The organism is Sagittula sp. (assembly GCF_052825245.1).
On the sequence record NZ_JBRBWD010000065.1, the window covers coordinates 1 to 225205 of the forward strand.

Genomic DNA, 225205 nt, shown 5'->3' on the forward strand with positions numbered 1-225205 from the left:
ACGTCGAACCATTTGCCCGACATGGTGACCGGCGAGCCGTGGGTGAGGTGGCCGCCATGGGCGAGGTTCAGGCCCATGATGCGGTCGCCCGGTTGCAGCAGCGCCAGGAACACCGCCTGGTTGGCCTGCGCGCCGGAATGCGGCTGCACGTTGGCAAAGCCCGCGCCGAAGAGCTGCTTGAGCCGTTCGATGGCCACGGTCTCGACCTTGTCGACGAATTCGCAGCCGCCGTAATAGCGCTTGCCCGGGTAACCTTCGGCATATTTGTTGGTGAGCACAGAGCCCTGCGCCGCCATGACATCGGCGGAGACGATGTTTTCAGAGGCGATCAGCTCGATCTGGCTCTGCTGGCGGTCGAGCTCCTCGGCCACGGCAGAGGCGATCTCGGCATCACCGATACGGGTCTTGGGAAGATGGTCGAACATGGATGCGATCCTGAGAAAAGGTCAGTGGGACTGTGCCGCGAGTTCGCGGCAGCCGGTGTCGAGCAGCGCCAGGACATGCGGTGCAAAGCTTTGCCACACATCCATGCGGAAACGGTCCTCAGCGTCGCGCCAGAGCACGACGGTCACCCCGTCGAACACCGTGCGGCGGCCCTGGCCGGGCAGGATCGTCTCGATGTCGCGCGGGCAGCCCAGAGTCAGCAGCTCGGCGGCCTGCGTGCCTTCGATCTCGAAAGTGACCTCACGGCCAGAGATGTCAACCAGGCTATGAGGATGTGCCTCGTAGATCTCGGCAAAGGCCGCCTCGATCTGGGCGGTGCGCGGCACCGGCGTGGTCAGCGTCCATTCGTCGGGGCCGAGCCGGATGATCTCCGTCCCGTCCACCGAGGCGCGCTGACCGATGGAGAGCGGCAGCGCCACCCCGAGCGCCGCCCCGAAGGGCGCCAGATCGCCACGGGCACGCAGCGACAGCCGGCCGATGGCGGGGGCCTTGCTGATCCGGGCGGCGCTGGTCTCGACCAGCGCGCCGGAGGTGAAGGAGGATACAGGTGCGTTCATGACAGGCTCCTCAGATCTTCAGACGGGCGTTTTCGGGATCGACGAAGATCGTCGAGGTGATCTTGGCGGCGATGGTGCGGTCGGGCATCGGGATATAGACGGTCTCGCCCAGTTTCTTGTGCCCGCCCTCGACCAGCGCGAGCGCGATGGGGCGCCCGGTGGTGCCGGTGTCGTAGGAGGAGGTCACATGCCCCACCATGGTCATCGGAACCGGCTGCTTGGGATCGAAGACGATCTGCGCCCCCTCTTCCAGCTTGCTGCTGTCCTCGGTCAGAAGACCGACGAGCTGCTTGCGGTCCTTGGCCTGAAGATCGGGCCGCGCAAGGCCGCGCATGCCGACGAAATCGGGCTTCTTCTTGCCCACGGCCCAGCCCATGCCGGCGTCGTAAGGCGTCACCGTGCCGTCAGTGTCCTGACCGACGATGATATAGCCCTTCTCGGCCCGCAGGACGTGCATGGTCTCGGTGCCATAGGCGGTAATGCCGTATTGCTGGCCCGCCTCCCACAGGGTTTCCCAGAGCTGGCGGCCCATGGGCGCCGGCACGTTGACCTCGAAGCCGATCTCGCCGGTAAAGCTCACCCGGAAGAGCCGCGCGGGCATGCCCGCCACGGTGCATTCCACGCAGGACATGTGCGGGAAGGTCTCTTCGGTCAGCTCCACGCCCTCGACCAGCGGCGCCAGAAGCTTGGCGGCGTTGGGGCCGTTCAGGGCGATGGTCGACCATTGTTCGGTGGTCGAGGTCAGCCAGACATTGAGATCGGGCCATTCGGTCTGGAGATAATCCTCCATCATGTTCATGACCCGTGCCGCGCCGCCGGTGGTGGTGGTGACGTGGAATTTGTCCTGACCCAGACGCCCGATCACGCCGTCGTCGCGGATATAGCCGTCATCGCCCAGCAGCAGGCCATAGCGGCAGCGGCCCACGCCCAGCTTGGTCCAGGGGTTGGTGTACATGCGGTTCATGAACTCGACCGCGTCGGGACCGACCACCTCGATCTTGCCCAGCGTGGAGGCGTCGAAGATGCCCACCGACTTGCGGGTCGCGGCGCATTCGCGCGCCACGGCGGCATCCATGTCCTCGCCCGCTTTCGGGAAGTACCACGCCCGGCGCCACTGGCTGACCGGCTCGAACACCGCGCCGTTCTCTTCGGCCCAGGGGTCGATCTGGGTCTTGCGGGTGACCTCGAAGTGATCACCCCGGTGATAGCCCGCGAAGGCCCCGAAGGAGGTCGGCGTGTAGGGCGGCCGGAAGGTGGTGAGACCCACCTGCGGCTGCTTCTTGCCAAGCGCGTCGGCGGCGATGTTCAGACCGTTGATGTTGGACATCTTGCCCTGATCAGTGGCCATGCCGTTGGTGGTGTAGCGCTTGACGTGCTCGATGGAGCGCATGCCCTCGCGCACGGCAAGGCGCAGGTCCTTGGCGGTCACGTCGTTCTGATAGTCGACAAAGGCCTTGGCCTTGCCGGGGCTGCGGTCGGTCGGCAGCTCCTTCATCGAGATGCCGGTGCCGGTGCGGTCAGCCGCCACCGAATAGGCCACCTGCGCCGGGGTCTTGCCCAGCAGTTCGGCGACTTCCCGGCCCTTCTCGGCGCCGTCTTTCAGCACCGCCTCGACGCCCCAGAGACCGCGGCTCGCGCCGGCGATCAGGCAGTCCTCGGGGGTGTCCTTCGGCAGGAAGGTGGTGCGGTCGTCATCCCAGGCGAGCGAGCCCTTGGTGTGCGAGAAGAGGTGCAGCGAGGGCGTCCAGCCGCCCGACATCAGCACCGCGTCGCAGCGGATCTCTTCGCCCGCGCCGACGCTGCCGCCACTGACCGGGTTCACCCGCAGCGAGGAAACGCGCAGGCGGCCGGAGGTGGCGGTGGCGGTGTGCGACAGCTTCACGGTGATGCCGCGGGCGCGGGCCTCCGACAGAAGCTTCTCATGCACGCCCTCGCGCAGATCCACGATAGCCTGCACCTGCGCGCCGGCATCCTGAAGATCGAAGGCCGCGAACCAGGCGGAATCGTGCGAGGTGACAATCACCGGACGCTTGCCGACCAGCACGCCATAGCGGTTCAGGAAGGTCTGCGCCGAGCCCGCCAGCATCACACCGGGGCGGTCGTTGCCGTGGAACACCAGCGGCTTTTCCAGTGCGCCCTGCGCCAGCACGACCTGTTTGGCACGCACCCGCCACATCCGCTCGCGCGGGGTGTCTTCGGGCAGCTCGGGCAGGTGATCGGTCAGCTTCTCGACCATGCCGATCATGTTCTGGTGGTAGTAGCCGATGGCGGTGGTGCGGGTCATGATCTTGACCCCCGCCGCCTTCAGAGCCTCCAGTTCGGCGGCCAGCCAGTCCCATGCGGGGCGGCCGTCGATCTGCGCCTGCGGCTCGGACAGCAGCGTGCCGCCGGCCTCGGCGTTCTCGTCCACCAGCACGACCTTGAGTCCGTCCACCGCAGCGGCGCGCGCGGCGGCGATGCCGGTGGGGCCGGCGCCGACGATCAGCACATCGCAGTGCAGGTAGCGCGAGGCGTAGTGATCCGGATCCTCTTCGGTGGGGCTCACGCCCAGACCGGCGGCGGCACGGATGAAGGGCTCATAGACCTTGTGCCAGAAGTTCTTCGGCCACATGAAGGTCTTGTAGTAGAAGCCCGCCGAGAACAGCATGTAGGCGGCATCGTTCACCGCGCCCACGTCGAACTTGAGGCTCGGGTACTTGTTCTGCGAATTGGTCTCGAGACCGTTCCAGATCTCCTGCACGGTGGCGCGGGTGTTGGGCTCGAACCGGCCCGGGCCGCGGCGGGTGCCGATCAGCGCGTTGGGCTCTTCGCTGCCGGCGGCAACGGCGCCGCGCGGACGGTGGTATTTGAACGACCGGCCCATCAGGTGCACGCCATTGGCCAGCAGCGCCGAGGCGACGGTGTCGCCCTGCGCGCCGGTGAAGCTCTTGCCGTCAAAGGTGAAGGTCACGGGGCGCGAGGTATCGACGCGGCCCCGGCCGGAAACGCGGTATTGGCTCATTTCTGGCGCTCCGTCAGGCTGGAGAGATCGGGACGCGGGGCGTCCGCCTCATAGGTGGTCAGGAACTTGTCGGACACGGTGTCGCGCACGGCGTTGAAGAAGCGCCCGCAGCCGTGGAAATGCCGCCAGCGTTCGTAATGCGGACCCTTCACATTGGTGCGGATGAACAGGAATTCTTCCCACTGTTCATCGCTCTGGCCCGAGGGCTGCTCGGGACGCACGACATGCGCCTCGCCGGCATAGGTGAACTCGGCCTCGGGCAGGGTTTCGTTGCAATAGGGGCAATGGATCAGAAGCATCTCTGGAAACCTCGTCTCAGTGGGCCACGGCCGCAGCGGCGGCTTCGTCGATGAGACGGCCGGTGCGGAAGCGTTCCATGGTGAAGGGCGAGTTGATCGGGTGCGGCTCGTCCTTGGCGATGGTCCAGGCAAAGGTATGCGCCGCGCCCGGGGTCGCCTTGAAGCCGCCGGTGCCCCAGCCGCAGTTGACATAGAGCCCCGAGACCGGGGTCTTGGAGATGATCGCCGAGCGGTCCGGGGTGACGTCCACGATGCCGCCCCACTTGCGTAGCATGCGCATGCGGTTGAAGATCGGGAACACCTCGGAGATCGCCGCCACGGTGTGCTCGATCAGCGGCAGGCCGCCGCGCTGGCTGTAGCTGGTGTACTGGTCGGTGCCCGAGCCGATCACCAGCTCGCCCTTGTCGGACTGGCTGCAATAGGCGTGCACCGCGTTCGACATCACCACGCAGGGGAAGATCGGCTTGACCGGCTCGCTCACCAGCGCCTGGAGCGGATAGCTTTCCAGCGGCAGGCGCACGCCGGCGGTGTCCATCACCACCGAGGTGTGGCCGGCGGCGGAGACCGCGACCTTCTTGGCCTTGATAAAGCCCTTGCCGGTCTCGACACCCGCGACGGAGCCGTCGGCGTTGCGGCGGATCGCCGTCACCGGGCAGTTCTGGATGATGTCGACGCCGCGCATCGCGGCCCCCCGGGCATAGCCCCAGGCCACCGCATCGTGGCGCGCAGTGCCGGCCCGCTCCTGAAGCGCGCCGCCCATCACCGGATAGCGGGCATTGGGAGAGATGTTGATCGGCGGGCAGTATTCCTTGCACTCCTCCGGCGTCAGCCAGCGGTTGTCCACACCGTTCAGGCGGTTGGCGTGGATGTGGCGCTTGAAGCTCTGCACGTCATGCACGTTATGCGCGAGCATCAGGCAGCCGCGGCGCGAATACATGACGTTGTAGTTCAGCTCCTGGCTGAGACCTTCCCACAGATCGACCGCGTGGTCGAAGAGCCGCGCGCTCTCGTCATAGAGATAGTTCGAGCGGATGATCGTGGTGTTCCGACCGGTGTTGCCGCCGCCGAGCCAGCCCTTGTCGATCACCGCGATATTGGTGATGCCGTGCTGCGTCGCCAGATAATAGGCGGCCCCCAGCCCGTGGCCGCCGGCGCCGACGATGATCACATCGTATTCGGCCTTGGGCTGGCTGTCGGGCCATTGCTCGGTCCAGTTTTTATGCCCCGAAAGGGCGTTCTTGAGAAGGTTGAAAGCGTTGAAACGCGTCATGATGGCACCCCGGGCTGGGAAGGTATTCGGAATTGCGTAGCGATCCGCGCGGCGCGATGCGTGAAGCTTTGCGACAGGTTGGGTGGAGATATGCGCCACGGCATTCCGCCACGTTTTTTCCGCAGCGCCCCGGCGCCTCACGCCGCGCCGTTCCGGCCCGGAAGATGCCGCCTGAAAGAGCGAATCGCGGCCCTGGACACAAAGCCCGAGTCGCACCCTGCCCCTGGCGCGAACCCGGTTAGGTTGAGCGCCCTCGCCGCCGGATGGGCCTGAACGGCGGCGGTTTCGTCGCGATGCTACCGCATGCCTGTCGCACCCGTTCTGCCGCGTGGTTACGCTTCCCTGAATAACCCGGTGATCGACATTTTGCCTGTCTCCGGTCCGGGTTCAGGTCAGCGCAAAAAAGCAAAAGGCGAGCGTGGGAATCGCCCGGCACTCCCGGTCACAGCCTGCCGATGCAGGCGGGAGAGCCGGCCAGCACCCCACATCCCGCTCGCTCCCGCGTCAAGACGGGACGGCGATTCCGGACCTTCACCCCGGCAGGCATTGCCAGCACAGGAGGACGACACTTGACGCAAATTTCCGACACGGACGGCTCCGAGGCCGAAACGCCGCCCGACGGGCTCATCCAGACCGACTACACCATCGGCCGAGACAATATCGAGGGCTCGGTCGGGCCGTTCGGCTTTGACGTGCACAACCCGGTCTTCGCGATCTCGGCCTTTGCCGTCGTCGCCTTCGTGATCTTTACGCTCGCGCTGCCCGCGCAGGCGGATGCGCTGTTCAGCGCGATGTTCTCGGAGGTCACCAAGGGATTCGACTGGTTCTTCATCGGCGCCGCAGACGTGTTCGTGCTGCTCTGCCTGGTGCTGGTGATCAGCCCCTATGGCAAGATCCGCCTCGGCGGGCGCGACGCCACCCCTGATTTCAGCTATGTGAGCTGGTTCTCCATGCTCTTCGCCGCCGGTATGGGCATCGGCCTGATGTTCTACGGCGTGTCCGAACCGCTGAGCCATTTCTCTTCCTCGATGGGCGGCACCGCCACCGGCGCGGACGGGCTGCGCAGCGACTGGGCGCCGCTCGGCGCGGCGGGCGGCAATGCGGACGAGGCGGTGCGCCTCGGCATGGCCGCCTCGATCTTCCACTGGGCGCTGCACCCCTGGGCGATCTACGCCATCCTGGCGCTGAGCCTCGCGCTCTTCAGCTACAACAAGGGGCTGCCGCTCACCATCCGGTCGGCCTTTTACCCGATCTTCGGCGAGCGCGTCTGGGGCTGGCCGGGCCATGTCATCGACATCCTCGCGGTCTTCGCCACGCTGTTCGGGCTGGCCACCTCGCTGGGCCTCGGCGCGGCGCAGGCGAATTCCGGGCTGCACAAACTCTTTGGCGTACCGATCAACAGCACCGCGCAGATCGTGCTGATCATCGCCATCACCGCCATTGCGCTGTTCTCGGTGATCCGCGGGCTGGAAGCCGGGGTGAAACTGCTCTCCGAGATCAACATGGGCCTGGCCTTCCTGCTGCTGGTCTTTGTGCTGCTGGCCGGGCCGAGCCTCCTGCTGCTCACCGGGATCGGCGACTATCTTCTGGCCTATCTCGAATACCTGCCGGCCCTGTCGAACCCGGTCGGGCGCGAGGACGTGAACTTCATGCAGGGCTGGACAAGCTTCTACTGGGCCTGGTGGATTTCCTGGTCGCCCTTCGTCGGCATGTTCATCGCGCGGGTCTCGCGCGGGCGCACCGTGCGCGAGTTCCTCATCAGCGTGCTGCTCATCCCGTCGCTGGTCTGCGTGATCTGGATGTCGGTCTTTGGCGGCGCGGCGATCAACCAGGTGCTGCGCGACGGCTATACCGCCGTGCAGGACTCCGAGCTGCCGCTCCAGCTCTTTGCCATGCTCGACGCGATGCCGCTGACCGCGATCACCTCTTTTGTCGGGATCGTTCTGGTGATCGTGTTCTTCGTCACCTCGTCGGATTCGGGCTCGCTGGTGATCGACACCATCACCTCGGGCGGCAAGGTCGATGCGCCGGTGCCGCAGCGGGTGTTCTGGTGCCTGTTCGAGGGCGTGGTCGCAATTGTCCTGCTGCTCTCGGCGGGCGGGCTGAAATCGCTGCAATCCATGGTGATCTCGACGGGCCTGCCCTTCACCGTGGTGCTGCTGGTGATGTGCGTCGCGATCTGGCGCGGGCTGGCAAGCGAACCGCGCTGAGTCTCGAACCATGCTGAACAACCGCCGCGGGGGCCCTGCCCTCGCGGCGGTTTGCGTTTCAGGCGAGCGCCGTATCGCGCTGCTGGCGCAGTGCCAGCGGCGTGCAGCCGAAGCGGCGGCGGAACATCCGGCTGAGATGCGAGGAATCGCAAAAGCCGCAATCCACCGCGACCTGGGCGATGGATTTCTCGCTGCTCTCCAGGAGGTGATGCGCCAGCGACAGGCGGATGCTGAGAAACGCCGCTTGCGGCGAGGTGTCGAGCGCCACGCGGAAATGCCGCTCGAGCTGGCGCTTGCTGTGCCCGATGCGCCGCGCCACCTCGGTCACCGAAAGCGGCGTGTCGATATTCTGCTGCATCAGCAAGAGCGCGCGCAGCACGATCGGGTCACGGGTCTTGAAATCCATGGTGATGCCGGGCTGCGGTTTCTCCGCCTGTAAGGCATCGTCGATGATCATGATATGCAGGCTCTTGCTGGCCTGCGCCCGGCCCACATGCTTGTCGACCAGATAGGCCGCCAGATGCGCCGAACTGGCACCGCCCGAACAGGTCAGCCGGTCGCCATCGACCACAAAGATCTGGTCGGCCACCGGGTTCAGCCCTTCGAACTGTTCGAGGAAATCGGCGTGGTGGAACCAGCTCACACAGCAGCGGTAGCCGTCGAGCAGCCCCGCCTGGTGCAGCATGAAGGCGCCGGTGCAGATGCCCACCAGCGGCACGCCCGCCTCTGCCGCCTGATGCAGGAAGCGCACATAGGCGGCGCTGAGCCCGGGCATCTCGTCCATCAGCCCGCCGACCACGACGATATAGTCGAATCGCGTCGGGTCCCCCAGCCGCTCCTTGGGCTGCACGGTGATGCCGCAGCTCGACGAGACCGCATCCATCGTGTCCGAGAGCACCGTCCAGTTACACAGGATGGGGCGCGAACGGTCGCCCTCGTCGGCGGCAAGCCTCAGAACGTCCACGAAATTCGCGAAGGCGCAGAGGGTGAATCGCTTGGCCAGGATAAAGCCCACATTCAGCCGCGCGCCCTCGGGACGCGCACGCAGGGCACGGCTCGCGGCGTTGCGGGGGGCCGGTCTTGGCAGCTCGGATCGTGTCTCCATCGGGTCGCTCCGCCGCTCAGGGGAATTTTCTGATCCGGTGTCGTAGCCATAATCCCGGGTTGACGCAATCGTCCTGTTTTTTCGAGGCGCTTCATCGCAATAGTTCCGATCACGAATCCGGGTGACTGCCTGTCTGTGAGGCATGGCAGCGCCCAATCAAGCAAAGCGGGCGCGTCCCCGCATCGAAAACGGAACGGCAGACACAGCAGATTGCACGTCGCACCCGTTCTACCGAACACAACCGGCCCGGCAGCAAAGCCCGGGCGCATCTGTCCCGGCGCGCCCGGGGCTCTGACAGAGAGGAACTGGCATGAAAGTCCTGGTGCCTGTGAAACGGGTCGTCGATTACAACGTCAAAATCCGCGTCAGCGCGGATGGCAGCGGTGTCGATCTGGCCAACGTCAAGATGTCGATGAACCCGTTCGACGAGATCGCCGTCGAGCAGGCGGTGCGCCTGAAGGAAGCCGGCACCGCCTCTGAGGTCATCGTGGTCTCCATCGGCCCCGCGCAGGCGCAAGACGTGCTGCGCACCGCGCTGGCCATGGGCGCCGACCGCGCCATCCTGATCACCACCGAAGGCACCACCGAGCCGCTCACCGTCGCAAAGCTCCTCAAGGGCGTGGTCGCCGAGGAAGAGCCGGGCCTGGTGATCCTGGGCAAGCAGGCCATCGACGACGATTGCAACCAGACCGGGCAGATGCTTTCGGCGCTGCTAGGCTGGTCGCAGGCGACCTTTGCCTCCGAGATCGCGCTGTCGGGCGATATGGCCAAGGTGACGCGCGAGGTCGACGGCGGCCTTCAGGCGATCGAAGTCACCCTGCCCGCCATCGTCACCGCCGACCTGCGCCTCAACGAGCCGCGCTATGCCTCGCTGCCGAACATCATGAAGGCAAAGAAAAAACCGCTCGACACCAAGACGCCCGAGGATTTCGGCGTCGATGTTGCGCGCCGCCTGAACGTGCTGCGCGTCGAGGAGCCCGCGGGCCGTCAGGCCGGTGTGAAGGTCGGCTCGGTTGCCGAACTGCTCGACAAGCTGAAAAACGAAGCTGGCGTCATCTGACCGGACGGGGACCAAAGACCATGGCTATTCTTCTCTTTGCAGACCACGACAACGCGGCGCTTTCCGAAGCCACCGCAAAGACCCTGACCGCCGCGACCCAGATCGGCGGCGAGGTCGATATCCTGATCGCCGGCAAGGGCGCCGCCGCCGTGGCTGATGAGGCCGCCAAGCTCACCGGCGTGCGTTCGGTGCTGCTGGCCGAGGGCGACGCGCTGGAGCAGCGTCTGGCCGAGCCCACCGCCGCGCTGATCGTGGCGCTGGCGGGCGATTACGACACCATCCTCGCGCCGGCGACCACCACCGGCAAGAACGTGCTGCCGCGCGTCGCCGCGCTGCTCGACGTGATGCAGATCTCGGAAGTGATCGAGGTGGTCTCCGCCGATACGTTCAAGCGCCCGATCTACGCCGGCAACGCCATCGAGGTGGTGCAGAGCAGCGAGGCGAAAAAGGTGCTCACCGTGCGCACCGCCGGGTTTGCTGCCGCTGCCGCCGATGCAAGCGCCCCGGTCAAGACCGTCGAGGCGGGCAGCGAGGGCGCCGAGCTGTCGCGTTTCGTGGAGAACATCCTCTCGATCAGCGACCGTCCCGAGCTGAGCTCGGCCAAGATCATCGTCTCCGGCGGGCGCGCGCTCGGCTCGGAAGAGAAGTTCCAGGCGGTGCTCAACCCCGTTGCCGACAAGCTCGGCGCCGCTGTCGGCGCGTCGCGCGCGGCGGTCGATGCGGGCTATGCGCCGAACGACTTCCAGGTCGGCCAGACCGGCAAGGTGGTGGCACCGGATCTCTATGTCGCCTGCGGCATCTCGGGCGCGATCCAGCACCTGGCGGGGATGAAGGACTCCAAGATCATCGTCGCGATCAACACCGATGAAGAGGCGCCGATCTTCCAGGTCGCCGATTACGGTCTGGTGGGCGATCTCTTCGACGTATTGCCGCAACTCGAAAGCCAGCTCTGACGCCAGCCACGGGGAAGGGAGACCGCCCATGACCGCGCATATCATCGACGGCAAGGCCTATGCCGCAGGGCTTGGCGACAAGATCGCCGAAAGCGTCGCCGCCTTCACCACCGAGACCGGGCGCGCGCCCGGCCTTGCGGTGGTGCTGGTGGGCACCGATCCGGCCAGCGAGGTCTATGTCCGCAGCAAGGGCCGCATGGCCCGCAAGCTGGGCATGGAAAGCTTCGAGCATGTGCTGCCCGAGGACACCACCCAGGCGGCGCTGCTGGCGCTGGTGGCGGAGCTCAATGCCGATGACAGCGTCGACGGCATCCTCGTGCAGCTCCCCCTGCCCCGGCATCTCGACAGCCTTGCCGTGGTCGAGGCCATCGACCCGGCCAAGGATGTGGACGGGCTGCACCCGGTCAACGCGGGCTACCTCGCCTCCGGGCTGCCGGGCCTGACCTCCTGCACGCCGCTCGGCTGCCTGATGCTGCTGCGGGATTCGCTGGGCGATCTCTCGGGGCTCGACGCCATCGTCGTGGGCCGCTCGATCCTCGTCGGCAAGCCGATGGCGCAGCTGCTGCTGGCCGAGAACTGCACGGTGACGCTGGCGCATTCGCGCACCCGCGACCTGGCGGAGAAGGTCGGCAAGGCGGATATCGTCGTGGCCGCCGTCGGCTCGGCCGAGATGATCCAGGGCGACTGGATCAAGCCGGGCGCCACGGTCATCGACGTGGGCACCAGCCGGGTGATCCGCGACGGCGAGAAACGCCTCGTCGGCGATGTCGATTTCGCCGGCGCCGCGCAAAAAGCCCGCGCCATCACGCCGGTGCCCGGCGGCGTTGGACCGATGACCATCATGAGCCTGATGCACAACACCATGCTCGCCGCCTATCGCCGCGCCGGGCTGCCCGCGCCGCAACTCTGGTAACCTTCTCCCCGCCGCGCGTGAAACGGTCGTTTTTCGCGCGGTGAATGCCGGTTGGGCCGCAGTGCCGCGCCGGTTCATACTTACTCTGCCCGCAAACCTCTCGAACAAGTGGAATCACCCATGTCTTCGTTTCCTGAACGTGCAAACGTCGTCATCGTCGGTCTCGGCGGCATCGTCGGCGCATCGGTCGCGCATCACCTGATCGAGCGCGGCTGGGACAATATCGTCGGCATCGACAAATCGGCTATCCCCACCGATATCGGCTCCACCGGCCACGCGTCGGATTTCTGCTATGTCACCGCGCATGACCAGCTGACCACCTGGACCTCGAATTACTCGGTCGATTTCTACGAAAAGCTTGGCCATTACAGCCGTATCGGCGGCATCGAAGTTGCCCGCGTCGGCGATGACGGGCGCCTGGAAGAGCTCAAGCGCCGCTGCGATTCCGGCCGCGCCTTCGGCACCCGCGTCAAGATGATCTCCGCCGCCGAGGCGAAAGAGAAATTCCCGCTGCTCGAGGAAGACCAGATCCAGGGCGCCATGTGGGATCCGGATGCCGGTCTCGTCGTGCCGCGCTCGCAGACCGTCGCGGGCAAGCTGGTGGATGCCGGCGAAAAGGCCGGCAAGCTGCGCGCCTTCGCAAACACCCCGGCGCTGGAACTGATCCAGGAGAACGGGCGCGTTGTCGGCGTGAAGACCCATCGCGGCACCATCATGGCCGATCACGTCATCGTCTGCGCCGGCCTCTGGGGCCGCCTGATCGCCGATATGGTAGGCGAAGACCTGCCCGTCATGCCTGTCGACCACCCGCTGACCTTCTTCGGACCCTATGACGAGTTCGCCGGCACCGGCCTCGAGATCGGCCGCCCACTGCTGCGCGACCAGGGCAACTCCGCCTATCTGCGCGACACCGGCGACCCCTCGACCACCGAGGGCGGTCAGATCGAATGGGGCTATTACTACGAGAACGAGCCGCGCATGGTGCATCCGCGCGACATTCTCGAAAAGGGCCAGGCACGCCTCGGGCCGTCCATGCGCGACCTCGAACTCGAAGACGTGATCGAGCCGCTCGAAAAGGCGATGGAGCTGACCCCGATCCTCGCCGAGCTGGGCTTCAACGAGAGCCACTCGTTCAACGGGTTGCTGCAAACCACCACCGATGGCGGCCCCTCCATGGGCGAAAGTCGCAAGGTGCGCGGGTTGTGGTACGCCGTTGCGATCTGGGTCAAGGACGCGCCGGGCATGGCCAAGCTGCTGGTCGACTGGATGACCGACGGGCGCACCCATATCGACCATCACGGCATCGACTATTCGCGCTTCCAGGATTACCAGCTCACCGAAGACTTCATCTGGGGCCGCTGCGAAGAGACCGCCAAGAAGATCTACAACCCGCCGGTCCACCCGCGCGAGCCCTTCGCCAACGCGCGCGGCATCCGTCGCTCGCCCTTCTACGAGCGCGAGGTCGAGCTGGGCGGCTATTTCATGGAACTCGGCGGCTGGGAGCGGGCGCATGGCTACGCGGCCAACGAGCACCTGCTGGAGAAATATGCCGATCAGGTGCCGGTGCGCGAGAACGAGTGGGACAACCGCCATTTCTGGCGCGTGTCCAACGCCGAGCAGCTTGAGATGAGCGCCGATTGCGGCATCATCAACCTGTCGCATTTCCATATGACCGACATCTCAGGCCCGGATCACGTTGCGCTGATGGAGTATCTCTGCGCCGCGAAAATCGGTGGCGACAACAATATCGGCAAGGGCATCTACACCCATATGCTCGATGACGAGGGCAATGTCCGCGCCGACTTCACCGTGTTCCGCATGGAAGACCGCTGCCGTCTGGTGAACGGCGCCGATGCCGGCCCGCGCGACCAGATGTACATGAAGCGGATGGCGCAGGACAAAGGCTTCGATGTCACCATCGTGGATGTGACCGAGGATTTCACCACCATCGGCATCTGGGGGCCAAACGCCCGCGAAAACCTGAAGAAGGTGGTCGCCGATCCGGACCTGCTGGAGAAAGAGAACTTCCCCTTCGCGGCGATCAAGACCATCGAAATCGCGGGCAAGAAAGTCTCGGCCTTCCGCATCTCCTATGTCGGCGAACAGGGCTGGGAGCTTCACATGGCCTATGAGGACGGTCTGGCCGTCTGGGATGCGCTACGCGATGCCGGCGTGATGGCGGTGGGTGTCGAGACCTACGCCAACTCGCGGCGGCTGGAGAAATCCCTGCGCCTGCAAAACGCCGACCTGCAAACGGAGTACAACCTCTACGAGGCCGATCTGGCGCGTCCGAAGGTCAAGGAAGCGGAGTTCCGGGGCAAGGAGAAGCACCTGGAATACCGTGCCCGCGAGCACCAGCCGGCGATGCTCTGCACGCTGGTGATGACCGACAACACCGACAGCAAGGGCGTTGCCCGCTACCCGGTGAACACCATGCCGGTGATGGATCCGGAGACCGGCAAGGTGCTGGTCGACGAGCTGGGCCGCCGCTCCTACACCAGCTCGCAGGCCTTCGGTCCGACGGTCGGCAAGAACATCATGCTGGCCTATCTGCCCTGGGATTACTGCCAGGTCGGGCGCACGCTGAACGTCACCTATTTCGACGAGACCTACCCGGTCGAGGTCGCCGGGGTGGGCTATGCGCCGCTCTACGACCCGGAGAACCTCAAGCCGCGCAGCTGAGGCCGGATCGGTATAGATAAACTCAAGCGACTCCGGCGGTTTTCCGCCGGAGTTTTTTGTTGTGCGGAGCGGTGGGCAGATTGCCCACCCTACGTGGTTCGTAAGATCGGGAAGGCAGTACGAGCCGCGCAAGCGCCAGCCCACGATCCGGCGCTGACGCGCCTCTCGGCGTTTGCTTGCAAACGCCTGCCTCTCACACATCGCTTTGCGATGTGTGAGAGGCACCCTGCGGGCTTGTTCCGCGCCAAGGCAATGCACAATCGTAGGGTGGGCAATCTGCCCACCGCCCCCGACGCACACACTCCCGCTAAAGCGGCGTCTCCTGTTCTGCCAGCCAGTCCGCGAAGAGCCGGGCATTGGCCGAGGCGCGGCCGTGGATGCGCAGGTAGAACGGGTGCGGCGACTCCATCGCCTCGGGCACCAGCTGCACCAGCCGCCCGCTGTCGAGATAGCCGCCCAGCAGCCCCTCCCAGCCCAGCACCGCGCCGACATGGTCCTCGGCGGCCTTCAGCGAGATCAGGTAATTGTTGAGGAAGAACCCCGGCCCCTGCGGCGCGGTCCGGCCCAGGGTCGAGAACCATTCCGGCCATTCCGTCCAGGCGTTCACCCCCGATTGCGTGTGGATCAGCGGCACGTCCAGCAGATCCGAGATATCGCGAATGCCGTAGCTTTCGGCGAACTGCTCTGTCCCCAGTGCCAGGATGCGGTCGCGGAAGAGCACCCGGGTCTCATCATCCTCCAACGCCGGATCGCCGTAGTGGATGCTCAGATCGACGCCCCGCGCCCGGCTGTAATCCTCGATCATCTGCGAAATCGCCACACCCGGATGCGCCTTCCAGAAGGCCGCGAGCCGGGGCGTCAGCCAGAGCCCGCTCATCGCCGTTGTGGCGGCGATCGACACGCCGCTGCGGTCGTGGCGGCTTCGGATGCGGGCGACGCTTTCCGAAATCCCCTCGAAGCCGCGTTGCAGCGAAACGAACAGAAGCGCCCCCGCCTCGGTCAGCTCCACCCCCCGATAATGGCGGTTGAAAAGCGGCTGGCCCAGCTCTTCCTCCAGCGCCTTGATTCGATGGCTGACCGCCGCCGGGGTCACGTTCATCTCCGCCGCCGCCATCTTGAAGCTTAAATTTCGGGCAGCGGCTTCGAAACAGGCAAGATCGCCAAGAGATGGCAAATCATAGGGTTTCGGCATCTTCGGTCGCTTTCAGGCAAGGTATGTCGCGAATGGAACAAATCGCGAGAGAGTTTAGTCAGACTAAACCCAGATGAGATTTTTGCCAATTGTCAACGAGTCTGTGGAATGTCTCTTTGCCGGAAATTCCCCCCTCTCCCGCGACAGGAGTTCCGATATGGCAAGCCAGACCGCCCCGCTCTCCGACCTGCTCGTCCAGCACCGCCCCGGCCATGCGCTCCAGCAGCCCTTCTACACCACGCCCGAAATCTTCGAGGCCGATCTCGAAACGATCTTCTACCGCGAATGGCTCTATGCCTTCCCGGCCTGCATGCTCGACAAGACCGGCGCCTATCAGCGCCTGAAGATCGGCGCTTATGACGTCATCGCCATCCGCGACGGCAAGGGCGAGATCCGCGCCTTCCACAACACCTGCCGCCACCGCGGCTCGGTGATCTGCTCGGCCTCCCAGGGCCGCGTCGCCAAGCTCACCTGCCCCTATCACCAGTGGACTTACGATCTGGACGGCAAGCTCATCTGGGCGCGCGACATGGGTGCCGATTTCGACCCGTCCCAGCACGGGCTGAAGCCGGTGCACTGCCGCACCGTCGCCGGGCTGGTCTATATCTGCCTCGCCGCAGACGCCCCCGATTTCGACGCTTTCGCCGGCACCGTCGCCCCCTATCTGGGCGTGCACGACCTGTCCAATGCCAAGGTCGCGCATCAGTCGACGATCATCGAAAAGGGCAACTGGAAACTGGTCTGGGAGAACAACCGCGAGTGCTATCACTGCGCCGGCAACCACCCCGACCTCTGCCGCACCTATCCCGAGGATCCGACGATCACCGGCGTCAGCGCCGATGGCACCTTCCCCGAAAAGGTCGAGACCCACTTCAACCGTCTTGAGGGTGCCGGTGCGCCGTCGCGCTTCCGCATGGGCGAGGACGGCCAGTTCCGCGTGGCGCGCATGCCGCTGCTCGACGGCGCCGAGAGCTATACGGTGAACGGCAAGATCGCCGTGCAGAAGCGCCTGGGCCAGGTACCCTTCCTAGACGCCGGCACGCTGCTGATGTTCCACTACCCGACCACATGGAACCACTTCCTCACCGATCACTCGATCACCTTCCGCGTGACCCCGATCGGCCCGCAGGAAACCGAGGTGCAGACCACCTGGCTGGTCAACAAGGATGCGGTCGAGGGCGTGGATTACGATCTCGAGAACCTCACCCGCGTCTGGACCCACACCAATGACGAGGACCGCCGCGTCGTCGAGGACAACCAGCAGGGCATCAACTCGCCGGTCTACGAACCCGGCCCGTACTCGACCACCCATGAGGATGGCGTCGCCCAGTTCGTGAGCTGGTATCTCGACCGCATGCGCGCCGCGCACACCCCTTCCACCCTCGCAGCGGAGTAAAGCGATATGGCCAAGACCCAGGCAACCGCCGCCGGAGCATGGACCGACGACGAGGTGCTGGAATGCGTCTCGATTCTTCCGGAATCGCCGAACGTGGTCACGGTCTGCTTTCAGGCTCCGTCGGGCCGGCCCTTCGTCTTTCAGGCCGGGCAGTTCATTACGCTTGAACTGCCCGTGCCCGGCGGGCCGCTCTACCGGACCTTCACGATCTCCTCGTCGCCGACGCGCCCGAAATCGCTGACAATCACGATGAAGGCGCAGTCGACCTCCATCGGCGTGCGCTGGATCATCGACAACCTGCGCCCGGGCATGACGCTGAAGGCGACCGGCCCCGCCGGTCGGTTCACCTCGGCGGAGTACCCGGCGCAGAAGTACCTGTTCATCTCCGCCGGCTCGGGCATCACCCCGATGATGTCGATGACGACCGAGATCTACGATCTCGGCCGCCACCGCGACGTCGTCTTCGTGAACTGCGCGCGCCGTCCGTCGGAAATCATCTTCAAGCGCCGGCTCGAACATATGGCCACGCGGGTCGAGGGGCTCGACCTGAAATGGGTCGTGCAGGAGCCGGACCCGTATTCGCCCTGGACGGGCTATCAGGGCACGTTCAACCAGCTGATGCTGGGCCTGATGGCGCCCGACTATCTGGAGCGCGAAGTGTTCTGCTGCGGCCCCGAGGGCTTCATGCAGTCGGTGCGCGAGGCGCTGGCGGGCCTTGGCTTCGACATGGATCATTACCACCAGGAGAGCTTCCACGCGCCGGGGACCCCCGGGCCGGAGCTCATCGAAGTGGAGCTGCCGGACGACGATCTGCCCGAAGACGACGTCATGGCCGAGATCGTCTTCGACATCTCGGGCGTCACGCAATCCTGCCCCGAGACAGAAACCGTGCTCGCCGTCGCGCGCAATGCCGGGATCGCGATTGCCTCCGGCTGTACCTTCGGCGTCTGCGGCACCTGCAAAACCAAGAAGCTCTCGGGCGAAGTCCACATGGTGCATAACGGCGGCATCACCGACGAAGAGATCGAAGAGGGCTATATCCTCGCCTGCTGCTCGAACCCGCGCGGCAAGGTCACGCTCGACCTCTGAGACACATGGCGCGGCGCGGTCACTCCGCGCTGCGCATCAGCACGCCGACCGCAGGCAGATCGTCTCCCGGCTCGAACCGGCCCTGTGCCTTGCGGTATTCCGCCGGCGTCACGCCGCGCTCGGCCTTCATCGTGCGCGACAGGTGCGGCCCGTCACAAAAGCCGCAGGCCAGTGCAATATTCGTGACAGAGGCATCTGTGGTGCGCAGCCGTTGCAGCGCCCGCTCCAGCCGCAGATCGAGATAGGCCTTGAGCGGCGTCTGCCGCAGATCCGCGAGAAAGCGCCGCTCCAGCGTGCGCCGCCCGACCCCCAGCTCGCGCGCCAGATCCTCCACGGTCTTCGGCACCTCCAGGTTCTGCTGCATCCGCAGCAGCGCGCGGCGCACCAGCTCGTCCTTGGCGCGGCGCGCCAGCGTCAGGCCGGGCTGGGCCTTTTCGCCGCCCATGGCATCGTCGATCATCATGATATTGAGGCTCTTGATCGCCGCCGACTGCCCCACATGCCGCTGCACGAGGAAGGCCGCGAGATGCGCCGCGCCGTGGCCGCCGGAGCAGGTCAGCCGGTCGCGGTCGACCACAAAGATCTGGTCGGAGATCGGCGTTTCGGCCTCGAACTGGTCGAGAAAATCCTGATGGTGGAACCAGCTTACGCAGCATCGGTAGCCCTTGAGCAGCCCCATGCGTTGCAGGATGAAGACGCCGGTGCAGAGCCCCACCAGCGGCACGCCCGCCTCGGCCTGACGCCGCAGAAAGCCCTGCGCGGCGCCGTTCAGCGCGGCGCTGTCGCCGATGAGCCCGCCGACCACGACGATATAGTCGTAGCGCGCCGCCTGCCGCAGCCGCGTGTCGGGCTGCACCCGCACGCCGCAGCTCGACCGCACCGCCTCCAGCGTGTCCGACAGCACCACCCATTCGCAGAGGATCGGGCGGGAATGGTCGGCCTCGTCGGCGGCCAGCCGCAGCACGTCGACGAAATTGGCAAAGGCCGAGAGCGTGAAACGGTCGGCCAGCAGGAACGCCACGCGCAGGCGCTTTGCGGGAGGAGAGGACGGGGCGGGCATGGCGGCATCCTTCAGGCGAGGTGTCGCAAATATACACGAACATCGCCGCCGGATTCCATCGCGCCGCGACCTCTGATGGCCCCGGCGCGACGGATCACGCGCCGTAGAGCAGGTTCGGCAGCCAGAGCGCGAGCTGCGGGAAGGCCACGAGAATGACCACCGCCAGTCCGAAGAGCAGGAAGAACGGCACCGAGGCGCGCGCCACCCGCCCCAGCGGCCAGTTGGTCAGCCCCTGCAACACGAAGAGGTTGATCCCAACCGGTGGCGTCAGCAGCCCGATCTCGACCATCAGCACCAGGAAGACGCCGAACCAGACCGGATCGTAGCCCGCCGCCGTCACCAGCGGCAGCGTCATCGGCAGGGTCATGACGATGATCGCCACCCCGTCCACAAAGATCCCCAGCAGCAGGTAGAACACCGCCAGCAGCATGATCAGCGCGAGCGGATCGAGGTTCATCGCGCCGATGGCCGCGCCCAGCTCCTGCGGCAGGTGCAGATAGCCCAGCGTCGTGGAGAGCAGCGAGGCAGAGATCAGGATGATGCAGACCATGGTGCTGGTCTTGACCGTGCCGAGCAGGCTGGCGCGGACCAGTTCCCAGTTCAGTTCCCCCAGCAGGATCAGCACCACGAAAGCCGCCAGAACGCCCACCGCCGCCGCCTCCGAGGGCGTGGCGATGCCGGAATAGATCGCGCCCAGCACGATCCCCATCAGCGCCACCACCGGCAGCAGATCCAGCGCGGCGCGGGCATAATCGCGGAGCGCAAAATTCTGGTGCCCGGCGGGCGCCACACCCGGACGGATCAGCGCCATCGCCATGATGAAGGCGGAATAGAGCCCCGAGACCACCAGCCCCGGAAGCACCCCCGCCGCGAACAGACGGCTGACCGAGACCTCGGCCAGAATGCCGTAGATGATCATCGCAATCGAGGGTGGCAGCAGCAGCCCGAGGCTGCCCGCGCCGGCCAGCGAGCCGACGGCAAGCCGTTCGTCATAGCCCCGCGTGACGAGTTCCTTCGAGGTGATCTTGCCCACCGTCGCGGTGGTTGCTGCCGACGAGCCGCTGACGGCGGCAAAAAGCGTGCAGCCCAGCACATTGGTGTGCAGCAGTCGTCCGGGGATGCGGTCGACAAAGGGGGCGAGCCCCTTGAACAGCCGCGCCGAGACCGTGGAGCGGAAGATGAGTTCCGCCACCCATATGAACAGCGGCACGGCGGCCAGTTCCCAGGTGGAGGCGCTGCGATAAGTGATCGAGCCGGCGATGGAAAAGACGCGGCTAAGCGGCATGCCGACGAGGAAATGCAGCCCGGCGAAGGAGACGAGCAGCAGCCCGGCAAAGATCCACACGCCGCTGCCCAGCGTCACCACCAGCATCGCGATCAGCGCCAGTCCGGCGAAAAGCGGGTCCATGAATTCCCTTTCTGCCTGTCTCTACAGGTCGTTCTGAAGCGGATCGTCATTGCCCGGCGGGACCGGCCCCGGCAGGTCGAAGATCTGGCGCAGGATCCAGGCAAAGACCTGAAGGCTGAAGATCGCGAGCCCCGCGGCACAGACCGCCTCGGGGATCCAGAGCGGGATTTCCGCAATCGAGCTGGAGGTGCGGCCACGCTCGAAACTGCGCATCGCGGTCTTGGCGATCACCCAGGAGATCTGCGAGGTCACCGCCAGCGTGGCGACGCCGCAAAGCGTCTCCAGCGCGCGGCGGGCGCGGCCCGAAAGCCGGTCGATCAGCAGCCCGACCCGCACCAGCGCGGAATGTTCGAACGCATAGCCCAGCGACAGGAAGGTGGCGCCCGCAATGGCATAGCCCACCATCTCGTCGAGCACAAAGGTCGAGCGGTCGACCATCCGCAGCCCGATTTCGAGCAGGATATGCAGCACCATACCGACCACCAGCACCGCCGCTACCACGGCGGCGGCCTGCGACAGGGCAAAGACGCCGCGCTGAAAGAGCATCGCCGGCCCGGTCCGGCCGGCGATGTCTTGGGTGTCGGAGACGCCGCTCATTCCGCGCGCATTTCCTCGAAGGCGGCGAGGATCGAGTCGGCATCGTCGCCCATCTTCTCTTTCCACTCCTCAAGCGCCGGCTGCGCGGCCTCGGTCAGCGCGGCGATATAGGCCGGGTCGACACCGGTCACGACCGTCATGCCGTGGCTTTCCATCTCGGCATAGTTCTGCGCCACGCGGTCTTCGAGCAGCCCCCAGCCAAAATCCTCGGCGGCAGCGGCGGCCTCGGTCACCCAGGCTTTCTGCTCGTCGGTGAGCGCGTCATAGACATCGCGGTTCACATGCACGAATTGCAGCGGCATCGCATAGTTCACCTCGGTGAAATGCGACTGCTGCTCCCAGAGCTGCGAGGCCGAGCCGCCATCGGCGGAGGTCAGCACCGCGTCGATGGCGCCGGTGGAGAGCTGCGGCACGGTATCGGCCCAGCTCAGCTGCACCGGCGTGGCGGCGGTGTTGCCGAAGGTGATGGTGCCGTTGGCGTCATAGGTGCGGAGTTTCACCCCGTCGAGCGCCTCCATCGAGTCGAGCGGCTTGTTGCCCCAGAGCCCGCTCGGCGGCCAGGGCGTGGCGAAGAGCAGCACCTGATTGTCGTCGGCCAGAACCGCCTCGTAATAGGGTTTGGCGATCTCGTAGAGCTGGCGCTCTTCCTCGGGGGTGGTCACCAGGAAGGGGATGGAAGAGAGGATGAACACCGGGTCGATGCCCGACCATGGCGTCGCAAAGGAAGAGGCGAGATCGAGCGCGCCGTCGCCCACCGCGTCGTACTGGTCGATGGATTTGTACCCCAGCGCCGCGCCGTGATGCGCGGTCACCACCATGTCGCCGCCGGAGACCTCTTGCAGCGCGTCGATGAAGGTGTCGGCGGATTGCGCGTGCACCGAGTTCGGCGGGTATTCGTTGGCCAGATCCCAGGTGACCGATTGCGCCCAGGCGGGCAGCGCGGCGGCGGCGAGCGCCCCGGCGAGAAGCGGTGTGGTCAGTGTCTTGAGCATATCGTGATTTCCCTGTTGCTATGGTTGTCTTTGCTGAGGGCCGGGTCGCCCCGGCCCATGCTTATCCGCGCCGCTGCGCGGGATAATTCCGGTCGAGGAATTCCGGGCTGTATTTGCCGGAAAGCGCATCCTCGGCCACCGCCTCGGGTGTGCGGTCGGCAGCGGGGCCGTAACCGCCGGAGCCCGGCGTTTCGACCACAATGGCCTGATCGCGGTTCAGCGGCACGGCGGAGGGTTTGTTGGCAAGCTTGCGGCTCTCGCCCGCGCCTTCCAGCAGGAACTGCCCGGGCCGCCCCTCGCCGCCGCCGAAGATGCCCCAGGGCGCGTTGGAAAACCGCTCGCCGGCGCCGTTGAAAGTGCAGTCGTGATCCACCGGCGCGATCACCCGGCGCAGGCCCGCGCCGCCACGATAGCGCCCTGCCCCGCCGGAATCCTCGACAAAGCCGTAGCTGACCACGCGCAGCGGATATTCGGTCTCGATGGCCTCGATGGGCAGGTTGGAGGTGTTGGTGATATGCACCTGCACCCCGTCCTTGCCGTCGCGGTCGCTGCGCCCGCCGGCGCCGCCGCCCAGCGTTTCGAGATAGAGATACGGCTTGCCGTTGCGCGGGTCGATGCCGGAAAAGACGGCGGTGGTGTTGGCGCCGTTGGCCGCGCCCACGGCAGCATCGGGCAGCGCCGGCGCCAGCGCGCCGATGATCACATCGACCAGCCGCTGCGAGGTATTGAGCCGCTGCGCCACCGGCGCGGGCGCGATGCAGTCGACGATGCTGCCCGGCTCGGTCAGCAGCTCGCAGCATTCCAGAATGCCCTCGTTATTGGCGATCTCCGGGTCGAGCAGCGTGCGCAGCGCGTAGGCCACCGCCGCCTTCGAGGCATTGCGGGTGAGGTTGATATTGCCCTTCACCTGCGGCGCCGAGCCGCGCAGATCGAACACCGCCCGGTCGCCGGTCACGGTGATTTCCAGCTTCAGCGGAATGTCCGATGTGCCCACCCCGTCATCGTCCATCACGTCCTCGAAGCGATAGGCCCCGTCGGGCAGCTCGGCGATGGCGGCGCGCATCCGGTCGTGGGTGCGGGCGAGCAGCGAGTCCCAGACCTGCTCGATGAGCTCGGCACCGTAGCGCTCGGCAATCTCGCCGACGCGGCGCAGCCCCAGACGGCAGGCGGCGATCTGGGCGAAATGGTCGCCCCGGCGCTCTTCTGGAATGCGGGCATTGAGCAGCAGCAGGTCGAGAATGTCCTGTTGCAGCTCGCCCTCGCGGAAGAGCCGCACCAGCGGGATGCGCAGCCCCTCCTGATAGATCTCGGACATGCCGCCCGCCATGGAGCCGGGCACCATACCGCCGATATCGGCGTGGTGGGCGATGTTGCAGACAAAACCCAAGAGCTGGCCGTCGACAAAGATCGGCGCGGCATAGTTGATGTCGGGCAGGTGCGTGCCCCCCGCCGCGTGCGGATCGTTGGCGACAAAGATATCGCCCTCGCGTATGTCCTCCGGCGCATAGCGCGTCAGCACCGCCTGCATCAGCCCGGTCATCGAGGCGAGGTGAATGGGCAGCGACAGGTCGGCCTGCACGATCAGCCGCCCCTTGCGGTCACAGATCGCGGTCGAGTGGTCGTGGCGTTCCTTGATATTGGTGGAATAGGCGCTTTTCATCAGCGCGATGAAGGTCTCGTCCACCACCGAGCGGAAGGCCGAGGAGACGATCTCGACGGTGATCGGATCGGGCCCGGCGTCATTCGCGGCGGCGGGGGCGGTGAGGGTGTCGTGAAGGGTCACAGGTCGGTCTCCCCGCGAGTGATGAGAATGTTGAGCGCGTCGTCGACGCGGGCGTGATCGCCGGGGAACAGCAGGAGCGTGGAGTCGAACTGGTCGATCACGGCGGGGCCTGTCAGCTCCGCCCCGGCGGCGAGTTCGGCACGATCATAGACCGGCGTGTCGAGCGCGCGCGGGCCGGTGAACCAGACCGGGCGCGTGGCCTTGGGCTGCGGCTCACGCGAGGCGGTTGCGCTTTGCGGCGGGCTGCCGATCTGCGGCCGCGCGCCCTGCGGGGTCATGCGCAGCGCCATGATCTCGACCGGATCCTCGGGATTGAAGAAACCGTAGGCCTGGGCGTGCGCCTCGAAGAAGGCCTGTTTCAGCGCATCGAGATCGGTGACGCTGTTGCCGCCCACCGGAATCTGAAGTTCGTAATTCTGGCTGGTGTAGCGCATGTCGGCGACCAGCTTCGTGCTGCGCTCCGCCTCCGGAATGGCCTCGGCCTCGAACCAGGTCTCGGCCTCTGCACGCATCTCGTCGGCCAGCCGCGACAGGATCGGCCCGGCGGCGTCATTCAAAGCGATACGCTGCGAGCGCACGAGGCTTTCCGATCGCCCGGCGACCAGCAGCCCCTCGGCGCAGAGGATGCCCGGCAGCAGCGGCACGAGGATCTGCCTGATCCCCAGCGCGCGGGCGCAAGCCTCCGCATGCAGCGGACCGGCGCCGCCAAAGGGCATCAGCGCGAAATCGCGCGGGTCGTGGCCGCGCTCGACCGAGATCGCCCGGATCGCGCGCACCATATTGGCGGCCATCACATCGAGAATGCCGCGCGCGGCGGTCTCGACCGCGACGCCCAGACGCTCGGCTACCTTGCCCACGACGCGGAACGAGGCATCGACATCGAGCGACATGTCGCCGCCCAGCAACCCGCTGGTCGAGAGCCGCCCAAGCACCACATTGGCATCGGTCACCGTGGCCTGATCGCCGCCGCGCCCGTAGCAGGCGGGGCCGGGCCGCGCGCCGGCACTGGCGGGACCGACCTTCATCAGACCGTCGCGGTCGAACCATGCGAGCGAGCCGCCCCCTGCCCCCACCGTGTTGATGTCGACCATCGGCATGCGCACCGGGAATTCCGCCACATCGCGGTCGAAGGCGAGCCCGATGGTGCGGTCGCGGATCAGCGCCACATCGGCGCTGGTGCCGCCCACGTCGAAGGTGATGACATTGCCGATGCCCGACTGCATCGCGGTATGGATCGCGCCGTTCGCCCCCGCCGCCGGGCCGGACATGGCGGTGCGGATCGGGAATTCCCGCGCGGTCTCCACCGACATCAGCCCGCCGCTCGACTGGTTCACGCCGAGGCTGGAGACGGGCGAGCGCGCCGCCACCTCACGCTCCAGCGTGCGCATGTACTCGGCGAAGGCCGGTTGCAGATAGGCATTGAGCAGCGTGGTGGAGGAGCGTTCGTATTCGCGGAATTCCGGCATCACATCCGAGGAGGCCGAGACCGCCACATCCGGCAGCGCTTCCATGATACGCGCCTTTACCGCCTGTTCATGCGACGGGTTGAGATAGGCGAAGAGGAAGGCGATGGCGACCGCCTCGACCTTTTCGGCGCGCAAATCTTCGATCACCGCATCGACGCTGTCCATGTCCAGCGGCTCGACCACGGCACCGTCGGCGCCGACGCGCTCGGTCACCTCAAACCGCAGGTGGCGCGGCGCGAGCGGCGGCGGGAAATCCGCCTTGAGGTCATACATCTTTGGGCGGATCTGACGGCCGATCTCGACCAGATCGCGGAAGTTGCGGGTGGTCACCATGGCCACCTTAGCGCCGGTGCGCTGGATCAGCGCGTTGGTCGCCACGGTGGTGCCGTGGCCGATGGCGCGCACGTCCCCGAGGTCGAACCCCGCCTTCTCCGCCAGCGCGTCGAGCCCTGCGATGATCGCCTCCGCCGGGTTGGCGGGCGTGCTCGACACCTTGTTCAGCGCGATGCGCCCGCTGGCGCTTTCGATGGCGCAGAGATCGGTGAAGGTGCCTCCGACATCCACGCCTATCGTCCAGGTTTCGGCCATGTTTGAATCCTCTTCGTATTTCATTAAAATACACCGTGTATAATAAAGATGAGTCAACAGTTTTCTTCGGACCGGATTATTTCTTGGAAATTGCGCATGCGCGGATGTATACGCGCGCTTGCAAATCATGCAGCGGAGACAGGGACATGGCGAAAAAACCGGCAGCGTCGAAACCGGCCTCCGAACGCGGGGCCGAACATGTCTACCGCATGCTGCGGCAGGCGATTCTGCGCATGGAGCTGCGGCCCGGGTCGGATCTGGACGAGCTGGAGATCTCGGCCCGTTACGAGGTGTCGCGCACGCCCGTGCGCGAGGCGCTGATCCGCCTGACCGCCGAGGGGCTGGTGCAGGCGGTGCGCGGGCGCGGCTCGCGCGTCGCGGCGATGAACCTCTTCGATCTGCGGGATTTTTTCGAGTCGCTTGACCTGCTCCAGCGGGCCCAGACCACCCTTGCCGCGCTGCGCCGGAGCGACGAGGAGTTGCGCGGGATCGAGGCGGCCGAGCGCGGTTTCGAGCAGGCGGCGGCGGGCCGCGATGTGGACGCGCTCAACGAGATGAATTTCCGCTTTCACCTGGCGATCAGCGAGGCGGCGCATTCGCGCCACCTGCACCACGGTTATGAGCGCGCGCTGATCGAGGGCATGCGCGTGGGTCATGTGAGCTTCATCGAACATGACGGCACGCAGGCGCGATTGCGGGAGCATCTCGACCGCACGATTGCCGATCACCGCGAGATGGTGGCCTTCATCCGCGATCAGGATACGGAGGGCGCCGAACGCGTCGCCGCCCGCCATGTGGAGCTGTTCCGCAACCGCATCGTGACGACGGTGCTGTCGCCGGATGCCACCCGCAAGATGCAGATCCTGAGCTGAGGCGTTTCGGGACATCCTGAACCGCAAACGCCAAAGGCGCCGGGGTCTCCCCCCGGCGCAGCAGATCACCAGACGCGGTCGAGCAGCGACAGCCAGTTCTCGCCCATCACGCGGCGGATCTTGGTCTCCGACCAGCCCACCCGTTCCATCGCCGCCGTGAGGTTCGGGAAATCGGCGATCGAGCCCAGCCCGTCGGGGAATTCCACCTCCCAGATCTCGGTGAGCTGGCGGGCATACCCCTTGTCGCGGTTGAGATATTCGAAGAATTTCGACCCGTAACCCATGGTGAAATCGGTGCCGAAGCCGACGCGCTCTTCGCCGACGAGGTTCACGATATAGTCGATGGCGGCGACGTAATCGTCCACCGTCGCACCATTGCCGGCGGCAAGGAAGGGCGGGAACATGGTCACGCCGACAAAGCCGTCCTGCTCGGCGATGAAGCGAAGCTGCTCGTCGCTCTTGTTGCGCGGATGCGCCTTGAGGCCAGCGGGCAGGCAGTGGGAATAGGCGACCGGCTTTTTCGACGCGCGGATCACGTCCTCGGAGGTCTTCGGCCCCACATGGCTGAGATCGCAGAGAATGCCGACGCGGTTCATCTCGGCCACCACCTCATGGCCGAAATCCGACAGCCCGCTATCGGTGCTCTCGTAGCAGCCCGAGCCCACGAGGTTCTGGGTGTTGTAGGTCATCTGCACGATGCCCACCCCCTGCTCCTTGAAAAGCTCGATGAATTCCAGCCGGTCCTCGAAGGCGGTGGTGTTCTGAAAGCCCAGAACGATGCCGGTCTTGCCCTCGGCCTTGGCGCGGCGGATATCCGCCACGGTCTTCGCCTTCACGATCAGGTCGGCATGCGCGCGGAACTGCGTGTTCCAGTCGCCGATGGCCGACATCGTGTCGCGGAAATTTTCCCAGACCGAGCAGGTGCAGTTGGCGGCGGTGAGCCCGCCCTGCGCCATGGCCTCGAAGACCGGGCGCCCCCAGTCCGAGATAATCAGCCCGTCAAAGACGATCAGGTCGTCATGCAGCGTGGTCATTTGGGTCTTCCTTCGTCAGAGATAGATTTCGCGCACGATGGCGTCGTGATCGCCCGCCATGGCGCGGACATCGCCGCCATCCACCACCTCGCCGTCGCGCAGGACGATGAAGCGGTCGGCGGCGCGGAAGGCGAGGTTGAGGTTCTGCTCGACCATGAGCATGGTCACCCCGTCCTCCTTCAGCGTGTCGATGATGCGGGCGATCTCTTCGCAGAATTGCGGCGAGAGGCCGCCCGAGGGCTCGTCGAGGAGCAGCAGCCGCGGCCGCGACATCAGCGCCCGGCCGATGGCCACCATCTGCTGTTCACCGCCCGAAAGCGTGCGGGTGGCCTGCTTGCGGCGCTCGGCGAGGCGCGGAAAGCGGTCATAGACCAGCCCCAGCGTCTGGCTCAGCTCCTTGCCGCCCCGGCGCATGGCGCCGAGCCGCAGATTGTCCTCGACGGTGAGGTCGGGGAAGAGATCGCGCGCCTGGCTCACCTGGGCGATGCCATGGGCAAAGATCCTGTGCGGCGGCAGGCCCGCCGTTTCGATCCCGTCGAAGAGCACCGAGCCGGAGCTCGGTTTGACAAAGCCGCAGACGGCGTTGAGCGAGGTCGATTTGCCCGACCCGTTGGCCCCCAGCAACGTCAGACATTCGCCGGGGCGCACATCGTAGGTCGCCCCGCGCAGGATCGGCTTTTTGCCATAGCCCACATGCAGGTCGCGGATTTTCAGAAGCGGTTCAGGAGTGTCCAAGGTAAGCCTCCAGCACGGCGCGGTCTTCGCGGATTTCCTCTGGCGTTCCTTCGGCGATGCGCGCGCCCGCCGCCATCACCAGGATGCGGTCGGCGGCGGCCATCACCAGTTCCACCGCGTGTTCGATGAGCAGGATGCCGACACCCTTTTCCCCCGCGAGCCGGTGGATGATCTCCATCATCTGGGCGCGGGCGACGGGCGAGAGGCCCACGGCGGGCTCGTCGAGCAGCAAAACCGGCGGGTCCGAGGCCACGGTACGGACGATCTCGACAATCCGCTGCTGGCCGCCGGAAAGATCCCCCGCCCGCGTATCGGCCATGTGATCCATCGACATGAGCTTGAGCAGCTCACGGGCGCGGTGGATGTTGCCCGCCTCGGATTTCAGCGCCTTGGAGCGGCCCAGCAGGATGTCGAGGAACGAGCCCTCGGTCTGCGCATGCAGCCCGGTCAGCACGTTTTCCAGCACCGTCAGCGCCGGGAACAGCCCGCCATTCTGGAAGGTGCGGCGCACGCCCTGCTCGGCGATCTCGTGCGGGGTAAGCGTGGTCAGCTCGCGCCCTTTCAGATGCACGCTGCCCGAGGTCGGCGTGGCATAGCCCGAGATCGCGTTGAACAGCGTGGATTTCCCCGCCCCGTTCGGCCCGATCACCGCGCGCACCGCGCCTTCCTCCAGCGTGAAGGAGACATCGTCCAGCGCGGTCAGACCGGAAAAGCGGACGCTCAGTCCCTGGACGTTCAGAAGCTCGGTCATGACTCCTCCCGGTAATAACGTTCGACGAAGATCGGCGAGAGACGGCGCAGCAGGCTGGCGAGCCCCATGGGCATGGCGACCAGCACGGCGGCGACGATCAGGCCGAAGAACAGCTCTTCCATGCCCGGAAAGGCGCGCAGATATTCCGGCAGCGCGGTCAGCAGCACGGCGCCCAGCACCGCCCCCAGAACCGAGCCGAGCCCGCCCACCAGCACCATCGCGAAGGAGGCGATGAGGTGCAGCATGCCAAAGCTTTCGGGAAAGACATGGCCCACATGCCGGGCAAAGAGCGCACCGGCGCAGCCCACCACAAAGCCCGACCAGATGAAGCTGACGAGGATCACCCGCGCCGTCGGAATCGCCAGCGACGCGGTGGCAATCTCGTTCTCGCGCACCGCCATCACGGCGCGGCCAAAGCGCGAGCGCATCAGGTTGAGCGTCGCCTTGACCAGCACCACGGTCACGCCGAGGAAGATGTAGAATTTCAGCGTGTCGTCGCTGAGCGAGATGCCGAACATCGCCTCGCGCGGCAGCGGCAGCCCGTCGGTGCCGCCGGTGAGCGGCTTGCTGTGCAGATAGGCCCACCGCATCAGCTCGCCAAAGGCCAGGGTGATGATCGCGAGGTAATAGGAACGGATGCCGCGAAGGGCTGCGGAGGAGGCCAGGAAGCCCCCCAGCGCACCAAGCGCACCCGCCAGCGGGATCGTGACGATCCAGGGCAGGCCAAGCTTGGCCGAGAGGATCGCCGAGGCATAGGCGCCGATCCCGAAAAACGCGGTATTTGCAAAGGCGAGCTGCCCGAGATTGCCGATCACCAGCGTGAAACCCAGCGTCACCAGAACCGAGATCAGCATCCCGTTCACGATGAATTGCGTATAGGCGTTGGTGGCCAGCGGCAGGAACAGAAGCAGCACGGGCACGGCCCAGAAAGCCCAAGTGCGGCGCTGACGTTGGCGGGGGGAAGGCATGGTCGTGCTCATGATCTTACACCTTCACCACGGCCTTGCGGCCAAAGAGCCCCTGCGGGCGGATGAAGAGCACCAGCACGATGACCACATAAGCGGTGATCTCGATCAGCGCGCTGTCGAGATAGGCGCCGGCATATTGCTCGGCCAGACCCAGCAGGATGCCGCCCAGCACCGCGCCGCCCAGCGAGCCGAAACCGCCCAGCGTCATCGCAGCAAAGCCCTTGATGAGAAAACTGGCGCCAAGATCGGGATGCAGCAGCGAGACCGGCGCCACGAGGATGCCGCCAAGCGCGCCGAGCGCCGCGCCGATGCCCCAGCTGAAATCGTTGAACCGCTCGACATTGAGGCCGATGAGCCGCGCCCCACGCGGGCTCTGATAGACGGCCTGCACCATCTTGCCTAGATCGGTCAGCGCCAGCAGGCCGAAGAAGAGGATGAGCAGCACCAGCACCGTGCCGATGATGAACACCGCGTCGCCGGTGATCACCAGATCGCCGATAAAAATGGGCTCCATATCGAAGACCGCCGGCATCGGCAGCACCTCGCGGCCCCAGACCATGCGCGCGATGCCGCGCAGCACATAGCCCGCCGAAATGCACATGAGCGCCAGCCCGATATGCGGCCCGCCCCTTATCGGGCGGATGAGCCCCTTGCTGAAGAGCACCCCCAGCACGAACATGGCGATCATCGCCAGCGCCGCCGCCGGGAGAAAGGCGATGCCCGCCAGCACCACCAGCACATATGAGAGGAAGGCGCCCGCCATGACGAAATCGCCATGGCCGAAATTCACCACCGTGGTCGAGCGGTAGACCACCGTGAGCGATAGCGCGATCAGGGCATAGATGGCCCCTTGGGCGAGTCCGCCCAATGTCAGCTGCATCAGCATCGGTATTGCTCCTGGAAAAGGCCGGGCACGGACACGCCGCGCCCGGCAGTCGGGGAGGTTAAGCTTAGTAGGGCTGGCCCCAGGCTTTCAGGACGGTCGGTTCGCCGTCGACAAAGCCCGCCACGGCAGAGCCCTTGACGCCCTGGTGATCCTCGGGCGTCCAGGTGATCGGATCCGACAGGATGCCGGTGTCGAAATCGCGCACCTCTTCCAGCGCCGCGATCAGCTTGGAGCGGGTGAGATCCGGACCCACCGCTTCGAGTGCCGAGACAAGCGCCTCGGCGGAGCCGATGGAGACGAAGGAGAAGGTCGAGAGCTCTTCGTCGGGGTAGTATTTGTGGATCATCTCGCCCCAGGGTTTCATCTTCTCGCCGTCGAGATTGTCCACATAGGAGTGGATCACGTGGTAATTCTTGACGGTGTCGAAATCGCCGGTGCGCTTGAGCGTGTTCTCGAGGTCGGTGCCGGCGGTGCCCATGACCGGGATATCGCCCATGCCGTATTTCTTCAGGTCGCGCAGGAAGATGGCGGTTTCCGCCTCGTAAAGCGCCGCGATGATGAAATCGGGCTTGTTCTGGCGCAGCTTCAGCACCTGCGCGGTGGCATCGGTCTGGCCACGCTCCATGGTCAGCTCGGCCGTGGGCTCGACGCCATTTTCCTTGAGGTAGTCGCGCGCCGGGTTGGAATAGCTGTGCGCCCAGTCATTGGAATGCTCGATGATCGCCACGTTCTCGGTGCCCGGCTTGGAGAGCACAAAGGCGGCCATGGCACGCCCGTTGGCGCTGCCGGTGGGCACGCCGTGAAAGATGTTCCCCGCCAGCGGATCCGAGATCGAGTCGCTCACCGCGTGGGCGACGATCCAGGGCAGGCCCGCCTCTTCGATGGTGGGCCGCAGCGCCAGCGCCACGCCCGAGCAGGAATTGCCCTGAAGCATGAAGACCTCGTCCTGCGAGATCAGTTTCTTGGCGGCGGCGAGGCCCTTGGCGCTGTCGCAGGCGGTGTCTTCCTGCACGGCAACCAGCTTGCGGCCATGCACCCCGCCCTCTTCGTTGACCTTGTCGTAATAGGCCATCATCCCGATCAGCGCCTTGCTGTAGGACGACGCATTGCCGGAAAACGGCCCCATCACACCGATGGTGATGGCGTCGTCGGTGAGGCCTTGGGTTTCCCATTCGGCGTCCTGCGCCAGCGCCGGCGCCGCCGCAAAGGCGACCACAGCCATGAGAGAGGTGAGTTTATTCATCGTTATCTCCTGTTGAACGTTTCTGGTTGAATGCGGCTTGTCACCGCTTGTGATTGGGGCGAGGCCCGATTTAAAAACCGGCTGTCTTGTTTGTTTTATTGTACACAAAATACCGGGTACGGATTGCGCTCAGGCGGTGCCTGTCACGGGCTTCACATGGCTTGCCAGCATGACCTTGAGCGCCATGAGCATCTCGCGGAAATAGCCCTCATCGCGGCGCAGCACCGCCTGCACGGCCATGCCGCGAAACACGTTCAGCGCCAGGTTCAGCGCCACGCGCGGGGTGATGGCGTCCGGGCTGACCGCAACGAAGGTCTGCGACCAGATCGCCTCCAGCCGCTCGTGCAGATCGAGGATCAGCGGCGCGAGCTGCTCGCGCAGCTCCGTATCGCCGCGCGCGGCGACGATGATCTCGAGCGAGGAATAGAACCAGTCGCCCTTGAGCACCTCGTCCCAGACCGCCTCGAAGAACGTATCGTAGTCGAGCGCACCGCTCCGCATATCGGCGGCCAGCGCCTCCAGCCCGGCGGCGAAATTGGCGAACATCTCTTCGGTGGCGGCGACGATCAGCGCCATCTTGCTGGGGTAGTGATGCGTCTGCGCCCCGCGCGACACGCCCGCCCGCTTGGCAATGCCGGCGGTGCTGGTATTGGCATAGCCCACATCCATCAGCATCTGCACCGTCGCCGCCAGCAGAAGCCTGCGGGTTTCGGTGCTGCGCTGATCCTGGGTGCGTCGTGTCGATACGGTCATTTCGCCCTCATTTAAAAACAGGCTGGTTTGTTTTTATGATTCGGTCAAGCGCCTTGCCCCGCCTTTGCAAGGGTCAAACCGGTGGGCCGGGCGAATTTGCACAAAAAAGCGGCGGCGCGGCACCCCTGCCCCATGCGCAGACGGGCATTTCGCACAAAAAACGCCGGGCTCCGCAGAGCCCGGCGTCGATCTCGAACCGGAAAAGGTCCGGCTTGTTCAGCCGAAATCGTGCTTCGACAGCGGCAGGCTGCGGATGCGCTGGCCGGTCAGCACCGCCACCGCGTTGACGATGGCAGGCCCGACCGCCGGCAGGCCCGGCTCGCCGATGCCGCCCATCTTGGCGCCGCTCTCGACGATCTCGACATGCACCTGCGGCATCTGGTCGGGGCGCAGGAACGGGTAATAGTCGAAATTTCGCGCCGTGGGTTCGCCGTTCTCATAGACCAGCTCTTCCATCAGCGTTTGCGACACACCCAGCGCCACCGCCGATTGCACCTGTGCCTCGATGGTGGCCGGATTGACGATCTGGCCGGGGTCGATGGCGACCCAGACCTGATGCACCGCCACCTCGCCGCCATCGACCGAGACCTCGGCGATCACCGCCACCTCGGAGCCGAAGGGCGAGGCCATGGCGACGCCGCGTGCCCGCTGGCTGCCGTCCTCAGACTCGAAGACGCCGGGCTTCCAGCCGCCCGACAGTGTGCCCACGGTCTCCAGCAGCGTGCGGTGACGCTCGGAGTCCGAGAGCAACCGGCGCCGCATCTCGAACGGGTCGAGCCCGGCGGCGGCGGCCATCTCGTCGAGAAAGCTTTCATACATGAAGTCATGCATCGAGTGCCCCACGGCGCGCCAGTAGCCGATCACCGCCGGGTTCGGCACGTAAATCTGGCCGATATGGGTGTTGGCAATGGCATAGGTCTTGCCGGAAATCCCCTCGGTCGCCGAGGGATCCTGCCCGGCAGGCGCCTTGTACCAGCGCCCGGTCGGGCCCTCGCCCACCACCTCGACGCTGAGCGCGGTGGGGCCTTCGGCGCTCACCGCACCCCGGAACCGGGCAAAGCCCATGGGGCGCACCGCGTCGCGCAGGAATTCCTCCTCGCGGGTCCACTGCACCTTGACCGGACGGCCCACCGCCTTGGCCAGCATGATCGCCTGCGGATAGGGGTTGGCGGTCTCGTAGAGGAAATGCCGCCCGAAGAACCCGCCGAGGATCTGCGAATGGATGCGGATATTCTCCGCCGCGACCCCGGCGATCTCTGCCGCGGCGCCCTGGAACATCTCCGGCGCCTGGTTCGGCAGCCACAGATCCAGCGTGCCGTCGTCATTGAACCGCGCGATGGTCGAGGGCGGCTCGAGCTGGCCATGCACCAGGAACGGCGCGTCATACTCGGCCTCGAGCACGGTCTCGGCACCCGCAAGCGTGCCGGCGGCATCACCCTGGGCCTCGATCTCGATCACCTCGCCATCGGCACTGGCCAGCGTGTCGCGGAAGCCCTGCGAGGAGAAATCCTCGGGCATCGGCCAGCTCGCCTCGCCCGGGCCCCATTCGACCTCTGCCGCCTCGACCGCCTTGCGCGCCTGCCAGAACTTGTCGGCCACGACCGCGACGGCGCCCGGCAGCAGATGCACCGAATGCACCCCGCGCATGCCCTCGATCTCGGCCCGGTTGGTCACCGATACCGGCGCCAGCCCGAGACGCGGCGCGTGCTGCACGGCGGCCAGCAGCATGCCCTCGACCGAGGCGTCGATGGCGTAATTCGCCCGACCGGTGGATTTGTCATGCACGTCGTAGCGCGGCAGCGGCTGGCGGATCCAGCGGAAGGTCGACGGGTCGCGCAGCGGCACATCCGCCGGCACCGGCAGATCCATCGCCGCGCCCGCCAGCTCGCCATAGCCGAGGCTCTCGCCGCTCTCCGGGTTCACCACCTTGCCGGGCTCGGTGGTCAGATCCGCGGCATCGACGCCCCATTGCTGCGCCGCCGCCTCGATCAGCATGGCGCGCGCGGTGGCGCCGAGCTGGCGCATCAGCGGATAGCTCGAGCGCACCGACGAGCTGCCGCCGGTGAAGCGGAAACCGCCCATGATGTCGAAGGGCGCGCCGGGGGGCGCGCTCTCCACGGTGAAGAGCTCGGGGTGAAGGTCCAGCTCCTCGCCGACGATCTGCGGCAGGGCGGAAAAGATCCCCTGCCCGCCCTCGATGAACGGGCTGCGGAACAGCGCGGTGCCGTCGGCGCGCAGCTCAAGGAAGGCCGGCACGGCGGGCGGTTCGGCCTCGCCTGCGGCCTCTTGCGCGCGGCTGCGGCGCGCGGGCAGCGCGGTGGCCAGCACCAGCGCGCCGGTGCCCGTCAGGAAGCCGCGGCGCGAGACGTTGACCGGCTGGCGGGTGAGTTTCTGCATGATCCCCATGGCTCAGCCCTCCGCCGCGCCGCGCACGGCAGCGCGGATCTTGTTGTAGGTGCCGCAGCGGCACAGGTTGATCATCGCGCCCTCGATATCGTCGTCGCTGGGCTGCGGCGTCTCGGTCAGCAGCGCGGCGGCGGTCAGCACCTGGCCCGACTGGCAATAACCGCATTGCGGCACCTGGTTCTCGACCCAGGCCTCGACCACGCGCTTGCCTACTTCGGTCTCGCGCACCGCTTCGATGGTGCTGATCTCGGTGCCGGTGACGCTGTCGGCAGGAGTCACGCAGGAGCGTGTCGGGATGCCGTCGACCAGCACGGTGCAGGCACCGCATTGCGCCACGCCACAGCCGTATTTCGTGCCGGTGAGGCCCAGTTCCTCGCGGATCACCCAGAGAAGCGGGGTATCGGCATCCACATCGACGTCGCGCGTCGTTCCATTCACTGTTAGCTGCATCGGAGGCTCCCTTGCCTGTCGGTGTTGCGTTTGCTCTCCCCGCCCGACCGCAGCCGCGCGGGAGCCGTTCAAAGAACGTCTCGTTAGGTCTTAAAAATGTGTCTGCCGCGCACGAAAACTATCCCGGGAGGCCGATAGATCCGATGAGCTGACCTCATCAATCGCGGCAGTCCGCCCGGACGCCCTGGGATGTCGCCTGTGCGTTGCGCACCGGCCGCGCGGGTCCGGATCCGGGACACCGCTCTCCCGATAGCGCCATCATACGTGTCAGACTGTCGCAGTCAACGCCGGCGGGGTCGTAGCCCCCGGGCGCAAAGAGGCCCGGCGCGATGCCGGGCCCCCGATCGCGGTGCCGGATTACCAGGGCTGGTTTGCCGGCCCGACGGTGAATTCGTTCACCGTGGTGTCTTCGGGCAGGTCCAGCGCAAAGGCCACGACGCGGGCGATCCGGTCGGGCGAGATGCCGAAGGCGTCATAGACCTCCTGCATGCCGCTGCCGGCCTGCTTGTCGGTGATCGTGTCCAGAAGCTCGGTGTTGATCGCCGCCGGATAGAGCGTCGCCGTGCGGATATTGGTGCCTTCCATGGCCGATTCCATGCGCAGCACTTCCATGAAGTCGCGCACGAACCACTTGGTGCCGCCATAGACCGCAGTGCCGGCATAGGCCTTGAGCCCCGCCACCGACGAGACCGCCAGGATGTGACCCGATTTCTGCTCGGTGAAGGTCGGCATCACGGCGGCGACACCGTTCAGCACGCCATTGATGTTCACGTCGACCATCTGCTTCCATTCGTCGGTCTTCAGCGCAGAGACGGCGCTGACCGGCATGATCCCCGCGTTCAGAAAGATCGCGTCGACGCGGCCAAAGCTGTCCTTGGCAAGCTTGACGATGGCGTCGTTGTCTTCGGTCTTGGTCACGTCGATGGCCTGATAGACCGCCTCGCCGCCCGCCGCCTTGATGTCGTCGGCGATCTGCTTGAGCTTTTCCTCGCGCCGCGCACCGAGCACGACCTTGGCGCCCTTGCTGGCGATTTCCTTGGCGGTGGCCTCGCCGATCCCCGAGGAAGCGCCGGTGATAATAACGACTTTGTCTTTGATCATGACAGATCTCCTATTCTTTGCCTCTGTGCCAGGCGCCGCCCCTGCCATGTCTCTCGGCACCGGCCGGCCCTCGGCTCGACTACATCAATCCCACAGATCATCGCGCATACGGTAGAATGATGCGCCGCATTTCTTGCCTGATCCTCCGAGAGACGAAAATTTCTGACGACGGCACGGCGGCGCTTCGCTATGCTGCATGCATCAACCGCAAGGAGCGACCGCATGTCAGAGCAGATCCGTATCGAGACGCCGAATGCCGGCATCCGTGCCCGGCAGGCAGAGCTTGCCGCGATCATCGACCCGTGGACGGTGGGCAAGGAGGATTACGCCACCGCTTTGCCAAACCTAGGTCTGTTCCGGCGCGAATCCACCTCCGAGCCCCATGCCTGCATGATCGAGCCCAGCATCATCATCGTCTGCCAGGGCGTGAAGCAGATGCATATCGGCGCGCGCGGCCTGACCTATGACAGCGAGCGGTTCCTTGTCGCCTCGCTCGACCTTCCCGGCGACAGCCGCGTGCTGGAGGCGAGCCCAGACCGCCCCTGTCTCGGCCTGGTGCTGCGGCTCGATCTGCGGCTGATCGCCGAGCTCAGCACGCAGGTCAGATCCGCCCCGGCGCAGCAGCACAGCATGGAGCCGAGCGCTGCCATCGGCCAGCTGACGCCGGAGCTGCTCGCGCCCTTCGCACGGCTCGTGGCGCTGCTCGACGAGCCCGAGGCGATCCCGGTGCTGGCGCCGCTGATCGAGCGGGAAATCCACTACCGGCTGTTGCAGAGCGATCAGGCGCCACGGCTGCTGCGCATGGTTTCGGTCGGCAGCCAGAGCCACCGCATCGCCCGCGCCATCGACTGGCTGAAAACGCATTACGCCGAGCCGCTGAAGGTCGAGGAGCTCGCCGCGCAGATCCATATGAGCCCGTCGAGCCTGCATCATCATTTCCGCCAGCTCACCGCCATGAGCCCGCTGCAATATCAGAAGCGGCTGCGGCTCAACGAGGCGCGGCGACTGATGCTGACCGACGATTTCGACGCGGCGGGCGCGGCCTTCAATGTCGGGTATGAGAGCCCGTCGCAGTTCAGCCGCGAATACAGCCGGCTGTTCGGCGCCCCGCCACGCCGCGATATCGAGCGCATTCGCGACCGCGCCACCGCGCCGCAGGCGCTGGCCTAAAAGCCCCGGAAGCTGGCGAACTCCTCATGCGTCAGCCGCTGGGTCCGCACATCGTTGACCGGGTGCGAGCGGTCGGGATGACCAAGCGCGATGCCGCAGACGACCATCTCCTCCTCCGGCAGCTCCAGATGCGCATGGGCGATATCGGCGACCTCGGCAATCGCGCCAATGCCGCAGGCACCAAGCCCCCTGCCCTCGACGGCAAGAAAGAAGCTTTGCAGCACCATGCCGAGATCCATGAAACAGCCCGCGCCCATGCGCCGGTCAATGGTCACGACGAGGCCGACAGGCGCATCGAAAAAGCGGTAGTTGCGGGCGAATTGCGCGCGCCTTGCGGCCACGTCGCGGCGCGCGATCCCCAGCGCGGAATAAAGCGCATAGCCCGCCGCCCGCTGCCGCGCCTTGTATTCGGCGGGCATGGGCGCGGGGAAGTAGCTGTATTCGCTGACCGGAGGCCGCCCGCTCGTGGCGGCACGCTCCAGCGCGTCGGCGAGCGCGGCCAGCGGCTCTCCGGCCAGGACATGGAACCGCCCCGGCTGGAGATTGGCGCCTGACGGCGCGGTACGGGCGAGATCGAGCAGCTCGGCCACCTCCTCGCGCGGCACCGGATCGGGCCGGAAGGCCCGGACCGAACGCCGTGCACGCAGGACTGCGTCGAGTGCCCCGCCCCTCATGAGCGCGACAGCACGCTCGCCGGACGCGCCCGCGCCAGCGCCGAGGTCAGCATGCCGGCGATCACCGCCTTGATGGCGTCGCCCGGCAGGAAGGGCGTGGCAAGCAGCGTCGCTTCGGCCAGCGTCTTGTCGAGGGTGACGGCCATGCCGACGATGCCGCAGATATACATAAAGAAGATGCCGCCGATGGCCGCGCCCGCCGTCGCGGTCACAACGAGCGGCAGGCTGCGGGTCTTTTCGACGATGAGCCCGGCGACAAAGGCGGTGACCGGGAAGCCGACAAGGAAGCCCACGGTCGGCGAGGCAAACACCCCGAGACCGCCGCGACCGCCTGCCAGCAGCGGCAACCCCAGCGCCACGAGCAGCAGGAAGAGCAGCACGGCAAGCGCGCCACGGCGGGCGCCCAGCACGGTGCCGCACATCATCACGCCGAGGCTCTGCGCGGTGATCGGCACCCCGAAACCGAGGGTGATCGCCGGGATCAGCCCAAGCACCGCGATCAGCGCGGCGAACAGCGCGATCATCACAACATTGCGTTCCATCGTGGTCGTCTCCTTGTTGACGTCGGGACAGTGTCTTCCGGCAGTAGCAGCCCCCGCCGGGATTTGCATCTATTGATCGGCCCCCGGCGGCGCCTGCCCGATGCCGCCGCGCGCGCGCAGCGCCTCGGCGACCTGCTCGGCATCGTCGATGGCCAATAGCCCCAGCGGCAGCACGATGCGCCAGCCCGGGGCGCGTGCACTGCGGGCGCGCCAGGCCTCGCGCAGCCCCCGCGCCTTGGCCAGCAACACGGGTGTGAAGCGAATGGTGACCGCCATGGCGAACCCGACCGGCGCGGGGTCGAGACCGATGCGCCGCAGCGGCGACAGCAGGCGCAGTACCACATCGGTCAGATCGTCGAGCCGGCTGGTCATGGTGACGAGGTTGGCGATGCCCACCGCCGCAACCAGCCGCAGCACCAGCGCCACGCCACGCGCCGGAGCGCCTTCGATCAGGTGCCAGACGAGCAGCACGACCACGAAGGGCCAGAGCGGGCGCGACAGGCGCAGCCCCTCGCGAAAGAACCGCCGCCCGCCGACGAGATAGGCCGCTGCCACCGCGCATGTGATCGCCGCGAGCCAGAGCGGGCTGTCGATCAGGTAGATACCCAGCACGCTCAGCGAGGCGATGGCGAGCTTCACCCCCGCCGGCCAGCGGTGATAGGGTGTCTCAATCGAAGAGGTCAGTGCCAGCATCGGCATCCTCCTCCATCGCGGCGAGATAGAGCGCCAGCGTCTCCTCCGGCGGGCCGTCGGCGCGCACCCTGCCCTCGTCGAGCCAGATCACCCGGTCATAGCCATCGAGCGCAGACGGGTCATGCGTGATCTGAAGCACGCGCGGCGCCACCCCGTCCAGCATCCGGCGGAGCTGCCGCGTGGTGGGAATGTCGAGCCCGGAAAACGGCTCGTCGAGCAGGATCACCGCCGGCGACATCGCCAGCACCGCCATCAGGCAGAGCAGATGCCGCTGCCCTTGCGACAGCTCGGTGACCGAGCGCTCGCGCCAGGCGCGCTTGCCGAACCGGTCGAGCATCGCATCGGCCCCGGCGGCGGCCTCCGCCCGCGACTGACAGAGCTGCTTGAGCCCGAAGGCCAGCTCTTCGGCGACGGTGGGAAAGATGATCTGGTGATCGGGATTCTGGAACAGCACGCCGATCAGCCGCAGCGCCGCGCGCCGGTCGCGCGCCACATCGGTGCCGCCGATCGTCACCGCGCCGCTGTCGGGCGCGATCAGCCCGGCAAGCACCCGCGCCAAGGTGGATTTGCCCGAGCCGTTGCGGCCCACAAGCCCGATGCGCCGTTCGGTCAGCGTCAGGTCGATGCCGCGCAGCACCTCGCGCCCGGCGAGGCTGTGGGCGACGCCGCGCAGCTCTATGGCCGCGTCGGGGGCGACGACCGTCTCTTTGCCGGGATTGCCGCCAAATCTCATCATGCGTGCTGCCACTCCGTCACAAGGGCCGTTCCGACGCCGCCGGCAGCGGCGATGGCGGTCAAACCGCGACCGCCGCTCTCACATAAATCATGAAACAGGCGAACGGAAAGGATTGCGCCCGAGGCGCCGATGGGGTGGCCCCGCGCCAGCGCCCCGCCGCGCGGATTGACGATAACCGCATCCAGCTCCGCCAGCTCGACACAGGCCAGTGCCTGCGCGGCGAAGGCCTCCATGATCTCGGCCTGTGCGAGCTGTTTCGGCGCAAGGCTCAGCCCTGCCAGCGCGTCGCGGATCGCCGCCACCGGCGCCAGCCCCGGCAGCCCGGGATCGCCACCGCGCGACACGCCACCCAGGACCGCCAGCCCCGCCAGCCCGGCGCGACGCGCCACGTCCTCGGAGACCACCAGCGCCATCGCCGCCGCATCGGCGGCCACCGCCATATTGGCGCTGGTGACGCTGCCGCAGATCGGGCGCGCACGGGCGCAAACCGCCGGGCTCAGCCGCCGGGAAAACGCGTCGCGATCCGGCAGGCCGACGATTTCCCGCGCGAGCCGGTCGCGCGCCGCGCAGGCCTTGTCGTGGCTCGACACCGCCCAGGCATCCTGCCGCGCACGATCATAGCCGAGGCTCTGTGCCAGCGCCGCCGCCGCCTCGGCCATGTCCGGGTCGCGATCCGGCCAGGGGGTAAAGGGTGGGCGGTCATAGGCGACAGGCGCGGCACCGTCCTCGCCCGGGCGCAGACGGATTGGGCGGCGCGAATAGCTCTCGGCACCGCCGGCGAGCACGATATCGGCCTGCCCCGAGACAATCAGCGCATCGGCGAGCAGCAGCGCGTCGAGCCCCGAGCAGCATTGCCGGTCGAGACTGATCCCGGCGACACGCTCGGGCAGCCCGGCAGCCAGCGCCGAAAGCCGCGCCGGATTGCCCCCGGCACCAAGCGCATTGCCCAGCAGCACCTCGTCCACCGCCTCCGCCGGCAGGCCGGCATCACCCAGGCAGGCGCGCATGACCGGGGCGGCGAGCTCATGGATCTCGCGATCCGCCAGCGCCCCGCCGCGCGGCACCACCGCGCTGCGCCGCGCCGCCACGATGACCGAGCGCCTCATGCCCCCTGCCCCAGCAGCGCCGCGAGCGCGCGCAGATCGGGCTTGCCCGAGGGTAGCGCGGGCAGCGCGTCGAGCGTCACGATCCGCCGGGGCGCCGCGCCGGGGCCGAAGCGCTGGCGGCAGGCGGAGAGCAGCGCGCCGGTGTCGAGACCGGCGCCGGAGACAAAAGCGACAGGCAGATTGCCCCGCGCCGCGTCCGGCTCGGGCAGCACGGCGGCGGCGGTGAGGCCGGGCAGCGACAGCAGAAAGCTCTCGATGGCCTCGGGAAAGACATTGCGGTCTGCCACGGTGAACATGCGGCTGCGGCGCCCGGCGAGGAAGAGCGCGCCGGACTCCGACAGCCAGCCCAGCTCGCCGACGCTGAGAAACCCGTTATTCCAGCGCGTATCCGGCGCGGTGCCGGCGGCATAGCTGTCGAAGAGATAGGGGCTTTCGACCCAGATCGTGCCGGTTTCGCCGGCGGGCAGATCCCGGCCCGCCTCGTCGCGCACCCGCAGCGTGACCCCGGGATAGGGCCGGCCCACCGAGCCCTCGGCGCCGACGGTCTCGTCGAGCGTGATAAAGCTGGTCTCGGCGGCACCGTAGAACCCCGTCAGGCCGGCTTCGGGAAAGAGCCGAGCTGCGGCCTCGCGCGCGGCACGGTCGAGAAAGCCGCCCCCCGCCAGCACCCGCCGCACCGAGCCGACGCTTCCCTGCCCGCCGGTGCCGAGCTGCCGCAACTGCGTGGGCGTCGTATAAAGCAGCGTCGGCGCCGCCTCTGCCAGACGGCGCAGGCGTTCGTCGGGGCGGTCGGTGTCGATCACCACCGGGGTGGCGCCGAGATGCTGCGCCGCGAAGAGCCCGTAAAGCGTGAGAGAGTTGCTGAGCGGGCCCATCACCGCGATCCGGTCGCGCGGTGTGATCTGCCAGAGCTTACGGTCGGTCTCGAAACAGGCCCGCCAAGAGCGCAGGCTGCGCCGGATGCGCTTGGCCGGGCCGGTGGAGCCGGAGGTCTCGCATTGCAGATACCCCGCGCGCGCGTCCTGCGCCTGCGGCAGCGGCCGGCCCGGGCTGATGACACATAATTCGCGCTCCTCGACGGCCGCCCGACATGCATGTTCACAGGCGGTCTCAAGCGGCCGCGCGGGAATGAACGCCACGTCCGTGCCGTCGAATTGCTGACTGTCTCTGACCGTCATGCTGCCTCTTCCTAGACCCGTTCCCGCGCGCATACGGTCTATGGTGGCGATGGTGAAGAGGGTTCGAGCCCGAGTGACTGTTACGTTGCGATCTTGCCGGTATGCAAAACAGGCGCAATGCCCTTCGCTACATGCGCCTATTGAAAATGAAATGCGATAGGCGTATTTGTAATGCAAAATCCGAAATCGAAAGGATTGCCCGTATGCCCGAATCGACGATCACTGCAAAGGGCCAAACGACATTGCCGAGGGATGTCCGCCGCGCGCTTCATCTCGAGCCCGGCGATCGTCTGCGCTACATGGTCCTCGACAATGGCGAGGTCCGGATTTCGCGAAGCCGTCCGGTTTCCTCGCTCTCGGGTCTGCTGAAGGACCGTGTCACGCGGCCGGTCAGCCTTGAGGAGATGGACGAGGCCATCGCAGGCGGAGCGCTGGACGAGTGATCGGGCTCGACACCAATGTGCTCGCGCGTTTTCTGATGCAGGATGACCCTGCGCAAGGTGCCGCCGCTGAGGCCCTCATGACGGACCTGACCGAGGCCACACCCGGATTTGTCTGCCGGGAGGTCCTTGTGGAACTGGTCTGGGTGCTGGAACGCGCCTACAAGTTGCCGCGCTCCGCTATCGCCGAGGCGCTGACCGGCTTGCTGGAAGCGCGTGAACTCGTCATCGAAACAGATGATCGTGCGGCCATCGCCGTCGATCGCTATCGGCGCGGCGGCGCAGGCTTTGCGGATCAGATGATCGCGCTGGCCGGAGAGGCGACCGGATGCACGGCGACCGTGACCTTTGACCGAAAGGCGGCGACGCTGCCCGGTATGCAGACCGTTGGGTAAGTTCCAGGCCCCCTGCCCTATTCATAGTGTCGCTGTTTATTTTCCTACCTAAGTGGCGCGAGGTGCATTGGAACCGAAATGCCACGACCCCTTTGATTTCCGCTTTCAATGGCGTGACCCGGCGTGTTTGCGTGGGTAAGCTACGTTCAGCGCAAGACGACGGCCAAGGTGTCTGAGTCTTTGCTACGCGCATGAGCGGCGGCGCTTGTCTGCGAGATAAAAGGACTGAAGCGCCCCACTCTGACGAGCTCCCTCATGTCCGATAATGCTACCTATATCTGACCGATATGGCCGAATGTTTTCGATCAGTTGGTGCAGCCATGAGACAGAACAGAGAAATAAAGTGCCGTTCGGTGGTCGCGGACTGTCTGAACTTGATCGGGTCTGTCAGAGAAAATGCACAGGCCCCTTTCCGCTATCCCAGCGCTGATTGGCCTTAGGCGAGATTTCCGGCCCGCTGACTGATGAGTTCAAAATGCTAAAGGCTGTCGGCTCTGCTTGTTCCAACATCCAGGTTTGATTTCGTCAGAATACTGTACCACGGTACAGTTTGCAGGCTTGGTCGCATTGACTGAGGAAATGTGGCCTTCTGATAGCTGTACCACGGTACAGCTCTGACGCTGATAGCCGCGCTGTATTTGGGAAGCGAGGCGAGTATGTTCGTGCTGCCAAGGATCCAGCCTGGCGGGTGCATATGTGACTTGCGCGCCCTCGGAAGCGGCGTTTCTCAAGAGCATTTCCAGCATATTCTGAGCTCCTTTTTTGATTCCATGCACCGGATCTGGCCGAAGCTCAGAGTTGCGGGCTATAAGCTTGTCCTTGCTTGCCGGTGAAGCATCTCCGTGCCGAAGTGGAAGCCATGGCTTTTTCGACAAGTTTGGCAAAGTAATCTTCTGGTCGCTGAATGCGATCCGCATGCATCGCGATATACTCGAGAGCATGAAGTGTTTGGTTCAATCCGATGGCGCGAAGGGCAGATATCAAGCTTTTCTCTGCAAGTCCGACCAAACGTGCCAAAATGGGAAGTGTTTCGTTTAGATCGTTCGCTGTTTGAGGGCTCGAGGGGAAGAAGCTCGCGAGGGTTGGGTATTGTGACCACCCACCTGTCAAATCATGCGACTGATCGTTCCGAGGTTTTTTTGTATTAATTTTTTTTGGTTCTACTTGGCGGACAGTTTGACCGTTTCCGCCGGACTCTTTCGTGGTGTTTGCGCTGGTCCGGTGCGGGTTTTCGTGTGCTGGGGCAGGGGCGCTGACCGTGGCTTCGGGCCCCGGTACAGCGGCATCCTGCGTGGCTGGGGACGATGAGCTGCGGATGAGCGCCTGGAGTTTGTCCAGAATATCGCGGGTGCCTGCGAGGCCGAGGCTGACGCGGCGCAGGATGGTTTTCGTGGAAAGGACGAAGGTAAGGTCCGTGTCGGAGAGCGCGTCAGCGGCATCGAGCAGCGTGGCGCGAAGGGTGAGGGCCTGTGCACGCAGGCTGCGGATTTCTTCCTTGTCCTGCTCTGCCTGGCGGGCGAGTTCGAGAATGCGCTCTGCCGAGTGAAACAGCGGAGCGAGGTCGAGCCCGTAGGCGTCGACGATGCGACCGCCCCGTCGCAGCGGAAAGCGTTTGCCGGTGGCGCTGTCTCGGCGCGCGATCAGCCCCGCTGTCACCAGGCGGTCGATATAGCGCCGCAGGCTCCGGTCGCACATGCCGTTCGCCCGCTCACAGATCGTGCTGTTGGCGGCATAGACAACAAGCATCATGTCGGGTCCGACGGGGCGTTCTCCGCCGGTCTGCCGGTCTCGGCAGGGTAGGAAGCTCAGCAATGTGTCGAGCACCTGAACGTCGCGCCCAGAGAGGCCCAGAGATACCCGCGCGGTTCTCAGCGCGTAAAGCAATTCCCTGCGCAGGATCGGGCGAAACCCTGCGATCGGTGTTTGGGCACAGCTCGTCTGTGCCCCGGCACGCGGTGCCGCGGATGTGATCTGTTTCATGCCATTTCAGACGGCAAAATCTACCCGGTCACCGAAATCGGTGTTGAATGCGATTCGATTGTAGGGTATCCAACTAATAGCGACAAAAGTGGGAACCCTTCGGAGACACCGTTTCCGGGGGGTTTCTTTTTGCTTAGATGTCTGCCTCCTTTATTGCTGCTCGATTTTCCGGGTTTTGGCCCGGTTATATGCTCTCACCGGCTGTACCGCGGTACAGCCGGTGAGTTGCATTTCCGTGAAAGTTAAGGCATATCAATTAGTTAATCTCCTCACTTTCCGATTTCCACTGCCGGTACAGGGACTCTCCGCGTTCGGCGAGCCAGTCGGCGAAGGCCTTGTCCGCCTTTGCGGTGACCTTGAAGGCGACCTGCTGGCCGCGGCGTGTGACCTGAAGCCTGCCATCGGCGACGCTCTGGCCCGCCGGCGCTTTCGCCGTGGTCTGGCCGCTCTTGGAGAGCCGGGCCATGGCGCGGGCAAAGCGCTCCTGGCTGGTGGAGATATCCTCCAGCTCCTTGATCGCCGTCTGAACACGCCGCTTGTCGATCTGCTTGGTGATCGCCGCCAGCGCGATCCATTGCCGCCGGCCGACCCCGTGCGCGGGCCCGATCGCGGTGACCAGATCCTCGGGAATGTCGCGGATGACCGCGCTCATCCGGTAGATCTCGTCGGTGGCCATGCTCAGGCTGCGCTCGATGACGCGCGCCTCGACCCCGGCCTCGCGGAGCTGCACGATGAAGGCGGCCTTCTCGATAAAGCTGCTTTCCAGCCGCTCGGCATTCTCGAGCCCCTGGGCGACGATCAGCGCCTCGTCGTCGAAATCCCCGATATAGGCCTTGACCGGAATTCCGATCCGGCGGCAGGCCGCGATCCGCCGCCGCCCGTAGACCGGTTCGTATTCCTCGCTGTCGCCATCGCCGGTGCGCCGCAGCATGACCGGGATCTGCTGCCCGGATTCCCGGATCGAGGCGACAAGCCCGTCGATCTCGGCGCCGGCATCGAAGCGGTCGCGAAACCGCCCGGAGCCGATGCGGTCGGTCTCGACCTCATGCACGGTTTCCTTGCGCAGGTCGTCGAAGGTTTCCTTGAAGCGGCGCACGCTGGGATTGCCGGATCGGGGGCTGACATTGCGTTCCGGCCGGGCAGGGGAGGGGGTATCGGGCGTCTCGGCCTTGCTCCCGTCGCTGGACAGGGTCCGGTCGAGGCTTTTGGTGAGCAGTCCCTTGCGTGCCATTATGATCTCCCCCAGGCCTGCTGGATCAGGCCTTCCAGTTCGGTCGTCACCCGCGACACGGATTCCCATGCCCGCTGATAGGTCTGGCGGTGGAAATTCGACGGGTCGACCTCGACGATGGATTCCGACGAGACCGCCGCGTCGGCGACGGCCGTGGACAGGTAGAACTCGTTGGTCATCACCGAGTCCTCAAGGATCGAGCGCAGATATCCCGCAACCTGCACCGACGGCTGGTCGGTCGGGTTGTAGCGGGTGATCAGGTATTTGATCCAGTCATAGGGCCGCTCGCCCTGGCGGTGCTCGATGACGCTCATCATCTCGCCGGTCATGCCGAGGAAGGTGCCGAGGCTCATCACATCCACGAAGGAGGCGGTCACCGTCACCAGCAAAGAGGTGCAGGTGAAGAGCGCCGACATCACCGCAAAGGACATCTGCGGCGGGCAGTCGAACAGGATCACATCGTAATCGTCGCGGATCGGTTCCAGCGCGTCTTCGATGCGGACGAAGAAAGGCTGCTTGCGCTGATCGCTGCCGGCGGTCTCGTGCTCGAACTCCATGATCTGCATGGAGGAGGGGATCAGGTCGAGATTGGGCATATGGGTGCCGCGCACCACGTCGCGGATATCGACGGGTGCCTCGTCCTCGGGATCGGCCGGGTCGGGGTAGCGGATCGCGTGATAGAGCGTGAGCATGTCGGGCTCGCGCTCGGGGATGATGCCGAAGAGCTGGGTCAGGCTGGCCTGCGCGTCGAGGTCGATCACCAGCGTCCGGTAGCCGCGCATGGCGAGCCCCTGCGCGAGGTGCTGCGCCGAGGTGGATTTCCCGACCCCGCCCTTGAGGTTGATGCTGGCGATGACGACGGTCTGCTCGTCGCCGACGCGCCGCGTGACATTATGCGGTTCGAGTCGGTCATTGGCGATGAGGTGGTCGCGGATTTCGTGGATTTCCGAGGCGGCAAAATGCCGGCGGGTGCCGCGCAGCATGGTGCCCTGAGGCAGGGACTCGTTGCTGCGCAGCGTGTGGCGCAGAGAGTTTTCCTTGACCCCGAGGAAGTGGCATGCCTCCTTGAAGCTGAAGAGCCGCAGCTCCTTGTGCTTTTTCGGTTCCAGCAGCCGGTCGCGGTGCTGTACCAGCTGTTCGGCGATAAGATTGGCGTGCCTGTCGAGCGTGGCTGAGCCGCTGACTCCCATCATTCCTGCCCTCGAATTTCTGCTCTTTTTTTCTGTGTAACACGTTTTTTGCCTTACGCCACAAAAAATGCGTGACGCATGGGGTGGATGAAAATGCCCGTGGCAGCGTGCGAAATCCGATTTTGGGCTTGCTGAGGGGAAGTGAATATTTTGAAAAATATATAATTTTCAAGGGATTGTGGGGAATTCCTGCGCCGGTGCAAGGTTTTCGCGCTCAAGTTGCAGGTTGCACGACGTCGTCGGCGGATATGCGGAATAACTGCCAATCGGATGGGATGGTCCGGTCTGTGGATAATGATGTGGATAAGTTGAGGCGTTCGGCCAGGCGTTGATTCCCGCCGTGACGGGCAGGGTAGGGGAGGATGAAAACGCGGATCAGGCGTCGATGTCGCTGTAAAACCGCGCTGGACGCATCGTTGCCAGTTCCATGACGACTTCACCGTCGAGGATCTCCCGCGCGACGAGATCGGCCCAGATCGGCCCCCAGCCGATGCCGCCATGGGAGACGGCGGAATAATACCCTTGCCGCCAGGGCAGGCGACCAATGACCGGGCCGCCCTGCGGCATCGCCCTGATCCCGACACGTTGTCCCGCTGGCCTCAACCCTGTCAGCGCCGGCACCGAGCGTGCCACATCGGCCAGCATTTCGGCGCCGTCGCGACCGTTGTTGCCGTGCCGGGCGGTCAGCCCTTCGCCGCGCCAGTGGATGGCTGTGCCGAATTCGCGATCCGGCCGGATCAGCCAGCGCGCGCCGTTCACCACATGGCGGGGCAGGCGCGGACGTCCGGCGCCTGCGTAAAGCATCACGCCAGGCACCAGCTCGACCGGGATCGCCAGCCCCGCCAGAGCCGCGATATGCGTCGCCTGACCGCCACCGGCATTGACCACCACATCCGCCTCGATCCGGCTGCCATCGGCAAGACCGATCGAGACAACACCGCGCGCAGCGATGTCGAGCGACACCACATCATCGCCCAGCCGCAACGTGCCGCCGCTCAGCCGAAGAACCCGCAATAGCTGCCCGATCATCGCCGGAGCGTCGATCCAGCCCGAGCGTAGCTCGAAGGCGACGCGCTCGCTTCCGGATAGGGCGAGTTCCGGCGCGATCTCGCGCAGATCCGCCGCGCCCAGTATCTCGATCTGTGCGCCCTGTTCCCGGCAGCGGGCGACGGCAGCATCGAAATCCGGCACTGCGCCTTGCGCCGTCAGCGTGCCGCACCAGTCGAGCCAGTCGCCGCCGATCTCTTCGGCCAGCCGGTCGAAATGCGCGTTCACCGAGAGCCGCAGGCGCCGCCGTGCCTCGGCTTCGGGCCAGCTGAGCTGCGGAAAGGAGGACAGCCAGGAGAAGGAGGCACCGCTGGTTCCCGATCCCGGCGCGCGCCCGTCGATCAGCACAACTTCGGCACCGCGCTCGGCCAGCCGGTAGGCGATATTCGCGCCAATGGCGCCCGCGCCGATGACCGCGACCTTCATCGCGGCGCCCGGAAGATCTCGGGCGTCAGATCGCGGACCGAGGCGCAGCCCAGATGCCCGAGCGTCGTCCAGAACTCATCCTTCAGCAGCTCCAGCACGCGGCGGACCCCGGCCTCGCCATCGGCGGCGAGACCGAGCGCACAGGTGCGACCCAAGGCGACCGCATCGGCGCCGAGCGCCAGAGCCGTGGCGATATCGCTGCCCCGCCGTATGCCGCTGTCAAAGACGATGGGCACGTCGGGGCCGGCCTCGGCCCGCACCCCGGCGAGCGTGGTGATCGCGGCGGGCTCGCGGTCGATGGTGCGCCCGCCGTAGTTGGAGACATAGAGCCCATGCGCGCCGGCCTTCAGCGCCGCGCGTGCATCGGCGCGGCTGGTGACACCCTTGACGAGGCAGGGCAGGGGGGCCGCGCCAATCACCCGCGCGGCCTGCTCCCAGCTCCAGCGCGGTTCGGTGAAATCGAGCAGTTCGCGCAGCATTGCCGGATCGGATTTCCCGGGGCCGAAATTCGAGGGCGCCCCCGCGCCGGGCATGGAAAAGCGATCCTCCATCATCCGCTCGCGCCATTGGCGGATCGGCGAATAGGTCACGCAGATATAGCGATAGCCCGCGTCCTTGGCCCTGTGCATCATATCGATCACATGGCTTTCCCTGCCGCAGAAGGTCATCTGAAAGACCAGCGCGGCGGGAGAGGCGGCGCGCACCTCCTCCAGCGCATGCCCGGCGGCCACGGGCACCATCTGGCGGATGCCGGCGGCATGGGCGGCGCGGCCCACGGCGAGCATGCCATCGGGGTGAAACAGCGTCTCGCCGCCGCCGAAGGGCGCGGTGAGGGCGGGGAAGGACAGTTCTTCGCCGAGGAAATGTGTGCTGGTGTCGGGATTGGCGACCCCGGCAAAGAGCGGCACTTCGTAGAGATAATCGTCGAAGGCGGACACATTGGCGCGGGCGGTCACCTCGTCGCCGGTGCCGCAATGCAGGTAGTTCCAGACCGTTTCCGACAGCGCCAGCCGCGCCGCCGCGCGGATGCCGCGCATCGAGGCGTATTTCCGGGATGTGGCATAGCGGTCGTCGCGGCGGATCTCGTCTTGCTCGGACATCATGGTCTCCTGTCAGGCGCCGCGTGCGGCACGCAGAGCGGCCCGGCGGGCCAGCCGCGCGCGGATGGCGCCGGTATCCGTCGAGGGCGTCGCGGCGAGAAGCTGGCGTGTATAGGGGTGTTGCGGATCGCCGAAGACGGCGTTGCGGCTGCCGCGCTCGACCACCTCGCCGGCCTGCATCACCATCACCTCGTCCGAGATCCGGCGCACCACCGAGAGATCGTGGCTGATGAAGATGTAGGAGAGGTCGAAATCGCGTTGCAGATCGGCCAGCAGGTTCAGCACCTTCGCCTGCACCGAGAGATCCAGCGCGCTGACCGGCTCGTCGAGGATCAGGATGCGCGGGTTGACCATGAGCGCCCGGGCGATGGCGATGCGCTGGCGCTGCCCGCCCGAGAACATATGCGGGTAGCGCCCGGCATGGGCGCCGCTCAGACCCACGCGCTCCAGCATCTCGCCGACCCGCGCGCGCCGCTCTGCCGCGCCGAGGCCGGTGTTGAGCAGCAGCTCCTCGGCCAGCGCGTCGCCGACCTTCTGGCGCGGGTTGAGCGAGCCATAGGGGTTCTGAAAGACGATCCGCACCTTGCGCCGCAGCTCCGCCGAGGGGCGAAAGCGGGCGATGTCGACCGCCTTGCCGTCGATGAGCAATGTGCCATCCGTGGCCGGGTCGATCAGTGTCAGGATCCGGGCGAGGGTGGATTTTCCGCAGCCCGACTCGCCCACCACCGACAGGGTGCGGCCCTGGCGCAGCGCCAGGTCGACGCCCTTCAGGGCGCGTACCGGTGTGGCCTTGCGCAGCAGCCTGCCCTTGCCGGGATAGTCGCGGATCAGCCCCTGGGCTTCGAGCACGATGGGAGGCCGGGCACTCACTGGAACGCCACCCCGTCGAGCGGCCCGTCGCTGCCGCGCTCCGGCAGGGCCGAGAGCAGCGCGCGGGTATAGGAATCCTGCGGCGCCTCGAAGAGCGACAGCACATCGGCCTCCTCGCGCTTCACGCCCTGATACTGGACGATGACGCGGTCGGCTGTTTCGGCCACCACGCCCATGTCATGGGTGATCATGATCAGCCCCATGCCGCTCTCCTCCTGAAGGTCGATGAGCAGGTCGAGGATCTGCTTTTGAATGGTCACGTCGAGCGCCGTTGTCGGCTCGTCGGCGATCAGCAGCTTGGGCGCGCAGGCGATGGCCATGGCGATCATCACCCGCTGACACTGCCCGCCCGACATCTGGTGCGGAAAAGCGGTGAGCTTGCCAGCCGGGTCGGGCAGCCCCACCGCCTCCAGCAGCTCCAGCGTGCGGGCGCGGCGGGCGGTACGTCCGAGGCCCTGATGCTTTTTCAGCACCTCGCCGATCTGGAGGCCGACGGTGAAGGCGGGGTTCAGCGAGGCGACGGGCTCCTGAAAGATCATCGCGATATCGCGGCCGATGATACGGCGGCGGGCGCGCGGGCTCAGCGCCATGAGGTCGGTGCCGTCGAAACGCACCAGATCGGCGCCGACCGTGGCGGTCTCGGGCAACAGCCCCATTACCGCCAGCATCGCCACCGACTTGCCCGAGCCGCTTTCGCCGACGATGGCGAGCACTTCGCCCGCGTCCACATGCAGGTCGATGCCCGAGACGGCGGTGAGCGGTCCCTTGGCGGTGTCGAATGTCACCGTCAGGTTTCTGATTTCGAGAAGATGGGACATCTCAGCTCCTCTTCAGCCGGGGATCGAGCGCGTCGCGCAGCCCGTCGCCGCAAAGGTTGATCGCCAGCACTGTGATCAGTATGGCGAGGCCGGGAAAGGTCACGACCCACCAGGCGCGCAGGATGAACTCGCGCGCATCGGCGAGCATGGTGCCCCATTCCGGGGTGGGGGGCTGCGCGCCGAGCCCGAGAAAGCCGAGCGCGGCTGCATCGAGGATCGCGGTCGAGAAGGAGAGCGTCCCCTGCACGATCAGCGGCGCGAGGCAGTTGGGCAGGATCGTGCGCACCATCAGCCGCAGCGGCGAGGCACCGGCGATGCGGGCGGCGACCACATATTCGCGGGTCTTCTCGCTCATCACGCTGGCGCGGGCGAGCCGGGCGAAATGCGGTTGCAGCACCAGCGCGATGGCGATCATCGCATTGGTGAGCCCGGGGCCGAGGATCGCCACCAGCACCAGCGCCAGCAGCAGCGAGGGGAAGGCGAGGATCACATCCATCACCCGCATGATCAGCGTGTCGATCCAGCCGCCGAAATAGCCCGAGATCAGCCCGATCGCGATGCCACCGGTGAGCGCGATGGTCACCACCATGAGCCCGATCAGCAGCGAATAGCGCGCGCCGAAGATCAGCCGCGAGAGGATGTCGCGCCCAAGCGCGTCGGTGCCGAGCAGATAGGCGCCCCGGCCCCCCGTCTCCCAGACCGGCGGAAGCAGAAGCGCGTCGCGGTATTGCTGCGTCGGGTCATGTGGCGCGAGCAGCGGCGCAAAGAGCGCGACGAGTACCAGCAAGCCGATCACCGTCAGCCCGATCACGGCGCCCCGGTTGCGGCGGAAATCGCTCCAGAACCCGGCCAGCGCGGCGCGGGTCGTGCCGGCGTCGTTTGTTTCAAGTGTAGCGGGATCAGCCATGACGGATCCTCGGATTGATGACGGCATAGAGCAGATCCACGATCAGGTTCACGATCATCACTACCACGGCAATGACCAGCAGGCCGCCCTGCACCACCGGGTAGTCGCGTTTCGAGATGGAATCGACGATCCACTTGCCGATGCCCGGCCAGGAAAAGATCGTCTCGGTGAGGATGGCGCCCGCCATGAGCGATCCGACCTGAAGCCCGATCACCGTGACCACCGGGATCAGCGCGTTGCGTAGCGCGTGGCGGCCCACCACCATCGCGGGGCCCAGCCCCTTGGCCCGCGCGGTGCGCACGAAATCCTCCGACAGCACTTCCAGCATGGCCGAGCGCGATTGCCGCGCGATCACCGCCGTCGGGATGGTGGCCAGCACCACCGAGGGCAGGATCAGGTGCAGCACCGCCGAGCGGAAGGCGCCCGCCTGTCCCGAAAGCAGGCTGTCGATCAGCATGAAGCCGGTGACCTGCGGGAAATAGTACATCAGCGAAATCCGGCCCGAGACCGGGGTCCAGCCCAGCGTGCCCGAGAACAGGATGATCATCAGAAGGCCCCACCAGAAGATCGGCATCGAATAGCCGACCAGCGCCGTGGACATCGAAATCTGCTCGAACCAGCTACCGCGCTTCACAGCCGCCAGCACCCCCAGCGGCAGGCCGATGCAGATCGCCAGCGCCATGGCGCAGAGACCCAGCTCCATGGTGGCGGGGAAGAAGGTCAGGAAGTCCTCGGCCACCGGGCGGTGGGTGACGAGCGACGTACCCAGATCGCCCCTGAACAGATCTCCGAGATAGGAGAGGTATTGCTGCCAGAGCGGCCGGTCGAAACCGTATTGCGCCATTAGCTGCGCATGCCGCTCCGGGGTCAGCCCGCGCTCGCCGGCCATCAGCATGATCGGATCGCCGGGCAGCACCCGGACAAAGCCGAAGGCGACGATGGTGATGCCGAAAAAGGTGGGGACCAGCACCGCCAGCTTTCCCAGAAGGTAACGGAGCAAGGATGCATCCTTTCCAAAGGCCGGGTCGCGCCGAAAGGGACGCGCGACCCGGCAGTCGGCGCGACCCACGGGGAAGGGGGCCGCGCGTATACGCAGACCTCAGTCGACCGCAGCGGTGACCACGATTTCCACGAGCCGTTTCGGATCGCCCAGATCGCAGCCGCCAATGGCTGCGCGCGAAGGCATGTGCGCGGTGTCGAGCCATTCCATCCAGGCCTCGTTCATCTGCGCCTTGGCGGACATGTCCGACAGGTAAACGCGGGCGTGCAGCAGCTTTGTCTTGTCGCTGCCGGCCTGCGCCAGCAACGCGTCGAGCTTTTCGCAGATCTCGGCGGTCTGGCCCTTCATGTCGAGATCGAGATCGGTCGCCGCATGGCCCGAGGCGTAGAGCACGCCGTTATGGACGACGCCGCCATGCAGGTGCGGGCGGGAGTTGAAGCGTTTGGTCATTGTCTGTCTTTCGGTCTTGGGGTTGGCCCCGCTCAGGCGGCGGGGTTGTAGGGATCGAGGCTGAGCTCGGGGGTCTCTCCCGCGGCGACGCGGGAGAGCTGGCGACCGGCGAAGGGGCCGATGGTCAGGCCGGCGGCTCCGAGCCCGTTGCCGAGGATCAGCCCATCGATGCCCGGCACCGGGCCGAGGATCGGGCGGAATCCGGGCGGGGCGGGGCGGAAACCGATGCGGGTTTCCAGCAGCGTGGCATCGGCGAGCCCTGGCGCGTAGCGCAGCGCGGCGCTCAGCACCTCGTGCTGGCCTTCGCAGGTCACCCGGTAGTCGAAGCCCTTGCCGTCCTCGCGGGTGGCGCCGACCACGACGCGGCTGTCGTCGAAGGCCAGCAGGTAATGGCTCGCCATCGGCAACAGCACCGACCAGCGCGAGGTATCCGCGCCCTTCATACCGAAATGCAGGATCTGCCCGCGCTGCGGCTTGACCGGGTGATACAGCGCCAGCGGGCCGAGGATCTGCGCGGCCCAGGCACCGGCGGTCACCACGATCTTGTCCGAGGGGATCTCTTCGCCGCGCCCGTCCAGCACCTTGGCGCGGGCGCCTTCGAGCTCCAGCGTCGCGAGATCGCTGAGGAATGTCGCGCCGAGCGCCACCGCCGCGCGCAGCATGGCCGGCGCGAGCTGCCGGGCATTCACCCGAGCGCCACCCGGCACATAGAAGGCCCTGAACGCCGGGTTGATCGGCGGGAAGCGCGCCTGCGCCTGCTCCGGTGAGATTTCCTCGAAGCCACCGGATTCGGGCGCCTTGGCGGTGCGCCGCGCCAGCCGTTCGCCCGCAGCGTCGTAGACATCGGGGTCTTCGGCGGTCACCAGCGCGCCGACCTTGCGGTAGCCGACATCGCTTTGCCCGCGTTCGGCGAGCCCCGCGACCAGCTCCTCGTAGTAATGCGCCCCGGCGGCGTACATCTTGTACCATTCCGGCTCGTCGAGCTTGGTCGCCCAGGGGCAGACGATGCCGGCCCCCGCCAGGGTCGCCTTGCCCTGGTGTTCCTGATCGACGACGGTCACGTCATGCCCGGCAAGGGCCAGGTGATAGGCGGTACTGGCGCCGAGGATCCCGGCGCCAATCACAGTCACTTTCATTCGACGCTCACCCCCGACAGGCGCGAGGAGCCGAAGATCGCCGGCACGTAGCCTTTCACGCTCTTGTTCACCGCAGTGATGGTGTCGGCGCCGCCGAGGACGACCACCGGCACCTCGTCATGCACGATCTGCTGCGCCTCGTGATAGAGCGCGATCCGCTCCTCCTGATCGGTGATCGAGCCGGCCTCGCGCATCACCGCGTTGAAGCCATCGTCGCACCAGGCGCCGATATTCGACGGCGCGGTTTTGCCCTCGGGCGAGCAGGTGAGGTAGTTGTTGGGGATCTGGCTGGGATCGGGGAAATCGTAGATCCCGCCGAACATGCCAACCTGCGCCTCGCCGGCCCGCGCGCGCTGGATGTATTCGGCCCATTCATAGGTCACGATCTCGGCGGTCACGCCGATCTCGGCCCAGTCGGCCTGCACGATCTCGGCGGCGCGGCGGCCGTTCGGCATGTAGGGGCGCGCGACGGGCACCGCCCAGACCTGGGTGTCGAACCCGTCGGGATAGCCGGCCTCGGCCAGCAGCGCCTTGGCGGCCTCCGGGTCGTAGGGCCAGGGGGCGATATCCTCAGCATGGCCCCAGAGCGCCGGCGGCACCACGGCGCCGGTCACATGGCCCATGCCGCTATAGACGACCTCGACAAGGGTCTCCATGTCGATGGCCTGCGCCAGCGCCTGACGCACCTTCTGATCCTGAAACTTCTCCTCGCCGAAGTTGAAATGCAGCATGCCGGTGGAGGCGACGGGGGTCTGCACCGCATCGACCGTTTCGGAGGCCTCGATGGTCTCCTTGTCGGCCAGGTTGGGGTAGAGCCCGATCAGGCATTCTCCGGCCAGCGCCCGTTGCAGCCGGACCGTGGCATCGCCAGAGATCGCCATGACCACCGCATCCACCATGGGCGTGCGCAGATCGTCGCCGAGACCTGCGCCCCAGGTGTCCGCGAAGGGCAGCAGGCGGACAATGGCGTCGGTCTGATAGGCCTGAAGCTGGAAGGGGCCGGTGCCGATCGGTTGCAGATCCATCTGCTCGGGCGTGCCGGCGGCCATCATCGCGTCAGCGTATTCGGCGGAGGTGATACCGATGGAGCCATGCGCCATAGTGCCGATGAACGCCGCCAGCGGCGCTTTCAGGGTAAAGGCGACGGTGTGCTCGTCGATCTTCTCCACCGCCTCGAGATTGTCCGCCAGCTTGGCGTTGAAGGTCGGGTAATTGCCGCCCGAGACCTCGTAGAACGGATGCTCGGGGTCCATCATCCGCGCAAAGGTAAAGACCACGTCATCGGCGTTCATTGGACGGGTGGGCGCAAAGGCATCGTTCGACTGCCAGCTCACGTTTTCGCGCAGGTGGAAGGTGTAGGTCTTGCCGTCTTCCGAGACCTCCCAGCTTTCGGCCAGCGCCGGTTCGATCCCCGAACCGCCGCGCTCGACCGAGACGAGCCCGTCATAGATCTGGCCGAGCACATAGGCGGTGGTGCCGTTGCTGGTCAGCTCGGGATTGAAGATCTCTGGTGCGCCTTCGAGGCAGACCGTCAGCACCTGGGCCTGGGCAGCCGGCGCGAGGGCAAGCGCGGCGGCGCCGCACAGATATGCCAGTTTATTCATTTCAGTACCTTCCTGTTTCGCATGTGTCTCATCCTTGGCGTTGCCCAGCTGGTTTTCCCGGATGACACCATGCGAGCGGCAGGCTAACATGAAAGTCAAATCGCTTATTCTCCAAGCTTTATAACGAAACCTCATACTGTGGTTGACCAGGGGATACCGCCGGAATGAACATTCGCCAGCTCGAAGCCTTTCACGCGGTGATGGAAACGGGATCCGTCACGCTCGCCGGTGAACGGCTGGGAATCTCCCAGCCCGCCGTCAGCAAGCTATTGAAATCGTTCTCGGAAAACTGTGGCTTCCGGCTCTTCACCCGCAGCGGCGGTCGCATGCTGCCGACCTCAGACGCGCAGCTTCTGGCCTCCGAAGTCTCGCGCCTGTTTTCGGGCACGGACCGGATTCAGAAGCTCGCCCGCGCCGTTCGGGATCGCGAGTGGGGCGAGGTCACCATCGCCGCGCCGCCGGCGCTCTCTGCCCGTTTTCTGGCCCATGCGCTTGGCCCGCTGATGGCCGCGCAGAAGAATATGCACATCTCGATCACCAGCCAGTCGAGCCCGCGAGTCGCCGAGCTGGTCGAAAGCCAGCAGATCGACATCGGCCTGTCGGTGCAGCCTTTCGAGCATCCCCATGTGCGCTCCGAGCTGGTGATGCGCTTTGCGATGATCTGCGCGCTGCCCGCCGCGCATCCGCTGGCCTCCAAACGGCTGATCCGGGTCGAGGATCTCAAGGATGAGCCCTTTGTCGGGCTGGCGCGCGACGATTGTTCGATCATGACCATCGACCGGGCCTTTCAGCTGCGCGGCGTGCAGAAACGCGCGGTGGTCGAGGTGCCGATGTCGGAAACCGCCTGCGATTTCGTCGCCGGCGGGGCAGGGGTCTCCATCGTGCCGCCCTTTGTCGGGCTGGGCTATGGCGAGGACAAGCTCGTCCGCCGCCCGATCGTGCCGCTGACCACGATGAATGTCTGGATCATGCTGCCTGCCTCGCGCCCGCCCTCACTGGCCGCGGAGCGGATCGTCGAGGTGCTGCGGGCCAAGCTCCAGCGCTATGACGTGGATATGGCCGAGGGTGGAAACGCGGCGGATCGCCGGCCCGAACGGGCCTAGCGAGAGGCGGGCTCTAGCGCAGGACGAGCACCGGAATGTCGCTGTGGGTCACCACCTCGTTGGTCTGGCTGCCCAGCAGCACGCGGTTCACCCCGCGCCGGCCATGCGTCGCCATCACGATCAGGTCCGCATTCGACATCTTCGCCGCCTGAAGGATGCCCTCCGCCGGGTGCTGGTCGCCGACATGGCAGGTCTCGCAGGCGACACCCGCATCGCGGGCCAGACCGCAGGCCGCGTCGAGGATCGCCCGGGCATGATCTGACTCGTGCGCCTCATAGGCCTGAATCGCCTGCACCGCCTGTTTCGGCCGCTCCCGCGACATGTCCAGCGCCGACCACATCTCGGTCACCGTGACCACGACGATCTCGGCGCCGACGGCCTTGGCCAGCGCGACGCCGTGCTCCAGCGCCTTGCCGGCAAGCGGGCTGCCATCCGTTGCGATCAGGATTGTCTTGTACATTGGCTCTCCTCCATGCCGAACCGCGGGCCAATTGGCCCCGTTGCGTTTTTTCTCACTCGGCGGCCTTGCCGGGCACCATCCGCTCCGCTTCCTGGCCGAAGAAGACAGGCGCGCTGCGCAGCGCTTCGGGGCTGTGCAGGCCGATCTGCGCCATGGTCGAGCGCATTTCGGCGATCAGGATCTCGATGCATTGCGTCGTCGCGGCCTGACCGCCCGCCGCGCCCGCATAGGCAAAGCTGCGGCCCGCGAAAACCATATCCGCGCCAAGCGCCGTGCCCTTGACGATATCCTCGCCGCCGCGCACGCCGCCGTCGAAAAACACCGGAACGTTGTCGGGGGTCGCCGCGCGCACCGCCGGCAGCAGATCGACGGTCGCGGGTGAGGACTCGAGCTGTCGCCCGCCATGGTTCGACACCCAGACCGCGTCCGCCCCTTCGCGCACCGCGCGTGCGGCGTCCTCGCCGTTGGAAATGCCTTTGATCACCAGACGTCCCTGCCAGGCCTCGCGGATGCGCTTGAAATCGTCCCAGGTGGTGCCGAACTTGTTGCGCTTGCCGGCAAAGGCGCCGACCTTCTGGGTATTCTCGGATTTCGCGTAGGCCGCGTAGTTCCGCATCAGCGGGGCGCCGGCCAGCAGGGTCTCGATGCTCCAGCGCGGATGCAGCGCCAGATCGGCCAGCAGCCGAGGGGTATAGCGCAGGGGCAACTCGAACCCGTCGCGGATCGAGGCGTTGCGGCGCGAGGGCGCGGGGACATCGACGGTCAGCACCAGCACATCGGTGCCGGCCTCGCGCGCGCGCTCGATCAGGCCAAAGGTGATCTCGTCGGATTTCGCGATATAGAGCTGGAACCAGAAGAACTCTTCCGCCGCCTCCGCCGCCGCTTCGATCGTGGTGGTCGCCATGGTGCTCAGCACGAAGGGCAGCTTGGCCTCGCGGGCGCTGCGTGCCAGCATCAGGTCGAGCCCGGGCCAGGCGACATTGGCCATTCCCAAAGGTGCGACCCCCAGCGGTGCACTGTATTCTTGCCCGAAGAGGGTGACCTCGGTGCGGATATCCGCGCCGACGAGCCGGCGTGTGGCAAAGACCATCTGCTGAAGCGCGCGGCGGTTGCGATGCGTGCTGGCGCTGTCTCCGGCGCCTCCGGTCAGGTAATTATAGGCGAAACGCGGCATGCGTTGCCGCGCCCGCCTTTCGAGATCCGCGACATTGGCGATCCTGGCTCGAAACATTCTCCCCCCTTCGAAACGCGATCTGCTCGGGGCGAGCTTGGCGCAAAAGCCGCGCGAGCGCCAATATTCTGCGCCGGGGCGTTGGATAGGTCACAGATATGCATGATGCCCCATCCCCGGACGGAAAACGTCGGTCGCGACGGCGGGCATCATATTCAGTACAATGGGAAACTGCCGGATCGTGGCTATGCATGCGCTCTGCCATATCCTGAAAGACACCATATGTATTTTACTCACCGTATGAACTGCCGCAGGCTCGCCACGTGTGCCCCGCCAGTCCGGCAGGGTGCAGAACAAGTCTGCCTGTCCGCGCGGTTTCCGTGTCCCCGGGGCAGGCGGTCGCAAGGGAGGTGACATGAAGGTCGGTGAGGCAATCGCAGAGATCCTGAAACGGGAGGGTATCGAGGTCGTGGCCGGATACCCGCTCAACCACATGCTCGAATACAGCGCCAAGGCGGATATCCGTCCGATCATCGTGCGTCAGGAACGGGTCGGGCTGCATATGGCCGACGCGATCTCGCGCATGACATCGGGCGAAAAAATCGGTGTCTTCGTCATGCAGCACGGCCCCGGCGCCGAGAACGCCTTTGGCGGCGTGGCGCAGGCCTATGGTGAATCCGTGCCGCTGCTGGTCATGCCCATGGGCTACGACCGCAAGGCCGCGCATGTGGAGCCGAATTTCAACTCGGTGACCAGCATGCGCTCGGTGACAAAATCCGCCGAGCCGATCACCAGCGGCGCCGACGTGCCCGACATCATGCGGCGGGCCTTCTCGCGGCTGCGCAACGGGCGGGGCGGGCCGGTGCTGGTCGAGATTCCCAAGGATATCTGGCAGGAGGAGGTGCCCGAGCCGCTCGATTACGTGCCGGCCAAGATCGCTCGCTCGATGCCCGATCCGGCAGAGATCGAGGCGGCGGTGGACCTGCTGCTCTCGGCCGAGCGCCCGGTTATCTATGCGGGGCAGGGGGTGCATTACGCCAAGGCCTGGCCCGAGCTGAAAGAGTTCGTCGAGCTGTCGGGCATTCCGATCTGCACCAGCCTTGAGGGCAAGAGCGCCTTTCCCGAAACGCACGAGCTGGCGCTGGGGTCCGGTGGCGCCGCGATCCCGCGCACCGTGCGGCATTTCCTCGACCGCTCCGACGTGATCTTCGGTGTCGGCTGCAGCTTTACCAAGACCTCCTTCGGGGTCACGATGCCAAGCGGCAAGACCGTCATCCACAACACCAATGACGCGAACCATCTGGCCAAGGACATCCCGCTGGAGATCGGCCTGCTGGGCGATGCACGGCTGACGCTGACCGCGATGCTGGATGTCATGAAAGCCCGGCTTTCCGGCCCGCGCGACCGCAGCGCCGTGGTCGCGGAGATCAAGGACGTGTACGAGGGCTGGCTGGCGGAATGGCTGCCCAAGCTCACCTCGGACGAGGCGCCGCTCTCGCCCTACCGGGTGCTGTGGGATCTGCAAAAGACCGTCGATATGCCCAACACCATCATCACCCACGATGCCGGCAGCCCCCGCGACCAGCTGTCGCCGTTCTGGCAGTGCGAGACGCCGCTCAGCTATATCGGCTGGGGCAAGACCACGCAGCTCGGCTACGGGCTGGGGCTGGCGATGGGCGCCAAGGTGGCCTGCCCGGACAAGCTCTGCATCAATGTGTGGGGCGATGCGGCCATCGGCTTTACCGGCATGGATTTCGAGACCTGCGTGCGTGAGCGTATCCCGATCATGTCGGTGCTTCTGAACAACTACTGCATGGCGCTGGAGCTCGACGTGATGCCGGTCTCGACCGAGAAATTCCGTTCGACCGATATCAGCGGCAACTATGCCGACATGGCGACGGCCTTTGGCGGCTATGGCGAGCGGGTGACCCGGCCAGAGGATATCGTGCCGGCGATCCGGCGCGGCATCGAGAAGACGCAGCAGGGCATTCCGGTGCTGCTCGAGTTCATGACTTCGAAGGAAACGGTCACATCGCGCTACAAGGTGGAAGAGCTGACGATCTGAGGCAACCCGTTGCGCGGTGTGCTCCCCCCGCCGCGCAACCTGCTCTTCCCCGATCCGCCCGGCGTTCTGCGCCGGGCGGTTTTCTTGTGTTTGCGGGGATCAAGTGATCCATGTCGGTGGCTGCGGCTCGAACCATACCCGGCGCGGCTCCCATGGCAACTCTGGCAGGGACCGCGTCAGGAAACGGAAATCCTACCCTTCCCGCCGCGCAGCCCCCAGCCCCGCCAGCCTCCCGAACAGCACCGAGCGTCCCAGCCCGTGCTGCGGAAAGCCGCCATGGCTCTCGCCGGCGCAGAACAGCCCGGGGATTGGCGCGCCATCCAGGCCGATCACCCTTGCGCCTCCGTCGATGCGCAGCCCGGCGAGGCTGTCATGGATCATCGGCGTGGCCCAGGCGGCGTAAAACGGCGGGCGGGCGATCGGATAGCGCGGCTGGGGCTTGCCGAAATCCCGGTCCACCCCCTCGGCGACAAAGCAATTGTACCGCGCAACCGTCTCGGCAAGCGCCGCCCGGTCTAGCGGCGCGCTCTGATAGGGGTTGTCGAGATTGGCGACCAGCTCGCTCAGCGTATCGCCCCGCGCGAAATACTGCGGGTCCACATGCGGCGGCTCCGGGGTCCAGCCCTCACGCGCGACCGCATCGGCGTCGAAGATCGCCCAGATCGGGCCGCCGCCATCTGGTGCGCCCTCGCGCCTGCAATAGCCCATCGCGGCATCGAAAAACGCCTGATCCTCCTCCTCCTCGTTCCAGAACCGCTTGCCGGCCTGATTGACGAGGATGACGTTCTGCCAGTCGCTCACCGTCAGCCCGGTGGCGCCGGCGCGGGGGAAATGCGGGCTGTCAGTGCGGTATTTCAGCCGCTTGTAACCCCAGCGGCAGCCGATGTGATGGGTCTTGGCCATCACCAGACAGGTGCCCGCCGTCTGCGCTGCCGTGCCCCAGAGCGAGGCGCCATAGGCCATCGCGGCAATCTCTCCGTCGCCGGTCTGCGGCGCCACCGGCGCGCCGACCTGCTGGTATTCTTCGGTGAGGCGCGGATCGAAAATGCGCCGGAAATTCACATTGCCGGTGCTGCCGCCGGTGGCCAGCACGATGCCGCGCCGGGCGGTGATCGCAAAGGCGCCGTCCGGCGCCGTGCCTTCCACGATCTGCGGCTGACCCTCGGGCCCTGGCGCGATCCGCGTCATCCGGTGACCGAGCCGGAACACGACCCCCAGCCGCCGTGCGCTGCGCTCCAGCGCGCGGACCAGACCCGACCCGTTGCGCCCGCTTTCGCGCAGTGCGAGCTCTTCGGCGACCGGCCATTCCTCGCAGCGAAACACCCGGGGCACGCTTTGCGGTCCGACCGATTTCACATCGAGCTTGACCGCCGTGGGGGTGTCGATGAAGCGCACGCCATGTTCGGCGAGAAACTCATAGGTTTCAACGCTGTGATCCGCATAGGCGCGCACCAGATCGCGGTCGCAGAACCGGCTTTCGGGCAGATCGTGGCGCACCCAGTCGGCGAACACCGCATCCGGCGTGTCCTCGATCCCCAGCCGCGCCTGAAGCGCGTTGCCGCCGCCGAGATGGATATTGCCGCCGCTGACGATGCCGCGCCCGCCGATATCGTCGCAAAGCTCGATCACCGTCACCGAGGCGCCCGCCGAGGCGGCGGCGACGGCGGCGGCAAGCCCCGCCGGGCCGGCGCCGATCACGGCCACATCGGTCTGAGTGTCGGGGGTGGGCGTCTGGTTGAGCTTTTTTATTGTTATTTTTTGTGGTTTTGTCGTTTATTTTTTTGGTTTTCTGGTGTTTTGTTTTCTTGGGGGGGGGGGGGGGGGGGGGGGGGTGTGGGGGTGTGGGTGTGGGGAGGGCAGAAGTAAAAAACGCTCAAGGGCGGGACCGCCGCCCCCCCCCCCCCCCCCCCCCCCCAACCCCCCCCCCCGGCTATCTTTTTTTATCTCCCCCGCGGGGCGGGGCGCCCCCCCCCCCCCCCCCCCCCCGCCGCGCGGCCCCCTCCGGCTGGTTTCGGCCGAGGGGGGGGGGCGGGGCCCGGCCCCCCCCCCCCCCCACCCGCCGCCGACACGGGCGCACCGCCGGGCAAGGCGACCATCCACGGGCAAAAATGACGCAACGTCATGCAAAAGATGAACGCCGCGGGCCTCGCGCAACACCCCGTCGTCTGCCGCCAGGCCCGAAAAGTTACCAACCGGCCGGGAATCGGGGTCCAAACGGCCGGTTCGCCCCTTAACGCCCGCCCGTGAAAGATGAATCCGCGTTAACCCGTGGTGGTCCCGTGGAGGCAGCGCCACAACACCTTGAAGCGTACGGTGCGATAACCCCACCGCGCGCTCCGGAAACCCTTTCCGGCGCCGAAACCGACGTGAAGGGCGCGCGCTGCCCTTGCCCGCGCGCCCGCCAGAGGCTACGCCCGACACGCAACCACCGGGGATTGATCATGAAAGTCGCCATCGCCACCTCCGACTACTTCGTCCCCGGCGAGACCTTCATCAACCGCCACATCGAACACATGTTCGGCGGCAACACCTGCGTGATCTGCGGGCGGCACAACGGGCAGGACCCCTACGGCAAGCCGCTCTTCGTGCGCCGCGCGAAACTCTCGCTGGCCGACACGCTGACGGCACCGTTCCATGCCGCCACGGGCGCGCTCCTGCACGGCACCTCCCGCCTGCCCTTCGGCGCCGGGCGCAAGGCCCTGGCGCGGTTCCTGAAGGATGAGCAAGTCGATGTGATCCTTGCAGAATTCGGCACGCAGGCGCTGGTCGTCGCCAATATCGGCAACGACCTCGGCATCCCGGTCTTCACCTACTGGCGCGGCACCGACGCCTCCAAGATGCTGACCTCTTCGCAGCGCGTGCGCTCCTACCGGCTGATGATGCCGCGGCTCGCGGGCATGTTCTCCGTCAGCCAGTTCCTGCTCGACAACCTGGCGAAACACGGCGTCTCGCACCCCAATGCCCACGTCGTGCCCTCCGGCGTCGACATCCGCCGCTTCACCCCCGGCCCGAAGACCCCCGGCAGCTTCCTTGCCGTGGGCCGCATGGTCGAGAAGAAGGCCCCGCAGGTCACGCTCCGCGCCTTTGCCGAAGGCGCGCGCGGACGCGACGCGCATCTGACCTTCATCGGCGACGGCCCCTTGCTGGACGACTGCAGGACCCTCGCGCAAACCCTTGGGATCGCGGAACAAACCACCTTCACCGGCGCGCTGCCGCACGATGCCGTGCGCGAACGGCTGCACACGACGGAGGTCTTCCTGCAGCACTCCGTCACCGCGAAGGATGGCAACACCGAAGGTCTGCCCACCGCCATCCAGGAGGCGCTCGCCTCCGGCTGCATCACCCTTTCCACCCGCCACGCGGGCATCCCGGAGGCGGTGGAGCATGGCGTGAACGGCCTCCTGACCGACGAGTGGGACGAGGCGGATTTCGCCCGGCGCATCGCCCAGATCCTCGACATGCCCGACCGCAGCGACATGGCCCGCGCCGCCCGCGCCACGGCCGAGGCGAAGTTCGACAATGCCAAGGGCCTCGCCCGCGTCGAGGACGTGATCACCCGCACCATCGCGCAGGGCTGACCCACCCAAGGCAAGGGCCGCCCCTTGCGGACGACACGCGGCACGGGAAAGCCCTGCATCGCCCAGATCACGCGCCCACGCGCCCCCCGCCTGACCCACTCTCCGCCACACATCGCCAGCCCGGCCCGGGAGGAAAACCGAACCGACACGGGAACAACAGGCCGGGTCCGTGTGTTTGTGTGTCAGAGGCCGGGATATCCCCGAGCCATATCCCGCACCGTCCATCAAGGAGGACCCCCATGACCGGACTCGGTTGGTTTGCAGCCATCATCGTCGGCGGTATCGCTGGCTGGCTGGCAGAGAAGTTCATGAAATCCAACATGGGCATCATCATGAACATCGTTCTCGGCATCGTCGGCGCGATCGTGCTGAATGCCATTCTCGTCGCCGTTGTCGGCGGCACGCTCGGCGGCTGGATCGGCCAGCTGATCATCGGTTTCATCGGCGCCTGCCTGCTGATCTGGATCGCACGCGCCGTGCGCGGGCGACACGCCTGACATTCCCCTGACCAAAGACCCCGGGCCGCCCCCCAAAGGCGGCCCGAACTTTATGGCCCCGCCGGCCAAAGCCTATAGAAAGACCCGATGCTCGAAGACGTTTCCCTGCCGCTGCTCCTGCTGATCTTCGCCATCGCTGCCGCGGCAGTCATCGGGGCTTCGATCCGGGCCACCCACCTTGCCGACATCATCGCAGACCGCACCCGCATGGGCGAAGCGCTGGCCGGGGGTCTGATCCTCGGCGGCGCCACCTCGCTGGCCGGGGTGGTCGTCTCGATCTCTGCAGCGTCTTCCGGGGATGCCAGTTTCGCCGTCTCCAACGCCGTGGGCGGCATCGCGGCGCAGACGCTTTTCCTTGCCATCGCCGACCTACTGCACAAGCGGGCCAATCTCGAACATGCCGCTGCCGAACCGGCCAACCTTTTCCAGGCGGTGCTGCTGCTGATCCTGCTGTCCCTGCCCGTGGCCGCCATGGCCGGGCCGGACGTGTCGTTCTTTGCGGTGCACCCGGTTTCCGCCATCCTGTTCCTGACCTACCTCGCCGGTGTGCACCTTTCGGCCAAGGTCAGCGAGGAACCGATGTGGAGGCCGGTGGAGACCCGCGACACCCGCCACGACGAACCCGAACCGGACAGCGATCCCGACAAGTCGGTCCTGAAGCCCGCGCTGACCTTTGCCGCGCTCGTCGCCGTCATGGGCATTGCGGGCTGGGTCATCTCGCAGGTGGGCGCCACCTTCATCACGCGGTTCGGGCTGGCCTCCTCGCTGGTCGGGGCGCTGCTGACCGCCGTCGTCACCTCCCTGCCGGAATTCGTCACCACGCTTGTCGCCGTCCGCAAGGGCTCGCTGCAACTCGCGGTGGGCGGGATCATCGGCGGCAACACGTTCGACACGCTGTTCCTTGTCGCAGCCGACGTGGCCTATCGCGACGGGTCCATCTATCACGCCGTGGGGATGAACGATCTTTATTGGCTGGCGACCGGGATGCTGATGACCGCCGTCCTGCTGGCCGGGCTGATCCTTCGGCAGCGCGAAGGACCGGCCCGCATCGGCATCGAAAGCGTGCTGATGATGGCGATCTACGCCAGCGCCGTGACGGTCGAGGTCTTCTCCGGCTCCGCATGACACGGGCATTAATGCAGGATGTTAGCGCCTGATGCGCCACCGTGGCGGCAAATTTGCAAAACGGGTTTGCGTCTCCGCCACTTGCAATCCTTTGCCGCCTCGGGCTCAATCTGAACAAGCGTTCATTTCAGCCGGGAGGAGGCCGACAATGGATTTCGCGCTGACGGAAGAGCAAACCGCGATCTTCGACATGGCGTACGCCTTCGGGCAGGAGCACATCGCCCCGCACGCCCGCACATGGGAAAAGGACGGCACGATCCCGAAATCGCTCTGGCCACAACTGGCCGAGCTGGGCTTCGGCGGCCTTTACGTGAGCGAGGAGTCGGGCGGCTCCGGCCTGTCGCGGCTCGACGCCACGCTCGTGTTCGAGGCGCTGTCGATGGCCTGCCCCTCTGTCGCGGCGTTCCTGTCGATCCACAACATGTGCGCCCGGATGATCGACAGCTACGCCTCCGACGACTTCAAGGCGCGCGTGCTGCCCAAGGCGCTGTCGATGGAAACGGTGCTGTCCTACTGCCTGACCGAGCCCGGCTCCGGTTCCGACGCGGCGGCACTGAAGACCCGCGCGCAAAAGACCAACGAAGGCTACGTGCTGAACGGGACCAAGGCGTTCATTTCCGGCGGCGGCTACTCCGATGCCTATGTCACCATGGTCCGCACCGGCGAGGACGGACCGAAGGGCATCTCCACCGTCTATGTCGAGGACGGCACCCCCGGCCTCAGCTTCGGCGCGGCAGAGGACAAGATGGGCTGGCGCTCGCAACCCACCGCGCAGGTGCAATTCGACGACTGCGCCATCCCGCACGACAACCTCATCGGCGAGGAAGGCAAGGGTTTCCGCTATGCCATGGCGGGCCTCGACGGCGGGCGGCTGAACATCTCCGCCTGCTCGCTCGGTGCGGCGCAGACCGCGCTGGACCTGACGCTGCAGTATATGTCAGAGCGCAAGGCCTTCGGGCAGAGCATCGACCAGTTCCAGGCCCTCCAGTTCCGCCTCGCCGACATGGAGATCGAGCTTCAGGCCGCGCGCACCTTCCTGCGGCAGGCTGCGTGGAAGCTGGACACCGGCGCGCCGGACGCCACGAAGTTCTGCGCCATGGCGAAGAAATTCGTGACGGAGGCCGGGTCCCGCACCGTGGACCAGTGCCTGCAACTGCATGGCGGCTACGGGTATCTCGCCGATTACGGGATCGAGAAGCTGGTCCGCGACCTTCGCGTGCACCAGATCCTTGAAGGCACGAACGAGATCATGCGCCTGATCACCGCCCGCCATATGCTGGCCGGCTGACAACGGCGCGCCCCTCTCCGGGGGGCATCGCACATAACGGGCGGACGGGGCCTTGCGCCTTGCCCCGCCCTCCATGCAAGGACTGCCAAACGTCATGTCTGACACCCACATCCGCACCGAGGGCCATGCCGGCCGCATCACGCTGACCCGGCCCAAGGCGCTGAACGCCCTATCCTACGCCATGTGCCTCGACATCGAACGCGCGCTGGACCGCTGGCGCGACGACGAGAGCGTGCACTTCGTGCTGCTGGACGCAGAGGGAGAAAAGGCCTTCTGCGCGGGCGGCGACATCGCCGAGATGTATCGCACGGGGACCGACGGCGATTACGACTACGGCCGGACCTTCTGGCGCGACGAATACCGGCTGAACGCCAAGCTGGCGGAATATCCGAAACCCATCGTCTCCTTCATGAACGGTTTTGCCATGGGCGGTGGCGTGGGTCTTGGCGGGCATGTCTCGCACCGGATCGTGGGCGACAGCACCCGGATTTCCATGCCGGAGACGGCCATCGGGTTCGTGCCGGACGTCGGCGGCACCTTTCGGCTGGCGCAAGCCCCCGGCCGTCTGGGCGAATACCTCGGGCTGACCGCCTACCGCATGAATGGCGCCGACGCGATCCACGCCGGGTTCGCCGACACCTACATCCCGGAGGACGCCTGGCCCGTCCTGAAGGAAAACCTCGTGCACACCGGCCTTGTGGCGCAGGTTGAGGCAGCGGCCCAGCCGGTGCCCGACAGCCCGCTGGCCGCTCGCCAGGCGCAGATCGACGATCTGTTCGGCGGAGAGACCCTGCGCGACGTGCTGAACGCCCTCAGGAACGATCCGTCCGACTTCGCCGCCGAGACGCTGAAGACGATGGAGCGCGCCTCTCCCCTGTCGATGGCGATGACGCTCGAGATGATCCACCGCCTGCGTGGCCCGTCCCTCACGATCCGCAAGGCGCTGGAACTGGAATACCGCGTCAGCCATCGGATCATGGAACACGGGGACTTCCTCGAAGGCATCCGCGCTGCGATCATCGACAAGGACAAGACGCCGAAATGGCGCCACGCGCCGGACGGCGTGACCGCTTCGGACGTCTCGAAGATGCTGCGCCCGCTGGGGCCTGACACACTCGACTTCAAGGAGAAAGCCATGCAGATCGCCTTCATCGGACTGGGCAACATGGGGGCGCCCATGGCGGCGAACCTGGCCAAGGCGGGCCACGCCGTCACCGGCTTCGACGTGGCGGGCACCACCGCCGAGGGCGTGACCAGCGCCGCCTCCGCCCCCGAGGCGGTCAAGGGCGCAGAGGTGGTCATCACCATGCTGCCCAACGGCGACATCCTGCGCGGCGTCGCGGCCGAGATCATCCCCCACATGCAGAAGGGCGCGGTGCTGCTCGACTGCTCCACCGTCGACGTAGACTCCGCCCGCGCGGTGGCCGAACAGGCGACGGAGGCAGGGTTGATGGCGCTGGACGCGCCGGTGTCGGGCGGGATCGGTGGCGCGTCGGGCGGCACGCTGACCTTCATGGTCGGCGGACCGGACGAGGCGTTTACCATTGCGAAACCGCTGTTCGACATCATGGGTCAGAAGGCGGTGCATTGCGGTGCCTCCGGCAACGGTCAGGCCGCCAAGATCTGCAACAACATGATCCTCGGCGTCACCATGATCGCCACCTGTGAGGCGTTCTCGCTGGCCGACAAGCTCGGCCTCTCGCGGGAGGCGATGTTCGACGTGGTCTCCACCTCCTCCGGCTACTCTTGGTCGATGAACGCCTATTGCCCCGCACCGGGCGTCGGCCCGACCTCACCCGCCGACAACGGCTACAAGCCCGGTTTCGCCGCCGACCTGATGCTGAAGGACCTGCGCCTCAGCCAGCAGGCGGCCGAGGCCGCGGATGCCGACACGCCGATGGGACAGGCCGCGACAGAGCTTTACCGCACGTTTGTCGAGGAAGAGGACGGCAAGGGGCGCGACTTCTCCGCCATGCTGCCACGGTTCGAGAAACGGCACCGCGGCTGATTTTTGCCGATCCGAAAAAGCCATGCAACGAAACGTCGAGGAAGCTGCGTTACGTCCCTGTTCCCACAGTACAGGAGAGCAGGAATGAAACGAATCCTCACCGCAACGGCCCTTGGCCTCATCACCCTGACCGCCCCGCTTGCGGCAAGCGCCGAAAAGGCCTGCCCCCCGGGTCTTGCCAAGAAGGACCCGGCCTGCGTCCCGCCGGGCCTTGCCAAGAAGATGCCGCAGGGCGGGAAGGCTGACAACGACAAGGTATACTACGAAGTACGCCGCGGTGAGCCGATCCCCGACCGTTACATCCTGCTGGAAAACCCCTCGCAGTACGGGCTGGACCCGAACCGGACGTATTACCACCTGGGCAATCAGGTCGTGCGCGTCGATCCGGACACCCGCGCCGTCCTGTCGATCATCGGTGCGATTGCCGAACTTTCGAACTGATGTCCCGCGGGGCCGCCTTCAAAGGCGGCCCTTTCTCTCAATTCGTTTGCAGATTCTCGAAGTTGATCCACATCATTTCCCCGCGGAGCCCCGCAATCTAAGGCTTATTGCAGATCAATCTTTTGGGGGAAGTCTTCGATGTTCGCGAAAAACATGGGTCAAACCGACCGTATCGTCCGCGCCGTTCTGGGCGTCGTCCTGCTCATCCTCGCCTTCGCCGCGCTTGCCGGGGTTTGGGCTTGGATCGCCGGGATCGTCGGCGTCCTGATGCTGGCCACCTCGGCCATGGGGTCGTGTCCGCCCTACAGCCTTCTGGGCATCAACACCTGCAAGACCAAGTAAGGATTAAAGCGGCATTGGGGCGCGGCGCGCCCCTCCAGCCGCCTCAGGACAGCGACGTCCTGACCCTCTCGTAGACCGGCTCCGGCGCGTCGTCGCCGCTGCCGCCGCCGGGCTCTTCCTCCGGCGCGATGCTGGGCGGAAGGCTGGAGGTCTCGCTGCCGTCCTTCGCGGACTCCGGCTTGGTGAACGCCGGCGTGGCTTCCGGCGTCACGCCTGCCACCTCCATGATCCGGTCGCGCGCCTCCTCGGCGATGCGGCGGCCTTCGTCTATGGCGACATCTGCGCGGTAGAGTTCCAGCAATCCCATGGCGTTGAGAAGATCGGCCTGCAGCAGCACGTCCGGCGGATCCGAGGCCTCGCGCGCCTTGCGCATGAACTCCATCATGATCTCGATAGAGATGGTCACCACCTCGGCGTAACCGGGCACGGGCTCTTTCCGGGTCTGGGGCAGCAACCCGCCGATGGTTTCCGGCAGTTGCGCGCCCAGCTTGTCCCACAAACCGGTCACCGGCTTCGGTTCCCACATCTTGCCGTGGCGCGCGTCGGGGTGGACCGCGATGGTGCAGGTCGCGCCAAGCGCACGAACGGCAGAGGCCGGAACCGGATTGATCAGCCCGCCGTCCAGCAACCAGCGGCCATCCACTTCGGTCGGAGAAAAGACACCCGGGATCGACGCAGAGGCCCTGACCGCTTGTGCCAGATTGCCCTTCCGCAGCCAGATCTCGCGCCCGGTGCTCATGTCCGTGGCAACGGCGAGGAAGGGGCGCGGCAGGTCTTCGATGTTCTCCGGAAGCTCCAGCTCCTCCATCAGGCGGGTGACGGCCTTGCCCTCGATCACGCCGCCCCGGTCCAGCCGGAAGTCGAGGAACTTCAGGAACTTGCCTTGCGTCAAACCGCGCGCCCAGTCTTCGAGCGCGTCTAGCTTGCCGCCAGCCCAGGCCGCGCCGACCACCGCCCCCATGGAGCATCCCGCCACCACCTGGGGCTCCACGCCCATGTCCTCAAGCGCGCGCAGCACCCCGATGTGACACCATCCGCGGGCACCGCCCGCCCCCAACGCCAGTCCGAGAACCGTCATCGTTGCCTCCGTCAGATCCGCGCCCTACGCGGCGCATGGGTTCACCATATCACCTAGGGCAAAAACCCGGGTCGGCACGGCGCGCAGACCTGCTATTCGGCAGCCACCTTACGGGCTTCGAGCATCGGCTTCAGGTAGCGCCCGGTGTGGCTGCGCTCCACCTCCGCGACCTCCTCGGGGGTGCCCACGGCCACGATCTCTCCGCCGCCGTCACCGCCTTCGGGACCGATGTCGATCAGCCAGTCGGCGGTCTTGATGACGTCGAGGTTGTGCTCGATCACCACGACCGTGTTGCCCTGATCGACCAGTTCGTGCAGCACTTCGAGGAGCTTGCGCACGTCCTCGAAATGCAGGCCGGTCGTGGGCTCGTCGAGGATATACAGCGTGCGGCCCGTGGACCGCTTGGCCAGTTCCTTCGACAGCTTCACGCGCTGCGCCTCGCCGCCCGACAGCGTCGTCGCCTGCTGGCCGACCTTGATGTAGCCAAGGCCCACGCGCATCAGTGCATCCATCTTGTCGCGGATCGACGGCACGGCCTTGAAGAAGACCTGCGCGTCTTCGACAGTCATATCAAGAACGTCGGCTATACTCTTGCCCTTGAACAGGATTTCCAGCGTCTCGCGGTTGTAGCGCTTGCCCTTGCAGGTCTCGCAGGTGACGTAGACGTCGGGCAGGAAATGCATCTCGATCTTGATGACACCATCGCCCTGACAGGCCTCGCAGCGGCCCCCCTTCACGTTGAAGGAGAACCGTCCGGCCTTGTAACCGCGCGCCTTCGCCTCCGGGAGACCGGCAAACCAGTCGCGGATCGGGGTGAAGGCGCCGGTGTAGGTCGCGGGGTTGGACCGAGGGGTGCGCCCGATGGGCCGCTGGTCGATGTCGATCACCTTGTCGAGGTGCTCCAGCCCCTTGATCGTCTCGCAGGGCGCGGGCGTCTGGCGCGCGCCGTTCAGCGCCATGGAGGCCGATTTGAACAGCGTCTCGATAGTAAGCGTCGACTTGCCGCCGCCGGACACGCCGGTCACGCAGACGAACTTGCCCAGCGGGAACTCGGCCGTCACCTCCTTGAGGTTGTTGCCGGTCGCCTTGACCACCTTCAGCTTCTTCTTGTTGCCCTTGCGGCGCTCTGTCGGGACGGCGATCTCGCGCGCGCCGGACAGGTACTGGCCCGTCAGGCTGGCGGGGTCGTTCTGCACCTCTTCGGGCGTGCCCTTGGACACCACCTGCCCGCCGTGCACACCGGCGCCGGGACCGATGTCAAAGACATAGTCGGCCTCGCGGATCGCCTCCTCGTCGTGTTCCACCACCAGCACCGTGTTGCCCTGATCGCGCAGGTTCTTCAGCGTGTCGAGCAGACGGGAGTTGTCGCGCTGGTGCAGGCCGATGGACGGCTCGTCCAGCACGTAGAGCACGCCGGTCAGGCCGCTGCCGATCTGGCTGGCCAGCCGGATGCGCTGGCTTTCGCCGCCCGACAGGGTCCCGGCGTTCCGGCTGAGGGTCAGGTATTCGAGACCCACGTTGTTCAGGAAGCCGAGACGCTCGCGAATCTCCTTCAGGATGGCGCGGGCGATCTCGTTCTTCTGCTGGGTCAGGTTGGCAGGCACCGTCTCGCACCAGTCGAAGGCCTGGCGGATCGACATCTGCACCACCTGCCCGACGTGCAGCAGGTGCTCCTTGTCGCTGGACGGACCGATCTTCACCGCCAGCGCCTCTTCCCGCAGGCGATAGCCGCCGCAGGCGCCGCACGGACGGTTGTTCTGATACCGTTCGAACTCCTCGCGGACCCAGCTGGAATCCGTCTCGCGGTAGCGCCGTTCCATGTTGGGAATGACACCCTCGAAGGTGCGGGTAACGTTGTAGATGCGGCCGCCCTCATCGTAACGGAACGGGATCTCCTCCTCGCCGGAGCCGTACAGGAAAACCTGCTGCACATGCGCCGGAAGGTCCTTCCAGCGGGCGTTCTTGTCGAACTCGTAGTGCTTGGCGATCGCGTCGATGGTCTGGATGAAATACGGGCTCTTGCCCTTCCGCCAGGGCGCCAAGGCGCCGTCCTTGATCTTCAGCGTCTGGTCGGGAACCACCAGCCGCTCGTCGAAGAACAGCTCCACGCCCAGGCCGTCGCACTCCGGACAGGCGCCGAAGGGGGCGTTGAACGAAAACAGCCGCGGCTCGATTTCCGGGATGGTGAACCCGCTGACCGGGCAGGCAAAATTCTCCGAGAACGTCATGCGCTCCGGCTCGCCCTCTTTCGGCGCGGTTTCCAGGATGGCGATGCCGTTGGCGAGATCCAGCGCCGTGCGGAAGCTGTCGGCAAGCCGGGTCTGCATCCCGTCGCGCACGACGACGCGATCCACAACCACGTCGATGTCATGGCGGAACTTCTTGTCGAGGGTCGGCGGCTCGTCCAGTTCGTAGAACGTGCCGTCCACCTTGACCCGCTGGAAACCCTGCTTGCGCAGTTCGAGGAACTCCTTGCGGTACTCCCCCTTCCGGTCGCGCACGATGGGCGCCAGAAGATAGGCGCGCGTCCCCTCCTCCATGTCCATGACCCGGTCGACCATGTCCTGCACCTGCTGCGCCTCGATGGGCTTGCCGGTGGCAGGCGAATAGGGTGTGCCGACGCGCGCGAACAGCAGGCGGAGGTAATCGTAGATCTCCGTCACCGTGCCGACGGTCGAGCGCGGGTTCTTCGAGGTGGTCTTCTGCTCGATGGAAATCGCCGGCGACAAACCGCTGATGTGGTCGACGTCGGGCTTCTCCATCATGTCGAGGAACTGCCGCGCGTAGGCCGAGAGCGACTCGACATAGCGCCTCTGCCCTTCGGCATAAATCGTGTCGAACGCGAGCGATGACTTGCCCGATCCACTCAGGCCGGTGATGACAACCAGCTGATCCCGCGGAATATCCACGTCGATCGATTTCAGATTGTGCTCGCGCGCGCCACGCACCTCGATCTGCTTCAGCTCTGGCATGGGGACTCCCCGGGTCGATGAACGTTTTAGACATAGTTGAAACATGCGCCCGGGCCAATCGGAAAATGAGAACATTAACCGAACATCAATGCTGCGCCTTTACATTCTAAAATAGGAATGTATATATTGCCGCAAGAGCACAGGAGACGCCGAAAATGTTCGCATTCAATCAACGCACCATGACCCCGGCGGGCATGACCGCAGCGGATGCGGTGGCACGCACCGCCGCAGGTGACATCGTTCTGGTCGATATTCGCGATCCGTCGGAACTGGCGTCCGGCGGCAAGGCGAAGGGCGCGATCAATATTCCCAGCGCCACGCTGATGATGCGCGCCGATCCGCGGTCGCCGGAATGTGTGCCCGAACTGAAGGACGGCAAGCCCATCGCCGTCTACTGCGCGTCGGGCGCGCGGTCGGCCATGGCGAAACAGATGCTGGAACGGATGGGCCATGCCGAGGTGCACAACATCGGCGGGCTGGGGCACTGGCGCCGCGCCGGTGGCGAAGTCGAGTAACCGGGGCGTGTCCCCGAACTGGTGCGCGGCACTGACGCGCCGCGCCCCTTAAATTCAGCGGTAAAGCAGCGACACGCCGTCCGCGAACAGGTGCACCTTTTCCGGCACTGCCGTCAGCGGCACAGTCTGCCCGCGCATCCCGACATGAATGCCCGGCAGCTTCGCGATGACCGCGTCCGCGTCCTTTTCCGCCACGAAGTACAGCAGCGTGACCTCGCCGAGCGCCTCGGTGATCGCCACCTCGCCCGAGAAGATCGCCTCGCCCGTAGTCCGGGTGAAGTCCTCGGGCCGGATGCCGACCTTCACCTTCAATCCCATGTCGCTGTCCTTCGTCGGCACGTTTGACAGCGCGGTTCCGCCGCCCTCAAGGCGCACGGTGGTCTGCTCGCCCGTGGCGATCACCTCGCCGGGCAGCAGGTTCATCGACGGGGAACCGATGAACTGCGCCACGAACTCGCTGTTGGGCCGCTCGTAGAGATCGAGCGGCGTGCCGACCTGCGCGATGCCCTTGTTGGCCAGCACCACGATGCGCGTGGCGAGCGTCATCGCCTCCACCTGGTCGTGGGTCACGTAGATCATCGTGCGGTCCGGCATCGACTCCTTGAGCTGGGCGATCTCGATCCGTGTGGCGACCCGCAAAGCGGCATCCAGGTTCGACAGCGGTTCATCGAACAGGAACACCTTCGGGTCTCGAACGATGGAGCGTCCGATGGCCACCCGCTGCCGCTGACCGCCGGAAAGGGCCTTGGGCAGACGGTCGAGATAGGGTTCCAGCTGAAGCATCTTCGCGGCGCGGTTCACCGCCTCCTCGATCTCGGCCGGGGTCTTCTTTGCCAGCTTCAGCGCGAAGGCCATGTTGTCGCGCACCGTCATGTGCGGATAGAGCGCGTAGGACTGGAACACCATGGCGATGCCACGCTGCGCGGGCGGCACGTCGTTGACCACCTGCCCGTCGATCTCCAGCGTCCCGCCGGTGATCTTCTCCAGCCCCGCGATCATCCTGAGCAGCGTCGACTTTCCGCAGCCCGACGGCCCGACGAACACGATCAGTTCGCCGGCCTCGACGTCGAGGTTGATGTCGTTCAGCACGTTGACCGTGCCGCCATACGTCTTTTCGACGTCCCTGAGTTTCAGTCCAGCCATGCCCCTCCCCCTTCTATCGCTTCAGTGCGTGTTGCGCAGCGCAAGCGCAGGTTGCCACGGACCAAGATGCAGCTTGCCGTCCGGTCCCGGCGCGGCGCTGCCCAGTTCCTGCCCGATCTGGAACCAGCTGCCTTCCGGCATCTCGATGTTCGAAGGCTCGCCCGACAGGTTGATCGCCACGAAGATCTCCTCGTCGTCATGCTTGCGGAAAAAGTGCACGACGGTGCCGGTGTGGTCCATCCCGTAGTGCTCGCCCTTCTTCAGCGCGATGTGGCTGTGACGGAAGGCGATGGCCTTGCGGTAGTGGTGCAAGAGCGCGCCCGGGTCTTCCTCCTGCGCCGACACGGCGGCGCGGATGTGCTCGAAGCTGACCGGCAGCCAGGGGTGGGCGTCGGAGAACCCGCCGTTCACCGCCTGCGCGTCCCAGACCATCGGCGTGCGGCAGCCGTCGCGGCCCTTGAACTCCGGCCACATGGCGATGCCGTAGGGGTCCTGAAGGTCCTCGTAGGCCACGTCGGCCTCGTGCAGGCCCAGTTCCTCGCCCTGGTAGATGCAGACCGACCCGCGCAGGCACATCTGCAGGGTCGTCAGCGCCCGCAGCGCCGCCGGGGGCAGGTTCCAGCGCGAAGCGTGGCGCACCACGTCGTGGTTGGAATAGGCCCAGCAGGGCCAGCCGCCATTCGCCCGCTCGTCCACGTCGTTCATCACCTTCACCACCCGCTCGGCAGAGGGATAGGTGTTCGACAGGAACTCGAAAGAATAGCACATGTGCACGCGCTTGGTGCCGCGCGTGTACTCTCCCATGATCTCCAGCCCGCGCTGCGCGTCGCCGACCTCGCCCACGGCGGTCTTGCCTTCGTATTCGTCCAGCAGAGCGCGGAACCGTTCGAGGAAGGCGATGTTCTCGGGCCGGTTCTTCGAATAGATGTGCTCCTGGTGATTGTAGGGGTTCACCTTCGGAGCGATGGAGTCGTCGCGGCGTTCGGGCGGGAGCGGCGGGTTGGAACGCAGCTCCTGATCGTGCACGTAGAAGTTGATCGTGTCGAGGCGGAAGCCATCCACCCCCCGGTCCAGCCAGAACCGCACCACCTCCAGCAAGGCGTCCTGCACCTCGGGGCAATGGAAGTTGAGGTCCGGCTGCGAGGTCAGGAAGTTGTGCAGGTAGTACTGTTCCCGCGTGGTGTCCCACTGCCAGGCCGAGCCGCCGAAGATCGACAGCCAGTTGTTGGGCGGTGTGCCATCGGGTTGCGGATCGGACCACACGTACCAGTCGGATTTCGCATTAGTGCGCGACGACCGGCTTTCCACGAACCAAGGGTGCAGGTCCGAGGTGTGTGACAGCACAAGGTCGATCATCACCTTGATACCGTGCAGATGCGCCGTCTCGACCATCGTGTCGAAGTCCGAGAGCGAGCCGAACATCGGGTCGACGTCGCAGTAGTCGCTCACGTCGTAACCGAAGTCCTTCATCGGAGAGGTGAAGAACGGCGAGATCCAGATCGCGTCCACACCAAGGCTCGCGACGTGCCAGAGGCGCGCCGTGATGCCGTTGAGGTCGCCGATCCCGTCGCCGTTGGAGTCCTGGTAGCTGCGGGGGTAGATCTGGTAGATCACTCCGCCGCGCCACCAGTCCTTGTCGATGCTCGAGTCTGTCATTTTCTTTCCCTTTTCAGGCCCGGACGGCGTCCGGCGCCTTTTCGTGACCGGCCCGCGGCCGGGGCCCCGGTCCTTGTCCCGGGGCGGGTTTCATCTCATTTCACGGAGCCGGCCAGGAGGCCGCGCACCAGGTATCTCTGCATGGCGAAGAACACGACCAGCGGTACGGCGATGCTGACGAAGGCCGCGGTGGCAAGGATTTCCCAGTTGCCGCCGCGCGTCCCCAGCAGTTCGACGATCTGGTTGGTCATCACCGTGGTCTGGCCGGTGGCGTCGATCAGGAAGACCTTGGCTACCAGCAGATCGTTCCACGTCCAGAGGAACTGGAAGATCGCGAAGCTGGCCAGCGCCGGATAGCTGAGCGGCAGGATGATCTTGGTGAAGATCTGGAAGTCCGTCGCCCCGTCCACGCGCGCATTCTCGATGATGTCGCGCGGCAGCCCGGCCATGTAGTTCCTGAGCAGGTAGATCGCGAGTGGCAACCCGAAGGCCGTGTGCGCCAGCCACGTCCCGAGGTAGCCCTTCCCGATGCCGATCTGCAGGTGCAGCTTCAGCAGCGGGATCAGCGCCAGTTGCAGCGGCACGACCAGCAGGCCGACCACGAAGGCGATCAGCAGCGCGCGGCCCGGGAAATCCATCCATGCCAGCGCATAGGCCGCAAAGGCCGCCACCACGATCGGGATGATCGTCGCCGGGATCGTCACCGTCAGCGTGTTGAAGAAGGCCTTGGCCATGCTGTCGGTGGCGTTGCCGGAGGTCAGCACCTGCCGGTAGTTGTCGAGCGTGAACTCCGGCGGCACCAGCGCGGTGACGAACAAACGCTCGCCGCGGCGGCCCTCCATCGCGACAAGACTTTCGATGCGGTAGTCGCCGTTCTCCGCCACGGAGATGCGCATCTGGTCGTCTTCGGCCGTGTCGCCCGGTTCATAGGCCGCCACATCGCGCGAGGACGTGCCCCAGGCCGAGATGTCCAGCCGGTCGCGGCCCTCCTCGTCGAAGAGGTTGCCGGCGATGACGAAGAGGTCGCCCTCCTGCACCTGCTGGTCCGGGGCCTTGGTGCGCAGCACGAGGTTCTGCTCGGCGGCGATGGGCGCCTTCCACCAGCCGGTGGTGGCGATCTGGTCCGCCGTCCGGAAGGACGACACGAACAGCCCCACGGTCGGGAACAGCCAGAGCGCCACGATCACCACGACGGAGATGTTCACCGCCCATGTCAGCGACGACTTGTGTCCTGCGATATTGTCCATAACGAGCCCCCTGCCCCTTTATCCCTGCGCGGCCGTCCTGCGCATCAGCGCATTTCCCGGCGCGCCTGCACCACGTTCCACACGAGGATCGGCGTCACGAGGACCATGATGATGATGGCCGAGGCGGACCCCACGCCCCAGTCGTTGGCCCGGAACAGCTTGTCGAACATGTAGTTGGCCAGAACCTGCGTGCCCCACTGGCCATTGGTCATGGCGAACACGATGTCGAAGATCTTCAGCACCACCAGCGTGATCGTCGTCCAGACCACCATGATGGTCGGATAGATCTGCGGCACCTTGATCTTGAAGAAGATCTGGAAGGGACCGGCGCCATCGACGATGGCCGCCTCGACCGTCTCTTCGGGGATGCCGCGCAGGGCGGCGGAGAGGATCACCATGGCAAAGCCGGTCTGGATCCAGATCAGCACCACCATCAGGAAGAAGTTGTTCCACAGCGGGATCGTCAGCCACTGCTGCGGCTCGCCGCCGGTGAAGAACACGTAGAGTGCGTTCAGCACGCCGATCTGCTCGGTGCCCGGCGGGCGGGCGTCGTAGACCAGTTTCCAGATCACCGACGCGCCGACGAAGGAGATCGCCATGGGCATGAAGATCAGCGACTTCGCCACGTTGCCCCAGCGCAGCCGGTCGGTCAGCTGCGCCACGATCAGCCCGAAGGCGGTCGACAGCGCGGGCACGACGATCAGCCAGAGCATGTTGTTGCGCATCGCCTCCCAGAACTTCGCCTCGGAGAACATCTGAGTGTAGTTGTCGAACCCGGTCCACGCACCGCCCATCCGCCGGTCGGTCAGCGACAGGCGCAGCGTTTCGAGCACCGGATATGCAAGGTAGAGCGTCAGCGCAAAGAGCGCAGGAAACAGGAAGAGCCACGGCCGCACCATGTTGGCGCGGTTGATGTTGCGCCCCGCATTGGGGCCCTTGGCCGGGAACAGAACCTTGTCCAGGATCTGGTTCGAGGCCCAGAAGTAGGCGAGGCACGCACCCACTCCGATCACGATCGTCAAAAGACCCTGTAGCGCCGGATGCATCGGCCCGTCTCCCTCGCTGTATGCAACCCCGCCCCGGACCCGGCGCCACGCGGGCGGCCGACAAGTGTCCGGGGCGGACTTCGTTCAGGCGCTTACTTCAGCGCGTCCCAGCTTTCCTGGATCTCGGTCGCCACCGCTTCGGCGGATTCGCCTCCGGCGTAGTCCACCATGCCGGTCCAGAAGGAACCAGCGCCCACGCCGCCCGGCATCAGGTCGGAGCCGTCGAAGCGGAAGGTGGTGGCGCCCAACAGGATCTCGTTCATCTTGCGCAGCGTCGGGTCGGAGAACGCCTCCGGGTCGACACCCTTGTGCGGGGTCAGGAAGCCTTTGAGGCCCATCCAGATTTCGTGCGCCTCGGGCGTCTGGAGCCAGGTGATCAGGTCATGCGCGGCCTGGTTCTCGTTGGTGATGGCCCAGAGGGTGCCCGCACCCAGAACCGGCGTGCCGAGGTCCTTCTCGGCGTAGGCCGGGAAGTAGAAGAAATCCGCGTCCAGCCCTACTTCGGTGCCTTCCGGGAAGAAGGCCGGGATGAACGACGCCTGGTGGTGCATGTAGCACTGCGGCGGCGAGGCAAAGAGACCCTTCGGGCTGTCGCGGAAGTCAGTGGAGGCGACGGCACCCCGGCCCCCGGCCACGCGGCCATCCTCGATGAACCAGCCGAATTCCTCGATCGCACCAACCACCTTCGGGTCGTTGAACTTCAGGTCGTTGCTGACCCAGGCGTCGTAGTCCTCGGGCGACTGCGTGCGCAGCATCATGTCCTCGACCCAGTCGGTCGCCGGCCAGCCGGTCGCACCGCCGGACCCGAGCCCGACGCACCACGGCGTCTCGCCGTCCTCGACCATCTGCTCGGTCAGCGCCTTGAGGTCTTCCAGCGTCTCGGGAACCTCGTAGCCCGCGTCCTCGAAGTTTTCCGGCACGTACCAGACCAGCGACTTCACATCGACCTTGTAGAAGAAACCGTAGAGATGATCCTCGCCGTCCGGACCGGCATAGGTGCCGAGGTCGACCCAGGACTGCCCGGCCGCGTAGTTCTCGGCCACCCAGTCGGCCACGTCTTCGCCCAGCGGGGTGAGGAAACCGCGCGACGCCATGTCGGACGCGAGGCCCGGCTGCGGGAAAACCGACACGTTCGGCGCAGAGCCGGCTTCGGCGTCGACAAGGATCTGCTGCTCGAAGCTGTCGGATCCGACGTAGGACACGTTGTGGCCCGACTGTTCGGCGAAGGCATCCAGCACGGTTTCGACCATTTCCTGGTCCGGCCCGAGCCACGGACCGAAGACCGTCAGGTCCTCTGCCTGCGCTGCTCCGGCACCCAGCGTGCAAAGGGCAACACCGGCATAAAGCGAAGTTTTCATGAATACGTCCTCCCGGTATCCCGCCTGCCGGCGGGTGAAACTGAGCCCAACCACGCCCGCTCCGGCAGAGAGATCCAAAGCGCTTTGAGCGAGATCAGCCTTTCCTAATCAATAGCGTGTGTCAACCGTGCGTCCAACAAATTAATGAAAAGCGCCGCTGCGATGCAGCATAAAGCGCCGCATTGCATCACGCCCTGTTCACGAACATTCCCTTGACAAAGCCAAAGCGCTTTGGATCACATGGCACAATGAACCTCAAGGAACTCGCAGAGCATCTCCACCTGTCGCAGACGACCGTCAGCCGTGCGCTGAACGGCTATCCGGAGGTGAGCGAGAAGACGAGAGCGCGCGTCAAACAGGCCGCGCGCGACATGAATTACAGCCCCAACACGCGCGCCAAGGGGCTCGCGACAGGCCGCGCCCATGCCATCGGCCACATCCTTCCGATCTCTGCCAGTCATGAGATGGTGAACCCCATCTTCGGCGATTTCATCGCGGGCGCCGGCAACGCCTATTCCCGCGCCGGGTACGAGATCGTCATCTCCCTCGTCTCCGACATGGAAGAGGAAAAGGCCTACCGCTCCATTGACGCGCGCGGTATCGTCGACGGCATCATCGTGCACGGCCCGAAGATGTCCGACCCGCGAATCGCCCTGCTGTCGGAGCTCGGAATGCCCTTCCTGGTGCATGGCCGCGCATCCCAAGTGACGGAGCCGTACTCCTGGCTCGACATTAACAACGCCGGGGCCTTCCAACGTGCGACGGAGTTCCTGCTGGACCTCGGCCACGAACGCATCGCCCTGATCAACGGGCTGGAGTTCATGGACTTCGCCTATCGCCGACGAATCGGGTACGAGGCGGCACTGGCAGGCCGTGGCATGACACCCGACCCGGCCCTGATGCGGGCCGAGGAAATGACGGAGGTCTACGGCTTCCGCACCGCCGCCGAAATGCTGGCCGCCGACCGTCCGCCGACAGCCTTCCTCGTCTCGTCGATGATCACGGCCATCGGCGTGCGCCGCGCGATCCACGATGCCGGGCTGCAGATGGGGCGCGACATCTCGGTCATCACCCATGACGACGACCTCGGATACCTCAAGAACGGGCATTCCGTGCCGATCTTCACCGCCACACGCTCCTCCGTCCGCGAGGCTGGTGAGCGTGCGGCGAAAATGCTGCTGGACCAGATCCGCAATCCCGGCGGCAAACCCCTGACACACCTCATGGAGGCAGAGCTGATCATCGGCACCTCCACCGGCCCGGCCCGCAAGGTCCCCCAACCGACATAAGGTTTTTCCATGCGCCACAAGCGATCCGATTTCCCCGAAGGTTTCCTCTTCGGCACCGCAACGTCCGCCTACCAGATCGAGGGTCACGCCTTCGGCGGTGCGGGCCGCACCCATTGGGACGACTTCGCCGCGACCCCCGGCAACGTGGTCCGTGCCGAGAACGGCGACCGCGCCTGCGACCACTATCACCGCTTCGCCGAGGATCTCGACCTGGTGAAGGCGGCCGGGCTCGACGCCTACCGCTTCTCGATCAGCTGGGCGCGCGTTCTGCCCGAGGGCACCGGCACGCCGAACGAAGAAGGTCTGGATTACTACGACCGGCTGACCGACGCGATGCTGGAACGCGGCCTGAAGCCCTGTGCCACGCTCTATCACTGGGAGCTGCCCTCCGCGCTGGCCGACAAGGGCGGCTGGCGCAACCGGGACATCGCAGCCTGGTTCGGCGAGTTTGCCGAGATCGCCATGAAGCGGCTCGGCGACCGGATGTTCTCTGTCGCGCCGATCAACGAGCCGTGGTGCGTGGCGTGGCTGTCGCATTTCATGGGCGGCCACGCGCCCGGCCTGCGTGACGTGCGCGCCGCCGCCCGTGCGATGCATCACGTCCTTCTGGCCCATGGCACGGCCATCCAGACGATGCGCGGTCTCGGCATGTCGAACCTCGGCGGGGTCTTCAACCTCGAATGGTCCACGCCCGCCGACGGCACGCCCGAGGCGCAGGCCGCCGCGGCCCGCTATGATGCGATCTACAACCGCTGGTTCCTGGGCGGCGTGTTCAAGGGCGCCTACCCGCAGGCGGCGCTCGACGGGCTGGAGCCGCATCTGCCGAAGGGCTGGCAGGACGACTTCCCGACGATCCAGGCGCCGCTCGACTGGTGCGGGCTGAACTACTACACCCGCAAGCTGATCGCGCCGGATGCAACGCCCTTCCCGTCTCTGAAAGAGGTCGAAGGGCCGCTGCCCAAGACCTTCATGGACTGGGAAATCTACCCGCAGGGGCTGGAAGACTTCCTGACGCGCACCGCCAAAGAGTACACCGGCGACCTGCCGCTTTACGTCACCGAAAACGGCATGGCCTCTCCGGACGTGCTGGTCGACGGTGCCGCGAAGGATCCATCGCGGATCGCCTTCCTTGAGGATCACCTCGACGCGGTGCAGCGGGCGATTGCCGCGGGCGTGCCGGTGTCGGGCTATTTCATCTGGTCGCTACTCGACAACTACGAGTGGGCTCTGGGGTATGAAAAGCGCTTCGGGCTGGTGCACGTCGACTTCGAAACACTTGAAAGAACGGCGAAATCCTCCTACCACGAACTCAAGGCCGCGCTGCAAAGCTGAAGGGATCAGCCATGATCACCCCCGTTTCCGTAACCGTCGACATCGGCGGCACGAACACACGTGTCGCCCTCTGCGACGGGGGCGAGGTGCTGACCGGCACCATCCAGCGCTACCGCAACGCCGAACACCCGGGGCTCGAACCGATCCTCGACTCCTACCTTTCCGCTTATCCGCTGGTCGGCGCGATCTGCATCGACATGGCCGGGCCGGTGAAGGATGGGGTCGGCACGCTCACCAATCTCGACTGGACGATCGATGCGCGGGCCCTGTCGGCCCGCACCGGCGGCGCGCGCGTGGTGGTGTTGAACGACCTGCAGGCGCAGGGCCACTCCGTCCCGCATCTGGATGCGGGCAGCCTCCTGACGTTGATGCCTGGCCAAGCCGCGCCTAGCGACGTGCGGCTGGTCGTGAACGTCGGCACCGGGCTCAACGCGGTGCCGGTGCATACCTCAGGGACGCTGACGCTGGTCCCCGCGGCAGAGGCCGGGCACATCACCCTTCAGGCCCGCGATGCGGAGGAGCTGCGGCTGATCGACTGGATGAGCACGCGCCTTCCCTCATCTGGCATGGAAGAGATCCTGTCCGGTCGCGGGCTCGAGAACCTCGACGAGTTCATCGGCGACGGCGCCGGGCGGCGCGATGCGGCAACGGTCATGGAGGCCTATGCGGCAGGCGAGGACCGAGCCCGGAAGGCCGCGACGATCTTCGTCCGCTACCTCGGACGGTACGCGGGCGACCTTGCCCTGACCAACCTGCCCTTCGGCGGCGTCTTCCTTGTCGGCGGCGTCATCCGGCACCTCGGGCCGCACCTGATGGACCTGGGCTTTGCCGAGGCGTTTCGGGACAAGGGGCGGTTCGCCGCCTTCATGGAACAGTTCCCGGTGCATCTTGTCACCGACGACTACGCGGCGCTGCGCGGCTGTGCGGCCCACCTGCAGGAACTGCAGACCGCGTCGAACTGACAATCCGCCGGTCATATCTCCCGCCTTACCCTTGATCGACGGCGGCGGTCGTTCCCTGACACCAGCAGAAATATGCGTTCGGCATGCATCTTGCCGAATCCTGCAAACCCGGTCACAAGGCCGCATGACCCTCCGCGCCATTCTTCTCATGATCCTGTCCATGGCCCTGCTGGCCGGGTCCGATGCCTTCTACAAGCTGGCCACACAGCGCGCGCCGATCGGCGAGGCGATGACCCTCGTTGCCATCGGCGGCACGGTGTTGTTCATCGCGTTGGCCATGGCGATGCGGGTGAAGGTCCTGACCAGGGATGCGCTGCACCCGATGATCCTTTTGCGCAATGGGTTCGAGATCATCGGCGCCATCGGCCTCGTCAACGGCCTGGCCCATGTGTCTCTGCCGGTTTTCGCTGCAATCATGCAGACCGGACCGCTGATCGTCACCATCGGTGCGGCGATCTTCCTGAAGGAGGTTATCGGCCCGCGCCGCTGGTTCGCCGTGGCCGCGGGGATCCTGGGCATGCTGCTGGTGATCCGCCCGTGGTCGGCCAGCTTCACCGGGTATGAACTCTTTGCCGTGTTGGGCATTGCGGGCCTCTCGGGCCGCGACCTCGTCACCCGTCTCTCGCCATCGCACATCCCGGCCCTCGCCATCTCCACCTGGGGCTTCGCCGTGACCATCCCGGCCGGCATCCTGCTGTGGAGCCTGGCTGACCGGCCGTCGGATTACTCTGCCCCGACGCTGTGGTTCATGCTGGGGGCCATCGTCGTGACCACGCTGGGCTACCTCGCCATCACGACGGCGATGCGCATGGCCCCAGCCTCCGTCGTCGCGCCCTTCCGCTACACCCGCCTGCTGTTCACCCCGGCGCTTGGCATGCTGATCTTCGGCGACCGTCCCGACCTGATGACCTACCTCGGCGCCGGGATCATCTTTGCCGCGGGGCTCTACACCTTCCTCAGGGAACGCGCCCTCGCCCGCACCGTGGCGCCCGCGGCACCGGCGTTAGCGCAACCCGCGCGCCAGAAGGCGTGTTAGCGGTAACGCCACCGTTTACTTTCCCCCCCGGCCTGATAAACCTCCGGACAAACGCCCAGCTCCGGAGACAGCCATGAGCACCATCATCGACATCCACGCCCGCGAGATACTCGACAGCCGCGGCAACCCGACCGTCGAGGTCGACGTTCTCCTCGAAGACGGCACCATGGGCCGGGCCGCCGTGCCCTCCGGTGCATCGACCGGCGTGCACGAGGCCGTGGAGAAGCGCGACGGCGACAAGTCGCGCTACATGGGCAAGGGCGTCCGCGATGCGGTGGCCAGCGTGAACGGCGAGATCGCCGAGAACATCGTCGGCTTCGACGCCACCGAACAGGTCGCCATCGACCTCACGATGATCGAGCTCGACGGCACCGACAACAAGGGCCGCCTCGGCGCCAATGCGATCCTCGGCGTGTCGCTGGCCTGCGCGAAGGCCGCCGCCGACTTCTCCGGCCAGCCGCTGTTCCGCTACGTCGGCGGCACCTCTGCCCGCACCCTGCCCGTCCCAATGATGAACATCATCAACGGCGGCGAGCATGCGGACAACCCGATCGACATCCAGGAATTCATGATCATGCCGGTCGCGGCAGAGAACATCGCCGACGCCGTGCGCATGGGGTCCGAGGTCTTCCACACCCTGAAGAAGGAGCTTTCGGCGGCGGGCATGTCCACTGGCCTCGGCGACGAGGGCGGCTTTGCACCGGAACTTAAGGGCACGCGCGACGCGCTCGACTTCATCCTGAAGTCCATCGAGAAAGCGGGCTACAAGCCGGGTGAAGACATCTACCTCGCGCTCGACGCCGCCTCTACCGAGTACTTCAAGGACGGCAAGTACGAGATGAAGGGCGAAGGCCTGTCGCTCTCGCCGGAAGACAACGTGAAGTACCTCGAGGCGCTGGTAAACGACTACCCGATCATCTCCATCGAGGACGGCTGCGCCGAGGATGACTGGGACGGCTGGAAGATGCTGACCGACGTTCTTGGCAACCGCTGCCAGCTTGTGGGCGACGACCTGTTCGTCACCAACCCCAAGCGCCTGTCGATGGGCATCGAGAAGGGCTGCGCAAACTCCATGCTGGTGAAGGTCAACCAGATCGGCACGCTGACGGAAACGCTCCAGGCCGTCGAGATGGCGCACCGCGCGCGCATGACCAACGTGATGTCGCACCGGTCCGGCGAAACCGAGGACGCCACCATTGCCGATCTCGCCGTCGCCACCAACTGCGGCCAGATCAAGACCGGCAGCCTCGCGCGCTCCGACCGGCTTGCGAAGTACAACCAGCTCATCCGGATCGAGGAGATGCTGGAAGACACCGCGATCTATGCCGGTCGCTCCATCCTGAGATGACAGCAACGGGCTGGCGCAACCCAAAGGCGCCAGCCCTATACGCATGAGACCGCGCCGCAGGGCAATACCACCCTGACGTCCATAGAGCGATTGTCTCCGCCCGCCTATGATGGCATCCGGTTTCCGGCGCTTGCCGGGGGTCGGGACGCGCAGGGTGCACGCTATGGCTTCTCCAACATACGACGACAGGCTCGAGGAGATTCGCCGGGCCGAGCACAGATCGCGGTCCGACACGCTGCTGCGCATCCTGCTCGTCGGCATAGGCGCCACCGCCTATTACATCGCCCGGCCCGACCCGCTCGTCATCCTCTGGTTCATTGCACACACCGGCTCGGAACTGACGATCATGGCGCTGCTTGCGCGGCGGAATGTGCGCACGCCGCTGTTCGACATCGCGGTCGTGCTTGCGGCCTACGCCATCTCCGGCCTGATCTTCCTGTCGCTGCCGATCTGGATCCTGGCCGACGCCCCCGGCCCCGGAATGACTTTTGCCGCGGCGGTCACACTGATCGGCTACACGATCTACCTGCTGCACAGGCGCCAGAGGGACAGTGCGATCATCGCAGTCGACATATGCCTTCTGCTGACGATCTTCGGGGCGGCCGCGGCGATTGCCCTGCCGCTGACGCGCAATTGGCAGGAGGCCGCGCTGGTCCTCGTCGCCGACGGCGCCCTGACGACCTATGTCATCGTCTCGCTGATGGCCGACGCGCGGCAACAGGCACAGCTGCGCGAAGCGCAGCAGAAGTACGCCAACGCCCAGAAGGCCCGCGCGCTGAACCAGTTCGTCGGCGGCGTGGCGCATGACTTCAACAACCAGCTGACCGTCATCCTCGGCCATCTCGAACTGTTCGAGATGCTCGACACGCCGGAGGATCGGATGGCCGCACTCGACCTCAGCCGCAGGGCCGCGCGCCGGGCCGCCTCCACCGTGCAGCAACTGCTCGCCTCCTCGGGCCGCACGCGCCTCAACCCCATGACCCTGCCCCTTGCCGGCTTCCTCGACCGGCTGCAGGACCTGCTGGGCGATCTGCTCGACCCGGGGATGCAGATCACGATCGTACCACCGGCCGACGCGCCGACCGCGTATGTGGATGCCGACATGCTGGAAACCTGCCTCGTGCAGCTTTGCCTCAATGCGCAGGACGCCACGCTCGGGAACGGCAAGGTGCGCATCTGGGTGGAGACGCGCGATGCCCCTCCCGACCCGGCACATAACGCCGAAAGCCCGCCGCCCTATACCGTCATCTTCGTCGAGGACAACGGCCCGGGCGTGCCCGAGGAGGCGCTCGCCCTGCTGACGGAGCCGTTCTACACCACCAAGGGCAAGACGGAGGCCTCGGGCCTCGGGCTCTCCGCCGTCTCGGGATTCGCCCGGCAATCGGGCGGGTTGGTGCACATCACCCGCGCGCCGCGCGCCGGCCTGCGCATAGCGCTCGTCCTGCCTGCCGAGCATTGGATCGAGCCGCCCTCCGGCAACGGGATACAAAGGGATGAGACGCGTGGATCGGCGATCCGGGACACGGACATCAACCCCGACTCCGCCCGCCGCATCCTGACCGCGATGTCAAAGGTGGACTGAGAATCCACTTAAGCGGTCCCTTATTCTACGGTCCGGTCAGTCGACTGGGCGCCCTGAGCGAAACACCATGATCCGGCGCCAGACGCCCACGATCAGCTCTCGGGTTCCTGGTAGACGCCTTGCGCCTTGAGCGCGTCGACCACTTCCTTGGGCATGTAGGTTTCGTCGTGTTTCGCAAGGATTTCAGAGGCTTCGAAGACACCGTTCACGTAACGGCCGGTGCCCACCATGCCCTGGTTCTCGTCGAACAGGTCTGGCAGCACGCCGGTGAAGACGACCGGCACCGTCGCCCCCCCGTCCGTCACCCGGAACCTGACCGTCTCGCCGACGCCCCGTTCCAGAGAGCCGTCCTCCACAAGGCCACCGATGCGGAAGACCTCGTTCGGAGTCGGCGGCTCCTCCATCACCTGGCTCGGGGAGCGGAAGAAGTTGATCCCGTCCCGCATCGCATAGCCGATCAGGCCGGTGGACACGATCAGTGCGACCGCCGCCAGCGCCACAACCTGGATCCGCCGTTTCTTCTTCAGCGATTTCAGTGCCATGTCCGTCCTCCCAAAGATCGGTGCATCGCTATATATGCGATTCCCCGCCCCGCGGGGAGACCTGTGGCGATTTGCCCGTCCCGATTGGTGGAACAGGCCGCACCCGCCCCTTCATCTTGGCCCAAATACCTCGGGGTCCGGGGCAGCGCCCCGGAGACAGAGCGCGCGCAAAAGCGCGCTCTGTCAGTACGCACGATCCTACGGGAAGCAGGGCGCCAGCATCAGCCCGGCGGTTTCCTCGACACCCAGCATGAGGTTGGCGTTCTGCAGGGCCTGTCCGGAAGACCCCTTGCACAGGTTGTCGAGCGTCGCGACCACGATGGTCCGTCCCGGCAGCCGGTCCGCCACCACCCCGATATGCACGAAGTTCGACCCGCGCACGTGGTGGGTGGAGGGCGTCTCGCCGAAGGGCAGCACCTCTACAAAAGGTTCGTTGGCATAAGCCGCCTCGAGCGCCATGTTGATCGCCTCAGCCTCGCCCTTGACGTAACAGGTGGCGAGGATGCCGCGGTTGAAGGGCCCGAGATGCGGCGTGAACTGGATCTTCACCTCGCGCCCGGCCAGCTTCGAGAACTCCTGATCGAACTCGCCTAGGTGCCGGTGCGTGCCACCCACCGAATAGGCGTTGGTCCCTTCCGAGAGCTCGGCGTGCAGCAGGTTTTCCTTCAGCGACCGGCCCGCGCCGGAGACGCCGCATTGCAAGTCGAGGATGATCTCGTCCAGGTCGATCACGCCGGCGGTGATCAGCGGCCGCAAGATGTACTGGCCGGTGGCCGCATTGCACCCGGTACCCGCCACCAGCCGCGCCCCGGCGATCTCGTCGCGATAGAACTCGGTCAGGCCGTAGACCGCCTCTTCCTGCATCTCGACCGCGGCATGATCGTTGCCGTACCACGTCTTGTAGGCGGCCGGGTCACGCAGACGGAAATCCGCCGACAGGTCGACGATCTTCAGGCTTTTGGGCAGTTTCGAGATCACTTCCTGGCTCGTCTTGTGCGGCAGGGCGCAGAAGCAAAGGTCGATCCCGGAGAAGTCGATTTGTTCCCACGTGACCAAAGTCGGCAGGTCGAGGTGGCGCAGGTGCGGAAAGACCTGGGCCATGCTCTGGCCGGCCTTGGAATTGGCGGCCAGCGCCTTGATCTCGAACGACGGGTGGGTGGCGATCAGCCGGATGAGTTCCGCGCCGGTGTATCCGGACGCGCCGATGATGGCGATGGACTGGGTCATGAGACACCTTTCATGAAAACGAAGGATGGGCTGCAGGTGCCGCGCCCTGGCGCGGCATGAACGTCATCGTCGCAAATCGTTGCGGGTCCCGATCATGCAGTATCTCCTTTGATTTCTGCATTAGCGCCAAAACGCATCTGTCGCAACTGCTTCGCTCGGTACGCCTATCCGATACCGAAAGGCGGACCACGCCGTGGCGACCGACATGCGCCTTTCGATACGCGCCCCGCGCCGCACTACCTTCCTATTCCCCAGCCCGGACACAGGGCCGCAAAAAATCGTCCGACACCAGTGACCTGCGCTTGATCTTGACCTGCCCCAGCGGCAATCTCCGCGCCATGCCAGCCGAACCGTCCCTTGCCAGACCGGTCTCCTTTTTCCGCCTCTTTCACCGGATGGGCGGCTGGATCGCCTATATCCCGCTGGTCATCACGCTGATCCTCACACTGGTCAGCCATTTCACGCTCCGCACGGCAGAGCGCTTCGATGCCGAGGGGGTCGAGGCCGTGGGCACCGTGCTCGGCCGCGATATCCGCATTTCGCGCGATAGCGACGGGGACGAGACACGCTCCTATTTCGTGAAGGTGGGGTTCACGCCGGACGGCGGCGCGCCGCTCACCGTCGAACAGAACACCGATGCCGCCACCCATGACCGAAGCGCCATCGGCACGCCGATCACGCTCTGGTACCTCGCGTCCGAACCGAACATGATCGAGCTGTCGCGGGGCGAGAACCGGAGCGCCTCTGCCGTGACACAGGGCATCGCGCTGGTCTTCGGGGTGGTGTTCCTCGTCGCGCTCTGGGTCCCGGCCCGGCGCGCCATCGCCGCCCTACGCGCACGTCGCTACGGTGCACGCGAACGGGCCGTGGTCACCGAACATGCGCGCACCCACATCACCGTCAATTCCCGCCGTCTCTACCGCCTCGCGTGGCGCGACGAACACGGGCGTGACGGGCAGAGCCTGCCCTATCGCCGGGACATGTTGCGCGCCTTTCCTGAAGGCAGCCGCATCACCGTCTATCAGGGCCTGACAAAGGCATGGTGGGAAGGCGACACCGGGCCGCGGGACCCGCGCAGCTGAACGGCAGTCCCGGTCTGTGACGCAAGGTCAAAACGGACGGGCAACCACGCTCAAGCGAACCGTTAATATTTGATTGAAATGCTGTTGGGCGAGGCGTCCCTCGCAGGATGGCGGTGTCCCCTGCTCCGAAGCCGCCCGCAGTGCGGGCAAATGGCTGGACAGAGAACCCTCCTTCGGTGGCGGACGGCCGCAAGGCGCTTTGCCGGAAGGAGGGTTAACGATGAACGCCATGACATCCATCGCACGGCCCGGACGGGTCGCAACGGGACAGCGATATTCCGGCATGGCAGTGGTCGACTTCGACCACATCACCGGCGGCGCATCCGCCACCGGGCCGGGCAAAGAGGCCAAGGGCGCGCCATTGGTCCGGGCGATCTGCATCAGCCACACGCGCACCCGGCTGAGCGACCGGATCCTCGACCGCCTCATGGCCGAGACGGAAAAGCACAACGCCCTCCGGCAAGTGAGCGGCCTGCTGCTCTACAAGTCGCGCAACTTCTTCGAGGTATTGGAGGGGCCGCAGGACATGCTCGACCAGACGCTGGAGAGGATCTACCGCGATCCCCGGCACTACAAGATGAAGGTGATGTTCTACGGCCCGGCCCGGATGCGGCGCTTCGACGGCTGGTCCATGGGGTTCCGGCGGCTCGAGGGGACGACCACGACCCTGCCATGCTATTTCAGCCTGACGCGCCGCGAGCTCGAGAAACGGTTTCCGCGCGGCGCCACGAAGGAGATCATGTTCTACCTGCGCGGCTACCTGAACCTGAGGTTCCCACCCCCGCCACCCGCCGAGCCATCGCTGACCTGCCGGGTGATCCGGGACCTGAGCGCCTGAGGTCAGACCTTTTCGAAGGTGATCTGGCGCTTCATGAACTGGGTGGCATGACGCGACACACGCGCCGGGTCGCCCGTCGTCAGGAACCGGCTCGTCGTGCCTTTGCCCATCATGTCCGGGTGCCGGTCGAGGTAATCGGCCAACGAATCCGGCACCAGCGTCGCCTGGCTGTAGACGTGCACCTCCGGCCCCAGCGCATCCTGGAAGATTTCCTGCATCAGCGGATAGTGCGTGCAGCCGAGGATGGCGGCTTCGGGCGTCGGCATCTTGCGCTTCAGGGCGTCCACGTGGCTGCGCACCAGCGCCTCCGCGAGGATCATATCGCCTTCCTCGATCGCGTCGACCAGCCCGCCGCAGGCCTGCGCCTCGACGTCGACACCGATGGCCCGGAACGCCAGCTCGCGCTGGAAAGCGCGGCTGCGCACCGTGGCGGGTGTGGCGAAAAGGGCGACGTGCTGGATACCCACCTCGCGCGGCGGAGAGTTGTCGCCCCACTGGCGCGCGGTCAGCGCCTCGATCAGCGGCACGAAGACGCCCAGCACGCGCTTCTCGCGCGGGACCCAGGATTCCTGCATACGGCGCAGCGCCGCGGCGCTGGCAGTGTTGCAGGCGAGCACGACAAGGTCGCAGCCCTCGTCCCACAGGCGCGAAACGGCCTGCGTGGTCAGATCGTAGATGTCGTTGGCGTCGCGCACGCCGTACGGCGCATGGGCGCTGTCGGCAAAGTAGACGAAGGGCACATCCGGCAGCCGCTTCACCACCGCATCCAGTACGGTCAGGCCGCCGAGGCCCGAATCGAATACACCAACCGCCATGTCCTGCCCCGTGTGCCTGTCGCGTCAATGCCGCCGTGTCTTGTGCTTTTCCTCGAACTCGAACCCGTAGTCGAGAGATTTGAGCGGCGTCGGCGACAACTCATAGGTTCTTTGCCGGAGGAAATCCATCATCGCGCGCGCGTCCTTCGCGCGTTCGGCGATCTCATGCGCGGGGATCGGCTGACCGATGGCGACGCGCACGGGTGTGTCCACGCGCTTGCGGAATTCCTTGATGAGCAGCCCCATGCGCAGCGTCGTGTGCAGGTGCGAGGCAAGCTGGAACAGCCGCGAGGTATGACCGTCGAAATAGATCGGCACGACGGTCGCACCGGACTTCGCGATCATCTTCGCGGTGAAGGTGCGCCAGCCCGGGTCCATTGGTTGACCGAAGGGTTTCTCTGCCGTGGCCACGGTGCCGCCCGGGAAGATGCCGATGCAGCCGCCGTCGCCCAGATAGCGCAGGCATTCCCTCCGCGTGTCGAGGTTCAGTTGCACCGCTTCCTTCGTGTCGTCGAAGGAGATCGGCAGCACGACGCGATTCAGCTCTTCTGCCTTGCGAAAGACCCGGTGCGCCAGAATGCGGAAATCGCCGCGCACCACCGACAGGATATGCCCCAGCATCAGCCCGTCGAGGATGCCGTAGGGATGATTGGCGATGACGACGAGCGGCCCGTCCTTCGGCAGGTTGTCGAGCGATCCGCCGATGACCTCAAGCTGGAGCCCGTAGCGCTCCACCATGACCTCCCAGAAGTCACGGCCTTGCGCCACCTCGGATTCGTAGCCGGCGGCCCGGCGGATCAGCCCGAGGCGCCCGGTGGCGTTTTCCATGAAGCGGATCATCGCGCGGCCGCTGCGGGTGCTGGCCGAATAGGCGTAGGAAATGTCCCGGGTCACATCTTTGCGGATGACGGGCATGGCTCCTCCCCCTGCGCGTGATGCCGCAGTCCTTACTGCGGTTCGCGCGTTCTGGCCAGAAATTGTAACGCCATGATGAAAGTAAGATGACGCAGCCCCGGGGCCGCGCCACCGCACCCGCCTACCCTTGCGGCAAGAGCACGCCATCGAAGAATGCCGCCAGTTCCGCCGTGCCGTCCAGCGGGAGGACATGGGCGACGTACTGGTCGGGCCGCACGACGATCATGCAGCCCTTCTCGCGGTCGATGCCGCGCATGTCGAAGATGTCGCCCATCCCCTTGTGATCGACGCTGAAGACCTTCTCGTGATCCTGAAGGCCCAGCGGCCCCTTGATCGGTTTCAGGAGCGGCGGCATGTCCTCCATCGCCACTGCCTCGAACGTCTGCTGGAACACCGCGCGCAGGTCGATGATCGCGTCCGGGTCCTCGCCCTCACGTGTGCAGCGCACCACCGGAGAGGCCGGGTCCTTTGCCAGCCACTCCGCCAGCCGGTGGATCGCCGAGCCGGGCGCGGAGGTGTCATTTCGCCCGCCGAACGCGTAGATGCGCCAGCGCCCGTCCGCCTCTGCCACATGGCCAAGCTGCATCTGCATGGCGTCCGCCACGCGCACCACGGGCGCGGAGTGGAACCGGCGCCCGATCTCCTCCCCCGTGGCGAGGTGCTGGTAAGCGGGCTCTGCCGTCAGGGCCGACGCATCGTATTTCACCGCGAGACCGCCGGTGAACATCAGGTTCTCGATGAACTGCTTCTGAAACCGCGGCATGCCCGAGCCGTCCAGTTCCGATTGCCCCGGCGGCGCCGACATGATCCGCGCCCACTGGTGATCGGTGTCGATCAGGCGCTTGGCCTCCACCCAGCGTTCGGCGGAATACGTGCGCAGCAGGCTGGCGTCGGCGCGGCCGGTCAGGACGTGTGCCAACTTCCAGCCGAGGTTGAAGCTGTCCTGCATCGACACGTTCATCCCCTGCCCGGCCTTCGGGCTGTGGGTGTGACAGGCGTCCCCGGCGGTGAAGACACGCGGGTTGCGGTCCTCGCCCGGTCCCACGTCGTCGAAACGGTCGGTCAGGCGGTGCCCGATCTCGTAGATCGACCACCAGACCACCTGCTTCACGTCGATGGTATAGGGCGCCATGATCCGGTTCGCGGCGGCGATCATGTCATCGGCCGAGAACTTGCGGCTGGAGACACGTTCGTCCGGGTTCAGCTTGTCCAACTCGACATACATGCGGAACAGGTAGCCGCCCTCCCGCGGAAGGATCAGTATGTTGCCCTCGGACTGCGAGGCGACAAGGCACTTCTGCCGCACATCGGGGAAGTCGGTGTTGGCGAGGATGTCCATCACTCCCCAGGCCTGATGCGCCGCATCGCCGTGCAACTGCCCGCCGATGGCCCTGCGCACGTTGGACCGGGCGCCGTCGCAGCCGACCACGTAGTTGGCCCGGACCGTCGCCGTCTCACCGGGATTGATGCCGGTGTTTTCCAGCGTGACCGTGACCGGGTGATCCTCGGTATCCGGATCGACCACGACATCCACGACCGACCAGCCATAATCCGGCTCCAGCCGCGACGGCGCGTTGCGCATCACGTCGAGGAAAAGCTCATGGATGCGGGCCTGGTTGATCAACGTGTGCGGCATCTCGGAGCTGTCCTCCGGCACGTCCTGCACCCTGCCGATCCGGCGGATATGGGAGGGGTTCGCGGGATCCGGCGACCAGAAGGCCGTCTGGTTCACCCAGCAGCTTTCGCGCTTTACCTTCTCGCCGAAACCGAAGGCCTGGAACATCTCCATCGTGCGGGTGTTCACGCCATCCGCCTGCCCCTTCTCGATCGGGCCGGGCTTGCGCTCGACGATCATCACGTCGATCTCCGGGAACCCCGAAAGCTGCGCCGCGAGGCAGAGGCCCGCCGGACCGCAGCCCGCGACCAGCACGTCCACCTCCCTTGGCAGGGGCGCATGTGGCCCTCTGTCCCGCCGGTTGGGTGCGGCGTTGCGGATGTCCGGATCTCCGCCACGAAAGCCGTCCAGGTAGAATTGCATGGTCTCTCCTCCTCGCGCCGCAGCCCTTCCGGCACCAATTGATAACTATACATATCATTTTTCGTCAATAAAAATAAGTATACAAATCATTCCCGTGAACCTATTGTCTTTGCTGACTTTCATGAAACACCGAACCTGCGGAGCGCGCGATGAAAGTGCATGCCATGCCCGGTCACCTGATTCGACGGCTGAACCAGATTTCGACGCAGGTGTTCTCGCGGCACATGGCGGATGCCGGGTACGATCTGACGCCCGTACAGTTCGCCGCCCTAGACGCAATTATTGCGCGCCCCGGCATCGACCAGGCCAGCGTCGCGGCGGCCATCGCCTATGACCGTGCGACCATCGGCGGCGTGATCGACCGGCTCGAACATAAGGGACTGGTGCGGCGCGAGGTCAGCCGGCACGACCGCCGTGCCCGCGAGGTGCGCCCGACCGAAGAGGGCGAAATCATGTACGAGACGATCCTGCCTGTCGTGACGGCCCTGCAGGAAGACGTGCTTGGCGGGCTGACCGCCGAAGAACGCGAGACGTTCATGACCCTCGCCCGGAAGGTCGTCGGCCCGGTGGAAGACACCCCTTCCGCGCCGACGAGCAAGGCGTGAGCGGTTACTCCGCCGCCTGAGACACCGGGCCGCCGCCCGCTTTCAACAGCGTCAGCAACTCCTCGCGGCGCTTGGCGGCCTTGGCCTCGTTGGCGATCTTGACCGGGCCGAACCCGCGGATCTGGAGAGGCAGTTCCGCCAGCGCGATCAGCGGGTCCATGGTCTCGGGCCGGGCCTTCGGCAGCCATTCGGCCATGTCGGCCTCGTACTGCGCGATCAGCGCCCGCTCCATCCGGCGTTCTTCCGACCGCCCGAAGACGTCCCAGACGGTGCCGCGCAGACCCTTCATCCGGGCCAGCATCCCGAAGACCTTCAGCATCTTCTCGCCGTAGGGTTTCTTCTCCGGGCGTCCGTCCGGCCCTTCCTTCGCCACCAGCGGCGGAGACAGGTGGAACGTCATCTCGAAGTCGCCGCCGAACTGCGCGCGTGCCTTGTCGCGGGTTTCGAGGTGCAGGCGCGCGACCTCGTATTCGTCCTTGTAGGCCAGGAGCTTGTGATAGCCCTTCGCGACCGCCTCTTTCAGGCGCGGATCGGCGATGTCCTTCAGGCGCGCGCGGTATTTGTCGGCCAGCGCCTCGTCCTGGTATTTCACGAGGTGATCGGCGCGGAAGGCGATCTTCTCGTCCAGCGACTTCGGCTTGTCGACAACGACCGGCTCCAACAGACGCGCGGCATCCTGCGGATGAAGAACGGCCCAGCGTCCGATCTCGAACGCGCGCAGGTTGCGCTGGACGGCGGCCCCGTTCAGTTCCACCGCGGCGGCAATCGCATCGTGCGACAGCGGCACCAGACCCATCTGCCACGCCGCGCCAAGGATCATCATGTTCGAGAAGATCGAGTCGCCCATCGTCGCCTTGGCAAGGTCGCTGGCGTCGAACATCGCGAGCCGGTCCTTGATCCGTGCCTCGAGCGCCAGTTTCAGCGCGTCGATCGGCAGGGCGAACTCGGTGTTGCGGGTGAAGTCGCCGGTGATGATCTCGTGGCTGTTCACGACAGCGCCGGTGCGCCCGGCCCTCGTCAGACCCAGCGTCTTGGCCCCGGCACTGACCACGAGATCGCCACCGATCAGCGCGTCAGCCTCGCCGGTCGCCACGCGCACGGCCGAGATGTCGTCGGGCTTTTCGGCGATGCGCAGGTGGATGTGCACCGCGCCACCCTTCTGGGCGAGGCCCGCCATCTCCATCATGGCCGCACCCTTGCCGTCGATCTGAGCCGCCTGCGCCAGAACCGCGCCGATGGTCACGACCCCGGTGCCACCGACGCCGGTCACGACCACGTTGAACGTCCCGTCGATCTTCGGCAGGTCCGGCTGCGGCATGTCGGGCAATTCGAGCTTGGCGACCTCTGCCTTCTTCACCTCTGCGCCTTCCAGCGTGACGAACGACGGGCAGAACCCCTTCAGGCAGGAGAAGTCCTTGTTGCAGGCCGACTGGTCGATGGCGCGCTTGCGGCCCAGTTCCGTCTCTTCGGGCACGATGGCCACGCAGTTCGATTGCACGCCGCAATCGCCGCAGCCCTCGCAGACATCGGTGTTGATGAAGACGCGCTTGTCGGGATCGGGGAACTGGCCGCGCTTGCGGCGGCGGCGCTTCTCGGCGGCGCAGGTCTGGATATAGAGCAGGACGGACACGCCCTCATGCTGCGCCAGCCCCTTCTGCACCTCGGACAATTCCGCGCGTTCGTGCATCGTGACGCCGGATGGGAACGCGCTGAAGGCCACGTCCTCCTTCTCGTCATAGACCACGGCAACACGCTCGACCCCCATGGCGCGCACCTCGTCGGCAATACGCTGGGGAGTGAGGCCGCCCTCGTTCTTCTGGCCGCCGGTCATGGCGACCGCGTCGTTGAAGAGGATCTTGTAGGTGATGTTCACGTCCGAGGCCAAGGCCGCCCGGATCGCCTGCACGCCGGAGTGGTTGTAGGTGCCGTCGCCCAGGTTCTGGAAGACGTGCCCGGTCTTTGAGAACGGCGCCTCGCCGATCCAGTTCGCGCCCTCGGCCCCCATGTGGGTGAAACCGAGCGTCGAGCGGTCCATCCACTGCACCATGTAGTGACAACCGATCCCGGCATAGGCGCGCGAACCCTCCGGCACCTTTGTCGACGAATTGTGCGGGCAGCCCGCGCAGAAATACGGGACACGTGCGGCGATGTCGGGCGTGTTGTCGGCCCGCGCCGCCTCTTCGATCTTCCTGAGCCCGGCACGGACGGCATCGGTCCCACGGCCTTCCTCGATCAGGATCTCGCCCAGCTTGCGGCCGATCCACATCGGGTCCAGCGCGCCACGCGTCGGGAACAGCTCGTCGCGGTGCATGCCGCCCGCGCCGCCCTTGTACCAGCCGTAGACCCGCCGTCCGCGACGGTCGTCAAAGATCGCCTCCTTGACCTGCACCTCGATCAGCTTGCGCTTCTCCTCGACGATGACGATCAGTTCGAGATCCTCGGCCCAGTCGTGGAAGCCCTGCATGTCCAGCGGAAAGACCTGCCCGACCTTGTAGGTCGTGATGCCGAGCCGCTCCGCCTCGGCCTCGTCGATGCCCAGAAGGGTCAGCGCATGCACGAGGTCCAGCCAGTTCTTGCCCGCTGAGACGAAGCCGATCTTCGCCCCGGGCTTGCCCCAGACCCGCTTGTCCATGCCGTTCGCGCGCGAGAACGCCTCGGCCGCAAAGCGCTTGTGGTCGATCATGCGCGTTTCCTGCGCATGGGGCGTGTCGCCGAGGCGGATGTTCAGACCGCCCTCCGGCATCGGGAAATCGGGCGTGACAAGGGACACACGGTCGGGACGGCCATCGACGACTGCCGTGGCTTCGACCGTGTCCTTCATCGTCTTCAGACCGACCCAGAGACCCGAAAACCGGCTGAGCGCGTAGCCGTAGAGCCCGTAATCGAGGATTTCCTGCACCCCGGCGGGCGAAACGACCGGCATATAGGCATCGACCAGCGCCCATTCGCTCTGATGGAGGACGGTGGAGGATTCACCCGTGTGGTCGTCCCCCATGGCCATCAGGACGCCACCGTGTTTCGAGGTGCCCGCCATGTTGGCGTGACGCATGGCATCGCCGGAACGGTCGACGCCCGGCCCCTTGCCGTACCAGAGACCGAAGACCCCGTCGAAGCGCCCCTCGCCCCGCAGTTCGGCCTGCTGGGAGCCCCACAGCGCCGTCGCTGCGAGATCCTCGTTCAGGCCCTCTTCGAAGCGTATGTCGTTTTCGCGCAACGTCTTTTCGGCGCGACGCATCTGCATGTCGACGGCGCCGAGCGGCGAGCCGCGATAGCCGGTGACATAGCCCGCGGTGTTCAGTCCTGCCTGCCGGTCCCGCGCCTTCTGCGTCAGCATGAGGCGGACGAGGGCCTGGGTTCCGTTCAGGAGAACGGTGTCGCGGGACAGGTCGAAACGGTCGTTCAGGGTGATCTTGTGCTTGGTCATCCGGCGCCTCCCAACGCTGAAGTTATGAGCATTGTAGCGCAAATTTAGGTAAATACCACTGACCTTAATGGGATTTTTTTCCGCAAATGCCGAGCGTTAAGTCAACTTCTTATTCATTTAACAGATTCCGTCCATTATGTGTGCGCCAACAGCGGAAAGTGTCGGTATGGATTGGGACAAGCTCAGAATATTTCACGCAGTGGCAGATGCGGGTAGCCTCACACACGCTGGGGATGCACTCCATCTGTCGCAATCGGCGGTGTCGCGGCAGGTCCGCGCGCTGGAAGAGGCGCTCAACACGACGCTCTTCCATCGCCATGCGCGTGGACTGATTCTCACCGAACAGGGTGAACTTCTGTTCGACGCCACCTCGTCGATGGTGAAACGCATCGACAGCGCCACCGCCCGCATCCGCGACAGCGAAGAGGAAGTCTTCGGCGAACTCAAGGTCACGACGACCCACGGGTTCGGGGCGCTGTGGCTCGCCCCGCGTCTGACCAAGCTCTACGAGAAGTACCCCGACCTGAAGATCGACCTGATGCTGGAAGAGCGCGTGCTCGACCTGCCGATGCGCGAGGCCGACGTCGCGATCCGCATGAAGGAACCCAGCCAGGCCGACCTGATCCGCAAGCGCCTGATGTCGATCCGCATGCGTATGTACGCCTCGCCCGACTATCTTGCAGAGCACGGCGAACCCACGCGGCTGGAAGAGATGGTCTCGCACCGCCTGATCTGCCAGAAGCCCGGCGCGCCGCAGGTGCTGGCGGGCGAACAGCTCGTTCAGTCGCTGCTGGCCAACGATGTGCAGACCACGCTGACGGTGAACAACTACTTCGGCGTGCTGCAGGCCGTGATCTCGAACCTCGGGATCGGTGTGCTGCCCGACTACATCATCGAGGATTTCCCGACGATGGTCCGGGTTCTGCCGGACATCGAGAGCGTCGAGGTGCCCGTTTTCCTCGCATATCCTGAAGAACTCAGACAATCTAAGCGTGTGTCGGCCTTCCGGGATTTCGTACAGGATGAAATTATCGCTCACCGTCGCCAGCGAAAGGCGATGGGCATGGACTGAATTCCCGCATGACGGGAAAAATCACTGTGGTATGCACGTCACGCATGGCGGGAATGCTGCAGGTGCGGCGTAAATGTCCTTGATCGATTCATGTGTGATGACATATTCGGCAGATGACGAAGCGATGCATCTTTTTCTTCGCATCGTCATACCTCCCTGTTGGACTACGGCCGAGCTTTGTGCTCGGCCTTTTTTTTGGCCGAACCTCTTCTTGCTCGCCCCTCCCTCGTCGCAATGGCGGGAACGGCACATGACAAGCCGTGCCGCGACACAATGCCAATGGACCCGCCCTTCCCACCCGCCCTCACGGCGCTACCCTGAAAACCAGTAGCAGCAACCTCACGGACACCCGCGCCAGATGCCCCTTCGACCGCACATGTTCGCCCGTCCGGTCTGGGTCACGCTTGGCGCGCTGTCCCTCGGGCTCGGCATCATTGGCATCGTGCTGCCGATCCTGCCGACCACGCCCCTGGTGCTGCTGGCGGCGTTCTGCTTCGGCAAGGGCTCTCCCCGGCTGCGGCTGTGGCTGGAAACGCACCGGACCTTCGGCCCGCCGATCCGCGCGTGGGAAACGACGGGAGCCATCTCGCGCCGTCACAAGCGCATGGCGCTGGGGATGATGGCCGTCACCTTCTGCATCGGGCTGATCCTTGCCCTTCCGCTGCACGTCCTCGCGATCCAGGCGGTCTGCTTCCTTGGCGCGGGCACCTACGTCTGGACGCGCCCGGACGCGTGAACCGCCCCTGCGCTTGCGGCGACGGGCAAAAACGGTAACGTCCGCCCGTATTCGAGACAAAGGATTCCCGTATGTCGTCTTCGCTGATGCTCTCCTGTTCGTGCGGCAGCATGTCGTGGAGCCTCGCCTCCGTCGCGCCGCGCCGTCATGTCGTCTGTTACTGTGCCGACTGCCGCAGCTTTCCCAAAGCGCTCGGCCATCCGGAGTTTCTTGACGAGAACGGCGGCCTGCACATCCTTCAGACCGTGCCCGGCCATGTTACCATCACCCACGGGCATCAGCATCTGGCCGCGCTGAAACTCTCTCCGAAGGGCATGGTGCGTTACCATTCGGGCTGCTGCGGCACGCCCATCGCCAACGTGCTCGAAAAGAAGACCCTGCCTTTCGTCGGCTTGGCCATCCCCGCGCCCGCCGAGCAATGCGGCCCCGTCCGGAGCCGCGTCAACGTCGACAGCACCCGCGGCAAGGTGAAGGAGCTGAATCCAGCGGCCGCCTTCTTCACTGTCTTCGGGCGCGCCGTCGGGGCTGTCTTCAAAGGCAAGACCAACGGCCCGTTCCATGGCGAAGACGGGCTGCCGGTGGTCACGCCCCGGGTGCTGACACTGGCGGAACGCAACGCCGCGCGCGCACCGCTGGACTGACGGCCGGGGTGCGCGCTCCTGCTGCACCAAAGCGGCCGCTTGCCCCCTTCCCCCTGCCGCGCCCTTGCCTTAAACGGGGCGCGCAACGCCACGTCAGGGGAAAGACATGCAGGAACCGGACATCACCGAAGATCTGATCGCGTCCCACGGGATCAAGCCGGACGAATATGCCGAGATCCTGCGCATCCTGAATCGCGAGCCCACGTTCACGGAACTGGGCATCTTCAGCGCAATGTGGAACGAGCACTGTTCCTACAAATCCTCGAAGATTCACCTCAAGAAGCTGCCGACAACCGGCCCGCAGGTCATCTGCGGCCCCGGCGAGAACGCGGGCGTCGTGGACATCGGCGACGGGCAGGCCGTGGTCTTCAAGATGGAAAGCCACAACCACCCCTCGTACATCGAACCCTACCAGGGTGCTGCGACCGGCGTGGGCGGCATTCTGCGCGACGTCTTCACCATGGGCGCCCGTCCCATCGCCGCGATGAACTCGCTGTCCTTCGGCGCGCCCGACCATCCCAAGACCCGCCAGCTCGTGCACGGTGTGGTGGAAGGGATCGGCGGTTACGGCAACGCGTTCGGCGTCCCGACCGTCGGCGGCGAGACCCGTTTCCACAAGGCCTACAACGGCAACTGCCTCGTGAACGCCTTTGCCGCGGGCCTCGCAGACGCCGACAAGATCTTCTACTCCGCCGCTTCGGGCGTCGGCCGTCCCGTCGTCTACCTGGGCGCCAAGACCGGCCGCGACGGTGTCGGCGGCGCGACCATGGCCTCGGCAGAGTTCGACGAGAGCATCGAGGAAAAACGCCCAACCGTTCAGGTCGGCGACCCCTTCACCGAGAAACGCCTGATGGAGGCAACGCTGGAGCTGATGCAGACCGGCGCCGTGATCTCGATCCAGGACATGGGTGCGGCGGGCCTGACCTGCTCGGCGGTAGAGATGGGCGACAAGGGCGGCCTCGGCATCCGGCTCGACCTCGAGAACGTGCCGCAGCGCGAAACCAACATGACCGCCTACGAGATGATGCTGTCGGAATCGCAGGAACGCATGCTGATGGTGCTCGACCCCTCGAAGGAGGCAGAGGCCAAGGCGGTCTTCGACAAGTGGGACCTCGACTTCGCCATCGTCGGCGAGACCATCCCCGAGGACCGCTTCCTCATCATGCACAACGGAACCTGCATGGCCGACCTGCCGCTGTCCAAGCTGTCGTCCAGCGCGCCGGAGTACGACCGCCCGCATGTGCCGACACCGGAAGCCGCCCCGCTTGCGGACGTGCCGCAGATCGACCCCATCGACGGCCTGAAGGCGCTGCTGGCCAGCCCGAACTACGCGTCGAAGGCGTGGATCTACGACCAGTACGACAGCCAGGTGATGGCCGACACCATGCGCACCCCGGGCTTCGGCGCGGGCGTGATCCGGGTGCACGGCACCGACAAGAAGCTGGCCTTCACCTCGGACGTGACGCCGCGCTACGTGAAGGCGAACCCGGTTCAGGGCGGACGGCAGGCCGTGGCCGAGGCCTATCGCAACCTGACCGCCGTGGGCGCCAAGCCCTTGGCCACGACCGACAACCTCAACTTCGGCAACCCCGAGAAGCCGGAGATCATGGGCCAGTTCGTCGGTGCGCTTCAGGGCATCGGCGAGGCCTGCCTGGCGCTCGACATGCCGATCGTTTCGGGCAACGTGTCACTTTATAACGAAACGGACGGTCAGGGCATCCTGCCCACGCCGACCATTGGCGCCGTGGGCCTGATCGCCGCGGGCGAAGAGCCGATCCTCGACACGCCTCGCGACGGACACGTGGCTCTCCTGCTGGGCGAAACGGCGGGCCACCTCGGCCAGTCCGCGCTTCTGGCAGAAGTCTTCCACCGCGAGGACGGCGACGCCCCGCACGTCGACCTAGACATCGAGCGTGCCAACGGCGACTTCATCCGCGCCAACCGCCAGTGGATCAGGTCCTGCACCGACCTCGCTGACGGTGGCCTTGCGCTGGCGGCGTTCGAGATGGCGGCGGCGGGCAACACCGGCGTGCAACTGGACACCGACGACACCGCGCAGCTCTTCGGTGAGGATCAGGGTCGCTACCTGATCGCCTGCAGCTTCGACGCGGCCGAGGCGCTGATGACCGCAGCCGGACAGGCGGGCGTCACGCTTTCCTCCGTCGGCAAGTTCACCGGAGACACTGTGCGCATGGGAGGGTCGGAGGCGCCGCTGGCCGAGCTTCTGGAGACTTACAGGTCTTCCTTCGCGGCGACCTTCGCCTGACACGATGCGCGGGGCGGACCTGTTTCCGCCCCGGCCCCCTTGCCTTCAGGGCCATGGCGTCCCGCCCGCAAATCACCCCTTTCCCCGGTCGGGCCGCGGACCCATATTCAGCCCATGCTGAAGTTCACCCCGATCCTCCTCGCGATCATCTATGCGCTGGTGATGTACCACTTCTCGGCGTGGCGCACGCGACGGGAACTTGACGCGCGGTCCACCGAGCTTGCGGACCCGCGCCTGAAGAAGCTGACCGACCGCATGGCGCAGGCGCTGGACCTGCCCCGCATCCGGGTGAACATCTACGAGATCGATCCGGTCAACGGTCTGGCGGCGCCGGACGGGCGCATCTTCATCACGCGCGGCTTCTACAAGAAGTACCAGCAAGGCGAGGTTTCGGCAGAGGAGCTGTCCTCTGTCATCGCGCATGAACTGGGCCACGTGGCGCTTGGCCACGCGCGCCGCCGGATGATCGACTTCTCTGGCCAGAACGCCATCCGGACCGCGTTGATGATGGTGCTGGGGCGCCTGATCCCCGGCGTGGGTGTCTGGCTTGCCAACATGCTGACGACGCTGCTGGCGGCGCACCTGTCCCGGTCCGATGAATACGAGGCCGACGCCTATGCCGCAGCCCTCCTCCACAAGTCCGGTATCGGCATCGCCCCCCAAGTCAGCCTGTTCAGGAAGCTGGAGGCGTTGACCCAGTCGAACCGTGCCGCACCCGCCTGGCTCCTGTCGCACCCCAAGACTCAGGACCGCATCACCGCCATCGAGACGATGGGCGCCCGCTGGACCACGCCGGAGACCTGAGGCTCCGGATCAGCCTTCCGCGGGCAGAAGGTCGAAGCTGCCCTCGGCGACGTCTGTGCCGTTCACCTGAACGACGATCCCGTGTGCGCCCGGGTGCAGCCGGTAGGTCGTCGCGTCGCCTTTCAGGACATGCCGTTTCTCGAACCGCGCGGCGCGGCGCGGTGCGACCTTTCCCGCTTTCAGCTTGAACACCTTCTCCGCCGATCCGCCGGGCCGGGCGAACCGAAGGCGGTAGTCGACGAGGACAGGCAAGGCTTCATCTGCCACGATCTCCACGGCAAAGCGCAGCGCCTCCCCGATCTTCACCTGCGGCGTCAGTATGTCGAGCGTGGCGGTCACATCCCCAACGCGATAGCCCAGCAGATCGAGCGCGGGACGCTCGCCGCGTTTCACTGCCGTCCGCAGGGCGTGGCGGGTGATCCACGCCATCTCGCCCGCCTCCTGCCGACCCTCCGCCTGCCAGCCCGCAAGGCGCGCCACCACTTCGTCCGGCATCACCTTCGACAGGTCGTTCATGTGGTTGGCGACGGACCGCGTGACGTAGCGCGTCGGATCGGCGTGCAGCACGTCGAGGAAAGCCAACGGCACCGCCGGATCGATCTCGATGTTCCGCGCCCAGGGCAGCCGCGGGCGGGTGCCTTCACTGACCAGCCGGCGCACGTGGTAGTTGTCGTCCCGCGCCCAGTCGTGCAGCTGCGCGAGCGTCCGCTCCGGCCAGCGGTTCAGGAAGGGCCTGATGTAGAACTCCATGGAGAACCGGCGCGTGACCGCGTGTAACAGGTCGAGGGCGCGGTCGGGGTCCTCCATCCCGTGACGAACGATCAGGATGCCATGCACCGCGTGGATGAACCGGCCGAAGTCGTCGTCCTTCAGCGCAGGGTCCAGCGCGGGGGGCAGAGCCGCCTCCAGCGCCTCGGCCATGGGGCCGAAGCCGGAGGGCAGTTGCGCCTCCAGACAGTCCGCCATCCACTCCAGCCGCTCCAGCAGACCGCGCCCGGCCAGTCCCGGGACACACTCCGCCAGGAACCGGTCCCGGTCGAACCCGGGCAGGACAGCGAACTCGGCGGCCAGATCGGCCAGCGACTCCGCATTGAACAGCTGATCGGCAAGGGAGAAGCCAGCGCCGCCCCCCTTGCCGTCCGGTCCCCGCGCCACGGCTTACATCGTCATGTTGGAGGCGCCGCCATCCAGCAGGATGTTCTGCCCCACCATGAAGCCCGCGTGCTGCGAGCACATGAAGGCGCACATCTGGCCGAACTCTTCCGGCGTGCCGTAGCGTCCGGCGGGGATGGTGGCATAGCGTTCGGCCCGCGCCTCCTCCAGCGAGATGCCCTTCGACTTCACCACGGCGCCGTCCAGCGAATCCGCACGGTCGGTGGCGTGGATGCCAGGCAGCAGGTTGTTGACGATCACCCCCTTGGGCGCCACCTGCCGGGAGGTCCCGGCGACGTAACCCGTCAGACCCGTCCGGGCGGAGTTCGACAGACCCAGCACGGCCACCGGCGACTTCACCGAAACGGAGGTGATGTTGACCACCCGGCCCCAGCCCTTGTCGATCATCTTCGGCATCAGCGCGGTCATCAGCGCGATGGGCGTCAGCATGTTCGCATCGAGCGCCTTGATGAAATCCTCGCGCCCCCAGTCGGACCACATGCCCGGCGGCGGGCCGCCCGCGTTGGTCACGAGGATGTCCACGTCGCCCGCCTCTTCCAGGACCCGTGCGCGTCCGTCTTCCGACACGATGTCCGCCGCAACCGTCGTGACGCTGACCTGCCAGCGGTCGCGGATTGCCTGCGCGGTCTCTTCCAGCGCCTCCGCCCCGCGCGCGTTCATCACGAGGTCCACGCCCGCCTCTGCCAGTGCCTCCGCGCAGCCGCGCCCGAGTCCCTTGCTCGATGCGCAGACCAGCGCACGTTTACCGCGAATTCCCAGGTCCATTGCGACCTCCTAAGTGCTTGTTTTCTGCTTCGTTTCAGCAACGCCGACAAATCGTCGGTCCGCAACCCATTTGATGACACAATTTCCCGGCATACAATGCCCCGGTGGGAGGTTCTATGAACTGAGTCCCCCGCATCTTGCTGCCAGCTGCCAGGAGTCGTCATGAGCCGTTCCGCATCGTCCCTACAGGTCTTCCCCGCCACCGCCCTGCGCGTGGTCAACGGGGCCAACCTCGGCGATGCGCTGGCCTGGGCAGAGGACCTTCAGCCCGACGACATCTACCGCCTGTCACCGCTGTCCGCGCTGCGCACGATCTCGGTCGAGAACACGGCAAAGCCCCCCTTCCACATTGGCGACAGGACGGAGGTCGGGACCCCTGGAAACGCATTGCACCTCGACTGCTGCGTGACCTTCATGTCCGGCTCCGGCAACACGACAGAGGCGCTGGTGCTCGTGGAAACCGACGAGGAGGGCAACGCGGTCCAGGTCTACGCCCTGCCCCTGACGGAGATGTCGCCCAAGATCGACTATGTGCTGGTCGGCATTTCGGAGGAAACCGCGCTCGCCCGTTACGCGCAGATCGCCTGTACGTCCTTTACCGCGGGCACGCTCATCACCATGGCCTCCGGCGCGCAGAAGCCGGTAGAGGATCTGGTGGCCGGGGATCGCGTCCTCACCCGTGACGACGGCCCGCAGGAGATCCGCTGGATCGGCCACCACACCTCGCGCGCCTCGGGAACCTTCGCGCCGATCCTCATCCGCGAGGGGGCGCTCAACAACGCCCGCGACCTGTACGTGTCGCCCGACCACAGGCTGTTCATTTACCAGCGCCGCGACGAACTCGGCGCCGGACGGTCGGAAGTGCTGGTCCGCGCCCGCCACCTCGTGAACGGCGACACGGTGGTCGTCGCGCCCGGCGGTTTCGTCGACTACTTCCAGATGCTCTTCGACGCGCATCAGATCATCTATGCTGAAGGGATCGCCGCCGAATCGATGCTGGTGACGACCCAGACGCAGGCCGTTCTGCCCGATGCGCTGGCCGACCGTCTGTCGGCGCTTATCCCGGGGCACAAGCGCACCGACTTCTCCGGGTACGAGATCGGAGAGGCACTGCTGTCGCATCCCGATGCCGCGGCCCTGCTGAGGAAATCCTCCGGCGGCTGAACCGCGACCTTCGGGGGGCACGCCACGGTCAGTGAGACCGCAGCGCCTCGATCAGTTCGTCCTTGTTCATGTCGGACCGCCCTTCGATCCCGATCTCCTGCGCGCGGGCGTAGAGGTCGTCCTTTGTCCATTCCTCGTAAGGCGGCGCCTTGCCGCCCTTCTCAGACGGGTGCATGTCGTCGTTCGCCTTGGCATTTGCGATGCGGGCTGCCTTTTCCTTGGACATGCCGTCGTCTCGCAGGTCGTCGTACAGCTTTTCGTCCTTGATGCTCGGTCGTGACATTGGGGGGCTCCTTTGCTGCAACAAAAACGTATGGCGCGCACTGCGGGTTCCGGCCCTTGCAGCCACCGGGAGCGGGGCGTATCCCGTCGCCAAATCCTGACCGAAAGGACATTCCATGCGCCGTCGCCAATTCCTCCTCCGCTCTGCCGCCGTCTCTGCCCTGATCGCCGCGCCCGTCTCCCTGCGCGCCGCCTACGCCCCCGCCTCCACCGCGTGGCGCACGTTCGAGCTGACGACGACCGTCACGCTCGACCGAGACGGCAAGGCAGCGCAGGCGTGGATCCCGGTCCCCGCCCATGCCGATCCGCTCTGGACGATCCCGGGCGACACCGCCTGGACCGGCAATGCCGACACGGTGGAACAGGTCATGGCAGAGGATGGCAGCCACGGGTTCATCCACGCCACGTGGGAAGCCTCCGACGCGCCCGCGGTGCTGGAGGTGACCTCCGAAGTCCGCACCCGCGACCGTCATTCCGGCCTTCCCGGCAACGCGGTCCTCTCGGACGAGGAACGTGCCCGGGCAACGGCCCCCACGGACCTGCTGCCGCTGAACGGCATCGTCCTCGACACCGCCAATGAGATTACCGATGGCGCCGGGGACGACCTTGACCGCGCCATGCGCATCTACAACTGGGTGGTCGACGAGACGGAGCGCAATCCGGAGACGCGCGGCTGCGGACTCGGCGACATCGCCTCCATGCTGCACACCGGTGACCTGACGGGCAAATGTGCCGACCTGAACGCCCTGTTCGTGGGCCTCGCCCGCGCCGCTGGCCTGCCCGCCCGCGATCTCTATGGCATCCGCGTCGCGCCCTCTGCTTTCGGCTACAAGGCGCTGGGTGCCGGATCTGCCGACGTGACAAAGGCGCAGCACTGCCGGGCCGAGGTGTTCATTGACGGTCAGGGCTGGGTCGCGGCCGATCCGGCGGACGTGCGCAAGGTGGTGCTGCAGGAAGACGACGGCACGCTGAGCCTTGCCGACGCCAAGGTGCAGGACGTGCGCGAGGCGCTGTTCGGCGCGGCGGAGGGCAACTGGATCGCATACGGCACCGCGCATGACGTATCGCTGCCCGGCTCGGACAACGGTCCGGTCCCGTTCCTGATGTACCCGCAGGCGGAAATCGGCGGTGAACGGCGCGACGAACTCGAGCCGGACACCTTCAGCTACACAATCACCACGCGCGAGCTGGAAGCCTGATCCGGCCCGCGCGCAGGTTCCGAACCGCGCGCGGAACGGTGACGCGAAGGACGGTGCGACTGTGAAGTTTGCCGTCCAAGTGTTTGTTTTAAAGTGAACTTGGCTATCCGACCATTTGCGGTGAGCGCCATCGGACGACCGAACTGTCATTCGGTTCCATAGGTTGCCAAACGCGCCGAGGAAGGCCGCCCAGATACGAACACTCCGGGACCAATGGCTCCCGCTGCTCATCGAACCCCGGCCTGCACACCGTCGCAAAGCCAGAATGGCCGCACAGTCTCCTGCATGGATTGTGCGGCCCTCGAATACGCGCTATCTGCGCCTCCATGCTGGACAATCGCCCCTCCCTTCCGCCCGAAATCGCCCGCCGCCGGACGTTTGCGATCATCTCGCACCCCGATGCGGGCAAGACCACGCTGACGGAAAAGTTCCTCCTCTACGGGGGCGCCATCCAGATGGCCGGACAGGTGCGCGCCAAGGGCGAGGCGCGGCGCACCCGGTCGGACTTCATGCAGATGGAAAAGGACCGGGGCATCTCCGTCTCGGCCTCTGCCATGTCATTCGATTTCGGCAAGTTTCGCTTCAACCTCGTCGACACGCCCGGCCACTCGGACTTTTCCGAGGACACCTACCGCACGCTGACGGCGGTGGATGCCGCCGTCATGGTCATCGACGGCGCGAAGGGTGTGGAAAGCCAGACCCAGAAGCTGTTCGAGGTCTGCCGCTTGCGCGACCTGCCGATCCTGACCTTCTGCAACAAGATGGACCGCGAGGCGCGCGACACCTTCGAGATCATCGACGAGATTCAGGAAAACCTGGCCATCGACGTGACGCCCGCATCTTGGCCCATCGGCATGGGGCGCGATTTCCTCGGCTGTTACGACATGCTCAACGACCGGCTGGAACTGATGGACCGCGCCGACCGGAACAAGGTGGCGGAATCCATCAGCCTCGAAGGGCTGGACGACCCGCGCATGGCCGACCACATCCCCGCCGCGCTGCTGGCCCAGCTTCGCGAAGAGGTGGAGATGGCGCGCGAACTGCTGCCCACGCTCGACCCGCAATCTGTGCTCGAAGGGCACATGACCCCGATCTGGTTCGGTTCTGCGATCAACTCCTTCGGGGTGAAGGAACTGATGCAGGGCATCGGCACCTTTGGTCCCGAGCCGCAGGTCCAGAAGGCCACCCCGCGCGAGATCGCACCGGAAGAGACCAAGGTCGCCGGTTTCGTCTTCAAGGTGCAGGCCAACATGGACCCCAAGCACCGCGACCGCGTGGCATTTGTGCGGCTTGCCTCGGGCCACTTCGAACGCGGCATGAAGCTGACGCATGTCCGCACGAAGAAGCCCATGGCGATCACGAACCCGGTGCTCTTCCTCGCCGCCGACCGTGAACTGGCGGAGGAGGCCTGGGCGGGCGACATCATCGGCATTCCGAACCACGGGCAGCTGCGCATCGGCGATACGCTGACCGAGGGCGAGATGCTGAAAGTGTCCGGCATCCCGTCCTTCGCACCCGAACTGCTGCAGACCGTGCGTGCGGGCGACCCGATGAAGGCCAAGCACCTGGAAAAGGCGCTGATGCAATTCGCTGAGGAAGGCGCGGCCAAAGTCTTCAAACCGATGATCGGCTCCGGCTTTATCGTCGGTGTGGTCGGTGCGCTGCAATTCGAGGTTCTGGGCAGCCGGATCGAGCTGGAGTACGGCCTGCCGGTCCGGTTCGACGCCTCCCAGTTCACCTCTGCCCGCTGGGTGCATGGGCCGAAAGAGGCCGTCGAGAAGTTCTCGCAGGCCAACAAGCAGCACATCAGTTACGACCACGACGGCGATGTGGTCTATCTGACGCGCCTGCAATGGGACATCGACCGGGTGGAGCGTGACTATCCCGACATCACGCTGAGCGCGACGAAGGAAATGATGGTCTGATCCGTCAGAACATGTCGTCGAAGTTCGGCGGCGCATCCATCACGAAGACGTGGATGTCGGCGGTGGCCACCGTGCCATCGGCGAGCACCACGGTTTCGACCTGGCGCATGTCGACCTTTCCTTCCGGCGTCACCAAGGACAGACCGCCGTCAAGATGCTGGAACGACACGTCGTTCTTGGACCATGTGACGGCGACCGAGTCGTTGCCGGCGCCGCCGAAGACCCGGTCCTGTCCGCCGACCAGAACGAATTCGTCGTTGCCGGCGTCGCCGTACATCAGGTCGTTGCCGTAGCCGTCGACGATGTAATCGTCTCCTTCCCCGCCGTACAGGCGATCCTCGCCGTGCCCGCCCTTGAGCGTGTCATTTCCTTCCCCCCCGAACATGGTGTCGTTGCCCTGTCGGCCAAGCATCGAGTCCCGGCCCGTGCCGCCAACCCGCCGGTCGTTTCCGCTGCCGCCATCGTGCGACGCCGTCTTGTCGATGACCACGCGGACGAAGTCGTAGGGCATCAGTCCGACCTGCACGATGCCCGTGGAGAGGTAGTCGCCCGAAAGCGTCGTCACGAGTGCATCCACGTCGGTTTCCGTCGCGAAGTAGTAGTCGTCGATGCCGGTCGGATTGGCGGTCAGCGGCACGATGCTGTCGAACGTCGGCAGGTAGGTCTGGTAGCGCCCGTCGCCCATGTCGCGGATATGGTTGGAGTTTGTGGGGTCGAAGAAGGCCAGCGTGGCAAGCTGGTCCGCTTCCTCCTGGTCGATGACGCGCCGCCCGATGCGGTTCAGCCCGTCCTCGTCCGCCATGTCCGACAACCCGTCCGAGGTGGTCCGGTCGATGGTCACGCGGGTCACTTCGACGGTGGAATCCGCGGTCAGGAACGGCGAGATGTCGAGGTTGACCGTGGCGCGGTTCAGGTCCCGGAGCGTCATGAAGATGACATCCTGATAGGCGCTCGAGAAGAGGTTCACCTCGACGTTGTCGTTGCTGCCCGTGCTGTTGGAGGCGATGCTTTCGAAGGCGGTGATCGTACCGGTCTGGCTTGTCTGCGGGCGGAGGGTGTCCGCCATCATCTGGAAGGCCGTGCCGCCCATGGTCAGGTCGATCTCGTCCACCTGCCGGTTGCCTGCGACGTTCGTTCCGGTCCTGTGCTGCAACGGCCAGATGAAGGCGTCCTGCACGCCTGCCTGCACCATGAATTCGAACTGCTCCAGCAAGATGCCGGCACTCGCCGCACCAAGCTGGTTGTAGTTGCTGGCCAGCACGTTCCATTCGGTGATGTAGAGCTCCACGTCATGGCCCAGCCACGCGCTGAAGTTCTGTATGCGCCAGTCGAGGCTGCGGTATTCATACCATTCATGCGTGAAGGACTGATCGTCCTCGTGGGAGCGGTTGTAGTAGTAATGCGCCACGCCGCCGTCGACCGCCGCACGCGCCCGCCCATTCAGGAACGAGACAATCGCCTCGTTCGCCATGTCGAACGAGCCGCTGCCCTTGTAGGTGCTGGCCGCGCCCTGGATCTCGCCGATCTGGAGCAGGATCTTGGGATCGTGTGCCGGGCCTGTCGTCTCTGCCGCCACGCGGTCCATGGCGTCGAGAGAGGCGTTGATGACACGGTTTGCCGCGACGCCGTACTCCGCCTCCGTCATCGAAGACACGAAATCGCCGTTCGGGTTTTCCTCCGGATGGGCGCTGCGGTCATAGTTCGGATCGTAGCGGCCGATGGAGTATTCGTTGCCGATCTCGAAGGCTTCGATCAGCGGACCGTATTCCTTGAGCAGGAGGTAGACGAAATCCTCGATCTGACTGGCCGGCAGGTCGGTCTTTGTCGGCAGGACGATGGTGACCTTGCCCGGTTCGTCGCTGGTCCCGGAATCGCGGACCCAGTCGAGGAAGCGGCGTACCTCTTCCCTGATGCCGCCATTTTCCAGCCGGGTGACGTCGATGACGTTTTCCGTTCCGCCGCCAGGATAACGGAAATGGTTGAGCCCGAGCGTCTGTGCAGCGCTCTGGAAACCGTCCGTTGGACCAAGGTGCCCATGCGCATCCACGTTCACCAGTTGCAGTGCGTTGGCACCGAAGTGGTCCGATTGCACGAACCTCCCGGTCGCAGAGAGGTTTGTCAGCGATACGTTGTATTGGGGCATGCAGGCACTCCGACAGCAGTGCGCTCATACTCCGCGGAAACGTCTCCTTGCTTTGGACATGTGTTGGGCAAACAAGTGAACATCCCGTACATTTTGACCCGCCGTTTAACGATATCGGACGTTCAAGCGGGGCCGTGATCGGCCCTTTTTACATGTCGTTAACCGGTCCGACCGTTCAGTTTTCGGGAACGATGGTGAAGTGGCCGGGGATCAAGGTGCAGATGGGTTGCATGCGCGCCGCGCCGAACAACTCCGTTTCGGCTGCGGTCAACGCGGCTTGCGACGATCTCGCCACCATGGGCAGCTCGTTTGCGCAGGCGTACATGTGAATATCGGCCAGGACTTCCAGAAGCCATCTGTGGTCAGCCATGTCATTCCCCTCATTTCCGGCGCCAACGGCATCGTACCTTTGGCGGCAAGACCTGCGTATTTTCACGGCGTTGGTCTAAATTATTCGCTAATCCCGGATGAAGCGCCTGATCCAGCGTCTACACTGCCGCATTAGGCGATCCGGATTCGCTCCACGCCCGCATAGGCTTTGGAATTCCCTCATGGGAAAATAATGAGGAAATCATACACGCTATACGTGCTCAAACTCCGGCCCTCCCTTTTACCGGCGAAAGACCCCGTATCACGACGGATAGGCAAATCGCCGCTTGGCCGAGCCCTCAAACCGGCTGGCTGTCAGACCCGATTTTCCGTATCCTCAGGCGCACCCGCTTCCCCTTCCCGGAGTACCCGATGCGCGCCCTGCCCCTGATCGCACTTGTCCTGCTCTCCCAACCGGCACTGGCCAACCCGTGGGAGCTGATCACCGGCATCACCTACAAGGAAACCGAGACGGAAACGTCCTGGTCGGTCGAGAAGACAATCCCCGAGGAACTGCGCGCGCAGGCCGAGGAATTCACGATCACCGGCTATTACGTCCCGGTCGAGGCGCAGGCGCAGGTCACCCAGTTCCTGCTCGTCCCGGACCCCGCGGATTGCCCGTTCTGCGGCACGAACGGCTACGGTCCGACGCTGGAAGTGCAGATGTCCCGGCCCGTTCCGGACATGGCCGAGGCGACCGAAGTCACCGTGACCGGTACGCTGAACTTCGACGACAGCCCCGAAACCTACCGCGCGGTCTTCCTGACCGAGGGCGCACTGGTGAACTGAGCCATCCCTTCGCGCGGCGAACGGACGGCACATCCGGCAGCAGGCCCTTTCCACCAATAAAAAACGGGCCCCGAAGGGCCCGTTCTAGTCGTTTGGAGAGAGAGAAGATCAGCTGCCGTTCTGCAGGAGCGGCGTGATCCGGCGCACGGCGGCGCGGCGGTTGGCACGCTCGGCATCGGTCGTCGGCACAAGCAGATCGCTTTCGCCGTAGCCCTGCAGCACCATGTTCTCCGGCGGCACGTTGAAGTACTCGGTCAGGGCAAGCGCCACCGACTCTGCACGACGGTCCGAGAGGGCGAGGTTGTAGGCGTAGTTGCCCACCGCATCGGTGTGCCCCTCGATCAGGAAGACCTCGCTCGGGTTCTTGTCGATGAACGACTTCAGCGCGTTGCCCAGAGCCGCGAGTTCCTGCGCCTCATCCGGACGGATGGCTGCGCTGTTGGTCTCGAAGTTGATCGTGTCCACGCTCACTTCCGGCACGAGTTGGCGCACGCGGTCGATGTTGCGCACCTGGTTCAGCGAGAACGTCCGGCCGACCTGCGGTGCGACCTGAGATGCCAGCGCCTGTTCCAGCGTGGCGGCATCGGTGCCTTCGCGGTAGATCGTCCGCTCTTCGTTGCTGCGCGAGCTGACCTGCGGCAGGTCACCCACGACGACTTCCTGCGCCTGCTGGGTGTCGTCAAAAAGGACGACGCGGGACCCGTCGGTCAGGATGCGCGTACGGCGCAGCACACGGCCATCGGCGGCACGCACCGTCTCGACCGAGGTGCCGTCGTCATAGGCCACCACGTTGCGGGTGGAGCCGTCGTTGTACTGGTAGGTCGTGACCTCCGCACCCGGGCGGCGCAGCAGCACGTCGTCGTTGCGCAGCACGCGGAAGCGGCCGTTGTTCTCGACCACCACGCGGTCGCCGGAGTTCGAAACCACGTTGTCGTTGTTGTCGAGGATGTTGTTCAGAGCCACGGCACCAAGGCCCAGCAGGGCGGCACCTGCGACGGTACGGGCGCGCTCGGCGTCCTCACCGGCATCACGCGCTTCCTGCTTGTAACGCTCCGCTTCGGCCTGCGACTGGTTCACGGTCGTCTGGAAGTCTTCGCTGGACTGGCGGGTGTTTTCCTCGGTCACGGTCTCCTGAACCGCTTCCGGCTCTTCGGCACCGCCCTCGGCAGAGGCTGCGGCAGCGGCGGATGCGCTCTCGTCGGCCTCGGCAACGGCATCGGCCTGTGCCTGGGCGTCGGCTTCCGTCGGCATGTTCTCTTCGCCCACGGTGGCTTCGGCCTGCTGCTCCAGGGCCTGCTCGGCTTCGGTCTGGGCTTCTGCCACACCGTCCTGCGCGTCCTGAACTGCCTCTTCGGCAGCGCCTTCGGCTTGCTCGACCGCAGCGGCGGCGTTGTCTTCGGCCTGCTGGGCTTCTTCCTCAAGCGCTGCGGCCAGATCATCTGCCTGCACTTCGCCAGCGGCTTCCGCCTCGGCCTGTGCTTCGGCCTCGGGTGCTGCCTCTACCGGCGCGGCCTGCTCAGCTTCGGCCTGTGCTTCGGCTTCGGGCGCTGCCTCCACGGGCGCGGCCTGCTCAGCTTCGGCCTGTGCTTCGGCTTCGGGCGATGCCTCTACCGGCGCGGCCTGCTCGGTCTCGGCCTGTGCTTCCGCTTCGGGCGCTGCCTCTACCGGCGCGGCCTGCTCAGCTTCGGCCTGTGCTTCGGCTTCGGCCTGCGGCGCAGCTTCGGCCGCGGCATTGGCTTCGGCGTCGGCCTCTTCCTGCAGGGCCGCAGCCAGATCGTCCGCCTGGACTTCGCCTTCAGCAGTACCTTCGACCTGGGCCTGCGCTTCTGCCGGCTGGTCGACCGGGGCCTGCGCGTCCGCTTCCGCCGAAGCCGTCGCATCCGCACCGGCGGCCACGTTCGGCTCTGCCGCGACATCGGGTGCGGCGGCAACATCGGCAGCGGCGGCAGGTGCGCCGGTGGCCAGAAGCTGGTTCAGGTCCACGCCGGGAACATCCACGCCGTTGGCGGCGAGGTCCTCGGCCATATCGACGACAGCAGCCTCACGCGACGCGTCCTGGGACGCCTCCACCACGAGGTTGCAGTCGAGCGACGGCGGGGTTTCACCTTCGGCAGCGCACATTGCCTGAAGTGCGCCCATCAGTTTCTGCATCTGCCCGGGGGGGAGTTGCGATGCTTCCTGTGCGGACATCGGTGCACCAAGCGCGATGGACAGCGCGGCGACCGACGACGTCACGAGATTGCGGGTTTTCATTGTATTCTCCTCTCTCGACGCCTCTCTGGGAGGCTTGCCCTGCAAACGCCCCGGGCCGCGTTCGGTTGCATGATTTCGCATAACTATGCGTCAATCCTTGAGCAGGTTGCCGCGTATTGAGGCCCTGCGCGGACACATTCGAAACATGCCGTGTGGTCGGGGCCGCCTCAGGCCGCGCTTTGATCGCCTGTTTTCCAAGGAGCAGAGGGGGGTTCCGAGGTCCCAACCGCTGCCAGAGCCGGTCCAGACGTGGTGGGTCGGCGAAGCTGGATCAGACGCGGTTTGCGCGGATCGGATACATGTGGAACGGCGAACACCCTTCCCCGGCACACCCGGCGCAACGCTTGGCCGGGCCTTACAGCATCTGCATCAGCCGGGCCTTCTCGCCCAGATCGTCGGGACGGGAGATCGCCTCGGCCAGTTGCTCCAGCGACGCGATGGAGTGACCCGCCCGGAAGCTGTCGACATGCGGGAGCATCGCACGGATACCCGTGGCCTTCGGCGCGAAGCCGTCCCAGCGCAACAGCGGATTAAGCCAGATCAGACGCCGGGCAGAGAGGTGAAGACGCTCCATCTCCTTCTCCAGCGCGCCCGCGTCGTCGCGGTCCAGCCCGTCGGTGATCAGAAGGACCACGGCGCCCTGCCCCATCACGCGGCGCGACCAGTCGCGGTTGAACTGGTGCAGGCATGCGCCGATGCGGGTGCCGCCTTCCCAGTCCTGCGCTTCCGCCCCCGCGGCCTTCAGCGCGGCATCGACGTCCCGCGTGGCTAAGTGGCGCGAGATATTGGTCAGCCGCGTGCCGAAGGTGAAGGCGTGGACCTTGGCCCAGCCCTGCCCCTTCTCGTTCGCCACCGCGTGCAGGAAATGCAGGACCATCCGGCTGTACTGGCTCATGGAACCGGAGATGTCGCAGAGCACGACGAGGTTCGGCCACCTGAGCCGCGGCTTGGCGTGGGCGATCGCGCGGATTTCCCCGCCCTTGCGCAGGGCATCGCGTATGGTGCGGCGATAGTCCGTCCGCCGACCGTGTGCCGCCGCCTGCGACCGGCGCGAGGCGATGGGTTTGACCGGAAGCGTCAGCCGCGACAGCATCCGCTTGGCCTGCGCGATCTCTTCGGTCGACATCTGTTCGAAGTCGAGCGTGCGCAGCTTTTCCTCGGCGGACATGGTGAAGGAGGCGTCGACCTCCACTTGCGTGCCGCCCTCTTCCTCGTCCTCAGGCTGCGGCACCTCGGGCATGTGGTCGCCCAGCAGCGCTTGCGCCGCGCGCTTCTCGGCGGACTGGGCGGCCTTTTCCTCCTGCACGCCGCGGATCGCGGGCAGCATCATCGACATCATGTGTTCGAGGAACCGCGGGTCGCGCCAGTAGAGCCGGAAGATCTGGGCAAAGACCACGCGATGCTCAGGCCGATTCACGAAACAGGCGTGCAGCGTCCAGTAGAAATCCATCCGCTCGGTAAAGCCCGCGGCCTCGACGGCGCGGATGGCGTCGATCACACGGCCCGGCCCCACCGGCAGACCGGCCCGCCGCAGGGCCCGCGCGAAATGGATGATGTTCTGCGCGAGCTTCGGGTTTTCCGGTATCGTGAGCGGGAGGTACTCCGGCATGTCTGGCCTTCCTGCCGTGGCGGGTCCGGGGGCGCAGTTGCCGCCCCCGATATTGTGCCGGCCCAATCACAGGGGCCGCGTTCAGGGGCGGTCAGGCCTCTTCGAGGGTCTTCTTGGCCTCGTCGAGGATGCGCTTGGCCTCGCCGCCCTCGATCTTCTGGATGTCGTCCTGGTACTTCAGGATCGCCCCCAGCGTGTCGGAGATGACCTCCGGGCTCAGGTCAACCACGTCGAGCGCAAGCAGGCACTTGGCCCAGTCGATGGTCTCGGCGACGCCGGGTTTCTTGAAGATGTCCTCGGTCCTGAGCGACTGCACGAAGGCCACGATCTCGCGCGAGAGGGTTTCCGACACCTCCGGCGCGCGGGCGTTGAGGATCTCCACTTCGCGGTCGAACTTCGGATAGTCGACCCAGTGGTAGAGGCAGCGGCGCTTTAGTGCATCGTGAACCTCGCGCGTGCGGTTGGAGGTCAGGATGACGATGGGCGGCTCCGGCGCCTTGATGGTGCCGATCTCGGGGATGGTCACCTGGAAATCCGACAGCGCCTCAAGCAGGAAGGCCTCGAACGGTTCGTCGGTGCGGTCGAGTTCGTCGATCAGCAGGATGGGCGCGCCGTTCTCGTCGGGGCGCATCGCTTGCAAGAGCGGCCGTTCGATCAGGTACTCCGGCCCGAAAAGCTCGGTCTGCAGGGCGTTGCGGTCGGACCCGCCTGCGGCTTCGGCGGTGCGAATGGCGATCATCTGCGCCGGGAAGTTCCACTCGTAGACGGCAGAGGACGCATCGAGCCCCTCGTAACACTGCAGTCGGATCAGCCGGCGGTTGAGGCACTTGGCCAGCGCCTTGGCGATCTCGGTCTTGCCGACGCCCGCCTCCCCTTCCAGGAACAGCGGGCGGCCGAGTTTCAGCGACAGGAACACGACGGTCGCCAGCGCGCGCCCGCAGACGTACCCTGTAGAGGCCAGCGTCGTCTGCACCTCGTCGATGGAATTGGGAATGGTCATATGGCTCTCCTTGGCCAGAGGTGTCCCAAGCCCCGGGCGCTGGGTCAATAGCGCCAAGGTCGCAGTCCGGCCCGCCCGCGATTGGTAGCCCGATCAAGCAACCGTTGACTGAAAGCCATGGTGGTGACATGATTTCCTGCAACAGAGCCGGGAAACACCGGACACGAGGCGGACGAGCAGCCATGCCTGACACAGACGCGGGGCGCGTATGCGCATAACCGCCGTAACATGCGTGAAGAACGAAGGCCCGTTCCTCTTGGAATGGATCGCCTTCAATCGTCTGCTGGGCGTGAGCGATTTCCTGTTCTACTCGAACGACTGCACCGACGGCACCGACGCGCTGCTGGATGCGCTGGCCGGACAGGGCGTCGTGCACCTGCCGAACCCCGCCGAGGGGCGCAACTACCAGATGGAGGCGCTGAAGGACGCGGCGCATCAGGCCGTCGTGCGCGAAGCTGACTGGGTCTGGATCGCGGACGTCGACGAGTTCCTGAACGTGCACGTCGGCGACCACACCATCCCCGCGCTGATCGCGGCCTGCGGCAATCCCCAGACCATCTCCGTCACCTTCCAGTTCTTTGCCAACGATGGCGTGGAGGCGTTCGAGGACCGGCCCGTCATCGAGCAATTCACCCGTTCGCACAATCCCGACCTCTGGTGCGGCGAGACGGCAATCGAGGTGAAATCCCTGGTTCGGAAGGATTTCCCGCTACAGTACTTCGGCGCGCACCGCCCCTTCTTCAAGGACAACAAGGGAGAGAAGAAGCGCCCTTCGTGGACAGACGGTTCGGGTCGTGGCGTGCCGCACAAGTTCCTCGTCGCCGCCAACCCGCGGCGCATCCGCAAGTTTCCCTCCACCGGCGCGCGGGAATACGCCACGCTGAACCACTACGCGCTGCGCTCGCTCGACAGCTACCTGGTGAAGAACGACCGCGGCGATGTGAACCGCGAGGGCCGCGTGTTCGACGACACCTACTGGCGCGAACGCAACGACCGCGCGCATGAGGACACCTCCATCCTCCGCCACCTGCCCGCCCTCGAAAAGGCGCTGGCCGAACTGAAGGCCGACCCGGTCATCGGACGCCTGCACGACGACTGCGTGCGGCTTCACCGTGAGAAGCGCGACGAGTTGATGGCCCTGCCCGCCTATGCCGAGATGCACGCCCATCTGCGCGACCTGCCGCCCTACCCGCCCGGCGAATACGAACTGATGGTGGAACTGGGCCTCGCCCCCGCCGTGGTGCCGGAGATGGCGACATGAGCGTCAAGCTGGTCAACCTCGGCCTGCCCAAGACCGGCACCACCACGCTGGCCCATGCGCTCGACAAGGGCGGATGGACAGTGGCCGATCACAAGGTGCGCCGCATCCACACCCGTCAGGTGGGCCTTGGCGGAACCTTCATCGGCCGCCAACTGTACAACGGCTATTTCGAGACCGGCGATCCCTTCGTCCACCTCGACCCGATCTATGACGCCCTGACAGAGGTCAGCGTCCTGAACGGCGACACCTGCCTCTGGCCGCAATGCGACTACGCGATGATCAAGGCGATGCGCATGGCGCGGCCGAAGATGCTCTACGTGGCGACGTGGCGCCCGGCCGAGGAAGTGTCGGACTCCATGCGCCGCTGGAACAACATGGGCACGGATCGCCTGCCCGCCGGTCCGGTGCCGGGCCTGCCGATGGGATACGGCGGGTCCGACAGGGAGCGGATCCGCTGGATCGAGGGGCATTACGACATGCTGCGTGACCTCTTCGGCGACGACCCGCGGTTCCTGGAACTGCCGATGGGGGCCGATGACGCGCGCGAACGGCTGTCTGCCCATATCGGCGTGGACCTCCCGTGGTGGGGACGGCTGAACGTGAACCCCGAACGCGACGACGACGGCGGCGTGGAGGGCGCGGCCTGATGCGCATCTACGTCCATATCGGTCCCGACGGGCAGGTTGCCGACCGGCTGCAGCGCATCCTCGACGGCAAGCGCGATCAGCTTCTGGGCAAGGGCGTGCTTTACGCCCGCTCGCCCGGGGCGAGGAACCACACCCGCCTGTTCATGGCCGTCTCCGATCCGGAGCGCGTGGACTCCCTGCGCTTCAACCGCGGCTACATCGCGCCCGAGAAGCAGCGCGTCCTGCACGACGATGTGGCCCAATCTCTGGCGGAGGAGGCACGGCGCTTCCCCGTCGACACGCTGATCCTGTCGGCGCACCAGCTTGGCACCTCCCTGTCGACCCGTTCCGAACTGGAACGGCTGAGGGCGCTCCTGACCCCGATCTCCGACGACATCCGGATCGTGGCCCACATCGACGATCCGGCCCGGATGCTGGTGCGGCGCTATCCCGGGCAGCTTCTGGAAGGCCGCAGCGGCAGCCTTGCGATGGAGCTGGACAGCGCCGCAGCCCCCTCTTTCTGGGAGGCCGCAATCGCCAGCCGACCCGACCCTGATCCGCAGGCCGGACAGTTCCCGGAAATCCAGGGCGCCAACTTCTGGCTAGACTTCAGGCGGATGCAGGACGAGTGGGAGGCGGTCTTCGGCCCCGGTTCGATGATGTTCCGCAGCATCGATTTCGCATTGCTCGAGTCGGAGAATGCCCCGGAGGAGGTGCGCGCCGCCTTCGGCATCGCGGACACCATCGGCAAGGTGGAAGCCTGGGACCGGCCCGCCCAGCCCGCCGCCGCATGGCTTACCCGCTGCCGGCTGTTCAACGACGCGGTGCTGCGCCTCTTGGCGAAAAAGGAGGTCATCCTGCCCCGTCAACTGTGGCGGAAGTTCCTGGGCGAGATCAAGGTGCACGGCGCCCCGATCAAAGCGGGCAGCCTCGCGGCCCTTTCGGAACGGTTTGCCGAGGACATCGCCGCGCTCTGCGCGAAACACGACGGGCTGGATGCGGCGCATATGGCACCGGACGCAGCCGTGGCGCCGTGGCAGGAAGCCGATCCGACGAACGGCTTCCGTGCGACGCAGTACCTGATGGCCTTCCGCTGGCGCATCAATCAGGCGACGAAGGAAGAGCTGGCGAACAAGGCCGCCGACCTCGCGCGCCTCGCCGCCCGGACACCCGCGCCGGTCAGCGCCCCGGCTGCCGCGCCACGCACACCGGCACTCGCGGGTGTCTCCGCAGCCCTGCGCGAGGCTGCGGCCGAGGCGCGCCCGACTGCGCCGGACGACGTCGACCGCATCCTGTCACCCGCCGCGCGCAAGGTCATGCCGGACCTCGCCAAGCAGAACTTCGTCAAGCTGCAGACATCGCCCTTTGCACCGCACAACAAGCTGGGCCGCGTCAACGAGGAAGAGCTGGCCGCCGCCTATACCCCCGCCCCGCCGCGCGTCCTGCCACAGGGAAGCACCGGCCGGGTGATCGTCGGCTGCATGAAGAACGAGGGGCCCTACATCCTCGAATGGGTCGCCTACCACCGCGCCATCGGGTTCGACAATTTCCTGATCTACACCAACGGCTGCGAGGACGGCACGTCCGAGATCCTCGGCCGCCTGCAGGAGATGGGCGTCCTCCAGCACCGCAACAACGACAACTGGACCGGCAACTCGCCGCAGCAGTTCGCTCTCGACAATGCGCTGGAAGAGCCGGTGATCCGCAATGCGGACTGGATCGCGCACATCGACGTGGACGAGTTCGTCAACATCCGGACGGGCAACGGTACGCTCGACGACTTCTTTGCCGCGGCACCGGACGCGACCAACGTGGCGATGACCTGGCGGCTTTTCGGGCACAACGACGTGTTGAACCTCGAGGACCGCTTCGTCATCGAGCAGTTCGACACCTGCGCCCCGAAGTTCTGCCCCAAGCCGCACACCGTCTGGGGCTTCAAGACGATGTTCCGGAACATCGGCGCCTACGAGAAGATCTCGTGTCACCGGCCCAACAAGCTGGCCGACGGCTTCGAGGACAAGGTGAAATGGGTCAACGGCTCGGGCCGCGACATGACCTCGGAGGCGATCCGGAACGGCTGGCGGTCGTCGAAGAAGTCGATCGGCTACGACCTGATCCAGCTCAACCACTATGCGCTGCGCTCGGCGGAAAGCTATCTGATCAAGCGCCAGCGCGGCCGCGCCCTGCACGTCGACCGCAACATCGGGATCAACTACTGGATCCGGATGGACTGGTCGGTGCACCGCGACGTGACGATCAAGCGCAACGTTCCCCGTCTGCGCGAAGAATACGACCGGCTCCTTGACGATCCGGTCCTGAAGCAATGGCACGAGAAGGCCTTCGAATGGCACCGTGCCAAGGCCGATGAGCTGCATGGGATGCCCGAGTTCGAAGACCTGTACCAGCAGGCGCTCACGCTGAAGCTCACGGAAACCGAACGGGTGGCCTATGCGCTCGCCCTTGATCTGGAGAACTGACATGGATGGCAGCAACGTCATCGAAAGAAACGCCTTCCTGCGCTCGCGCGGGCTGAAGATCCCCAAGCATCCCGAACTCACCACGGGCCGGGTGCGGGCCTCGCTGAAGGAGGGGACCTACGAGCGCAAGGAATGCGACGCGGTCATGCGCGTCGTACGCGAAGGCGACACCGTTCTCGAACTGGGCGGCGGCATGGGCTACATGTCCACGCTGCTGGCGGTGAAGAAGAAGGTGGCCAAGGTCGTCACCTACGAGGCCAACCCGGGCCTCATCGACTACATCAAGTCGGTGCATGCCGCCAACGACGTGACCAACGTCGAGGTGCGCAATGCCCTGCTCGCACCGGAGAAGGGCGACCCCGTGCCGTTCTACATCCGCAAGAACTTCCTCGCGTCCTCCATGGATGGTGCCATCGACGCCGACGCCATCCTGCGCGAGGAAAAGGTCGAGAAGCAGGCCATCGCCCCGGTGATCGAGGACCTGAAACCGACCGTGCTCGTCTGCGACATCGAAGGCGCGGAGGCAGAGCTTCTGCCCGCAGCCGACTGGTCGTCCCTGCGCGTGGCGATCATCGAACTCCACCCGCAGTGGATCGGCCAGAGCGGCGTGCAGGCGGTGTTCGACGCCATGAGCAAGGCCGGGCTGACGTACTTCCCTAAGGCCAGCGAATCCAAGGTCGTCACCTTCCGCAAGGATTGGTAAACGCGGGGCGGAGGACTTTTCGACGAAAAGTCCTCCGCTTCAAGGAATTTTCTTCGGGAAATTCTTCACGCGAACTCCCGGAGCAGCATGCGCATCACCGCCGTCCTCTGCGTCCGCAACGAAGCGGCCTTCCTGCTCGACTGGATGGCGCATCACCTCGCCTGCGGGATCAAGCATGTCGTGGCGCTGAGCAACGATTGCGACGACGGCACGGACGCGATGCTGGATCGGCTGGCCGAGATGGGCCACGTCACGCACATCCGCAACGACGGGCCCTACGACAACGGCGGCATCCAGTTCACCGGGCTGAAGCTGGCGGACAAGGCCAGGGAGGTGCGCCGCGCCGACTGGCTCCTGCCCATCGACATCGACGAGTTCGTGAACGTCCACGTGGGCGACCGGACCCTGCCTGCCCTGATCGCCGCCCTGCCGGAGGCGACCGCGATCACGCTGACCTGGCGGCTCTTCGGCAATGCGGGCGTGGTGCGGTTCACCGACACGCCGGTGCCGCAGCAGTTCACCCGCGCAGCGCCGGAGATCATGCACTGGCCCTGGCGGGCCTTCATGTTCAAGACGCTCTACCGCAACGACGGCACCTACAGGAAGCTGGGGGTTCACAGGCCGCGCAACCCCGTGGAGGACCGGCTGCCCGACGCCCGCTGGTTCGATGCAGAAGGCCGCGCACTGGACGAGCAGTTCCGCACCCGCCGCATCTTCTCGCCCTTCGGCCAGCCGCTCTACGGTCTGGCACAGCTCAACCACTACCCGCTGGGGGCAATGGAGAGCTACGTGCTGAAGGCGGACCGGGGCCGTGCCGTGCACAGCGACCACGCGCTCGGCATGGACTACTGGGTGGAACGGAACTGGTGCGAGGTCGAGGACACGAGCATCCTGGCCCTGCCCGGCGTGTCCGAACTGCGGCAGGACTTTGCGGCGGACCCTGTTCTCGGGCCGCTGCATCAACAGGCAGTGGAATGGCGGCACGCCCGCTTTGACGCGCTTCTGGCGGAGGAGCCGAACCGCGCCCTTTTCGCCCGCCTGCTCATGGCCCCGCCCGCGCGTCCGCTGCCCCTCGATGCGGCGCGGTTCCTCGCCGGGCATGCCAGCAGGGCGCGCATGGCCGAAGAGACCTGACCAGCGATCCAACGATGGCCGTCGCGGCCACATCTGCCTCATTTTTCCTTAATTCAACACGACAGAGCCACAAATCTGCCCGACCCGGCAGACATTGTTTCCGAAATGGCCGCCCTCACATGCGGCCGCAGAGGACATGGCATGGCAGCAGACAACGGTTTCACTCCGGATTTCAGCGAGCTTGGCCGCGGAGAGTGGCTGACCGCCCTGAAGGGCCTGGGCGAGGAGCACGGCTTTGCCGAGCCCTTGGGCAAGCGCCATGCCGGTATCTTCATCGAGGACGGCGACACCCTGCTCGTGTCGTTCGAAACCATGTCGGGCATCGAGGCCCTGTCGGAGACCCGCACGCCCATGGGCTTCGACATGGTGCGCGATCACGGCTGGTCGTCGCTTTCCGTCCTTTCCCATGGCGACACGTGGTTCCGCGATCCGCGCGTCTTCGGCTTTTTCGACCAGTTGCTGGACGACGGGTTCTTCGACGAATTCGAGCGGGTGATCTTCTTCGGTGCCGGTCCCTGCGGCTATGCCGCCGCCGCCTATTCGGTGGCGGCCCCCGGCGCGCGCGCATTGCTGCTGCAACCGCAGGCCACGCTGGACCCGCGCGTGACGGAATGGGACGACCGTTTCACCGACATGCGCCGCGAGGACTTCACCTCCCGTTATGGCTTTGCGCCGGACATGATCGACGCGGCCGAAAAGGTCTGGGTTCTCTACGACCCTTATGAACGCCTCGACGCCATGCACTCTGCCCTGTTCGAGCGCAGCAACGTCGACCGGTACCGCATGCCGTTCTTCGGCGGGGCGCTGCAGACCGATCTGCGCCTGATGGACATCCTGCCGAAGCTGCTGCTCGAGGTCGCCGACGGCACGCTCGACGCCGCGCGGTTTGCCTCGCACATGCGTGCCCGGCGCGACCACCCGCCCTACCTGCGCAAGCTGCTGGCCCGGACCGATGCCAGCCAGCGCGACAAATTGAGCCTCATGCTGTGCCGACACGTGACCGCCCGGATGAACGCCCCGCGGTTCCGCCGGCGACTCGCCCAGCTCGAGGCGCAGAAGGCGCGCAAGTGACGGTTCAGGACCCGCGTCGCAGGAAAGCCTCGCGCAGGTCCTCCTGGAAATAGCCGAGCGCCGCAACAAGGGTGAACAGGAACACTCGTCCGCCCTCGCCCAGCAAGGACAGGACGGCCGCAGCGGCCAGCAGGCAGACCAGCAATGCCGCCACGCCGCGGTCCTGCTCGGCCAGCATGTGCTCCGATCCGAGCCAGCGGTACAGCCGCTCCGTCACCTGAGCCTCCACATGTCGCGCGCCCCAACCTGCGGCGGCGCCAAGGATCACCGTGAACAGCATCGTCACCCCCTTCATGGCCTCGTCCCGTAATAGCGCGCCACGCCGCTCTGGTGAAGAACGGCGACCCGTGCTAGCGGATTTGCCATGACCCAGATCACGCTTCCCCGCCCGGATGACTGGCACCTGCACCTGCGCGACGGCGCAATGCTGCGTGCCGTGGCCCCCGAGACCGCGCGCCACTTCGGACGTGCGATCATCATGCCCAACCTCGTGCCGCCCGTCGTGACCGGCGATCAGGCCGCCGCCTACCGCGACCGGATCTTGGCCGCGCTTCCCGACGGCAGCGGGTTCACCCCGCTCATGACGCTCTACCTGACAGAGACGACAGACCCGGACGACCTCGCGAAGGCCCATGCCGACGGGATCATTCACGCGGTAAAGCTCTACCCGGCGGGTGCGACGACCAACTCCGCTTCGGGCGTACGCGACTTCGACAAGGTGCGCCCGGTGCTGGAGCGCATGGCAGAGATCGGTTGCCCGCTGTGTGTGCACGGTGAGGTGGTGGACGCCGACGTCGACATATTCGACCGGGAAGCCGTGTTCATCGACCGCGTGCTGGACCCGCTCCGCCGCGCGACCCCGGACCTGCGCGTCGTCATGGAGCATATCACCACCGCGCAGGGCGCCGACTACGCGCGCGAAGGTGGCGATAACCTGGGGGCGACGATCACCACGCATCACCTCGTCATCAACCGCAATGCCATCCTCGTCGGAGGCATCAAGCCGCACTACTATTGCTTGCCCGTCGCCAAGCGCGAGGAGCACCGCATCGCGCTGCGCAAGGCCGCGACCTCCGGGGATCCGAGCTTCTTCCTTGGCACCGATTCCGCGCCGCACCTCGATCCGCTGAAGGAAAATGCCTGCGGCTGCGCCGGGTGCTTCACCGCGACGAACACCCTGTCGATCCTGGCCGAGGTCTTTGAACAAGAGGACGCGCTGGACAAGTTGCAGGCCTTCGCCTCAGAGAACGGGCCGCGTTTCTACGGCCTGCCGGTAAGCGACGACACGGTGACCCTGACCAAGGGCGCGCCCGTCGACTACCCGAAGAAGATCGACACGGCAGACGGCCCCGTCACCGTCTTCGATCCGATGATGCCGCTGCACTGGCGCGTCGACTGAGCGGAAAGCCGCTGTCGGGACATTCAACGCCGCCTTCGGGCGGCGTTTTCGTTCGGTCCGGAGGGCTGGCGCATCGAGGAAATGGGGCGCCGTCCGCCTGTATCATGCCGCGGAAAAGGCCGGTGCCCGGCGAAGAAGCACTGTGATTGACGCCCAATCCTTCGCTGGGCGGCCATCTGGCAAGCGCAACGCGGCACCGAAATGGTTCTGTTCCCCTGTGCAGGCTTGCGAGAGATCGTGGTCGATGGCGGAAAATGCGGCAGCGGAGCCCCTGCCAGAGCCGCTAAGCGCATCAAGGGTACCGAGGTGTTGAAATTTTAAACCTTATTCATCTAGGCTGGTCGGCATAACGGTCAATGCACCGAGGGACAGAAAGAAGGAGACCGCCCATGGACGCTCTCATCGACCTGCTTCTGGACTGGATCGGCGAGAACAGTGCCTATCAGACCAGTGACCTTGATCCGCCGGCGGTCGTGGAACTCGGCCCAAAGGAACTGACCCGCGAATACTACTACGGCCGCGCACACCTCATCCCCGAAGACGGCGTCGACGACCGGCTGAACGCCATCTACATCGCGAACGAGGGGCCGGAAGGCACGATCTTCATCCTCTCGCCCGACCAGATCGACGGGGCGGAGAACTTTGCTGATCCGCGCGACAACCCGCTCTGGCGCGAAGTCCTTCTGCATGAGCTGGTGCACCACGCACAGCACGACCACGGCGCAGAGACCTGGACCTGTATCTCGCTGTCGGAGTCGGAGGCCTACCAGATGGGTGGCGCCTTCCTGCGGGAGATGAACGTCCCCGACCCGATGAAGGACCGCACGGCCAGCGACAAGATCTACAAGTCCTGCGACGGCTGAGCCAGCGTGCCGACGTTTCGCGCGGGTAGCGTGTGCAGGTGCCCGGTGTAGGACACGAGCCGCCCCAGCAGCGGCAGCGCGATCGACACGTCGAACCTGTAAAGCCCGGCCTCCTGCCATTCCCTGGCCGCCACGAGGGGCCAGAGCGCGCGGGCCAAGGGTACGCCAAGCATCATCACCCGCTCCGCCGCGAGCCTGAGGCCGCCAGCCTCCGGAACAAGGCTTGTATCCACACGGATCAGCCCCAGCCGCTCCGCCAGCAGCCCGTCTTTGGTTGCGTAAAGACGCGACACCATTCGGGTGTTCCCGGTCTCCCGGGTCCAGCGCGCCCCCTGCCCGTCGGCTTCCGTCACCAAGCGGAACGGCACATCCCGCGCGGCACGGGGCAGTCCCATGGCCCGGGCCAGCAGCCGTAACGCCCCCGCATCGGCAGGTGTCACGGTGATCTGCCCCTCGAACGCGCCAAAGCCCGCGTGCAAGGCCCGGCAGGCGGGCGGCAGCGCCGCCATCCGGTCCCCCAGCAACACGGCATAGGGTGTCACGAGATCAGCCGCCGCCGCAGTTCGGGATCGGGCAAGGCGCAGAGGTCGGTCTTGCCGAAGTGATACCGGTTCCTCGCTATCCGGGCATAAAGCCAGTCCTGCACGCCCAAGGGCAGCAACCCGAGCGCCCGAAGGGGCCGGAACCCGCGATGCAGCCGCGGGAACAGCGCCACCATGGCGTCGAGCGACCCGCGCGCCTGCCCCTCGTGCAGCATCAGCCAACTGTCGGGATCGTCCGGCGACAGGTCGTAGTGCGCCAGCAACCCGTGGCCCAGCGGCGACTGCGCCGTGCAGATGCGGACCGCGTCTTCACGATCCAGCCGCGCGATCCGGCGCGCGGTGGCAGAGCAGAGCGCGCAGTCCCCGTCCATGACCACGAGGATGCAGGCATCGTCGAAGGCCGGAACCTCCGGATCGTCGCGGTAGGAATAGGGCTGGCGCGCGGCGGGGCGCATGGCGGTCTCCTCTTGCGGCAGGATACACCGCCTTTGCCCATTGCACATGCGCGATATGGTCCCCTTGCACCAAGGCACAAGCGCGCCCCTTCCCCCCCTGATCAAAACCCGCTAATCGACGCCTGACCCAAAGGAGTGCCGCCCATGATCCCCTCGACCTACCCTTCCGCCGAAGAAATGGCCCGCCTGACCGCGCGCATGCTGTGGGAGATCGAGGCGGTGAACTTCATGCAGGATGAGCCGTTCAAGCTCGCCTCCGGCCAGCTGAGCCCGGTCTACATCGACTGCCGCAAGCTGATCTCCTTCCCGCGCATCCGCTCCACCCTGATGGACTTCCTGACGGTGACGGTCATGCGCAACGCGGGCTTCGAGGCCTTCGACAACATCGCCGGCGGCGAGACGGCGGGCATCCCGTTTGCCGCGCTGGTGGCCGAGCGCATGGCCCTGCCGATGACCTACGTGCGGAAGAAACCGAAGGGCTACGGCCGCAACGCCCGGATCGAGGGTGCGATGACCGAGGGCCAGCGCGTGCTTCTGGTGGAGGACCTGACCACCGACGGAGGCTCGAAACTGTCCTTCGTCGATGCGATCCGCGACACCGGCGCGACCTGCGCGCATACGGCGGTAATCTTCTACTACGGCATCTTCCCCGAGACGATCAAAACGCTGGGCGACCACGGTGTTTCGCTACACCACCTGTGCACCTGGTGGGAGGTTCTGGCCGAAGCGCCGGAGAAGCACGCCGGCGTCCTGTCGGAGGTCGAGTCGTTCCTGAAGGACCCCCACGCCTGGCGCGCGGCCCGCGCCGGAGCCTGAGGGACCGCAACCCGGCCCGTCAAAGCGGGGGCTTCCCGGCGCTGACGTGGCGTCACAGAAATTTCACGTTCCCTTGCGGTGTGTCCCAGCCGACACGCCGATGAGTCGCCCACAGGCCACTTTTGGCCTATCTTGCGATGTGGACCCTTTCTGTGACAAGATCATGTGGGGGCAGCGGTCCACCGCTTATCCCCAGAGATTTACACTCTGCACCCCGGAAATCCGGTTTGCTACACGGTCAGCCTGAGCAGTGGGGATGAAAATGAACGAGATAACGACGATCAATCCGACCGGCGTTCACGTCGACGCCGCCGAGACCATGCCGCACTCCATCGAGGCCGAACAGCAGCTTCTGGGTGCGATCCTGACCGACAACGACATCTTCGACCGCGTCGCGTCGATCATCCGGGCCGAGCATTTCTACGACCCGGTGCACACGCGAATCTTCGAGATCGCCGCCGCGCGCATCGCCAAGAACAACCTCGCCTCCCCGGTGACGCTCAAGGCCTTCATGGCCGACGACGAGGGTCTTCAGGAACTGGGCGGCGCGGCCTATCTCGCACGTCTTGCGGCCTCTGCCGTCTCCACCTTCGCGGTGCGGGACTATGCGCAGATGATCTATGACCTGTCGGTGCGCCGCGACCTGATCCGCCTCGGCCGCGAGATCTCCGACAAGGCTGCCAAGGTCGACGTCGCCTCCGAACCAAGGGAGCAGATCGTCGAGGCCGAGCAGAAGCTCTACAAGATGGCCGAGCAGGGCAACGCCGAGTCGGGCTTCCAGTCCTTCCTGCGCGCGGTGACGGAGGCGGTGAACGTCGCCAACGCCGCCTATCAGCGCGAAGGCGGTCTGGCGGGCATCTCCACCGGCCTCATTGACATGGACAAGAAGCTGGGCGGCCTGCACCCGTCCGACCTCCTGATCCTCGCAGGTCGTCCCTCCATGGGGAAGACCTCGCTCGCCACCAACATCGCCTTCAACATCGCCAAGGCCTACAAGAAGGGCACCCGCCCCGACGGCTCTGTCGGCGCGCTCGACGGCGGCGTGGTCGGGTTCTTCTCGCTCGAAATGAGTGCCGAGCAGCTGGCTGGCCGTATCCTCGCTGAGGCGTCCGAGATCTCGTCCCACAAGATCCGTCAGGGCGACATGGAGGAGCACGAGTTCCGCCGTTTCGTCGAGGCCGCCAAGGAACTGGAAGCCTGCCCGCTCTACATCGACGACACGCCCGCGCTCCCGATCAGCCAGGTCGCGGCCCGGTCGCGCCGCCTCAAGCGGACGCACGGGCTTGACCTCATCATCGTCGACTACCTGCAGCTTCTGCGCGGCACCGCCGAGAACCGCGTGCAGGAGATCGCGGAAATCTCCATGGGTCTCAAGGCGATAGCGAAGGAACTTAACATCCCGGTGATCGCGCTGTCGCAGCTGTCGCGTCAGGTGGAAAGCCGTGAGGACAAGCGGCCTCAGCTGTCCGACCTCCGGGAATCGGGCTCCATCGAGCAGGACGCCGACGTGGTGATGTTCGTGTTCCGCGAAGAATACTACGTGGAACGCGAAAAGCCCTCCGACGACCGGCTGGACGAGATGGTCGCCTGGCAGGAACGCATGTCGCGCCTGCACGGCAAGGCCGAGGTCATCATCGGCAAGCAGCGTCACGGCCCCATCGGCACCGTGGAACTGTCGTTCGAAAGCCAGTTCACCCGCTTCGGCAACCTCGTGAAGCCCTGGCAGGAAGGCTGATCCCCGCAGGCGCCGCGGGCCTGCGTCAGCGGCTGCCCTGCCCCAGGTAACTTGTCAGCAACCGGCTGTTGTAGGACGCCCGCCCGGGCTTCATCGCGTCGATCTCGCGTTGAGACTTGGCGGGCCGGTGTCCGACAGCCTGCGGCCTCGTGGCGGTGGCGAGACGCGGATCCGTCCGGGGCGATGCGCCGGAGGGGTCCCGCGACGCGCGGCCGTCCAAAGGCGGCCCCGGCTCCGGGGCGCTGCCCGGCTCCTGCTCGGCCTCGTCCTCTGACATGCCATAGTAGACGGCCAATCCGGCCCCGATGACTGCGCCGGTCGCGATCACGGCCACGCCGACCAGCCCGGCCGCGGCGCCGAAGGTGACAGCTGCCACCGCAACCGCCGCGATGGCGATGATGCCGATGCCCAGCAGTCCCCAGCCGCGCGCATTGCTGCCCGGTCCGCCGCCCCGTTCCCTCTGCAACGCCAGCCCGGCGCCCCGCATGAAGGTGTCTGCCGCCACACGCGCCGCCGCGCCGCCGGTCTCGACGACCGCACCGCCGCCGACCGTCCACAGCAGTTGCGCGGCGATGCTGCCGCCGGTCATGGCGCCCTGCGCCGCATCGGCCAGCACGCCGTCCTGGTTGCCCGCGCTGATGACGATCAGCCCGTTCACCAGATCCGCAACGAAATCCGTGAGCAGGTTCATCATGCCAGCGCCAAGGTTGCCCATGGTCTTCAGCACGCCGACCAGACCCGCCTCGAAGGCCGACCACCCGACCAGTGCGGCCGCATGTATCGCCGCCATGACGGCGCCCGCGACGGGCACCCAGCCGCCAAGGGCCGCACCAAGGGGTTTGTAGGCGTCGACCGCCAGGAGGTTGAACACCAGCGTGTCGACCTGCGGGCGTGAAATTCCCGAGAAATCCATGTCAAATGTCTCCGCTTTGAAATGCGGAGAAGTGTACCGCGTCGCGGGGAACCGACAAAGCGCCCCCTTCCTGACTGACACAATTGTCAGGCAAACACGCCACCTCAGTGGACCCGCCTTCGCGCATGGGTGTCGCTTCACTGCGTCAGAGCACGACGGCCAGCCCCAGGTAGGTGCCAAGCTCGCCCAGCAGCGCCGCGCCGCCGAGGATTTCCGTGGTCCGCCCCCCCAGCCGCCTGAGCGCGAAGATCCGGAACGCCTGCCCCAGCGCGATGGCACCGATACCGGCGGCGACACCGGCCCAGGCACCAGCCACGAACTCCAGCGCCAGCACGGCCAGTATCGTGCCCGCCAGCGCGACCCGGTAGCCGTCGGGCGTCACCCCCGGCAGCAGCACCTCCATCCCCCGCCTGCGGGCGGAGACGGTGCTTGCCGCGGTGTGCACCGCCGCCATGCGTCCCAGCCCCATCCCGGCAATCAGCGCCACCGCCGCCACGCCGGGCGTGAAGGACACCAGCAGAACCACCTTCAGCGCCAGCGTCAGGCCGACAGCCAGCGCGCCGCGCGGCCCCCCGCCCCGCGCCATGCGCGCCAGCACTGCGTCCCGGCCCGTCTCTCCGGCCAGCGCCTCCACCGCGACGGAAAGTCCCATCTCGTCGCGCACGCCGCTCAGCAGCAGCATCGCGACCACGGCCACGAGCACGGCCGCCGCCTCCGGCAGGACCTGCGCCGCCAGCCAGAGCACCGCCGCCCCGGCGCAGCCGACCAGCGCACCGATCACCGGGTGATACTTGACCGAGCGCACCAGCAGGTCCTCCGACACGTCTCCGCCCGCCGGGGGCACGAGCCGTGTCACCTCCCCCAGTGCCAGCCTGAACAGTTCGGCCTCCAGCCGCAGCGTGTCCTTCATGTGCCCTGCCTCGAACCCCTTTCCAGCCAAGCATATCCCCGCCCGTCCGGCGCATGAAGCCGCATTTCCCCCTTGACCCCAACATCCAACCTGCCAAAGACAGGCAACATGGCCATGGCGAAGCTGACAATCGACCTGGGCGCCCTGCGCGCCAACTGGACCGCCCTCGCCGCCCTGTCGGAGGGCGAGACGGGCGCCGTCGTCAAGGCGGACGCCTATGGCCTCGGTGCCGAGAAATGCGTGCCCGTTCTGGCCGCTGCCGGGGCGCGGACCTTCTTCGTTGCCGTCGCCGAGGAAGGCGCACGGCTGCGCCGCATCCTCGGCCCCGGCCCCGAGATCTGCGTGTTCTCCGGCCACATGCCCGGCGACCGGGACATGATCCGCGATGCCGACCTCGTGCCGATGATCAACTCCATCGACCAGATGCTGATGCATGTCGAAGGGCTGCCCGCCCATCCCTTCGGCATCCAGCTCGACAGCGGGATGAACCGCCTCGGGATGGAACCGGCCGAGTGGTCCGCCCTGCGCGACATCGCCCTCGCCCAGCATCCGCGGCTGGTGATGAGCCACCTCGCCTGCGCCGATGAACCCGATCACCCGATGAATGCCCGCCAGCTGGCAGCCTTCCGCGAGATGACCGACGGCATCGACGCGCCGCGCTCCTTCGCGGCGACGGGCGGCATCCTCCTGGGGCCGGACTACCACTTCGACATGACGCGCCCCGGAGTGGGCCTCTACGGCGGCCTGCCCTTCGTCGACGCGCAGCCGGTCGTCAGCCTCGAGATCCCGGTGATCCAGACGCGCGACGTGCTGCCCGGCGAAACCGTGGGCTACGGCAACTCCTGGACCGCCACCGCGCCGACCCGCGTGGCGACCATCGCCGGCGGCTATGCCGACGGCATCCACCGCGCCATGGGACCCGCCGCCCACGTCTGGGCCGGAGAGACCCGCTGCAAGATCCTCGGCCGCATCTCCATGGACCTGATCGCCGTCGACGTGACCGGCCTCGGCGAAGTGCCGGACCACGTCGAACTCATCGGCCTGCACCAGGGGATCGACACCCTCGCGGACTGGGCCGGCACCATCGGCTACGAGGTGCTCACCTCCTTCGGCGCGCGCTACGACCGCAGCTATACCGGCGCATGACGCTGCTGGCCCCTCTCGGCTGGCTGGGCCGCGCCCTGCTGCACTGGCTGGCCGCCATCGGCCGGGTCACGCGCTTCGGCCTCACCGCGCTCAGCCACACCGTCCGCCCCCCCTTCTACGCGGGCGAATTCGGCGCCGCGCTGATGAACGTGGGCTGGCTGTCGCTGCCGGTCGTGGGGCTCACCGCTGTCTTCACAGGCGCCGCGCTCGCCCTGCAGATCTATTCCGGCGGCGCCCGCTTCAACGCCGAGGCCGTGGTGCCGCAGATCGTCGCCATCGGCATGGTGCGCGAACTGGGGCCGGTGCTGGTCGGCCTGATGATCGCCGCCCGCGTGACCTCCTCCATCGCAGCCGAGATCGCCACCATGAAGGTGACCGAACAGATCGACGCGCTCACGACCCTCTCCACCAACCCGATGAAATACCTCGTGGCGCCGCGCCTGCTCGCCGCGCTCTTGGTGGTGCCCGCCCTCGTGGGCATCGGCGACGTGATCGGCATCTTCGGCGGCTACGCGGTGGCCACCGGATCCCTCGGGTTCAACGCGGCCGCCTACCTGAAGAACACCGTGGATTTCCTCGAACCGCTGGACGTGGTCTCCAGCCTCGTCAAGGGCTGCGCCTTCGGCGGCATCGCGGCGCTCATGGGCTGCTACTTCGGCATGATGTCGGGCCGCGGCGCGCAGGGCGTGGGCCGCGCCACCAAGGGCAGCGTGGAGGCCGCCGCCGTCCTGATCCTCGCCGCCAACTTCCTGCTGACCGGCGCCTTCTTCTCGCTATGACCCTCGCGCGCCCCTCCACTCCAGAGACCCACCCCGCCATGCCGGGCGCGTCCTGCCGTTTCTCCGCTTTCGAAATACTCACTCCGACGGCTGCCGGTCCCGCAACGCACGGGGGCATACGATGATCGCGCTCAACAGCGTCGCCAAGTCCTTTGGCCAGAACCATGTCCTGCAGGGCGTCGACCTTGAAATCGCGCAGGGCACCTCCATGGTGATCATCGGAGGCTCCGGCACCGGCAAGTCGGTGCTGCTGAAGTGCATCCTGGGCCTCGTCACGCCCGATGCAGGCACGATCACGCTCGACGGGCAGGACGTGACGACGCAGGACCCCGACGCCTTCCTCGCCCGTTTCGGCATGCTGTTCCAGGGCGGCGCGCTCTTCGACTCGCTCACCGTCTGGCAGAACGTCGCCTTCCGCCTGCTGCGCGGCAGCCTCGCCCGGCCAAAGGCCGAGGCTCGCGAGATCGCCATCGAGAAACTGCGCCGCGTCGGCCTGACACCCGATGTGGCCGACCGCTTCCCGGCCGAACTTTCGGGCGGCATGCAGAAACGCGTGGGCCTCGCCCGCGCCATCGCCGCAGAGCCCGAGATCATCTTCTTCGACGAACCGACTACAGGGCTCGACCCGATCATGGCCGGGGTCATCAACGACCTGATCCGCGAGATCGTGACCGAGATGGGCGCAACCGCCATGACGATCACCCACGACATGACCTCCGTCCGGGCGATTGCCGACAATGTCGCCATGCTCCACGGCGGCACCATCCGCTGGACCGGACCGGTGACCGAGCTCGACCGCTCCGGCGATGCCCATGTGGACCAGTTCATCCACGGCCGCGCCACCGGGCCGATCGCGGCTGTGCGCTGACACACGCGGGGACCCGCGTGATACCACGGAACGGATTGATTTTCTTCGGCCCATGGTGTCAATGCAGGCCGACCGCCACCACCGCCCGGGAGACCTGACCTCATGAACAGCCTCCTCCAGCCCGACCCGGTGCTGCTCGGGTTCCTGTTCTTCAAGAAGTTCATCTATCTCGAGGTCCTCGCCCTCCTGGCGCTGATCCGCGTGATCGTCGGGCGCGGCCTTGCCCGCTGGCCCGCGCTCATGACACTGGTGCTCTGCCTCGGCGGCATCGCCACGGTCTTCGCGCCCGCGCTCGGCCTGAACGAGGGCCCGCTCTACGTCACAGCCGCGCAGATGATGGCGGGTGGCGGCGGAATGGCGCCCCTGCTCGTTCCCTCCGCGATCTTCCTGATCTGCTCCATCACTCCCCGCGCCCGCTGGCGGATCATCGACGTGCTGCACCTCCTGATGCTGGCCGGCCTGCTTCTGGTGTGGTGGTGGGTCTCCTGACCGAACTGACCGAAGGCAGGCGGCGCAGAGCCCCGCCCTACAAACCCATGCGCTACCTGAACCTCGCCTTCCTCGTCCTCTACCCGCTCTCGTGGTTTGCCCCGCTCCTGCGCGCCGGTCTGCTGCCGCTCTTCGGCATGTCCGAGATCTCGGTGATCTCCGGCCTGAGGTCGCTCTGGCAGACCGACATCTTCCTTGCCCTTGTCGTGACCCTGTTCGCCCTTGTCGCGCCGATGCTGAAGACGCTGGGTCTCGCACTCCTTCAGTTCGACGTACTCGACCGGCGCGCCCTGCCGGCGCTCATCCTGCTTGGCAAGTTCGCCATGGCCGACATCTTCCTGATCGCGCTCTACGTGACCCTCGCCAAGGGCCTGGGCGTCGGAAGGGTGGAAACCGCGTGGGGCCTCTATGTCTTCACCGCACTGATCCTCGGCTCCATCGTGCTGGGCGCGCTCGAGGCTCGTCGCACCCAAGGGGTTTCGGCCCCCTGACGCGGCCCGACCCGCGCAGACCATTCGCCTGCTTCCCCCGGAGGTACTCCGCCAAGGCGAGGACAAGGACCTCCGTCCATCATCCTGGGCCAACACTGTCCTCGGCCAGAGCCCCCGCCAGCGAGGCGAAACCGTTCCCTTCCGCCGCGATCCCCGTTACATACGCGCTTCCGATCCCAGCGGAGGTTATTCATGGCAAAGGCCGTCAGCCGATTCGTCTGCCAGTCCTGCGGCAACGTCACCACCAAGTGGGCAGGCCGATGCGAGGCCTGCGGCGAGTGGAACTGCATCCAGGAAGAAAAGCCGCTGTCGCAGGGCCCCGCCGGGAAGACCCTTGGCCAGTCGCGCGGGCGTGCCGTCCAGCTTTCCGATCTGTCCAGCAAGGAGGCACCGCCGCCGCGCACCGCCTGCAAGCTCGACGAGCTTGACCGGGTGCTCGGCGGCGGCCTCGTGCCCGCCTCTGCCGTGCTGGTGGGAGGCGATCCGGGGATCGGGAAATCGACCCTCCTGCTGCAGGCCGCCGCGGCCTTTGCCAACGCCGGGCTGAAGGTCATCTACATCTCGGGCGAGGAAGCCTCGGCCCAGGTCAGGCTGCGTGCGCAGCGCCTCAACCTTGCCGAAGCGCCGGTCCGGCTCGCCACGGAGACCAACCTGCGCGACATCCTCACGACGCTGGACAAGGAGCGCCCCGACCTCGCCATCGTCGACTCGATCCAGACCATGTGGGCCGACAACGTGGATTCCTCGCCGGGCTCCGTGTCCCAGGTCCGGGCCGCGGCGCACGAACTGACGACATTCGCCAAGCGCACCGGTTCTGCCGTGATGATGGTCGGCCACGTCACCAAGGACGGCCAGCTCGCCGGTCCGCGCGTGGTGGAACACATGGTCGACACGGTGCTGTATTTCGAGGGCGAGCGCGGCCACCAGTTCCGCATCCTGCGCTCCGTCAAGAACCGCTTCGGCCCGGCGGACGAGATCGGCGTCTTCGAGATGACCGGCGGCGGGCTGGCGGAGGTGCCGAACCCCTCTGCCCTGTTCCTTGCCGAACGCGGAGAACCTTCGCCCGGATCGGTGGTCTTTGCCGGGATCGAGGGCACGCGCCCCGTGCTGGTGGAGTTCCAGGCCCTCGTCGCCCCCTCGCCCCACAGCCAGCCGCGCCGGTCCGTCGTCGGCTGGGACGGCAGCCGGCTGGCGATGATTCTCGCCGTGCTCGAATCGCGGGTCGGCATCCCGTTTGCGGGGCTCGACGTTTACCTCAACGTCGCAGGCGGCATGCGCGTGGGCGAACCCGCCGCCGATCTGGCTGTGGCCGCTGCGCTACTTTCCGCCCGCGAGGACGCGGCACTGCCGCGCGAGACTGTCGTTTTCGGCGAAATCAGCCTATCGGGGGCGTTACGTCCGGTGGGTCAGACCGAAAATCGCTTGAAAGAAGCCGCCAAACTTGGTTTCTCCACCGCGATCCTGCCTTCGGGCGGCAAGGCGCAGGGTGGCCCATCCGTCAAGCTGACGCAGATGGCCGACCTGACCGGCTTTGTAGGAGAGGTCTTCGGCGCCGGATGAACCGGGCCGGCAGGCACACACGGGAAAAGAACGCGAAGAGGCAGGCCCATGGAAGGATTTACGATCGTCGACGGTATCGTGGCGGCCATCGTCGTGATGTCGGCGCTGCTGGCCTATTCGCGCGGGCTCGTGCGGGAGGCCATGGCCATCGTCGGCTGGATCGTCGCGGCCATCCTCGCTTTCATGTTCGCGGCCCAGGTGCAGCCGCTGGTCAAGGAGCTGCCCGTCGTCGGCGAATTCCTGTCCGACAGCTGCGAATTGTCGATCATCGCCGCCTTCGCCGCCGTGTTCACCGTGGCCCTGCTGATCGTTTCGCTGTTCACGCCGCTCTTCTCGTCGCTGATCCAGCGCTCCGCGCTTGGCGGGCTCGATCAGGCGCTCGGGTTCTTCTTCGGTGTGGCGCGGGGCATCCTCCTCGTGGCCATCGCCTTCTTCGTCTACGAAACCGTCATCACCGCGCAGGACGTGGCGATGATCGACGACAGCCGTTCCGCAGCCGTCTTCAGCCAGTTCAGCGGCAGGATCGAAGAACAGAACCCCGAGCAGGCGCTTGGCTGGATCACCGCCCAGTACGAGCAGCTCGTGGGCGTCTGCGACGCGCCGACGTAAGCCGTGCCGCCTGTGACCGCGACAGACTTGCAGTCCGGCTGGCAGGCACACTGGCACGACATCCTCGACAACCACCCCGAGGCCACGGAACGGCGGCCGGATCCGCTGCCGCCCTTCGACCGCGATTTCCGCCTGCATTTCGGCATCTGGCGCCTGTCCGCTCCGGCCCGTGCCGCGGCCTTCGCCCCCCTGCCGGAAGGCGCGGCACTGGGAGAGCGGGCCGCGCTCTGGCCGCTCGATCTGCGCAGACTGCCCCGAAACGAGGCACATGCGCTGCTTCAGGCGGCGGTGGCGGGGCTCCGCCTGTTCGGCCTCGAAGCGCCCGAAAGCGATGCCCCGATCCTTTTCGAGACACCCTTCCCCGAAGCCCTGGACGGCACGGACGCGCCCACGATCAACATGGACGATGCACTCTGGAACATGGCCGCGGCCCGCTCTCCGGCGCACGAAGCGGCGCTGGCCTTCCTGTCAGAGCCGCTCTACCGCGCCGCGGACAGCTACGACGTGGCGCACTGGTTGATGTGGCCACTGGTCGCACCTGCCGATGCGCCCGACGTCTACCACCCCTTCGCCCTGCTCCGCGCGGGGGGCTGGGCGACCGGATGGCGCAGCGACGGGACCCTTCTGCTGGTTGAAACCGATATTTCTCACGCATAGTTTTGTGATCCTTCCGTGACACTTCACCGCCAAGCCCGTATGAGGGGCGCGAACAGCCCCGGATTCGGAGACACCATGTCCGACGCCACCTTCTTTCCAGCCAACCCATTCGACGCCGGAGACGACAAGCTGCACGAAGAGTGCGGCGTGTTCGGCGTGGTGGGCGTGACCGATGCCGCCAACTTCGTGGCACTCGGCCTGCACGCCCTCCAGCACCGCGGACAGGAGGCAGGCGGCATCGTCTCCTACGATCCGGAAACCGGGTTCAACTCGGCGCGGCGCTTCGGCTACGTCCGCGACAACTTCACCCGTCAGTCGCTGATGGACACGCTGCCGGGGCAACTCGCCATCGGCCACGTGCGTTATTCCACCGCCGGATCGAAGTCCGCCGCCATCCGCGACGTGCAGCCCTTCTTCGGCGAGTTTTCCATGGGCGGCGCGGCCATAGCGCACAACGGCAACATCACCAACGCCGACGCGCTCCGCCGCGAACTGATCGAGCGCGGCTCGATCTTCCAGTCCTCCTCCGACAGCGAATGCATCATCCACCTGATGGCCCGCTCGCTCCAGCGCGACATCCCCGCCCGGATGGAAGACGCGCTGCGCCGGGTCGAGGGTGCGTTCTCCGTCGTCGCCATGACCCGCACCAAGCTGATCGGCGTGCGCGATCCGCTGGGCGTGCGGCCGCTTGTCCTCGGCAAGGTGGCGGACGGCTGGGTCCTGTCGTCGGAAACCTGCGCGCTGGACATCATCGGCGCAGAATACGTGCGCGAGATCGACCCGGGCGAGATGGTCGTGATCACCGCCGATAAGGGCGTCGAATCGATCCGCCCCTTCCGCCCGGCCAAATCGCGCTTCTGCATCTTCGAACACGTCTACTTCTCGCGCCCAGATTCGATCATCGGCAACCGCTCGGTCTACGAGACGCGCCGCCAGATCGGCGTGGAACTCGCCCGCGAAACCCCGGTGGAGGCGGATCTGGTCTGTCCCGTCCCGGACAGCGGCACCCCGGCGGCCATCGGCTTCGCCGCCGAATCCGGGATCCCGTACGGCATGGGCATCGTGCGCAACCAGTACATGGGCCGCACCTTCATCGAACCGACCGAACAGATCCGCAACATGGGCGTCCGGCTGAAGCTGAACGTCAACCGCGCGCTGATCCAGGGCAAGAAGGTGATCCTCGTCGACGATTCCGTCGTCCGCGGCACCACCTCCCGCAAGATCAAGGAGATGATCCTCGACGCCGGCGCGGCCGAGGTCCACTTCCGCATCGCCTCGCCGCCCACCGCCTGGCCGTGCTTCTACGGCGTGGACACACCGCAGCGCGAAAAGCTTCTGGCCGCGACCATGTCGGAGGACGAGATGCGCGACCACCTCGGCGTCGACAGCCTGAAGTTCATCTCGCTCGACGGCCTCTACCGTGCCGTGGGCGAGGCCGAAGGCCGCAACGCCAAGTGCCCGCAGTACTGCGACGCCTGCTTCTCCGGCGAATACCCGGTGGAACCGGCAGACATGCTGCAGAAGGGCTTCAAGATGAAGGCGGCCGAATAGGTCAGCAATAGCAGTCGGATCCGGATGCAGACGACATCCGGACCGGCGCTCCCTTGGCAGGGCAGCCAACAGCACCGGCCAGAAAGGCAGCAACCGCGCGCTCAGCTCCGCACCCGGCCGCCAACCCGCCCAAAGCGCCCCGCGCGTCTCCCTCATCACCCTCGGAGCTGCCGACAAGGCGCGCCGCCGTGCCAATCGCACCACCAACCGGGCCGCGGTCGAACCACCCTCCCCCGCTTCTCTGCTGCAAAAATACTCCCGCCGGAGGCATCCTGCCCGCACCATAAGCGCAACGCCCCGGCCCACAGCCCACGAGGTCCGCCCATGTCCCTCCTCGCCCTCGACGCCCGCTGGCGCCGCCTCAACGATCCCGACCGTGCCTGCCCCTGCTGCGGCCGCACCTTCGGCGGGGTCTTCGACATCGGTTTCGAGGAGCCGGAAGACTGGCCGCATGCGCCCCGCATCGACGACGATGTCACGGTCGGGGACGACCGCCTCACCGCCGAACTCTGCCGCATCGACAGCCGCCACTTCCTGCGCGCCGTTCTGCCTCTGCCGATCCGTGGCGCCGATGAAATCTTCCACTTCGGCCTCTGGGTCGAGGTCTCGGCAGAAACCTTCCACGACTACATGGCCACCTTCGACACCCCTCGACCGTTTGCAGGCGAGGGACTGACCGCCAACACCCTCCCCGGCTTCGAGGATGAAACCGGGACAGCCGTCACCCTGACGGCTTCTGACGCCAGCCAGCGCCCCGTGGCCACCGCCACGGATGGCCTGCTGGCCGATGCTCAGGCGCAGGGAATCGGCTTCGACGACCTGCTCGACATCTACGCCGCCTCCGGAAACGACATCCGCCCGCACCTGACGGCCTGACCCCGGTTCGCCAAAGCCTCCAAAACGCGGCGCAGATCCGCCGAGGCGCCCGGACGGGTTGGCGGGCGGGCGCCTTCGGCCGGAGGCCGAACAGTCCCGCCAAGCCGATCCGGCAAGCTTGTGCCCATGTCGCACCCCCTTCCGGCAACCCGCCGCACAGCGCCTTCAGCCCCGCTTTCGCAGGCCACGAAGCCCGTGTACGCGCGCCTCTCCACTCAGAGGAGACGCTGACATGGCACAGGAACAGTCATCGCAGAAGGTCGCACAGCTCGCCACGCAGCAGGCGTCGGGCAGCCTGGACGCGCTCATCCTGCTCGGCACCTTCGGGTCCGGCGAACGGCCGCGCGCCCTTGTGCGCACGCCGGACGGCAAGGTCGTCGAACTCAAGGTCGGCGACCGCATCGGCCGCGACCCGATCATCGCGATCGAGGACGGGCGCCTCGCGCTCTCGGGCAATGGCCGCACCCGCTGGATGACCCAGCCGGTCGTGCAGTGATCACTCCACCTCGACCTCGTTGCGCACCTGCCCCCAGACCAGCAGCGTGAAGACGGCGGTTCCGCCGGCCACGTTGCCCGCCAGAACCGGCAGGAAATAGACCAGGGCCGCGTCGGCGAAGCGCATTTCGCCGACCCACACCAAGAGGCCCGCCTCGACCGATCCGGCGATCACATGGGCGAAACCGGCGGCGGTGATCAACCAGGTCAGGACCATGACCACGAAGAACGACCCGCCGTTGCGTGTCGCGGGCAGGATCCACACGAGCGCCGCGATGATCAGACCGGCTGGCATCGCGCGGACGAAGTTCTGCGTCGCCGTTCCTTCGACGGCGTGATGCGAGACGGCGATCAGCGCCTCCATCACATCGGGCTGCACGACGAATGGCAGCGTCAGGAAGCCGGAAGCCACCACGCAGCCGACGATATTGGCGCAGAGCACCACGGCCCAGAGCCGCAACAGCTTCAAGAGGCATGTGAGGGAGCGGTCCGCCACCACCGGCAGCACAGTAGTGATCGTGTTCTCGGTAAAAAGCTGCATCCGCCCGAAGATCACCACCATGAAGCCGACCGAATAGCCCAGCCCCTCCACCAGCAGCGCCCAGTCGGCCTCCGGCAGGCGGCTCTTCAGCACGGCCTGCGTCAGGACCGAGAGGCTGATAAGCACCCCGGCCGCCAGGCCCGACCAGACAAGCGACGCCACGGGCCGCTGCAGTTCCTCGTCACCGTCGCGCCGGATGACCTCGTAGATCAGACGGGCCGACAGGCGGCTCGCCTCCGTCACATGCGATTCGTCGGAATGGCTGCGCACCGCCTCCTGTTCGGCTTCGGGGTCCAGGTCCTGGTGCTGATCCGGGGTCTCGCCCCGCCGCGGTGCGGTCATGTCATGGTCTTGCATGACACGTGAACCACGATCCCGGACTTTGGTTCCCACAGCATCTGCATCAGCTTGTCACGTCCCTGCAGCGCATCCAGCGCACCGGGGCGGCGCTGCCGAAGGCCACGTCCACCTCCTCTTCCGACAACTGGAGGATCACCACCGTGTCGCCCGCGCCCGGCTCGCCCGCCGGTGTATCGAATTCATAGCGGTGGCGGCTGTAGCGTCCCGGCACCTCCGTGCCGCCCGGTGTGACCACCGTCGGTCCGAAGATGGTCAGCGACCGTCCGTCCGGCCCGCACCAGTCGCCACTGATCTCGTCCGCCAGCGCGGCACCGGGACCCAGCATCATCAGGACAATCATCAAACCGCGCATTCCGGCACTCCCCTCGCAACCCGGGCCACTCTGCAACAGGCGGTGCGTCGGTGCCAGTCACAACCGCACGGTCCCTCGCCAAAGGCAATCGTGTCCGTCTAGTCTGCGGCGAAAAGGGAAAGATCATGACGGCCGCCGCGCGCATCACCCTCGAAGCCACCGACACGGCACAGGAAATCTCGTTCCTGATGCGCCCGAAGCGTCATCTCTGGGTCAGCCTGTTTCTCTGCGTCTGGCTGGCCATCGCTTCCGGGGCGTGGCTTCTCGCGCTGTGGGAGGCGCTCTCCGCCCCCATGCCGGTCGTGGGCTTCCTGGGCCTCTGGCTCGCGGCATGGACGGCGGGCTGCCTTGGCGCGCTGACGCTCCTGCTTTGGCTCAACATCGGAGAGGAACGCCTGATCGTCACGCCGGAGACCGTGACCGTCACGCGCAGCATCCCCTTCTGGCACCGCTCGACCCGTTGCGACGGCGATGCGGTGACGGGATTGCGTGCCGGCCCGACCGAGAGTGCCTGGCCGCAGGACGCAAAGCGCACGCCCGGGATCTGGGCGCCACGCAAGGCGGGCACGATCAAGTTCGACTACGGGCGGTACGTCATCGGGTTCGGTCTGGGCCTCGACACGCCGGAGGCCCGCAAGGTGGTCGACCACGTTCTGCGCCATTTCCCGCAATACGGACCGATCGAGCGTGACCGCGCCGCCGGGTGACCCGCGCCTCGGCAGAAAGCATCAAGAACGGCTCTCGACCAACTGATTTATAATCCTATTTTACCCCAAATCTCAGACGAAGCCCCTGAACTTCGGTAGCGAAAGGGCAGCCAACGGCAAAGCGTCACGCGGTCGCACGCCATCCACGCCGACACGAAAAACGCCGCGCAAACCATTGAAATAAATCAGATTCGAAAAGAACCAGACGACGCACACCAGACACCCTCCGACAGCACCCCGCGCCGCGGCTTGACGGAGCGCCAAATCCCGGCCAAACGGTCGGCATGACCCAGATCGCCCTCATCACCGGCGCCTCGCGCGGCCTTGGCTATGCCCTCGCGGAGGCGCTCGCGCCCGAGTATCACATCGTCGCCGTCGCCCGCACCGTGGGCGGGCTGGAAGAGCTCGACGATGCCGTCAAGGCGAAGGGCGGCGCGGCGACGCTTGCGCCGATGGACGTGACCGACCGTAACGCAATGGCCCAACTCTGCCGTTCCGTGCACGACCGCTGGGGCGGCGTGGCGCTCTGGGCGCACACGGCGGTGCACACCGGCCCGCTGACGCCGACCTGGCAGCTCGACCCGAAGGACTGGGACCGCTCCATGGCGACCAACGCGCATGCCATGGGCCACCTGATCCCCTACATCGCGCCGCTCCTCGGCACCGACGGCACCGCGCTGTTCTTTGACGATCCGAAGGGGGGCGAGAAATTCTACGGCCATTACGGTGCGTCGAAGGCCGCGCAGATCGCCGTGGCGCGAAGCTGGGCCGCCGAGACGGTGAAGACCGGCCCGAAGGTGCGCATCCTGACACCCGGCCCCATGGCCACCGCCGTCCGCGCGCGCTTCCACCCCGGTGAGGAGCGCGACGCGCTCGCCACGCCTGCCGCCGAGGCGCGCCGCCTGCTCGCCGAACTCGGGTAACGCGCACTTTTTCAACTGCCCAAAGGCCCTGCCTGTCCCCCACCGGACACGGCCCGCCACGGTCGGCGCCCCGCCGCTTGCCCCGCCTGCCCCCTTCGCTTAAGGACGATGCAAAGCGAACGGGCAGGCTCATGCGCATCCTCATCACCAACGACGACGGCATCAACGCCCCGGGGCTCAAGGTGCTGGAACAGATCGCAGCCGAGCTCGCCGGGCCGGACGGCGAGGTCTGGACCGTCGCCCCCGCCTTCGAACAGTCGGGCGTCGGCCACTGCATCAGCTACGCCCACCCCACGATGATCTCCGAACTCGGGCCGCGCCGCTACGCCGCGGAGGGCAGCCCCGCCGACTGCGTGCTGGCCGGCGTGCACCATGTCCTGAAGGACACGCCCCCCGACCTCGTGCTGTCTGGCGTGAACCGGGGCAACAACTCGGCAGAGAACGCACTTTATTCCGGCACGCTCGGCGGTGCCATGGAGGGTGCGCTGCAGGGCCTGCCCGCAGTCGCGCTGTCGCAGTACCTTGGGCCCGAAAACTACCGCATAGACGACCCCTTCGAGGGCGCGGCGCAGTTCGGCGCGGATGTCCTGCGCAAGATCCTCTCCTTCGACACGGGTGAACAGGACGGCTACCGGCTGTTCTACAACGTGAACTTTCCCCCGGTCCCGGCGTCCGGCGTGAAGGGCATCGTCGCCGCCCCGCAAGGGGTGCGCGAAAACACCCGCTTCACCGTCGAATCCCAACTTTCGCCGTCGGGGCGCCGGTTCCTCTGGGCGAAGGGCGGCGACCAGCGTGCCCCTGTGGCCGAAGGCACCGACGCCGCCGTCAACCTCGACGGCTGGATCTCCGTCACTCCGATGCGGGCCGACCTGACCTGCACCACGGCCCTGAAGGCGTTGCGGGACGCCTTCGCATGACGTTCGACGCCGAGGCAAAGATGCAGTTCCTTTTCGCCCTGCGCTCCAAGGGCGTGACCGACAAGGCCGTGCTCTCGGCGATGGAGAAGATCGACCGCGGCCTGTTCATCCAGGGCTATTTCACCGACCGCGCCTACGAGGACATGCCGCTGCCGATTGCCTGCGGCCAGACCATTTCGCAGCCCTCCGTCGTGGGACTGATGACGCAGGCGCTGAACGTCGGCCCGCGCGACAAGGTGCTGGAGGTCGGCACCGGCTCCGGCTACCAGGCCGCGATCCTCAGCCAGCTGGCCCGGCGGGTCTATACCGTCGACCGGCACAAGCGGCTGGTCGCCGCCGCGCGCAAGGTTTTCGACGCGCTGGAACTGGCCAATATCACCGCCTTTACCGCCGACGGCTCCTTCGGGCTGGCCGATCAGGCGCCGTTTGATCGCATCCTCGTGACCGCCGCTGCGGAAGACCCGCCCGGGCCGCTCTTGGCGCAATTGAAGATTGGCGGTATCATGGTCGTGCCCGTAGGGCAGTCGGACACCGTGCAGCACCTGATCCGGGTTACCCGGACGGAAAACGGCTTCGACTATGACGAGTTGCGGCCCGTACGATTCGTGCCGCTGGTGGAAGGGCTGGGAAAGGACTAAGAGGGTCCCGACCGCATCAGCCTGTACCGAGATCACAGGCGTGACGCCCCGGAACAACAAGGGGCGCATGAGACGAGGACATCGAGATGACGCTGACCCGCACCCTTCCCGCGTTTGCCCTGCTGGCCCTTGGCGCCGCCTGCTCCAACGGGCTGGACGTCGACATGCGCGGCCGCATCGGCGGGCCGGTGGACACCTCCACCGCCGCGGCCTCTGCCACGGCAGATCGGCCTGCCCCCGACGATCGCGGCGTGATCTCCTACCCGAGTTACCAGGTCGTCGTGGCGCGGCGCAACGACACCGTGGCGCAGGTCGCCGAACGGGTCGGCCTGCCCGCGCAGGAGCTTGCCCGCTACAACGGTCTCCAGACCGGCGACACGCTGCGGCGGGGCGAGATCATCGCCCTGCCGAGCCGCGTGGCCGAGCCGTCGCCCGCCACCGGCGGCCTGCAGCCCGCAGGCCAGGTGGACGTGACGACGCTGGCCGGCGCCGCCATCGACCGCTCCTCTCCGACCACGCCGCGGGGCACGACCACCGGCGGCGGAGCAGAACCGATCCGCCACCAGGTGGCACGGGGCGAAACCGCCTTCACCATCGCCCGGCTCTATCAGGTCAGCCCGCGCAGCCTTGCGGAGTGGAACGCGCTCGACAAGGACTTCACCGTCCGCGAGGGCCAGTACCTGCTGATCCCAGTGGTCGACCAGACGGAGGTCGCATCCGCCACGACCGTCACCACCGTGCCGGGCAGCGGCTCTCCCACGCCGACGCCGCCGTCTTCCACGACGCCCCTGCCTTCGGTGGACGTGACACCCATCGAGCCCGCGACCCCGCCCGCATCCAGCGGCACCTCCACGGCAGCCGCCCCCGCGCCGAAGCCGCCCGCCGCCGACATCGGCCAGCAGGCAGCGAAACCGGCGTCCAGTTCGGCCCAGATGGTCATGCCGGTCTCCGGCTCGATCATCCGCGAATACTCCAAGGGCAAGAACGAGGGCATCGACATCTCCGCCTCTGCCGGCCAGCCGGTGAAGGCCGCCGCCGCCGGGTCGGTCGCGTCGATCTCGAACACCACCGAAGGCGTGAAGCTGCTGCTGATCCGTCACCCGGGCGACCTGATCACCGTCTACACCCATGTCGACGACATCTCGGTCAAGAAGGGCGACGCCGTGAGCAAGGGCCAGACGATTGCGCGCGTCGGCTCCGGATCGCCGTCGTTCCTGCACTTCGAGGTCCGCAAGGGCTTCGACAGCACGGACCCGATGGCCTACCTGAAATAAGGTTCTGCGGGGAACGCCAGGGGCCCGAGGCCCGGCGCGTTCCCCTTTCCCCCACACCAGCCACAACAGGCGCGCGACAGCCCTTCGCGCGCCTCAAGCTGTCCGCTGACAGCAACTGTCCCGATATGTGATTGAGGAACGCCCCCGGCCAGCCGCCGGGGTCTATGGCCGGACCCAGCCGCTCAGCTCAGCGCAACGCCCTTGCGGCCCGCGAGATCGGTGAAGAACTGCCACGCCACCCGGCCGGAGCGCGAGCCGCGAGTCGCCTGCCACTCGATCGCCTCGGCGCGCAGCGTCTCGTCGTCGATGGTGACGCCGTAGCTGTCGCAATACCCCCGGATCATCGCCAGGTACTCGTCCTGCGAACAGGGATGGAAGCCCAGCCACAGCCCGAAGCGGTCCGACAGGGACACCTTCTCCTCCACCGCCTCCGAGGGGTTGATGGAGGAGGAGCGCTCGTTCTCGATCATGTCGCGCGGCATCAGGTGCCGCCGGTTCGACGTCGCATAAAGCACCACGTTGTCCGGACGGCCCGAAACGCCGCCGTCCAGCACCGCCTTCAGGCTTTTGTAGTGCTGGTCGTCATGGCTGAACGACAGGTCGTCGCAGAACAGCACGAACCGGCAAGGCGCGTGGCGCAGCAGTTCCAGAAGGCGCCCGACAGACGGCAGGTCCTCGCGCTGGAGCTCGACCAGCTTCAGGTCATGCCCCGCGGCGCGGACGGCGGCATGCACCGCCTTCACCACCGACGACTTGCCCATGCCCCGCGCGCCCCAGAGGAGCGCGTTGTTGGCTGGCAGGCCGCGGGCGAACTGCAAGGTGTTCTTCAGCAGCGTGTCGCGCGCCCGGTCGATCCCGATCAACAGTGACAGGTCCACCCGGCTGACCTTGTCGACCGGCTGCAGGTGGTCCGGCTCCGTTTCCCAGACAAAGGCCTCGGCGGTGTCGAAATCGGGGGCCGGGATCGGCGCCGGGGCCAGTCGCTCCAGCGCCGCTGCAATGCGTTCAAGGGGGTCAGTCACGGGCCTTCTCGTCCTCGTCGAATTCCTTCATGAGGGGGTCTTCCTCGCCGTTCTCGTCCTCGAACCACAGGCCCTGTGCCCGCAGCTCCTTCTCGCGGCGCTTCTCGACGCGGGCGACAAGGAAGATCGACACCTCGTATAGCCCGTAGACCACGGTGAAGAGGATCAGCTGGGTGACGACATCCGGCGGCGTGACAACGGCGGCCAGGATCAGGATCGCCACCATCGCATATTTCCGGACGGAGCCGAGGCCCTGCGCCGACACCAGACCCGCCTTGCCCATCAGCGTCAGCAGCACCGGTAACTGGAAGCAGAGGCCGAAGGCCATGATGAACACGAGGCTGGTCTGCAGGCTTTCGTTCACCTTGCCGAAGAAGGTGATGCGCAGCCCCTCTGAGGTCGTCGGCACCACCGCCGTCGCATCCACGTCGACAGAGCCGGACAGCAGGTTGGCAAAGACCGACGGCGCGTCGGTGAAGCCAAGGAAGAAGGCCATCGCCAGCGGCGTCACCACGAAGTGCGCAAAGGACGCGCCCAGCAGGAACATCACCGGCGAGGCGACGATGAACGGCAGGAAAGCGTTCTTTTCGGACCGGTACAGCCCGGGCGCCACGAAGCGCCACATCTGGTAGGCGATCACCGGGAAGGCCAGCGCAAAGCCGAACACCATGCCGATGCGGAACAGCACGAACAGGTATTCCTGCGGGCTGGTGTATTGCAGCGTCGGCGAAGGGTCCCCCAGCGCGCGCAGCGAGCTTTCGATGGGCACCAGCAGGAACTGCAGGACGTGCTCGGCAAGGAACTCGCCGCCGATCGGGATGAACATCACGCAGATTCCGAGGAACAGCGCGATGATCGACCGGATCAGCCGCGTCCGCAGCTCGGCCAGATGCTCGATCAGCGGGGCAGAGCTGTCCTCAAGCTCGTCTTCGGTGCGGCTCATGCCTTGTCACTCTCGTCGGTCGCCGGCGCCTTGGGCTCTTCGGCCAGCGCCTTCTCCATTTCCTCGGCCTTGCGCGCGGCCTCTTCCGCTTCCCGCTTCTTGCGGTCGGCGGCGGCACGGGCGGCGTTGGCCTCGATCTTCTTCCGGGCCTCGTCGCGTTCCTTGGCAAGCTTGCCGGTCTCGCTGTCGGGCTTGAAGTCGGTCATCGACCTGGCCGCGTCCTTCACCCCGTCCATGGCGCTGTTCACCGGGTTCGTGGCGGTGCGGATGGTCTTCTGGATGTCCTTCACCCCCGCCTCGTCGGCGGCCTCGTTCATGGCGCGGCTGAACTCGCGCGCCATGCCGCGTGCCTTGCCCATGAACCGGCCGACGTTGCGGAACAGCACCGGCAGGTCCTTCGGACCGACGACGATCAGCGCAACGATGCCGATGACCAGAAGCTCGGCGAACCCGAGATCGAACATGGCGGCTTACACCTTGTCCTTGTCTTCGGTGGAAGAGTGCGTGGAGGAGGCCGGTGCAGACGCCGGGGTCACGTCACGTGCCTCTTCGCTCTTCTGGTCTTCCAGCTCCTGTCCGCCTTCGCTCACGCCCTTCTTGAAGGCGGTGATTCCCTTGCCGACCTCGCCCATCAGCGAAGAGATCTTGCCGCGGCCAAACAGCACCAGCACCACAACCGCGATCAGCAGAAGGCCCGGCAGGCCGATGTTCCCGATACCCATTGGTCTTGCTCCGTCATTGTTCCTGCAAAACGGTCGCAGAACCCGCGACCCGGATTAGTCCGAAGCTATCTAAAGACGTTTGGAGCGCGCGGAAAGCGCCAAACCGCCGCGCCCGGGCACTGTGTGTGTCATGAGGTTGTCAGTTGTCAGGATTTTGTCAGTATGGGGGTCGTCCCGCCGCCCGTTTCGTCCGAAAGACAGGGCGCGCACAGCCCGAAAGACGCCCGATGAGTCGCCCCGAATGAACCGCAAGGACCGCCTTTACGCCCTGACCCAGCGCCTGCGCGACGGGCGCCTGCACACCGCCGAGGCGATGGCGCAGGACCTTGGCGTGTCTGTGCGCACGATCTATCGCGACATGGAAACCCTCGCCGCCTCTGGCGTGCCGGTGGAGGGCGCGCGCGGCTATGGATACACGGTGCAGGCGGCGATCACCCTGCCGCCGCTCAACCTGACAGAGGGGGAGCTGGAGGCGCTGCACCTGGCCCTTGCCGCCCTTGGGGCCTCGCCGCTGACGGAACAGGCCAGCGCCGCCCGCACTCTCGCCGCCAAGATCGACGCGGTCCTGCCCGAGGACAGCGACAGCCGCGCCGCGCCCTTCGGCTTTGCCACCGACGCCTTCGCCGAAGCCGCCCGCGGCTTTGCCCACATGCCGGCGATCCGCGCCGCGATCCGGGCACGGCAGAAGCTTCGCGTCACGCTGAACGGCGTTGGGCACGACCTGCGCCCGCTGCATCTTGATTACTTCGGCAGGATCTGGACCTGCGTCGCGTGGTCCGAGACCACCGGCGACTTCCTCAGCTTCCGGATCGACCGGATCGAGGACCTGCGCCCCCTGCCCTCGCTCTTCGTGGGCGAACCCGGCCGGACGCTTGCCGACTGGCGCGCGCGGCAGGGCTGAGGGCTGCCACGACGACTGCATGGCTGGGACGATGCAGCCCCACGGCGGGCCTGTCCCGGTTCAGACCTTCTCGTCCATCGGGCAAAACCGCCGGTCCCGACCCTTGGCTGGGGCGAATGTGTCCATCCAGTCCCGCAGCTCGATCGCGTGGCCTGCACTGACCGCACCTCCCCACACGCCCACGCAAGGAAAAACCCCGCGCCAGCCGATGCTCGCGCGGGGTCCGGTCAGACCTAGATAGGATCGGGCGTCAGATCGACGCCTGGTAGATCTTGTCGATGTTCGACCCGAGCGCCGCGTTGAACTCCTCGTCGGACTGCTGCTTGAACAGCCCCTCTGCCAGCGCACGGCTGAACGACGCGATCATCTTCGGCTGCTTGGCCAGCTTCTCGCAGGCCTCGTCGGTGGAATATCCGCCGGACAGCGCCACCACACGGATCACACGCGGGTGCTCTGCCAGCCGGTCATAAAGCCCCACCTCGGTCGGGATCGACAGCTTCAGCATGACGTCCTGCCCGTCCTCGAGGGTGTCGAGGTGGCGGGCGATCTCGTCCTTCAGCATGGCCTCGGCCTCTGCCTTGGTGGACGACTTGATGTTGACCTCCGGCTCGAGGATCGGCACCAGCCCGCAGGACAGCACGGTACGGGCGACCTCGAACTGCTGGGCGACGACCGCCGCGATGCCCTCGGCATTGGCCTCATGGATGACCGAGCGTTCCTTCGTGCCGAACACGCCGAACCCTTCGGCGTCCTTCAGCAGATCTTCCAGGCCGGGGATCGGCTTCATCAACTGCACGCCGTTGGCCTCGTCCTCAAGGCCCTTGTCGATCTTCAGGAAGGGCACGATGCCGTTGTCTTCCCACAGCACCTGGCTCACCGGCTTGCCGTCGATGGTGCCGCGCATGGTGCGTTCGAACAGGATCGCGCCGATGACCTTGTCAGAGGTGAAATCCGGCGCCTTGATGATGCGCGTGCGCATGGCGTGGATCTCGTCGAACATGGCGCGCTCGCCGTCGTACATGTCTTCGGTCACGCCATAGAGCTTCAGCGCCTTCGGCGTCGAGCCACCCGACTGGTCGAGCGCCGCAATGAAGCCCTTCCCCTCGGCCATCTGCGCCTTCATCTTCGCGAAATCTGCCATCACCCTCTCCCGGCTGAAATTCAATCGCCCAACGCTTAACGCGGGTTTCCGGGCAAACCTAGAGGCATCGGAAACTGTTAACGCTAAATGTGGCAGGCTGCGCATCCGGGCCGCGACGATCGGCCAGAGGATGCCCAGCCTTTGGCGGATTTCATGGCAGGACGGCAAGGCTCACGCGCCCTGCCACCCTTCCGTGCAGGCGCCCCGGTGGCAGAACCGCCGGACGGGAAAGGGTCACCGCCTGTCGATCCGCAGCCAGATGCCGTCGCGCGCCCGCACCGTCAGGTGCGCCTCCGGCACCGGATCGCGCCCCTCGACGCGCGACACCTTCAGGTCGCGCAGCAGCAGCGAAAGAAGCAGCGGCCCCTCCACCATGGCGAACCCCGCCCCGGTGCAGACCCTCGGCCCGGCCGAAAACGGGATGAAGGCGTCGCGCCCGCAGGCCCGGCCGTTCTCCGTCTGCCAGCGCCCCGGGTCGAAGGCGTCGGGCCGCTCCCACAGCCGTTCGTGCCGGTGCAGGTGCCAGGGCGACAGCACCACCTGCGACCCCTTGGGCACATCGCGGTTGCGGAACCGTTCCGGGCAGGTCGTTTCGCGCACCATCATCGGCACCGGCGGATAAAGGCGCAGCGTCTCGCGGAAAACGTCGCGCGACACCCGCATCCGCCCGATCTCGGCAAAGTCGCCGGTTTGCAGCCCCTGCGCCTCCTCGGCCACCCGCTCCTGCCACTCGGGATAAAGCGCCATCAGGTACAGCGCCCAGCCGAGCGCAGAGGCCGAGGTTTCGTGCCCCGCAAGGAAGAAGATCGCCACCTGATCGACCATTTCGGAGGCAGTGAAGGTCTCTCCGGTCTGCGGGTCGCGGGTCGTCATGATCTTGGTGGCGAGGTCGTCGGGCGCCGTGCCTGCCGCGATCTCGGCGGCGCGCGCCTCCGTCAGCCGGGCGATCAGGCCGCGGATGCGCCGGGCCGCGGCCTTCGTGTCGCGCCGGAAGAACCGCGGCACCCAGCGCGGCACCGGGATGAAGGCGGCCAGGTTCAGGATCGGCTGGGTGCGCTGGTAGGCGCGGAACTCGTGAAACACAGCCGAGGCAGTCTCATCCTCGATGGGGATGGAAAAGAGCGTGCGAAAGATCACGTCGGCGGCGGCGTGGCTGGTCTGTTCCTCGATCTCGACCATGTCGCCCGCGCGGGCGGTCAGCCGCGCCAGCGCCGCCTGTGCCGCCTCCCACATCGCCGGGTAGGTTTCCCTCAGCCGCCCGCCTTCGAAGGCCGGGTCGATGATCCGCCGCTGCCGCTGCCATTGCGCGCCGTTGGTCAGGAAGACCGACTCCCCCAGCAGCGGGCGCAGCCCCTCGCCGATACGGTCGGACTTCGGAAAGTCCATCGGCCGTTCCTTCAGCACCTTGATGACCAGTTCGGGCTGATTGATCAGGTAAGACCGGAAGAACGGCGTCCGGAATTCCGCCATCCACGCGCGATAGAGCTTCGCCGGTTGGGCCGACAGGATGTCCTGCCGGAACAGTTTCACATACCGCCTGAGCGACACCTTGTCGGGCCGCGCCGCCGGTTTCGGCGGCACCCTGTCGTCCGTCATGCCGCCATGCTCGTGTACTTGGAAACCGCCCGGTCGATCCGGCTGGCCGAGGGCGGGCGTCCGGCATAGCGCGCCGCAAGGCTGAGCGGTCCGGCAGTGATCTGGAAATAGTCGTAGTCGAGCGGCCGGTCGAAGGCGCAGAGGTACTGGAAATGCAGGCGGAAAAACTTCCACCGCAGTTCCTTCCAGCGTTCGGGGCTGAGCGACCGGGTGAACTGGGCCGAGAAGACCAGCGGCCAGCGTTTGCCCTCTGGCGCCACGCCCGAGACGCTGACCGGATCGCAGAGCGCAAAGGCGCAACCGTCCCCCGGCGCGGTGACATCGACCCAGGTCAGCTCGTCGCGCGCCGAGAGATAGTGCAGGTCGGCCCGCAGCCGGTCGGCACCCGGCAGGAAGGACACCATCGGCACCACCTGCCCGAGGCTCAGGAACCCGAGCTTTGGCCCGTTCGCCGGAACCCGGCCCGACCGGATCAGGTCGGCGAGGATCGAGACGGCCAGATGCGCACCGGAAGAATGGCCGACAACCAGCACCTCGTCGTGGTCCTCTGCCAGCGCGGCGGCGATGATCTTGGCGAATTCCGCCATGCGCGCCTCCAGCTCCGGGGGATTGGCGCCCCGGTAGCGCGCCGAATAGGCGTAGTCGTGCATCAGGTAGTAGGCGAACAACTTGCCGTCCTTGGACCGGAACCAGCGCAGCACCATCACCCCGGGCACGAGGCCGACGATGGTCCCGGCCAGCGCGCCCCAGGGTCCGGCGAAACTGCCGGCCCAGCCGCACAGCCAGACCGCCATCAGCGCCACCAGCGCCTGCACCAGCAGCGCACCGATGGGATAGAGCGCGGCGATCACCGGTCCTTTCCTCAGCCGCATCAGCCGGAACAGCGCGCCCGTGGCGATGTATTCCCACGCGGTGCGCACAAGCTGGCCGTAGGTCGCGGGGATGGAGTTCGACATGCTGTCGCGCACGATATCGGACCAGACCAGCACCTCCACGTCCGCGGCGACCGGTATGCCGTCTATCGTCGCCTCGACATGCCAGCCATAGGGGCCGCCGGTGCGCTTCGGCTTCAGGCCGATCTCATAGCCCGAGAGCTCCGCCTGCGCGGCGCCCTCCTTGCGGTAGAGCTCGCGGTAGCGGCGCGGATGAATGGGATCGTAGCCCGGGATGTAGAACACCCGGCGCGTCCTGACGTCCCCGTCGCGGCTCTGGTCGCGGTCGTGCTGTGCCATGCGCAATCTCTCCTGTCAGGCAGGATAACCGCGGTTTCAGGCAACAGTAAGGCGTGGCGAGGGGCGATTTCGCCGCAAGGCGCCGCGCGTCACCCCAGCGTCGCGAGGCCGGGGAAGGTTTCCAGCAACCAGAAGGAGAAGGCCGAGAACGCCCCGGTCAGGAGCGCCACGCCCACCACGATCAGCAGGACGCCCATGACCTTCTCGATCATGGCCATGTGCCGCTTCATCCGGTTCATCAGCCCGACGGCGCGGCCAAGGAAGATCGCCGCCAGCAGGAAGGGAATGCCCAGGCCCGCCGCGTAGACCGCCAGCAGGACCGTGCCCCGCGCCACCGACGCCTCCGTCGCGGCCAGCGACAGGATCGCGCCCAGTTGCGGTCCGATGCAGGGCGTCCAGCCAAAGGCAAAGGCCAGCCCGAGGATATAGGCGCCGAAGGCCGATCCGCCTTCACCGCCCTCCATGCGCATTTCCCGGTCGAGGAACCCGATCCGGAAGACGCCAAGGAAATGCAGGCCGAAGACGATGACCACCGCCCCCGCGATCCGCCCCAAGAGCACCTGGTTCGTCAGAAAGAACGACCCCAGCCACGACGCCGTGAACCCCAGAAGCACGAAGATCGTCGACAGCCCCAGCACGAAGAACAGCGCCGCCAATGCGACCTTGCCGCGCTTGCGGCCCTCCTGCATCTCGTTCAGCGACAGGCCAGACATGAAGGCCAGGTACGGCGGCACGATGGGCAGCACGCAGGGGCTGAGGAAGGACACCAGCCCAGCCAGCAGCGCCACGAACATGGCGGGCATCAGGGATGCGTCGATGAGATCGATTCCGAACATGTTCCCGGACATATGGCAAAGCGCGCATGGCGTCACGCCGGGGTTGCTCACATCCCCGTGGACGCATCGTCACAGACGGCCCGCACCCCCTTCAAGCAAGCCCCTTCAAGAGCGGCGGCAAAGGCGCTACGACACGGACATGACCCAGACACTCGACGCCACCGGACTGCTCTGCCCCCTGCCCGTCCTCAAGCTGCGCAAGCGGCTGCAGGCGCTGGCGGCCGGGGAGACCATCACCCTGATCACCGACGATCCGGCCGCGGTGATCGACGTGCCCCACTTCTGCGCCGAATCCGGCAACGTGCTGGACAGCCAGTCAGAGAATGGCGCGACCATGACATGGATCGTCCGCAAGGTCTGACCTTCGCCCGCCGCGAAACGCAAGGCCACGTCACGTCCCAACCCACCGGGTGCGCATGAAAAAACCGCCGCGTCTGCACGCGGCGGTTTTTCTGTTCACGGGATGGGCGGGCCTCAGCGGCCCAGCGACCACCAGCCGCGCTTTTTCTTCTTCGGCTCGTCGTCGTCGCCCGCGGTCTCGCCAACCGTTTCCGGTTCGGGCTGCGGTGCGGCTTCGGGCTCTGCCTCGGCGGCGGGCTCTTCGACCGGCTCCGCGTTGACCGCGGCCTCTGCCGAGCCACCGACCGGCGACCCCACGACCTGCGCGATCACGTCAGATGCCTTGACCCGGGTTCGGGCGCGCTTCGGCTTCTCGTCCTCGGACACGGCCTCCGGCGCTGCGGCGGGCTGCCGTTCTGCCGCCTTTTCGGGCGCCTCGGCTGCGGCCTCTTCCGGGGCCGTCTCGGCAACCGGCTCGGCCGTCTGCTCGGCGGTTGCCGGGGCCTCGGGTGCGGCTTCTGCCTCCACCGGGGCCGGGGCATTGGCCGTCATGGCCACCGCTTCGGCAGGCGCATCGCCGTTGGCGTCACCCTCGGAAGACGCCTCGACCGGCTCCTTCGGCTTGGACGTCCGGCTGCGCGAACGGGAGCGTGACCGCGAGCGGCTCGAGCTCTTCTTGCCGCTGTCCTGACCGTCCTCGTCAATGCCGCCGGTGTCTCCACCCTCGGCCGCGTCGCTGTCGTCGTCACCGCTGTCCGTATCGCCGGAGCCGTTGTCCGACTCACCGTCGTTCGACCCGTTGTCGTCCTGATCGTCGCGCGACTGGTCGCCGTCCTTGGACTTCGACCGCCGACGCCGCCGACGCCGCTTTTTCTTCGGCTTGTCGTCGCTGCCCTGCTCGTTGCCCTGATCGTTGCCGTTGCCGTTGTCGTCGCCGGAGGACTGATCCTCCATCTCCTCGACATCTGCCTCGATCTCCTCGGCTTCGGCCGCCTCGTCGATGGCATCCATGATAGAGGTGTCGACGGACACCACCGGCGCGGTCGCTTCGGGTACGGAGCGGGTCGCCGTCTTGAACTTCTCCATCGAGAAGTCGGGCGCGATCAGATGCGGGTCGCCCTCGATGCGCACTGCCATGCCGTACCGCGCCTCGATCATGGCGACGTGCTCGCGTTTCTGGTTCATGAGGTAGTTGGCGATGCCCACCGGGCACTTCACCAGAACTTCGCGCGACCGGCGCCGCACGCCCTCTTCCTCGATCTGGCGCAGGATCTGCAGCGCCATGTTGTCGTCGGAACGGATCAGGCCGGTGCCGTGGCAGGCCGAACAGGGCTGCGTGGTCGCCTCGATCATGCCCGGACGCAGACGCTGACGCGACATTTCGAGCAGGCCGAAGCCCGAGATCCGGCCCACCTGGATGCGGGCGCGGTCGGTCTTCAGCTTGTCCTTCAGCTTCTTCTCGACGGCGGCGTTGTTCTTGCGCTCGTCCATGTCGATGAAGTCGATGACGATAAGACCGGCGAGGTCACGCAGACGCAGCTGGCGCGCCACCTCTTCCGCGGCCTCCAGGTTGGTCTTGACCGCCGTCTCCTCGATGGAGCCTTCCTTGGTCGCCCGGCCGGAGTTCACGTCGATGGCCACCAGTGCCTCGGTCACGCCGATGACGATGTAGCCGCCCGACTTGAGCTGGACCACCGGGTTGAACATGCCGCCCAGGTAGGATTCGACCTGGTAGCGCGCAAACAGCGGCATCTGGTCGGTGTAGTTCTTCACGTTCTTGGCGTGGGACGGCATGATCATCTTCATGAAGTCCTTGGCCACGCGGTAGCCGCGCTCGCCTTCCACCAGAACCTCGTCGATCTCGCGGCTGTAGAGGTCGCGGATCGAGCGTTTGATCAGGTCGCCTTCCTCGTAGATCTTCGCCGGTGCGATCGACTTCAGCGTCAGTTCGCGGATCTGCTCCCACAGGCGCTGTAGGTATTCGTAGTCGCGCTTGATCTCGGTCTTGGTGCGCTTGGCGCCCGCGGTCCGGATGATCAGGCCCGCGCCCTTCGGCACGTCGATCTCGTTGGCGATGGCCTTCAGTTTCGAGCGGTCGGTGGCGTTGGTGATCTTGCGGGAAATGCCGCCGCCCCGGGCGGTGTTCGGCATCAGCACGCAGTAACGGCCCGCAAGCGACAGGTAGGTCGTCAGCGCCGCGCCCTTGTTGCCGCGCTCTTCCTTGACCACCTGCACCAGCATGATCTGCCGGACCTTGATCACTTCCTGGATCTTGTAACGGCGGGCACGCGGCTTGCGCACCGGACGGATGTCCTCGTGCGTGTCGTCGTCGGCCACGGATTCGATGGATTCGTCGCGCGAAGCAGCATCGTCACCCATGTCCTCGTCGTCGTCATCCTCGTCGTCGCTCTCGCCCGGCTCGCCGGTCACGACCAGCGCATCGTCGCGCGAATCCGCCGCCATCGGGCGCTGCGACCCGTTGGTGTCGTCCTCGGAGGTCTCCTGCTCCGCTTCCGGCGCTTCCGTGGTCTCGTTGGCCTGTTCGGACGGTGCTTCCGACGCCTGTGCGTCTTCCGCCGGCGTATCCGTGGTTTCGGATGCGGTTTCCGGTGCGGCCTCGGCCGGCGTCTCTGCCACCGGATCCTCTGCCGTTTCCTGAACGGGGGCCGGTTCGGTCATCACGAACTGCGGCAGGTCCGCCTCCGCAGAAGCGGTCGCATTGGTCTCTGCACCGTCGGATTCCACCGAATCGACCGGCTCGCCAACGGGCGCTTCGGTCACGGTCTCCATCGGCGACAGGCCCTCGCCCGGGGCGCCGGCCTCTGCCACCGCCTCGTTCTCGGACGCGTCTTCCTCGGACCCGAGGTCGATGGTCTCCATCCCCGAAGGTTCCTTCGGCGATTTCGAGTCGGACCGCGTGGACGGCTTCGACGACTTCTTGCGCGACCGCGACCGCGAAGACTTCTTCGGCTTGTCCTCTTCTTCATCGGCGGCGGCGGCCAGTGCGGCCTCCTCCTCCATCAGTGCCTGACGGTCGGCCACCGGGATCTGGTAGTAATCCGGGTGGATCTCCGAGAACGCGAGGAACCCGTGACGGTTGCCGCCGTAATCGACGAAGGCCGCCTGCAGCGACGGTTCGACCCGCGTGACTTTCGCGAGGTAGATGTTGCCCGCTAGCTGACGCTTGTTTTCCGATTCAAAGTCGAACTCCTCGAGCTTGTTTCCGTCCACCACCACGACGCGGGTCTCTTCCGCGTGGGTGGCATCGATGAGCATTTTCTTTGCCATGTAATCCGTGTGCACGCGCGCAGCCCCCATGAACCGGCCCTTTGACCGGGAGGCGCAAGGAAGCGTGGGGCGTGTCTTGTCTGGGCGAATAGTGACGGCCGGTCGCATGGCTCAAAGGCGGCGTTTCCGCTCCTGCCCATGTGCCTGTCTTGCGTCGCGCGCGTCATCGCGGTTCTTCTCCGACGTCATGGCACGCCTTCCGCGCCCGACGCCCATTCATGAAACCCGTCGCGTCGCTCGCTCTACGGGTTCGGTTCATCGGCCTCCGGCATGCGACGGGTATCCCCCGCCAGCGCCCCTCGGGCCCAATCGGTCTGCATCGGGCGCGTCTCTCGCAACTCCCGACACAGCGAAACTGTCCGGCTCCACGCACTGCGCGAAAGCCTGCCTGATAACATAAGGCCACGTGACCACAAATGACAATGCTGAAAACGCCCGGATGACGCGCTGTTGCGTGGCGTCCTGCAGGGTTTTCCACAACATCAATGGTTTGTTCATAAAACAAGCATTCGAAAATCACGATCCGGCCGGTTCGACACCTCCAATCGGCCGGTTCACCGGTAACGGGTTCAGTCTAAAGGTGAATATCGGGTTAACGCCTTGTAGCGCACGCAGCCCGCAGCCCCATCATGATGTCCCGGGGTTAACGGCGCGCGCCGTATTGACGCAACGCCCGGCCGCTTAACTGAACAGGCGTTCACGCAACGGGGCGCACGCCGCGCAACACCGCTCAGGCCACGCTTTCGGAGCGGCGTTCGGGGCGCGAGATCTGGCCGCCGCCCACCGGCGCCGCCACCCCCGTCGTGCCCGGCGCCGAGGTCGGCAGGCCGCGCGCCACCCGCACCGCCAGCCATGCAAATGCCTGCGCCTCCAGCATGTCGCCATCGAGGCCCGCGTCCTCCACCGGCACCACCGGGCAGTCGAGGCCCACGCGCAGCATCTCCATCATCACCGGGTTCCTGCGCCCGCCGCCGGTCACCAGGACCCGGTCGGGCGGTGTCGGGCAATGTTCCATCCCGACCATCACCGCGGTCGCCGCCATGCCGGTCATGGTGGCGGCGGCATCGGCGTCGCCCAGTTCCCGCACAAGATCGAGCATCACGGAAAAATCGTCCCGGTCCAATGACTTCGGAGGCATTCTTCGGAAGAAACCTTCATCGAGAAACAGCTCAAGCGCGCCTTCCTCCACCCGGCCCTGCTGCGCCAGCGCGCCGCCTTCGTCGAAGGCCAGCCCGCGCCGTTCGGTCATCAGGTCGTTCAGCGGCGCGTTGGCAGGCCCGGTGTCGAACGCCAGAAGCGCGCCGGGCGCCTCGGGCTTCGCGGCGGCGGGGTCGACCCAGGTCAGGTTGCCCACCCCGCCGAGATTGAGGAAACACAAGGGCTTCTCCGCCCCGATCCATTTCGCGCAGGCCCAGTGGAAGAACGGCGCCAACGGCGCGCCCTCGCCCCCCAGCGCCACGTCTGCCGACCGGAAATCCCAGACCACCGGCACGCCCAGGGCATCCGCCAGCGCCGCGCCGTCGCCCAGCTGGTGCGTGCCCCGGCCGCGCGGCTCATGCGCCAGCGTCTGGCCGTGGAAGCCCACCACGTCGATCCCCTCGAACTGTGACAGAACCTCGCGGTGCGCGCCCAGCACGATCTCCGAAGCGGCCCCAAGGTCCGCCCCCGGCCACTTGCCGAGCGCCGCGCGCAGGACCTTCTGCTCCGCCTCCGAATAGGGACGATAGGCACTGTCGCCGAACTCGAAGATCGTCACCCCGTCGGTCACCACGACAGCCGCATCGACGCCGTCCAGCGACGTTCCCGACATCGCCCCCAGCGCTTTGACCGGCCCGGTTCTCATCATGCTCTTTTCCTCACGCCCCGCGGCCCTTATACGGACCTGCGGATAATATACAGAAGGCCGGCCATGACCTACCATCCCAAATCGGATTTCATGCGCGTCATGATGGAGCGCGGCTACCTCGCCGACTGCACCGATTACCAGGCGCTCGACGACAAGCTGTCGCACGGGGTGGTGACCGCCTATATCGGCTATGACGCCACGGCGCAGTCGCTGCACGTCGGCCACCTGCTCAACATCATGATGCTGCGCTGGCTGCAGAAGACCGGCCACCGGCCGATCACCCTGATGGGTGGCGGCACGACGAAAGTGGGCGACCCCTCCTTCCGGTCGGACGAACGCCCCCTGCTCGGCCCCGAGCAGATCGACGCCAACATCGACGGCATGAAGCAGGTCTTCGCCAAGTACCTCAGCTACGGCGACGGTCCCACCGATGCGCTCATGCTGAACAACGCCGAATGGCTGGACGACCTGAACTACCTCGATTTCCTGCGCGACATCGGGCGGCATTTCTCGGTCAACCGGATGCTGTCGTTCGAAAGCGTGAAGTCGCGGCTCGACCGGGAGCAGTCCCTGTCGTTCCTCGAATTCAACTACATGATCCTGCAGGCCTACGACTTCCTCGAGTTGAACCGCCGCTACGACTGCCTGTTGCAGATGGGCGGATCGGATCAGTGGGGCAACATCGTCAACGGCATCGACCTGACGCGCCGGGTGCTGGATCACGAGATCTACGGCCTGACCTCGCCGCTGCTGACCACGTCGGACGGCAAGAAGATGGGCAAGAGCCAGGGCGGCGCCATGTGGCTGAATGCCGACATGCTTTCGCCCTACGAGTTCTGGCAGTTCTGGCGGAACAGCACCGACGCGGACGTGGGCCGGTTCCTGAAACTCTACACCGAGCTGCCGGTAGAGGAATGCGAGCGTCTGGGCGGCCTTGCCGGGTCGGAGATCAACGAGGGCAAGATCATCCTCGCCAACGAGGTCACCAGGCTGTGCCACGGTGCAGAGGCCGCCGCCGCGGCAGAGGCCACGGCGCGCGAGGTCTTCGAGAAGGGCGGCGTGGGCGACGATCTTCCGACGCTGGAACTGACCTCCGACGAGATCGGCGATGGCATCTCCGTCATCCAGCTGATCGTCCGCTCGGGGCTGGTGAAGTCCGGCAAGGAGGCCAAGCGCCTGATCGCCGAGAACGGCGCACGACTGGACGATGCGCCGCTGACCGACGCGGGCCTGATGCTGGACCGGGGCGCCCTGTCCTCGCCGATCAAGCTGAGCGCGGGCAAGAAGCGCCACGCGCTGGTCAAGCTGGCGGACTGAACGGCGGTTTCCGTCGGATGTTGCGACGCGCGGCGCTGCCGCGCGTCTTTTCTTTTGTGAATTGCTGTACGCGAACCCGTAGACCCGAGGTCGCTCCCTTGCCCGCGCCCAAGCAAGGCTCTTCGCGAACAATCCTCCGCGCCATGCCGCCGGTCCGACGTGTTCTTTCAACGATCTGCGCCGCGGGACGATGCTCCAGTACACTGGATCAACTCCGGAAATGCTCCACCTCACGGCGTGATGGCCGCCGAAAGCTGAACGCCCTCCTGTGCAAATTGCCCGAGGTATGCAGCCAAGCCCCAACTTCGAAGACGGAACGCATAACGGCCCGACACACAATCCCCCGAGGCACTCTCGCTGGCCCGCGTCGCGCTGTACCGCCCGGCCTCCTCCCCGACACGGTCAAGCGGCGTTGTGACCCGTTCGCCCTACGCGCCCGGGTTACATGCCTTTTCGTGCCGCCGGTCCGCGCCCCGCACCGCTAAGCTAGGCGCGGCTCTTCAACCCGTGCGCCTTCCCGCTCTCAGAACACCGCCTGCAGGACGCTCAGCAAAACGAAGGGTATGGAAAGCACGCAGGCCACCAGCAGCGCCGCCCCGGCGGTCGGACGGGGCCGGGTCAGCGCAATCGATTCGGATCGGGGCGCCGCACGGCGCAAAGGCTGTCTGTTCATCCAGCCATTAAGCCATTCGAAAGTTTTGATCCCGTTAATATCCCCATGCTCCGCCTCCCCCTCCCCCAAACCCCCCAATTCGCGCGCGCCTGTGCCCGCATGGGGGTGCAGACGCGACTCTGCAAACGCGAGGCGCGGGCGGGTGTGCGCCTGCTCTGGCAGGTTCAGTCGCGGGTCATCCGGCCCTTCGGGCGTGTCGACCTCGTGTCGCGCGGACCGGTGGCGGAGGATCCGGGCGAACTCTGTGACTGGGTCACGCGCTGGCCGCACTGGCACGATGGCCGACCCCTCCTGCTGAACGCCGACGGCATCCCGCCAAGCATTCTGCGCGACGGCGGGTTCTGGCCGCTGATGACGCCGGCGACCATCGCGCTGCTGCCGCTCGCCACGCCACCAACCCTGCGCGCCAGCCTGAGACAGAAGTGGCGCAATCGCCTCAACCGGGCGCATCGGGAGGAGATCGAGGTGCGCCACACCGACCTGACACCGGACCACTGGCTCCTTGGCGCCGAGGCGCGGCATGCGAAGACTAAGGGCTACAAGGGCCTGCCGCCCGCCTTCTGCGCGATCTACGCCGCCGCCAACCCCGGGGAGGCCGTGGTCTACGAAGCCCGGCACAAGGGCCGGCCTGTCGCCGCCGCTCTGATCCTGCGACACGGGCGCATGGCGACCTGGCAGATCGGGCACAGCACGGGGGAAGGTCGCCGCCTGAATGCCATGAACCTCGTGCTGTGGGAGGCGGCGACGGATTGCTGGCGGCGGGGGCACGACATGCTCGACCTGGGGATACTCAATGCGCAGGACGCCCCGGGGCTGACACGTTTCAAGCTGGGCCTCGGCGCGACGGCCCACCGGCTTGGCGGCACATGGGTCCACCTGCCCTGCCTCGCGCCCGTGGCCCGCGTCCTGCCTCTGGCGCTGTGTTCCTGATGCAGGTCGTCAGTTCGCGCCGAGCATCCAGCGCCCTTCGGGCCAGAAGGCATGGAACGCGAAGGCGAACATCACGTCATGCGGCAGGTCCCGGCCCGCGGCATCCGTGACCCGCACCGCCCCCACATCCCGCCCGTCCGCGATCCGGTCGGCATCGAGCGCGGAGTTCACGCCGGATTGCCAGAGGATACGCACGCCGTCCTCTGTCACGTCCCCTTCCCGCGCCAGCCTGTCCATCGGCCAGGCGCGGTCGCCCACGCGGATCACCCGCATCAGCGGTGGAATGCCGTGCGGGGGCATCTCGCCGGAGTAGAGGAACGGCCGCTTCGACGTGTCGTAGTTGCGGTAGGGATTGCGGCCGTAGGGGCGCTGCCACTCCGGCTCGACCATCACCAGCCCATCGGGATTGCGCTGCACGAAGGTCCCGAAACTCTCCATCCACGACGCGACGGGTTTCAGCCGTATACCGGTCATGTCCCCGACGATGCCCATACCCACCGCCTGCTGCCACCAGCTTTGCGTTTCGCGGTCGTACATGATCATGTCGGAGTTGCGCAGCTTGCCTGAGACGCCGAAGGTCAGGACTCGGCCGTCCACGCGCCGGTCGAAGGTAAGGGCAGAGTTGCAGAGCGGGCAGAAGGTCACCGCGACGGGCACCCCGCCGATGCTGTCGTTTACGATCTCGTGCCACGTCAGGTAGCGGATCGGATAGGCGCGCGGGCGTTCTCCGTCGATCTCCACCGTGATGACCGGCTCCGTGGGCGCGATGCCCTCCTTCTGCGCAACCTCGACGAACTGCGGATCGGAGAGCGCCGGGATGCCGTCCTTCGGCGGCCCGCCCGAGATGACCTCCACCCAGCTGGACACGCTGGTGTTCGAGAAATCGGTGTCCGGCCATTCGTGTTTCCAGAACGACGGATCGGCGGCAGCGCCGGTGGCGATCGCGGACCAGAGCAGCAGGCACAGACCGAAGGCGCGGCACATGGATAATCCCCCCTCTTTGCGCCGATTGTCCGGGCTCGGGGGGCGGCTGTCCAGTCCGCCGGGCCGGCTCATGCATGATCGGCACGATGGACAGACAGGAAAAAGGGGCGCCGAAGCGCCCCTGATCTCGTCACTCGGTCACGGTGACCTTGGCCATGTGGTCCGGTTCCCCGTCCACGGCACCGCTGCGCGGATGTCCGCGCTTGATCGAGTCGACCACGTCCATGCCGCCCGTTACCTCGCCGACCACGGTGTACTGGCCGTTCAGGAACGGGCCCGGCTCGAACATGATGAAGAACTGCGAGTTGCCGCTGTCCGGCGACTGCGAGCGGGCCATGCCCACGACGCCGCGGTCGAACGGCAGGTCGGAGAACTCTGCCTTCAGGTCGGGACGTTCGGAGCCGCCCGTTCCGGCGCGGCGCATGTCGAAGCCGTCCTTCTCCATGTTGCCGAAGGAGACGTCGCCGGTCTGCGCCATGAAGCCGTCAATCACGCGGTGGAAGACGACACCGTCATAGGCGCCCGCTTCGGCCAGTGCGGTGATCTGCTCCACATGGCCGGGAGCCACGTCCTCGAACAGGTCGATGGTGACGGTGCCCTTGGGGCCGCCCTCGCCCGCGACCTCGATCTGGAGGCCGGTGGCCAGTGCCGGAGACGCCAGGAGCGCCAGTGCAACGGTCAGGTTACGCAACATCGGCAGCCACCTTGACGGTAATCATCCGGTCCGGGTTGGCGGGCGGCTCGCCGCGCGTAATGGCATCGACGTGCTCCATGCCTTCGATCACCTGCCCGTAGACGGTGTACTGCCCGTTGAGGAAGTCGTTGTCCTTGAAGTTGATGAAAAACTGCGAGTTGGCGGAGTTCGGGTTCTGCGACCGTGCCGCGCCCAGTGACCCGCGGGCGTGCGGGATGCGCGAGAACTCTGCCGGCAGGTCCGGAAGATCGGACCCGCCCGTGCCAGCGCGGCGCAGGTTGAAGTCCTTCTCCATGTTGCCGTTGGCCACGTCGCCGGTCTGCGCCATGAAGCCGTCGATCACGCGGTGAAAGCAGACGTTGTCATAGGCACCGGCGCGCGCCAGCTCCTTCATTCGCTCCACGTGCTTCGGGGCCACGTCGGGCATCAGCGCGATCACGACCGTGCCGCCCTTCAGTTCCATCAGGATGGTGTTTTCCGGATCCTTGATCTCGGCCATGTCGTCCACTCCTCATTCATTCTGGCCGGTGGTTTATGCCACGCCGCGCACAAAGCCAAGCAGCCGTTGACGGCGCGCGCGTCAGAGGGCAACACGGGTACGGATTGGGAACGGGATTGGGACTGGGAGAGCGACATGGCCTGGAAGACCCTCGACGACATGGATCTGGACGGCAAACGGGTGCTGACCCGCGTGGACATCAACGTCCCCGTCGAAGACGGCAAGGTGACGGACACCACCCGCATCGACCGCATCTGCGCGACGATCCAGGACATCCTGGCGCGCGGCGGCAAGCCGGTGCTGCTGGCGCATTTCGGCCGGCCCAAGGGCGAGCGGCGCGACGACATGAGCCTGCAGATGTTGATCCCCGCGATGGAGCAGGTGCTGGGTGTCGAGGTGGTCTTTGCCGCCGACTGCGTCGGTCCGGTGGCCCAGGCGGTCATCGACACGCTGGGCGAGAACCAGGTGGCGCTGCTGGAAAACACCCGCTTCCACAAGGGCGAGGAAAAGAACGACCCGGAGCTGGCCGCGCAGATGGCGGAACTGGGCGACGTCTACTGCAACGACGCCTTCTCGGCCGCGCACCGTGCGCATGCCTCCACCGAAGGGGTCGCGCACCTTCTGCCCTCCTGCGCCGGGCGCCTGATGCAGGGTGAACTGCAGGCGCTGGAATCGGCGTTGAGCACGCCGGAACGCCCCGTTTTGGCGGTCGTCGGCGGTGCGAAGGTGTCGACCAAGCTGGACTTGCTGTCGAACCTTGTCGAGAAGGTCGACATGCTGGTGATCGGCGGCGGCATGGCCAACACCTTCCTCGCGGCTCAGGGCATCGACGTGGGCAAGTCGCTCTGCGAGCACGACATGACCGAAACCGCGAAGGCAATTGCCGAGAAGGCGGTGGAAACCGGCTGCGAATTGCTGCTGCCGCGCGACGTCGTCGTTGCGCGCGAGTTCAAGGAAGGCGCCGACAGCGAAGTGGTGAAGGCAGAGGATTGCCCCGCCGACGCGATGATCCTCGACGCCGGGCCCGACAGCGTGGCGCATATCAAGCAGGCCATCGACCGGGCGAAGACCCTGATATGGAACGGCCCGCTCGGCGCCTTCGAGATCGCGCCCTTCGACGCGGCGACCAACGCGGCGGCCCGTCATGCGGCGGCGCGGTCCGAAGTGGGTCAGCTTGTGTCCGTGGCCGGTGGCGGCGACACGGTCGCGGCGCTGAACAAGGCTGGTGTCGCATCGGATTTCTCTTATATTTCAACGGCTGGCGGGGCGTTCCTCGAGTGGATGGAAGGCAAGACCCTGCCCGGCGTCGCAGCGCTGGACCAGCGCGAAGAAGAGAAGACCGAGGACTGAACCCCTCAGAAGGCGCCTTCGATCAGTTCAGAGGCGCCCGTCGCCAGATCGCGCAGCAGACGGATCGCCGCGGGGGCGGTAAAGGCCGTGGTGTGACCGCCCCGGTCTCCCCCCTCGATGTCGGACAGATCGACCACCTTCACCGGCAGGTTGCCCAGCCGGCCCGGGTCGGTGATCGATCCCAGACGCGCGGGTTTGCCTGTCAGGAACGCCGACAGGTTCAGGGCCCGGTCGCGGTCCGACACCATCAGGGTGAAGGGCTGCGGAAACGGCGTGATGCGCCGCGCCTGCTGGACAAAGACGTCCTCGTCGATATCGGGACTGATAAGCGCCACGCCCGAGATATCGGCCAGCGCGCCACGGTTGCCCGAGATCGCCATCTGCCTCAGCGTCTCCATCACCAACTGGCTGCCCATCGAATGCGCCACCAGCAGCACCTTGCGACCCCCCGGCCCGGTAAGCGCGGTCAGCAGCGTCTCCAGGTCGTCGCGCGAGAACATGACGCTGTCACGGTCATAGACATAGCCGCGCGGGTTTCCGGCGGACGGCCAGGAAAACGCGATCACCGGCACCTTGGCGTCGAAGTCCTGCGCGATCTGCGCCAGGCGATAGACCGCCTCCGCGTTGTTCACGTTGTAGCCATGCACAAATACCACCACCTCGCGCGGCTGGCGGTCGCTGGCGTCGAGCGCCTTCAGGAAGGCACGCGCGTCGGCGAAGGTGCGTTGATCCGAGGCGACGAAATGGCGTTGCGGATCGGGCTCCTCGGCGCCCGGCCATTCGATGTTGCCTGTCCTGTGGCCCGGCGGGATCGAAATAAGGATAGAGCCGTAGCGCATGTTCGGGTCGCGCACATCGCCGAAGTCCTGTTCGAAGATGAACTGGCTCGCATCGTCGGAACCGCTCAGCCGGTTGGAGGCGATGAAGACGCGCTGCAGGTCGGTTCCCTGCCCGTCAAGCTCCGGCAGGAGCGTGATAACGCCCCGCGCGGCACATCCGGCGAGGGAGAGAATCAGCAGGCAGAGGAGCAGCGGTCTTTGCATGCGCGCACAATAGCGACCCCACTGTCACAAGCCAGAGAGGCAGCGTACTGTGCAGGAATGCAACGCTTTACCACCGATTCGCGGGCTCACGAAGGCGTGGCTTTTACTGATTCGGCCAGCATGACAGATTGGCCGGCAAGGCATCCCCCGAGAGATGTTTCCGAGGCAGACAAGAGATCATGACACCCCGTCGTTCACGCCCTTCCCTTGGCGTCCCCGTGTTCTTCGCGGTGACCCTCAGCCTGTCGGCCTATTTCACCTTTGCCGCCGTGCAAGGGGACTTCGGCCTGTTCCGCCGCGCGGAAATCGTGGTCGAGGGCCAGAAGCTGGAACAGGAGCTTGCCGCCGTGCAGGCGGAGGTCCTCCAGATGGAGAACCTCACGGAGCGGCTGTCCGACGACTATCTCGACCTCGACCTGCTCGACCAGCAGGCCCGCGATGTGCTGGGCCTGGTGCGGTCTGACGAAATCGTGGTGAACTGAGCCACCCGGTTTCAGACCGGCGGCTCGAACACTCCGTCCTCGTCCAGCATGTCCATGGCCTCGTCGAAGGACATGTTGCCAAGGGTGAGGTTATTCTCCACGGCCCAGGCGTCCCCGGCGCGCACCCGGAATTCGGCGCCGGTCTCCGTGTCCACGACGAGGATCGGCCAGCTCTGGTCGCTCATGGCGTGATCGTCGGCGACATACAGCACTGCTTCATCCGGGAAGGCTTCGAACAGGGCGTCGGTATCGGCGCCGTCGTGCTGCTCGTCCTCCACGCGTGAGAAGTTGGCGGTGTACCCCATTTCGCCCTCGGCCATCGCGGCCTCCAGCAGGGCCTCCCACGAGGTTTCGTCGCTGAAATCGGTGCGGATCAGCTTCGGCGCGTCGTCATCGTCTTCCATTGGTAACAGTTCCTATCGTTAACGGTCGCTGTCGAAAGTGCCTGCAGGATCGCCCTGTCCGGTCCATTCCTGCGCCAACGTCCGACGGCAGCATCCCGTTGCGCGCTTATGAAGATTTCCTGCGACGAATAGTGCGCGAAATATTGTTGCGCGGGCTTTACGGGGTTGCAAAGCCGCGCTACGCTTCCTGCCAAGACTGTTTAACGCTAAACTATCCTTGGGGAGGAGACGCGATGGCCACGCGCAAGGCGGCTGCAAAGCCCAATGTCTCGGCCGACGACCTGAAGGCCTGGTATCGCGACATGCTGCTGATCCGGCGCTTCGAGGAGAAGGCGGGCCAGCTTTACGGCATGGGACTGATCGGCGGTTTCTGCCACCTCTACATCGGACAGGAGGCAGTGGTCGTCGGACTGGAAGCCGCTGCCGAAGAGGGTGACAAGCGTATCACCTCCTACCGCGACCACGGCCACATGCTGGCCTGCGGCATGGATCCCAAGGGCGTCATGGCCGAACTGACCGGGCGCGAGGGCGGCTATTCCCGGGGCAAGGGCGGCTCCATGCACATGTTCAGCCGGGAAAAGCACTTCTACGGCGGCCACGGCATCGTCGGCGCGCAGGTGCCGCTGGGGGCGGGTCTTGCGTTTTCGGACAAGTATCGGGGCAACGACCGCGTGACCTTCACCTATTTCGGGGACGGCGCCGCGAACCAGGGCCAGGTCTACGAGACCTTCAACATGGCCGCCCTTTGGAAGCTGCCGGTGATCTTCGTGATCGAGAACAACCAGTATGCCATGGGAACGGCGCAGGCGCGTTCGACGTCCACGCCCGATCTGCACACCCGGGGCGAGGCCTTCGGCATTCCCGGAGAGATCGTCGACGGGATGGATGTCTCGGCGGTCAAGGATGCGGGCGACAAGGCGGTGAAGCACTGCCGGTCCGGCAAGGGGCCTTACATCCTCGAGGTGAAGACCTACCGCTATCGCGGGCACTCCATGTCCGACCCGGCAAAGTACCGGACGCGCGAGGAAGTCCAGAAGATGCGCGAGGAGCGCGATCCCATCGAACATGTCCGCGAGATGCTGCTGCAGGGCAAGCACGCGACGGAGGACGACCTGAAGGCCATCGACAAGGAGATCAAGGCCGTGGTGACGGAAGCTGCGGATTTCTCCCGCGAGAGCCCGGAACCCGCGCTCGATGAGCTCTGGACCGACATCTACGCCGAATCCGTGCCGCAGAAACAGGAGGGCGCGGCATGAAGGCGTTTGTCGTCGCTGCCGCGCTGACTGCCCTGCCCCTTGCGGCACTCGCGCAGACCACGGTCACCAACAAGGACACGGGCGAGACCATCGTGATCGACGGCCCGCCGCTGGAGGCGCCGCTGGCGGTCAACCTCTTCCGCTACCTGAACCAGGGCGAGGAGGATGCGCCCTTCCGCACGAAGTTCGAGCACCTCGACACCTGCCTCTACCGGATGACGCTGACCCAGAAGCTGGACCCGGAGACGGTGCGCACCACGGTGACCACGTTCAACGTGCGGGACCTGTCGATGGACGGTTACCAGGAGGCGGTCTACGCCCCCGACGTGGCCAGCCTGATCCTGCCTTTCTCGGATGGTGTGGACGTGAGCGCCGACATCACGCTGGACGGGCCGGACAACGACACCCGCAAGGCTTACCGGGACGCTATCGAGATGACCTGCACCGACACGCGCTGCGAAGGCCGGATGCCGACCGAGCAGGTACACCTGACGATCCTCACCCCCACCGCCGAAAACGATGTCGGGTTCGCCAACATGTCGATGGGGGCGCTGATGAACGCCTGTCGGCCGCAAGAGCAGGAGTGACACGGACATGGCAACCGAAATCCTGATGCCCGCGCTATCTCCGACGATGGAGGAAGGCACGCTGGCCAAGTGGCTGGTGAAGGAAGGCGACACCGTCTCGAGCGGCGACGTGATCGCGGAGATCGAGACCGACAAGGCGACGATGGAGTTCGAGGCGGTCGACGAGGGCATCGTCGGCAAGATCCTCGTGACCGAGGGCACGCAGGGCGTGGCGGTGAACACCCCCATCGCGGTGCTGGTCGAGGACGGCGAAAGCGTGGAGGATGCGGTCACCACCGGCCCCGCGCAGCAGCCCGCGCCGGTCGACAAGACGCTGACCTCCGAAAGCGCGCCCGCCGCTGCCAAATCCCACCCGGAGCCGGAGTGGCAGAAGCCCGAACCCGACTGGCCGGAAGGCACGAAGGTGAAGTCGCAGACCGTCCGCGAGGCGCTGCGCGACGCCATGGCCGAGGAGATGCGCCGCGACGGCGACGTCTTCCTGATGGGGGAGGAAGTGGCAGAGTACCAGGGCGCCTACAAGATCAGCCAGGGCCTGCTGGACGAGTTCGGGTCCAAACGAGTGATGGACACGCCGATCACCGAACATGGCTTTGCCGGGATCGGCGTCGGTGCGGCCTTCGGCGGCCTGCGCCCGATCGTGGAGTTCATGACCTTCAACTTCGCCATGCAGGCCATCGACCAGATCATCAACTCGGCGGCCAAGACGCTGTATATGTCCGGCGGCCAGATGGGCTGCCCCATCGTTTTCCGCGGTCCGAACGGTGCCGCGGCCCGGGTCGGCGCGCAGCACAGCCAGGATTACGCGGCATGGTACGCGCATATCCCGGGCCTGAAGGTGTGCATGCCTTACTCCGCGTCGGACGCGAAGGGCCTGCTGAAAAGCGCCATCCGCGATCCGAACCCGGTGGTCTTCCTCGAAAACGAGATCCTTTACGGCCGCTCCTTCGACGTGCCGGTGATGGACGACTTCACCGTGCCGTTCGGCAAGGCCCGCATCTGGCGCGAGGGCACCGATGTCACGCTGGTCAGCTTCGGCATCGGCATGACCTACGCCATGGACGCGGCAGAGAAGCTGGCGGCAGAGGGCATCAGCGCCGAGGTCATCGACCTGCGCACCCTGCGGCCCATGGACACCGAAACCGTCATTGCTTCGGTCAAAAAGACCAACCGCTGCGTGACCATCGAGGAAGGGTTCCCGGTGGCCTCCATCGGCAACCACATCTCGGCGGTGCTGATGCAGAAGGCGTTCGACTGGCTTGATGCCCCGGTCATCAACCTGACCGGCAAGGACGTGCCCATGCCCTATGCCGCGAACCTCGAAAAGCTGGCCCTGGTCACCACCGCAGAGGTGATCGAGGCCGTCAAACAAGTCACCTATCGCTGAGGGGGCAACCATGGCGGATGAGATCGAAATCCTCGGGCTCGGCCCGCACGGCCTGCACCTGTCGCTTGGCCCCGTGACGGCACTGGCGCCCAAATCGCTGCTCGAACGCGAGATGGGCACCGTGACGGAAGACCGGGCGATGGAATGGGCGGCGGCCCAGAAGACAGAGCTGGAAGGCGCGATGACCGCGCTCATCAACGGAGCCACGCCGCCGGCGCCCTTCGACGAGATGACCCTCGAGACGGAGAGCTGAGCGATGCCCGTGGAAATTCAGATGCCCGCACTGTCGCCCACGATGGAAGAGGGCACACTGGCCAAGTGGCTGGTTAAGGAGGGCGACACGGTATCTTCCGGTGACGTGCTGGCAGAGATCGAGACCGACAAGGCAACGATGGAGTTCGAGGCCGTCGACGAGGGCGTGATCGGGCGGATCGTCGTCGCCGAGGGTACGGCAGAGGTGAAGGTCGGCACGGTGATCGCGGTCCTTCTGGAAGAGGGCGAGACGGCTGACGACCTAGGCGCAACGGGCGGCCCCAAGGCCCCTCCCCCGTCCGAACCGAAGGAGACGCAGGCAGCCCCCGAGGCCGAGATCAAAGCCGCGCCGCCCGCGCCGGAACGCTCTGACGGGGAACGGATCTTCGCCTCCCCCCTCGCCCGGCGGATCGCCCAGCAGAAGGGCCTCGACCTGTCGCAGATCAAGGGCTCCGGCCCGCGCGGCCGCATCGTGAAGGCCGATGTCGAAAGTGCAACGGCTGCCCCCGCGGCGGCGAAACCGGCGGCCGCTGCCGCCACGCCTGCTGTGGCACCTGCCAAAGCCGCAACGGCGCCGGTCGATCCGTCCTCCGTCGCGGCGCTTTATGCGGACCGGGCCTATACGGAGGTACCGCTGGACGGCATGCGCCGGACCATCGCGGCCCGCCTGACCGAGGCCAAGCAGACCATTCCGCATTTCTACCTGCGCCGGGACATCACGCTGGACGCGCTGATGGCCTTCCGTGCGCAGCTGAACGAACAGCTCGCACCGCGCGGCGTAAAGCTGTCGGTCAACGACTTCATCATCAAGGCCTGCGCCGTGGCGCTTCAGCAGGTGCCAAAGGCCAATGCCGTCTGGGCCGGTGACCGCATTCTGCAACTGACGCCCTCGGACGTGGCGGTGGCCGTGGCAATCGAGGGCGGCCTCTTTACCCCGGTCCTGCGCGATGCGCATCAGAAGACACTCTCGGCCCTCTCAGGAGAGATGAAGGACCTCGCGACCCGCGCCCGCGACCGGAAACTCGCACCCTCCGAATACCAGGGCGGCAGCTTCGCGATTTCCAACCTCGGCATGTTCGGGATCGAGAACTTCGATGCGGTCATCAACCCGCCGCACGGCGCGATCCTTGCCGTCGGCGCCGGGGTGAAGAAGCCGGTCGTCAACGCGGATGGCGCTCTGGCCGTGGCGACGGTGATGTCGGTCACCCTGTCCGTGGATCACCGTGTCATCGACGGCGCACTCGGCGCAGAGCTGCTGGCCGCGATCAAGGACAACCTCGAGAACCCTCTGGCCATGCTGGCCTGATCCCTTCGGGCCAGCCCTGCAATGGCACAAACGAAAAAGCCCCGGCATCGGCCGGGGCTTTCGCGCACTTGAACAGGTTCACATCCCCAGCGTTTCGCCGCGCAGGATCTGGTCCATCTCCTTGGACGGCTGATCGCATCCGGCCTCGCCCACTATCTTCGCAGGCACGCCCGCAACCGTCGTGCACGGCGGGACTTCCTTCAGCACAACAGACCCCGCGGCGATCCGCGAGCAGTGGCCAACCGTGATGTTGCCCAGCACCTTCGCACCGGCCCCGATCAGCACGTTGTTCCCGATCTTCGGGTGGCGGTCGGCGTCTTCCTTGCCGGTGCCGCCCAGCGTGACCGAGTGCAGCATGGAGACGTTGTCGCCCACGACCGCGGTTTCACCGATCACGATGGAGTGCGCATGGTCGATCATGATGCCGCGCCCGATGCGGGCCGCGGGATGGATGTCGATGCCGAACACCTCGGACGACCGCATCTGGAAGAAATAGGCAAGATCCTTACGCCCCTGCGTCCAGAGCCAGTGCGCCACGCGATACGCCTGAACCGCTTGGAACCCCTTGAAGAAAAGCAGCGGCTGCAGGTAGCGGTGGCAGGCCGGGTCACGTTCGTAGGTGGCGGTGATGTCGGCGCGCGCCGCATGGGCCAGGTCCGGCTCCGCCGAATAGGCCTCGTCGCAGATTTCACGGATGATCTGTTCCGACATCTCGCCATTGGCCAGCTTCAACGAGATGCGGTAGCTCAGCGCCCTCTCGATCGTCGGATGGTGCAGAATGGAATAATGCACCATGCCGCCAAGCAAGGGTTCCTGCGCCACGGCTTCGTCGGCTTCACGGGCGATGCGCGCCCAGACCGGGTCGACCTCGGCCAGTTTCATGCGTGTTTCAGCCATCTGGCGTCCTCCTTTGACCACGGCAAGATAGCAGATAGGGTCTGGGGAACGAAACGCAAATCCTTGATGGGGACCATCGCGATCATGGATGAACGGGAGGTTCGGAAATTTCGGCAGGACATCGGCAATCGGCTGGCGGCACTCGACGAGGATGATACTCTTGGCGAACGGAGCCAGCGGGTCGTCGAGCTCGACCAGCAGTCTGTGGGGCGACTGTCGCGACAGGATGCCCTGCTGAACCAGTCGATGGCAAAGGCCACGCAGGCGCGGCGCGACCTGTACCGGCGTGCATTGCAAGCCGCCTTGCAGAGGATCGAGGAGGGCGAGTTCGGCTATTGCGCCGACTGTGGCGAGGACATCGCCTCTGCCCGGCTGGAACTGGAGCCGACTGTCCTGCGCTGCATGTCCTGCGCCAGAGGATGACCGATCCGGTCACGCACCAGCAGGGCGTCGGTCACCAGGGCAAGGCATTCGAGCAGATCGCTGTCGTCCGGCTTTTTCCAGGCCGCCAACGGACGGACCAGAGCCGCGGAGGCGAGCGTGCCGTTGCCCCAGACCCCATGCGCCCTGCCAAGGCGGCGACGGTAGCTGTCGGCCAGATCTGCCTCAACCATCATGCGGCGCATCAGTTCCGGACGTGCGTCGCTCGGCGCGGACAACAAGGCCCGCGCCGCTGCCATCACATCCGCCGGGCGAAGCGGTCTCATGCGGTCAGGTCGACCGTCGCGAACGGCCCCGTCCCGTAGCGCGCCGAGATCTGAGCCACGGCGATACTGTACGCACCACCGATCCCGTCCGATGTCCGCGCAAGCGCACTGTAGGTCCAGTTGGGGACAGAGACCTGCGCCTCGCGCAGTGTGCTGCTGCCCTGCATGACCCGCACGACGTAGGATTCGCTGTCCTCTGCCAGCGGCACTTCGTAGCCGTCCCAGCTGTCGCCATCGATGCGCGTGCGCCGGACCCACGTCACGGTCACGTCCCCGGCAGCATCCAGAGCCTTGAGGTGCGCCGGCCGGTAGGGCCGCAGGCCGTTGCCATCGAAGGCATGCACCTGATGCACGTAGCTCGGATCGTCATAAGGTCGCCGGGCCGGACCGATCCTGAAGTGACGGGATACACGACGCAGATGCCCCGCCATGGAGATCTGTCGCGGTGCGCCGTTCATCAGGACCACCCACGACCCGGCGGGCCAGGTGTCCGGCATCACCCCGTCCGATCCCGCCTGTCCCCGCAGGCGATAAGACAGGAGCCACCGCCCCTCTCCGACCAGCGTGGCGTCGCGGAACTGGAACAGCTCCCAGTTGCCCGGCGTTCCGTCGCCGATCGCCATCAGGTTGCCGCCGGCCAGGAAGGCCTCGGACCCGATGGATTGCAACGCGCCATTCGCCAGTCGGACCTGAAGCGGACCGCCCGCGTCGATCAGCCCGGGCCGCGCCGCCGCCAGTGGTGTTTCGGTGATGCCGACAACCGCGCGCCCGGCAACCAGCACGTTCGGCGTGTAGTCCGCATCCTGCGCCGCGTCGTAAACCGCAACCGCGCCGGGCCATGGCTGCGCCGTGACCGCCAGATGCGGCGCGTGCGGCACCTCTTCTCCGGTCATCAGGGGCAGGTCCATGAACAAGGGCGTCACCGGCACGGCAGGCACGAAGGGGCGCAAGAGGGCGCTGTCCTCGGTGAAGGTAGAGGGCCGGAAGACGTCAGGCTCGATCCGCACCGCGTCGACGATCTGGTGCTCCATGACCTCGACCTTGTCGACCCGCGCCAGAAGCGGACCGGACTGCGCAGGCAGGCGCACGATGTCCCCGGCACCGACCGGCAGGTGCGACGGCGGCAAAGCGAACCGCAGCGTGTCGCGGGCGACGCGTGCTTCCGACAACCAGCGTTCCGCGATCTGCCGCCCTTCGGTCCGCGTCAGGGCCAGGGGAATCTCCGTTTCGGCGATGGCGTGCGTCTCGTCGTCTGGCAGGATCGCTTCTTCCGAGGCCGCCTGATGATCCGCATCGGCAAGGACGAATCCCAGGCGGACACGCCCCGACATCTCTGCCGCACCAGCGCGGGTCTCCACCAGATCGCCGTCGAGGTCGTCGCTCACCGCCAGATCTTCGGCAGCGATCTCCACCGCGTTGCGCCCCGACCGCATCCGGAAAACAAGCAGGCCGTCGCGCTCCACCGCGTCGAATCCGTAGGCCAGCATGAGCGGCTGGAGGGCTTTGCGTGCATCGCCGATCTGAGGCACCGCATAGCCCCGGACAAAGCCAGTAAGCCCGCTGGTGTCGATCTGAGTCAGGCCGACACGATGACAGATTTCGGTGACAACCGAGGCCAGCGAGCGCCCCGATGCCCTGCCGTTCAGCCAGTGCCCGGCCCGATAGTTCGGACCGTCCGACCAAAGTCCGGCATTGCCCGGAAACCACGGATAAGGCCGCGCATCCCAGGCCCAGACGAAGGCACGCGACATGTCGAGCATGGGCGCATCGTAGACCTCTGACACCGGGTTGTTGGCCGGGTCCGTCCAATAGCCCAGAAGCGCCTGAAGATAGGCGCGCTGGATCGCCTCGTCCCGAAGAGCGTTCGAGTAATACGGCAGGCTCGATTCCGAGGACTTTGGATCGAGGAACTTGTTGGGCTGGTTGGTGCCCTTGTCGACCGCCGCGCAACCCAGTTCGGTGAACCAGACCGGTTTCATGCCGGGCTCCCAGGCGGTGGGCGTTTCCTGGCGTTCGCCGCCTATGCGTTCGTGGTGACGGTTCTGCCACCAGTTGCGGATGTCCTTGTAGCGCCAGACCCACGGCTCTCCGTGGGCGTCGTCGGTGATCGGTTCGCGCCGCTGCGCCTCGCGCGCCTCGTCCGTCGGATAATACCAGTCGTAGCCCTCGCCACCCTCGATATTGGCAGTGAGGTAGCCGAGGTTGTGTACCTGTCCCCAAGACGCATCGGCATGGTCGTCGCCATCGCGCCAGTCGGACAGGGGCATGTAGTTGTCGATACCGACGAAGTCGATCTCGGGGTCGGACCAGAGCGGATCGAGGTGGAAATACAGATCCCCCGGTGCGCCGGACGGCTGATAGCCGAAGTATTCCGTCCAGTCCGCGGCATAGCCGATCCGCACGTCCGGCCCAAGAAGCGCCCGGCATTCCGCTGCCAATGCCCTCAGCGCCGTCACTGCGGCGAAACCCGCAACACCACGGATCGGCGTCAGACCCACCATCTCGGACCCGATACAGAAGGCATCGACGCCGCCCGCCGCAGCACAAAGTGCGGCCTGATGCAGGATGAACCGGCGGTAGCGCCACTCCGACGGGCCCGAATACGTCACCGTGCCATCGCCCACCGTGAAATCCGACGCCGAGGCGGTGCCGAAGAACACCGCGACCTCCGCGTCCGCGGCGACCGTGGTGTCGGGTGAGCCTGCCCTCCCCGGCGCCGTGCTCAGCGTGATGCGTCCGCGCCACGGCAGGGCCGGCTGACCGACCTCGCCGGTCCACGGGTTCTCCAGCGTATTGCCGACGGTCTGCTCCATCAGGATGAAGGGATAATACGTTACCTTCAACCCCTTGGCGTTCATGCGGCGGATCGCCTGCACCACCGACTGGTCCGTGGGCGTGCCGCCGTAGACCGGGCGGCCTTCGTCCTCGGGAACCGTCTCCGCGGCGCCACGGGTCAATCCGCTGACCGTCCAGGGCATGCGCCCGTCATACACCGTCTGCTCCACCTTCGGCTTGATCTCGCACAGGCCGCAGCGCAGGTCGTTGCCGAACCAGCTCACGATGAGCGAGGTCGCCTCGCAGGCCGGAACCTCGTCGGTCAGTTGCTGCAGGGAGGTATTGAAGTCCGGCTCCTCGGAGGGAGAGTTCACATTGGCCACCGCAACGCCGCCCGGCCCGGTGCCGAACAGGGCGTCGGTCGAGGCCTGATAGGCCCAGTAGACCGGCTCCGTCGCCAGTGCGTATTCTCCGGTGCCCGGGATCATCGCCACCCCGCGCACCAGATCCGGAACGTCCTTTGCGCCGCTGTCGGGGCGCGTGATCTCGAAACTGAACTGCGGAACGCGGTTGCCGTATTGCGAGAGGTCCAGGTCCTCGATGACCACGTAGGCCGTGCCACGATAGGCGGGCACAAGGCCGCAGCCCTCAACCGCTTCCATCTTCGGATCCGGCAGCTGGTCGGCAGTCCCGCGATAGACACGCATGTTCAGATCGTGCAGCGGGATCTCGACGCCGTCCACCCACACCCGGCCGACGCTGGTGATCTCGCCCTCGCACAGGGCAAGCGCCAGGCTGACCGAATAGCTGTACTGGCGCACAACCGGCTGCGCGGGCTGTCTGGGTGCAGAGCCTTTGCCGCCCCCGCCACCACCGCCGCTTTCATGGACGTGCTCCATGAACTCCGTCGACCAGATGACGTGGCCGCCGACACGCATGCGTCCGTAGACCTGCGCGATAGGTTGCCCCTCGCCGGTGCCGGTCAGGCGGAAGCGGTCAACGTGGCCTGTCTCGACGACGTCGGACCCCTGCCCCATGACCCTCTGGTTCATGAGGCGCGAGTCGATGGCACGCCCTAAGGCGGCACCGGCGAAACGGCCGACGGCCACGGCGGAAAGGCCCAGGACCGAGCCGCCGATTGAGCCGCCGATCGCCGCCCCTGCGGCGGAAAGTAGGATCGTCGCCATAACTCAGCCCTCCGATGATACCTGTTGGGGAAAGGCGAAGCGGGCCACGACCCGCCGGGCCCATGGTGCGCTGAACGCACTCTCGATGACCCCGTGCCCGGTGTAGGCGTGGACGAACGTGGCTTGCGGCCCGGTCGCCGCCTGAAGCCCGATGTGCTTGGCCACCGCGCCCTCGCGCATCCGGAACAGCAGCACGTCACCGGGCGCAACCTGACCTATCGGCTTGGGCAGCAAATGAGCCAATCCCGCGCGCCAGAGCCGCTCGTCGCCCTGCGGCTCCGACCAGTCGCGGGTGTAGGGGGGCACAACCTCCGGCTCCGGTCCGATCAGGTCGCGCCAGACCCCGCGCAGAAGCCCGAGACAGTCGCACCCCGCGTCCCTGACCGACGCCTGATGTACGTAGGGCGTACCGATCCACGAACGGGCCGCTTCGACGACCGCGTTCATCGGCGGCTCCCCCCGTTCCGGGCCTTCGCCATCGCTGGCTGCACGGTGATCCAGTCGTCCTCCGGCACATCCGGAAAGCCTTGGAAGTTGATCGTGTTGCCGAATTTCAGGCGGCAAGTCTCGAACCGCTTGTCGCATCCCGCAACCAGTCTCACGCTGTCGCCTGCCGCGGGCTGCGCGCGCAGCGGCTCCCAGAGCTCGATCAGCCGGGTGCCGTCGGGCGCCGGCTGGTCGCGCTTGATCACGCCCGTCAGCCCCTCCGCGTCGCCGGAGAGGACGGTCAGCCGCCCGCGCTGGAACCAGCCGGTGTCGAACCCGCCCAGCGGACCGGCGCGAAAGACGCGCGCCTCGTCGACCCGTTCGAGTAAACCTTCGAACACGTAGCCGCCGGTATTCGGATCGAACCCGCAGGCGCTGTCGCCCAGAACCGCCGTACACGGTTTCTGATAGGCCCGGCCCACCGGGCGGTTCAGCGCCTCCGTCAGGCCGCGCAACTCCGCGTGGAAGGCCCCGGCGCTGCGGCGCACCTCGCCGATATGTCCGCGGAACATCACCCGCCGGGCGTCCACATCCGCCCAGTTCACCAGCCAGGCGACCACCTCGGCACCATCGAACCGCCCAGCCGCGATGTCCTTTTCGCTGATCGACGTGTCGCTGAGCGCGCCCATCGCCTCTGTGTTGTCGACCGAAAGCCCGGTCGACTGCGCGAGCGCCCTCGCCGACAGACCTGTCTCCGCCTTGAAGACAACGCCGTCGAACGTCAGTTCGCGGTCGTGATCGGTGAAGCCGAAGACGGCCCCGTCGCGCCGCGTGACGGCCCAAGCGCGGGCGACGGTCGTCACGCCGGTGGCCAGATGCGTGTGCAGCTCTTCCTGTCCCATCAGATCCGCACCTCGACAACCGGGACATCCGGCACCTGACCGGCGCGGAAGCTGGACACGCTGACGTTGATGCGATCCGTGTCGAACCGGACCGGCACGTCGAACTCGAACCCGGCCGAGATCTCCACGTCGTTCATCGGCGCCTCGGTGAAGGTGATGATGCCGGTAGACGTGTCGATTTCGAAATGCACCCCTTCGAACATCTGGTCGTCCTGCACCGCTGCGACGACCGTGCCGGCAACGGGCTTCGTGATCGGCCGTGCATAAGAGCCCTCTCCCGAGGTGTAGGTCTTGATCAGCTGGAAGCTCTTCGTGACGCCGTCGCCGCGCGCGATCACCTGGTCGCCCGTCGCAACGGTCCGCGACGGCGCGCACGACTTGTAGTCGGCCCAGTCCTTCCAGCGAAAGCCGTACAGCTGACCCTGCCGTGCCTCGAAGAAAGCGATCAGCGCCGACACGTCGTCCAGCGACCGCAGCCCGAGCCCAGCATCGTAACGCCGGCGCGAGTGCGCCCAAGGTGTGTTGCGTTCCTCGAACCCGCTGGTCAGCGTCACGATGTCGGTGCGCCGCTCCGGCCCGCCGACCGAGCCGAAGCTCAGGTCGGCAGGGAATCTCACCTCGTGAAAAGCCATCTTTCCCTCCGATTACCTGTTGCGCGCGCCACGGCTCAGCGCCTGGCTCATGCGGGCCGCGATCTGGCTCTGGCTGCGCTCGAACGAGCGGGCGTCCGGGGTCGAGATGTTCATCACGACCGTCACCGGCGCACCTCCGCTAGCGGCGCGCACGCCCAGCTTGCCATCGGCCCCGCGGGTCAGAGGCATGATCGCCTCCGGCCCCGCCTCGCCCATCAGGCCCGTCCCCCCCCCGCATCGGGAAGTAGGTCGGGCCGCTGACGACGCCGCCGGTGGCGAAGGGCATGACGCGCCCCTGCGTGAACCCGCCGCCCTTCGCAAACGGGGACAGGTCGCCGAACAGCGCAGAAACGCCCGAGGCGAGGAAGCCGCCCACATGGTTGGCGACGGGTTTCACAGCCGCCTTCCACGCCGCGTCGATCATCGACCGCGCCACGGTGTCGAGCGCATCCGACAGCTTCATCCCGTCCAGCACGACACCGTCGATGGCGCGCGCGACGCCCCGGCTCATGGTGGATTCCAGCCGTGTCGCGCTGCGCCCTGTCTCCGAGAAGGTCGTGTTGATCCGCCGCATCTCTGCGTCGAAGGCCTGAGCTATGCCCGCTGCGCCGCCCAGCGACCGCTCGAGCCGCTCTGCCGCGTCGCCAAGGTCGTCATCCAGATCGAAACCGCTCATCTTTCGTCACTCCTGTCCGGAAAGGCCGCCATAAGTTCCGTCAGCCGCTTGCGCCCGAGGGGACGCGTGCCGGACCCGTCCCCCAGCAAAAGCTGCAACTCTGCCGGCGTCAGGTCCCAGAATTCCCGAGGGCGCAGACCGAGGCCGCGCATGCCCGCGCGCATCAGCGCCGGCCAGTCAAACCCCGTCATCCGCCGTCTCCGGCAGCATGAAGGCCCGCGCCAGCAGTTCCGCCGCAGCCTTCGCCGCACCCACCGGACCGCCCTCGATCTCGGCGGACATCAGGTCGGCGGCCCGGCCGGTCCAGCCGCCACCGCGCAGACCCGCCACGATCAGCGCCAGCACGTCCCGCGTGCTGAACCTCCCGTCCTCGAACCGTTGCACCAGCTCGACGAGCGAGCCCGACTCCAGCCCCGCTTCCAGTTCGGCCAGCGCGCCCAGCGTCAGCCGCATCACGTGGCGCTCGCCGTCGATGACCAGCGCCACATCCCCCCGCCACGGATTGGCCATCACGCCACCGGCTGCGCCGTGAAGGCCAGCTGCCCCGCCGAGGCCAGCGACATCTCGTAGGTCGCTTCCCCATTGTGGGACCCGGCGTATTCGATCGCGGTCACCTGGAAGGCGCCCTCGACGGTGCCGAAGTCGGGGATGATGATCTGGAAGACCGGCGTCTCTCCGTCGAAGAAGATCTGCCGGGCGCGTTCGTCGGTCGTGTCGTCCTTGAAGACGCCCGACCCGCTGATGTTGGCCGACTTGACCCCCGCCCCGGCCAGAAGCTCGCGCCAGCCGCCCTGGCTTTCCAGCGTGGTCACGTCCACGCTTTCCGCGTTGAAGCTGACCCGCGTGGCGCGCAGCCCCGCCATGGTCTGGAACGTGCCGGTCCCGGTCATGTCCACCTTGATCAATAGATCCTTGCCGTTCTGAGCAGCCACCTGTCTCACTCCTGGATGAAAAGGTTCAGTTGTCTTCGACCCGCGCACGGAAGGTCAGGTCGATGCGCCGACGGCCTTCGCCCGCCAGCGAAGCCCTGGCCTTGTGGAACCACAGCCCCACCAGGCGGCCGCGCCCGAGGGTCAGGTCCGCGTCGTGCAAGGCATCGCTCACCGCGGCTGCGGCCTCTTTCGCGGAAAGGAAACCCGCGTTCTCCGTCACGACCGACACCTCGAACTGGTGCCACGCGCCCGCGCCGGTCTGATCTCCGGCCTCTTCGACCCGCTCGGGGCCGAGGGCCACGTAGATCGGGGGCAGCGCGCCGGACGGCATCTTGTCATGGACCGCGTCCCCGACGATGGCGGTCAGCGGGGCGTAGGACTGCAGCCGCGCGTAGACCGCCGCCTGCAATGCCCCAGCGAGCGCATAGGTCATGCCGAAACCTCCTCGGAGCAGCGGCAGTCGAGGTACATCGCCCGCGGCTCCACCTCAGTGACCGCTTCGATTGCGAAAACCCGCGAGGCCATGCGGAAGCGTTGTCCTGCGACCGGACGGCTCGAATGACCAACCGGGGCCCCACGGACCGTTACGGTGAACCCCGCGGAAGAGATCGCACCGGCTTCGCCATTGGTCTGCCGGCCGCTGTGCGGTTCGACCCGCGCCCAATGCGTGCCAACCACCGACCAGAGACGGGTGTAACCGCCCGCGCCATCCGGAACATCCTGCGGCGCCTCGAGCACGAGCCGCCGGTTCAGCGTGGCGACGCTCTTCGGGCCGCCGCCGCCCAGCGCGCTCATGCCCCCAGCCCCAAGCGGATCGGACGGTAGCGGGCGATAAGGCTGGTCACGCCGAACGGCATGCACCCCTGGCTCAGCGCCGTTTCGTCACGGTATTCGTAGTAATGCGACGCCAGCAGCATGACGGCCTGTTTCAGATCGTCCGGAACGTCGGCAAACCCGGGCCCGTATCCCGCCTGAAACCGGATCTCGACGGCACCGCCGTCCGCCACGGACGGAAAGCTTGCCGCTACCGCACGCAGCTTCGGCGTGAATGTGTCGCGCTGCAGGCGGTAGGCGGACGCATCCAGCGTCTGGGACACGCCGTAACCATCTATGATCGTCACATCGGTGATGCTCTGAACGGGTGCTATTGGCAGCGCCTGCACGCCGCGCTCCTGCCAGTCGTCCAGTGTCAGGACGAACCCGCGCTGCACCAGCGCCTTGGACGTCCGCGCCTCGATCGCGGCCATGGCCGCCCTCAGGAACGCGACAAGCACGCCGTCCTGCAAGTCGGTCTCCGCAAAGCCGCTGCCCAGCCGCAGATGCTCTTTCAGCCCGGCCACCGGAAGGGCTGCCTCCGCCACTTGTGTTTCTTCCACCAACATCATGTCTGTTCTCCGATATGCTCGGCCTTCGGGGGCCTCATCGACAGGTGGGCGCGCGCCGCCCAGGCTGCTCGGGCGGAGGGGAAGCTGGACAACTCGGGACCACGCGCGCCCGTCAGAGGGCGGTTTCCCGCCCCCTGTCCGGTGCACGTTTACGAGGTCGAGACACGCAGCAGCTTAATCGCGGCGAAGTCGCTGACGCCGCCGCCCACGCGCTTGGACGCGTAGAACAGCACGTGCGGCTTGGCCGAGAACGGATCGCGCAGGACACGGATGTCCGGGCGTTCCGCGATGGTGTAGCCGGCGCCGAAATCGCCGAACGCGATCGGGTGCTCGTCGGCGGCGATGTCCGGCATGTCCTCGGAGATCAGGACCTTGTAGCCCAGCAGACGCGCGGGCTCTGCCGCGGCCAGGCCGTCGGCCCAAAGATGGCGGCCGTCCGCATCCTTCAGCTTGCGCAGCGCGCCCGCCGTCTTGGAGTTCATCACGAAGGTCGCATTCGGGCGATACCGGCTGTCGAGCGCGTAGATCAGGTCGATCACGGCATCGCCGTCACCCATGCCCGCCGCGGCGCCGGTGGGCACATAGCCCAGCGCACCCCAGGACCAGGTGGTGTTCGCCACGATGGTGTTCGTCAGCAGACCGGAAGGCTTGTCGACACCGTCCCCGTTGATGAAGGCCGCCGCCTCCGCCCGGATGAACTTGTCGGCGATGCGCGACGCCAGCCAGGATTCCACGTCGAAGGCGGAGTCGTCCAGAAGGCGCTGCGACACCTTCGGCATCGCGTTCAGCTCATAGAGCGGAATGGAAATGCGCTCGATGGTCGGCGAGGTCGTCTCTGCCGCGGTCGAGGTCTCCGTGGCCCAGCCCGCGCCGGTGTCGTTGCGGTCGATCAGCACGTCGAAGGCCGAGGCCTCCACGTTCACCACGTTGGAAATCGCACGGATCGAGACGAGGCTGTCCAGCTTCGACTTGATGATCGAAGAGGTCTGCGGGTCCACGAGGTAGCCGCCATCGGCGTTCACCGCCGTGGACATCGCCTTGCCTTCCAGCTCGATGCCGCGCAGGCCGTCGTCGTCGCCGGAACGGAGGTACGCGTCGAACGCCTTGAGGTGGGGGGCTTCGACCTCGGCGCGGGTCGAAAGGGTCGGCCGTTTCGCCAGGGCGGTTTTGTGATCAAGCATGGTCAGTCGCTCTTCCTGTTTTGCAAGCTTCTCTTCCAGATCGGCCGCGAGGGCCTTGTAGTCCCCGATCAGTCCCGCCATCGCGGCACTCACCCGGGCGACCGGAGACACATCTTCCCCGGTCCGAGACGTGGTCTCGGGTTTGCTCATCCTTGTTTCCCTCATGAGTGGCGCGCGTCAGTCGCCCGCCAGGTTCAGGCGCATGCCCTCCAGGGCCTCCGCCAACGCATGCAGGCCGCCGTCGTCGGGGCGGTCCTCGCCCTTCGCAGCAACCCGCGCACTGGACAGCATCGGGAAGGTCACCAACGACACCTCCCACAGCTCCAGTTCCGCCAAGAGCCTGCGGCCCTTGTCATCCTTGCTGGCCTTGATCGTGCGGTAGCCGATCGACAGCCCGTCGATGGCGCCGGCCTCGATCAGGGCGGCGGCCTCGCGGCCCTTCGCCACCGTTTCCAGCAGCCGGCCCTTCACGTAGAGGCCGCGCTCGTCCTCGCGCACCTGTTCCCAGACGCCGATAGGCTGGGCCGGGTCGTGCTGCCACAGCATCTTGACCGCGCGCCCCTCTGCCAGAAGGCGCTTGAGAGAGCGGGCATAGGCGCCACGGGCAACCACGTCGCCGCCCTGGTCGCACTTCCCGAAGAGCGAGGCATAGCCCTCGATCCGCGTTCCCTCGACAACCGTCACTTCGGTGTCGAAGCGGCAGAACTTGTGTTCCAGATCCATATCCGATCCTCCTGTGGTGCGGCCCTCAGGGCGTCACCTGCATGAACTCCTGAAAGGCTTCCGCCAGGATCACCCCGGCGACGCCGTAGACGGCCAGCCACAACCGCCGCTCCAACCGTTCCATCAGGGCCTCCAGCCGCTGGAACCTGTCGGTCAACCCGTCGTATTGCAGCTTCGAGACACGCTCGTGCGCTTCCAGCCGAAGCCCAGGCGCGCAGGCAAAGGTCTCTGCCCGGCTGCGCAGTTCAGTCATCCTGCGCCTCCTCCGGAAGCGCCGGCAGACCCAAGAGCTGGCGCTTCTCCGCGGTGGTCAGGAAATCGGCCCCGGCCACGCGGTTCCAGACCGCGTCCCGCTCCACCGCCAGCGCGGGCACCTGATCGAGGTCGGGCGACAGCACGATCTCCTCCCCGGTGAAGGACGACAGCCAGCGCCCCACGGCATGCGTCACCTTCGACGCCAGCGGCAGCACCGTCTGGCGGTAGAACGCCCGGTGCGCTTCCGCGTAATTGGCATAGGTCGCCTCGCCCTGGATCCCCAGCAGCATGGGCGGCACGCCGAAGGCTACGGCGATCTCGCGCGCCGCCGCTTCCTTGGTCTTCTGGAACTCCATGTCGGAGGGCGAGAAACCCATCGGCTTCCAGTCCAGCCCACCTTCCAGCAGCATCGGACGGCCCGCGTTCCGCGCCCCCTGGTGATGCGCCTCCATCTCGGCGGTCAGCCGGTCGTACTGTTCGGACGTGAGATGCCCCTGCCCCTCCGTGCCCTTCCAGACGATGGCACCGGACGGACGCGCCGCGTTGTCCAGAAGCCCCTTCGACCAGCGCGACGCCGAGTTGTGCACATCCACCGCCTGCGCGGCCGCCTGAAGCGGCGACAGGCCGTAGTGGTCGTCCTGCGGGTGGAACGTCTTCACATGCAGCACCGGAGAGACCGGCCCGCTCACATTGAACCGGTGCTTCCGGCCGCCGACCTCGTAGACATAGGCCACGGGCCACCCGTCGGCGCCGGGAACGACGCTCATCCGGTCGCTGCGCAGGACGTGCAGCTCGAACGGCAGCCCGCTATCGCCCGCCACCGCCTCCAGGTATCCATCCCCGGACAGCAGCATCTGGCCATAGAGCGCCTCGAACAGTTCCGCCCGGCCCTGGCCCGTGTTGGGCTGGGTGATCAGCCTGACGATCGGGTGATCGACATAGCGCGTGTCCCGGTCCTGCAGCACCAGCGGCAGCGCCGCCGCCGCCTCGCAGATCAGCTTGACCGCGCGAAAGCCCACCGGGTTGCCGGAGAACGCCTGCTTCGTCAGCGACACCGTATCCCGCGGGCTCCACGCGATGCGGCCGGCGGACATGTGGGCCACGACACGCCCCGTGGCAGAGGCCTTCACCTCCGGCACGGACACCGCGTCCCGCGTATCCTGTCGCCGCAGAAAGTCGAAAACCATGCTAGTGCTCCTTTTCCCTCCGGCCCAACCGCCGCGCCGCAGGCCATCGGCCGCACACCTGAAAGGCCTGCGTCCCCTGGCATATCCCGCTATCCCGAAACCGGCGAACGGTCGGTCCATCCGCGCTTCGAAGGCCACCCTATGAACAGCGGGTTAACAACCCTTCAGCGCAGCGTACGGTGCCCCGTGCAGACTCACATGCAAGATAAATCAACGACTTATCCCGCACTCCGCACCCGTGGCTGAACCGGCGGCTTACCCGGCACGATCAGGTGTGACACCGCCCAGACCAGCGCATCGACCCGGTCGGGGCTGCCGCCTCCCTGAAACCCCATGGGCGTCATCAGGCAAAGCTGGGCTTCCAGTTCCGCCAGTCCCGCGGAATGGAAGACCCGGCCCTGTTCGTAGAGCGCCGCGACCGGCTCTGCCCTGATCGCCTTACCGTCAGAGGCATGGACCCGCGTGACCGGCAAATAGGGATCGACCTGCCGCAGCACCTCCTCGACCATGGCACCGCCCTGGTTGACCTCCGCCACCACGCGGTCTGCGTTCCAGCGGCGCGCCGCCTCCACCGCGCAGGCGGCCCATTCCGCCGGGCGGCGCCCCTGCACACTGGCGTCCTCCAGCACGTAGGCGGTCATCAGGCCGTCCTTGTCCCGCGCCGCGCCCGCAACCACGATCCCGCAGGCGTCCGAGCGCTTCCCGTCCCCCGCCGGCGGATCGACCGCCACGACGATCCGGTCGAGCGTGGGCAACGTCCCGCAACGCTGCGCATCCAGCAGGTCGCGCGTCCACATCGCGCCGTCGACCTCGTCCAGCAGCAGACCGTCAAGTTCCTGCATCCCGAGCGATGAATTGGCGTAGCGCGTGCGCACCTCGTTCAGGAAACTGCGCGCCAGATGCGCCGCGTTCACCTCGGTCGGCGCGTGGGTCGTCACGGTGGACCCGAGCGCCAGGAGCGCCTTCAGCACGCCCACGTTGCGCGGCGTGGTGGTCACGCAGACCTGCGGGTGGTCGCCCAGCCGCAGACCGAACTGCAGCATGTCCCACGTATCCTGCCCGCGCTTCCACTTCGCCAGCTCGTCAACCCAGGCGCCGTCGAACTGCGGGCCGCGCAGGGCCTCCGGCTCGCTTGCCGAGTAGATCATCGCCTCCGCGCCGTTGGGCCAGACGAGGCATTTGCGCGACGCCTGCCAGAGCGGACGGCGGTCGGGCGGCGAACAGGCAAGGATGCCGCTGTCGCCGAAGACCATGACCTCGCGTGCCTGGTCGAATGTCTCGCCGATGATCGCCATGCGCTTGCAGCGGCCCGGCTTCAGCGGGCGCGCGCCCTCGACCTGCGCGCGCACCCATTCCGCCCCGGCGCGCGTCTTGCCCGCGCCGCGGCCGCCGAGGATCACCCATGTCCGCCAGTCCCCCTCGGGCGGAAGCTGGTGCGGATGGGCCCAGAAATCGAAAAGGTAGGGGAGCGCGATGCGCCCCCCTTCCGACAGTGCATTCCAGAACTCAATCTGAACCTCGGCAGGCGCGGAGGCGATCCAGGCGGCACCTGACCTCAAATCTGGCTGCTTCGAGGTCAAGCCCGTAAGATCCGACGATTCCCGTTGTTTTCCTCTTGATTTCATCCAGTTCCAGCTCCGTTTCCCGTGCGGCCTTCAGCCAGTAGCGCAGGTCGCTCAGCGACGTGCCCAGCTCGGCCTTCTTCACCCCTCCATCCCGGACTTTCTCCGCCAGGTCGCGGATGTCCGCGACCAGGTCCTTCAGCGTCTGCGCAATCTCGTCCCGTTGCGCTTCCAGACGCGCCGTCTCGCACACCGGAACCACCAGTGTGCAGCCGGTCACCTTCTTGCTGCTCATATGCTCGACACCTTTCTTGCCTGTAGGTTGCCCCTCCTCGGGCAGGACACGAAAAAGACCCGACGGGGTTTCCCCCGCGGGCCTCTGCCGCACCTCGTCCAGCATGTCGTGAAAGCTACTCCCCTCCGCGCGCCCGGTCAATCCGGCCCCCGAACGCAACACGTTGAAACCCTTCACACTTCCGCATCAAAGGTTAACGGCTTGCCCAGCCGCCTTCGCTCTGGCACACCCCTCCAGAACCCGAAAAGGAGCCGTCCATGCCGCATTTGTCCAAGCGTATCTGCACCCTCAACGGCGACGGCTCCGACGGCTGGGGCGTGTTCTACAAGGCGCGCGCCCTGAAGGCGCAAGGCCAGGACATCCTCGAACTGACCATCGGCGAGCATGACATCGGCACCGATCAGGCGATCCTCGACGAGATGCACCGCGCCGCCTCCGCCGGGCACACCGGCTATGCCATGGTGCCCGGGGTCGACGCGCTGCGCGACCGCATCGCCAGCCGCGTCGCCAACCGCACCGGTGTCGCCACCACACGCGACAACGTGCTGGTGACCCCCGGCGGGCAGGCCGCGCTCTTCGCCGCGCACATGGCGACGCTCGCCCCCGGCGAGACCGGCCTCTACATCGACCCCTACTATGCCACCTACCCCGGCACGATCCGCGCCGCCTCAGGCATTCCGCACGCCATCGCCACCCGGGCAGAGGACGCCTTCCTGCCCTCCTTCGACCAGATCGACGGCGCCGCACGGGCCACCGGCGCGCGCTCCCTGCTGGTGAACACGCCCAACAACCCGACCGGCACGGTCTATGGGGCCGACACGCTCGACGGCATCGCGCGCACCGCCATCGGCAACGATCTGTGGCTGATCTCGGACGAGGTCTACGACACCCAGGTCTGGGAGGGCGCCCACGTCAGCCCGCGCGCCCTGCCCGGCATGGCCGAACGCACCATGGTCGTGGGCTCCATGTCGAAAAGCCACGCCATGACCGGCTCCCGCATCGGCTGGATCGTAGCCCCGGAAGAGGCCGTCGCCCGCCTGATCGACCTCGCCACGGCGACCACCTACGGCGTGCCCGGCTATATCCAGGACGCGGCGCTCTTCGCGCTGCAACAGGGCGACGCGGTCGAGGAACACGTGGCCGAACCCTTCCGCCGCCGCCGCGCCCTTGTCCTCGACACGCTCGCCAGGCAGTCGGTCGTCACCGCGATCCCGTCGCGCGGGGCGATGTACCTGATGCTCGACATCCGCGCGACCGGGCTCGACGGCGAAACCTTCGCCTACCGCCTCCTCGACGCCCACCGCATCGCCGTCATGCCGGGCGAAAGCTTCGGCGCATCGGCCGCGGGGCACGTCCGCGTCGCGCTGACCGTCGCCGACGACCGCCTGTCGCATGCCGTCGACACGCTGTGCGGCTTCGCAGCCGAACTGTCGGCGGCGCGCGTCGCGGACGGCTCGATGGCGTGAGTTAAAGATACATTCGAAAAGAGAAAATTAGCGAGGTGACACTTCGGTAATCGTAACTGCGGATGGTCGGCCAAACCTTTCAGCGAGGCCTGCCATGACTCTCCGCGAAACTGCTCTTGTCATCATGCTCCCCCTGCTTGCCCTGATCGGCTACCTGACGTGGTACGACTGGACGACCGGGCAGGACCACATCGGCCACCTCGACGCACAGGCGCGCGGCATCGCGGAGGCGGAGCTGCTCAACGACCTGGTGCATGAACTCCAGAAGGAGCGCGGCTTCTCCGCCGGCTACACTTCTTCCGGCGGCGCGAACTTCGCCGATGTCCTGCCCGCCCAGCGCCTGGCGACCGACGCCGCCCTCGCCGCCATTGCGGGCGCTCTGCCGATGGCCCGCGCCGCGGCGCCCGACCGCATGGCCGCCGCCGACACAGCCCTTGCCGAACTGGACCAGTGGCGGGCGGCGATCACCGCGACGGAAAAGACCGTGCCGGAACTGGCGGGCTGGTACACCGGCCTCGTCAATTCGCTGATCTCCACCGCGAACCGTGTGTCGGAGGCGCGCGCCTCCGAGGACCTCGCCCGGCTGGTTGAGGCCAAGGCCCTGATCGGACAGGCCAAGGAAAGCGCCGGGCTGGAGCGTGCCATGGGCGCCACCGGCCTCGGCGCCGGCGCCTTCGCGCCCCCGGTGCACACGCGGTTCGTCAGTCTCGGCGCCGTGCAGTCGGCGGACCTGGCGGCCGCCGCGCAGGTCCTCGAACGGCCCGGCATGCTGGAAGCCCTGAACCAGTCCGAGGCCGCGCAGACAGTGAACACCATGCGCGACGCCCTGACCGCGTCGGTCCATACCGGCACGCTCGGCGGCTACACCGCGCCGCAATGGTTCGCCGCCTCCACCGCCTGGATCGACACCCTGCGCGCGCTCGAACTCGACCTCGCGCAGGAGATCAGGACCAACGCCGCGCAGGAGCGCGAGACAACCGCCGCCCACCTGCGCACCACGCTGCTGCTGACCGCCGGGGCGGCGCTGGCCGCCGCGCTCTTTTCCTTCCTGCTGTTCGAACGGACCCTGCGCCGGATCGGCAAGCTGATCGCCCTGATGGGCCACTACCGCGACGGCGACTTCGAACCCGAGGTGCCGCAATCCTCCGAACGCTCCGAACTGGGCCGCATGGCCCGCGTCCTGTCCGACTTCAAACAGGCGATGCTGCTCCACCGGCAGGACAGCGCCCGCGCCGGGGCAGAGGAAAAGGCACGGCTGAACGTCACGCACCAGCAGGTCGTCGACATGGTCGCCGAAGGGCTGCGCGCCCTCGCCAATGCCGACCTCACGCGCCGCTTCCACACCCCGCTCGATCCGAAGTACGATCACATCCGGCTTGACTTCAACGCCGCCGCCGAACGGCTGAACGGCGTGATCTCCGGCCTCGTCTCCGCGGTCGCGCAGATCACCGACCGCTCCGGCCAAATGAAGGACGGCGCCGAAGACCTCGCCCACCGGACGGAACAGCAGGGCGCCGCCATCACCCGTAGCGCCGACGGCGTTACCCGCGTGACGGAAGAGACCCGCGACGATGCGCACCGCATCGCGTCGGCGAAGGAAGAGGCGCGCGCCGCCTCCGACACCGCCGCCGAATCGGACCGCACCGTGGCAGAGGCGATCGCCGCCATGGACCAGATCAGCCAGCGCTCCGACGAGATCGCCAAGATCGTCACCGTGATCGAGGAACTGGCCTTCCAGACCAACCTCCTCGCCCTCAACGCGAGGGTGGAGGCCGCCCGCGCGGGCGAATCCGGCCGCGGCTTCGCCGTCGTGGCCGAAGAGGTGCGCGACCTCGCGGGTCGCTCCTCGAAATCCGCCCTCGACATCAAGAAGCTGATCTCCGAAAGCCACAAGGAGGTGCAGGACGGCGTGCAGCTGGTCAACGGCGCGGGCCAGTCGCTGCAGATCATGGTCCGGAGCATCCACAAGATGGACGAGACCCTCTCCGACATCGCCGCCTCCACCAGCGCGCACGCCAGCGACCTGGCCGAGATCGACTCCGCGATGAAGCTCCTTCAGGACCTGACCCGCGCCAACGCCGGGCTTGTCGCCGACACGCGGACCAGTTCCTCCGCACTCGCCGGCACCGCGCAGGACCTTTCGCGCACCGTATCGGAGTTCAGGCTGGAGGCCACAGAGCCCGTTATCATGCCCGCCGAACGCGCCGCCTGACCCGGGCGGCGCCGGACATCTTCGGAACTTCCACACCGTTGCCGCGTTTCCTGTTCAACCCGGCAACGTAAAGGAGATCCAAGATGGACCTCATCCGCATCATCCTCAGCCTGTTCCTGCCGCCCCTGGGCGTCTTCCTCGAAGTGGGCCTTGGCAAGCACTTCTGGCTCAACATCCTGCTGACCCTTCTCGGCTGGCTCCCCGGCGTCGTACACGCGATCTGGGTGATCTCGCGCCGTCCCGCCCACGCGTGAGCCCGGCCATGACCGACGCGCACAGGCACGACGCAAAGACCACCTTCGCCAAGGTCGAGCGGGCGGAACGCATCGCCCGCCGCATGGACGCCGCCATGTACCTGCCCGGCACGCGCATCCGCCTCGGCTGGGACAGCATCATCGGCCTCGTTCCCGGCATCGGCGACACGCTGGCCCTGACGCCGTCGGCCTACATCGTCTACCTCGCCCACGACATCGGCGCGCCGAAGCACCTTCTGGCGCGGATGGCCGGCAATGTCGGCATCGACTGGGTGATCGGCCTCGTGCCTCTGGTCGGCGACATCTTCGACGTGGGTTTCAAGGCCAACCTCCGCAACGCCGCGCTCATGCGCGACTTCGCGGAAAAGCGCCACGCCGATACGACACCCGGTCAGACCCCGCGCCAGCCCCCGACCCGCACCCCCGTGCAGGGCCTCGGACGCTCCCGCGGCGCCAACGCCTGACACGACCGGCGACAGGCCCGGGCAAACAAACCCAGGCAAACCAACGAAAAAGGGGCGCCGTAAGGCGCCCCTTCGTCATTTCGGAACCGGTGAAGGCTCAGCCGACCAGCTCGAGACCTGAGAAGAAATACGCGATCTCCTGAGCCGCGGTGTCCGGCGCGTCCGACCCGTGGACGGAGTTCTCGCCCACCGACTCGGCGAACTCGGCGCGGATGGTACCCGGGGCCGCATCGGCCGGGTTGGTCGCGCCCATCACTTCGCGGTTCTTGGAGATGGCGTTCTCGCCTTCCAGAACCTGTGCGACGATCGGGGCGGACGCCATGAACTCGCACAGCTCGTCGTAGAACGGGCGCTCGGCGTGCACCTTGTAGAACTCGCCGGCCTGCGCCTTGGTCAGGTGGATCCGCTTCTGCGCGACGATGCGCAGACCGGCCTCCTCGAACTTGGCGTTGATCTTGCCGGTCAGGTTGCGGCGGGTTGCATCGGGCTTGATGATCGAAAAGGTGCGCTCGAGGGCCATCGTGTTATCCTCCAGATGGATCCGACCCACAGTCCGGGGTCGTCAGGGTGTATCGCGGCGCCCGATAACACGGCCTCCCGGATCAGGAAACCCCTCATGACCATGCGTCACACGTGCCCTCCCCGGCCTCAGGACGCAAACCACGGCCCGAAGCCCGCCCCGGGACCATCGCGGCCCCACCCGCCGCGCATCCCCGCACCCGCCACCCCGCCTGAAACGCGCCCTACGGGTCGGCGGGCGGGCGCTTTTGCGAAAGCAAACAGTGCCGCCCGCCGACGTGCCTTTCCCCTCCCCGAACCCTCTGCTAAAGCGCCTCCATGCTGCGTATCTCATCCCTCTCCTATTCGGTCGAAGGCCGTCCCCTCTTCGAGGAGGCCACCGCCACGATCCCCGAAGGTCACAAGGTCGGCCTCGTCGGCCCGAACGGCGCGGGAAAGACCACGCTCTTCCGCCTGATCCGGGGCGAGCTGACCATCGACGGCGGCGACATCTCCCTGCCGTCCCGCGCCCGCATCGGCGGCGTCAGCCAGGAAGTCCCCGCCTCAGAGACCTCGATCCTCGACACCGTGCTCGCCGCCGACACCGAGCGCGCGGCGCTCCTCGCCGAACAGGACACCGCCTCCGGCCACCGCATCGCCGAGATCCAGACCCGCCTCGCCGACATCGACGCCTGGAGCGCGGAGGCCCGCGCCTCCTCGATCCTCAAGGGCCTGGGCTTCGATCCCGAGGAACACTCCCGCCCCTGCTCCGCCTATTCCGGCGGCTGGCGGATGCGTGTGGCGCTGGCCGGCGTGCTCTTCGCCCAGCCCGACCTGCTGCTGCTCGACGAGCCGACCAACTACCTCGACCTCGAAGGCGCGCTCTGGCTCGAATCCTACCTCGCGCGCTACCCGCACACGGTCATCGTCATCTCCCACGACCGCGGCCTCCTGAACCGCGCCGTCAGCTCGATCCTCCACCTCGAGGACCGCAAGCTGACCTACTACGGCACCCCCTACGACGGCTTCGTCAAGCTGCGCGCCGAAAAGCGCGCCCAGCTCGCCGCCACCGCCCGAAAGCAGCAGGACCGCCGCGCCCACCTGCAGTCCTTCGTCGACCGCTTCCGCGCCAAGGCCAGCAAGGCCAAGCAGGCGCAGGCCCGGCTGAAGATGATCGAGCGCATGGACATGGTCACCCCGCCCGAAGAGATGGCCAAGCGCGTCTTCACCTTCCCGCAGCCCGACGAACTGTCGCCGCCCATCGTCAACATCGAGGACGGCACCACCGGCTACGGCGACACCGCCGTGCTGCGGCGGCTCAACCTGCGCATCGACCAGGACGACCGCATCGCGCTTCTGGGCAAGAACGGCCAGGGCAAGTCGACCCTGTCGAAGCTGCTGGCCGACCGCCTGCCGCTGATGGACGGCCGGATGAACCGCTCGTCGAAGCTGCGCATCGGCTACTTCGCCCAGCACCAGGTTGACGAACTGCACCTCGACGAGACGCCGCTCCAGCACCTGCAGCGCGAACGCCCCGACTCGCCCCCTGCGAAGCTCCGCGCGCTGCTCGCCGGGTTCGGCCTTTATGCCGCGCAGGCCGAGACCGAGGTCGCGCGCCTCTCCGGCGGCCAGAAGGCACGGCTCTCGCTGCTGCTCGCCACGCTCGACGCGCCGCACCTCCTGATCCTCGACGAGCCGACCAACCACCTCGACATCGAAAGCCGCGAGGCGCTGATGGAGGCGCTGACCGCCTATTCCGGCGCGGTCATCCTCGTCAGCCACGACATGCACCTGCTGTCGATGGTGGCCGACCGGCTCTGGCTGGTCTCCGGCGGCACCGTGAACCCCTACGACGACGACCTCGATTCCTACCGCGCCCTCCTGCTGGCCAAGGAGTCGCCGTCGAAGCCCGAGAAGCCGAAGGAAAAGCCCAAACGCGCCACCCGCGACCAGATCCTCGACCTGCGTGCCGAGGTCCGCAAATGCGAGGAACGCGTGACCAAACTCGAGGACATGCGCGAGAAGCTGGCCAACAAGCTGGCGAACCCCGCGCTCTACGAGAACGACAAGGTGGGCGAGCTGGAAGTCTGGAACAAGAAATACGCCGAGATCATGGAGGGCCTCTCCCGCGCAGAGGCGCTCTGGATGGCGGCACAGGAAAAGCTGGACACGGCGCAGGGCTGACCCCGCACCTCCGGTGAATGCGAAGCACGGCGGACCCTCGGGGCCGCCGTTCGCCATTCCGGCCCACCCGATACACCAAGTCGGCAACCCCGAATGTGGCACGCTCCGCCACATTTCCCCTGTGCCTCGGATGCAAGCGCGCCCCCGGCCAACAGCGTCACCCCAGACGCAAGCCTCTGAAAATCCCTGAAAACCCGGATCGGCCGCCCGGAATTCCTAGCAAAATCGCGTTAACTTTGTGTCCAAATTGAGGCTTCCCGCCATCCTCTGCCCGATTTATGCCTCATTTCGACGGCGCCGCAGGGCCGCGGGGGCAGCCTCGGCGCCGGTTCGTACCGCACGAGGAAAGACTCCCCCATGACCCGCACCGCACCACGGACCCCCTACGAGATCCTCGGCGTCTCCGCCTTCGACGACCGCGCGGCCATCCGCAGCGCGTGGAAGCGGCTCGTCCGCGAAAACCACCCCGACCGATGCCCCGCCGACGCCGCCCGGCTGACCCGCCGCCTCGCCGAGCTGAACGCCGCCTACGACAAGCTGCGCCACCACGTCCCGGCCCCGGGCCGCGCGCCGCGGAACGCCGATACCGGGGACGCAACCCGCACAGCCGCCCAGCAGGCCGGAGCGCAGACCCGGGCCGACGCACACCGCCGCGCGCAGGCAAAGGCGGAGGCCCACGCAACAGCACAGGCCGCCGGAAAGGCCGAAAAGCAGGCCAAAGCCGCCGCCGCAAAGCCCCGCGCCGCAAAGGCCCGCAGCCGCAAGGCGCCCGAGGCCCCGGCCCTCTCCCCCGCCCAGCGGGCCGCGCTGCACAAGGCCACGGCCTCCTTCTCCACCGCCCGCGCCGCGTTCGAGAAAGCCCGCCCGGCCCGCGTCGCCATCGACGCCTGATCCCGCCGCAAAGGCTTTACCGGCGGCCCGAAACCGCCTAACCGGGGATCATGGACCCGACCTTCCTGATCTCGGCCTTCGTCACGCTCTTCGTGGTCATCGACCCGATCGGGCTGACACCGCTGTTCATCGCCCTGACGCAGGGCGCGGACGCGCGCCACCGCCGCGCCGTGGGCATCCGCGCGACGGTCATCGCGGCGGCGCTCCTGACGCTGTTCGCCTTCTTCGGCGAGGCGGTGCTGGGCTTCATCGGGATCGGCATGCCCGCCTTCCGGATCTCCGGCGGGATCCTGCTGTTCATCACCGCGCTCGACATGCTCTTCGAACGCCGCAACAAGCGGCGCGAGGACCGGGCAGAGGCGGACCACCCGCCCGACCCTTCCGTCTTCCCGCTGGCCATCCCGCTGATCGCCGGACCGGGCGCCATCGCCTCGATGATCCTGCTGACCGGCTCGACCACCGACGTGCTGGGCATCATAGGCGTTCTGGGTGTCATGGCGCTGGTGCTGGCGCTGGTCCTTCTCCTGTTCCTCTCCGCCGGGCTGATCGAGCGCGGGCTGGGGCCCACAGGGATCACCGTCACCACGCGCCTCCTCGGGATGCTCCTCGCCGCGCTCTCGGTGCAATTCGTGCTCGACGGGCTGCGCGACTTCGGCTTCGTCGCGTCCTGAGGCTTCCTTCCGCAGGCGGAATGCCTACATTGAAGGGACGCAGGCACAGGGACCCGACATGACGCCCGACCAGACCGGCCACACGCTCTTTCTCGGGCTTCTCGGCTTCGCCGTGCTCGCGTGGTTCTGGATGAACTACCGCCGCGCGCCGGGCCGCGGCGTGCAGACCCTGATGGGCTGGGCGCTGCTCTTCGTCGGCATCCTCGCCGCCGCCGGGCTCTGGCAGGATGTGCGCGGCGGGCTCGACCAGCGGCAGGCGGTGTTCTCCGGCGACGGCCGGATCGAGATCCCGCGCGGCTTCGACGGCCATTACTACGTGACGCTCGAGGTCAACGGATCGCCCATCCGCTTCGTCGTGGACACCGGCGCCTCGGGCGTGGTGCTGACCAGAACCGCCGCCGAGGAGGCCGGCCTCCACCCCGAGGACCTCGCCTTCTACGACATGGCCCAGACCGCCAACGGCACGGTGCAGACCGCGCCGGTGACGCTGGACAGCGTGTCGCTCGGGCCCTTCCTGGACCGCGGGGTCCGGGCCTATGTGAACGACGGGCAGATGATGGATTCGCTCCTGGGCATGGACTACCTCGCCCGCTTCGACCGGCTGGAGATCTCCGGCGGCCGGATGATCCTCGAACGCTGAACCGGCGTGTCACATGCCGTGCGTTCTTGGCTCTTCCTGTCGGGCTTTCTGAATTTTGACAGGGTGCCGCGCCAGTCAATTCCTAATTAGATGCCAAACACTTCCGACCCAATCCGGACCCCGGGTGCGGTATGGGAACGCGGACAAAGCCGTCATTGTCAGGACAGCAACACGTCCATCTCTCATCTCCCTGCTATTCAACAGGTCGGGGCAGAACTGATGGCCACTCTGTTCGCGACAATTCAAAACCCTTGCCGACATCATGGTCAGGAGGCCGTCTTTGCGGCGTTGGCGATCTCCGCAAGAGTGGTTGCCGCGTAACGGTTCAGCATCATCTCGGTGACGGCATCGTCGACGTCAGCCAGTGCGACGTTAACCGCTGCCTCGACGGGGCATCCCGGATGGTCGTGGGCCGCGCCACCGACGTCTATCCCCGGGCGATCCAAGGCATCGAAGACGTCCCGCAAGGTCATGGCGTCAAGCGATTTGACAACGCGCCAGCCGCCGCCCGGCCCTTTTGACGTCTCGACCAATCCGCCATCGCGCAAGCCTGCCAGCATCCGGCGCACCACGACCGGGTTCGTCGTGAGCATCTGAGCAATTTCGGCCGATGACATGACCCTGTCGCGCAGAGCCATGTGGATCAAGACGTGCAGCACACGTGGGAAACGGCCATCGCGATTCACATTTAGCCTCATAATGTAACAGATTGAGTTACATTCTTTGCGCAACCCTCTATATGTAACTTTATACGTTACACAATGGGACTGCCACCATGAACCGCCGGACTGCCCTCATGAAGTCGGCAATCCTCCCGCTCATCGCACTGGGTTTGCCCGCAGGTGCACCCAGTCAGTCAAAAGGAACAGATGATATGACCGACATGCCGTATCGGGACGTCGAAGCAAACGGATTGCGGATGCGGATCGCGGATCAGGGGACTGGTCCCGTGGTGCTGCTCTGCCATGGATTTCCGGAAACAGCCTATGCCTGGCGACATCAGATCGAGGCGCTCTCGGCGCAGGGTTATCGCGTGATCGCCCCCGATCTGCGGGGCTTCGGCGGAACTGACGCTCCGGAAACCGTCGAAGCCTACGCACTCCAGATGCTGGTCGGCGACATGGTGGCGTTGCTTGACGTGCTGGGTGTGGCGACGGCTGTCATCGCGGGCAACGACTGGGGCGCCACTCTGACATGGCAGGCCGCCCTTTTGCGCCCTGACCGGTTCAAAGCCGTTGCCGCAATCGGCGTGCCCATGATGGGGCCGCCGCCGGTGCCGCCGACGCAGATTTTCCCTTCAACGGAAGACGCACTCTTTTACACGCTCTATTTCCAGGAGCCCGGCATCGCAGAGGCTGAGTTCGAACAGGATGTGCGCACAACCCTTCTGAAGATTTTCCACGCGGCCTCCGGAGAAGCCGGTCCGCGGCAGCCGGGGGACGCAACGCCCAACCCGTTTGCGATGGTGTCGCGTCAGAATGGTCTGCTTGCACCATTGCCGATGCCTGCCCGGACACCACACTGGTTGACCCCGTCGGATCTGGAGGCGTTCGTAGCCGACTACACAAGAAGCGGTTTCAGAGGCCCTCTGAACCTTTACCGCAATCTGGACCGCAACTGGCACCTCCAGAAAGCATTTGCCGGCCGAACCGTGGAGGTGCCGGCGCTCTACATCGCGGGAAGCCGCGACACGGGGCTAACTATGCCCGGCATGAGAGATATCATTGCAGGACAGAGCGACCTTGTTCCGCAACTGCGCGATCCCGTCTTTCTGGATGGTATTGGCCATTGGGTGCCGCAGGAACGACCCGATGCGGTGAATGATGCCTTGCTGACCTTCCTCGCAGATGTCGCGCAATGATTGCGATCAGAACAAGATCCAATCCATGCCAGCGATTTGCGCTCTTTCAAGCTGCCAACATGCGCCGCAAAGCAGGAATATGGTAATTCGGGCTCGATCCTGCCGCTCGCGGCATTCTTCACGAATGACCGCTCGGCCACTGTCTTGGACTTAGGACGTAACGCCACGCTCCGGGTCAGCGATGTGAAACCAGAAGCCGGTCTTGCCTGGCATCTGGCACCGGCGCCCGCATGATTTTAGAAGAAAATCGTGCAGCGCCCGCTCAGGCCTCGGCCTTCTTCTCCCAGCGTCCGGACTCTTCGGACCAGTATTGCGCCTTGCACCCGGCCGAGGTCAGCGCCTTCCACTGTCCGCGCGCCGCCTGCACCGCCGCGCCGTCGCCGCCGTCGAAGAGGATGCACACCCGCTCCAGCGCCTCGGTCTCCTCGGGGCGGATCTCCGCCCCGTCCACCGCGATCAGGCAGGAGGGCGCGTTCGGCGCCTCCAGCGCCGTGGTCAGCAGCACCGGCTGCTCCGCGTCGAACTTCCCGCCCGCCAGCCCGTGCGGCAGGAAGCCCTCTTCCGGCTCCAGCCACAGCTTCGCGTCGAGCCAGTCGAGCCGCGCCGGATCTGTGCCGCGCACCACCACCCGCCAGCCGCGCTCCAGCGACTTGGTCAGCAGCATGCCGAGCGTCACCTCCAGCGGCTGGCGCGTGAGGTGGTAGAAGAAGACCGCGCCCATCAGGCCTCCACCGGCCGGAACCGGGCGCAGCACACCACGCGCGCGCCCGGCGGGATATGTGCAGCCAACGGCGGCACGCCCCGGATCACTCCGTCTCGAACTTGTCGCGCACCAGCCGGTCGAGCGACATGACACCCCATCCGGTCGCGCCCTTCGGCGCCAGCGCGGTGTCGGCGCTCACCTGTGCCACGCCCGCGATGTCGAGGTGGATCCAGGGGGTCCCCTCCTTCACGAAGCGCCGCAGGAACTGTGCCGCGGTGATGGAGCCCGCCGGTCGCCCGCCGATGTTCTTCATGTCGGCCTTCTGGCTCTTGAGCATGTCGTCGTAGGCCTTGCCCATCGGCATCCGCCACGCGCCCTCGCCCTCGGCTTCCGCCGCTTTCAGGAAATCCCCGGCAAAGGCGTCGTCGTTCGAGAAGACCGCGGCGTTCTCGTGGCCCAGCGCGATGATGCAGGCGCCGGTCAGCGTGGCAAGGTCGACGATGGCCGCCGGCTTCTCGCTTTCCTGCGCGTGCCAGAGCACATCGGCCAGCACCAGCCGCCCCTCGGCATCGGTGTTGATGACCTCGATCGTGTCGCCCTTCATCGAGGTCACGATGTCGCCCGGACGCTGCGCGCGGTCCGAGGGCATGTTCTCCACGAGGCCCACCATGCCGACCACATGCGCCTTGGCCTTGCGCAGCGCCAGCGTCTTCATCACGCCCGAAACCACGCCCGCGCCGCCCATGTCCATGGTCATGTCTTCCATGCCCGCGGCGGGCTTCAGCGAGATGCCCCCGGTGTCGAAGACCACGCCCTTGCCGATCAGCGCCAGCGGCGCGCCCTCCGCGCCCTTCCAGCGCATCACGACGACCTTGGACGGCATCGCCGAGCCCATGCCGACGCCCAGCAGCGCTCCCATGCCCAGCTCTTCCAGCTTGTCCTCGTCCAGCACCTCGACCTCCAGCCCGAGGTCGCGCAGCGCCTCCAGCCGGTTGGCGAATTCCACCGTGCCCAGCACGTTGGCCGGTTCCGACGTCAGGTCGCGGGTGAAGGCCACGCCCTCGGCCACGGCCTTGACGGCGGCAAAGGCGCCCTCCGCCTCCTCGACCGATTTCACCATCAGCGTGGCGGCGCCCAGCGGGTCCTCCGCCTTCGACTTGCGGGCGGTGAAGGCATAGCCGCGCAGCGCGATCCCGAGGCCCATCTGCGCCACGCGCTTGGTGCCGTCGACGACCACGGTCAGCTCCTTCGATCCGGCGGCCTTGGCGAGCGCGGCACCGGCCTTGCGGGCCTCCGTCACCGAGGGGCGGCGCGGCAGCTTCACCACCAGCGCCACGTCCGCCGCCATGCCCACCGGCCAGGCCAGTGCCATCGCCTCGCCCGCGCCCAGCTTTTCGAAGGCCTCGCTGTCCAGCGCCCGCTTCACCGCGCCCTTGGTCAGCCGGTTCAGCCGCCGCGCGCCCGGGCCCATGGTGCCCTCGGCAGGCACCAGCACCGCCACGGCGCCCGCCGCCCCGGCCAGCGCTTCGAGGTCGGTCTCGGCAAAACGGATGTCGCGCAGCTCTGTCATCTTGGGTTCTCCTTGTCGTGTGCTGAGGGGCGGCCTCCGCCGGCCCCGGCCCCGCGCGGTCCGCGCGGGCGTCGTTGAGCGTGTCCTTGCCCAAAGACCTAGCCGCGCCCGCCGCGGAAGGCCAGAGCCACCTTCCCCCCGCCTGACCTTTCGCCTAAACTGCCCGCCAACCAGAAAGGACCGGGGGGTTACACGGCGTGCAGAGATTCGACAGATATGTTCTGTCGCAACTGATGGTGCTTTTCGGATTTTTCGCGCTCGTGCTTGTGTCCGTCTACTGGGTGAACCGCGCCGTGGTGCTGTTCGACCGGCTCATCAACGACGGCCATTCCGCCCGCATCGTGCTGGAGTTCACAGCCCTGTCGCTGCCCGCGGTGATCGCGCTCGTGCTGCCGATGGCAAGCTTTGCCGCGGCGGTCTACGTCACCAACCGGCTGTCGGGCGATTCCGAGCTGACCGTGGTCAAGGCGACCGGCTTCTCGCCCTGGCGGCTGGCGCGCCCGGTGCTGGTCTTCGGCCTCACCGTCACCCTGATGATGAGCGTCCTGACCCATGTCCTCGTGCCGCAATCGCTGAAACAGCTCCGGATGCGCGAACAGGAACTTTCCAGCTCCGTCTCGGCGCGGCTCCTGCGCGAAGGCACCTTCCTGCATCCCTCCAAGGGCATCACCTTCTACATCCGGGACATCACCCCCGAAGGCACGCTGCAGGACGTGCTCCTGTCGGACCGGCGCCAACCGGATCGCGACATCATCTACACCGCCGACCGCGCCTACCTGATCCGCGACGACGAGGGGCCGAAGATGGTCATGCTCGCCGGTCTCGCGCAGACCATGGACATGACCGAGATGCGGCTGTCGACCACCAACTTCTCGGACTTCACCTACGACCTGACCGGGCTGATCACCGCCAGCCCGCAGAAGCGCCGCAAGCTCGACGCGATCCCCACCACGGAACTGCTGTTCAACACCGACGGCATCGCCGTCGAGACGGGGGAGGAAACCGGCGAGGTGCTGGAAGAGGCGCACATGCGGTTCCAGGGGCCGCTCCTTTGCGTCGTGGCGGCGCTGATCGGCTATTCCGCCCTGATGGTCGGCGGCTTCTCGCGCTTCGGCGTGACCCGGCAGATCGTCTTTGCCATCTTCCTGCTGGTGGTGGTGAAACTGGTCGAAAGCGCGGTCACCGACCCCGTGGTCCGCTACCCCAAACTCTGGCCGTTGATCTATGCCCCGAGCGCGACCGGCCTTGCCTTCACGTGGGCGCTGCTCTGGCAGGCCTCCCGGCCCTTCCGGCCGAAACGCATCCGCACGACGGAGGCCGCCGCGTGACCCTGCACGTCTACTACGCCCGCCGCTTCCTCTGGCTGTTCCTCAGCATCTTCGCCGTCTTCGCGCTGTTCCAGGGGCTGCTCGACCTGATCGACGAACTGCGCCAGCTGGGCGATGAGGTCAGCTTCGGCGAAACCCTGCAACTGGTCATCCTCAAGCTGCCCGAGGGCCTCTACGAGATCCTGCCGCTGGTGATGATCCTCGCCACGGTGGCGATGTTCATCGGGCTGGCGCGGTCCTCCGAACTGGTGGCGACCCGCGCCGCCGGACGTTCGGGCCTGACCGCGCTTATGGCACCGGCGACTGTGGCGCTGCTGATCGGCGCGCTCATCGTCGCCATGATGAACCCGATCGTCGCCGCCACCTCGAAACGCTACGCCGACCTGCGCGAGGCATACGAGTCCGGCAACACCTCCGCCGTGTCCTTCGGGCCGGAGGGCCTCTGGCTGCGGCAGGGCGGCGAAGACGGCCAGTCGGTGATCCGCGCCGCCCGCGCCAACCCGGAAGCGACAGAGCTTTTCGACGTCTCCATCGTCACCTACGCGCCCGACGGCGGCCCCGCCATGCGCATCCAGGCCGAAAGCGCAGCCCTCGCCGAAGGCGCATGGCACCTGACCGACGCCAAGGCCTGGCCGCTGACCCCCGGCCTCAACCCCGAGCTCGGCGCGCGCATCCACGACGAGTACGAGCTGCCCTCCACCCTCACCCGCGAAAGCATCCGCGACCGGTTCGGGCGGCCCTCGGCGGTCGCGATCTGGGACCTGCCGCAGTTCATCGCCGGGCTGGAAGAGGCCGGTTTCTCTGCCCGCCGCCACATCGTATGGTATAACATGGAGCTGGCCCGGCCGCTGTTCCTCGTGGCCATGGTGCTGGTCGGCGCGGCCTTCACGATGCAGCCGACACGGCTTGCGCGCACCGGACTTGCCGTGCTCTCTGCGGTGCTGCTTGGATTCGGGCTTTATTACGTGCGAAGCTTCGCACAGATCATGGGCGAAAACGGCCAGCTCGCCCCGGTTGTCGCGGCATGGGTGCCCCCCATCGCCTCGGTCCTGCTGGCCCTGGGACTGGTCCTGCACATGGAGGACGGATGACACGAGGAAGACGCATCGTGCCGCTTCTGCCGCTGGCCACGCCCCCGGCGGGGCAGTCGCCCCGTGCGCTCGCGCGCGCCGCCCTCCGCGCCGCGGCCTGTGCCGCGCTTTGGCTTGCGCCCCTGCCCGCCCTCATGACGACGGCCACCCCTGCCGCTGCCCAGCAGGCGACGGAGGAAGAAGAGGCGCCCGCCCTCCTCGTGGCCGACAACGTCTTCATCGACGGAGAGGAGACGCTGGTCGCCACCGGCAACGTCGAGGCGCTGCAGGGCACCACCCGGCTGACCGCATCGGCGATCACCTACGACCGCGCCAACGACAAGCTCTCGATCACCGGGCCGATCCGCATCACCGATCCCGAACAGGGCGTCATCATCCTCGCCTCCGAGGCAGAGCTGGACGAGGGCTTCCGCAACGGCCTCCTGAAGGGCGCGCGCATGGTCATCGACCAGCAGATGCAGCTTGCCGCGGTCGAGGCGCAGCGCGTCGACGGCCGCTACACTCAGCTGCGCCGCGTCGCCGCCACTTCCTGCCAGGTCTGCGGCAAGAACCAGGTGCCGCTCTGGCAGATCCGCGCCGCCCGCGTGGTGCACGACCAGGAAGAGCGCCAGCTCTACTTCGACGACGCGCAGATACGCCTGCTCGACGTGCCGGTGTTCTGGCTGCCGCGCCTGCGCCTGCCCGACCCGACGCTCGACCGGGCGCGCGGCTTCCTGTTCCCGACCTTCACCTCCTCGACCCTGCTGGGTTTCGGCGTGAAGGTGCCGTACTTCATCCCCATCGGCGACCATCAGGACCTGACGCTCGCGCCGCACCTGACGACGAAATCCCGCACGCTCGAATTCCGCTACCGCCGCGCCTTCCGCAGCGGGCAGCTGACGCTGACCGGGGCACTGTCCTCCGACAGCTTCCGGGACGAGCAGGTGCGCGGTTACCTCTTTGCCGACGGCGTCTTCAGCCTGCCGCGCGACTACACGCTGACCTTCGCGCTGCGCTCCGTCTCGGACGAGGCCTACCTCAACGACTATTCGATCCAGAACAGCGACCGTCTGGCCAGCACCGTGACCCTGGCCCGGGTGCGCACCGACCGCCGCATCAGTTTCGGCCTGACCAGCTACCAGACGCTCCGCCAGTACGAGGCGAACGCCACGCAGCCCGGGCTGACCGCCTCCATGCACACCGACCGGCGGTTCCTGTGGTCGCGCGTGCCGGGCGAGTTCCGGCTGTCGCTCGAAGCCAGCGGCCTCTACCGCGAAAGCAAGCTCGACGTCGACAGCGACGACGCCGACAACATCACCGACGGCCGCGACACCGCGCGGCTCAACATCGACGGCAGCTGGCGCGAGCGCTGGACCATGGGTCCCGGCTTCCGGCTGGGTCTCGAAGGCCATCTCTGGGTCGACCACTACATCACCGACCAGGACGCCGCCGTGCCCGACCGGATCACCCGCGTCACCCCAGGCGCCTCGGTGGAACTGCGCTGGCCGCTCCAGCGCAAGGGCATGAACGGCGGCCGCACCCTCCTGGAGCCCGTGGCGCAGATCGGCTGGGTCGGCGGATCGCGCGCGAAGAACGCCAACGAGGAATCGACCCGCGTCGAGTTCGACGAGGCCAACCTGCTCTCGCTTTCCCGCTACCCCGCCGCCGACCGTCGCGAGCATGGCATGACCTTTGCCGCCGGCGTGCGCTGGTTGCACGAGGCGCCGGGCGGCTGGTCCGCCGCGCTGACCATGGGCCGCCTCTGGCGCGAGGACATCGACTCGGAATTCACCCGGTCCTCCGGTCTCGACAGCCTCGAAAGCGACTGGCTCATCGCCGGGCGCTTCGCCAACCCGCTGGGCATCACGCTCACTGCGCGCGGCCTGCTCGACGAGGACAACCGCTTCACCAAGGCCGAGGCGCGCGCCGGCTGGTCCAACACCCGCATGGACCTCGGCGCCTCCTACGTGCTGCTGGTCACCGACCCCGACGAGCTTCGGGACAAGGCCGTTTCCGAATGGACCTTCGACGGGCGCTACCGTGTGACCCGCCACTGGGAAACCTCGACCGAGGTTCGGTACGATCTTGCCGACCGGCGCCTTGACCGCGTGGGCCTCGGCTTGCAATACCGCAATGAATGCATCCAGGTAGACGTCGGGGCGACACGCGAATTCGCCTCGGCCACCAACCTGGAGCCGTCCACGGACATCCAACTGACCGTCGCGCTGCACGGCTTCGGCGCCGACGACAGTGCCAAGGAGTATCGCCGCATATGTCGCTGAAAACCTCTCTCACCGCCGCGTCGCTTGCGCTCGGCATCGCCATTGCCGCTGCGCAGGGCACCCCCGTTGCGGCACAGAGCCTCTTCTCGCCCGTCGTCATCGTGAACGAGCAGGTCATCACCGGCTACGAGCTGGAACAGCGCAAGCGGATGCTCCAGGTCATGCGGGCGCCCGGCGACCTGAACAAGGTGGCACGCGAACAGCTCATCGACGACCGCCTGCGCCTGCAGGCCGCCCGCGACGCCGGCATCCAGCCCTCCCCCGAGGAAATCCTCGACGGGATGGAGGAGTTCGCCAGCCGCGCCAGCCTGACCCGCGAACAGTTCACCCAGGCGCTGGCACAGGCCGGCGTCGACGAAGAAACCTTCCGCGACTTCGTGCGCGCGGGCGTCTCCTGGCGGATGCTGGTGCAACAGCGTTTCGCCGGGCGCGCCAGCGTGTCCGACGAAGAGGTCGACCGCGCCCTCGAGGGCCAGAACGGCACCTCCAACGTGCGCGTCCTGTTGTCCGAGATCATCATGCCGATGCCTCCGGGCCAGGAAGAGGTCGTCCGCGAACGGGCCGAGCGCATCGCGCAGCTCGACGACACGGGCGCATTCTCGGCGCAGGCACGGCGCTTCTCCGCCACCGCCTCCCGCGGGGCGGGCGGGCAACTGCCGTGGCGCTCGCTGTCGGAACTGCCGGGGCCGCTGCAGCCCATCGTGCTGGGCCTCGCCCCCGGCCAGGTCTCCGACCCGATCCCGCTGCAGGGCGCCATGGCGCTCTTCCAGCTCCGCGCCATCGAAGAGGGCGAATATCAGTCGCCCCCGACCGCCGCCGTGGAATACGCCGCGTACTACATCCCCGGCGGCCGCACGCCCGAGAACCTCGCCAAGGCGCAGGGCATCGCCGACCGGACCGACCGCTGCGACGACCTCTACGGCGTGGCCAAGGGTCAGCCGCCGGAAGTGCTCGACCGCGGCACGCTGCCGGTGAACGAGATCCCCACCGACATCGCCTACGAGCTGTCGAAGCTTGACCCGGGCGAGGTGTCGACCGCGCTGACCCGCGCGGACGGCCAGACGCTGGTGCTCCTGATGCTCTGCGGCAGGACCGCCGGGATCGCCGAAGACGAAGGCCCCGACCGCGAACAGGTCTTCGGTTCCCTGCGCAACCAGCGCATCGGCCAGCTTGCCGAAGGCTACCTGTCGCAGCTCCGCTCCGACGCCACGATCGTCAACCAATGACAGGGCGCGGCACGGGGACCGCCAACGCCCTGGGCGAGACGGCGGAAAAGGTCGATCCCGTAACCTCCCCGGGCGCCAGCGAGGCGCCCGACGGCGGCGAGACGACCATGGTCCGGCAGGCGTCCTCCGACCCGGTGCCGGACCCGGAGGCCCGACAGACCGACAAGGCCAAGGCGCCCACCGCCCCCATCGCCATGAGCTGCGGCGAACCCGCGGGCATCGGCCCTGAGCTGGCCGAACGCGCCTGGGAGATCCTTGGCGACAGCCTGCCGTTCTTCTGGATCGGCGAGCCGTCGCACCTGCCCGGAACCGTCCCCCACGTCCTGCTGGGCGATCCCGGCGAGGCGGTGGAGGCCGCGTCGCGCGGCCTGCCCGTGCTGCTGCTGCCCATGCCCGGCCCCCGCGTCCCGGGCGAGCCGCAGGCGGCCCATGCCCCCGGCGTGATCCAGTCCATCGAGGCGGGCGTGCGCCATGTGCTGGATGGCCAGGCCGCCGCGCTCTGCACCCTGCCGATCCACAAGCAGGCGCTGGCCGAGGGGGCGGACTTTGCCTATCCCGGCCACACCGAGTTCCTGGCGCACCTGGGCGGGGTCGACGAGGTGGTGATGATGCTGGCCTCCGACCGCCTGCGGGTGGTGCCGGTGACCATCCACATCGCGCTGGCCGACGTGCCTGCCGCCCTGACGCCCGAGCTGCTGGAGCGCCGCATCCGCATCACCCACGACGCGCTGGTGCGCCAGTTCGGCGTCGACCAGCCGGTGCTGGCGGTGGCCGGGCTGAACCCCCACGCCGGCGAAGGCGGCCGCATGGGGCGCGAGGACATGGAGCTGATCGCGCCGGTGCTGGCAAAGCTGCGCGCCGAGGGCATGCTGCTGAACGGCCCGCTGCCCGCCGACACGATGTTCCATGCCCGCGCGCGCGGGGACTACGACGCCGCGATCTGCATGTACCACGACCAGGCGCTGATACCGATCAAGACGCTGGACTTCGACGAAGGGGTGAACGTCACGCTGGGCCTGCCCTTCGTGCGGACCTCGCCGGACCACGGCACCGCCTTCGACATCGCGGGCACCGGCATCGCCAACCCGACCTCGACCATCGCCGCGCTGCGCATGGCTTCCCGGCTGGCGCGCGGCTAGAGGGCCCCGGCGGCAGGCCCCGACTGTGGGGTGGTCTGCTTGCGCCGCGTTCCGCGTCGCCACGCGCAGGGGGGCGCCGCCCCCCTGCACCCCCCGAGGTATTTCCGCCAAGATGAAGGGGACGGTCAGGGCGGGCGGAGCCGGTGTCGCGGCGCTTGACGCGCCTTTGCGGCTGGGCGATGGAACCGCATGAGCCAGATCGACAACCTGCCCCCCCTGCGCGACGTGATCGCGACGCACCAGCTTATCGCGAAGAAGGCGCTGGGGCAGAACTTCCTCCTGGATCTGAACCTGACGGCGCGCATCGCGCGCATCCCCGGCGACCTGTCGAAGACGGACGTGCTGGAGGTCGGCCCCGGCCCCGGCGGGCTGACGCGCGGCCTGCTGTCGGAAGGGGCGCGCCGGGTGCTGGCGATCGAGAAGGACGCGCGCTGCCTGCCGGCGCTTGCCGAGATCGCGGCGGCCTATCCCGGCCGGCTTGAGGTGATCGAGGGCGACGCGCTGGAGATCGATCCGCTGGCGCACCTGGAGCCGCCCATCGCGATCTGCGCCAACCTGCCCTACAACGTCGGCACGGAGCTGCTGATCCGCTGGCTGACGCCGCCCGCTTGGCCGCCGGTCTGGTCGTCGCTCACGCTGATGTTCCAGAAGGAAGTGGCGGAGCGGATCGTGGCGCAGCCGGGCGGCAAGGCCTACGGGCGGCTTGCGATCCTGTCGCAGTGGCGCACCGATGCGCGCATCGCCCTGACCCTGCCGCCGGGGGCCTTCACCCCGCCGCCGAAGGTCAGTTCCGCCGTGGTGCACCTGACCGCCCTGCCCGAACCGCGCTATCCGGCCAACCCGAAGACGCTGGAACGGATCGTCGCCATGGCCTTCAACCAGCGGCGCAAGATGCTGCGTGCCGCGCTGAAGGGGGCCGCGCCCGACATCGAGGACCGGCTGCGGAGCGTCGGCATCCCGCCGACCGAACGGGCCGAGCAGGTTCCGCTCGAGGCGTTCTGCGCGCTGGCCCGCACCTTCGACCACTGACGCACGGCCGCGCTCCCATACCGGAAACGAAAAACCCCGCCGTATGGCGGGGTTTTCATTTCAGCACTCTGAAAGCTGAGATTATTCCGCGGCGTCCGGGGTGGAGTCGCCTGCGGGCGCCTCTGCCGTTGCGGGGGCCTCCCCCTCTGCCGCGTCCTTCTTGACCGGCTTCTTGCGGGTCGAGGGTTTGCGGGCGCGCGGCTTCTTCGGCTTTTCCTCTGCAGCGGGCGTGTCGGACGCGGGGGCCTCTGCCTTCACCGGCTCGGGCTGGGTCTCTGCCCGGCTTTCCGGCGTGTCCACGAGGCCCGGGCCGTCGTCGTCGCTGCCGAAGTCCACCACGTCGGACGGGCGGTTGTCGGAGGTGTCGCGGCCGCGCGTCTCGTTCCGGGACGGGCCTGCGGAGTGGCCGCCGTTCTGGCCGCCATTCTGACCGTTGTGCTGGCCGCCGTTGCCGCCCTGCTGGCCGCCGTTGCCGGAGCCGTTGCTGTCGTCGCGGTCGTTGCCCTGGTCGTCGCCGCGCTGCGAACGGTCACGGTCCCGCTGCGCCTGACGCTCGCGGTTTTCCTTTTCCTGCTGCTCGCGGCGCTGGTCCTGCTCGCGCTGCGCCTCGCTCAGCATGCGCATGTAGTGCTCCGCGTGCTGCTGGAAGTTCTCCATGTTGACGCGGTCGTTGGCCAGCCCGGCGTCGCGCGCCAGCTGGTTGTACTTGTCGATGATCTGCTGCGGCGTGCCGCGCACCTTGCCCTCCGGTCCGTTCGAATCGAACACCCGGTTGACGATGTTGCCCAGCGAGCTGCTGCGGTTGCGGTTGTTCTTGTTCCGCGAACGGGATTTGGAAGAGCGCATACGTTTATCTGGTCCAGCCTGTTGATACGGCTTGGTGACATTCGGGCGCGTCCTGCGCCAATCTCTGTCTCTGTCACCTTCATGTTGGCTTGTCGTCAGCGGGAGCGGCGGATGCCGCTCAACAGCCAACTGAGCCTGAATAATCATATGGACCGGGGTTCGGCAAGCGCAAATGCCCCCAAAACGCCGAAATTTGCGTGGAAAACCCCTCAGAATGGCGAATTCACGCCCACGATGACCCTGTCGCGCCCGTCAATGTCGGGAATGACCCGCACACCGCGCAGCCCGGCGCGGGCAAAAAGCTTGCTGACCGCCATCCCCTGGGAGGCGCCGATCTCGGCCACAAGCCGTCCGCCGGGGGCCAGCCAGCGCGCGTGGCCCGCCAGGATCGCGTGATAGGCGGTGAGCCCGTCGGCCTCGTCGGTCAGGGCAAGGCGCGGTTCGTGGTCGCGCACCTCCGGCGACAGGAAGGGCATCTCGTTCACCGCGATGTAGGGCGGGTTCGACACGATCAGGTCGAAGCGTTCGTCCATCTCCCCCAGCGCGCCGTACCAGCTGCCCTCGCAGAACTCCGCCCGGCCTTCCAGCTTCAGGGCGTTGCGGTTCCAGTGGGCGACGTTCAGCGCGGCGGGGCTGATGTCGGTGCCGTAGCCCACGGCGTCGCCCCGTTCCGCCAGAAGGGTCAGCAGGATGCAGCCCGACCCGGTGCCAAGGTCCAGCACCGTGCCGAAGGGTTCGGACAGCGCGACCTCGATCAGCGTCTCGGTCTCCGGGCGCGGGTCCAGCACCTCGGGCGTGACCAGGAAATCGCGCCCGTAGAACGCGCGCCGCCCCACGAGGTGGCTGACCGGCACCCGGCCGGCGCGCCGTTCGATCAGCGTCAGGTAGATGACCTCGAGGTCGGGATCGACCTCCTCGGGCAGGAACAGCGTCAGGCGGCCCGGCGGCACCTTCAGCACATGCGCCATCAGCCTCCGGGCATCGCGCCCGGGATCGGCCACTTCGGCGGCGGTCAGCCGCCGCGTGGCCTGGGACAGGAGGTCAGCGGCGCGCATGGCACCCCGCCTCTGTCCGGTACTGAGAAAGACCCGCCATCACCCGTCCATTTCCGCCAGAAGCGCCGCCTGGTGTTCCGAGATCAGCGCGTCGATGATCTCGTCGAGGTCGCCGCCCATGATCGCATCCAGCTTGTAGAGCGTCAGGCCGATGCGGTGGTCCGTCATCCGCCCCTGCGGGAAGTTGTAGGTGCGGATGCGTTCGCTCCGGTCGCCCGAGCCCACCTGCGCCTTGCGGTCGGCCGACCGCGCGGCATCCGCCTTCGACCGCTCCAGGTCGAACAGCCGGGTGCGCAGGACCTGCATGGCGATCTCGCGGTTGCGGTGCTGCGACTTCTCGGACGAGGTCACGACGATGCCGGTCGGCAGGTGGGTGATCCGCACCGCCGAATCCGTGGTGTTGACGTGCTGCCCGCCCGCGCCCGACGACCGCATCGTGTCGATCCGGATGTCCGACGCCGCGATGGCAATGTCGACCTCCTGCGCCTCCGGCAGCACCGCCACCGTCGCGGCAGAGGTGTGGATGCGCCCGCCCGATTCCGTCTCCGGCACGCGCTGCACGCGGTGCACCCCCGATTCGAACTTCAGCCGGGCAAACACCCCCTCGCCCACGACCCGCACGACCAACTCCTTCACGCCGCCCAGCTCGGACATCTGTTCCTCGATGACGTCCCAGCGCCAGCCGCGCGCCTCTGCATAACGCTGGTACATCCGCGCGAGGTCGCCCGCGAACAGCGCCGCCTCGTCGCCGCCCGTGCCGGGCCGGATCTCCAGCACCGCCGGGCGGGCGTCCGCCGCGTCCTTCGGCAGAAGCGCAAGCTGCACGGCCTTCTCCGCCGCGGGCAGAGCCGCGCGCAGCTCCGGCAGCTCCTCTTCGGCCAGCGCCCGCATCTCCGGGTCCGCCAGCATGGCTTCCGCCTCTTCGATGTCGGAGGTCAGCCGCTCCCACTCCGCGATCTTGCGCACAACGGGCGACAGCTCGGCGAACTCGCGGCCAAGCGCCACGATGTCCCCGCCGCCGGTGGCCATCTGCGCCTCGACATATTCGAGCCGCGCCTTGATCTGGTGCAAACGGTCAGAAGGGATCATGGCGCCCTGCTTGCCCGCAAATCGCAGCCGCGGTCAAGACGGCGCGTATTGACGCGCGGCAATCACGTTGATATCAACCCTAATGCAGCGAGAGGAGACGGACATGCAGAACATCACCATCACCGCCTACGACTGGGTGCCGGATTTTGCCCAGGGCCACGTCCGCGATCTGCGCGTCCGCTGGGCGCTGCGCGAAGCGGGGCTGCCCTACGACGTGGAGCTGATCGAACAGGGCAAGCAGACAGAGCCGGGGCACCTCGCCCGCCAGCCCTTCGCCCAGGTGCCGACGCTCGACGCCGAGGGGGCCGCGCTCTTCGAAAGCGGCGCCATCGTCTGGCGCATCGCGGAACGCTCCCCCGCCCTGCTGCCCGAGGACACCGCCGATCGCGACCGCACCCTCTCGTGGTGCTTCGCCGCGCTGAACTCAGTCGAGCCCTTCGTGGCGCAACTGGCCTTCCTGTCGATCTTCGCCAGGGAAAGGGAGGCGGCAGCCCGCATCGTGCCGCAGGTCACCGCGCTGGTCGAACGCAAGCTCTCGCGCCTGTCCGACGCGCTCGGCGACAGCGACTGGCTGGTCGCCAACCGCTTCACCGCCGCCGATGTGCTGATGGTGACGGTCCTGCGCGACGTGCCCGAGGACACGCTTGCCGCCTACCCGACCCTCAGGGCCTACCGCGACCGGGGCACAGCCCGGCCCGCATTCGCGGCCGCCCTGGAAGAACAGATGCAGCCCTTCGCGGAACACGCCCCGCGCTACGAGAAAGCGTCCTGAGGCACCGGCACCGGGCGCGGCCTAATCGTCGCGCCCCGCGCCCAGCTGCGCCAGCCAGCCCTCGACGCGGTCGCGGTTCACGCCCATGTCGGCGCGGCCGAAGCGCAGGCGCGCCCACAGCTCCAGCACGCCGTCGCTCAGCTTGACCGTGGTGTAATCGGGAAAGCCCATCCACTGCGAGCGGGTGATATAGGTCACCTGACCCTCCGACACGCTGCCGTCCAGCACTTCCGTCCGGGGCGTCGCAAGGATGATCGCGTTCAGCCGCTCGAAGACCGGCTCACCGCCCGAAATGCGCCGCCGCACGCCGTCGGCCAGGTCCTGGTCCGCCGTCACCTGCGGATCGACGTTCCAGTAGGCAGGATCGGACGGCGCAAACCGGATCCACGCCAAGCCGCCAATGACGCACAGCACCACGAGATAGAAGAATAAGCGCACGTCTCCACGTCCTTCCGGGATAACAGGTTCCGCATCTGCACGGTTCGGCGCGATTCTGAAAGTGCGGGACGCGCCAGGTGGCGCGCCTTCGCCGATATCCGGGCGTCAGCCGGAAACCGCCTTGCGCCGCCGCCAGCCCCACAGGCACAGGATCTCCGTCGCCACATGCGCCGCCGCCACGGCCGTCGCGCCGGTGGTGTCGAACGGCGGAGAGACCTCCACCACGTCGCCGCCCTTCAGGTCGAGCCCGGCCAGACGCCGCAGGATCACCGCCGCCTGGTGGCTGCTCAGACCGCCCCAGACCGGCGTGCCGGTGCCGGGCGCAAAAGCCGGGTCCAGCGCGTCGATGTCGAAGGTCAGGTAGCACGGCGCCTGCCCCACGATCTCGTGCACCCGCTGCGCCACCTGCTCCGCGCCGATCTCGTGGACCTCCCGCGCGTCGATGATGTTGAAACCCAGCGTGTCGGGGTTGTCCGTCCGGATGCCGATCTGCACCGACCGCTCCGGCACAACGATCCCCTCCTTCGCCGCCTTGTACATGAAGGTCCCGTGATCGACCCGGTTGAAGTCGTCGTCGGCCCAGGTGTCGGTGTGGGCGTCGAACTGGATCACGCTCAGCGGACCGTGTTTCTTCGCATGGGCGCGCAGGCAGCCCCAGGTCACCGAATGGTCGCCCCCCAGCGCCACGCAGGCCGCGCCCGCGTCGAGGATACCGCTCACATGCGCCTCCACCCGCGCGGGCACCTCCGACGGCATGGCATAGTCCAGCGCCATGTCGCCGTAGTCCGCGATGGCGCATTCCGACAGCACGTCGAAATCCCAGCCGTAGGGCTTGTCCATCGTCTGAAGGAGCGAGGCCTCGCGGATCGCCCGCGGCCCCAGCCGCGCACCGGGCCGGTTGGTCACCGCCTGGTCGAAGGGCAGCCCCGTCACCGCCACGTCGACCCCGGTCAGATCCTTGGTGTACTTCCGTCGCAGGAAGGACGGTGCCCCGGCAAACACGTTCTCGAACGAGGGGCCTTTCAGGTCCTCGCGGGTGAAGGCGTGATCGATCTGCGTCTTTGCCTCTTCCAGACTCATGGGTCGCTCCTGTTTCTTCCCGTTCCGAGGTCACATGGCGCGCACAGCGCCGTCAAGCGCAACGGCCCGTAGGCCGGGCTTTCAGGCCGGCACCGCGCCGGCGGGCGGCATTCGTTAACAAGGGTGACGTGACGTCATGAGCGCAGCCCGTGACTGCCCGGACCAAAGGTTAACAACCGGCCGGTTCGACCCCCTCAACCGGCCGGTTCACCCCTTATGGCGCGTCAGGAGAGGTTAATTTCCGTCAGGATTGCTTAACTGGCTTGCGGAAGTGCCCGCACCGCCCCACCACATCCTGCGGCGCACGGCGGATTAACCCCGCCGCGCGCCCCCCGAAGGATCCGTTCACCCGCCCCGCCGGGCCGCGCGTTAACCAATCGGCAGCGCGCGCTCCACCAGCCGGGCGAAAAAGCTCGCCCCGATCGGCGCGATGCGGTCGTTGAAATCGTACTTCGGGTGGTGGCAGATCGGCGTGTCGCCCTGCCCCAGGAACAGGTAGGCTCCGGGCCGCGCCTGCAGCATGTAGGAGAAATCCTCGCCCGGCATGATCGGCGGCGTGTCCTCGTCGACCATCTCGGCGCCCACGACCTCGCGCGCCACCTCGGCGGCAAAGGCCGCCTGCTCGGGGTGGTTGATGGTCGGCGGATAGCCGTCCTCGTAGTCCAGTTCCGCGGTGCAGCCGAAGCTGCGCGCCTGGAACTCCACGATCTCCGCCATGCGCGACTTCACCGTCGCCTGCGCATCGGTGTCGTAGTAGCGCACCGTCCCGTTCAGCATGGCGGTTTCCGGCACGATGTTCATCGCCGAGCCGGTGTGGATCTGCGTCACGCTGACCACCACGCGGTCCAGCGCGTTCACGTTCCGGCCAAGGATCGTCTGCATCGCCATCACCATGGAGGCCGCCGCGACGACCGGGTCCACGGTGTTCTGCGGCTGCGCGCCGTGACCCCCTATCCCCTTGATATGGATGGTGAACTCGTCGACACCGGCCAGCAGCGCGCCGTGGTTGGTGTTCAGCGAGCCTTCGGGCGCGCCCGGCGAATTGTGGATGCCAAAGACCTCTTCGATGCCGAAGCGGTCCATGATTCCCTCTTCGACCATGATCCGGCCGCCGCCCTCGTTCTCCTCAGCCGGCTGGAAGATCAGCGCCACACGTCCGGCAAAGTTACGGGTGTCGGAAAGGTACTTTGCAGCGCCCAGCAGCATCGTCGTATGGCCGTCGTGCCCACAGGTATGCGCCAGCCCCGGCACGGTCGAGGCGTAGTCCGTCCCCGAAAGATCCTCCATCGGCAGCGCGTCCATGTCGGCCCTGAGCCCGATGGTCCGCCCCGGCGCGCGCCCTTCGATGATTGCCACCACGCCAGACCGCGCGATCCCCTCGTGAATTTCGGTGATCCCGAATTCCTTCAGCTTATCAACGACAAAGGATGCGGTCTTGAAGCAGTCGAGCCCCAGTTCCGGGTTCTGGTGCAGGTGCCTGCGCCACCCCGTCATTTCCTCTTCCAGCGCCGCGATGGAATTCACGATGACCATATGCGGGTCTCCCTAGCGTGTCCTTATTGTCGCGCGCACACTGCTCCGGTTCCCGGGAAAACGGAACCCTCGGACTGACGTTAATCGGTCGTTCATTTACCTTTCGTCAACCTATGCCAGAATGTTGGTGGAAAAATGATCACTATGCGTGTCTCCGTTCCACCAGACGTGCAAAGAAACTTGCCCCTATGACCGCCGCATCGTCGTTGAAATCGAACTCCGGGTGATGGACGGAGGGGCCAAGCCCCTGCCCCAGAAAGAGAAAGCTGCCGGGCCGGGCCTCCAGCATGTAGGAAAAGTCCTCCGCACCCATCTCCGGCGGCATGTCGTCCACGACCTTCCCGGACACCTCGCGCGCCACCTCGACGGCGAATCCGGTCTGTTCGGGGTGATTCACCGTGGGCGGATAGTTCCGGCGATAGTCCAGCTCCGCCTCCACCCCGTGCATCGCCGCCGCGCCCGCCACGATCTCGGCGATCCTCTGCTCCACCCGGTCGCGAACCACGGGCGTCAGGCTGCGCACCGTGCCCCCCAGCGTCACCGCGTCCGGTATGACGTTCGGCGCCGTCCCGCCATGGAACTGCGTGAGCGCCACCACAAGGCTGTCGAGCGGATCGATGGACCGCGGCAGCGCCTGCAACGCCTGGGCAATGGCCACCGCGCAGGGCATAGGGTCGCGGCATTCGTGCGGATAGGCCGCGTGTCCGCCCTTGCCCCGCACCGTCAGCGCGTAGTCGTCCACCGCCGCCATCAGCGACCCCGGGTTGGTCCGGAAGACGCCAAGCTCCGCAAAGGGATCGGTGTGCAGGGCAAACACCTCCTCGACCCCGTGCCGGTCGAAGATGCCGTCCTCCACCATCAGGCGCCCGCCGCCGATCGTCTCTTCGGCCGGCTGGAAGACAAGGATCACCTTCCCCCGAAAAGCCCTTGTTTCGCATAGGTATTTCGCCGCGCCCAGCAACATCGCGGTGTGCCCGTCGTGGCCGCAGGCGTGCATCTGCCCGTCTACTCGCGATGCCCATTCGGCGCCGGTCGCCTCCCGGATCGGCAGCGCGTCCATGTCGGCCCTGAGCGCGGTCACCGGCCCCGGCCCGCAGTCGATGACCGCGACGACACCGCTTTCCGCGATGCCGGTCTCGATCCGGTCGACACCGAATGCCTTAAGCCGTTCGACCACGAAGTCCGCCGTCTTGTGACAGTCGAGGCTCAGCTCCGGGTGCATGTGGATGTGGCGACGCCATCCGGCCATCTCCTCCGCAAACCCGGCAATCCGGTTCACAACCACCATCGTCTGGACTCCTTCCGCCCGATCCCGCACACCGAAGCGAAACCCCAGCCGAGGGAGAAAGGCAATGACAGACCTGATCCACGACCCCAAGGGCGGCATGCCGCGCCTGCTTGAGATCATGCGCCGCCTCCGCGATCCCGAGACCGGCTGTCCCTGGGACCTGGAGCAGGACTTCGCCACCATCGCGCCCTACACCATCGAAGAGGCCTACGAGGTCGCCGACGCCATCGACCGCGAAGCCTGGGACGAGCTGAAGGGCGAGCTGGGCGATCTGCTCTTCCAGTCGGTCTTTCACGCGCAAATAGCGGAGGAAAAAGGGCTTTTCTCCTTCGACGAGGTGGCTGACACGATGTCCGACAAGATGGTCGCGCGGCATCCCCACGTCTTCGGCGAAGAAAGCCGCGACAAGTCGGCCGACCAGCAGACCCTCGACTGGGAAAAGATCAAGGCCGCC

Annotated in this window: 209 protein-coding genes and 3 pseudogenes (1 of these 212 cut by a window edge); 95 read left to right on the top strand and 117 right to left on the bottom strand. The window is 66.5% G+C overall.

Features of this window, described 5'->3' with window-relative positions; all coding sequences use genetic code 11:
- From glyA to ACU0DV_RS25250, 5 genes and pseudogenes are all read right to left on the bottom strand, one after another.
- A pseudogene (glyA, locus tag ACU0DV_RS25230) lies at positions 1-425 on the bottom strand (serine hydroxymethyltransferase); the annotation flags it as partial.
- Positions 426-446: 21 nt separating this feature from the next.
- Positions 447-1001 (bottom strand): sarcosine oxidase subunit gamma, encoded by a 555-nt coding sequence (locus ACU0DV_RS25235; RefSeq protein ID WP_446273618.1) that lies wholly within the window; start codon positions 999-1001, stop codon positions 447-449.
- A 10-nt stretch (positions 1002-1011) separates the two neighbouring features.
- Positions 1012-4002: a sarcosine oxidase subunit alpha gene (locus ACU0DV_RS25240; protein WP_446273619.1), complete on the bottom strand. Its 2991-nt coding sequence runs from the start codon at positions 4000-4002 to the stop codon at positions 1012-1014.
- Positions 3999-4301 carry a sarcosine oxidase subunit delta gene (locus tag ACU0DV_RS25245; protein ID WP_076694775.1) on the bottom strand — a complete coding sequence of 101 codons (303 nt, stop codon included), beginning with the start codon at positions 4299-4301 and terminating at the stop codon, positions 3999-4001. Before ACU0DV_RS25245 ends, ACU0DV_RS25240 begins: the two co-directional genes overlap by 4 nt.
- A 16-nt stretch (positions 4302-4317) precedes the next feature.
- Positions 4318-5571 carry a sarcosine oxidase subunit beta family protein gene (locus tag ACU0DV_RS25250; protein WP_446273620.1) on the bottom strand — a complete coding sequence of 418 codons (1254 nt, stop codon included), beginning with the start codon at positions 5569-5571 and terminating at the stop codon, positions 4318-4320.
- Positions 5572-6140: 569 nt separating this feature from the next.
- Between ACU0DV_RS25250 and ACU0DV_RS25255 the strand changes: the two genes are divergently transcribed.
- The gene (locus tag ACU0DV_RS25255) at positions 6141-7781 is read left to right on the top strand and encodes a BCCT family transporter (RefSeq protein ID WP_446273621.1); all 1641 of its coding nucleotides are present in this window, start codon (positions 6141-6143) and stop codon (positions 7779-7781) included.
- Between the two features lie 58 nt (positions 7782-7839).
- Here the strand turns inward: ACU0DV_RS25255 and ACU0DV_RS25260 are convergent, their stop codons facing one another.
- Positions 7840-8886: a GlxA family transcriptional regulator gene (locus ACU0DV_RS25260; protein WP_446273622.1), complete on the bottom strand. Its 1047-nt coding sequence runs from the start codon at positions 8884-8886 to the stop codon at positions 7840-7842.
- Positions 8887-9196: 310 nt separating this feature from the next.
- Here ACU0DV_RS25260 and ACU0DV_RS25265 point away from each other — a divergent pair, with 310 nt between their 5' ends.
- From ACU0DV_RS25265 to ACU0DV_RS25280, 4 genes are all read left to right on the top strand, one after another.
- Complete coding sequence (locus ACU0DV_RS25265; protein ID WP_446273623.1) at positions 9197-9946, top strand: electron transfer flavoprotein subunit beta/FixA family protein; 750 nt, start codon at positions 9197-9199, stop codon at positions 9944-9946.
- A gap of 20 nt (positions 9947-9966) precedes the next feature.
- The gene (locus tag ACU0DV_RS25270) at positions 9967-10899 is read left to right on the top strand and encodes an electron transfer flavoprotein subunit alpha/FixB family protein (protein WP_446273624.1); all 933 of its coding nucleotides are present in this window, start codon (positions 9967-9969) and stop codon (positions 10897-10899) included.
- 28 nt (positions 10900-10927) lie between these two features.
- Positions 10928-11812, top strand: coding sequence for a bifunctional methylenetetrahydrofolate dehydrogenase/methenyltetrahydrofolate cyclohydrolase FolD (gene folD, locus ACU0DV_RS25275; protein ID WP_446273625.1), 885 nt, complete (start codon positions 10928-10930; stop codon positions 11810-11812).
- Positions 11813-11932: 120 nt separating this feature from the next.
- Complete coding sequence (locus ACU0DV_RS25280; RefSeq protein ID WP_446273626.1) at positions 11933-14494, top strand: GcvT family protein; 2562 nt, start codon at positions 11933-11935, stop codon at positions 14492-14494.
- A 307-nt stretch (positions 14495-14801) separates the two neighbouring features.
- Here ACU0DV_RS25280 and ACU0DV_RS25285 read toward each other — a convergent pair whose 3' ends face one another.
- Positions 14802-15686, bottom strand: a complete 885-nt coding sequence (locus ACU0DV_RS25285; RefSeq protein ID WP_076694761.1) for a LysR family transcriptional regulator — start codon at positions 15684-15686, stop codon at positions 14802-14804.
- A 157-nt stretch (positions 15687-15843) separates the two neighbouring features.
- On the opposite strand from ACU0DV_RS25285, the gene ACU0DV_RS25290 reads away from it, so the two are divergent.
- Both ACU0DV_RS25290 and ACU0DV_RS25295 read left to right on the top strand, forming a co-directional pair.
- Complete coding sequence (locus ACU0DV_RS25290) at positions 15844-17082, top strand: aromatic ring-hydroxylating oxygenase subunit alpha (protein WP_076694759.1); 1239 nt, start codon at positions 15844-15846, stop codon at positions 17080-17082.
- Between the two features lie 6 nt (positions 17083-17088).
- Positions 17089-18171: a 2Fe-2S iron-sulfur cluster-binding protein gene (locus ACU0DV_RS25295; RefSeq protein WP_446273627.1), complete on the top strand. Its 1083-nt coding sequence runs from the start codon at positions 17089-17091 to the stop codon at positions 18169-18171.
- Between the two features lie 19 nt (positions 18172-18190).
- Here ACU0DV_RS25295 and ACU0DV_RS25300 read toward each other — a convergent pair whose 3' ends face one another.
- From ACU0DV_RS25300 to ACU0DV_RS25325, 6 genes are all read right to left on the bottom strand, one after another.
- Complete coding sequence (locus ACU0DV_RS25300) at positions 18191-19231, bottom strand: GlxA family transcriptional regulator (protein WP_446273628.1); 1041 nt, start codon at positions 19229-19231, stop codon at positions 18191-18193.
- A 94-nt stretch (positions 19232-19325) separates the two neighbouring features.
- On the bottom strand, positions 19326-20639 hold the full coding sequence (locus tag ACU0DV_RS25305) for a TRAP transporter large permease (protein ID WP_446273629.1): 1314 nt from the start codon (positions 20637-20639) through the stop codon (positions 19326-19328).
- Positions 20640-20660: 21 nt separating this feature from the next.
- Positions 20661-21236, bottom strand: coding sequence for a TRAP transporter small permease subunit (locus tag ACU0DV_RS25310; RefSeq protein WP_446273630.1), 576 nt, complete (start codon positions 21234-21236; stop codon positions 20661-20663).
- Positions 21233-22228: a TRAP transporter substrate-binding protein gene (locus tag ACU0DV_RS25315; RefSeq protein WP_446273631.1), complete on the bottom strand. Its 996-nt coding sequence runs from the start codon at positions 22226-22228 to the stop codon at positions 21233-21235. Before ACU0DV_RS25315 ends, ACU0DV_RS25310 begins: the two co-directional genes overlap by 4 nt.
- Positions 22229-22289: 61 nt before the next feature.
- Positions 22290-24011 (bottom strand): hydantoinase B/oxoprolinase family protein, encoded by a 1722-nt coding sequence (locus ACU0DV_RS25320; RefSeq protein WP_446273632.1) that lies wholly within the window; start codon positions 24009-24011, stop codon positions 22290-22292.
- Positions 24008-26065 (bottom strand): hydantoinase/oxoprolinase family protein, encoded by a 2058-nt coding sequence (locus tag ACU0DV_RS25325; protein WP_446273633.1) that lies wholly within the window; start codon positions 26063-26065, stop codon positions 24008-24010. The genes ACU0DV_RS25320 and ACU0DV_RS25325 overlap by 4 nt, the downstream gene beginning before the upstream one ends.
- Positions 26066-26211: 146 nt before the next feature.
- Between ACU0DV_RS25325 and ACU0DV_RS25330 the strand changes: the two genes are divergently transcribed.
- Positions 26212-26937: a GntR family transcriptional regulator gene (locus ACU0DV_RS25330; RefSeq protein WP_076694746.1), complete on the top strand. Its 726-nt coding sequence runs from the start codon at positions 26212-26214 to the stop codon at positions 26935-26937.
- Positions 26938-27002: 65 nt separating this feature from the next.
- Here the strand turns inward: ACU0DV_RS25330 and ACU0DV_RS25335 are convergent, their stop codons facing one another.
- The 10 genes from ACU0DV_RS25335 to ACU0DV_RS25380 form a co-directional block, all read right to left on the bottom strand.
- Entirely contained in the window at positions 27003-27971 is a 969-nt protein-coding gene (locus tag ACU0DV_RS25335; protein ID WP_446273634.1) for a dipeptidase, read from the bottom strand.
- Positions 27972-27986: 15 nt separating this feature from the next.
- The gene (locus tag ACU0DV_RS25340) at positions 27987-28706 is read right to left on the bottom strand and encodes an ABC transporter ATP-binding protein (RefSeq protein ID WP_446273635.1); all 720 of its coding nucleotides are present in this window, start codon (positions 28704-28706) and stop codon (positions 27987-27989) included.
- On the bottom strand, positions 28693-29457 hold the full coding sequence (locus tag ACU0DV_RS25345) for an ABC transporter ATP-binding protein (RefSeq protein WP_446273636.1): 765 nt from the start codon (positions 29455-29457) through the stop codon (positions 28693-28695). The genes ACU0DV_RS25340 and ACU0DV_RS25345 overlap by 14 nt, the downstream gene beginning before the upstream one ends.
- Positions 29454-30437, bottom strand: coding sequence for a branched-chain amino acid ABC transporter permease (locus tag ACU0DV_RS25350; protein WP_446273637.1), 984 nt, complete (start codon positions 30435-30437; stop codon positions 29454-29456). The genes ACU0DV_RS25345 and ACU0DV_RS25350 overlap by 4 nt, the downstream gene beginning before the upstream one ends.
- Before the next feature lie 4 nt (positions 30438-30441).
- On the bottom strand, positions 30442-31311 hold the full coding sequence (locus tag ACU0DV_RS25355; protein WP_446273638.1) for a branched-chain amino acid ABC transporter permease: 870 nt from the start codon (positions 31309-31311) through the stop codon (positions 30442-30444).
- A gap of 64 nt (positions 31312-31375) precedes the next feature.
- On the bottom strand, positions 31376-32554 hold the full coding sequence (locus tag ACU0DV_RS25360; protein WP_446273639.1) for an ABC transporter substrate-binding protein: 1179 nt from the start codon (positions 32552-32554) through the stop codon (positions 31376-31378).
- A gap of 129 nt (positions 32555-32683) precedes the next feature.
- Positions 32684-33307, bottom strand: a complete 624-nt coding sequence (locus ACU0DV_RS25365) for a TetR/AcrR family transcriptional regulator (RefSeq protein WP_446273640.1) — start codon at positions 33305-33307, stop codon at positions 32684-32686.
- Between the two features lie 216 nt (positions 33308-33523).
- Complete coding sequence (locus ACU0DV_RS25370) at positions 33524-35704, bottom strand: molybdopterin cofactor-binding domain-containing protein (RefSeq protein WP_446273641.1); 2181 nt, start codon at positions 35702-35704, stop codon at positions 33524-33526.
- A 12-nt stretch (positions 35705-35716) separates the two neighbouring features.
- Entirely contained in the window at positions 35717-36163 is a 447-nt protein-coding gene (locus ACU0DV_RS25375) for a (2Fe-2S)-binding protein (RefSeq protein WP_207017762.1), read from the bottom strand.
- Positions 36164-36520: 357 nt separating this feature from the next.
- A complete protein-coding gene (locus ACU0DV_RS25380) occupies positions 36521-37264 on the bottom strand; it encodes an SDR family oxidoreductase (RefSeq protein ID WP_076694721.1) in 744 nt (247 codons plus the stop codon).
- 222 nt (positions 37265-37486) lie between these two features.
- Between ACU0DV_RS25380 and ACU0DV_RS25385 the strand changes: the two genes are divergently transcribed.
- Entirely contained in the window at positions 37487-38434 is a 948-nt protein-coding gene (locus ACU0DV_RS25385; RefSeq protein ID WP_446273642.1) for an AraC family transcriptional regulator N-terminal domain-containing protein, read from the top strand.
- On the opposite strand, the gene ACU0DV_RS25390 is transcribed toward ACU0DV_RS25385, so the two are convergent.
- From ACU0DV_RS25390 to ACU0DV_RS25415, 6 genes are all read right to left on the bottom strand, one after another.
- Complete coding sequence (locus ACU0DV_RS25390; RefSeq protein ID WP_446273643.1) at positions 38431-39108, bottom strand: nitroreductase; 678 nt, start codon at positions 39106-39108, stop codon at positions 38431-38433. The genes ACU0DV_RS25385 and ACU0DV_RS25390 overlap by 4 nt on opposite strands.
- Positions 39105-39650: a biotin transporter BioY gene (locus ACU0DV_RS25395; protein WP_446273644.1), complete on the bottom strand. Its 546-nt coding sequence runs from the start codon at positions 39648-39650 to the stop codon at positions 39105-39107. The genes ACU0DV_RS25390 and ACU0DV_RS25395 overlap by 4 nt, the downstream gene beginning before the upstream one ends.
- Positions 39651-39719: 69 nt before the next feature.
- Complete coding sequence (locus tag ACU0DV_RS25400; protein WP_446273645.1) at positions 39720-40343, bottom strand: energy-coupling factor transporter transmembrane component T family protein; 624 nt, start codon at positions 40341-40343, stop codon at positions 39720-39722.
- Positions 40318-41079 (bottom strand): energy-coupling factor ABC transporter ATP-binding protein, encoded by a 762-nt coding sequence (locus tag ACU0DV_RS25405; protein WP_446273646.1) that lies wholly within the window; start codon positions 41077-41079, stop codon positions 40318-40320. The genes ACU0DV_RS25400 and ACU0DV_RS25405 overlap by 26 nt, the downstream gene beginning before the upstream one ends.
- Entirely contained in the window at positions 41076-42185 is a 1110-nt protein-coding gene (locus tag ACU0DV_RS25410; RefSeq protein ID WP_446273647.1) for a thiolase family protein, read from the bottom strand. Before ACU0DV_RS25410 ends, ACU0DV_RS25405 begins: the two co-directional genes overlap by 4 nt.
- Entirely contained in the window at positions 42182-43363 is a 1182-nt protein-coding gene (locus ACU0DV_RS25415) for an AMP-binding protein (protein WP_446273648.1), read from the bottom strand. The genes ACU0DV_RS25410 and ACU0DV_RS25415 overlap by 4 nt, the downstream gene beginning before the upstream one ends.
- 203 nt (positions 43364-43566) lie before the next feature.
- On the opposite strand from ACU0DV_RS25415, the gene ACU0DV_RS25420 reads away from it, so the two are divergent.
- Positions 43567-43806 carry an AbrB/MazE/SpoVT family DNA-binding domain-containing protein gene (locus ACU0DV_RS25420; RefSeq protein ID WP_076694697.1) on the top strand — a complete coding sequence of 80 codons (240 nt, stop codon included), beginning with the start codon at positions 43567-43569 and terminating at the stop codon, positions 43804-43806.
- Complete coding sequence (locus ACU0DV_RS25425; protein ID WP_446273649.1) at positions 43803-44198, top strand: PIN domain-containing protein; 396 nt, start codon at positions 43803-43805, stop codon at positions 44196-44198. The genes ACU0DV_RS25420 and ACU0DV_RS25425 overlap by 4 nt, the downstream gene beginning before the upstream one ends.
- Before the next feature lie 792 nt (positions 44199-44990).
- On the opposite strand, the gene repC is transcribed toward ACU0DV_RS25425, so the two are convergent.
- The 12 genes from repC to ACU0DV_RS25485 form a co-directional block, all read right to left on the bottom strand.
- Positions 44991-46178 (bottom strand): plasmid replication protein RepC, encoded by a 1188-nt coding sequence (gene repC, locus ACU0DV_RS25430; RefSeq protein WP_446273650.1) that lies wholly within the window; start codon positions 46176-46178, stop codon positions 44991-44993.
- Between the two features lie 256 nt (positions 46179-46434).
- Complete coding sequence (gene repB, locus ACU0DV_RS25435) at positions 46435-47409, bottom strand: plasmid partitioning protein RepB (RefSeq protein WP_446273651.1); 975 nt, start codon at positions 47407-47409, stop codon at positions 46435-46437.
- Positions 47409-48602, bottom strand: coding sequence for a plasmid partitioning protein RepA (repA, locus tag ACU0DV_RS25440; RefSeq protein WP_446273652.1), 1194 nt, complete (start codon positions 48600-48602; stop codon positions 47409-47411). Before repA ends, repB begins: the two co-directional genes overlap by 1 nt.
- A 372-nt stretch (positions 48603-48974) precedes the next feature.
- Positions 48975-50072 (bottom strand): NAD(P)/FAD-dependent oxidoreductase, encoded by a 1098-nt coding sequence (locus ACU0DV_RS25445; protein ID WP_446273653.1) that lies wholly within the window; start codon positions 50070-50072, stop codon positions 48975-48977.
- The gene (locus ACU0DV_RS25450; protein WP_446273654.1) at positions 50069-51172 is read right to left on the bottom strand and encodes an alpha-hydroxy acid oxidase; all 1104 of its coding nucleotides are present in this window, start codon (positions 51170-51172) and stop codon (positions 50069-50071) included. The genes ACU0DV_RS25445 and ACU0DV_RS25450 overlap by 4 nt, the downstream gene beginning before the upstream one ends.
- Positions 51173-51184: 12 nt before the next feature.
- Complete coding sequence (locus ACU0DV_RS25455) at positions 51185-52042, bottom strand: ATP-binding cassette domain-containing protein (protein ID WP_446273655.1); 858 nt, start codon at positions 52040-52042, stop codon at positions 51185-51187.
- A complete protein-coding gene (locus tag ACU0DV_RS25460; protein ID WP_446273656.1) occupies positions 52039-52860 on the bottom strand; it encodes an ABC transporter ATP-binding protein in 822 nt (273 codons plus the stop codon). Before ACU0DV_RS25460 ends, ACU0DV_RS25455 begins: the two co-directional genes overlap by 4 nt.
- Position 52861: 1 nt before the next feature.
- On the bottom strand, positions 52862-53767 hold the full coding sequence (locus ACU0DV_RS25465; protein ID WP_446273657.1) for an ABC transporter permease subunit: 906 nt from the start codon (positions 53765-53767) through the stop codon (positions 52862-52864).
- Complete coding sequence (locus ACU0DV_RS25470) at positions 53760-54767, bottom strand: ABC transporter permease subunit (protein ID WP_446273658.1); 1008 nt, start codon at positions 54765-54767, stop codon at positions 53760-53762. Before ACU0DV_RS25470 ends, ACU0DV_RS25465 begins: the two co-directional genes overlap by 8 nt.
- A gap of 99 nt (positions 54768-54866) precedes the next feature.
- Positions 54867-55217, bottom strand: a complete 351-nt coding sequence (locus tag ACU0DV_RS25475) for a RidA family protein (protein WP_446273659.1) — start codon at positions 55215-55217, stop codon at positions 54867-54869.
- A 32-nt stretch (positions 55218-55249) separates the two neighbouring features.
- Positions 55250-56353: an NAD(P)/FAD-dependent oxidoreductase gene (locus ACU0DV_RS25480; RefSeq protein WP_446273660.1), complete on the bottom strand. Its 1104-nt coding sequence runs from the start codon at positions 56351-56353 to the stop codon at positions 55250-55252.
- Positions 56350-57957, bottom strand: a complete 1608-nt coding sequence (locus ACU0DV_RS25485) for an ABC transporter substrate-binding protein (protein WP_446273661.1) — start codon at positions 57955-57957, stop codon at positions 56350-56352. Before ACU0DV_RS25485 ends, ACU0DV_RS25480 begins: the two co-directional genes overlap by 4 nt.
- A gap of 164 nt (positions 57958-58121) precedes the next feature.
- Here ACU0DV_RS25485 and ACU0DV_RS25490 point away from each other — a divergent pair, with 164 nt between their 5' ends.
- Positions 58122-59060, top strand: a complete 939-nt coding sequence (locus ACU0DV_RS25490) for a LysR substrate-binding domain-containing protein (protein ID WP_446273662.1) — start codon at positions 58122-58124, stop codon at positions 59058-59060.
- A gap of 13 nt (positions 59061-59073) precedes the next feature.
- Here ACU0DV_RS25490 and ACU0DV_RS25495 read toward each other — a convergent pair whose 3' ends face one another.
- Positions 59074-59520 (bottom strand): universal stress protein, encoded by a 447-nt coding sequence (locus ACU0DV_RS25495; RefSeq protein ID WP_446273663.1) that lies wholly within the window; start codon positions 59518-59520, stop codon positions 59074-59076.
- Positions 59521-59572: 52 nt separating this feature from the next.
- The gene (locus tag ACU0DV_RS25500) at positions 59573-60751 is read right to left on the bottom strand and encodes an alpha-hydroxy acid oxidase (RefSeq protein WP_446273664.1); all 1179 of its coding nucleotides are present in this window, start codon (positions 60749-60751) and stop codon (positions 59573-59575) included.
- 355 nt (positions 60752-61106) lie between these two features.
- Here ACU0DV_RS25500 and ACU0DV_RS25505 point away from each other — a divergent pair, with 355 nt between their 5' ends.
- Positions 61107-62756 (top strand): thiamine pyrophosphate-requiring protein, encoded by a 1650-nt coding sequence (locus ACU0DV_RS25505; protein ID WP_446273665.1) that lies wholly within the window; start codon positions 61107-61109, stop codon positions 62754-62756.
- A gap of 192 nt (positions 62757-62948) precedes the next feature.
- Here ACU0DV_RS25505 and ACU0DV_RS25510 read toward each other — a convergent pair whose 3' ends face one another.
- A complete protein-coding gene (locus ACU0DV_RS25510; RefSeq protein ID WP_446273666.1) occupies positions 62949-64454 on the bottom strand; it encodes an FAD-dependent oxidoreductase in 1506 nt (501 codons plus the stop codon).
- A gap of 743 nt (positions 64455-65197) precedes the next feature.
- On the opposite strand from ACU0DV_RS25510, the gene ACU0DV_RS25515 reads away from it, so the two are divergent.
- The 8 genes and pseudogenes from ACU0DV_RS25515 (at position 65198) to ACU0DV_RS25550 (ending at position 72035) form a co-directional block, all read left to right on the top strand.
- On the top strand, positions 65198-66334 hold the full coding sequence (locus tag ACU0DV_RS25515) for a glycosyltransferase (protein ID WP_446242927.1): 1137 nt from the start codon (positions 65198-65200) through the stop codon (positions 66332-66334).
- A gap of 239 nt (positions 66335-66573) precedes the next feature.
- A complete protein-coding gene (locus ACU0DV_RS25520) occupies positions 66574-66831 on the top strand; it encodes a GlsB/YeaQ/YmgE family stress response membrane protein (protein WP_100926939.1) in 258 nt (85 codons plus the stop codon).
- 87 nt (positions 66832-66918) lie between these two features.
- Entirely contained in the window at positions 66919-67956 is a 1038-nt protein-coding gene (locus ACU0DV_RS25525) for a sodium:calcium antiporter (protein ID WP_446242926.1), read from the top strand.
- A 148-nt stretch (positions 67957-68104) separates the two neighbouring features.
- Positions 68105-69244: an acyl-CoA dehydrogenase family protein gene (locus ACU0DV_RS25530; RefSeq protein WP_100926941.1), complete on the top strand. Its 1140-nt coding sequence runs from the start codon at positions 68105-68107 to the stop codon at positions 69242-69244.
- 94 nt (positions 69245-69338) lie between these two features.
- Positions 69339-70349: pseudogene (locus ACU0DV_RS25535) on the top strand (enoyl-CoA hydratase/isomerase family protein); the annotation flags it as partial.
- Between the two features lie 30 nt (positions 70350-70379).
- Positions 70380-71252 (top strand): 3-hydroxyisobutyrate dehydrogenase, encoded by an 873-nt coding sequence (gene mmsB / locus ACU0DV_RS25540; protein ID WP_446243058.1) that lies wholly within the window; start codon positions 70380-70382, stop codon positions 71250-71252.
- Positions 71253-71336: 84 nt separating this feature from the next.
- Positions 71337-71693, top strand: a complete 357-nt coding sequence (locus ACU0DV_RS25545) for an excinuclease ABC subunit A (protein ID WP_100926943.1) — start codon at positions 71337-71339, stop codon at positions 71691-71693.
- Between the two features lie 138 nt (positions 71694-71831).
- Positions 71832-72035, top strand: coding sequence for a YgaP family membrane protein (locus ACU0DV_RS25550; RefSeq protein ID WP_446242925.1), 204 nt, complete (start codon positions 71832-71834; stop codon positions 72033-72035).
- Between the two features lie 43 nt (positions 72036-72078).
- On the opposite strand, the gene ACU0DV_RS25555 is transcribed toward ACU0DV_RS25550, so the two are convergent.
- Both ACU0DV_RS25555 and uvrA read right to left on the bottom strand, forming a co-directional pair.
- Positions 72079-73113 (bottom strand): patatin-like phospholipase family protein, encoded by a 1035-nt coding sequence (locus tag ACU0DV_RS25555; RefSeq protein WP_446242924.1) that lies wholly within the window; start codon positions 73111-73113, stop codon positions 72079-72081.
- A gap of 92 nt (positions 73114-73205) precedes the next feature.
- A complete protein-coding gene (gene uvrA / locus ACU0DV_RS25560) occupies positions 73206-76085 on the bottom strand; it encodes an excinuclease ABC subunit UvrA (protein ID WP_446242923.1) in 2880 nt (959 codons plus the stop codon).
- A gap of 155 nt (positions 76086-76240) precedes the next feature.
- Here uvrA and ACU0DV_RS25565 point away from each other — a divergent pair, with 155 nt between their 5' ends.
- Complete coding sequence (locus ACU0DV_RS25565; RefSeq protein ID WP_254698258.1) at positions 76241-76600, top strand: rhodanese-like domain-containing protein; 360 nt, start codon at positions 76241-76243, stop codon at positions 76598-76600.
- 54 nt (positions 76601-76654) lie between these two features.
- Here ACU0DV_RS25565 and ACU0DV_RS25570 read toward each other — a convergent pair whose 3' ends face one another.
- From ACU0DV_RS25570 to ACU0DV_RS25590, 5 genes are all read right to left on the bottom strand, one after another.
- Positions 76655-77743 (bottom strand): ABC transporter ATP-binding protein, encoded by a 1089-nt coding sequence (locus ACU0DV_RS25570; RefSeq protein WP_370313322.1) that lies wholly within the window; start codon positions 77741-77743, stop codon positions 76655-76657.
- Between the two features lie 21 nt (positions 77744-77764).
- Positions 77765-79399, bottom strand: coding sequence for an alpha-glucosidase (locus ACU0DV_RS25575; RefSeq protein ID WP_370313323.1), 1635 nt, complete (start codon positions 79397-79399; stop codon positions 77765-77767).
- A gap of 95 nt (positions 79400-79494) precedes the next feature.
- The gene (locus ACU0DV_RS25580; protein WP_446242922.1) at positions 79495-80646 is read right to left on the bottom strand and encodes a carbohydrate ABC transporter permease; all 1152 of its coding nucleotides are present in this window, start codon (positions 80644-80646) and stop codon (positions 79495-79497) included.
- A 44-nt stretch (positions 80647-80690) separates the two neighbouring features.
- Entirely contained in the window at positions 80691-81692 is a 1002-nt protein-coding gene (locus tag ACU0DV_RS25585; protein ID WP_446242921.1) for a carbohydrate ABC transporter permease, read from the bottom strand.
- 92 nt (positions 81693-81784) lie between these two features.
- Positions 81785-83050: an ABC transporter substrate-binding protein gene (locus tag ACU0DV_RS25590; RefSeq protein ID WP_283983086.1), complete on the bottom strand. Its 1266-nt coding sequence runs from the start codon at positions 83048-83050 to the stop codon at positions 81785-81787.
- 248 nt (positions 83051-83298) lie between these two features.
- Here ACU0DV_RS25590 and ACU0DV_RS25595 point away from each other — a divergent pair, with 248 nt between their 5' ends.
- The 6 genes from ACU0DV_RS25595 (at position 83299) to ACU0DV_RS25620 (ending at position 90599) form a co-directional block, all read left to right on the top strand.
- Complete coding sequence (locus ACU0DV_RS25595; RefSeq protein ID WP_446242920.1) at positions 83299-84339, top strand: substrate-binding domain-containing protein; 1041 nt, start codon at positions 83299-83301, stop codon at positions 84337-84339.
- Positions 84340-84348: 9 nt separating this feature from the next.
- Positions 84349-85671 carry a GH1 family beta-glucosidase gene (locus tag ACU0DV_RS25600; protein ID WP_446242919.1) on the top strand — a complete coding sequence of 441 codons (1323 nt, stop codon included), beginning with the start codon at positions 84349-84351 and terminating at the stop codon, positions 85669-85671.
- A gap of 11 nt (positions 85672-85682) precedes the next feature.
- Positions 85683-86633, top strand: coding sequence for a glucokinase (locus ACU0DV_RS25605; RefSeq protein WP_446242918.1), 951 nt, complete (start codon positions 85683-85685; stop codon positions 86631-86633).
- Between the two features lie 124 nt (positions 86634-86757).
- Entirely contained in the window at positions 86758-87669 is a 912-nt protein-coding gene (locus tag ACU0DV_RS25610; RefSeq protein WP_446242917.1) for a DMT family transporter, read from the top strand.
- A gap of 73 nt (positions 87670-87742) precedes the next feature.
- On the top strand, positions 87743-89017 hold the full coding sequence (gene eno, locus ACU0DV_RS25615; protein ID WP_100926956.1) for a phosphopyruvate hydratase: 1275 nt from the start codon (positions 87743-87745) through the stop codon (positions 89015-89017).
- A 163-nt stretch (positions 89018-89180) separates the two neighbouring features.
- Positions 89181-90599: an ATP-binding protein gene (locus tag ACU0DV_RS25620; RefSeq protein ID WP_446242916.1), complete on the top strand. Its 1419-nt coding sequence runs from the start codon at positions 89181-89183 to the stop codon at positions 90597-90599.
- A gap of 92 nt (positions 90600-90691) precedes the next feature.
- Here the strand turns inward: ACU0DV_RS25620 and ccmE are convergent, their stop codons facing one another.
- Both ccmE and argC read right to left on the bottom strand, forming a co-directional pair.
- On the bottom strand, positions 90692-91141 hold the full coding sequence (gene ccmE / locus ACU0DV_RS25625) for a cytochrome c maturation protein CcmE (protein WP_100926958.1): 450 nt from the start codon (positions 91139-91141) through the stop codon (positions 90692-90694).
- A gap of 198 nt (positions 91142-91339) precedes the next feature.
- Positions 91340-92368: an N-acetyl-gamma-glutamyl-phosphate reductase gene (gene argC, locus ACU0DV_RS25630; protein WP_370312659.1), complete on the bottom strand. Its 1029-nt coding sequence runs from the start codon at positions 92366-92368 to the stop codon at positions 91340-91342.
- A 338-nt stretch (positions 92369-92706) separates the two neighbouring features.
- Here argC and ACU0DV_RS25635 point away from each other — a divergent pair, with 338 nt between their 5' ends.
- On the top strand, positions 92707-93450 hold the full coding sequence (locus ACU0DV_RS25635; protein ID WP_446242915.1) for a DUF3592 domain-containing protein: 744 nt from the start codon (positions 92707-92709) through the stop codon (positions 93448-93450).
- Positions 93451-93670: 220 nt separating this feature from the next.
- A complete protein-coding gene (locus ACU0DV_RS25640) occupies positions 93671-94288 on the top strand; it encodes a BLUF domain-containing protein (protein WP_446242914.1) in 618 nt (205 codons plus the stop codon).
- Between the two features lie 2 nt (positions 94289-94290).
- On the opposite strand, the gene murI is transcribed toward ACU0DV_RS25640, so the two are convergent.
- From murI to ACU0DV_RS25655, 3 genes are all read right to left on the bottom strand, one after another.
- On the bottom strand, positions 94291-95103 hold the full coding sequence (gene murI / locus ACU0DV_RS25645; RefSeq protein ID WP_100926962.1) for a glutamate racemase: 813 nt from the start codon (positions 95101-95103) through the stop codon (positions 94291-94293).
- A gap of 24 nt (positions 95104-95127) precedes the next feature.
- Entirely contained in the window at positions 95128-96018 is an 891-nt protein-coding gene (locus tag ACU0DV_RS25650; RefSeq protein ID WP_370312661.1) for a lysophospholipid acyltransferase family protein, read from the bottom strand.
- Between the two features lie 121 nt (positions 96019-96139).
- Positions 96140-98056 (bottom strand): FAD-dependent monooxygenase, encoded by a 1917-nt coding sequence (locus tag ACU0DV_RS25655; protein WP_446242913.1) that lies wholly within the window; start codon positions 98054-98056, stop codon positions 96140-96142.
- 149 nt (positions 98057-98205) lie between these two features.
- On the opposite strand from ACU0DV_RS25655, the gene ACU0DV_RS25660 reads away from it, so the two are divergent.
- Complete coding sequence (locus ACU0DV_RS25660) at positions 98206-98661, top strand: MarR family winged helix-turn-helix transcriptional regulator (protein WP_446242912.1); 456 nt, start codon at positions 98206-98208, stop codon at positions 98659-98661.
- 4 nt (positions 98662-98665) lie between these two features.
- On the opposite strand, the gene ACU0DV_RS25665 is transcribed toward ACU0DV_RS25660, so the two are convergent.
- Positions 98666-102085: an indolepyruvate ferredoxin oxidoreductase family protein gene (locus tag ACU0DV_RS25665; RefSeq protein WP_446242911.1), complete on the bottom strand. Its 3420-nt coding sequence runs from the start codon at positions 102083-102085 to the stop codon at positions 98666-98668.
- Positions 102086-102251: 166 nt separating this feature from the next.
- Here ACU0DV_RS25665 and ACU0DV_RS25670 point away from each other — a divergent pair, with 166 nt between their 5' ends.
- The 5 genes from ACU0DV_RS25670 (at position 102252) to ACU0DV_RS25690 (ending at position 107604) form a co-directional block, all read left to right on the top strand.
- Positions 102252-103157 carry a LysR family transcriptional regulator gene (locus ACU0DV_RS25670; protein WP_100926967.1) on the top strand — a complete coding sequence of 302 codons (906 nt, stop codon included), beginning with the start codon at positions 102252-102254 and terminating at the stop codon, positions 103155-103157.
- A gap of 358 nt (positions 103158-103515) precedes the next feature.
- On the top strand, positions 103516-103893 hold the full coding sequence (locus ACU0DV_RS25675; protein ID WP_254698259.1) for a YbaN family protein: 378 nt from the start codon (positions 103516-103518) through the stop codon (positions 103891-103893).
- 71 nt (positions 103894-103964) lie between these two features.
- Positions 103965-104534, top strand: coding sequence for a DUF6151 family protein (locus ACU0DV_RS25680; RefSeq protein WP_446242910.1), 570 nt, complete (start codon positions 103965-103967; stop codon positions 104532-104534).
- Between the two features lie 106 nt (positions 104535-104640).
- Entirely contained in the window at positions 104641-106800 is a 2160-nt protein-coding gene (gene purL, locus ACU0DV_RS25685; protein WP_446242909.1) for a phosphoribosylformylglycinamidine synthase subunit PurL, read from the top strand.
- 114 nt (positions 106801-106914) lie between these two features.
- Positions 106915-107604, top strand: coding sequence for a M48 family metalloprotease (locus ACU0DV_RS25690; protein WP_283983067.1), 690 nt, complete (start codon positions 106915-106917; stop codon positions 107602-107604).
- A 9-nt stretch (positions 107605-107613) separates the two neighbouring features.
- On the opposite strand, the gene ACU0DV_RS25695 is transcribed toward ACU0DV_RS25690, so the two are convergent.
- Together ACU0DV_RS25695 and ACU0DV_RS25700 are read right to left on the bottom strand one after the other, a co-directional pair.
- Entirely contained in the window at positions 107614-108759 is a 1146-nt protein-coding gene (locus tag ACU0DV_RS25695) for a hypothetical protein (RefSeq protein ID WP_446242908.1), read from the bottom strand.
- 3 nt (positions 108760-108762) lie between these two features.
- On the bottom strand, positions 108763-109542 hold the full coding sequence (locus tag ACU0DV_RS25700; protein ID WP_283983065.1) for an SDR family oxidoreductase: 780 nt from the start codon (positions 109540-109542) through the stop codon (positions 108763-108765).
- Positions 109543-109704: 162 nt separating this feature from the next.
- Between ACU0DV_RS25700 and ACU0DV_RS25705 the strand changes: the two genes are divergently transcribed.
- Positions 109705-110706 carry a Hint domain-containing protein gene (locus ACU0DV_RS25705; RefSeq protein WP_446242907.1) on the top strand — a complete coding sequence of 334 codons (1002 nt, stop codon included), beginning with the start codon at positions 109705-109707 and terminating at the stop codon, positions 110704-110706.
- Positions 110707-110734: 28 nt separating this feature from the next.
- Here the strand turns inward: ACU0DV_RS25705 and ACU0DV_RS25710 are convergent, their stop codons facing one another.
- Complete coding sequence (locus ACU0DV_RS25710) at positions 110735-110989, bottom strand: DUF7218 family protein (RefSeq protein ID WP_446242906.1); 255 nt, start codon at positions 110987-110989, stop codon at positions 110735-110737.
- A gap of 115 nt (positions 110990-111104) precedes the next feature.
- Between ACU0DV_RS25710 and ACU0DV_RS25715 the strand changes: the two genes are divergently transcribed.
- Both ACU0DV_RS25715 and ACU0DV_RS25720 read left to right on the top strand, forming a co-directional pair.
- Positions 111105-112187 carry a transglutaminase-like domain-containing protein gene (locus tag ACU0DV_RS25715; protein ID WP_446242905.1) on the top strand — a complete coding sequence of 361 codons (1083 nt, stop codon included), beginning with the start codon at positions 111105-111107 and terminating at the stop codon, positions 112185-112187.
- Positions 112188-112513: 326 nt separating this feature from the next.
- Positions 112514-114112, top strand: coding sequence for a peptide chain release factor 3 (locus ACU0DV_RS25720; protein WP_446242904.1), 1599 nt, complete (start codon positions 112514-112516; stop codon positions 114110-114112).
- A 4-nt stretch (positions 114113-114116) separates the two neighbouring features.
- On the opposite strand, the gene ACU0DV_RS25725 is transcribed toward ACU0DV_RS25720, so the two are convergent.
- Both ACU0DV_RS25725 and ACU0DV_RS25730 read right to left on the bottom strand, forming a co-directional pair.
- Complete coding sequence (locus ACU0DV_RS25725; protein WP_446242903.1) at positions 114117-116255, bottom strand: calcium-binding protein; 2139 nt, start codon at positions 116253-116255, stop codon at positions 114117-114119.
- 175 nt (positions 116256-116430) lie between these two features.
- Complete coding sequence (locus tag ACU0DV_RS25730) at positions 116431-116625, bottom strand: hypothetical protein (RefSeq protein WP_446242902.1); 195 nt, start codon at positions 116623-116625, stop codon at positions 116431-116433.
- 371 nt (positions 116626-116996) lie between these two features.
- On the opposite strand from ACU0DV_RS25730, the gene ACU0DV_RS25735 reads away from it, so the two are divergent.
- A complete protein-coding gene (locus ACU0DV_RS25735) occupies positions 116997-117413 on the top strand; it encodes a DUF3299 domain-containing protein (RefSeq protein WP_100926981.1) in 417 nt (138 codons plus the stop codon).
- A 108-nt stretch (positions 117414-117521) separates the two neighbouring features.
- On the opposite strand, the gene ACU0DV_RS25740 is transcribed toward ACU0DV_RS25735, so the two are convergent.
- From ACU0DV_RS25740 to ACU0DV_RS25750, 3 genes are all read right to left on the bottom strand, one after another.
- Entirely contained in the window at positions 117522-119666 is a 2145-nt protein-coding gene (locus tag ACU0DV_RS25740; protein ID WP_446242901.1) for an OmpA family protein, read from the bottom strand.
- Positions 119667-120021: 355 nt separating this feature from the next.
- Positions 120022-121275 carry a vWA domain-containing protein gene (locus tag ACU0DV_RS25745; RefSeq protein WP_100926983.1) on the bottom strand — a complete coding sequence of 418 codons (1254 nt, stop codon included), beginning with the start codon at positions 121273-121275 and terminating at the stop codon, positions 120022-120024.
- Between the two features lie 91 nt (positions 121276-121366).
- Entirely contained in the window at positions 121367-122275 is a 909-nt protein-coding gene (locus ACU0DV_RS25750) for an AAA family ATPase (protein WP_446242900.1), read from the bottom strand.
- 208 nt (positions 122276-122483) lie between these two features.
- On the opposite strand from ACU0DV_RS25750, the gene ACU0DV_RS25755 reads away from it, so the two are divergent.
- From ACU0DV_RS25755 to ACU0DV_RS25780, 6 genes are all read left to right on the top strand, one after another.
- Entirely contained in the window at positions 122484-123536 is a 1053-nt protein-coding gene (locus ACU0DV_RS25755) for a glycosyltransferase family 2 protein (RefSeq protein WP_446242899.1), read from the top strand.
- A complete protein-coding gene (locus ACU0DV_RS25760) occupies positions 123533-124183 on the top strand; it encodes a hypothetical protein (protein ID WP_446242898.1) in 651 nt (216 codons plus the stop codon). The genes ACU0DV_RS25755 and ACU0DV_RS25760 overlap by 4 nt, the downstream gene beginning before the upstream one ends.
- Positions 124183-126639 carry a glycosyltransferase family 2 protein gene (locus tag ACU0DV_RS25765; protein WP_446242897.1) on the top strand — a complete coding sequence of 819 codons (2457 nt, stop codon included), beginning with the start codon at positions 124183-124185 and terminating at the stop codon, positions 126637-126639. The genes ACU0DV_RS25760 and ACU0DV_RS25765 overlap by 1 nt, the downstream gene beginning before the upstream one ends.
- 1 nt (position 126640) lies before the next feature.
- Positions 126641-127342, top strand: a complete 702-nt coding sequence (locus ACU0DV_RS25770) for an FkbM family methyltransferase (protein WP_100926988.1) — start codon at positions 126641-126643, stop codon at positions 127340-127342.
- Positions 127343-127429: 87 nt separating this feature from the next.
- Positions 127430-128476 (top strand): glycosyltransferase family 2 protein, encoded by a 1047-nt coding sequence (locus tag ACU0DV_RS25775; protein WP_446242896.1) that lies wholly within the window; start codon positions 127430-127432, stop codon positions 128474-128476.
- A gap of 141 nt (positions 128477-128617) precedes the next feature.
- Complete coding sequence (locus ACU0DV_RS25780) at positions 128618-129547, top strand: phosphoadenosine phosphosulfate reductase (RefSeq protein ID WP_446242895.1); 930 nt, start codon at positions 128618-128620, stop codon at positions 129545-129547.
- Positions 129548-129551: 4 nt separating this feature from the next.
- Here ACU0DV_RS25780 and ACU0DV_RS25785 read toward each other — a convergent pair whose 3' ends face one another.
- The gene (locus tag ACU0DV_RS25785) at positions 129552-129842 is read right to left on the bottom strand and encodes a hypothetical protein (RefSeq protein WP_370312685.1); all 291 of its coding nucleotides are present in this window, start codon (positions 129840-129842) and stop codon (positions 129552-129554) included.
- Positions 129843-129911: 69 nt separating this feature from the next.
- Between ACU0DV_RS25785 and pyrC the strand changes: the two genes are divergently transcribed.
- On the top strand, positions 129912-130946 hold the full coding sequence (gene pyrC / locus ACU0DV_RS25790; protein WP_446242894.1) for a dihydroorotase: 1035 nt from the start codon (positions 129912-129914) through the stop codon (positions 130944-130946).
- A 389-nt stretch (positions 130947-131335) separates the two neighbouring features.
- Entirely contained in the window at positions 131336-131809 is a 474-nt protein-coding gene (locus ACU0DV_RS25795) for a hypothetical protein (RefSeq protein ID WP_446242893.1), read from the top strand.
- On the opposite strand, the gene ACU0DV_RS25800 is transcribed toward ACU0DV_RS25795, so the two are convergent.
- Positions 131788-132351: a DUF4166 domain-containing protein gene (locus tag ACU0DV_RS25800; protein WP_446242892.1), complete on the bottom strand. Its 564-nt coding sequence runs from the start codon at positions 132349-132351 to the stop codon at positions 131788-131790. The two genes, ACU0DV_RS25795 and ACU0DV_RS25800, sit on opposite strands and share 22 nt — an antisense overlap.
- Entirely contained in the window at positions 132348-132806 is a 459-nt protein-coding gene (locus ACU0DV_RS25805) for a thiol-disulfide oxidoreductase DCC family protein (RefSeq protein WP_446242891.1), read from the bottom strand. Before ACU0DV_RS25805 ends, ACU0DV_RS25800 begins: the two co-directional genes overlap by 4 nt.
- Positions 132807-132950: 144 nt before the next feature.
- On the opposite strand from ACU0DV_RS25805, the gene ACU0DV_RS25810 reads away from it, so the two are divergent.
- Positions 132951-133622, top strand: a complete 672-nt coding sequence (locus tag ACU0DV_RS25810) for an orotate phosphoribosyltransferase (RefSeq protein ID WP_283983044.1) — start codon at positions 132951-132953, stop codon at positions 133620-133622.
- A 262-nt stretch (positions 133623-133884) separates the two neighbouring features.
- Positions 133885-135357 (top strand): replicative DNA helicase, encoded by a 1473-nt coding sequence (locus tag ACU0DV_RS25815; protein WP_100930786.1) that lies wholly within the window; start codon positions 133885-133887, stop codon positions 135355-135357.
- 25 nt (positions 135358-135382) lie between these two features.
- On the opposite strand, the gene ACU0DV_RS25820 is transcribed toward ACU0DV_RS25815, so the two are convergent.
- Positions 135383-136270 carry a hypothetical protein gene (locus tag ACU0DV_RS25820; RefSeq protein ID WP_446242890.1) on the bottom strand — a complete coding sequence of 296 codons (888 nt, stop codon included), beginning with the start codon at positions 136268-136270 and terminating at the stop codon, positions 135383-135385.
- A 145-nt stretch (positions 136271-136415) separates the two neighbouring features.
- Positions 136416-137180: an adenosylcobinamide-GDP ribazoletransferase gene (locus ACU0DV_RS25825; protein ID WP_283983042.1), complete on the bottom strand. Its 765-nt coding sequence runs from the start codon at positions 137178-137180 to the stop codon at positions 136416-136418.
- A gap of 108 nt (positions 137181-137288) precedes the next feature.
- Here ACU0DV_RS25825 and alr point away from each other — a divergent pair, with 108 nt between their 5' ends.
- The 11 genes from alr (at position 137289) to ACU0DV_RS25880 (ending at position 146702) form a co-directional block, all read left to right on the top strand.
- On the top strand, positions 137289-138326 hold the full coding sequence (gene alr, locus ACU0DV_RS25830) for an alanine racemase (RefSeq protein ID WP_446242889.1): 1038 nt from the start codon (positions 137289-137291) through the stop codon (positions 138324-138326).
- Positions 138323-139105, top strand: a complete 783-nt coding sequence (locus tag ACU0DV_RS25835) for an MlaE family ABC transporter permease (RefSeq protein WP_100927000.1) — start codon at positions 138323-138325, stop codon at positions 139103-139105. Before alr ends, ACU0DV_RS25835 begins: the two co-directional genes overlap by 4 nt.
- 121 nt (positions 139106-139226) lie before the next feature.
- On the top strand, positions 139227-139973 hold the full coding sequence (locus ACU0DV_RS25840; RefSeq protein WP_446242888.1) for an ABC transporter ATP-binding protein: 747 nt from the start codon (positions 139227-139229) through the stop codon (positions 139971-139973).
- A gap of 102 nt (positions 139974-140075) precedes the next feature.
- Positions 140076-140462: a hypothetical protein gene (locus ACU0DV_RS25845; RefSeq protein WP_446242887.1), complete on the top strand. Its 387-nt coding sequence runs from the start codon at positions 140076-140078 to the stop codon at positions 140460-140462.
- Positions 140463-140509: 47 nt separating this feature from the next.
- A complete protein-coding gene (locus ACU0DV_RS25850; RefSeq protein ID WP_446243057.1) occupies positions 140510-140953 on the top strand; it encodes a paraquat-inducible protein A in 444 nt (147 codons plus the stop codon).
- 192 nt (positions 140954-141145) lie between these two features.
- Positions 141146-142513, top strand: a complete 1368-nt coding sequence (gene radA, locus ACU0DV_RS25855) for a DNA repair protein RadA (RefSeq protein WP_100927004.1) — start codon at positions 141146-141148, stop codon at positions 142511-142513.
- 48 nt (positions 142514-142561) lie between these two features.
- Positions 142562-143122, top strand: a complete 561-nt coding sequence (locus tag ACU0DV_RS25860; RefSeq protein ID WP_283983037.1) for a CvpA family protein — start codon at positions 142562-142564, stop codon at positions 143120-143122.
- Between the two features lie 12 nt (positions 143123-143134).
- Entirely contained in the window at positions 143135-143779 is a 645-nt protein-coding gene (locus ACU0DV_RS25865; RefSeq protein ID WP_446242886.1) for a hypothetical protein, read from the top strand.
- Between the two features lie 75 nt (positions 143780-143854).
- Positions 143855-145330: an amidophosphoribosyltransferase gene (purF, locus tag ACU0DV_RS25870; protein WP_446242885.1), complete on the top strand. Its 1476-nt coding sequence runs from the start codon at positions 143855-143857 to the stop codon at positions 145328-145330.
- A gap of 324 nt (positions 145331-145654) precedes the next feature.
- Positions 145655-146206 carry a DUF2199 domain-containing protein gene (locus ACU0DV_RS25875; protein ID WP_446242884.1) on the top strand — a complete coding sequence of 184 codons (552 nt, stop codon included), beginning with the start codon at positions 145655-145657 and terminating at the stop codon, positions 146204-146206.
- Positions 146207-146438: 232 nt separating this feature from the next.
- Positions 146439-146702, top strand: coding sequence for a pilus assembly protein PilP (locus tag ACU0DV_RS25880; RefSeq protein ID WP_283983034.1), 264 nt, complete (start codon positions 146439-146441; stop codon positions 146700-146702).
- Here the strand turns inward: ACU0DV_RS25880 and ACU0DV_RS25885 are convergent, their stop codons facing one another.
- Positions 146703-147584 (bottom strand): formate/nitrite transporter family protein, encoded by an 882-nt coding sequence (locus tag ACU0DV_RS25885; RefSeq protein ID WP_254698261.1) that lies wholly within the window; start codon positions 147582-147584, stop codon positions 146703-146705.
- Positions 147585-147645: 61 nt separating this feature from the next.
- A complete protein-coding gene (locus tag ACU0DV_RS25890; protein ID WP_446242883.1) occupies positions 147646-147954 on the bottom strand; it encodes a hypothetical protein in 309 nt (102 codons plus the stop codon).
- 125 nt (positions 147955-148079) lie between these two features.
- Between ACU0DV_RS25890 and ACU0DV_RS25895 the strand changes: the two genes are divergently transcribed.
- The 5 genes from ACU0DV_RS25895 to ACU0DV_RS25915 all read left to right on the top strand — a co-directional run bounded on the left by ACU0DV_RS25895 (position 148080) and on the right by ACU0DV_RS25915 (position 152413).
- Positions 148080-148661 (top strand): hypothetical protein, encoded by a 582-nt coding sequence (locus ACU0DV_RS25895; RefSeq protein WP_446242882.1) that lies wholly within the window; start codon positions 148080-148082, stop codon positions 148659-148661.
- Positions 148662-148945: 284 nt separating this feature from the next.
- A complete protein-coding gene (locus ACU0DV_RS25900; RefSeq protein ID WP_446242881.1) occupies positions 148946-149584 on the top strand; it encodes an SDR family NAD(P)-dependent oxidoreductase in 639 nt (212 codons plus the stop codon).
- A 131-nt stretch (positions 149585-149715) separates the two neighbouring features.
- Positions 149716-150501, top strand: a complete 786-nt coding sequence (gene surE / locus ACU0DV_RS25905; protein WP_446242880.1) for a 5'/3'-nucleotidase SurE — start codon at positions 149716-149718, stop codon at positions 150499-150501.
- Positions 150498-151139 (top strand): protein-L-isoaspartate(D-aspartate) O-methyltransferase, encoded by a 642-nt coding sequence (locus ACU0DV_RS25910; protein ID WP_100927015.1) that lies wholly within the window; start codon positions 150498-150500, stop codon positions 151137-151139. Before surE ends, ACU0DV_RS25910 begins: the two co-directional genes overlap by 4 nt.
- Before the next feature lie 86 nt (positions 151140-151225).
- A complete protein-coding gene (locus ACU0DV_RS25915) occupies positions 151226-152413 on the top strand; it encodes a peptidoglycan DD-metalloendopeptidase family protein (RefSeq protein ID WP_446242879.1) in 1188 nt (395 codons plus the stop codon).
- A 182-nt stretch (positions 152414-152595) separates the two neighbouring features.
- Here ACU0DV_RS25915 and ACU0DV_RS25920 read toward each other — a convergent pair whose 3' ends face one another.
- The 4 genes from ACU0DV_RS25920 to ACU0DV_RS25935 are packed head-to-tail and all read right to left on the bottom strand — an operon-like array spanning position 152596 to position 155100.
- A complete protein-coding gene (locus ACU0DV_RS25920) occupies positions 152596-153435 on the bottom strand; it encodes an ATP-binding protein (RefSeq protein ID WP_446242878.1) in 840 nt (279 codons plus the stop codon).
- A complete protein-coding gene (tatC, locus tag ACU0DV_RS25925) occupies positions 153428-154378 on the bottom strand; it encodes a twin-arginine translocase subunit TatC (RefSeq protein ID WP_100927018.1) in 951 nt (316 codons plus the stop codon). Before tatC ends, ACU0DV_RS25920 begins: the two co-directional genes overlap by 8 nt.
- Positions 154375-154842 (bottom strand): Sec-independent protein translocase protein TatB, encoded by a 468-nt coding sequence (gene tatB, locus ACU0DV_RS25930; RefSeq protein WP_283983025.1) that lies wholly within the window; start codon positions 154840-154842, stop codon positions 154375-154377. The genes tatC and tatB overlap by 4 nt, the downstream gene beginning before the upstream one ends.
- A gap of 6 nt (positions 154843-154848) precedes the next feature.
- Entirely contained in the window at positions 154849-155100 is a 252-nt protein-coding gene (locus ACU0DV_RS25935; protein ID WP_100927020.1) for a twin-arginine translocase TatA/TatE family subunit, read from the bottom strand.
- 241 nt (positions 155101-155341) lie between these two features.
- On the opposite strand from ACU0DV_RS25935, the gene ACU0DV_RS25940 reads away from it, so the two are divergent.
- On the top strand, positions 155342-156001 hold the full coding sequence (locus ACU0DV_RS25940; protein WP_283983024.1) for a helix-turn-helix transcriptional regulator: 660 nt from the start codon (positions 155342-155344) through the stop codon (positions 155999-156001).
- Positions 156002-156251: 250 nt separating this feature from the next.
- Here ACU0DV_RS25940 and ACU0DV_RS25945 read toward each other — a convergent pair whose 3' ends face one another.
- From ACU0DV_RS25945 to ACU0DV_RS25960, 4 genes are all read right to left on the bottom strand, one after another.
- Positions 156252-157142 (bottom strand): fructose bisphosphate aldolase, encoded by an 891-nt coding sequence (locus ACU0DV_RS25945; protein ID WP_283983023.1) that lies wholly within the window; start codon positions 157140-157142, stop codon positions 156252-156254.
- A gap of 234 nt (positions 157143-157376) precedes the next feature.
- Positions 157377-158738: a cytochrome P450 gene (locus tag ACU0DV_RS25950; RefSeq protein WP_446242877.1), complete on the bottom strand. Its 1362-nt coding sequence runs from the start codon at positions 158736-158738 to the stop codon at positions 157377-157379.
- The gene (locus ACU0DV_RS25955; protein WP_446242876.1) at positions 158735-159970 is read right to left on the bottom strand and encodes a hypothetical protein; all 1236 of its coding nucleotides are present in this window, start codon (positions 159968-159970) and stop codon (positions 158735-158737) included. Before ACU0DV_RS25955 ends, ACU0DV_RS25950 begins: the two co-directional genes overlap by 4 nt.
- 89 nt (positions 159971-160059) lie before the next feature.
- Positions 160060-160806, bottom strand: a complete 747-nt coding sequence (locus ACU0DV_RS25960) for a cytochrome c biogenesis CcdA family protein (RefSeq protein ID WP_100930787.1) — start codon at positions 160804-160806, stop codon at positions 160060-160062.
- A 139-nt stretch (positions 160807-160945) separates the two neighbouring features.
- On the opposite strand from ACU0DV_RS25960, the gene ACU0DV_RS25965 reads away from it, so the two are divergent.
- Positions 160946-161167 carry a sulfurtransferase TusA family protein gene (locus ACU0DV_RS25965; protein ID WP_370313545.1) on the top strand — a complete coding sequence of 74 codons (222 nt, stop codon included), beginning with the start codon at positions 160946-160948 and terminating at the stop codon, positions 161165-161167.
- A gap of 113 nt (positions 161168-161280) precedes the next feature.
- On the opposite strand, the gene ACU0DV_RS25970 is transcribed toward ACU0DV_RS25965, so the two are convergent.
- On the bottom strand, positions 161281-164433 hold the full coding sequence (locus ACU0DV_RS25970; RefSeq protein WP_446242875.1) for an Rne/Rng family ribonuclease: 3153 nt from the start codon (positions 164431-164433) through the stop codon (positions 161281-161283).
- 730 nt (positions 164434-165163) lie between these two features.
- Positions 165164-166279: an anhydro-N-acetylmuramic acid kinase gene (locus ACU0DV_RS25975; RefSeq protein ID WP_446242874.1), complete on the bottom strand. Its 1116-nt coding sequence runs from the start codon at positions 166277-166279 to the stop codon at positions 165164-165166.
- A 63-nt stretch (positions 166280-166342) separates the two neighbouring features.
- On the opposite strand from ACU0DV_RS25975, the gene tyrS reads away from it, so the two are divergent.
- On the top strand, positions 166343-167596 hold the full coding sequence (gene tyrS, locus ACU0DV_RS25980; RefSeq protein ID WP_100927027.1) for a tyrosine--tRNA ligase: 1254 nt from the start codon (positions 166343-166345) through the stop codon (positions 167594-167596).
- An 817-nt stretch (positions 167597-168413) separates the two neighbouring features.
- On the top strand, positions 168414-169199 hold the full coding sequence (locus ACU0DV_RS25985; RefSeq protein WP_446273667.1) for a GNAT family N-acetyltransferase: 786 nt from the start codon (positions 168414-168416) through the stop codon (positions 169197-169199).
- A gap of 9 nt (positions 169200-169208) precedes the next feature.
- Here ACU0DV_RS25985 and ACU0DV_RS25990 read toward each other — a convergent pair whose 3' ends face one another.
- From ACU0DV_RS25990 to ACU0DV_RS26000, 3 genes are all read right to left on the bottom strand, one after another.
- Positions 169209-170183: a DUF3179 domain-containing protein gene (locus ACU0DV_RS25990; protein ID WP_446242872.1), complete on the bottom strand. Its 975-nt coding sequence runs from the start codon at positions 170181-170183 to the stop codon at positions 169209-169211.
- Between the two features lie 130 nt (positions 170184-170313).
- Positions 170314-170877, bottom strand: coding sequence for a peptidylprolyl isomerase (locus ACU0DV_RS25995; protein WP_446242871.1), 564 nt, complete (start codon positions 170875-170877; stop codon positions 170314-170316).
- Positions 170867-171376, bottom strand: coding sequence for a peptidylprolyl isomerase (locus ACU0DV_RS26000; RefSeq protein ID WP_100930789.1), 510 nt, complete (start codon positions 171374-171376; stop codon positions 170867-170869). The genes ACU0DV_RS25995 and ACU0DV_RS26000 overlap by 11 nt, the downstream gene beginning before the upstream one ends.
- 135 nt (positions 171377-171511) lie before the next feature.
- On the opposite strand from ACU0DV_RS26000, the gene ACU0DV_RS26005 reads away from it, so the two are divergent.
- A complete protein-coding gene (locus ACU0DV_RS26005) occupies positions 171512-172726 on the top strand; it encodes a phosphoglycerate kinase (protein WP_100927032.1) in 1215 nt (404 codons plus the stop codon).
- Positions 172727-172731: 5 nt separating this feature from the next.
- Here ACU0DV_RS26005 and ACU0DV_RS26010 read toward each other — a convergent pair whose 3' ends face one another.
- Complete coding sequence (locus tag ACU0DV_RS26010; protein ID WP_446242870.1) at positions 172732-173769, bottom strand: alpha/beta hydrolase; 1038 nt, start codon at positions 173767-173769, stop codon at positions 172732-172734.
- A 179-nt stretch (positions 173770-173948) separates the two neighbouring features.
- Here ACU0DV_RS26010 and ACU0DV_RS26015 point away from each other — a divergent pair, with 179 nt between their 5' ends.
- Positions 173949-174251, top strand: a complete 303-nt coding sequence (locus tag ACU0DV_RS26015; protein WP_100927034.1) for an FtsB family cell division protein — start codon at positions 173949-173951, stop codon at positions 174249-174251.
- A gap of 11 nt (positions 174252-174262) precedes the next feature.
- Here the strand turns inward: ACU0DV_RS26015 and ACU0DV_RS26020 are convergent, their stop codons facing one another.
- Positions 174263-174655, bottom strand: coding sequence for a DUF6924 domain-containing protein (locus tag ACU0DV_RS26020; RefSeq protein ID WP_446242869.1), 393 nt, complete (start codon positions 174653-174655; stop codon positions 174263-174265).
- A gap of 233 nt (positions 174656-174888) precedes the next feature.
- On the opposite strand from ACU0DV_RS26020, the gene pdhA reads away from it, so the two are divergent.
- From pdhA to ACU0DV_RS26045, 5 genes are read left to right on the top strand one after another with little or no spacing between them, the layout of a single operon-like run.
- Positions 174889-175911, top strand: coding sequence for a pyruvate dehydrogenase (acetyl-transferring) E1 component subunit alpha (gene pdhA, locus ACU0DV_RS26025; RefSeq protein ID WP_446242868.1), 1023 nt, complete (start codon positions 174889-174891; stop codon positions 175909-175911).
- A complete protein-coding gene (locus ACU0DV_RS26030; protein WP_446242867.1) occupies positions 175908-176498 on the top strand; it encodes a hypothetical protein in 591 nt (196 codons plus the stop codon). The genes pdhA and ACU0DV_RS26030 overlap by 4 nt, the downstream gene beginning before the upstream one ends.
- Positions 176499-176505: 7 nt before the next feature.
- Positions 176506-177882 carry a pyruvate dehydrogenase complex E1 component subunit beta gene (locus ACU0DV_RS26035; protein WP_446242866.1) on the top strand — a complete coding sequence of 459 codons (1377 nt, stop codon included), beginning with the start codon at positions 176506-176508 and terminating at the stop codon, positions 177880-177882.
- Between the two features lie 10 nt (positions 177883-177892).
- Positions 177893-178135, top strand: coding sequence for a hypothetical protein (locus ACU0DV_RS26040; protein WP_100927039.1), 243 nt, complete (start codon positions 177893-177895; stop codon positions 178133-178135).
- 3 nt (positions 178136-178138) lie between these two features.
- Positions 178139-179440: a pyruvate dehydrogenase complex dihydrolipoamide acetyltransferase gene (locus ACU0DV_RS26045; protein ID WP_446242865.1), complete on the top strand. Its 1302-nt coding sequence runs from the start codon at positions 178139-178141 to the stop codon at positions 179438-179440.
- A 78-nt stretch (positions 179441-179518) separates the two neighbouring features.
- Here the strand turns inward: ACU0DV_RS26045 and cysE are convergent, their stop codons facing one another.
- Positions 179519-180337, bottom strand: a complete 819-nt coding sequence (cysE, locus tag ACU0DV_RS26050; protein ID WP_100927041.1) for a serine O-acetyltransferase — start codon at positions 180335-180337, stop codon at positions 179519-179521.
- An 84-nt stretch (positions 180338-180421) separates the two neighbouring features.
- Between cysE and ACU0DV_RS26055 the strand changes: the two genes are divergently transcribed.
- On the top strand, positions 180422-180760 hold the full coding sequence (locus ACU0DV_RS26055) for a TraR/DksA family transcriptional regulator (protein WP_446242864.1): 339 nt from the start codon (positions 180422-180424) through the stop codon (positions 180758-180760).
- On the opposite strand, the gene ACU0DV_RS26060 is transcribed toward ACU0DV_RS26055, so the two are convergent.
- The 18 genes and pseudogenes from ACU0DV_RS26060 to ACU0DV_RS26145 all read right to left on the bottom strand — a co-directional run bounded on the left by ACU0DV_RS26060 (position 180670) and on the right by ACU0DV_RS26145 (position 195267).
- Entirely contained in the window at positions 180670-181044 is a 375-nt protein-coding gene (locus tag ACU0DV_RS26060) for a DUF7742 family protein (protein WP_446242863.1), read from the bottom strand. The two genes, ACU0DV_RS26055 and ACU0DV_RS26060, sit on opposite strands and share 91 nt — an antisense overlap.
- Entirely contained in the window at positions 181041-185006 is a 3966-nt protein-coding gene (locus ACU0DV_RS26065) for a baseplate multidomain protein megatron (RefSeq protein WP_446242862.1), read from the bottom strand. The genes ACU0DV_RS26060 and ACU0DV_RS26065 overlap by 4 nt, the downstream gene beginning before the upstream one ends.
- Positions 185007-185009: 3 nt before the next feature.
- On the bottom strand, positions 185010-185453 hold the full coding sequence (locus ACU0DV_RS26070) for an NlpC/P60 family protein (protein WP_446242861.1): 444 nt from the start codon (positions 185451-185453) through the stop codon (positions 185010-185012).
- A complete protein-coding gene (locus ACU0DV_RS26075) occupies positions 185450-186334 on the bottom strand; it encodes a DUF2163 domain-containing protein (protein ID WP_446242860.1) in 885 nt (294 codons plus the stop codon). Before ACU0DV_RS26075 ends, ACU0DV_RS26070 begins: the two co-directional genes overlap by 4 nt.
- Entirely contained in the window at positions 186334-186966 is a 633-nt protein-coding gene (locus tag ACU0DV_RS26080) for a phage distal tail protein, Rcc01695 family (RefSeq protein WP_446242859.1), read from the bottom strand. Before ACU0DV_RS26080 ends, ACU0DV_RS26075 begins: the two co-directional genes overlap by 1 nt.
- 12 nt (positions 186967-186978) lie before the next feature.
- Positions 186979-187642 (bottom strand): annotated as a pseudogene (locus tag ACU0DV_RS26085) (phage tail tape measure protein).
- Positions 187639-187833 carry a rcc01693 family protein gene (locus ACU0DV_RS26090; protein ID WP_100927047.1) on the bottom strand — a complete coding sequence of 65 codons (195 nt, stop codon included), beginning with the start codon at positions 187831-187833 and terminating at the stop codon, positions 187639-187641. The pseudogene ACU0DV_RS26085 and the gene ACU0DV_RS26090 overlap by 4 nt, the downstream one beginning before the upstream one ends.
- Positions 187820-188152, bottom strand: a complete 333-nt coding sequence (locus ACU0DV_RS26095; protein WP_446242858.1) for a gene transfer agent family protein — start codon at positions 188150-188152, stop codon at positions 187820-187822. The genes ACU0DV_RS26090 and ACU0DV_RS26095 overlap by 14 nt, the downstream gene beginning before the upstream one ends.
- On the bottom strand, positions 188152-188574 hold the full coding sequence (locus ACU0DV_RS26100; protein WP_100927049.1) for a phage major tail protein, TP901-1 family: 423 nt from the start codon (positions 188572-188574) through the stop codon (positions 188152-188154). Before ACU0DV_RS26100 ends, ACU0DV_RS26095 begins: the two co-directional genes overlap by 1 nt.
- Before the next feature lie 25 nt (positions 188575-188599).
- A complete protein-coding gene (locus ACU0DV_RS26105; protein WP_446242857.1) occupies positions 188600-189007 on the bottom strand; it encodes a DUF3168 domain-containing protein in 408 nt (135 codons plus the stop codon).
- Positions 189004-189369: a head-tail adaptor protein gene (locus ACU0DV_RS26110; protein ID WP_446242856.1), complete on the bottom strand. Its 366-nt coding sequence runs from the start codon at positions 189367-189369 to the stop codon at positions 189004-189006. The genes ACU0DV_RS26105 and ACU0DV_RS26110 overlap by 4 nt, the downstream gene beginning before the upstream one ends.
- The gene (locus tag ACU0DV_RS26115; protein WP_446242855.1) at positions 189366-189959 is read right to left on the bottom strand and encodes a head-tail connector protein; all 594 of its coding nucleotides are present in this window, start codon (positions 189957-189959) and stop codon (positions 189366-189368) included. The genes ACU0DV_RS26110 and ACU0DV_RS26115 overlap by 4 nt, the downstream gene beginning before the upstream one ends.
- Before the next feature lie 149 nt (positions 189960-190108).
- Complete coding sequence (locus ACU0DV_RS26120; RefSeq protein ID WP_198521796.1) at positions 190109-191290, bottom strand: phage major capsid protein; 1182 nt, start codon at positions 191288-191290, stop codon at positions 190109-190111.
- A 27-nt stretch (positions 191291-191317) separates the two neighbouring features.
- Entirely contained in the window at positions 191318-191863 is a 546-nt protein-coding gene (locus tag ACU0DV_RS26125; protein WP_283982992.1) for an HK97 family phage prohead protease, read from the bottom strand.
- 25 nt (positions 191864-191888) lie between these two features.
- Positions 191889-192116, bottom strand: a complete 228-nt coding sequence (locus ACU0DV_RS26130; RefSeq protein WP_283982991.1) for a GTA head formation protein, RCAP_rcc01685 family — start codon at positions 192114-192116, stop codon at positions 191889-191891.
- A complete protein-coding gene (locus tag ACU0DV_RS26135) occupies positions 192109-193305 on the bottom strand; it encodes a phage portal protein (protein ID WP_446242854.1) in 1197 nt (398 codons plus the stop codon). Before ACU0DV_RS26135 ends, ACU0DV_RS26130 begins: the two co-directional genes overlap by 8 nt.
- A 218-nt stretch (positions 193306-193523) precedes the next feature.
- The gene (locus ACU0DV_RS26140) at positions 193524-194864 is read right to left on the bottom strand and encodes a DNA-packaging protein (protein ID WP_100927057.1); all 1341 of its coding nucleotides are present in this window, start codon (positions 194862-194864) and stop codon (positions 193524-193526) included.
- Positions 194812-195267: a hypothetical protein gene (locus ACU0DV_RS26145; protein WP_157814883.1), complete on the bottom strand. Its 456-nt coding sequence runs from the start codon at positions 195265-195267 to the stop codon at positions 194812-194814. The genes ACU0DV_RS26140 and ACU0DV_RS26145 overlap by 53 nt, the downstream gene beginning before the upstream one ends.
- A gap of 152 nt (positions 195268-195419) precedes the next feature.
- Here ACU0DV_RS26145 and ACU0DV_RS26150 point away from each other — a divergent pair, with 152 nt between their 5' ends.
- The 4 genes from ACU0DV_RS26150 to ACU0DV_RS26165 all read left to right on the top strand — a co-directional run bounded on the left by ACU0DV_RS26150 (position 195420) and on the right by ACU0DV_RS26165 (position 199558).
- The gene (locus tag ACU0DV_RS26150; protein WP_446242853.1) at positions 195420-196628 is read left to right on the top strand and encodes a pyridoxal phosphate-dependent aminotransferase; all 1209 of its coding nucleotides are present in this window, start codon (positions 195420-195422) and stop codon (positions 196626-196628) included.
- A gap of 94 nt (positions 196629-196722) precedes the next feature.
- Positions 196723-198840, top strand: coding sequence for a methyl-accepting chemotaxis protein (locus ACU0DV_RS26155; protein WP_446242852.1), 2118 nt, complete (start codon positions 196723-196725; stop codon positions 198838-198840).
- 83 nt (positions 198841-198923) lie between these two features.
- Complete coding sequence (locus ACU0DV_RS26160; protein WP_100927061.1) at positions 198924-199094, top strand: YqaE/Pmp3 family membrane protein; 171 nt, start codon at positions 198924-198926, stop codon at positions 199092-199094.
- 8 nt (positions 199095-199102) lie between these two features.
- Positions 199103-199558, top strand: a complete 456-nt coding sequence (locus ACU0DV_RS26165; RefSeq protein WP_370313519.1) for a DUF4112 domain-containing protein — start codon at positions 199103-199105, stop codon at positions 199556-199558.
- Positions 199559-199655: 97 nt separating this feature from the next.
- On the opposite strand, the gene ndk is transcribed toward ACU0DV_RS26165, so the two are convergent.
- The gene (gene ndk, locus ACU0DV_RS26170) at positions 199656-200078 is read right to left on the bottom strand and encodes a nucleoside-diphosphate kinase (protein ID WP_100927063.1); all 423 of its coding nucleotides are present in this window, start codon (positions 200076-200078) and stop codon (positions 199656-199658) included.
- A 317-nt stretch (positions 200079-200395) separates the two neighbouring features.
- On the opposite strand from ndk, the gene ACU0DV_RS26175 reads away from it, so the two are divergent.
- The 4 genes from ACU0DV_RS26175 to ACU0DV_RS26190 all read left to right on the top strand — a co-directional run bounded on the left by ACU0DV_RS26175 (position 200396) and on the right by ACU0DV_RS26190 (position 204442).
- The gene (locus tag ACU0DV_RS26175) at positions 200396-202240 is read left to right on the top strand and encodes an ABC-F family ATP-binding cassette domain-containing protein (RefSeq protein WP_283982984.1); all 1845 of its coding nucleotides are present in this window, start codon (positions 200396-200398) and stop codon (positions 202238-202240) included.
- Between the two features lie 357 nt (positions 202241-202597).
- Positions 202598-203131, top strand: a complete 534-nt coding sequence (locus tag ACU0DV_RS26180) for a J domain-containing protein (protein ID WP_446242851.1) — start codon at positions 202598-202600, stop codon at positions 203129-203131.
- 50 nt (positions 203132-203181) lie between these two features.
- A complete protein-coding gene (locus ACU0DV_RS26185) occupies positions 203182-203802 on the top strand; it encodes a MarC family protein (protein ID WP_198521797.1) in 621 nt (206 codons plus the stop codon).
- A 58-nt stretch (positions 203803-203860) separates the two neighbouring features.
- A complete protein-coding gene (locus ACU0DV_RS26190; protein WP_100927067.1) occupies positions 203861-204442 on the top strand; it encodes a retropepsin-like aspartic protease family protein in 582 nt (193 codons plus the stop codon).
- Between the two features lie 266 nt (positions 204443-204708).
- Here the strand turns inward: ACU0DV_RS26190 and ACU0DV_RS26195 are convergent, their stop codons facing one another.
- A complete protein-coding gene (locus ACU0DV_RS26195; RefSeq protein WP_446242850.1) occupies positions 204709-205128 on the bottom strand; it encodes an RrF2 family transcriptional regulator in 420 nt (139 codons plus the stop codon).
- A 110-nt stretch (positions 205129-205238) separates the two neighbouring features.
- Here ACU0DV_RS26195 and ACU0DV_RS26200 point away from each other — a divergent pair, with 110 nt between their 5' ends.
- Positions 205239-206303 (top strand): alpha/beta fold hydrolase, encoded by a 1065-nt coding sequence (locus ACU0DV_RS26200; protein ID WP_446242849.1) that lies wholly within the window; start codon positions 205239-205241, stop codon positions 206301-206303.
- A 262-nt stretch (positions 206304-206565) separates the two neighbouring features.
- Here the strand turns inward: ACU0DV_RS26200 and ACU0DV_RS26205 are convergent, their stop codons facing one another.
- Both ACU0DV_RS26205 and ACU0DV_RS26210 read right to left on the bottom strand, forming a co-directional pair.
- A complete protein-coding gene (locus ACU0DV_RS26205; RefSeq protein ID WP_446242848.1) occupies positions 206566-207024 on the bottom strand; it encodes a DNA polymerase III subunit chi in 459 nt (152 codons plus the stop codon).
- Positions 207025-207109: 85 nt separating this feature from the next.
- Complete coding sequence (locus tag ACU0DV_RS26210) at positions 207110-208576, bottom strand: leucyl aminopeptidase (protein WP_100927069.1); 1467 nt, start codon at positions 208574-208576, stop codon at positions 207110-207112.
- Positions 208577-208773: 197 nt separating this feature from the next.
- Here ACU0DV_RS26210 and lptF point away from each other — a divergent pair, with 197 nt between their 5' ends.
- The 6 genes from lptF to rsmA all read left to right on the top strand — a co-directional run bounded on the left by lptF (position 208774) and on the right by rsmA (position 216650).
- On the top strand, positions 208774-209904 hold the full coding sequence (gene lptF, locus ACU0DV_RS26215) for an LPS export ABC transporter permease LptF (protein WP_283982978.1): 1131 nt from the start codon (positions 208774-208776) through the stop codon (positions 209902-209904).
- Complete coding sequence (lptG, locus tag ACU0DV_RS26220) at positions 209901-210995, top strand: LPS export ABC transporter permease LptG (protein ID WP_100927071.1); 1095 nt, start codon at positions 209901-209903, stop codon at positions 210993-210995. Before lptF ends, lptG begins: the two co-directional genes overlap by 4 nt.
- Entirely contained in the window at positions 210992-213256 is a 2265-nt protein-coding gene (locus ACU0DV_RS26225) for an LPS-assembly protein LptD (RefSeq protein WP_446242847.1), read from the top strand. Before lptG ends, ACU0DV_RS26225 begins: the two co-directional genes overlap by 4 nt.
- Positions 213247-214482, top strand: coding sequence for a peptidylprolyl isomerase (locus ACU0DV_RS26230; RefSeq protein ID WP_283982975.1), 1236 nt, complete (start codon positions 213247-213249; stop codon positions 214480-214482). The genes ACU0DV_RS26225 and ACU0DV_RS26230 overlap by 10 nt, the downstream gene beginning before the upstream one ends.
- A 194-nt stretch (positions 214483-214676) precedes the next feature.
- Positions 214677-215621, top strand: coding sequence for a 4-hydroxythreonine-4-phosphate dehydrogenase PdxA (gene pdxA, locus ACU0DV_RS26235; RefSeq protein ID WP_446243056.1), 945 nt, complete (start codon positions 214677-214679; stop codon positions 215619-215621).
- Between the two features lie 189 nt (positions 215622-215810).
- Complete coding sequence (rsmA, locus tag ACU0DV_RS26240; protein ID WP_446242846.1) at positions 215811-216650, top strand: 16S rRNA (adenine(1518)-N(6)/adenine(1519)-N(6))-dimethyltransferase RsmA; 840 nt, start codon at positions 215811-215813, stop codon at positions 216648-216650.
- Between the two features lie 81 nt (positions 216651-216731).
- On the opposite strand, the gene ACU0DV_RS26245 is transcribed toward rsmA, so the two are convergent.
- The 3 genes from ACU0DV_RS26245 to prfA form a co-directional block, all read right to left on the bottom strand.
- The gene (locus ACU0DV_RS26245; RefSeq protein ID WP_446242845.1) at positions 216732-217496 is read right to left on the bottom strand and encodes a DUF4167 domain-containing protein; all 765 of its coding nucleotides are present in this window, start codon (positions 217494-217496) and stop codon (positions 216732-216734) included.
- Between the two features lie 209 nt (positions 217497-217705).
- Positions 217706-218551: a peptide chain release factor N(5)-glutamine methyltransferase gene (gene prmC, locus ACU0DV_RS26250; RefSeq protein WP_446242844.1), complete on the bottom strand. Its 846-nt coding sequence runs from the start codon at positions 218549-218551 to the stop codon at positions 217706-217708.
- Positions 218552-218590: 39 nt separating this feature from the next.
- Positions 218591-219640 (bottom strand): peptide chain release factor 1, encoded by a 1050-nt coding sequence (prfA, locus tag ACU0DV_RS26255; protein WP_100927078.1) that lies wholly within the window; start codon positions 219638-219640, stop codon positions 218591-218593.
- 103 nt (positions 219641-219743) lie between these two features.
- On the opposite strand from prfA, the gene ACU0DV_RS26260 reads away from it, so the two are divergent.
- Positions 219744-220412 carry a glutathione S-transferase family protein gene (locus tag ACU0DV_RS26260; protein WP_446242843.1) on the top strand — a complete coding sequence of 223 codons (669 nt, stop codon included), beginning with the start codon at positions 219744-219746 and terminating at the stop codon, positions 220410-220412.
- 21 nt (positions 220413-220433) lie between these two features.
- Here the strand turns inward: ACU0DV_RS26260 and ACU0DV_RS26265 are convergent, their stop codons facing one another.
- The 4 genes from ACU0DV_RS26265 to ACU0DV_RS26280 all read right to left on the bottom strand — a co-directional run bounded on the left by ACU0DV_RS26265 (position 220434) and on the right by ACU0DV_RS26280 (position 224751).
- Complete coding sequence (locus ACU0DV_RS26265; protein WP_446242842.1) at positions 220434-220850, bottom strand: DUF1499 domain-containing protein; 417 nt, start codon at positions 220848-220850, stop codon at positions 220434-220436.
- A gap of 105 nt (positions 220851-220955) precedes the next feature.
- Positions 220956-221930, bottom strand: a complete 975-nt coding sequence (gene speB, locus ACU0DV_RS26270) for an agmatinase (protein WP_100927081.1) — start codon at positions 221928-221930, stop codon at positions 220956-220958.
- Positions 221931-222299: 369 nt separating this feature from the next.
- Positions 222300-223463, bottom strand: a complete 1164-nt coding sequence (locus tag ACU0DV_RS26275; protein WP_100927082.1) for a M20 aminoacylase family protein — start codon at positions 223461-223463, stop codon at positions 222300-222302.
- Positions 223464-223605: 142 nt separating this feature from the next.
- Positions 223606-224751 (bottom strand): M20 aminoacylase family protein, encoded by a 1146-nt coding sequence (locus ACU0DV_RS26280; RefSeq protein WP_446242841.1) that lies wholly within the window; start codon positions 224749-224751, stop codon positions 223606-223608.
- 64 nt (positions 224752-224815) lie between these two features.
- Here ACU0DV_RS26280 and mazG point away from each other — a divergent pair, with 64 nt between their 5' ends.
- Positions 224816-225205 carry the start of a nucleoside triphosphate pyrophosphohydrolase gene (gene mazG, locus ACU0DV_RS26285; protein ID WP_370313509.1) on the top strand. It continues 411 nt past the right edge of the window, so the window shows 390 of its 801 coding nt (coding positions 1-390); it begins with the start codon at positions 224816-224818; its stop codon lies off the right edge, out of view.

Coding starts and splice junctions, on each gene's coding strand:
- ACU0DV_RS26200 (WP_446242849.1), top strand. CDS start 205,239: ATGAAGTCGGCAATCCTCCCGCTCATCGCACTGGGTTTGCCCGCAGGT.
- ACU0DV_RS25335 (WP_446273634.1), bottom strand. CDS start 27,971: ATGACCACGCTGCATGACGACCTGATCGTCTTTGACGGGCTGATTATC.
- ACU0DV_RS26090 (WP_100927047.1), bottom strand. CDS start 187,833: ATGACGGGGTTTGACTGGCCGGCGCTGATGCGCGCGGGCATGCGCGGC.
- ACU0DV_RS25650 (WP_370312661.1), bottom strand. CDS start 96,018: ATGCCCGTCATCCGCAAAGATGTGACCCGGGACATTTCCTACGCCTAT.
- ACU0DV_RS25840 (WP_446242888.1), top strand. CDS start 139,227: ATGATCGCGCTCAACAGCGTCGCCAAGTCCTTTGGCCAGAACCATGTC.
- ACU0DV_RS25635 (WP_446242915.1), top strand. CDS start 92,707: ATGCCAGCCGAACCGTCCCTTGCCAGACCGGTCTCCTTTTTCCGCCTC.
- pdhA (WP_446242868.1), top strand. CDS start 174,889: ATGGCCACGCGCAAGGCGGCTGCAAAGCCCAATGTCTCGGCCGACGAC.
- ACU0DV_RS25690 (WP_283983067.1), top strand. CDS start 106,915: ATGCTGAAGTTCACCCCGATCCTCCTCGCGATCATCTATGCGCTGGTG.
- ACU0DV_RS26150 (WP_446242853.1), top strand. CDS start 195,420: ATGCCGCATTTGTCCAAGCGTATCTGCACCCTCAACGGCGACGGCTCC.
- ACU0DV_RS25545 (WP_100926943.1), top strand. CDS start 71,337: ATGAAACGAATCCTCACCGCAACGGCCCTTGGCCTCATCACCCTGACC.
- ACU0DV_RS25480 (WP_446273660.1), bottom strand. CDS start 56,353: ATGAAAGTGACTGTGATTGGCGCCGGGATCCTCGGCGCCAGTACCGCC.
- ACU0DV_RS25770 (WP_100926988.1), top strand. CDS start 126,641: ATGGATGGCAGCAACGTCATCGAAAGAAACGCCTTCCTGCGCTCGCGC.
- ACU0DV_RS25290 (WP_076694759.1), top strand. CDS start 15,844: ATGGCAAGCCAGACCGCCCCGCTCTCCGACCTGCTCGTCCAGCACCGC.
- ACU0DV_RS25355 (WP_446273638.1), bottom strand. CDS start 31,311: ATGCTGATGCAGCTGACATTGGGCGGACTCGCCCAAGGGGCCATCTAT.
- ACU0DV_RS25325 (WP_446273633.1), bottom strand. CDS start 26,065: ATGGCCGAAACCTGGACGATAGGCGTGGATGTCGGAGGCACCTTCACC.
- ACU0DV_RS25515 (WP_446242927.1), top strand. CDS start 65,198: ATGAAAGTCGCCATCGCCACCTCCGACTACTTCGTCCCCGGCGAGACC.
- ACU0DV_RS25590 (WP_283983086.1), bottom strand. CDS start 83,050: ATGAAAACTTCGCTTTATGCCGGTGTTGCCCTTTGCACGCTGGGTGCC.
- ACU0DV_RS25885 (WP_254698261.1), bottom strand. CDS start 147,584: ATGACCGCACCGCGGCGGGGCGAGACCCCGGATCAGCACCAGGACCTG.
- ACU0DV_RS25370 (WP_446273641.1), bottom strand. CDS start 35,704: ATGCAGAAACTCACCCGCCAGCCGGTCAACGTCTCGCGCCGCGGCTTC.
- ACU0DV_RS26075 (WP_446242860.1), bottom strand. CDS start 186,334: ATGGGACAGGAAGAGCTGCACACGCATCTGGCCACCGGCGTGACGACC.
- ACU0DV_RS25680 (WP_446242910.1), top strand. CDS start 103,965: ATGTCGTCTTCGCTGATGCTCTCCTGTTCGTGCGGCAGCATGTCGTGG.
- ACU0DV_RS25420 (WP_076694697.1), top strand. CDS start 43,567: ATGCCCGAATCGACGATCACTGCAAAGGGCCAAACGACATTGCCGAGG.
- cysE (WP_100927041.1), bottom strand. CDS start 180,337: ATGGCTGAAACACGCATGAAACTGGCCGAGGTCGACCCGGTCTGGGCG.
- ACU0DV_RS26205 (WP_446242848.1), bottom strand. CDS start 207,024: ATGGGCGCGGTCTTCTTCTACCACCTCACGCGCCAGCCGCTGGAGGTG.
- ACU0DV_RS25235 (WP_446273618.1), bottom strand. CDS start 1,001: ATGAACGCACCTGTATCCTCCTTCACCTCCGGCGCGCTGGTCGAGACC.
- ACU0DV_RS25935 (WP_100927020.1), bottom strand. CDS start 155,100: ATGGGTATCGGGAACATCGGCCTGCCGGGCCTTCTGCTGATCGCGGTT.
- ACU0DV_RS25570 (WP_370313322.1), bottom strand. CDS start 77,743: ATGGCTGGACTGAAACTCAGGGACGTCGAAAAGACGTATGGCGGCACG.
- ACU0DV_RS25955 (WP_446242876.1), bottom strand. CDS start 159,970: ATGGCACAGCACGACCGCGACCAGAGCCGCGACGGGGACGTCAGGACG.
- ACU0DV_RS25960 (WP_100930787.1), bottom strand. CDS start 160,806: ATGTTCGGAATCGATCTCATCGACGCATCCCTGATGCCCGCCATGTTC.
- repA (WP_446273652.1), bottom strand. CDS start 48,602: ATGATGGGAGTCAGCGGCTCAGCCACGCTCGACAGGCACGCCAATCTT.
- uvrA (WP_446242923.1), bottom strand. CDS start 76,085: ATGCCAGAGCTGAAGCAGATCGAGGTGCGTGGCGCGCGCGAGCACAAT.
- ACU0DV_RS25760 (WP_446242898.1), top strand. CDS start 123,533: ATGAGCGTCAAGCTGGTCAACCTCGGCCTGCCCAAGACCGGCACCACC.
- ACU0DV_RS25950 (WP_446242877.1), bottom strand. CDS start 158,738: ATGACGGACGACAGGGTGCCGCCGAAACCGGCGGCGCGGCCCGACAAG.
- ACU0DV_RS26055 (WP_446242864.1), top strand. CDS start 180,422: ATGGATGAACGGGAGGTTCGGAAATTTCGGCAGGACATCGGCAATCGG.
- speB (WP_100927081.1), bottom strand. CDS start 221,930: ATGAGTCTGGAAGAGGCAAAGACGCAGATCGATCACGCCTTCACCCGC.
- ACU0DV_RS26040 (WP_100927039.1), top strand. CDS start 177,893: ATGGCGGATGAGATCGAAATCCTCGGGCTCGGCCCGCACGGCCTGCAC.
- tatB (WP_283983025.1), bottom strand. CDS start 154,842: ATGTTCGATCTCGGGTTCGCCGAGCTTCTGGTCATCGGCATCGTTGCG.
- ACU0DV_RS26030 (WP_446242867.1), top strand. CDS start 175,908: ATGAAGGCGTTTGTCGTCGCTGCCGCGCTGACTGCCCTGCCCCTTGCG.
- ACU0DV_RS25640 (WP_446242914.1), top strand. CDS start 93,671: ATGAACGCCATGACATCCATCGCACGGCCCGGACGGGTCGCAACGGGA.
- ACU0DV_RS25520 (WP_100926939.1), top strand. CDS start 66,574: ATGACCGGACTCGGTTGGTTTGCAGCCATCATCGTCGGCGGTATCGCT.
- ACU0DV_RS25600 (WP_446242919.1), top strand. CDS start 84,349: ATGCGCCACAAGCGATCCGATTTCCCCGAAGGTTTCCTCTTCGGCACC.
- folD (WP_446273625.1), top strand. CDS start 10,928: ATGACCGCGCATATCATCGACGGCAAGGCCTATGCCGCAGGGCTTGGC.
- ACU0DV_RS26105 (WP_446242857.1), bottom strand. CDS start 189,007: ATGACCTATGCGCTCGCTGGGGCATTGCAGGCGGCGGTCTACGCGCGG.
- ACU0DV_RS25780 (WP_446242895.1), top strand. CDS start 128,618: ATGGCAGCAGACAACGGTTTCACTCCGGATTTCAGCGAGCTTGGCCGC.
- ACU0DV_RS26165 (WP_370313519.1), top strand. CDS start 199,103: ATGACCGACGCGCACAGGCACGACGCAAAGACCACCTTCGCCAAGGTC.
- ACU0DV_RS25260 (WP_446273622.1), bottom strand. CDS start 8,886: ATGGAGACACGATCCGAGCTGCCAAGACCGGCCCCCCGCAACGCCGCG.
- ACU0DV_RS26045 (WP_446242865.1), top strand. CDS start 178,139: ATGCCCGTGGAAATTCAGATGCCCGCACTGTCGCCCACGATGGAAGAG.
- ACU0DV_RS26275 (WP_100927082.1), bottom strand. CDS start 223,463: ATGGTCATCGTGAATTCCATCGCGGCGCTGGAAGAGGAAATGACGGGG.
- ACU0DV_RS25910 (WP_100927015.1), top strand. CDS start 150,498: ATGACGTTCGACGCCGAGGCAAAGATGCAGTTCCTTTTCGCCCTGCGC.
- ACU0DV_RS25395 (WP_446273644.1), bottom strand. CDS start 39,650: ATGGAACGCAATGTTGTGATGATCGCGCTGTTCGCCGCGCTGATCGCG.
- pyrC (WP_446242894.1), top strand. CDS start 129,912: ATGACCCAGATCACGCTTCCCCGCCCGGATGACTGGCACCTGCACCTG.
- ACU0DV_RS26135 (WP_446242854.1), bottom strand. CDS start 193,305: ATGGTTTTCGACTTTCTGCGGCGACAGGATACGCGGGACGCGGTGTCC.
- ACU0DV_RS26225 (WP_446242847.1), top strand. CDS start 210,992: ATGACACGAGGAAGACGCATCGTGCCGCTTCTGCCGCTGGCCACGCCC.
- mmsB (WP_446243058.1), top strand. CDS start 70,380: ATGCAGATCGCCTTCATCGGACTGGGCAACATGGGGGCGCCCATGGCG.
- ACU0DV_RS25990 (WP_446242872.1), bottom strand. CDS start 170,183: ATGTGCCGCGCCTTCGGTCTGTGCCTGCTGCTCTGGTCCGCGATCGCC.
- ACU0DV_RS25895 (WP_446242882.1), top strand. CDS start 148,080: ATGACGGCCGCCGCGCGCATCACCCTCGAAGCCACCGACACGGCACAG.
- ACU0DV_RS25875 (WP_446242884.1), top strand. CDS start 145,655: ATGTCCCTCCTCGCCCTCGACGCCCGCTGGCGCCGCCTCAACGATCCC.
- ACU0DV_RS26015 (WP_100927034.1), top strand. CDS start 173,949: ATGACACCCCGTCGTTCACGCCCTTCCCTTGGCGTCCCCGTGTTCTTC.
- ACU0DV_RS25315 (WP_446273631.1), bottom strand. CDS start 22,228: ATGCTCAAGACACTGACCACACCGCTTCTCGCCGGGGCGCTCGCCGCC.
- ACU0DV_RS25380 (WP_076694721.1), bottom strand. CDS start 37,264: ATGATCAAAGACAAAGTCGTTATTATCACCGGCGCTTCCTCGGGGATC.
- ACU0DV_RS25655 (WP_446242913.1), bottom strand. CDS start 98,056: ATGCAATTCTACCTGGACGGCTTTCGTGGCGGAGATCCGGACATCCGC.
- purF (WP_446242885.1), top strand. CDS start 143,855: ATGTCCGACGCCACCTTCTTTCCAGCCAACCCATTCGACGCCGGAGAC.
- ACU0DV_RS26065 (WP_446242862.1), bottom strand. CDS start 185,006: ATGGCGACGATCCTACTTTCCGCCGCAGGGGCGGCGATCGGCGGCTCA.
- ACU0DV_RS25710 (WP_446242906.1), bottom strand. CDS start 110,989: ATGTCACGACCGAGCATCAAGGACGAAAAGCTGTACGACGACCTGCGA.
- ACU0DV_RS25350 (WP_446273637.1), bottom strand. CDS start 30,437: ATGAGCACGACCATGCCTTCCCCCCGCCAACGTCAGCGCCGCACTTGG.
- ACU0DV_RS25360 (WP_446273639.1), bottom strand. CDS start 32,554: ATGAATAAACTCACCTCTCTCATGGCTGTGGTCGCCTTTGCGGCGGCG.
- ACU0DV_RS25585 (WP_446242921.1), bottom strand. CDS start 81,692: ATGCATCCGGCGCTACAGGGTCTTTTGACGATCGTGATCGGAGTGGGT.
- ACU0DV_RS25730 (WP_446242902.1), bottom strand. CDS start 116,625: ATGGCTGACCACAGATGGCTTCTGGAAGTCCTGGCCGATATTCACATG.
- radA (WP_100927004.1), top strand. CDS start 141,146: ATGGCAAAGGCCGTCAGCCGATTCGTCTGCCAGTCCTGCGGCAACGTC.
- ACU0DV_RS25900 (WP_446242881.1), top strand. CDS start 148,946: ATGACCCAGATCGCCCTCATCACCGGCGCCTCGCGCGGCCTTGGCTAT.
- ACU0DV_RS25475 (WP_446273659.1), bottom strand. CDS start 55,217: ATGACCAAACGCTTCAACTCCCGCCCGCACCTGCATGGCGGCGTCGTC.
- ACU0DV_RS25735 (WP_100926981.1), top strand. CDS start 116,997: ATGCGCGCCCTGCCCCTGATCGCACTTGTCCTGCTCTCCCAACCGGCA.
- ACU0DV_RS25605 (WP_446242918.1), top strand. CDS start 85,683: ATGATCACCCCCGTTTCCGTAACCGTCGACATCGGCGGCACGAACACA.
- ACU0DV_RS25745 (WP_100926983.1), bottom strand. CDS start 121,275: ATGCCGGAGTACCTCCCGCTCACGATACCGGAAAACCCGAAGCTCGCG.
- ACU0DV_RS25940 (WP_283983024.1), top strand. CDS start 155,342: ATGAACCGCAAGGACCGCCTTTACGCCCTGACCCAGCGCCTGCGCGAC.
- ACU0DV_RS25580 (WP_446242922.1), bottom strand. CDS start 80,646: ATGGACAATATCGCAGGACACAAGTCGTCGCTGACATGGGCGGTGAAC.
- ACU0DV_RS25530 (WP_100926941.1), top strand. CDS start 68,105: ATGGATTTCGCGCTGACGGAAGAGCAAACCGCGATCTTCGACATGGCG.
- ACU0DV_RS25280 (WP_446273626.1), top strand. CDS start 11,933: ATGTCTTCGTTTCCTGAACGTGCAAACGTCGTCATCGTCGGTCTCGGC.
- ACU0DV_RS25850 (WP_446243057.1), top strand. CDS start 140,510: ATGCGCTACCTGAACCTCGCCTTCCTCGTCCTCTACCCGCTCTCGTGG.
- ACU0DV_RS25240 (WP_446273619.1), bottom strand. CDS start 4,002: ATGAGCCAATACCGCGTTTCCGGCCGGGGCCGCGTCGATACCTCGCGC.
- ACU0DV_RS25450 (WP_446273654.1), bottom strand. CDS start 51,172: ATGTCCGAGCAAGACGAGATCCGCCGCGACGACCGCTATGCCACATCC.
- surE (WP_446242880.1), top strand. CDS start 149,716: ATGCGCATCCTCATCACCAACGACGACGGCATCAACGCCCCGGGGCTC.
- ACU0DV_RS25375 (WP_207017762.1), bottom strand. CDS start 36,163: ATGCAGCTAACAGTGAATGGAACGACGCGCGACGTCGATGTGGATGCC.
- ACU0DV_RS25755 (WP_446242899.1), top strand. CDS start 122,484: ATGCGCATAACCGCCGTAACATGCGTGAAGAACGAAGGCCCGTTCCTC.
- ACU0DV_RS26070 (WP_446242861.1), bottom strand. CDS start 185,453: ATGAACGCGGTCGTCGAAGCGGCCCGTTCGTGGATCGGTACGCCCTAC.
- ACU0DV_RS25815 (WP_100930786.1), top strand. CDS start 133,885: ATGAACGAGATAACGACGATCAATCCGACCGGCGTTCACGTCGACGCC.
- prmC (WP_446242844.1), bottom strand. CDS start 218,551: ATGCGCGCCGCTGACCTCCTGTCCCAGGCCACGCGGCGGCTGACCGCC.
- ACU0DV_RS25785 (WP_370312685.1), bottom strand. CDS start 129,842: ATGAAGGGGGTGACGATGCTGTTCACGGTGATCCTTGGCGCCGCCGCA.
- ACU0DV_RS26130 (WP_283982991.1), bottom strand. CDS start 192,116: ATGACTGAACTGCGCAGCCGGGCAGAGACCTTTGCCTGCGCGCCTGGG.
- ACU0DV_RS25305 (WP_446273629.1), bottom strand. CDS start 20,639: ATGGACCCGCTTTTCGCCGGACTGGCGCTGATCGCGATGCTGGTGGTG.
- ACU0DV_RS26185 (WP_198521797.1), top strand. CDS start 203,182: ATGGACCCGACCTTCCTGATCTCGGCCTTCGTCACGCTCTTCGTGGTC.
- ACU0DV_RS25765 (WP_446242897.1), top strand. CDS start 124,183: ATGCGCATCTACGTCCATATCGGTCCCGACGGGCAGGTTGCCGACCGG.
- ACU0DV_RS25445 (WP_446273653.1), bottom strand. CDS start 50,072: ATGAAGGTCGCGGTCATCGGCGCGGGCGCCATTGGCGCGAATATCGCC.
- repB (WP_446273651.1), bottom strand. CDS start 47,409: ATGGCACGCAAGGGACTGCTCACCAAAAGCCTCGACCGGACCCTGTCC.
- ACU0DV_RS26000 (WP_100930789.1), bottom strand. CDS start 171,376: ATGGCCGAGATCAAGGATCCGGAAAACACCATCCTGATGGAACTGAAG.
- ACU0DV_RS25405 (WP_446273646.1), bottom strand. CDS start 41,079: ATGATGAGATTTGGCGGCAATCCCGGCAAAGAGACGGTCGTCGCCCCC.
- rsmA (WP_446242846.1), top strand. CDS start 215,811: ATGAGCCAGATCGACAACCTGCCCCCCCTGCGCGACGTGATCGCGACG.
- ACU0DV_RS26230 (WP_283982975.1), top strand. CDS start 213,247: ATGTCGCTGAAAACCTCTCTCACCGCCGCGTCGCTTGCGCTCGGCATC.
- ACU0DV_RS26260 (WP_446242843.1), top strand. CDS start 219,744: ATGCAGAACATCACCATCACCGCCTACGACTGGGTGCCGGATTTTGCC.
- ACU0DV_RS25495 (WP_446273663.1), bottom strand. CDS start 59,520: ATGTACAAGACAATCCTGATCGCAACGGATGGCAGCCCGCTTGCCGGC.
- ACU0DV_RS25245 (WP_076694775.1), bottom strand. CDS start 4,301: ATGCTTCTGATCCATTGCCCCTATTGCAACGAAACCCTGCCCGAGGCC.
- ACU0DV_RS25945 (WP_283983023.1), bottom strand. CDS start 157,142: ATGGCAGATTTCGCGAAGATGAAGGCGCAGATGGCCGAGGGGAAGGGC.
- ACU0DV_RS25555 (WP_446242924.1), bottom strand. CDS start 73,113: ATGACGGTTCTCGGACTGGCGTTGGGGGCGGGCGGTGCCCGCGGATGG.
- tatC (WP_100927018.1), bottom strand. CDS start 154,378: ATGAGCCGCACCGAAGACGAGCTTGAGGACAGCTCTGCCCCGCTGATC.
- ACU0DV_RS25400 (WP_446273645.1), bottom strand. CDS start 40,343: ATGCTGGCACTGACCTCTTCGATTGAGACACCCTATCACCGCTGGCCG.
- ACU0DV_RS25295 (WP_446273627.1), top strand. CDS start 17,089: ATGGCCAAGACCCAGGCAACCGCCGCCGGAGCATGGACCGACGACGAG.
- ACU0DV_RS26120 (WP_198521796.1), bottom strand. CDS start 191,290: ATGAGCAAACCCGAGACCACGTCTCGGACCGGGGAAGATGTGTCTCCG.
- prfA (WP_100927078.1), bottom strand. CDS start 219,640: ATGATCCCTTCTGACCGTTTGCACCAGATCAAGGCGCGGCTCGAATAT.
- ACU0DV_RS26210 (WP_100927069.1), bottom strand. CDS start 208,576: ATGACAGAGCTGCGCGACATCCGTTTTGCCGAGACCGACCTCGAAGCG.
- ACU0DV_RS26175 (WP_283982984.1), top strand. CDS start 200,396: ATGCTGCGTATCTCATCCCTCTCCTATTCGGTCGAAGGCCGTCCCCTC.
- ACU0DV_RS25265 (WP_446273623.1), top strand. CDS start 9,197: ATGAAAGTCCTGGTGCCTGTGAAACGGGTCGTCGATTACAACGTCAAA.
- ACU0DV_RS25505 (WP_446273665.1), top strand. CDS start 61,107: ATGAAGGTCGGTGAGGCAATCGCAGAGATCCTGAAACGGGAGGGTATC.
- eno (WP_100926956.1), top strand. CDS start 87,743: ATGAGCACCATCATCGACATCCACGCCCGCGAGATACTCGACAGCCGC.
- argC (WP_370312659.1), bottom strand. CDS start 92,368: ATGACCCAGTCCATCGCCATCATCGGCGCGTCCGGATACACCGGCGCG.
- ACU0DV_RS25550 (WP_446242925.1), top strand. CDS start 71,832: ATGTTCGCGAAAAACATGGGTCAAACCGACCGTATCGTCCGCGCCGTT.
- ACU0DV_RS25995 (WP_446242871.1), bottom strand. CDS start 170,877: ATGTTGCGTAACCTGACCGTTGCACTGGCGCTCCTGGCGTCTCCGGCA.
- purL (WP_446242909.1), top strand. CDS start 104,641: ATGCAGGAACCGGACATCACCGAAGATCTGATCGCGTCCCACGGGATC.
- ACU0DV_RS26125 (WP_283982992.1), bottom strand. CDS start 191,863: ATGGATCTGGAACACAAGTTCTGCCGCTTCGACACCGAAGTGACGGTT.
- ccmE (WP_100926958.1), bottom strand. CDS start 91,141: ATGGCACTGAAATCGCTGAAGAAGAAACGGCGGATCCAGGTTGTGGCG.
- ACU0DV_RS26280 (WP_446242841.1), bottom strand. CDS start 224,751: ATGGTGGTTGTGAACCGGATTGCCGGGTTTGCGGAGGAGATGGCCGGA.
- ACU0DV_RS25500 (WP_446273664.1), bottom strand. CDS start 60,751: ATGTTTCGAGCCAGGATCGCCAATGTCGCGGATCTCGAAAGGCGGGCG.
- ACU0DV_RS25310 (WP_446273630.1), bottom strand. CDS start 21,236: ATGAGCGGCGTCTCCGACACCCAAGACATCGCCGGCCGGACCGGGCCG.
- ndk (WP_100927063.1), bottom strand. CDS start 200,078: ATGGCCCTCGAGCGCACCTTTTCGATCATCAAGCCCGATGCAACCCGC.
- ACU0DV_RS25410 (WP_446273647.1), bottom strand. CDS start 42,185: ATGAGGCGCTCGGTCATCGTGGCGGCGCGGCGCAGCGCGGTGGTGCCG.
- ACU0DV_RS26110 (WP_446242856.1), bottom strand. CDS start 189,369: ATGAGCGCGCTGGGCGGCGGCGGCCCGAAGAGCGTCGCCACGCTGAAC.
- ACU0DV_RS25575 (WP_370313323.1), bottom strand. CDS start 79,399: ATGACAGACTCGAGCATCGACAAGGACTGGTGGCGCGGCGGAGTGATC.
- ACU0DV_RS25880 (WP_283983034.1), top strand. CDS start 146,439: ATGGCACAGGAACAGTCATCGCAGAAGGTCGCACAGCTCGCCACGCAG.
- ACU0DV_RS26145 (WP_157814883.1), bottom strand. CDS start 195,267: ATGCTGGACGAGGTGCGGCAGAGGCCCGCGGGGGAAACCCCGTCGGGT.
- ACU0DV_RS25670 (WP_100926967.1), top strand. CDS start 102,252: ATGGATTGGGACAAGCTCAGAATATTTCACGCAGTGGCAGATGCGGGT.
- pdxA (WP_446243056.1), top strand. CDS start 214,677: ATGAGCTGCGGCGAACCCGCGGGCATCGGCCCTGAGCTGGCCGAACGC.
- ACU0DV_RS25825 (WP_283983042.1), bottom strand. CDS start 137,180: ATGAAGGACACGCTGCGGCTGGAGGCCGAACTGTTCAGGCTGGCACTG.
- ACU0DV_RS25595 (WP_446242920.1), top strand. CDS start 83,299: ATGAACCTCAAGGAACTCGCAGAGCATCTCCACCTGTCGCAGACGACC.
- ACU0DV_RS26155 (WP_446242852.1), top strand. CDS start 196,723: ATGACTCTCCGCGAAACTGCTCTTGTCATCATGCTCCCCCTGCTTGCC.
- ACU0DV_RS26095 (WP_446242858.1), bottom strand. CDS start 188,152: ATGGCCAATCCGTGGCGGGGGGATGTGGCGCTGGTCATCGACGGCGAG.
- ACU0DV_RS25740 (WP_446242901.1), bottom strand. CDS start 119,666: ATGAAAACCCGCAATCTCGTGACGTCGTCGGTCGCCGCGCTGTCCATC.
- ACU0DV_RS25250 (WP_446273620.1), bottom strand. CDS start 5,571: ATGACGCGTTTCAACGCTTTCAACCTTCTCAAGAACGCCCTTTCGGGG.
- ACU0DV_RS25860 (WP_283983037.1), top strand. CDS start 142,562: ATGGAAGGATTTACGATCGTCGACGGTATCGTGGCGGCCATCGTCGTG.
- ACU0DV_RS26005 (WP_100927032.1), top strand. CDS start 171,512: ATGGCCTGGAAGACCCTCGACGACATGGATCTGGACGGCAAACGGGTG.
- ACU0DV_RS25720 (WP_446242904.1), top strand. CDS start 112,514: ATGCTGGACAATCGCCCCTCCCTTCCGCCCGAAATCGCCCGCCGCCGG.
- ACU0DV_RS25820 (WP_446242890.1), bottom strand. CDS start 136,270: ATGGATTTCTCGGGAATTTCACGCCCGCAGGTCGACACGCTGGTGTTC.
- ACU0DV_RS25775 (WP_446242896.1), top strand. CDS start 127,430: ATGCGCATCACCGCCGTCCTCTGCGTCCGCAACGAAGCGGCCTTCCTG.
- ACU0DV_RS25965 (WP_370313545.1), top strand. CDS start 160,946: ATGACCCAGACACTCGACGCCACCGGACTGCTCTGCCCCCTGCCCGTC.
- ACU0DV_RS25805 (WP_446242891.1), bottom strand. CDS start 132,806: ATGCGCCCCGCCGCGCGCCAGCCCTATTCCTACCGCGACGATCCGGAG.
- ACU0DV_RS26160 (WP_100927061.1), top strand. CDS start 198,924: ATGGACCTCATCCGCATCATCCTCAGCCTGTTCCTGCCGCCCCTGGGC.
- ACU0DV_RS26060 (WP_446242863.1), bottom strand. CDS start 181,044: ATGAGACCGCTTCGCCCGGCGGATGTGATGGCAGCGGCGCGGGCCTTG.
- ACU0DV_RS25415 (WP_446273648.1), bottom strand. CDS start 43,363: ATGACGGTCAGAGACAGTCAGCAATTCGACGGCACGGACGTGGCGTTC.
- ACU0DV_RS25485 (WP_446273661.1), bottom strand. CDS start 57,957: ATGAATAAACTGGCATATCTGTGCGGCGCCGCCGCGCTTGCCCTCGCG.
- ACU0DV_RS25845 (WP_446242887.1), top strand. CDS start 140,076: ATGAACAGCCTCCTCCAGCCCGACCCGGTGCTGCTCGGGTTCCTGTTC.
- ACU0DV_RS25705 (WP_446242907.1), top strand. CDS start 109,705: ATGAGCCGTTCCGCATCGTCCCTACAGGTCTTCCCCGCCACCGCCCTG.
- ACU0DV_RS25915 (WP_446242879.1), top strand. CDS start 151,226: ATGACGCTGACCCGCACCCTTCCCGCGTTTGCCCTGCTGGCCCTTGGC.
- ACU0DV_RS25285 (WP_076694761.1), bottom strand. CDS start 15,686: ATGCCGAAACCCTATGATTTGCCATCTCTTGGCGATCTTGCCTGTTTC.
- ACU0DV_RS25970 (WP_446242875.1), bottom strand. CDS start 164,433: ATGGCAAAGAAAATGCTCATCGATGCCACCCACGCGGAAGAGACCCGC.
- ACU0DV_RS26020 (WP_446242869.1), bottom strand. CDS start 174,655: ATGGAAGACGATGACGACGCGCCGAAGCTGATCCGCACCGATTTCAGC.
- ACU0DV_RS26245 (WP_446242845.1), bottom strand. CDS start 217,496: ATGCGCTCTTCCAAATCCCGTTCGCGGAACAAGAACAACCGCAACCGC.
- ACU0DV_RS25810 (WP_283983044.1), top strand. CDS start 132,951: ATGATCCCCTCGACCTACCCTTCCGCCGAAGAAATGGCCCGCCTGACC.
- ACU0DV_RS25665 (WP_446242911.1), bottom strand. CDS start 102,085: ATGACCAAGCACAAGATCACCCTGAACGACCGTTTCGACCTGTCCCGC.
- ACU0DV_RS26190 (WP_100927067.1), top strand. CDS start 203,861: ATGACGCCCGACCAGACCGGCCACACGCTCTTTCTCGGGCTTCTCGGC.
- tyrS (WP_100927027.1), top strand. CDS start 166,343: ATGACCTACCATCCCAAATCGGATTTCATGCGCGTCATGATGGAGCGC.
- ACU0DV_RS25675 (WP_254698259.1), top strand. CDS start 103,516: ATGCCCCTTCGACCGCACATGTTCGCCCGTCCGGTCTGGGTCACGCTT.
- ACU0DV_RS25365 (WP_446273640.1), bottom strand. CDS start 33,307: ATGACCGTATCGACACGACGCACCCAGGATCAGCGCAGCACCGAAACC.
- ACU0DV_RS25385 (WP_446273642.1), top strand. CDS start 37,487: ATGTCAGAGCAGATCCGTATCGAGACGCCGAATGCCGGCATCCGTGCC.
- ACU0DV_RS25715 (WP_446242905.1), top strand. CDS start 111,105: ATGCGCCGTCGCCAATTCCTCCTCCGCTCTGCCGCCGTCTCTGCCCTG.
- ACU0DV_RS25620 (WP_446242916.1), top strand. CDS start 89,181: ATGGCTTCTCCAACATACGACGACAGGCTCGAGGAGATTCGCCGGGCC.
- ACU0DV_RS25330 (WP_076694746.1), top strand. CDS start 26,212: ATGGCGAAAAAACCGGCAGCGTCGAAACCGGCCTCCGAACGCGGGGCC.
- ACU0DV_RS25460 (WP_446273656.1), bottom strand. CDS start 52,860: ATGTCCCATCTTCTCGAAATCAGAAACCTGACGGTGACATTCGACACC.
- ACU0DV_RS26180 (WP_446242851.1), top strand. CDS start 202,598: ATGACCCGCACCGCACCACGGACCCCCTACGAGATCCTCGGCGTCTCC.
- ACU0DV_RS26010 (WP_446242870.1), bottom strand. CDS start 173,769: ATGCAAAGACCGCTGCTCCTCTGCCTGCTGATTCTCTCCCTCGCCGGA.
- murI (WP_100926962.1), bottom strand. CDS start 95,103: ATGGCGGTTGGTGTATTCGATTCGGGCCTCGGCGGCCTGACCGTACTG.
- ACU0DV_RS25300 (WP_446273628.1), bottom strand. CDS start 19,231: ATGCCCGCCCCGTCCTCTCCTCCCGCAAAGCGCCTGCGCGTGGCGTTC.
- ACU0DV_RS26080 (WP_446242859.1), bottom strand. CDS start 186,966: ATGGCTTTTCACGAGGTGAGATTCCCTGCCGACCTGAGCTTCGGCTCG.
- ACU0DV_RS25725 (WP_446242903.1), bottom strand. CDS start 116,255: ATGCCCCAATACAACGTATCGCTGACAAACCTCTCTGCGACCGGGAGG.
- ACU0DV_RS25270 (WP_446273624.1), top strand. CDS start 9,967: ATGGCTATTCTTCTCTTTGCAGACCACGACAACGCGGCGCTTTCCGAA.
- repC (WP_446273650.1), bottom strand. CDS start 46,178: ATGAAACAGATCACATCCGCGGCACCGCGTGCCGGGGCACAGACGAGC.
- alr (WP_446242889.1), top strand. CDS start 137,289: ATGGCCATGGCGAAGCTGACAATCGACCTGGGCGCCCTGCGCGCCAAC.
- ACU0DV_RS25660 (WP_446242912.1), top strand. CDS start 98,206: ATGAAAGTGCATGCCATGCCCGGTCACCTGATTCGACGGCTGAACCAG.
- ACU0DV_RS25610 (WP_446242917.1), top strand. CDS start 86,758: ATGACCCTCCGCGCCATTCTTCTCATGATCCTGTCCATGGCCCTGCTG.
- ACU0DV_RS26115 (WP_446242855.1), bottom strand. CDS start 189,959: ATGATGTTGGTGGAAGAAACACAAGTGGCGGAGGCAGCCCTTCCGGTG.
- ACU0DV_RS25795 (WP_446242893.1), top strand. CDS start 131,336: ATGGACGCTCTCATCGACCTGCTTCTGGACTGGATCGGCGAGAACAGT.
- ACU0DV_RS25465 (WP_446273657.1), bottom strand. CDS start 53,767: ATGGCTGATCCCGCTACACTTGAAACAAACGACGCCGGCACGACCCGC.
- ACU0DV_RS25750 (WP_446242900.1), bottom strand. CDS start 122,275: ATGACCATTCCCAATTCCATCGACGAGGTGCAGACGACGCTGGCCTCT.
- ACU0DV_RS26035 (WP_446242866.1), top strand. CDS start 176,506: ATGGCAACCGAAATCCTGATGCCCGCGCTATCTCCGACGATGGAGGAA.
- ACU0DV_RS25390 (WP_446273643.1), bottom strand. CDS start 39,108: ATGAGGGGCGGGGCACTCGACGCAGTCCTGCGTGCACGGCGTTCGGTC.
- ACU0DV_RS25525 (WP_446242926.1), top strand. CDS start 66,919: ATGCTCGAAGACGTTTCCCTGCCGCTGCTCCTGCTGATCTTCGCCATC.
- ACU0DV_RS25345 (WP_446273636.1), bottom strand. CDS start 29,457: ATGACCGAGCTTCTGAACGTCCAGGGACTGAGCGTCCGCTTTTCCGGT.
- ACU0DV_RS25890 (WP_446242883.1), bottom strand. CDS start 147,954: ATGCGCGGTTTGATGATTGTCCTGATGATGCTGGGTCCCGGTGCCGCG.
- ACU0DV_RS25835 (WP_100927000.1), top strand. CDS start 138,323: ATGACGCTGCTGGCCCCTCTCGGCTGGCTGGGCCGCGCCCTGCTGCAC.
- ACU0DV_RS25975 (WP_446242874.1), bottom strand. CDS start 166,279: ATGATGAGAACCGGGCCGGTCAAAGCGCTGGGGGCGATGTCGGGAACG.
- ACU0DV_RS25700 (WP_283983065.1), bottom strand. CDS start 109,542: ATGGACCTGGGAATTCGCGGTAAACGTGCGCTGGTCTGCGCATCGAGC.
- ACU0DV_RS25565 (WP_254698258.1), top strand. CDS start 76,241: ATGTTCGCATTCAATCAACGCACCATGACCCCGGCGGGCATGACCGCA.
- ACU0DV_RS25490 (WP_446273662.1), top strand. CDS start 58,122: ATGAACATTCGCCAGCTCGAAGCCTTTCACGCGGTGATGGAAACGGGA.